A 230,686-nucleotide genomic window follows, 5' to 3' on the forward strand; every position below is an offset into this window, starting at 1 on the left:
GCGCTCGATCTACCACCAGGCCATCGCCGAGACGTCGCCGATCGAGGACTACGTGGAAGTCGTCGTCAACTGGTCGGGTCTGCTGTACGCCTGCGACAACATCAAGTTCGACTACAAAGTCGTCAAGCTGGACCAGTACACGCCGATCGACATGCGCGCGCCCGGCGCCGCGCACGGCGTGCACGCGCTGGAAGTGGCGATGGACGAGCTGTCCTACGCGCTCGGCATGGACCCGCTGCAGCTGCGCCTGAAGAACTACGCGGACAAGGCGCCGGTCGAGGACAAGCCCTATTCCAGCAAGGAGCTGCGTGCCTGCTACGAGCTGGGTGCCAAGCGCTTCGGCTGGGACAAGCGACCCTTGAATCCGCGCGCCATGAAGGAAGGAACGGAGCTGGTCGGCTGGGGCATGGCGACCGGCGTGTGGGATGCGATGCAGATGTTCGCCCGCGCCAGCGCCGTGCTGCACGCGGACGGAAAGCTGGTGGTGTCGAGCGCCGCCACCGACATCGGCACCGGTACCTACACGGTGATGGCGATGATCGCCGCCGAGGCGATGGGCCTGCCGCTGGAGGACGTCACGTTCCAGCTGGGCGATTCGACCTTGCCGGTGGCGCCGATCGAGGGCGGCTCTTCGCACGTGACGACGGTGGGCTCGGCCGTTGCCGGCGTGTGCGAGAAGCTGCAGAAAACGATCCTGAAGCATGCGCAGAAGCTGAACGACTCACCGTTCGCCAAGGCGAAAATGCGTGACGTGGAATTCGTGGGCGGCGCGCTGCGGCTGAAGAAGCAGCCGGAGGTGGCGCTGCCGCTGACGGCCATCCTGAACGACAGCGGCGTGGTGCGGCTGGAGGAAAAATACCTGATGCTGCCGAATATGCTCAAGCAGCGCAAATTCCGCCGCCTGGTGCATTCGGCCGTGTTCGTGGAGGTGCGGGTGGACGAGGAGCTGGGCGTGGTGCGCGTCACCCGCGTGGTCAGCGCCATCGCCGCGGGCCGCATCATGAACCTGAAGACCGCCACCAGCCAGGTGGTGGGCGGCATCGTCTGGGGCATCAGCCAGGCGCTGCACGAGGAGAGCTACACCGACTCTTATACACCGCTTCGGGCGCTTCGTCAACCACAACCTGTCGGAATACCACGTGCCCGTCAATGCGGACATCCACGCGATCGACGTGATGTTCGCGCAGGAGGACGACCGTATCGTCAGCCGGCTGGGTGCGAAAGGGGTGGGGGAAATCGGGATCGTGGGCGTGGCGGCGGCGATCAGCAACGCCATCTACCACGCCACCGGGCGGCGCCTGCGCAGCACACCGATGACGCCGGACAAGGTACTGGCCGGGTCGGACAGCAGCAAGGTCTAGGGTCTGTCCCCCTTGCGGGGACTGACCCTGAAGTTTATCGTCATTGCCCGGAACGGCAGCCAAACTTCGGGGTCAGTCCCTGTGCAGGGACAGACCCCAGCGGCATCAGCAGCCGTGCCAAGTCATTAAATTAAATCTTCCAGATCAACACACCCAGGCCAACGATCAACGCCACCTTGGTGATCTTGTACACGGTCTTGTTCCACGCCTTGAAGCGGCGGCGGTACTTACCCGCATAGAACGACACGCGGAACAGCTTCGACACCAGTCCCACCTGGTCGCCCGTCTCGTTGGGCGACGCGGCCGCCGTCATCATGGTCTTGCCGAGGAAGCGGTTGACGGCTTGCGCCCAGCGGAAGCGCATCGGGCGTTCGACGTCGCAGAACAGGATGATGCGGTCGCTCTCGCTGCCGTTGATCGCCCAGTGGATGTACGTCTCGTCGAACATCACACCCTGGCCATCGCGCCAGCTGTGCTTGATGCCGTCGACGTCGATGAAGCAGCGGTCGTCGTTCGGCGTGGCCAGGCCCAGGTGGTAACGCAGCGAGCCGGCGAACGGGTCGCGGTGCGGATTGAGCTTGCCGCCCGGCGGCAGCTCCGCGAACATCGCCGCCTTCACGGACGGAATCCCCTGCAGCAACGCATGCGTTTGCGGGCACAGTTGCGCCGCCGACGGATGGCTGGCGTTGTACCACTTCAGGTAGAAGCGCTTCCAGCCGGCCTTGAAGAAGGAGTTGAAGCCGGCGTCGTCGTTCTGCTCCGAGGCCTTGATCTTCTGCAGGCGCAGCAGGTTCTCGGCTTCGGCGCGGATCACCTGCCAGTTCTGCTGCAGCGGCGCCAGTTCAGGGAAATCAGTGACGGGCAGGTACGGGGTCGACGGCACCCGCGAGAACGAGTGCATGAAGATATTGATAGGCGCCATGAACGACGAGTGGTCGAACAACTGGCGGCCGAACGGCAGGCGCACGCGGCCGCGGAAGTGGATGTGCAGGACGGACAGGATGTAAAAACCGACAATTGCCCATTTCATGGTGCAGTACCTTGGAAGCTCGAAACCGGACATTTTAGCGCAGGTTGTCCCGTCCGCTCCGGCCGTGCTTGACCGGCGCCCGTGCCCCGCCTACACTGTATTGCTTTTTCAATAACAGCAAGGCGGCCGGCATGTCATACTCCTTCTTGCAGCGCCTCGGCTGGTGCAACGCGTTCCTGCAACAGCTGTCGTTCGACGAACTGTGTTCCGACAGCACGGTCGGGCATCTCGCCCGCGTCACGGCCGTGCATCGCAACCGCGTCGAGGCGATCGGCGTGGAAGGCGAACGCTCGATCGTCGTCCCGGCGCCGTTCCAGCCCGTCAGCCAGCACCTGGCCGTGGGCGACTGGGTGCTGGCCGAGGACGCCAGCGAGCATTATCGGCTGCGCCGCATCCTCGAGCCGAAGAACCGCATCCGCCGCATCAACCACGGGCTGCCGCAGGTGATTGCCGCCAACGTCGATTACCTGTGGATCGTCACCAGCGCCAACGAGGAATTCAACGTCAAGCGCTTGCAGCGCTACCTGGCCCTGGCGCATGAATTCGCCATCGTTCCCGTCGTGATCCTGACCAAGATCGATCTCTGCGCCGACCTGGACGATTACCTGGCCCGCGTGCACGCCGTGGGCGCGGACCACGTGCATGCGCTCAGCGTGCATGTACCCGCCACGCTGGGTGTGCTGCAGAACTACCTGGCCGAAGGCACGACGATTGCCTTGGTCGGCTCCTCCGGCGTCGGCAAGTCGACGTTGGTCAACGCGATGTTCGCCATGACGCTGCCCACCCGCGAGATCCGGACGCACGACGCGCGCGGCAAGCACACGACGACGCACCGCGAGCTGTTTTTCACGGACGGCGGCGTGGCGATCGTCGATACGCCAGGCATGCGCGAACTGCAGTTGTACGACGGCGAACAAGGGATCGAGCGCACGTTCAGCTCGATCGTCGAGCTGGCGCGAAGCTGCCGCTACGGCGACTGCAGCCATGAGAACGAACCCGGCTGCGCGATCCGCCAGGCCATTGCCGACGGCGCGATCGCGCAGGCGCATTTCGACAATTACCGGAAGCTTGCCCGGGAAGAGGCATCACAACAGCGTCGCTCGCTGGGCGCCCACGCGGTCAAGGAACATACCCGCGCCTACTTCAAGAAAATCCATAGCCACAACAAATTGAAGTACTAAGGCCGGCAGACCGGGCCGCATGCCGGCCCGGCGCCTTATTGCAGGTGCTTGGCCAGGAAGCGTTCCACGCGCTGGTAGAAGTCGATCCGGTTGTTTTCGTGGTACAGGCCATGTCCTTCGTTCGGATACACGATCCATTCCGGCGGCGTGGCCAGCGCGCTGCGCAGGCGCTGCGCATGCTCGATCGGTACGCGCCGGTCTTCATAACCGTGCGCGATCAGCAGCGGGTTTTTCAGCTTGTCGGCCAGCGCCACCGGCGAGTTCTGCTTCAATACTTCCGCGTCCTTGTCCGGGTCGCCGATCAGCGTCGGCAGCTCGTAGCGCAGATGCTGCTCCGGGTCGTTCGAACGGGCCGACGTAAACATCAGGCCGATGTCGGTGATACCGGAAGCGTCGATCCCGCAGCGGAACAATTCGGGATTGCGGATCAGTCCCATCAGGCTGGCGTAGCCGCCGTAGCTGGTGCCCATGATGGCCACGCGTTTCGGGTCCGCCAGGCCCTGCTTGATCGCCCATTGGGCGGTGTCGGCGAGGTCGTCCTGCATCGTGCGGCCCCATTGACGCCAGCCGGCACGGTAGTGGGCGTAGCCAAAACCGGTGCTGCCGCGGTACTCCGGCTGCAGCACCAGATAGCCGCGCGACGCCAGGAATTGCGCCTCGTTTTCCCACTCCCACGAGCTGCCGCGCACCCAAGGGCCGCCGTGGACCAGCACCACCGTCGGCAGCGGTCCTTTCGGCTTGCCCGGCGGAGTCGTGACGTAGACCGGAATCGACAAGCCGTCGCGGGCCGCGAAGCGCTGGAAGTCGCGCGTGCCCATGTCGGCGCGCTTGATGTCGGGATGTTCGCTGCCCAGGCTGACGACCTGGTTGGTCGCCGGCGTGTAGACCAGGTATTGCGTCGGGTCGCGGTCGGACGAGGCCTGCACCAATAGGGCCGGCGCGTTACGGCAGTCGTTCTCGCACAGGATGCGGTTGCTCATGCCAGGCACCAGCGCATCGATTTTCTGCTGCAGCGCCTTCATGGCCGGATCGAACCAGACCGTCGACTTCGCATCGGTACGGATGTGCAGCCCGAGCAGCGCTTTCGCGCGGTAATCCAGCACGGGATCGCCGTTGAAGTCGAAGCCGTCCAGCACGACCAGCGGCTCGGCCGACCGTTGGGCCTTGGCGATATCGAAGGTGTACAGGGCCCCCGTGCCCTTGTACCCCCCGGCCACGTACAAGGTGTTGCGGCTGTCGAAGAACTGGGGCACGACGCGCGCATCGGTGTAGCAGTCGGCGTTGCTGATCTGGGACCATTGCTTGCTGGCCTTGTCGAAGTGGGAGACGATGCAGCGGCCCTTGTCCTTCGAGTAAGCGATGCGCGGCGTATCGTCGGCGTCGACCAGCCAGCCCGTCACCCGCGCAGGCTGACTGCCTGGCAGCAAGTCGGACAGGGTGCGGCTCTTGGTATCGAGCCGGTACAGCCGCGACGACTCCGACATGATGTCGGTATTGTTCCACAGGTGCTTCGTGACGATGATATCGTCGGAGCCGTCGTGCGTGGGCCCGAAATAGGTATATTGCGCCGTCAGCACGCGCGACTTCATGTGCGACCCGATGGTCTCCTGCCGATGACGCCAGTTACCGGAAATCAGATGTGTCATCAAGCTGCCGTCGCGATTGACGGCGAATTCATCCCAGTTGCCGATGAATTCAGTACGCATGTCCTTGACGGTAAAGCCCAGGCGATCCTCGTTGATCCAGTGCAGCGCCGTAATCGGCGCATCCTCGCCCTGCGACACGGCCGGCACCGTCACCACCGACAGATTGCGCGTGTCGCGCACGGCGATCATCTGCTTGCGTTTCTCGTCCGTATATAAATAGGCGACAAAGTTGCCTTTCGGCGAAATTGTCGCCTTGCTGACGGTGGGCATGCCGAAGAAGGCCGCAGCCGGCGGCGCCGCGTGGGCCAGGTTGGCGGCAAGGATCGCTGCCACGGCGGCACTGAGATGACGAGGATTCATATAGCGGGTATTAAATGTCGGATCGACAATTCTCAATGCCCGCATATCGAAAAGTCAAGCTGCGATATTCACTGGCCGGATTTTCCTGTTGCGTCGAAGTGGAATCTCTCCAAATACCACGGCTATCGAATAAAAAGCCGCATCAGGCCACCTGCGGCAGTTTATCGATCATTTTATCGAGGGTCAGCGGATAATCGCGGATGCGAACCCCGGTGGCGTTGTAGATCGCATTCGCGACCGCCGCCGCCACGCCGCAGATGCCCAGCTCGCCCACGCCCTTGGCCTTCATCGGCGACGAGATCGGGTCGGTCTCGTCCAGGAAGATCACCTCCTGGTGCGGGATGTCCGCGTTCACCGGCACCTCGTAGCTGGCCAGGTCGTGGTTGACGAAGAAGCCGACGCGCTTGTCCACCACCAGGTGTTCCATCAGCGCCGCCCCCACGCCCATCGTCATCGCGCCGATCACCTGGCTGCGCGCCGATTTCGGGTTCAGGATGCGGCCGGCCGCGCACACCGCGAGCATGCGCCGCACCCGCACCTCGCCCGTGTAGGCATCCACCGCCACCTCGACGAAGTGGGCGCCGAACGTGGACTGCTGGTACTTCTTGTCCAGGTCACCGAATTCGATCGTGTCCTCCGCCACCAGTTCCGCGCCAGCGGCGGCCTGGCGCAGCGGCAGCGACTGGCCGCCCGCCTTGACCATGCCGTCCGCGAACTGCGCGCTGGCCGGATCGAGGCCCAGCTTCTGGCAGACGACGTCGCGCAGCTTGACGCAGGCGGCGTAGACGCCCGAAGTCGAGCTGTTGCCGCCCCACTGCCCGCCCGAGCCGGCCGACACCGGATAGGCGGAGTCGCCCAGCTTGACGACAACCTGGTCCAGCCCCACGCCCATCATCTCGGCCGCCGTTTGCGCGATGATCGTGTAGCTGCCGGTGCCGATGTCGGTCATGTCCGTCTCGACCGTGACGACGCCGTCCGGCCCCAGGCGCACGCGCGCGCCGGACTTGCCGACCAGGTTGTTGCGGAAGGCGGAGGCCACGCCCAGGCCGACCAGCCAGCGGCCGTCGCGCACTTGCCCCGGTTGCGCGTTACGCTTGTTCCAGCCGAAGCGCTCCATGCCGAGGCGCATGCACTCGACGAAGCGGCGCTGCGAGAACTTGCGGCCGGGTTTTTCCGGGTCGACCGTCGTGTCGTTGATGATGCGGAACATGACCGGGTCCATCTTCAGCTTTTCCGCCATCTCGTCGATGGCGATCTCCAGCGCCATCATGCCGGGCGCCTCGCCGGGGGCGCGCATCGCGTTTCCCTCCGGCAGATCGAGCACCGCCAGGCGCAGGCGCGTCAGCCGGTTCGGCCCCGCGTACAGCAAGCGGGTCTGGTTGACGGCCGTCTCCGGCTTCCCGCCGGGCAGGTCGCCCGACCAGCTTTCGTGCGCGATGGCCGTGATGCGGCCCTCGCGCGTGGCGCCGATGCGCAGGCGCTGGATCGTGGCCGGCCGGTGCGTCGTGTTGTTGATCATCAGGGCGCGCTGCAGCGCCACCTTGACGGGGCGCCCCACCGAGCGCGCCGCCAGCGCGGCCAGCAGCGCCTCGGCGCGAATCCACAGCTTGCCGCCGAAGCCGCCGCCGATGTAGGGCGAAATCAGCCGCACATTGGCCTTCGGGATGCCGAGCGTCTTGGCCATGTCGCCCACGCTCCAGTCGATCATCTGGTTGGCCGTCCAGATCGTGACCTTGTTCCCTTCCCAGCGCGCGATCGACGCGTGCGGCTCCATCATCGCGTGCGACTGGTCCGGCGTGGTGTAGGTGGCGTCCAGCTTCACGGGCGCGCTGTCGAAGGCGCTGGCGAACGCGCCGGTCTTGGTCTCCGGCGGGTCTTCCTCCTTCTTCGGTACCTTGGCCGTGTCCTTGGCGGCGGCCAGGTCGTAGGCGCCCTGCTCCTTCACGTACTCCACCTTGATCAGGTGGGCGGCGGCCCGGGCCTGCTCGAACGTCTCGGCCACGACCAGCGCCACCGCCTGGTGGTAGTGCTCGATCTTCGGCCCGCCCAGCAGGGTGGCCGTGTTGTACTTGCCCTTGCCCAGCTTGCCGGCGTTGTCCGCCGTGATGACGGTGAGGACGCCGGGCGCGCGTTTGGCGGTGGCGATATCCATCGACTTGACGCGGCCCTTGGCGATGGCGGAACCGAGCACGTAGCCGTAGGCCGCGTTGGGGGCCACCTCGTGCTGCTCGTAGGCGTAACGGGCGGTGCCGGTCGTCTTGCGGGGGCCGTCGATGCGGTCGACAGGCTGGCCGACGACCTTCAGCTGGTCGATCGGGTTGGTGGTGGCAGGCGTGGCAAACTTCATCGCATCATCCTTTCTTCGCTTCCGCCAGCACCGCCTCGAGCGTGCGCCGGACCAGGGGAATCTTGAACGCGTTCTCCGCGGTCGTCTTGGCGCCAGCCAGCAGTTGCTCGACCACGGCCTGGCCGCCGCGCGGCAGCTGCGCGTCCGCCGCCGGCACGCGCCATGGCTTGTGGGCGACACCGCCCAGCGCCACGGCGCCACGGCCGTCCGGCTGGACGATGGCGGCCACCGAAACCAGCGCGAAGGCGTAGGAGGCGCGGTCACGCACCTTGCGGTAGAAGTGCTTGCCGCCGACCGGTTTCGGCAGGGTCACCGCGGTGATCAGCTCACCGGGCGCCAGCGTGTGCTCCACGTGCGGCGTGTTGCCGGGCAGGCGGTGGAAGTCGGCGATGGGGATGACGCGCGTGGCGCCGTCCGGCTTGACCGTCTCGACGTTTGCGTCCAGCACGCGCATGGCCACCGCCATGTCGCTGGGATGGGTGGCGATGCAGGCATCGCTGGCGCCGACGATGGCATGGCCGCGCGTGTAGCCGCCGATGGCGGCGCAACCGCTGCCGGGGGCGCGCTTGTTGCAGGCCATGTTCGTATCGTAGAAGTACGGGCAGCGGGTGCGCTGCAGCAGGTTGCCGGCCGTGGTGGCCTTGTTGCGCAGCTGCTGCGAGGCGCCGGCCAGCAGTGCGCGCGACAGCACCGCGTAGTCGCGCCGCACGCGCTGGTCGGCCGCCAGGTCGGTGTTGCGCACCAGGGCACCGATGCGCAGGCCGCCATCGGCCGTCGGCTCGATGCGGTCGAGGCCCAGGCCGTTGACGTCCACCAGGTGCGGCGGTGTCTCGATCTCCAGCTTCATCAGGTCCAGCAGGTTGGTGCCGCCGGCGATGAAGCGGGCGCCGTTGACGCGCAGGACGGCGGCCGCCGCTTCGGCGGGCGTGCGCGCCCGTTCGTAGGTGAAGACCTTCATGCCTTCCTCCCCGCGACTTCGACGATCGCATCGACGATGTTGGAATAGGCGCCGCAGCGGCAGATATTGCCGCTCATGCGCTCGCGGATTTCCGCCTCGGTCAGTTGCGGTGCGCGTGCCAGGTCGTCCGTCACGTGGCTCGGCAGGCCCCGGCGGATTTCGTCCAGCACCGAGACGGCGGAACAGATCTGGCCGGGCGTGCAGTAGCCGCACTGGTAGCCGTCGTGCTTGACGAAGGCGGCCTGCATCGGATGCAGCTTGGCCGGCGTACCCAGGCCCTCGATGGTCGTGACCTGGGCACCCTGGTGCATCACGGCCAGGGTCAGGCAGGAATTGATGCGGCGGCCGTCCACGATCACCGTGCAGGCGCCGCACTGGCCCTGGTCGCAGCCTTTCTTGGTGCCCGTCAAGTGCAAGTGCTCGCGCAAGGCATCGAGCAGCGTCGTGCGCGTGTCGACCTTGAGCTGGCGCTGCTGGCCGTTCACCGTTAGCGCTACCTCGGTGGTGACGGGTGGCGTCGGGGTATCGGTGCGCGCATCGCTGCGTGTGTCGGCCGGCTGCGCCTGGCCGCCGGCGACGGCGGGTACGGCCGCCACCGTGGCGGAAACGGCGCCCGCGATCAGCAGGTCGCGCCGGGTGAGCTTGACGTCGCCCGTCGGTGATTCGATGTGGTCATCCATGATTCGATCCTGTGGCTGGGTGTTGGGCCTGGCCGGGCCGGCTGGAAAGTTATCTTAAAGGCATTCCGAAAAACGATTAGCACGTTTGACCGGCATAGTCTTATGAGCGCAGTTCATGAATGACCGGGAGGTGTGCTCGTGCAAGCGGGCCGCGCTTGGGTTACGCTGCGCATTGACCTCTCTTCTGGACATCGATGAAGCACCTGCTCAACCTCATAGGCTGCATCGCCGTCGTGCTGGCGGTGTTCGGCGTGTTCCTGCCGCTGCTGCCGACGACGCCATTCCTGCTGCTGGCCTCCGCCTGCTTCGTGCGCGGCTCGCCGCGCCTGCACAACTGGCTGCGCACGAACCGCGTGTTCGGTGCCTACCTGCGCGATTACGAGGACGGACGCGGCATCCCGCTGCGCGGCAAGATTGTCGTGCTGGTGTTGATGTGGGCTTCGCTGGGCTGGTCGATGACGCGCGTGCCGCACGTCGCGCTGGTGCTGCTGCTGGCCGCCATCGGCACGGGGGTGACGGTGTACCTGGTCCGGTATGTGCCGACGATGCGCACTACGCGCCGATAGCAACCCTGGCGTAGAATGCCGTTTTTGCAACTTCGAACTGATCCATGCATTTCTCTTTCCTGCGTCCGCTCGCGCTGACGGCGCTGCTGCTCGCCGGCGCCAACGCCGGCGCCGCCACCCCATCCTGCCAGGCCGAACTGGGCGACGCCCGCGCCGCCCAGCTGGTCAACCAGTGCATCCTCGTATCACCCGCCACGCGGCCACCCTGCAATGCCGCCAACAGCTGCCAGCTGATCGAGGGAGAGATCCTGCGCAGCTGCGCGCTGCTGGAGGGGAAAGCGCCGGCCTTTTGCGGCGCGCCGGCCAAGAGCGGCACGGTGGAGGGTTACCTGGTGGGCGGCGGCGGTATCGACAACATGAGCCTGCGGATCCGGCGCGACGACGGCAAGCGCGTCTCGGCCTGGTGCGGTAATTGCGGCGACTGGTTCCGCGACACCGGCGAGAACGAAATCCAGGCGCTGAAGCCGGCCTACCTCGGCAAGCGCGTGCGCGTGGTCGTGCAGGTGCGCCGCAATGGCGGAGCGCTGGCCGGTCCTGGCGAGGACGACATGGAGCCGTTCATCCAGTCCGTGCAGTTTCTCAAGTAAGGCAACGCCTAACAGCCGAGGCCGTGTCCCACCCCGGGGTCAGTCACCAGAACGGGACACGAACTGAGCGGAAGGGGCTTTACTCGCCCTTCTCGTACTGCCCGCGCCACCCTTCCGGCTCCGTCACGCGCAGCTTGCCGCCGTCGTTCTTCAGCCGCATCGTCTTGAACGCCTGCGGCATCAGCACTTCCGGGTTGGTGACCGTGAAGCCGGCCAGGCGCTGCGACGCGCGCTGCGACGGCACCGCCAGCCATTGCCATGCCGCGTCCGAGCCCTCCAGGCGCAGGCCGACACGGGTCCACTGCTCCTGCGCCGGCATCTGCACGATGGCGTCGCCATTGCGCTTGCTGACGGCCGTCGCGCGCTTGCCGCTGGCGCTCTCGAACTGCACCTCGACGCCGGGCAGCGGGCCCTGGCGAGGGAAGCCGACGATGGCGATCCAGCTGCCCGGTTCCGCCGGCTTCGTGCCTTGGTAGTCTTCTTCCGCGAAGCTGGCGAACGTCGGCGCCTGGGTCGGCTGCGCGCTGGTCAGCGTGATCTCGTCGCCCTTGGCGACCCAGGTGCCGGTCGCCATCTGGTCGTCGGCGCCGTAGCTGAGCGACCATTCGAACTTGCCGTCCTTCTTCAGCAGCAGTTCCGACCCCACTTCCGTCATGCCGTGCAGGTAGTAATGGCCTGGCAACGCGCCGCTGGCGGCGCTGGCAGCGACGGGGGCCTTGGCGGCCGGCGCGCACAGCGCCGGGGCGGAAAAGATCAGGGCCAGCAGGGTGGCGGCGGAGGCAAGTGTGGTGGACATGGCGGTCGGATCGGTTGGCGATGCGCCGCAGATGGGGCCAGGGTACGCGATTGCAATAGTATCAATGTGGTGGCGGGCGAAGCGCGGCCTGCGATCGGCGTATATTCACGCTGACCGCCTGTTATCTGGAGCCGATATGATCCGTTACCTTTGCCGCGCCGCGGCGAGCGTCGCCTTGCTGTTCGCCGCGGGCGGCGCCAGCGCCGGCGCCACCGTCACCTACGCACACCCGGAAAAGATGACGGACGTGCCCCGCTATCCGTCGGACCGCGAACAGATGGAACTCACGCTGCGCGAACATCTGGAGCAGCTCTCGGCCCGGCTGCCGGCAGGACAACAGTTGATCGTGGATTTCCTCGACATCGACCTGGCCGGCGACGTGTTCCCGCGCGTGCCCGTGCAGGACATCCGCGTGCTGAAGGGACGCGCCGACTGGCCGCGCATGCACCTGCGCTGGCGCATCGAGCAGGACGGCACCGTGCTGCGGAGCGGCGAGCGCGAGTTGTCCGATCCGAACTACCTGATGAATTCCAGCCGCCACGACCGCGAGCTGTACGCGCACGAGAAGAACCTGCTGGACGACTGGTTCCGCAAGGAGTTCCTGGCCAGCCGCTGAACCCGCCGGCGCGGCAGTCGTCGCGCCACCCCACTGTTTCGCTGTTCGAAACGCTCCTCCACTGTCCCTTGCTTTTTTGATGTCAACACGCCACAACCGCGTGTTGCGCGATGCTGCGCCCCTGTAGTTGTTGACAGGTCTCCTACCTCGAAAATACAGTTTCATTTCCGATTAGATCGTTTCGTCAACCGAAACCTCATCAGGAAATGCGGCCTGGCTGCGCGGTCGCCAGGCTCACAACATAAAACAGGAGACGACAGGATGAAAAAGACCATCGCGGCCATGGCCGTGCTGTATGCGATGTCCCTCGGTGCCGCCGCGCAGTCCGGCATCACGCTGTATGGCATCGTCGATGCCGGTGTCACGCGCGTGTCCGGCAATGGTTCGGGCGGCAACCGCACCAGCGTCGAGGCGGGGCAGATGCAGGTTTCGCGCTGGGGCGTGCGCGGCGTGGAGGACCTGGGCAACGGGCTGAAGGCGCGCTTTGGGCTGGAAAGCACCCTGCTCAACGACACCGGCGTGGCCGGCGTGGCCACCGGCACGCCATCGAACACCAGCCTGTTCGACCGCGAAGCCACCGTCGGCATCGCCGGGCCGTTCGGCTCCCTGGACATGGGCCGCCAGAACATCCTCGGCGTGCAGTCCGTCGGCCTGGCCGATCCGATGGGACTGGCCTTTGCCGCCACCAGCCCGAACGTGCTGTTCGCGGCGATGAACCACTCCGGTGTGTACGGGCCGTATGGCGCCAACAACGGCGGCACCGCGCTGCGGCAGAACAATTCGGTGCGCTATGTCTCGCCGATCTGGCGCGGGGCCGGGTTCGCGCTGATGCACGGCTTCGGCGAGCAGGCCGGCGATGCCGAGAAAAGCACCTACCAGGGCGCTTCCGCCTTCTACAACAACGGCGCGCTGGCCGTCGCCGGCGCCTATGCGCGACTGAAGAACGTGACCAACACCGACCGGCTGGCGTCGCATGCCTACGGCATCAAGTACACCACGGGCGTGGCCGTGCTGAAGTCGACGTGGGCGCAGAACCGGCTGGAGAGCACGGGCCGCAAGATCACGATTGTCGGCGTCGGGGTCGACGTGCCCGCCAGCCCGGCCCTGACCTTGACCGGCGCGTTCTACAACACGCGCCGCTCGGGCGACCTGAGTGACGAGTCACGCCAATACATCTTCATCGCCCGCTATGGCTTCAGCAAGCGCAGCACGGGCTATCTGTCGCTGGGCCGCGCCACCACCGACAGCGTGGTCAGCGCCAGCCAGATCAACCTGGCGCAGGGCTTCGTCCCGGTCGGCAGCGATGCGGCCAACCGCTTCACGGTCGGCCTGATGCATTCGTTCTGACGCTCAGCGCGCGGCCGTGGCCTGCGCTTCCTGCAAGGTGCGCCACAGCACCTTGCCGGTGGCGGACTTCGGCAGCGCCGCGCAGAACTCGACGACGCGCGGGCTTTTATAGGCCGCCATGTTGGCATGGGCCCAGTCGACGATGTCCTGCTCGTTGACGGTGCCGGCAAAGCCGTCCTTCAACGCCACCACGGCCTTGACGGTCTCGCCGCGGCGCTCGTCGCGGCCGGCCACCACGCACACCTCGCGGATGGCGGGGTGGCGGTACATCAGCGCCTCCACCTCGGCCGGCCAGACCTTGTAGCTGCAGGCGTTGATCATGCGCTTCAGGCGGTCCACCATGAAGAAATAGCCCTCCTCGTCCTGCCGCCCCAGGTCGCCGGTGCGCAGGAAGCGCTTGCCGTCGAACTGCAGGAAGGCGGCGGCGCTGGCCTCCGGGTTGTTCCAGTAGCCCTGCATCACCTGCGGGCCGTGCACGACGATCTCGCCGACCTCGCCCGGCGGCAGCTCGGCCAGCGTGACGGGATCGATGACGCGCGCGTCGACGTCGAAGATGGGAATGCCCAGGCATTGCTTCTTCGGCCGCTCCGGCGGATTCACATGGGTCGGCGCGATGGTTTCCGACATGCCGTAGCCCTCGACATAGTCGATGGCCAGCAGGTCGTGCAGCTTCTGCGCGATCGCATCGGGCATCGCCGCGCCGCCACCGCTCATGCGCCGCACCGAGGACAGATCGTATTGCGCCACCCGGGGGCTCGACAACAGGTCCACCACCATCGTCGAGATCAGCTGCAGCGCGTTGACACGGTGGCGGCGGATGCATTCGGCGGCCGTGTCGCGGTCCCAGCGCGCCATCAGCACGATGGTGCCGCCGACGAAGATCGGACCGTTCATCCCGCCCTGCATGCCCGTCACGTGGAACAGCGGCAGCACCGACAGCGCCACCGCGTCCTGCTGCGTGCCGAACCACTGCATGCCGGCCACCGCCGTCACCATGGCGCCGCGGTGCGTGTGCATGCAGCCTTTCGGATAGCCGGTCGTGCCCGAGGTGTATGGCATCACGCAGAGGTCGTCCGGGCCGGTCGCCACCGGCGCCGGCTGGCCGTCATGCGCCAGCATGGCGCGCCACGGCACCACGCCCGGCTCCTCGATCGCGGCGCAGGGCGCGGCCACGAACTCCGGCACCTTCAGGTCGGTCGGCTGGCGCAGGTAGTCGGCATAGGTGGCCACGATGGCATGACGCAAACCATGGCCGAGCAGCGGCGCCACCTGCGCATGCAGGTCCTGCGCCACGAAGATGGTATGCGCACCGGTGTCCTCCACGTAGTGGCGCAGTTCTTCCGTGAGATTCATCGGATTGACGGGCACCACCACCGCGCCGGCGCGCAGGATCGCGTAGTAGGCCAGCACGAACTGGGGGCTGTTCTGCAGGTACAGCAGCACGCGGTCGCCCGGCGCCACGCCGCATTCTTGCTGCAGGTAGGCGGCGATGCGGCCCGTTTCTTCCCAGCACTCGGCATATGTGAGCGGCGTGTCGTAGAAGACCAGGCATGGCTTGTCGGGATAGCGCACCGCCGACACTTCCAGGTTGTAGCACAGGTTGGTAGCCGGCACCGTCAGGTGGCGCGGCAGGCCCCTGGGCCAGACGACGAGATGGCGTTCGTTCATCGGCTTGTCTCCATTATTGTCTTGCAGGACGATCGCGCGGCGTCAGGCGTACGTCGATGAATACCGCCAGGCGAAACACTGTTTTAGCCCGGTTCAGTGTAGCAGTGGCAAAAAGTAATGTAAACTCGGCCGCAACAGTTGGCGCGGTTTCACTCAGCAGAACAAGGCGAGACGATGAGCAAAGAGATACCTGCAGGCTTCGAACGCCTGCAACGCGGCGGCCCATACATGGCGGGCCTGGGTGAGCTCTACCTGCGGCAGGAGGGCAGCGTGATCGTCATCGCGATGCGCGTGAGCGAGCGCCACACCAATATGCGCGGCATCGTGCATGGCGGCATGCTGGCCAGCCTGGCCGACACGGCGCTGGGTATCGGCTTGACGTTGTCGTGCGAAGCCCGCCACTCCTTCGTGACCGTCAGCCTGACGACCGATTTCCTGGCGGCGGCGCGCCCGGGCGACTGGCTGGAGGCGCACGTGCAGGTCGACCGCATCGGCGGCCGCGTGGCGTTCGCCGGCTGCCGCCTGCAGGTGGGGGAAAAGATGGCGCTGCGCGCCAGCGGCGTGTTCGCGGTGATGCCGCCGCTGACGCCGGAACAGCTGGCGGCGGGCTACTGAAGCGCGGTCAGGTTTCGAGCTTGCGCGCGATCTCGATCAGGCGCGGGCGTACCTCGTCCAGCAGGAACTCCTTCGACACACTGGAGGACGGTCCGCCGCAGTTCATCGACATCAGCTGGCTGCCGCCGATCGGCATGAAACCGACGGCGATGCCGTTGACGTCCTTCTGCCAGTCGCCGAACGAGGTGGCGCAGCCGTACTGCTGGTAATCGGCCAGGCCCCGCTCCAGGCCCTGGCGCAGCGCGCCGTGCGCCATCTCGTCCAGTTCCGACGAACGCGCCAGGATCTCCTTGCGCTCCTGCTCGGAGGCGCGTGCCAGGTAGGCGCGGCCGAGCGCGGACACCGCCAGCGGCAGGCGCGATCCCACCTGCAGCGCCAGCGCCAGCGCGGCCTGGCTGCGGCACACTTCCACGTAGATCATCGACAACCGGTCGCGCATCGCGATCGACACCGTGGTGCCGGAAAACTCGGCCAGCTCCTGCATCATCGGCCGCGCCAGCTGGCGGATATCGAGCCGCGCCAGCATCGCGCTGCCCAGGCCCAAGGTGGCGGTGCCCAGCATGTAGCGCCCGTTGCTTTCCTGCGCCAGGTAGCCCAGCTTGGTCAGCGTGTAGGTAAAACGCGTGACCGTCGATTTCGGCAGGCCGCAGCGTTCCGCGATCTGCTGGTTGGTCAGGCTCTTGTCGGCGCGGCGGAAGCACGCCAGCACCTCCAGCCCGCGCGCCAGTGCCGTGATGTAATAACGGTCCTCGTTGTTGCGCGTTCCCTCCTGGTCCGCCGCCTGGTCGGCCGCGTCGGCCGGATTCAGTTCACTATCCTGCATGCTTGCTCCTGTTGGAATATCCCCACGATGCCGGCACGACCGCGCTTGTGGCACACTGCCCCTGCGGCCCGGTCGAAGCTTCGACCGTTGTGTCCGTCCCGCCTCCTGCCCGCAAAAGTCGTTGCCGGGCTTACAAAATTGACGTATTCTTTTTTCATTCCATTTTACCTGCGATAGTTTTGCACAGCAAAACAAATCTACGCGCACGCACACAGGAGCCCTGCCAGCATGCCAGAAGCACAGGTTCACCCCACACCTCCCATTACCCGTGACCGGCTGTTTATCGCCAAGCGCTGGGTCGCACCGCACGGCACCTCTGCCATCGACGTCATCGATCCCGCCCATGAAACCGTGCTCGGCCGCATCCCGGCCGGTGACGAGACCGATGCCGAAACGGCCGTGCAGGCCGCGCGCGCCGCGTTCGAGGCCTGGAGCGGCACGCCGCCCGTCGAGCGCGCCGCCTACCTGGGCCGCATCGCCGAAGGGCTGCGCGCGCGCAGCGACGAACTGGCGCAATTGATCGCCAGCGAGGTCGGCATGCCCCTGAAGCTGGCGGCCGCGATCCAGGTCGGCTCGCCGGTCGCCATCTTTGCCGACTACGCCCGGCTGGCCAGGGAGTTCGAGTGGGAACGCCAGGTCGGCCATTCGCGCGTGCTGCGCGAAGCCGTGGGCGTCGTGGCCTGCATCACGCCTTGGAACTACCCGCTGCACCAGATCGCCGCCAAGGTGGGCGCCGCGCTGGCGGCCGGCTGCACCGTCGTGCTGAAGCCATCCGAGGTGGCGCCGTTGAACGCCTTCGTGCTGGCCGAAGTGATCGAGGCGGCCGGGCTGCCGGCCGGCGTGTTCAACCTCGTCACCGGCTACGGCCCCGTCGTGGGCGAAGCGCTGGTGCGCCATCCGGACGTGGACATGGTGTCGTTCACCGGCTCCACCGCCGCCGGCCGCCGCGTCGGTGAAGTGGCCGCGGCCACCGTCAAGCGTGTCGCGCTGGAACTGGGCGGCAAATCCGCGTCCGTGATCCTGCCGGACGCCGACCTGGCCGCGGCGGTGAAGGGCACGCTGAGCGCCTGCTTCCTCAACAGCGGCCAGACCTGCTCCGCGCACACGCGCATGCTGGTGCCGGAGGCGCGGTACGACGAAGCGGCGCACCTGGCCGTGCAGGGTGCAGCCGCCTACACGGTGGGCGATCCGTTCCAGGCCGGCGTCAAGCTGGGTCCCCTCGCCTCGCCGGCCCAGCGCGACCGCGTGCGCGCCTACATCCGGCGCGGCATCGAGGAGGGCGCGACCTTGCTGTGCGGCGGCCCGGAAGCGCCGGCAGGCCTGGATACCGGCTGCTACGTGCAACCGACCGTGTTCGGCCGGGTCGACCCGGCCAGCACGGTCGCACAGGAGGAGATCTTCGGCCCGGTGCTGTCGATCATTACCTACCGCGACGAGGACGACGCGGTGCGCATCGCCAACGACACGCCGTATGGCCTGGGTGGCGCCGTCTGGGCCGGCAGCGACGAGCGCGCGTTCGCCATCGCGCGGCGCCTGCGCACGGGCCAGGTGGACATCAATGGCGGCGGCTTCAACGGCCGCGCTCCGTTCGGCGGCTACAAGCAATCCGGCAACGGCCGCGAACTGGGCACCTACGGCCTGGACGAATTCCTCGAGTACAAATCGCTGCAATGCAAACCGAACCGGGAGACGGCATGAACGAACCGAAATACCAGCGCGCCAAGGCCGTGCTGTGCCGCACCACGGGCGAGCCGGTCGTGGTGGAAGAGATCGAAGTCGAATACCCGCGTCGCGGCGAAGTGATGATCCGGCTGGCCGCCTGCGGCATCTGCCACAGCGACCTGTCGGCCACCAACGGCACCATCCCGATGCCGGCGCCGCTGGTGCTGGGGCATGAAGGCGCCGGCGTGGTCTGCGCCGTGGGCGAAGGCGTGACGGAATACGCGGTGGGCGACCACGTGCTGAGCTCATTTGTGAGCATGTGCGGCAAGTGCCGCTACTGCCAGACCGGCCGGCCGCAGTTGTGCGACCAGGCCGCCAAGGCGGCGATCTCGCTGCCGGACGGCAGCGTGCGCACGCGCGACCTGCAGGGCCAGCCGATCAACGTGTTCTCCGGTTGCGGCGTGATGGCCGAATACGCCACGCTGCACGTCGATAACGTCGTCAAGATCAGTGCCGACGTGCAGCTCGACCACGCCTGCCTGGTGGGCTGCGGCGTGATGACGGGCGTGGGCGCCGCCGTCAACACCGCGAAGGTGGAACCGGGATCGGTGGCCGTGGTGTTCGGCTGCGGCGGCGTGGGCCTGAACGCGATCCAGGGCTGCCGCATCGCCGGCGCCGCGATGATCGTCGCGGTGGACCTGTCGGACGCGAAGCTGGCGATGGCGCGCGAATTCGGCGCCACCCATACCGTCAACAGCGCCACGCCCGAGCTGGTAAAAGCGATCCGCAAGCTGACCGGCGGCGCCGACTACGCCTTCGAATGCGTCGGCAAGGGCGAGATCGTGGCGCAGGCGTATGGGGTGCTGGGCAAGGGCGGCAAGGCGGTGGTCGTCGGCGTGGCCGCACCGAAGGATATGACGACGATCCGCACCGGCAGCCTGACCTTCGAGGAAAAGACGCTGACGGGCAGCTATTTCGGTTCCGCGCGGCCGCGTCAGGACTTCCCGCGCCTCTTGGCGCTGTACCGCGAAAAGCGCCTGAAGCTGGGCGAACTGATCACGCGGCGCTACCGCATCGACGAGGCGCCGCAGGCCTTCGCCGACCTGGCCGAAGGCCGCAACGCCCGGGGAGTGATCATGTTCGACTGAGTCCTTCCCGCAGCGGCATCCAAAAACGCACTACCCAATATATAAGAACGGAGACAGATTTTGGAGCTTTTCCTGCAGCAGGTCCTGAACGGGCTGACGCTGGGGGGCGTGTACGCCCTCGTCGCGCTCGGCCTGACGCTGGTGTACGGCATCCTGCACGTACCCAATTTCGCCCACGGCGCCTTCTACATGGCCGGCGCCTACTCGGCCTTCTTCCTGATCAACCGGCTGGGGCTGAACTACTGGTGGGGCATGGCAGGGGCCGCCGTGACGGTGGCGCTGATCTCGGTGCTGTCCGAGCGGCTGGTGTTCCACCCGCTGCGCAAGGCGCCCTACCTGCACCACATGATCGCCTCGATCGGCATCCTGCTGTTCCTGGAAGCAGGCGCGCAAGCGCTGTGGGGCGCGGACTTCCACCGCATGGAGACGCCCTACACGCAACTGCTGACCTTCGGTTCGTTGACCCTGCCGGCGCAGCGCGTGCTGATCATCGGCGCGGCCTTCCTGCTGGTCGTGCTGCTGCAGCTGTTCCTCACCAAAACCATCACCGGCGCCACCATCGTCGCGATGGCGCAGAACCGCGAGGGCGCCGCCCTGGTCGGCATCGACGCCACGCGCGTGGCGATGCTGACCTTCGCCATCGCCGGCGCGCTGGCCGGCATGGCCGCCGTGCTGTACGCGCCGATCAACCTGGTCTACACGTCGATGGGCCACCTCGTCATCACCAAGGCCTTCGTCATCATCGTGCTGGGCGGGATGGGCAGCGTGCCGGGCGCCATCGCGGGAGGTCTGATCATCGGCTTCGCCGAAGCGTTCGGCGCCTTCTACATCTCGACCGACTACAAGGACATCATCGCGTTCGCGCTGCTGGTGCTGATCCTGTCGGTGCGGCCGCAAGGCCTGTTCGCGCGGGGAGCCCACTGATGAAGATGCTCAATCCGACCGCCGGCTGGACCCTGCTGCTCGTGCTGGCGCTGGCCTTCCCATTCTTGGCCGGCAACGATTACCACCTCACCGTGATGTCCACCGCCTACATCTACGCGATCGCCACCGTGGGACTGAACCTGATCACCGGCTACACGGGCCAGTTCAACCTGGCGCACAGCGGCTTCATGGCCGTGGGCGCCTACACGGTCGGCATCCTGACCGTGGACCACGGCTTCACCTTCTGGGCCGCGCTGCCGCTGGCCGGCCTGGTCGCCGGTCTCCTCGGCGTCTTCGTCGGCCTGGTGTCGCTGCGCCTGAAGACGCACTTCTTTTCCATCTTCACGCTGTGCGTCGGCTACATCATGTTCCTGCTGATCGAGAAATGGGAAAGCCTGACGCACGGCACCGTCGGCATCGTCGGCATTCCCGCGCCGGAACCGGTCGCGGGGCTGGACTTCTCCGAGCCGCGCGCGCTGTATTACCTGGTGCTGGGCTTCCTGGTCGCCAGCCTGTGGGTCATGCACCGCATCGTGCGCTCGCTGCTGGGCCGCACCTTCATGGCGATCCGCAACAGCGACGACCTGGCGCAGGCGCTGGGGATCGACCTGATGCGCAACAAGCTGCTGGCCTTCGTGCTGTCCGTGTTTTTCGCCGGCCTGGCCGGCGGCCTGTACGCGGGTTCGGTGCGCTTCCTCGGCCCCGGCATCGCCGGCGTCGAGCACACCTTCGACATGACAATGTACATGCTGGTCGGCGGCATCGGCACCCTGCTCGGCCCCCTGCTGGGCGCCATCGGCGTGCCATGGCTGACGCAATACCTGCAGTTCCTGCAGGAGTACCGCTTCGTCGTGTTCGGCCCATTGCTGGTGCTGCTCGTGATCTTCCTGCCGCACGGGATCGTGGGTACGTGGCTGAACCGGCGCCGCCGCCGGGTCGCCCGCGGCGCGCCGACGGTTCCGGCCACCGCGCCAGCGCCGGTCCAGGAGGTGCGCCATGCTTGAGATCACCTCGCTGACCAAGCGCTTCGGCGGCCTGACGGCCGTGCATGACGTCAGCGCCAGCTTTGCGCGCGGCACCATCAACGCCATCATCGGCCCGAACGGCGCCGGCAAGACCACCTTCTTCAACCTGATCAGCGGCGCGCTTCGTCCCAGCGCGGGCCGCATCGTGTTCGACGGGCGGGATGTGACGGGCCTGCGCGCGGACCAGGCGGCCCGGCTGGGCATGGCGCGCACCTTCCAGACCACGGCGCTGTTCGACACGGCGACGGTGCTGGACAACCTGATCGTCGGGCACCGCCTGCGCACGCGCTCCACGCTGGTCGACGTCATCCTCGGCACCAAGCGCCTGCGCGACGAGGAACGCATCTGCCGCGAGAAGGCGCGCGCAGCCCTGGACTTCGTCGGCCTGGCACACATCGAATCGCGCGTGGCCGGCGACATCTCGCAGGAAGAGCGCAAGCGCGTGGCCTTCGCCCTGGCGCTGTCCACCGATCCCAAGCTGGTACTGCTGGACGAACCGGCCGGCGGCGTAAATCCCGAGGAAACCGACGGCCTGGCGCGGCTGATCCGCAAGATGGCCGCCAGCGGCCTGACGGTCTGCCTGATCGAGCACAAGATGGACATGATCATGAACCTGGCCGACCGCATCCTGGTACTCAACTACGGCGAGAAGATCGCCGAGGGCACGCCGGCCGAGGTCCGCGCCAATCCGGCCGTCATCGAGGCCTACCTGGGGAGCGAACATGCTTAGACTGGACAAGGTGTCGCTGTCGTATGGCAGCTTCCGCGCGCTGCACGACGTCAGCATCCATGCCGACGAGGGCGAGCTGGTCGTGCTGCTGGGGTCCAACGGCGCGGGCAAGAGCTCGATCTTCCTGACGATGAGCGGCCTGCAGCGCGCCGCCTCGGGCAGCATCCGCTTCGGTGCCCGCGAGCTGGTGGGACGCAAGCCGTCGCAGATCGTGGCGGACGGGCTGGTGCACTGCCCGGAGGGGCGCAAGCTGTTCCCCGGCATGTCCGTGCTGAAGAACCTGACCCTGGGCGCCTACGTGCACCGGCGCGACAGCAAAGGGGTGGCGCGCACGCTGGACGAGGTGTTCGAACTGTTCCCGATCCTGCACGAGAAAAGGGAGGCGCCGGCCGGCTCGCTCAGCGGCGGGCAGCAGCAGATGGTGGCGATCGGCCGCGCGCTGATGGGGCGGCCGAAGGCGCTGCTGCTGGACGAGCCGTCGCTGGGCCTGGCCCCGCTGGTCGTCAAGCAGATGTTCGAGATCATCGCCCGCATCAACCGGGCCGGCACGACGGTGCTGCTGGCCGAGCAGAACGCGTACGCGGCGCTGAACATCGCCAGCCGCGCCTACGTCATCGAACAGGGGCGCATCGTGCTCGAGGGCGGGCGCGACGAGCTGCTGAACAACGCGCAGGTACGCAAGGCGTATATCGGTGCTTGATACCGGCGCATGAGCACATAAAAACCACAGGAGACCAGATGAAACCGCAAATCCGCCTCACCATCCTTGCCGCCGCCCTCTCGCTGGCCGGCGCCGCGTCGGCCCAGGAAGTCATCAAGATCGGCTTTTCCGGCCCATTGAGCGGGGGCGCCGCGCTGTACGGCAAGAACGTCCTGTCCGGCATGCAGATGGCGGCCGCCGAGATCAACGCCAAGCCGCTGCAGATCGGCGGCAAGGCCTACAAGCTGGAGATCGTCGCGCTGGACGACAAGTACAACCCCAGCGAGACCGGCATCAACGTGCAGCGCCTGGTACAGCAGCACAAGACGGCGGCCGTGCTGGTGCCGCATTCGGGTGGCATCTTCGCCGTGCAGGCGTTCAACGAGAAGGCCAAGGTCCTGCTGCTGGCCTATACCAGCCTGCCGCAGGCCACCGAGCGCGGCAACAAGCTGACCGTGCGCCTGCCGCCGGATTTCACCGGCTACATCGGCCCGTTCACCAAGGCGATGATGGCAAAGCACGGCAAGAACGTGGCGCTGGCGGCGGCGGACCACGACTACGCCAAGGCCTGGGCGGCCGCGTTCAAGCCGGCGTGGGAAGCAGCCGGCGGCAAGGTGGTCGCCGAGAACCCCATGTCGTACAACAAGGCGACGGACTTCTACAGTGGCGTCAGCCGCGTGATCCAGGCCAAGCCGGACGTGCTGTTCATCGGCGGCGCCTCGGAACCGACGGCGCTGGTGGCCAAGCAGGCGCGCGAGCTGGGCTTCAAGGGCGGCTTCATCATCATCGACCAGGCCAAGATCGACGAGATGGCCAAGGTGGTCGGCGGCCTGGCGCCGCTGGAAGGCTCGGTCGGCGTGATGCCCGTCTCCGGCGACGACCGTCCGGAGCCGGCCGCGTTCACGGCACGCTACCGCAAGGCCAATCCCGGCAAGGACCCGTCCAGCGAAATCAGCATCAACTACTCGGCCGTCCATGCCACCGTGGCGGCGATGAAGCTGGCCGGTACCGTCAGCGACGCCGCCGCGATCCGCGCCAAGATGGACCAGGCCTTCAAGACGCTGCCGCCGGAGCACAACCCGAACGATATCGAGGGCCTGGACAGCAAGGGCGGCACGGTGGCGAACACGATCATCGGCATCGTCGAAGGCGGCAAGATCAAGGGGCAGTTCCTGCGCGCCTTGAACACGGTGCAGTAAGCACCGGTGCCAGGCTGGGGTCAGCCGCAGGCGGATCCCTCAACCCCAGGCCCAAAACCGGGGTCAGACCCGCCGGGTCTGACCCCAGCTCTCCGCTGTTGGGTGCAAAGCCGTCTGCGGCAGGCTGATAATTTTCCTTAACTTAGCGGCATTAGGGTCAGTCCCCGTTGGGGACTGACCCTATGCGCGGCGCCATGTAGCAAGCAGAAACCAAGGGGTTAGTCAGACGGTCACGCCACCATCCACCACGATCGCCTGCCCCGTCACGAAACTGCCCGCCCGCGAAGCCAGGTACACCGCCGTGCCCGCGATCTCGTCCGGCTCGCCGATGCGCCGCAGCGGCACGCTGGTGTTCACCTGGTGCAGCCGCTCCGGATCTTCCCACAGGGCCCGCGCGAAATCTGTCCTGATCAGCCCCGGCGCGATGCAGTTGACCCGCACGTTGTGCGGCCCATACTCCACCGCCAGGTTGCGCGCCAGCTGCATGTCCGCCGCCTTCGACACATTGTACGCGCCGATGACGGGCGAGCCGCGCAACCCGCCGATCGACGAGACGATAATGATCGCGCCGTCGCGCCGCTCCAGCATTGCCGGCGCCACCATCTGGATCAGCCAATGGTTGGCGATGACGTTGTTGTCGAGGATCTTGCGGAACTGCTCGTCGCTGATGCCGCTCATCGGCCCATAGTACGGGTTCGACGCGGCGTTGCAGACCAGGATGTCGATGCGGCCGAATACCCGCACCGTTTCATCGACCAGATGCCGCAACGCTTCCTTCGAAGCGATATTGGCCGGCACCGCCAGCGCGGTGCCTTGCCCGTGCTCCGCATCGATGGCGGCGGCCACCCCGGCGCACACGTCCGCCTTGCGCGACGAGATCACGACCTTCGCGCCATGCTGCGCCATCCTCTGCGCGATCGCCAGGCCGATACCGCGGGTGGAACCGGTGACGACGGCGACCTTGCCGCTCAGGTCAAACAAGGTCATGTGCCCTCCCCAGGTCGCGGGTCAACTCCACATAGCGCTGCAGGTGATGGTCCTCGTCGCCCAGCTGGTGGTCGATCATCACCAGGCGCTTGGCGTAGTGCGACAGCGGCAGCTCCCACGTCATGCCGATGCCGCCGTGCAGCTGGATGCACTCCTGCGCCACCAACGTGCCGATGCGGCCGATGGTGTACTTGGCGGCGGACAGTGCGCGCTCGCGCGTGAGCCGGTCCGCCTCGAGCGCGGCGGCCGCGTTGATGACGGCCGAGCGGGCCTGCTCCACCTCCAGCAGCAGGTCCGCCATGCGGTGCTGCAGCGCCTGGAAGCTGCCGATCGGCACGCCGAACTGCTTGCGCGTGCGCAGGTAGTCCAGCGTCGCCGCCTTGGCTGCTTCCATCGCTCCCAGCGCTTCCGCGCACAGCGCCAGAATGCCGCGGCCCACGGCGCGCTCCAGCGTCGGGTAACCGTGGCCATCCTCTCCCAGCAGCGCGTGGGCGTCCAGTCGCACGCTGTCGAACGTCACCTGCGCAACCCGGCCGCCGTCCATCGTCGGCGTGCCCAGCACCGCCAGCCCGGCCGCGCTGGCCGGCACGAGGAACAGCGAGATGCCGCGCTCGTCGTCGATCGCGCCTGCCGTGCGGGCGGAGACCACGAACAGCCCCGCATGCTCGCCATGCGGCACGACCGACTTGAGGCCGTCCAGCACCCAGCCGGCGCCGTCGCGGCGCGCCGTCATCCCCACCCGCGCCAGCTCGTAATGCGTGTCCGGCTCGTCATGCGCGAAGGTCGCGATCGTGCTGCCGTCGACGATCCCGGCCAGCAGCGCCTTCTGTGCATTGCTGCCGGCCGCCGCGATGGCTTCTCCTGCCAGCACGGCGCTGCCCAGCAACGGTTCCAGCACCAGGCCGCGGCCCAGCGATTCGAACACCACCGCGATATCGTGGCCGGTGCCGCCGAAGCCGCCGTCCTCCTCGCGGAACAGGGCACCCAGCACGCCCAGTTCGGCGAATCGCGCCCACAGTTCCGTTGAAAATCCCCGGCTCGATGCGGCAATGCGGTTGCGCGTCTCGAAGCCGTATTGCGCGGCGATGAAGCGGTCCAGGCTGTCCGCCAGCATGCGCCGTTCTTCCGTATGCTCGAAATTCATGGTGCTTCCTTTACAGGCCGAGGATCATCTTGGCGATGATGTTTTTCTGGATTTCGTTGGAGCCGCCGAAGATCGACAGCTTGCGATTGTTGAAGTACTGCGCCGCGGCAGCATGGGCGAAGTCCGGACCGAAACGCGGCGCTTCCACGTCGCCGTCCAGCGCGGCCGCGATGAACGGTCGCGCATGCACGCCCATCGCCCGCCGTGTCAGCGCCAGGATCTCCTGCCGGATCTCGGTGCCGCGGATCTTCAGCATGGAGCTCTCGGCACCGGGCACACCGCCGCCGGCCACCGCCGCGATCATGCGCAGGTTGGTCGTCTTCATGTTCTCCAGGTCGATTTCCACGCGCGCCAGCCGCGCCGCGAAGGCCGGGTCTGCGGCCAGCGGGCGGCCGTTGCGGCGCACCTCGGCCGCGACCTTCTTCAGCCGCTGCAGCGCCGCCACCGACAGGCCGACGCCGGCGATATTGGTGCGCTCGTACGTCAGCAGGTATTTGGCGCAATTCCAGCCACGGTTCTCCTCGCCCACCAGGTTTTCGGCGGGCACCCGCACGTCGGTCAGGAACACCTCGTTGACCTCGTAGCCGCCATCGAGCGTGATGATGGGCCGCACCTCGACGCCGGGCGAGGTCATGTCCACCAGCAGGAAGCTGATACCCTCCTGCTTCTTGGCCTCGCGGTCGGTGCGCACCAGGCAGAAGATCATGTTGGCGTACTGGCCCAGGGTCGTCCAGGTCTTCTGGCCGTTGACGATGTAATGCTCGCCCTGCCCGTCCACCCCGCGCACGGCGGTGGTGCGCACGGCCGCCAGGTCGGAGCCCGCACCGGGCTCGGAATAGCCCTGGCACCACCAGTCGGAGCCGTCCAGGATGCGCGGCAGCCAGCGGCGCTTCTGCGCCTCGCTGCCATACTTGATCAGCACGGGGCCCAGCATGTTGACGCCGAACGGCACGATGCGCGGCGCGTTGGCCAGCGCGCACTCGTTCTCGAAGATGAACTTCTCGACGGCCGTCCAGCCCGGCCCACCGTATTCGCGCGGCCAGTGGTTGGCCAGCCAGCCCCGCGCGTTCAGGATCGCATGCCATTCTTCCATGTCGGCCTTGGAAAGGTGACGGCCGCCCGCCACCTTGCTCGACAGCCGCTCAGGCAAGCGCTCGGCCAGGAATGCGCGCACCTCGTCGCGGAAGCGCTCTTCTTCAGGGGTGAAATTCAGGTCCATGACGATCCTTCAGTAGATTTCGAACAGGCCGGCGGCGCCCATGCCGCCGGCAATGCACATCGTGACCACGGCATAACGGGCGCCGCGCCGCCGCCCTTCCAGCAGGACGTGACCGGCCAGGCGCGCGCCCGTCATGCCGAACGGATGGCCGATGGCGATGGCGCCGCCGTTGACGTTCAGGCGCTCGTCCGGAATGCCCAGGCGCTGCTGGCAATACAGAGCCTGGGACGCGAAGGCCTCGTTCAGTTCCCACAGGTCGATGTCCTCGACCTTCAGGCCATGCCGCGCCAGCAGCTTCGGCACCGCGAACACGGGCCCGATGCCCATCTCGTCCGGCTCGCAGCCCGCCACCGCCAAGCCACGGAAGGCCCCCAAGGGACGCAAGCCAGCCTGCTCGGCCAGGCGCGCTTCCATCATCACGCAGGCCGAGGCGCCGTCGGAAAGCTGCGACGCATTGCCGGCGGTGATGAACTGGTCCGGCCCCATCACGGGCGCCAGTTTCGCCAGCGCCTCGTACGTGGTGCCACGGCGGTTGCAGTTGTCTTCCTCGACCGTGACTTCGCGGTGCGACACCTTGCCGGTTTCCCTGTCGGTGACGGTCATTGTCGTCGTGCAGGGCACGATCTCCTCGCGGTAGCGCCCCGCCAGCTGCGCTTCCTCGGTCTTGCGCTGGCTGGCGACGGAAAAGCGGTCCTGCGCCTCGCGCGAAATGGCGTAGCGGTGCGCGACGATGTCGGCGGTCTCGATCATCGGCATGTACAGCGCCGGCTTGTGCTCCAGGATCCACGGGTCCATGCCCGTGTCCGCACCTTCGCGGGTGCGGATGTGCGAGATGCTTTCGACGCCGCCGGCGATCATCGCCGGCGCGCCATCCAGCACGATGCGCCCCGCCGCCATGGCGATCGCCTGCAGCCCGGAGGCGCAGAAGCGGTTGACGGTGGTGCCGGCGATGGCGATCGGCAGGCCGGCGCGGATCACGGCCTGGCGCGCGATGTTGCGGCCGGTCGTCCCTTCCGGGTAGCCGCAGCCCAGCACCGCGTCCTCGATCAGGTCCGGCTCGATGCCGGCGCGCTCGACGGCGGCACGGACGGCGAACGCCGCCAGCGTCGCGCCGGGGGTGATGTTGAATTCGCCGCGGTGCGCCTTGGTCAGCGGGGTGCGGGCGGTGGACACGATGACGGCTTCACGCATGGTTGGCTCCCGGTTGATTGAGACTGTCGAAGTTGGCGCCCCGCTCGACGAGGCGCAGCAGCAGCGGCGATGGCCGCCAGAACAAGGGATCGTCCTCGGCGTAACGCTGGATGTCGGCCAGCACTTGCGGCAGGCCCACCATGTCGGCGTACTTCATCGGCCCGCCGCGGTGGCGCGGGAAGCCGTAGCCGTGCAGCAGCGTGACGTCCACGTCCAGGGGGCGCAGCGCGATGCCCTGGTCGACCACGTTGGCGCCCTCGTTGATCATCGCGGCCAGGTAGCGCCGCACGATCTCGTCGTCGCTGAATGTGCGGGGTGTGACGCCGGCGCGCTGGCGCTCGGCGTCGATGATGGCTTCCACTTCCGGATCGGGCACGCCCTGGCGGGCGCCGTCCGGATAGCGGTAGAAGCCGCGGCCCGTCTTCTGGCCGAACCAGCCGCGCTCGCACAGGCGGTCGGCGATCTGCACGTAGCGCGCGGCCGGGTCGCGCGTGGCCGCCTTGCGCTTGCGCGTGGCCCAGCCGATGTCGCCGCCGGCCAGGTCGGCCATCTCGTACGGCCCGATCGGATAGCCGAAGGCGCGGATGGCGCGGTCGATCTGGTACGGCGAGGCGCCGTCCTCCATCATGTGGTCGGCGGCCTGGCGATACACGGCCAGCATGCGGTTGCCGATGAAACCGTCGCAGACGCCGGCGCGCACGGGCGTCTTGCGCAGCCTGCGCGCCAGCTCGAACGCGGTCGCCACCACGTCCGGCGCCACCTGGGCCGGCACCACGATCTCCAGCAGCTTCATGACGTGCGCGGGCGAGAAGAAGTGCAGGCCGATGATGTCCGCCGGCCGCCTTGTCGCGGCCGCGATGCGGTCGACGTCGAGGTAGGAGGTGTTCGTCGCCAGCACGGCGCCGGGCTTGCAGACCCGCTCCAGCTGGGCGAACACGGCCAGCTTCACGTCCAGCTCCTCGAACACGGCCTCGATGACGAGGTCGACCTCGGCCAGCGCCTCGAACGCGGTACTGCCGTGCCAGCGCGCCAGCACGGCGTCGCGCTGCGCGGCCGTCATGCGACCCTTGGCGACGAGGCCGTCGTACACCTTCGTCACGTTGGCGCGGCCGCGCGCCAGTGCCGCCTCGTCGCGCTCGACCATCGTCACCGGCAGGCCGGCGTCCAGCAGCGCCACCGCGATGCCGGCGCCCATCGTGCCGCCGCCAACCACGCCCACGGCGTGGACGGGGCGCGGCCGCGCCGTGCCCATCTCCGGTGCCTTCGCCGTGGCCCGCTCGGCGAAGAAGGCATGCACCAGGCCAGCGCGCTGCGGGCTGTCCAGGCATTCGATGAACACCTGGCGTTCGCGCGCCAGGCCCGCGTCGAACGGCAGGTCGAGCGCGGCCTGCACCGCTTCGACGATCCGTCCCGGCGAAAACAGGCCCGTGGGCTTGCGCGCGATGCTCTCGCGGGCCGCGTCGATGGCGGCCTGCTGTGCCGGCCGATCCGCCAGCGCGCCAGCGTCACGCGTGCGCCGGACCGGCGCGCCCTGCGCCAGCAGTTCGCGCACATAGGCCAGACCTTCGTCCTGCGCCACGTCGCCGGCCGCCACGCGGTCCACCAGCCCAAGCTCGAGCGCCTCGGCCGCGCCGACGTGGCGGCCGCCCAGCATCAGATCGAGCGCCGCCGCGGCACCGATCAGCCGGGGCGTACGTTGGGTCCCGCCAGCGCCGGGCAACAGGCCAAGCAGCACCTCGGGCAGGCCCAGCCTCGCCGACGCCAGCGCGATGCGGTAGTGCGCGGCAAGTGCCACCTCCAGGCCACCGCCCAGCGCGGCGCCGTGGATGGCGGCGAGCACCGGCTTGGCGCAGGCCTCGATGCGGTTGCATACGTCCGGCAGCGCCGGTGGCTGGGGCGGCTGGCCGAATTCGCGGATGTCGGCGCCACCGAGGAAGTCGCGCCCCGCGCCGAGCAGCAGCACGGCGCGCACGCGCGGCGTCGCCTCGGCCGTCTCCAGCGCCTCCAGCAGCCCGCGACGCACGCTGGTGCCGAGCGCATTGACCGGGGGGTTATTGATCGTTACCACAAGGATATCGTCGTGCAGCTCGCGCACGACGGCGGGGGAAGCGCCGGCATTCATTGTCACTCCTTGGTTTCGCTATGCGGTTTATCGTTTTGTCTATTGAACCGCAGTAGACGATACCCCATGTTGCACCACGATGTAAAACCTGTCAAAAACCCCGTATAGCCCACGCCATCAAGAAATTTCCGCAGAACAGGGGCCTGTGCCGCGTTTTGCAGCGCGATACAATGCACCATTACCTCGACCGGAGAGCACCTTGAACTGGGATTTCCCGCAACCGCACATCTACCCCGTCGCGCCGCTGGCCGCCGATATCGACGGCCTCGATCACACCAACAATGCGGTCTACGTGCGCTGGTGCGAGCAGGCCGGCTGGTCGCACTCCGAAGCGCTGGGTCTCGACCTCGCGGCCTACCGCCGGCTGGACCGGGCGATGGCGATCGCGAAAGCGGAATACGAGTACCTGCTGCCGACTGGCCTGGGCGACGAACTGCTGCTGGGGACGTGGCTGTGCGGCACCGATGGCAAGCTGACGATGGAGCGCCGCTTCCAGCTGGTGCGTGCCAGCGACGGCACCACCGTGATGCGCGGACGCTGGCAATTGGTGTGCATCGAGATCGGCAGCGGCCGGCCGCGGCGGATGCCGGCGGAGTTTTGCGAGGCGTACTTGCCAGTAGTGGTGGCCCAATAATCACACGCAGCAGTGGCGCTAGCATTCATATCAGGAAATATTTCCGAGAATCCACAACCAATGCAAAAATAATCTCGAAAATCCTAAACTTTCTCCAGTTTCCGTGGATACATTCCCAGAGAGGCCCGGACGGGCCGGCATGTTTATCAGACGGAGCAGGGAAGAATGGTTGCGATTGTTGGCGGTAATGGGTTGGGTGTGCAAAATGGTTCGGCAAGCACGCTGGGGGCGGCCGGGATGTTCGGAAACAGCACCCACGGCGCCACCAAGGAAGCGGTTTATATCAACGCCGCGAACGGCAATCTGGTCGTCAACGATCGCGACGAGTGGCTGGTATCGCTGGGTGTCGACGTCGCGCTGACCCGCACCTACAACTCCCAGGGCAATCTCAGCAGCGGCAATGGCAGCAACTGGATGACCGGCCCGGCCAAGCGCATCGCTGGCCTGACGGGCACGCTGAACACGGCAGGCAGCACGGTCACCCGTATCGACAGCGACGGCAGCAGCCAGCTGTACACCTACGATACAGCGGGCGGTGCCTACCGCAGCACGGACGGCGACGGCGCCCACGATACGCTGCTGGGCGATGCCACCGGCTGGACCTGGCTGGGCGACTACCGCAACCGCAACGGCATCTACGAACGCTACGACTCGGCCGGTCGCATCGTCGCCACCGGCGAACTGCAGCAGGACAGTGTCAAGTACACCTACAACGCCGCCGGGCAGCTTGAGACCGTGACCGACCAGACCGGCGACGTCAGCCGCTACGACTACGTCAATGGCAACCTCGTCAAGATCCGCACCACGCCGGCCAACGGCCAGGAAGAGGTACGGACCTATTATGAATACGACACGCAGAACCGCCTGACCGCCGTCGTCGTCGACCTGAGCCCGCAGGATCGCTCGATCGCCGATGGCAAGGTGTACCGCACCAGCTACCAGTACTGGGACAGCACGAGCCGCCTGAAGCAGGTACGGCAGAGCGACAATAGCGAGCTCAATTTCATCTACGACGATGCGGGCCGCGTCGCCAGCGTCAGCGACGCACTGGGTCGCATCACCCGCTTCGATTACGCCACGCCGGGCCGCACCACCGTTACCGAGCCGGCCGGCAATCGCACCACCTACGCCTATGACAACCGCGGCCAGCTCACCAGCGTGACGCGGTACGTCGATGGCGCGGAATTGGTGACTTCGTTCTACTACGATGCCTCGGGCAACGTGATCCGTACCGTGAGCCCGGCCGGGCGCGCGACCGTCTACGGTTACGATGCCAACGGCAATCGGATAATGGAGCGGGACGCGGACGGCCGCACGACCAGGCGCTATTACAGCGCCACCAACTACATGGACAACGAGACGTCGTATTCCGTGGCGGACCCGGACGGCGACGGCCCGGACGGCCCCGGCGACGGCAAAACTCAGCATTACGTGCGCGACAACAAAGGGCGCATCCGCTTCATCGTCTCGCCGACGCGCAGCATCACCGAATACCGCTACAACGCACTTGGCCAGATCAGTTCGAAGCTGGAATACAACCGCGCGCTACCGGCTACCGAACCACTCAATGTTCTGGACGCATGGACGACGCAAATCGCGGCGGAAGCGAACGGCGTTGCCAGCCAGGTCGACTATGGCTACGACAGCCGCGGCAATATCGCGTCGTCGACCACCTATACCGGTTCCCAGGGCCGCGTGGGCAAGACGGACGGCACCCAAACGGTGCGGCGCTTTATCTACGATCAATCCGGCCAGCTGCGCAGCGAGGTTGTCAACAACAGCCCCGCGACCAGCTACACCTACGACGAGCTGGGCCGCCAGCTGTCGCGCACGGAAGCCGACGGCACGCGCAAGGTCACGACCTATGTCGACGCCACCAACCAGGTCACGGTCAGCGCCTACGCCGCCGGTGAAACGGCTTCCTACCTGGAGCAGCAGCAGTTCCATGACGCCTCGGGCGCGCTGCTGCGCACCTATGCCTCGGCCGATAAACTGCCCGAGGGCACCGGCCTGCTGAAATTCGACTACGACGCCAACGGCCGCGTGCGCGCCGCGCGGGACAGCTACAACAACATTACCCATACGCTGTACGACACGGCCGGCCGCAAGGTTGCGGAAATCGTCGGCAAGTCCATGGTCGAATACCTGTACGACAAGGACGGCCGCGTGACGGGCACGATCCGCTACGCGGCGGATGTCGATACCTCGTTGCTGCAGGCCAGCGACGGCACGCTGCTGTATCCCTCGCTCGCCGCACTGCGCCCCACCACGCTGGGCGAAGCCAACCGCCGCACCTGGAGCAACCACGACGCCGGCGGCCGCCTGCTCGCGTCGGTCGACGCCAGCGGCTACCTCACGCGTCTCGAATACGATGGCGCGGGTCGCCTGGTGCGCACCATCGCGCGCGCCAAGCCGGTCGATACGAACGCGATCGTGGCCGGCCAGATCCCGGCGATATTCCCGGACGAAGCCGGCAACGACGACCGCATCAGCCGCATCTTCTACGACAACGACGGCAAGCTCGTCGGCAAGCTGGACGGCGCCGGCTATCTTACCGAACTCGTTTACGACGCTGCCGGCCGCCTGGTCGACACGATCACGTCGCTGCAGCCGGCCCGGGCCGACCTGCGCGCCGCCGGCAAGCTCGACGTGCTGCGCCCTGGCCCGAACGACAAGGTCGCACACCAGCGCAACCTGTACGACGGCAAAGGCCAGCTGGTCGGCATCGTCGACGCCGCCAACTACCTGACCGAGATCACCTACGACGCGTCGGGCAACGTCACCAGGCGCCGCCAATATGCGATCGCCGTGGCGACGCCGACTGCCGCCACATTGAGCGGGTTGGGCGTGCAGACCAGCGCGGACGACCGCGTCACCTCTTACACCTACAACGCGATGAACCAGCTGGTGACGGAAACGGCCGCCAACAACGACATCATCCGCTACGGCTACGACAGCGCCGGGCGGCAGGTTTCCATCACGCGCGGCAGTCCGACCACCGCCGAGCGCACGTCGACGCGGCGCTACGATGCACTGGGCCGCGTCACGGGCGAACTGAGCCCGGAGGGCGCCGTCAAGCTGGCGGCGCTGCCAGGCACGACGCCAGGCAACGAAGTGGCACGTCTTTGGGCCGACTACGGCATCACCTACACCTACGACAAGGATGGCCACCGCATCAGCATGACGGACCAGCTGGGCAACCGCACCTTGTACGTCTACGACCAGGACCGCCTGGCGGCCACGATCAACGCGGCCGGCGACTGGGAACACTACACCTACGACCCGTTCGGTGACCTGATCGAGGTGGCGCGCTACACCACACCGCTGACGGCCGCCCAGATCGGCACCATCGCCACTGCCGGCACGGTCGACAAGCTGCCGAAAACGGGTAGCGCCTTCTACACCAGGTACTACTACGACAACGACGGCCGCAAGGTCTACGCGGCCAATGCCGACGGCTCGGTGCAAAAGACCGAGTACAACGCATTCGACGAAGTCACCGGCACGCTGCAGTACCGCACGCCGCTGTCGCAGATCGCGACGGCGATCGGCAAGCGTGGGCACGCGTCGGCGAATGAGCTTTCCGCTGCCGTAAACGGTGCTTTCGCCCGCCAGCGCGCCTACTACGATACCGACGGCCGCCTGGTCTACTCCGTCGACGCCAACGGCAACGTCGAAGGCCGCACCTACAGCGCACGCGACACGGTCGCAAGCATCACCCAATACGCCAAGTCCGGCAGCGACGCCACGAGCGTGGCCGCGCTGGCGGCGCTCGCCAACGCAAGTCTGGACCGCACCCAGTCGTTCACCTACGACGTGCGCGGCCTGCGTACCGACGCGACCGACGCGATGGGCTATCGTACCGTCACCAGCTACAACGCGTTCGGCCAGGCCGGCAAGGTCACCCGCCATAGCATCGCCAACGGTACGTCGCCTTCGGTGCTGGATGCCGTTACGCAAACGCTGTACGACAAGACAGGACGGGTGCGCGCCACGGTCGATGCATCCAATGTGCTCACCGCGTTCAGCTACGATGCGGAAGGCCGGGTCGTCGAACAGCTCACTTTCGCCAAGCGTTTCGACAATCCCCCAAGCGTCGCCGATATCGAGCAAGCACTCGCCACTGGATCGCGCAGCACCCCAGCCGACGACACCCGCCAGCGCTTCGTCTACGACAAGAACGGCCGCCTGGCCGCCACGCTGACGTTGCAGTCCGCCGGCGCCAGCAACCAGTGGGCCGTCGCGAGCCAGGTCTACGACAGCGCCGGCCGGCTGGTCCAGCGCACCGGCTTCGCCACGCCGTTCGCCAGCGCCGACCTGAAGCCGACCGACGCGGCCATCGCGGCCTGGATCGTCGACCCGGCGCGCGCCACCGAGGCGGGCCGTGCCAGCAACAGCGTCGTCATGTATTTCTACGATGCCAACAACCGCCCTGTCGCCACCGCGACCGCCCAGCGCGGCGTCGATGGCGAACGCGAATGGGCAGTCGTGCAAACCGTCTACGATGGCAGCGGTAATGTACAGCAACGCATTGGCCGTGCGACACCGTTGAAGAGTGCCGCGCCCACCATGGCGCAGATCGCGGCGCTGGCGGGCAACGCCAACGACGCCGTCACGCTCTACAACTACGACACCATGGGCCGGGTCACCGCCAGCGCGAAATCGCTGGGCACGAACGGCCAGTGGGCCCTGACGACGCGCGAATACGACGCCGCCGGCAACCTGTTGAGCGTGCGCGAGCACGCCACGGCGCTGACGAACGTGAACGCGGCAACGCCGCTGGCGGGCACCGTCGACGACGCGCGCGACCGCCTGACGCGCTACAGCTACGACGGCGGCAACCGCCTGGTGGCGACGGTGGACACGCTGGGATCGGCCGTACGCCTGGAATACGACGCCCGTGGCAACGTGGTCAAGTCCACGCAGTTCGCCACGCCGGTGAGCGTCAGCGGCCGCCTCGGCCCCAACTTCCAACCCGCGCCGGCCGCGACCGACCGCGTCACCCGCACCTTCTACGACAACAACAATCGCCCGGCCTACGTCATCGACCCGGAAGGCGCCGTGTCGTTCCGCCGCTACGACGGCAACGGCAACTTCATCGTGTCGATCGCCTACGCGACCGAACTGACGGCCGCCGAAGCGAACGGCGCCGCCAGCGCGGCGGACGTCGCGCGCCTGATGGCGACCCGCGCGCAAGATGCCGACCGCAAGCAGTACTTCGCCTACTATGCCGACGGCCGCCTGCGCTACGCGATCGACGCCCAGGGCTACCTGACCGGCAAGGACTACGATGCCAACGGCCGCGTGCTGCGCGAGCTGGCGTTCCCGATCGCGCTGGCCCTGTCGGCCAACCTGAGCGATTTCGAGATCCTCGACAAGGCCGCGAAAGCGACGCTGGCCCAGCAGACCGACGAGCGCACCCGTGTCACCGCCTACGACTACGATGCTGGCGGCAACCTGATCGCCGTCACGGACGCCACCTTCAACACCGAGCGCTATGGCTACGACGCGCTGGGCCGCAAGCTGTCGTTCACCAACAAGCTTGGCAACACCTGGACCTACGCCTACGATGCGGCCGGCCACCTCGTCAGCGAGACGAGCCCGCCGGTGACGGCCTATGCGGACAGCGCGCTGGCCCGTCCCGGCAACTGGGGCGGCGTGGCGCAGCAGGCGCTCGTCACGAAGATGGAATACGACGTGCTGGGCAACCTGGTGCGCCGGATCGAAGCCCATGGCGTGGCCGGCAAGGAGCGCGCCACGCAATACGCCTACGACGCGGTGGGCCGCCAGGTCGAGACCACGCTGCCGTCGGTCCTGGTCTATGACGACGCCCCGGGCAAGACCTGGTCGGAAAACTGGTATGGCTCCGATGCGCGGCCGAAGGAGGTGGCGAGCAACGCCCGTACCGTCAAGGTCACCTACGATGCGCTCGGCAACGCCGTGTCCAACACCGACGTCGGCGGCGTGACCAGCTACAAGATCTACGACCGCGCCGGACGGGTACGCTGGGAAGTCGATGGCGCCAGCTACGTCACCGGTTATGAGCGCAATGCCTTCGGCGACGTGGTCGCCCTGACGCGCTACGACGGCGAAAGCCGGCTGGGCGAGCGTACGCTGACCACCGTTTCCGCCGTTGATTTCGGTGCGCTCGTGCAGAAGAACGGCAGCAAGGACCGCACCATCCGCTACACGCATGACGCCAAGGGCCGGGTGCTGTCGGAAATGCAGCCGGTGACCTTCGTCTACGATGCCCACACCACCACCGGCAACGTCTACCAGGAAGCCGGCCGCAAGACCGTCAACGAGTACGACGCGTTCGGCGCCATCGTGCGCCAGGCGGTGTTCGGCGCGAACGCCGCCGGTGCCGCCGTGACGGAAGCCGCGGTGACGATGTCGTACTTTAACGCGCGCGGCGAGAAGATCGCGCAAGTGCAGGCGCTGTCCGACCTGCCGGGCAACCGCAGCGGCTACCTGACCACGTTCGACTACGACTTCGCCGGCAACCTGCAACGCCAGACCGAATACGCCGATGCCTACGGCAGCTGGAGCGCGACGTCGTTCGCCGGCGTCACCGCCAATGCCGCCAACGACCGCGTGCTGTCTTACCAATACGACAAGCTCAATCGCAAGACCGCGGAAACGCGTGTCGGCGTCGGTTTCTACGACAAGGGTGTCAAACGGGACGGCGACGTCACCACGACGTACGGCTACGATGCCGTCGGCAACCAGGTCAAGGTTACCGATGCGCTGGGCAACCGCGCCTACACGGCCTACGACGCGCTCGGCCACGCCAGCGCCACGTGGCAGGGCCGCGCGGCGACGGACGGCAAGACGGCGTTCACCGAATTCAAGCTCGACATCCTGGGCAACGTGGTGCTGCGCGTCGACTACGCCGACGGCACGCCGGACGGTACCGAAGGCAGCACGCCGGTCGCGACGGCCGCGATGCTGGCCAACAGCGCCAACCGCATCACCGCCACGCACTACGACGCGGCCGGCCGCGCCGTGACAATGGTCGACGCGGAACAGTTCGTGCGCGCGGACGCCGACCGTTCGGTCGTCTACATGTCCTACGACGTGTACGGGCGCCTGGTGCGCAAGGCCCAGTTCGCGACGGACAACTGGAACAACCGGCACGTGCAATTCGAGGTATCGCGCTACGATGCGCTGGGCCGCGTGCGCAGCGTCGAGACGCCGGGCAATGCGAACCTCATCACGAACGTAAGCCTGCCCAACTCGCAGCGGGTCTACACCTATAACGCCTTCGGCGAAACGACGGCCGTCACCTTGATGACGGGGACAACCGGCCGCATTGTCGAGATGACCAACTACGACCGGGCTGGCCGGGCATGGTTTACCAACGCGGGCGACGGCGTATCGAAGGTCACCCTGTACGACGTGCTGGGCAACGCGACGGCGCAGATCGTCGGCACGGATGCCAACATGGACAGGCTGGCGAACCTGACGACGCCGAACGCCGTGCTCGCGCTCGGCGACGTGCTGCGCACCGACGTGCGCTACGACCTGCTGGGCCGCAAGATCGACGTGCGGCGCGGCGACACCGGAAGCCAGGTGCTGGTGCGCGATGCCCGCACGGACAGCTGGTCTGTGCAAGCCGCGACCGGGGGCACCGTCAGCCCGGTCATGCTGGTGGGTGAGCCGGGCGAACAGCCGGCATCGATCAAGGTGCAGTACCGCATCCGTGGCGGCAATGCGTGGACCGATGCCAGCCCGGAGCGGGTCGCCGCCTACGGCGCCTACACCGGCTTCAATGCGGCCGGCCTGCCTGCAGGCGACTACGAATACAAGGTCATCGTCCAGCCGGCCGGCGAGGCGCAGTTCGAGCGCACCGGCGGCACGTTCAGCGTGGCGGCGGGCCAGTCGCGCGACGCCGCCCTGCAGCTGGCACGCGTGTACGCGGTGGCGCTGAACCGCGCCGCCGACCTGGCCGGATTGAACCACTACATCACGCGCATGAACGCAGGCGCGTCGCTGGCCGACCTGGTGCTCGACTTCCTTGGCAGCACGGAGGGCAAGGCACGCTTCGGCAACGACGTGGGCGCCACCATGAAAAACATCATGGACGTCATCTTCGGCCGCGCCGGGGGCGACGAGAATTACGCCACCGACCTGGCCTACTGGACCCAGCGTTACCAGGCGGCGCTCGGCCAGCCGGGCAATGCGCGCGGCCAGGTCATCCTCGACCTGATCGACACGGCCAGCGTGCACATGCCGCCGAAGGCCAAGCCGGCGCAAGGCCAGGACAGCCTGGAAACCCGGGCACGCAAGCGCCTCGATGCTTACGCCGAAGCAGCCGTTAGCTATGCCGTCGACCAGCGCGGCACGGTCGTCGCCGATGCGAAGCAGGTATTCGAGATGGCCGCCACCGACCTGGCCGGGGCCAAGGCCTTGGCGACGACGCTGGGCGAGAAGAACCAGTCTCGCACCCAGATCGCGCAGGTCTACCTGGCGCTGTTCGGCCGCGCGCCCGAACAAGCCGGGCTGGACTCCTGGCTCAATGCGCTGAGCAGCGACCCGTCGATCGAACGCATCGCCGACCGCATCCTGGACAGAGACGAAGCAAAGGATCCATTGCTGTATCCGAAGGTAGACCTGAGTACCCAGCAATATAACGAACAGCTGGTGCGCCGCGTCTACCGCACGATGCTCGGCCGTTCCGCGACCGTAACGGAACAGAGCGGCTGGGTGGGGCGCCTGAACAGCGGCGCCATCAGCGCCGGCAAGTTTGTGGTGGACCTGACCAACCAGGTCAGCACGTATGCCGGCAGCGACCCGGCCAAGGTCGCGGAACGCAAGCTGTTCAACAACAAGCTGGGCATCGCCCTGAGCTTCGCGCAGCCGCGGCTCGAGGACAATGTGACGGGAGACGACCAGTACATCAGCAAGGCGGTGATCGCCGCCGTCACGTCGCAGACGGCGATCGAAGAAGCCGTAAAGGACGCGCTGATCATCGCCAATGCAAACGCCTCGGCCGCCAAGTCGGCCCAAGCCGCCGCCGCGGCCGCCGCCGCCGGGCAGCCGCTCGAGGACATGCGCACGCAGGTGTCCCGGCTCTACGTGGCATTGCTGAACCGGACGCCGGACAGCGTGGGCTTCGATTACCACCTGGCCAAGCTCACCGAGGGTAACGACGGTGGCGTGAGTTCGGATCGGTTTGCGAGGCTCGCTGGCGAATTCATCAATGGTCGGGAAGCGGCAACGGCGAGCGCCCTGCTGCCCACCACGCAATTGGGGGAGCTCGCATTCGTGCAGCGCATCTACCAGCTCGCGCTCGGTCAGATTCCTGGCAGCGACGGCGCGAAAAAGGAGATGAACGACTTCGCCGCCCTGCTGACGTCCAAGGAAAAGTATCCCGAGGTGGCCCTGGCCATCGTCAACGGCATGATGCGCTTCCAGGGTATGACGCAGGCGGAACGGGACTTGCGAGCCGTCTACGACAACAAGGTCGCCGTGGGCGTGGCTTGCGCCATCAACTTCTCGCCGTTCGACTGGGCTGGCGGCGGCGACCTGGCCGCGGCGCGCGAGGTGCTGCAGCGCGTGACGGCGCAGGGTACGGACAATGCCATAGCCTACGCTTACCAGGCGGCGCAGACACGGTTCCAGACTAATGCCCAGAAGGCGCTGCAGAGTGCTGGCGCGGCGCGCGACAGCGTGCAGGCTCGCGCCCAGGCCGCCACGGCCGCAACGCAGGCAGCCGCGAAGCTGGCCCTGGCGAAAGCCAATGCCGTCAACCAGACCGACGCGAACCGACGCGTGTTGGTGATGCAGCTGTACGTCGGCCTGCTGGGCCGCGACGTGGCGTCGTTCCAGGCCAACCCGGACCTGGCGGGTTTTGCCAAGCAGATGGAAAATCCGAAAACCACGGGCGAGCAACTTGCGGACGGATTCATCACTTCACCGCCCGAAGGCACGTCGATCTATCCGCCCAGCATGTCGAACGGCGACTTCGTGCGCAAGGTCTACAGCACGATGCTGAAGGGATTGGCCACGCCAAAGCAGTCCGAGGTCGATTCCTGGATCGACAAGCTGCAGGGACCTGCGCCGCTGACCCGCGGCCAGGTGGCCTGGGGGATTTTGTCGAGTTTTGTCGGGTACGCCAGCGCCCAGCCGGACAAGCAGGCTGCCGATTATTTGGCGGCTCGTGGCGCCTTCATGACGCGAGTGAGCGAGAGCTTCGCCGTGCTGGCGCAGGCATCGCAAGATGAAATCGCCAAGGCCAAGGCGCGGTTGGACGAGCTCGACCGAATTAGCTCGCAGCTGGAGAGTCTGCGGCTCGCGGCCAGTAGCGCTGAACAGATAAAGAATACGGCGGTTGCGGCAGTCACCAGTGCACTAAGCGATGCAAACGGCAAGGGCGACGTTACGGCGGCGCGGCGGCTTACGATCATGCAGTTGTATGTAACTCTGCTGCAGCGCGATCCCAACAGTGCCACTCCGCAGAAGCGCACACTGACCCTTTCGGAGATCGAAGGGCATCTCGCGCACCCAACGTTGCAAGAGGTGGTGCGGGTGATGATGCTGAGCTCCGAGATGAATGGCGCGTTCAATACGACCGACAAGACTGAATTCGTCAAGATGCTGTATCGCCGCATCCTTGGACGCGAGGCCGATGCACAGGATTCGGTTGCCGACTGGGCAAGCAAAATCAACGACCAGGCCAGGACCAATGACCAGGCGTCTCGCTATTCGGTCACGTTGGACTTCCTTAATACTTACTATTTCAAGTACAGCGATGGTAAGCCCGAGCAGATCGACGCGCGGGTTGCGCTGGATGGAAAGCTCGACCAATTCCTGAAGGCCCAGCAGGGCGAAGCGGACGCTGCAAGCTCAAAGGCACAGTTAGATGCAGTTGGCCCCGTCAGAGAGGCCAGTCGAATCTATAACGCCTATGTTGATAAGAAACGGGAGTTAGAAGCTGCAAACACTGCAGTAGAAAACGCTACCACGAACGCCAAGCAGGCAAAATGGGTATTGGACTACGATGCAGTTTTTCGTGAGATAGTTCGCCTATACGTTGGAATTCGAGGTTCTACCGACTTTCCCGGCTTGGCAACTCAAATTGAAGCAATGGCCAGCCTAGCCAGCGAAGCGGATCGCGAGAAGCTTCGCTTGGATATTGTTGAGGGATTGCTCAACGAGCCTGAGAGCGAGTACAAAGGCCTCGATAACCGAACGTTCGTTACGAAACTGTATAAACTGACCCAGAACCGGCCGAACCCCACACAACCTGTCAGGAAGGACGAAATCGATCATTGGGCCAACCCACTTACGGCTGGCACGTTTACCCCCCAGTACGTAGCGTTATACTTCGTACGAACGGCCGACTCACAAAAATATTTAGCACAGAAGAACAGCTCTCAAATCAGTCAGGACCGCGCAAAGGCGGAGCGATATAGAGACGCGCTTGAGCCAGCTAAATCTGCACAGTCATCGGCGCAAACTGCCTACGCCCCGGCCTTGGCTGAATACACGAACAAGTACGAAGACGCAAAGAGAGCTGCACAGCAAGCCAGGGATAAGTACACGGCCGCGTCATCTATCCTTTCGACGATGAATGCTCTTGTCGACGTTGCTGGCAAAGTAAGCTCGGCCACCAGCGCTGTACGCTCTGCTGCGCTTGCCAAGGCCAAATATCAGGAAAACGTAGACAGGAAAAGCGCGCTCGAGCTTACGAAGACCGCCGACGGCAACGCCGCCGACACCTTCGCCCGCGCCGCTGAAGCAGCCAAGTTCGCCGCATGCTACGCCGAAGTCGGCAAGGCCGATGCGTTGATGGCCGACGCCTACGTCAAGACCGCCGCGATGACGCAAGAGGTGCAGGTCGCCGCCAAGGTGGCCCAGCTCTATCTGGCGGTATTGAATCGCGCGCCCGCATTGAGCGAAATCGCCCACTGGACATCGCGTCTCGCCGCCGGCATGCCATTCACCACTGCCGTGCAGGAACTGATGACAGGCTCGGAAGGCGCCGCCATCTACGCCGGCAAGACGAATGAGGAGTTCATTACGAAGCTGTACAAATACAGTTTCGATCGCGACCCAGAGCCTGCTGGAATGCACACCTGGCTGGGCGACCTCTCGGGTCCGCCGCCGCTCAGCCGCGAGCAACTGGTCGAGAAATGGATCACGATCGTTCCCCTGCTGGGCAAGGACGACAGCACCACGTTCGGCAACCGCGTCGCCAACAACCTGCAAACAGTCATCAACGCCGGCGCCAGCAACGACCTGATGCCGGCAATCCGCCTGGCCAGCCAGAGCGCGCGCAACGCCGCGGCCAGGTACGACAGCACCGCGCAGGCCAAGCTGGCGAACACCGCGTCGGCCGCGACGATCCGTCCGCTGACCCAGCTCTACCGTGCCTTGTTGAACCGCGTGCCGGATGCCGCTGGCCTGGCGTCGTGGGTGAATTCGATCAGCCGCGAAAAGCTCGACATGGCGGCAGTCGCCAAGGGCATGATCGAACTGCCCGAGGGCCGCGACTTCTTCCCGGCCGGCCAGAGCAATGCCGACTTCGTCAAGCTCGTCCTGAGCCGCGTGCTGGGACGCGATCCGCTGCCAGACGAGGTGTCATCCTGGGAAAGCCGCGCCGCCAACCGCGGCCAGGCCGTCGTCGACATCATCGACCACTACAGCAACGGCACGGAAGGCGACATGGCCCCGGCCGTGCAGCGCGAGCGCTTCAACGCCCAGGTGTCGGCGGCGATGGCCACGCTGCAGGCCACGACCGCGCAGCACGTCGCGGCGACGGACAAGGCCGTCCAGCGCCTGAAGCAGATCATCAATGACCCCGACAGCGTGGCCCGCCACACGCAGGAAGTCGTCTACGGCAACACCGCCCGCGCCGGCGGCAAGCCCGCCTTCCAGGGCAACCAGCTGACCCTGGACCGCTGGGGCAACGTGCTGTCGATCACCGATTCGCGCGACCCGAACTGGAAGACGACCTACACCTACAACCAGGCCAACCAGCAGACCTCGGGCATGGCGACCGGCGCCAAGGACACCCAAACGGCCCTGCAGACGAGCCGCTACGACGCCCTCGGCCGCCTGGTCGGCACGATCGACGGCCGCGGCGCATTGAACCAATACGTCTACGACACCGCCGGCAACCTGGCGCAGGAGATCCACGCCGACGGCGGCGTCGTCACCAACACCTACGACGCCTTCGGCAACCGCCTTTCCACCACGCAGCCGGACACCGTCCTGCCCGGCGAAACGCTGCCCGGCGTCACGACCCGCTACAGCTACGACCACCTGGGCCACCTGCTGACGACGCGCACCGCCGCGGTGAACGTGTACCTGGCGATCGACACCGGCTACGGCCCGCTGCCGTCCAACCTGGTCGACCACAAGGAACTGGTGCAGCGCCGCGAATACGACGAACTGGGCCGCCTGATCCGCAGCCTCGGCTCGGACAAGACCGGCACCGAGCAGGAATACGACGGCAGCGGCAACGTGATCTCCACGGCCACGGTCGACAAGCGCGGCGACCGCGCCCTGCACGGCCGCACCTTGATCGCCTACGACGCCGAGAACCACAAGATCGCCAGCAAGGACGCCAAGGGCAATTCGATGTCCTGGCTGTATGACAAAGGCCGCCTGAAGACCAGCATCGACATGGGGGGCAAGGCGACGGAATACGGCTACGACGCGTCCGGCCGATTGCTGTCGCAAACGTCCGGTTACGGCCAGAACCTGCGCTACACCTACAGCGGCACGAACCTCGTACGCATCGACGACGTGGGCACGTCGCTCTCCACCGTCTACGCCTACGACAGCGCCGGCAACCGCGTGCGCGAGCGCCAGGTCTTCCTGGGCAACCAGGCCGATGCCGCCGAGCGCCTGCAGAACAACACGATCACATTCGACAACCTGAATCGCGTCACGCGCATCCAGGACGACCAGATGCAGCTGGACTACGAGTACGACGCCAACGGCAATCGCGTCAAGATCGTCAGCCGCTACGGCAGTACGGCACCGATCACGAGGTTCAACGCGTTCGACGTGATGAACCGCCAGACCATCGTCAACGGCGACTGGCAAGTGGACGCGCAAGGCATTGGCCGCGCCGTGCGCGGCAGCGGGCACGCGATCACCTACGACCGATCGGGCAACCGCCTGAGCGACACGTATTCGGGCACGCGCGTGGTCTTCAATGGATTCTCCTACGGCATTCAGAAGAACGCCGAGACGACCGAAACCTACCACTACGACTTGGCCGGCCGCCTGCTGTCGATCGAACGCGACGGCCTGCTGATCGACGAGCGCCACTACGACGAAGGCGGCCGCGTCAGCCAGTCCGGCTTGGCCGACAAGGCCGGACGAGGCGTTGCCGACGTGCTCAAGGAACTGGGGATCGAAGTGGCCCGGCGGGTCTACACGTACAACGTCTTTGGCCACATGACGCGCCAGAAGGACTCGAACGCCAGCCTGGACGGCATGCAGGACACCTGGTTCAACGGCTACGATGCCATGGGCAACCTGACCGGCTACGACGTGGTGTCGGCCGCCGATGGCAAGAACAAGGGCATCTACCGCATCGAGTACGAGTACCGCGACTCGTACAAGGAACTCAAGACCACGCTGGCGAAGGATGGCTCGGTGGTCGAGAGCAGCTATGACGTCAACGGCAACCGCATTTCGATCATCGAAACCAAGCCGGAAAAGATCACCACGCGCAACCGGCTGTGGTACGACGCGGACGGCCACGTCCAGTCGTACAAGAAGGACGGCAAGGATGCCGGCTTCAACCTGATCGTCAACGGCAATGTGCTGGGCGAGGAAAGCGCGAGTCCGGACAACCTGCTCGGCTCGAACTACATGCCCGTCACCAGTCCATCGATGGTGGCGGCGCCCAGCAGCTACAGCGTGCAAAGCGCCAACGAGACGCTGCAAAGCATCGCGCAAGGCCTGTGGGGCGACGGCAACCTGTGGTACCTGATCGCCGATGCGAACGCGCTGACGGCCGACTCGAAGCTGACGGTGGGCGATATCCTGCGTATTCCGGCGCGGGTGAACACCGTGCACGGGGACTACGACACCTATAAACCGTATGATCCGAGTGAGCAGATCGGCAGTACCGCGCCGACAATGCCGCCGCCGAAGGCGAACAATGGCTGCGGGGTGATGGGAAAAATCCTCCCAGTAATCGTGGCGGTGGTGGTAACCCACTATCTGGGCGCCATACCCGGCTCAATCGCCAGTCAACTCACCGCCATGGCGACAGGATCGCAAGACAAATTCGACTGGAAGGCCGTTGGTAGAGCAGCGATCAGCGCAGCGGCGACACAAGGGCTTTCCGAACTACAAGGACTGCCGAGCGCATTCCAGGGCGACACCTGGCAGGCTGTAGCTGCGCGGGCGGCACTATCGAACGCAGTTTCACAGACCGTCGCAGTGGCCACTGGGTTACAGAAAAAATTTGAGTGGCGTAACGTTGCGGCTTCGGCTGCCGGGGCTGGCATGGGCCAGGTAACCTCGGAGTATCTGACCGGGAGTAACCCAGTCGCAGACTTCCTTAAGGGCAGCCCGCTGACCAGGGCTACCGCAGTTGGCTTTGCAGCCGGTGTGGCGACTGCGGTCGCGCGCGGGGGTAAAATTGAGATTGCTCAGATTGCCGGGGATGCGTTTGGCAATGCGCTGGGGAGCAGCTTGGCCGACAGTATGCGACCGATGGCCAGTTCCACATCTTCTGGCAATGGAGCGGGCAGCAGCAGTGGGCAAGGTAACGTCGAAGACTTTGACACGTTCCGGGCAAGGCAAGCTGTCAGCCGCGCCTTTGCAAAACAGGACGCGGCGTATCTTGCGATGGCCGATGGTCCTGACTATGCAGGTATGCTGCTCTCGTCCGCCAGCGCCGGCGGCAGCGGAACGTCATCGGGATTTGGCGCTGTCTCCAATTATGCCGGCGGCTCTCTGGACACCGGATGGGGTGCATTTAGCACTCAATTCACCTTTAAGGACCAACGTGGAGCGCAGGTCGATTACCTTGGCGTGATCGGCAATTCGGTTGGAAAGAGAATGACGGCTGACCAAGCCCGTGCTTACGATCTCGACCAGTATTACAGCGCTATGCGCAACGGCGACCTTCCGACCGTTCAATCCAACAGTCCCGGCATCGCTCGCAACATTGGCGCTGTCGAAGGCTTCTTCACGTTCAACAGCGTTGGCAGATTCCTCAAAGGATATGGCGAAGGCGCGTATAACCTCGTCAGCGCACCTTTCGTTGGGACCGCGAACCTCGTCAAAGACGGTTACGGCTTCGCTAAGCAGAGTATATTCGGGCCTGAAGTTGGTGTAATGGGTGACACGCGACCTTACGATCCACAAAGTGGGCTGGTGCGCTCGGTCATGACGAAAGGCGGACTTGCGACGGCCGGAGACATCCTTCACGGTGCTGTGATGTCTACGCCGATCGGCACGCTCAATGCGCTCTATCACGGCAATCCAGAGGAAATTGGTGCATCCCTACCTAGCACGGCATTGGCACTTGCTGGCGGCGCAGTTTCACGTACCAGTATTAACTCGCTCGACGCCATGGAAGGGTCTGCGCGCTTGGGCGGCCAGCTTTATGGTCAGGAAAAGCTGGCTACGCTGGGAGCTTACCTCGAACGACGAGGCATAGCGCTCAGGGTTGGGGACGAACATCTTCCGCCGGGTTACGCCGGAGGCTTTAGCGCCGGCGAAAGGGCTTTAGTATTGCGTGACAACCCCACAAATTATGAGGTATGGCACGAGCTGACGCACTATCAGCAATACAAGGCGTTGGGCGAGCCGACGTACTCAGCTCAGACACGTTTGATGAAAGAGCAATATGTTTTCGATAAGCTGGAGTCAATGCCAAAGCGTTGGAATAGCTTGCAGCCGGAAGAAATGAGCCACGCCCGTTGGTATATCGATAAGGTAGGAGGACTTTGGTAATGAGTATTTCGAAAGAGCGCGCTCAGGAATTGGCAATTGAGCATGTAAGCCAGCTGGACTTGCGTGGGTACAGATACGAATTCGTAGGCATCAGCTTTGACGAAAAGTGGCCTAACGAATGGGGGGCTGTATTCGACGTGTTTACCCCAAATGGCAACTTAATGGATGGCCCCGTGGTTTTTGTTGTAGAGAAAGAGACCGGCATCGTCCGGGGGTTTGAGCCAAGCTAATTGGTTTAAATAACTATTTCTCGCGCCACTATCTATTCGAGTAAGCCGACACCGCCTCGGCCATATGCCTATATGGGTTCCTGGTCAGCCGCTGACTCTCTAATTTTAATAAAGCCGTCCCCAACCCGCTGCTGATCGCGCGGGGTATGGGTGTGGCTTCTTTTTTGGCGGCCAGGAATTCCCTTAGCTGCTCAGGTTGCTACGGATGCGTTTGGCAACGCGCTGGGCAGCAGCATTGCTAAAAAATTGAATGAAAGGTCGACGGAGACGAGCAGTCAGCAGGCGCCCAGCCAAAGCATATTCGATTCTGCGGATGAACAGTTACGTAGGACGTATTATCCTGCCGCTAGCCTAACTGAAGATGCATATGCCCAACGTGAGCAACTAGCGAGATGGGGAGTAATTCCGAAGAATGCAGGGCCGGAGATGTCGATTGCGGCCTCAACTTCGGCCGTCCCCTCTGGCGACTACATCACGTTGCGCAGTTTTGATGCCGGGGTATCGGGTCAGAACGACGCTATGCTAGGGATTGAAGCAACTTATCATCGTTTCGTTGAGGGGAATACCAACGCTGCTGCGCTTGGGATCACTGATGCTCAGGTAGATGCTGATATTGCTAACGGGGCACGGGGCCCTCTGGATGCAGCGAGTTATGCAGCTCGAAAGACAGCATACTTGGCCTGGAACTTTGTTACCGCTGGCTTCGTTGAACGACACGATGACCGCATACGCGCAGAGGCGAACGGAAGATTAACTAACGGAAACTTTTTGAAGGCAACGGCTGTAGATGTCACCACAACCTTAGCTAGCATGGCTGTCGCAGGCCGCGTGGGAGGATATGTAGCGGGCCGAGCAGGTAGCGGTTATCTCGGGTACGGCTTGGCCGGTGCAGCCGCTGGTGGCTCGTTCGATCTCAGCTATCAAGCAGGTCGTAACCTCACCCATTTGGTAACGGATGGTCAGTCTGGTCAGTTTGGCTTTTCAGGTAAAGAGTTCGGTGATGCCATCGTCTATGGTGCTGGTTTCGGCGTAGCTGGTAAGTACCTTTCGGAATACGGTCAGTATAAGATACAGCTCAATTCGGAAGTCACCAATGACCTTTACTCTGGTTTTCCTCTTCCGTTCCGGCTTGTGGCACCGGACAAGTTTAATTATGGCGCCTATCTACGTAACGCTATTGGCGGCCCGCCAGAAGGAATGCCCGACCCACATGCGCACCATATCCTGTTCAAGGAAGGCAACGGCCCCGCGCAGAAGGCATTAGTAAGAGAGGGACAGGAATTATTGCGTAGGTACGACATCGACCCTATTTATGGCGTTGAAAATCTTGCTTGGGCACCCAACCGCGTTGCTGGGCAACATGGTATTAATGCATTGAGGAACGTGGTCAACGAGTTGAAAAGCGTAGAACAGTTCGGTGGAAATCGTGCTGATATAGTGAAAGCACTCGATGAACTTGGTCAAGCCGCAGCGCGAAGGAGATAAATATGAGTCAGTTAAAAAGTGCATACGATGCAATATTGAAGAGGGAAAACCAGAATCTTCGGGAGATCCTTACTTCAGACGCTTCACTGTGCAGAGCCAATACTCCGTTTGGCACGCTCTTGCATGTCGCCGCAGGAGAGGGAAATATCGAAGCTATGAATATACTTATCTCATCAGGAGCCGACATCAATTCCCGGAGTGGCATTTTCAAGGGAAACGCTTTGAATTATGCGGCATCCAAGGGTCAAATCGATGCAGTTTCATTTTTACTAGACCTTAACTCAGAGATGGATACTGATGAGCCGGAAAAAAATCCGTTATTCGGCGCCATTTACATAGGGAATATAGAGATTGTTAGGATGCTCATAAAAAAGGGGATTGATATTAATGTTCGATACACCGGACCTTCAATGCATGAAATGGATGCTCATGCTTTTGCAGTTGAACGTGGGCAAAGAGAAATAGCTGCGGAGCTTTCAAAGTATTAATTTCTCCAAAAAAATCGGGTTCTGCCTGTTCGTAAATTACCTCCTGTACCAAATGCAGAGTCCAGCTGCACCTTTCTAGAGGACGAGGTTTCCCGCGTAGAAAGCCGCGCCGCCAACCGCGGCCAGGCCGTCGTCGACATCATCGACTACTACAGCAACGGCACCGGCACCGGCGGCAGCATGTCCCTGGCCGTGCAGCGCGAGCGCTTCAACGCCCAGGTGTCGGCGGCGATGGCCACGCTGCAGGCCACGACCGCGCAGCACGTCGCGGCGACGGACAAGGCCGTCCAGCGCCTGAAGCAGATCATCAATGACCCCGACAGCGTGGCCCGCCACACGCAGGAAGTCGTCTACGGCAACACCGTCCGCGCCGGCGGCAAGCCCGCCTTCCAGGGCAATCAGCTGACCCTGGACCGCTGGGGCAACGTGCTGTTGATCACCGATCCGCGCGACCCGAACTGGAAGACGACCTACACCTATAACGAGGCCAACCAGCAAACGTCCGGCACGGCCATCGGAAGTGGCGGCAAGCAAACGGCCCTGCAGACGAGCCGCTACGACGCCCTCGGCCGCCTGGTCGGCACGATCGACGGCCGCGGCGCATTGAACCAATACGTCTACGACACCGCCGGCAACCTGGCGCAGGAGATCCACGCCGACGGCGGCGTCGTCACCAACACCTACGACGCCTTCGGCAACCGCCTCTCCACCACGCAGCCGGACACCGTCCTGCCCGGCGAAACGCTGCCCGGCGTCACCACCCGCTACAGCTACGACCACCTGGGCCACCTGCTGACGACGCGCACCGCCGCGGTGAACGTGTACCTGGCGATCGACACCGGCTACGGCCCGCTGCCATCCAACCTGGTCGACTACAAGGAGTTGGTACAAGAGCGCGAATACGACGAACTGGGCCGCCTGATCCGCAGCCTCGGCTCGGACAAGACCGGCACCGAGCAGGAATACGACGGCAGCGGCAACGTGATCTGCACGGCCACGGTCGACCTGCGCGGCGACCGCGCCCTGCACGGCCGCACCTTGATCGCCTACGACGCCGAGAACCACAAGATCGCCACCAAGGACGCCAAGGAAAAGTCGATGTCCTGGCAGTACGAGAACGGCCGCCTGAAGACCAGCATCGACATGGGAGGCAAGGCGACGGCATACGGCTACGACGCCGCCGGCCGATCGCTGTCGCAGACGTCCGATTACGGCCAGGACCTGCGCTACACCTACAGCGGCACGAACCTCGTGCGCATCGACGACGTGGGCACGTCGCTCTCCACCGTCTATGCCTACGACAGCGCGGGCAACCGCGTGCGCGAGCGCCAGGTCTTCCTGAGCCGGCAAGCCGACGCCGCCGAGCGCCTGCAGAACAACACCGTCTAAGCCATTTCCAGGGCGACAATTTCCTTTAAAAAAATAATCTTAAAAAGACTAAACTTTTTGCAATTCCTATGGATACATTCCCAGAGAGGCTCATACGGGCCGGAATGTATATCAAACGGAGTAGTGAAGAATGGTTGCGATTGTTGGTGGGAACGGTTTGGGTGTGCAGAACAGCTCGGCAGGCACGCTGGGCTCGGCAGGATTGTTTGGAAACAGCACCCATGGGGCCACCAAAGAAGCGGTGTACGTCAACGCCGCCAATGGCAACCTCGTCATCAACGACCGCGACGAATGGCTGGTGTCGTTGGGCGTGGACGTTGCGCTAACGCGTACCTACAACTCCCAAGGCAATCTTAGTACCGGCGCCGGCAGCAACTGGATGACTGGTCCCGCCAAGCGTATCGAGAGCCTGACGGGCACCCTCAACAAGGCCGGCAGTACCGTTACCCGCATCGACAGCGATGGTAGCAGCCAGCTGTATACCTATGACGCGGCGGCCAAGGTCTACCGCAGCACCGATGGCGACGGCGCCCACGATACGCTGCTGGGCGATGCCACCGGCTGGACCTGGCTGGGTGACCGGCGCGACCGCAACGGCGTCTACGAGCGCTATGACCTGGCCGGGCGCATTATCGCCACGGGCGAAAAACAGCAGGACAGTATCAAGTACACCTACAACGGGGCCGGCCAACTCGAGACCGTCACGGACCAGACCGGAGATGTGAGCCGCTATGAGTATGCCAACGGCAACCTCGTGAAGATTCGCACGAAACCTGCCAACGGGCAGGAAGAGGTACGGACCTATTACGAATACGACGCGCAGAACCGCTTGGCGGCCGTCGTCATCGACATGAGCCCGCAGGACGGCTCGATCGCGGATGGTCAGGTGTACCGCACCAGCTACCAGTATTGGGACACCAGCAGCCGCCTGAAGCAGGTTCGGCAAAGCGACAACACCACGCTGAACTTCATCTACGACGACCTGGGCCGCGTCGCCAGCTTTACCGACGAAATGGGTCGTATCACCCGCTTCGACTACGCCACACCAGGCCGCACGACCGTGACGGAGCCCGGCGGCAATCGCGTCACCTACGCCTATGATGATCGCAACCAGCTCACCACCGTGACCCGATCCGTCGCCGGAACCGAGCAGGTTACCTCGTTCTTCTACGATGGCGAAGGCAATGTCGTCCGTACCGTCAGCCCTGCCGGGCTCGCGACGGTTTACGAGTACGATACGAACGGCAACCGCGTGCTCGAACGCGATGCGGACGGGCGCACGGTGCGCCGCCAGTATAGTTCGCTCAATTACCTGAACAACGAAACGAGCTACTCCAACGTGGACCCGGACAGTGACGGTCCATCGTCCGCTGCAGGCGCCATGACGCGCCACTATGTGTACGACGCGGCTGGCCGCATCCGCTTCATCGTATCGCCACTGGGCAAGGTCACCGAATACCGCTACAACGCCATTGGGCAAATCGGCGCGGAGCTGGACTACAACCGCATGCTGCCCAGTACCACGCCCCTGAACGAGGGCATCGATGCGTGGGCACAGCGCGTCGCGGAGGAGCCGAACAGCGTCGCCAGCCGGATCGAGTATAGCTACAATGCCCGCGGCAGCATCGAATCGACAACCACCTACAGCGCTTTCCAAGGCCGCAAGGGTCTCGTGGACGGCACCCAGACGGTGCGGCGGTTCGTTTACGACCAGGCCGGGCAGCTGCTTAGTGTCATTGTCAACGGCAATCCCACGACGACCTACACCTATGACGAACTGGGCCGCCAGCTGACGCAGACAGAAGCGGACGGCACGCGCAAGGTCACCACGTACCGCGATGCCGCCAACCAGGTCACCGTCAGCTCCTATGCAAAGGGAGACGAGAATTCCTACCTGGACCTGCAGCAGTTTTACGACGCCTCGGGCGCGCTGCTCAAGACGTATGCCTCGGCCAGCGACTTTCCGGGCGACACTGGCACGGTGCAGTTCGACTATGACGCCAGCGGCCGCCTGCGCGCGACGCGCGACAGCAGCAACAACATCACACATATGCTGTACGACACGGCCGGCCGCAAGGTCGCTGAAATCGTCGGCAAGTCGATGGTCGAGTACCTGTACGACTATGACGGACGGCTGACCGGCACAATCCGCTACGCGGGAGACGTCGACACCGCGCTGCTGCTGGGGAGCACAGGCACCCTGCTGTACCCATCGCTGGAGACACTGCGCCCCACTACGCTCGTCGCGGCCAATCGGCGCACCTGGAACAGCTACGACGCCGGCGGCCGGCTGGTCGCGTCGGTCGATGCCAACCGCTACCTCACGCGCTTCGAATACGATGGCGCGGGCCATCTGGTGCGCACCATCGCCCGTGCCACGCAAATCGATAGCGCGTTGCTCGAGGCGGGGCGGATTCCCGCCTCACACCCGGACGAAGCTGCCGACGACGACCGCATCAGCCGTACGTTCTACGACAACGCAGGCAAGGTCGTCGGCAAACTCGATGGTGCCGGTTACCTTACCGAACTGGTCTACGATCCCGCCGGCCGCCTGGTCGATACGATCACTTCGCTGCAGCCGGCACCGGTCGAATTGCGCGCTACAGGCTCCCTCGCATCGTTGCGCCCGGGTGCCAACGATGCTGTCGCGCACCAGCGCAATTTCTACGATGGCAAAGGCCAAGTGGTCGGCATCGTCGATGCCGCCAACTACCTGACCGAGATCACGTATGACGCGGCCGGCAATGTCAGCGGCCGCCGACAATACGCGATCGCCGTCGCCACGCCCACCGCCGCCACGTTGGGCGAACTCGGCGCGCAGGTCAGCGCGGACGACCACGTTACGTTGTACACCTATAACGCGATGAACCAGGTGTTGACGGAAACGGCCGCGAACGGTGACATAATCCGCTACGGCTACGACGCCCGTGGGCGCCAGGTGACCATCGCGCGCAGCAGCCCGACCACCACCGAGCGCATTTCGACGCGGCGCTACGATACGCTGGGCCGCGTCATCGCCGAACTGAGCCCCGAAGGCACGGTCAAGCTGGCCGCCCTGCCCGCCTCGTCCACGGCAGCGGACGCCGCGCGGATCTGGTCGGCCTACGGTATCAGCTACACCTACGATTCCGACGGCCGCCGCACCAGCATGACCGACCAGCTGAACAACCAAACGCTGTACCTCTACGACCAGAACCGGCTGGCGGTCACCATCGATGCCGCCGGCAACTGGGAGCGCTATGCCTACGACGCGTTCGGCGACCTGATCGAGGTAGCCCGCTATGTGATGCCCATATCCTGGGCAGACAGGAATAGGATCAGGGAGGGCACGCTGGCGTCCCTCCCAACCAGCGGGGCCGCCTTTTACACCAAATACTATTACGACAACGACGGCCGCAAGGTCTACACGGCCAATGCGGACGGCTCGGTGCAAAAGACCGAATACAACGCGTTCGATGATGTGACGGGCACGCTGCAATACCAGACGCCACTGTCGCAAGTCGTGGAGGCGATCCGCGCCCGTGGGCATACGTCAGGTGCGCAGGACGACTTGGCCAAGGCACTGGCCGGGACCGCGGCCAGTCAGCGTGCCTACTACGATACCGACGGCCGCCTGGTCCTCGCGGTCGATGCCAACGGCAACGTCGAAGGCCGGACTTACAGCGCACGCGACACCGTCGCGACCATCAGGCAATATGGCAAGTCGGGCAGCGCCGCCATGGATGTGGCGGCACTGCTCGCCCTGGCCGACAACAGCCTCGATCGTACCCAGTCGTTCACCTACGACGTGCGCGGCCTGCGCATCGGTGCCACCGATCCGATGGGATACCGCACCGTCACCGGGTACAACGCCTTTGGCCAAGCCGACAAGGTCGCCCGCTACGGCACTGCCAACAACGCCGTCGCGCAAACGCTATACGACAGCGCCGGCCGCACTCGTGCCACCGTCAGTGCCGCTGGTACCCTGACGGCCCTCAGCTACGATGCCGAGGGCCGCATCGTCGAGCAGGTAACGTATGCCAAGCCGTTCGACAGCACGCCCACTGTCGCCGACATCCAGACTGCCCTGAGCGGCAAGACGCTGAGCATCGCCGCCGACGACGCACGTCAGCGCTTCGTCTACGACAAGAACGGCCGCCTGGCCGCCACGCTGACGTTCCAGACCGCAGGAGTCAGCAACCAGTGGACCGTGACGAGCCAGAGCTACGACAAGGCCGGCCGGCTGATACAGCGCACCAGCTTCGCGACGCCATTCTCCAGCGCCGACCTGACGCCGCCCGACGACGCCATCACGGCCTGGATTGCCGATCCGGCGCGCGCCACCGAGGCGAACCGCGCCAGCAACAGCACGGTCGTGTACATCTACGATACCGGCAGCCGCATCGTCGCCACCGCGACCGCGCAGCGCGGCGTGGACGGCGAGCGCGAGTGGGCAATCGCGCAGAACATCTACAATGGCGCCGGATTGGTACAGCAACGTATCGAACGGGCTACGCCGCTCAAGAGCGCCATGCCGACGGCGGCGCAGATCACCGCGTTGGCCAGCAGTGCCAATGACGCCGTCACGATCAACAGATTCGACGCCATGGGCCGGGTCATCGCGAGTGCGAAATCGCTCGGTGTGGCCGGCGAATGGGCGTTGACCACGCGCGAGTACGACACCGCCGGCAACTTGCTGAGCGTGCGAGAACACGCCGTGCCGCTGACGAACGTCACGTTGGCAAGCTCGCTCAAGGGCTCGATCGACGAACGCGACCGCCTGACGCGCTACAGCTACGACGCCGGCAGCCGGCTGGTGGCGACCGTGGACGCGGCGGGATCGGCTGTCCGCCTCGAATACGATGCGCGCGGCAACGTAATCAGTTCGACGCGGTTCTTCACTCCCGTATCCGGGACCGGCAAGCTTGGCATGGACTTCAAGCCGGCAAGCACCTCGATGGACCGCGTCACCCGCACTTTCTACGACAAGAACAACCATCCCTCCTTCGTCATCGATGCCGAAGGTGCGGTAACGTTCCGCCGCTATGACGGCAACGGCAATGTGACCGTGTCGATCGCCTACGCGACGAAACTGCCGAGCGCCACCATCAACAGTCTGACCAGTGCGGCCAGTCTGGCGACGCTGATGACGCGATACCGCGATGTGAACGACCGCATCCAGTACTTCGCCTATTATCCCGACGGCCGTCTGCGTCACGCGATCGATGCGCTGGGCTACATGACCGGCAAGGACTACGACTCGGCCGGTCGCGTGGTACGCGAGCTGGCCTTCCCGGTCGCCGTGACGATGCCATCCAATCCGACCGATGCCCAGATTCGCACGGCTGGCGAGCAGGCCAGGTCGGCGCAGCTGGGCGACTCCCGCACTCGTGCAACCACCTACGACTACGATGCCGGCGGCAACCTGGCCACCGTCACGGACGCACTGGGCAACACCGAGCGCTACACATACGATGGCCTGGGCCGCAAGAGCAGCTTCACCAATAAACTGGGCGCGTCCTGGACGTACGAATACGACGCCGCAGGCCGGCTGGTCAAGGAAACCAGCCCGGAGTTCAACACCCTTGCCGATGGGCTGGCCGCCCGCGTCGGCGACTGGGGCATGCAGCAGACGCAAGCCCTGGTGACGAAGATGGAATACGACGTGCTGGGCAACCTGGTGCGCCGCACCGAGGCGGCCGGCATCGCCGGCAAGGAGCGCAGCACCGAGTACCGCTACGATGCCGTCGGGCGCCAGATCCAGACCGTCTTGCCGGCGGTTTCGGTCTATGACGAAGTCAAGGACACCCGCCCTGCGACAGGAGAACACACGGTAACGGAATCGCTGTCCGGCGCGCGCACGGTTACTGTGCGCTATGACGCGCTGGGCAACGCCGTCTCCAACGTCGATGTCGGCGGCAACACCAGCTACAAGGTGTACGACAAGGCCGGCCATGTACGCTTCGAGGTGGACGCGAAAAAATTCGTGACCGCCTACCGCTACGACAACTTCGGCCAGGTCAGTACCATGACCCGCTACGCCAACACCCTCCAGTCCAGTGACGCCGACCTGGCGACAATTTCGGACAGCGGCGTGGAGTCGCTGCTGCAGCGCGACGGCGCCAAGGATCGCACGATCAGCTACGGCTACGATGCGGGGGGCCGCAAGACCCGCACGTCCGAGCACATCGTGGCAGTCTACGACCGCCACAGCACGACTGGAAACCCCTACCTCAGCGCCGGCCGCACCACCATCAACGAATACAACGCGTTCGGCGAAGTGTTCCGCCAGTCCGTATTTGGCGCGCTCAGCGACGGCACGCCAGTGACGCAAGCGGCGGTAACGCGCTTCTACTACACCGTGCGTGGCGAGAAGAGCGCGCAGATCGCCGCGTTGTCCGACGTCGCGGGGCAGCGCCGCGGCTACCTGACGACCTATGCCTACGACGCCGCCGGCAACCTGCAGGAGCGGCTGGAGTACGCCAACGAGTTCGGCACGTGGACTGATACGACCTACGACGGTTATGCGACATCGGAGCAAGATCGCCATGTGGCCTACAAGTACGACGCATTGAACCGCAAGACCAGTGAGATCAAGCTGAACGTTACCTACGCGGACAGCAGCAAGGACGCCAATCTCGTCGAACATGGCAGCCTGACGACGCAATTCGACTACGATGCGATCGGCAACCAGATCAGCGTTATCGATGCGGTGGGCGGCCAGACGCTGACCTACTTCGACAAGCTCGGGCATACGATCGCAGTTGCACACAAACAGGCCAGCGCCAACGGCGATATCGGCTCGCTCGGCACCAGGCTGACCGAGTTCAAGGTCGACGTTCTCGGCAACGTGGTGATGCGCATCGACTATGCGGACAGCGCGCCCGAATCCACCAAGGATGGCGCGTCCGAAGCCATGCGGCTGAATCCGGCGAACCGCATCACCGCCACACGCTACGATAACTGGGGCCGCGCGCTGGAGACGCTGGACGCCGAACAGTTCGCGACCGGCCGCCAGAGCACGAAGATGTCGTACGACGTCTACGGACGCGTGGTCAAGCAGTGGCGCGCCGTGACCAGCGTAACGGGTGCGAAGTCGACGTCGTTCCAGGTCATGGGCTACGACTTGCTGGGCCGCGTCACGTCGGTCCTGACGCCAGGGCTGGTCAACCTGATCGACAACGTCACCGGTCCCTCGAACAAGCGCGTCAACGAATATAACGCCTTCGGCGAAATGACGTCGACTTATCTGGACGGGATGCCGGACACAAAGATCTACAGCGAGTACGACCAGGCCGGCAACATCTGGCTGACCAACAACGACAAGAACGTCCACACCGTACGCCTGTATGACGTACAGGGCAACGCGACCGCCGTGATCCAGAGCACGAGCGATACGCCCGACGAGTTCCAGTCGCTGGACAATGCGAACGAAGTATTGGCGAAAGACGCCGTGCTGCGCACGGAAAATCGCTACGACTTGCTGAACCACCTGGTGGACAGCCGCCTGGCACCGGACAGCCACGCGACCGTGCTGGTGCGCCAGAACGAGAAGTGGGTGCGCAAGGTGCTCGGGCGCGACGAAAGCATGACGGACAGCCTCCTGGTCATCGGCGGCGGCAGCGACGACGCGGGCCTCAAGCTGGGGGTGCGTTACCGCCTTCCTGGCGCGGCCTGGAGCGAGGCGCCGGACGTGCGCATCCGTGTCCTCGACGGAACGGTGGTGTTCGATACCGGCAACCTGCCGGCGGGCGACTACGAATACGAGATCATGGTCACCCCACCGGGCGAACTTCGATTCGCTCGCTCCGGCGGCCAATTGCGCATCGCGCACCCCGCCGACCCGGCCAGGGAGCGCCAGGTCATCGCGCTGTACCTGATGCTGTTCGGCCGTGCACCCGACCTGGACGGTTTGAACTGGTGGCTGGAGGCTGCCAACCGCGACGGTCTCGGCATGGCCGCGCTGTTCGCGTCGCAACTGGCGAGCGATGAGGTACGCCAACGGCTGACCGGCACGCCCGACCAGATCATGGCCCAGATTTTCCAGGCATTCGGCTCGACGGCCACGCCGGAACAACTCGCACGCTGGGCGCAACGCTACACGACGGCGACGGTGGCGGACGGCAGCGTTGCGTTCGACCAGCGTGGCCTGGCCCTGGCCGATCTGCTGGCCAGCGTCAGTGCCGACAAGGACGGCTCGGGCAAGGTGCTGAACGACCGCGTGGCCGCACTGCACAACTTCGTCTTCCAACAACATGGCAATGACGCGGCCAGCGCCGCCAAGGTGCTGGAGCTGGCGACTACCGACCTCGCTGGCGCCCTGGCTAAGGGCAACGAGCTGGGTGCACTGGAGCGTTCCAACACGCGCCTGATCGAGCTCTATATCGCGCTGTTCGGCCGCGCGCCGGACTTGGCTGGCCTGGGTTTCTGGACCGATGCACTGACCAAGGGTGCAACCCTCGAGCATGTCGCGGAGCAGCTGCTGGCAAGTCCTGAAGCCGGACAGGCCTGGCTGTATCCATCCGCCGGCCTGACCGCGACACAGTACAACAGGCAGCTCGTCAGCCGTGCCTACCGTACCGCGATCGATCGCCAGCCGTCCGAAGCGGAACTGAACGACTGGCTGGCAAAGCTGAACTCGGGGGCGCTGAGCCGCGCCCAGTTCGCGCTACAGCTGGTCGCCCAGATCGGCGGCTACAAGGGCAGCGACGGCGCTCGCCTGGCCGACCGTGCCATGTTCGCGAACAAGGTATCAGTCTCCTATACCGCCGTCGTCACGCTGCGTACCGACCTGCCGGTGGGCGCCGACAGCTCCGCCCTGCTGAAGGGCATCACGTCGGCCGCGACGGCCCAGGAGGCGGCGCAGAAGGCGATCCTTGCCGCCGGCGCCGCAGCCGCCGTGGCGAGCGCCACCAGCGCCGCCGCCAGCATCGCCGGTGCCGCCACCCCGATGGAAGACACTCGCCGCGGCCTGGTGCGGTTGTACGCGACCATTCTTGGCCGGGTACCGGACCGGCTCGGCTTCGATACGTACCTGTCCACCGCGCCATACAGCCGCGAACGATGGACCGCAACGACGCTGGAGTTCCTCAACAGCAGCGAAGCGAAAGGCTTCCTGGGTGACTGGACCCGGATGGACAACCGAACGTTCGTCGCAGCGCTGTACCGCAACGCTCTCGGGAGTGTCACGCAGGGTCCCCGCATCCAGGCGGAGATGGACGGTTTCGTCAAGCGCCTGCAAGCCGGCGCTTCCCCTGCCCAGGTAGCGTATGACATTGCCACCGGCATGCTGCAGACGCCCGACCTGGACGGGGACGATGCGAAAGCCAAGGCGCTGCTCGACAACCGCACGGCGGTAGGCCTGTCGACCACGCAGTCGCTTTCCCTCGTCAGTCCCGCGATTGCGCGTACCGTCCTGTCGCTGGTCACGGCGACCGATATGTCGGTCGCGCTGAACAGCGCGTACAGCGGCTCGCAGGATGCCATCACAGCGAAACTGGACCAGTTGCGCGGTGCGGCGACGAGTGCCGTTCAGTTGGCCGATGCGCTGAGCGAAGCTGCCGGGGCGAATGTCAGTGCCGTTGCAATTGCCGAGACCATGAAGAACAACCCAGCGGCAGTGCGACGCCTGCAACTCACCCAGCTGTATGTGGCATTGCTGGGACGTTCAGCGTCCAACCCGCCGGATGTCGTGGGTGTTCAGTACTATACCGACAACACGACGACGTCCGAGCAGGTCATCCAGAGCTTCTTCGTGAACAAGGAAGGCCTGGAGATCTTCCCGACGAGCTTGGGTAACGCCGCGTTTGTCGATCGGGTCGTCGAGAAAGCACTGGGCAGTGCAGGACTGATCGGGAGCGCCGAGCGCAACGAATGGACCGGCCGCTTGTCCACGCAGTCACGCGAGAAGGTTGCGCTGGATATCGTCAACCACGTCATCAACTACACGGTCAAAGGCAGCGCGCCGGTGAGCGTGGAGTTCCTCACCGCTCGCGCGCAGTTGCTGCAGCGTGTGGCCGACGCATTCGTCAAGCTCGATGAGAACACGGCGGCGGAAGTGAGCCGTATCAAGGAATTGCTTGACTCATCGAAACGAAAGATGGAGGAACTCGCTGCACCGTTGGCAGCATTGAAGAAAACCGCGGACGATGCCGACCAGGCACGTGCACAGGCTGCTAGCGCGGCCGCCAGCGCGCTGGAGAGTGCATACAGCGCCGGTGATGCCACGGGAAGCAAGCGCCTGCTGGTGGTGCGCATGTACGCGACGCTGCTCAAGCGCGCCGCTGGCGTTGGTCCCACACTGGATGATACGACCAACTATCTGCCCATGACCGAAGTGCAGATCGCGAAAACCATCATTGAGAGTGCGGAAGGTAAGAGATACTTCCCGGACAATAGTAGCAATGCCGACTTTGTACGCCAGCTGTACGGTACCGTATTGGGTCGCCCCCCTACCGAAGGGGATATCTCGTCCTACAGCAACATGATTGTTCAGAATAGCCGTGCGTACGCTGCGCTGTACATGGTCAGGGACTTCTTCAACTATTCTGACGGGTTACCTGACCAACTGCTCGGCAAGAAGACTATTGATGACACGGTCGCCGGTTTCCTGCTGGACCTGAAGACGACCGCCACCGACCGCTACCGTGCCGCTGCCACGACGCAGTCATGGATTAAGGAGCTGGACAGGGCGAACCAAGCCGTAGCAACCGCTGACAAAAATATAAAAGATGCCGAGTGGGGGAATACCTATGGCATGCAGTGGCGTAATGGCAAAGCGACGCGTAAAAAAGATCTGATCGAAATTTATGCCGCTCTGCGTGGATTCGAAAGAAATGGCGCAACGTATGACTATGTTACGAACAAGGCAGACTACGAAGGTGTGATGTTCTGGGTGGTTGATCCCAACAAGGATTGGCGTCCGGGTATGATCGATAAGCTTTTGGACGTCGATTATCCAGCCGACCCAAGAGACTTCGTTTTAAAGCTTTATAGGAAGGCGGTAGGCCGTACTAACCCAAGCGAACAGGACGTTAGACGGTACGTAGCAAAAGTAGCGGCGGAGGGGCGCAGGGCCGTCGCCGAACAATTGATTGTCATTGGAAAAAGCTACTGGACTCGCACATTTAACGATATCACTGCCAGCTTGGACGAGAAGTCTAGCAAGGACATCCAGACAAAAGCCAACGCAGACGCAGAGAAGCTAAAGGCCGAAAGCGAGGTGGCGACGGCCAAGACCAATTTAGGAACAAATCCCCCGACGTTAGCCGCCGCGACCGATGCGAGGGATTTTGCATATAACTTGGGCCTGACCATGGTCGGTCTGTTCAACGCCCACCCGAAAGTGATTACAGCCGATGAGAAGTACATCGCTGCCGCGGATGCACGAAAGAATTTTAACGACAAGGACGGTGACTACAAGAAGGCCGCTGAAAAATACCAGGAAACGAAAAATACGCTGGACAGATATCAGGCCGTTGCAGCCCTCGGCGACGCCGTGCGTAAAGCAAACAGCGCCTATGCCACCGCAGCCGCAAAGCTGCCGGCGATGTTACGCGCCAGCACGACCACCAACGTCCAGGCCCAGCGCATCACGCAGTTGTACTTCACACTGCTGAACCGTGGGCCAACGTTGCCGGAGCTGTATCTCGCCCAGGAGCGCATCGCGTCCGGGACAAGCCTGACCGACATCGCGGCCACGCTGCTGAAAGGAGAAGGCGCCAGCTTGTATCCTTCGACGCTGACCAATGAAGCGTTCGTACGACAGCTGTACAACCTGGCATTCTCACGCGTCCCCGACGATTCCGGGCTGAACAACTACATTGGCGAATTGGCCCAGTTGGGCCGCGCCGAACTGTCCGCTCGCTTCGTGATCAGTGTCGCGGACCAGAACAATGGTGATACGCGCACCGTCAACGATCGTTCTGGCGCATGGCTCAGGCAACTGGCCGCGGCACCGGTAGCCAATAGCATGGTCGACGCGGTGATCGACGCCGGTGCCGAAGCCGGCCGGGAAAAGGCCGCAAAGCTCAACGCCACGGCTGCGGCTGCCCTTGCTGCATCCCCGGATGCCCAGCGCATCACGCAACTGACACGCCTGTACGTCACGCTGCTGAACCGCACACCGGACATCGGCGGCCTGAACTCCTATGCCCGCATGATGCGCGCCGAGTCCGCCAACACGATGGCGGTCGTCGCGCAGCTGATCCTCGACGACGTGGAAGCGCAGCGCCTGTACCCGGCCAGCATGAGCGACAGCGCCTTCGTGGCGAAGCTCTACGAGCTGGCGATTGGCCGTCCCGCGACAGGCGAGGAACTGGCCCAGTTCACGGCCATGCTGCCGGCACGCACGCGCGGCCAGGTGGCGTGCGCCATCATCGACGCGGTACTGGGCTACAACGGCACCGACCGCCTGCAGCAGGCCGCGCAGCTGGGCTTCGCGGCCAAGCTCGGTGCCGCCCTGAACCAGGTGGCGGCGCTGGCCAAAGCCGAGGAAGACGCTACCCGCTCTGCCGTGACGGCGCTGGACCGCTCGGTGGCGGCGAAGGTCCGCACGATGTACCTGGGCGAGCCGACAGCGAGCACAACCACGGCGCAGCAAGCCAATGTGGCGCTGGCTGGCAATAACCTGATCACGGTGGACCGCTGGGGCAACGTCATTGCGATGGCGGACCAGCGCAACACGAACTACCGTGTCACGTACCGGTACAACCACGAGAACCAGCTGATCGGCCAGACGCAGCGCCCTGCTCCTGGCAAGGAGCCTGCGAGCGCCAATACCCGCTACGACGCCCTGGGCCGCGTGGCCGCGCAGGTGGACTACAACGGCAACAAGAACACGACAACCTACGATAGCGAAGGAAATGCCTGGCGCGAGTATCATGCCGACGGTGGCATTGTCGAGAGCAGCTACAACCTGTTCGGTAATCGCCTGACGGTGCGCCAGCCGGGCACGACGTTCTGGGATTACCCAATTCCCGGGGTACTGACGACATACCGATACGACTACCTGGGCCATCTGCTGACGACGCAAACCGAGCAGGTGGATGTGTACGAAGCGGTCGACGATGGCTATGGCCCGTTACCCTCCAAGCCCGTTGGCTCTCGGAGTTTGGTCCAGCGTCGCGAATACGACGAACTGGGCCGCGTGATCCGCAGCATCAACAGCGACAACACCGGCACGCAACAGGAATACGACGCCAACGGCAACGTGATCTCGACGGCCACGGTCGACCTGCGCAATGGCCGCTTATACGGGCGCACGGTGTTCGCTTACGACAGCGAAAACCACAAGATCGCCAGCAAGGACGCCAACAACAAATCGATGAAGTGGGAGTACGCGAAAGGCCGCATGACGGCCAGCTTCGACATGGAGAACAAGCGGACGGGCTATAGCTATGACCAGGCCGGGCGCTTGGTGTCTCAGGTCTCGGAACGGGGTCAAAAGTTATACTACACGTTCACCGGCGCGAACTTGACCCGCATCGAAGACGCGGCCACGATGCTGACGACGCACTACGCCTACGACGCCAACGGCAACCGCGTGCGCGAACGGCAGGTCTACCTGGGCAACGAGGAGGACGCGCCGCCCCAACTGCAGAACAACACGCTGCGCTACGATGCGCAGAACCGTCTCGTCGGCGTCCTGGATGACAAGATCGACCTGACCTACAGCTACGACGCCAACGGTAACCGCGTCAAAATCGTCAGCCGCTACGACAACGGCGAGCCGATCACCCGGTTCAACGCATTCGACGCGATGAACCGCCAGACGATCGTCAACGGCGACTGGGTCGGCGACGAGAAAACCGGCCACGCCGTCCGCGGCAGCGGTCATGAGATCACTTACGACAAGGCAGGCAACCGTGAAACCGACACATACAACGGCACCAGCGTCATCACGTCTTTCGGCAGCTACAGTTATCAAAAGAACTCTGTCACGACCGAGACCTACCGTTACGACCGGGCCGGGCGCCTGAGCCAGATTTTGCGCGACGGCCTGCTGATCGACGAGCGCCACTACGACGCCGGCAGCCGCATCAGCCAGTCCGGCCTGGTGAACAAAGGCGCCCGCGGCGTTGCCGACGTACTCAAGGCATTGGGCATCGACGTGGCCCAGCAGGTGTACACCTACAATGCGTTCGGCCGCACGACGCGCCAGAAGAACCTCAACGCCAACCTGGACACGATCAGCGACACCTGGTTCGGCACCAATTACGACGCAATGGGCAACCTGACCGGCTACGACACGGTGCCCGTCAAGGGCGACAAGGGCATCTACCGCATCGAATACTCGTACCGCGATTCGTACAAGGAGTTCAAGACCACGCTGGCCAAGGACAATTCCGAAGTGACCAGCGAGTACGACGTCAACGGCAACCGCATCAAGATCTTCGACAGCAAGACCGGCACCTTGCGCAACCGCTTGTGGTACGACGCCGAAGGCCACGTGCAGGCCTATATGCCCGACGGCACCAAGACGCCGACGGGTACCGTCCCGCACTTCAACCTGATCGTCAACGGCAATGTGCTGGGCGAGGAAAACGGCAGTGCGGACAATATCCTCGGGTCCAACTACATGCCGCTGACGAACGCCTCGCTGTCGGCACCGCCAAGCAGCTACAGCGTGCAGAGTGCTAACGAGACGTTACAAAGCATCGCCCAGACCATCTGGGGCGACGCGAACCTGTGGTACCTGATCGCCGACGCGAACGCCTTGACGGCCGAGTCCAAGCTGGAAGCCGGATCCATTCTGCGCATTCCGGCGCGAGTGAACACGGTGCATGGCGACTACGACACGTACAAGCCGTACAACCCGACCGAGCAGATCGGCAACACGGCGCCGGTAATGCCGCCGCCGAGGGCCAACAAGGGATGTGGCGTCTTCGGTCAGGTCATTCAAATCGCTATTGCGATCGTCGCAAACACCTTCGGCGGCCCCGTGCTCGCATCCATCGCCAGTCAGCTGGCCGGGATGGCAATGGGCGTGCAGGATAAATTCAGCTGGAAGGCAGTTGCGCTAGCCGCAGTCATGCCGGATGTCGGTCAAATGATTCCGAACGCGGACTGGGTGCCTGATGTCTTCAATGATGGCACGTGGAAGCAGGCCGCCGCGCGTGCAGCGGTATCGAACATGGCTACTCAAGCCGTTAGCGTGGCGACCGGCCTGCAGGATCACTTCCAATGGCGTAATGTTGCGGCAGCGGCAGCGGGCGCGGGCGCTGGATTCGCAGCTGCTGAGTACTTGAAGGGAACGAATCCAGTTGCGAATTGGTTCGGTGATAACAAGCTGGGCAAGGACACCACCGTCGGCTTCGTTCGCGGGATGAGCGCTGCTATGGCCCGGGGCGGCAAAATAGAAGTTGCTCTGATCGCTACCGATGCGTTTGGCAATGCGCTCGCGAGCAGCTTGTCGAGCAAGTCGTCCGTGAACGATGCCGAACGCAAGTTGCAACAAGCTGGCGTAGATCTGAAGAGCGCACCGCGCTTTGCTTCGTTGTCGACCGGCGATAGGGATGCGATGAGCGATGTCCCAACGCTCAATGATATGACGGCTGCTTCGGCAAGATCGGTTGCTGCTTCAGTGCAAAGTGCGGAAGATACGGTATCTGGTGAATCAGGCGGTACAATCTACATGAACGTGTCACAGTTCAAGGATAGCGAGGCGCAAGTTAACGTGCCAGGTCAACGCTTGTCTTTCTGGGGCAAGGTTGAATCATATCTTGAGGAGGGTTTCGGCAACTTCAAAAATGGGTTTTTCCAGGGAGTGTCTGATGCGTCACAATCTCGAGGATACCCAGACGTAACAGATGGGACCGCCGATAAGACCTCGACGTCTTACCTGCTTGGGACTGGGTTCGGGAAGGCCTTGGTTAATCAGTCAACGTCTGGCGTGAGAATGTCCGCACTTGCCACAAGATCGGCTATAGAAAATGGATCGGGAAGTGGTGCGCGTAAAAACTACGCGCCAGCCGCAATTGAGTTCGACGGTTCCACACAGCAAATTGGCCGTGGGGCGCATAACGCTGCCGCGGCCCAGGCGCCATTTAGCAAAATTGTTCCGGGCGGAGGATTGCAAACTCACGAAGCCGCTGGTGGCCATTTGATTCTTAAGCATGTCGGACAAACAGAGCAATCGTTAGTGACACGCTTGGCTAATGAGCCCAGGATTATTGGATCGTCGTCGTACTATGATCGAGGAATAGCTGAAAATGCGGTATCGCAGGCGTTGGACGCGAATCAAACCGCGATCTCTACTTGGCTGAATGGCTCAGCAGGTCGTCTGCGGATTGACCACACACTTCCGAATCCTGTCGGTATTTCGGTTTCGCGCGGAGCAACGAGTGCAATTGACGTAAATTCAACTCGAACAATTCTTGTGCGAGATCCGTCAATGCCAACTGGATATAAAATTCTTACGGGATTCCCAACAACACCATGACCTTTGAAAAGTTAGATGTGCTTGAACAGTTGCTTGGTTGCTATCTTCATCAGGATTGGCTAGATGAATTTGATGACGATGCCGCTGCGCTTCAGGCGATCCTTGAATCTGAGCCGAAAGAGCAAATTGCAGCCGGCGTGGGGGAGCTTGATGCGCTGCTGGCTGCAGAGCTACTGGAAAACGACTTGAGAACGATTCTTGTTGATCAAGTCGGGTGTTACTTTGATCCAAGCTCGGAAGGGCTTACTTACAAACAGTGGCTGGGTCGAGTGCGCAGTGCGTTTTTAGGAGGATAGCGCCGGCCGTATCCCGTTCGTACCCTGGCCGGGATTTTTCGTATCTCGGTCGTATGCTATTTGTATCCCACCCTAGCTGCGGAAAAATCCGCTCCGGTGTCAAAACCCCAGCAAGGGGGCGATACTGGGCGGGCGCGCGGGGAATCCCCGCCACGCTTCCAATCTCTCACACATCAAGCAACCTCCGGTTTCTGCGGGAACCCGCGCTGCGCTTGGGTTCCCGCATAATACGGGGTCGCTGCGCTCTGTGTTACGGGGTAAGCATCGGCTCAGCACCGTCTTGAGGCGTCAGATGGAAAGCGAGATGATGCTTGCCACACCACTAGGAAGCGGAGTTCAGCCGGCCAGTTTGGCGGCACAGTTTAAGGGCAGCAAATCGTCGACGCGGTTGATCGGACGATCGGCGATATGCGTCAGCACATGGCGCAACCAGGCTTCTGGGTCGATACCGTTCACCTTGGCCGTTCCGATCAGTCCATACATGGCGGCAGCGCGTTCGCCACCACTGTCGGCACCGGCAAACAGGTAGTTTCGTCGGCCTAGTGCGACGCCGCGCAGCGCACGTTCGGCGGCCGAGTTGTCGATCTCGATGAGGCCATCGTCGGCATACCGAGTCAGCGCTGACCACAGCTTGAGGGCGTACAAGATTGCCGCCGTATCGGATTTGCGCGACAGCTTGGCGAGTGTGGCATACAGCCATCGCTCCAGGTCTTCCAGGAGCGGTTTCGCTTGCTGCTGACGTGCAGCACGACATTCGTCTGGCGGCTTGCCGCGGATGGATTCTTCGATGCCATACAGCTCGCCGATCCGGTGCAGCGCCTCGGTGGTCAGTGGTGTCGGGCGAGCCACATGCAGGTCATAAAATTTACGGCGTGCGTGGGCCCAGCAGCCTGCTTCGACCACACGGCCGGTTTCGTAGGCGGCATTGAAGCCGGCGTAGGCATCGGCCTGCAGGATGCCGTGGAAGTTGGTTAAGGTAGCGAGTTTCCGCGCATATTTTTTCGCCGCGAGAAGCTCCCACTACACCCCAACCGTCCCAAACGCCTTCAAACTAACCGAATTGGGAATCTCAGCCATGGAAAGAATCCGCATATGCGGCACCACCCGCTCCGACAGGCTGCGCAAGTGACGCCGCAGGTCGGGCGAGCAAAGCAGCACCGGCAGCATATTCCCCTTCATCATCCGCTCCGACTGCGCCGCCAGGCGTGACAGCAGTTGCTCGGCGTATTTCGGTTCGACGACCAGGTTGCCGCCTGCCTCCGCATCGCGCAGGCCCTGCATCAGGGTCTGCTCGATTGCCGGGTCCAGGGTCAGGACGTTGAGCGACGTGCCCTCCCCCAGCAGCGACTGGCAGATGGCGGCGCCCAGCTTCTGGCGCACCAGCTCCGTCAGGTAGCCCAGGTCCTTGCTGTTGCGCCCCATGTCCACCAGCGTTTCCAGGATCACTTCCAGGTTGCGGATCGAGACCTTCTCGCGCAGCAGGTTTTGCAGCACCTTCTGCACGTCGCTGATCGACAGGATCGTCGGGATCAGTTCTTCCACCAGGCCGGGTTGCTGCTGGCGCACGCGCTGCAGCAGGCGGTCGGTCTCGGTGCGCGTCAGCAGGCTGGCGGCCTGCTGCTTCAGCACCTCGCTGATGTGCGTGATGAAGACGGTGGCCGGGTCGACCAGCGTGTAGCGCGCGGCACGTGCCACTTCGCGCTCGCTGTCCTCGACCCAGACGGCTGGCAGGCCATAAGTAGGCTCGCGCGTCTCGATGCCCTTCAACAGGCGCGCGTCCTTGCTGGCGCGGATCGCCAGCGTGCGGTCCGTCATGATCTCGCCACGGCCGGCCGGCACGCCGAAGATCTGCAGCTCGTAGCCGTTGGTGGAGAGCTGCGGCGCGTCGCGGAAGCGCACGCGCGGCAGCACCATGCCCGACTCCAGCGCGTACTGCTTGCGGATCGCGGCGATGCGGTCCGTGAACACGGTCTGCTCGCCCTTCACCAGCGGCGCCAGGCTGGCACCCACGTGCACCTCGATCGGCTCCACCTTCAGCATCTCGTAGGCGTCTTCCTCGCCCTTGGCCGCTTCGCTGTCCGCCGCTTCTTCTTCCTTGTCGGCGGTGCCGCCCTGCTTCGCCTTGCGCAGGATCAGGATGCCGGCACCCAGCAGCACGCAGATCAGGGTCATCACCGGCAGCGCCGGAATCCCCGGCAGGAACAGCAGCACGGCCAGCGCGCCCGTGACGATGAACAGCGTTTTCGGGAAGGCCGTCAGCTGCTTCAGCACTTCGTTGCTCAATTCGCCATCCGACGCGGAGCGCGTGACGATGATGCCGGTGCCGACGGCGATGACCAGCGCCGGTACCTGGGTGACGATGCCGTCGCCCACCGTCAGCAGGGTAAACGTGTGCAGCGCCTCGTTCCACGGCATCCCCATCTGCATCACGCCGATCACCAGGCCGCCGATGATGTTAATCAAGAGGATCAGGATGCCGGCGATGGCGTCGCCCTTGACGAATTTGCTGGCGCCGTCCATCGCGCCATAGAAGCCGCTTTCCTTTTCCAAGAGCTTGCGGCGGCGCTTGGCCTCGTCCTGGTCGATGAAGCCCATGTTCAGGTCCGCGTCGATGCTCATCTGCTGGCCCGGCATGCTGTCCAGCGTGAAGCGCGCCGCCACTTCGGAGACGCGCTGGGCACCGTTGGTCACCACCACGTACTGCACCACGACGAGGATCAGGAACACGATCAGGCCGATCACGTAGTTGCCGCCCACGACGTAGGAGCCGATCGCCGAGATCACGCGGCCCGCGTCCGCGTCGGACAGGATCAGGCGCGTCGTCGCCACGTTCAGCGATAGCCGGAACAGCGTGGCGATCAGCAGCAGCGACGGGAACGTGGAGAACTCCACGGGCCGGGCGATGTAGAACGTCAGCAGCAGGATCAACAGCGCGAAGCTGACATTGGTCAGGATCAGGAAGTCCAGCAGGCCCGATGGGATCGGCACGAACAGTACCGTCAGGATGCCGACCACCAGCAGTACCAGCACCAGGTCCGTGTTGCGTTGGAAGACGCGGCGTAAAGCGTTCATTGTTACCTCTTCTGATTGCGGCGGGCGTCGCGCATGGCGTACACCCAGACCATGATCTTGGCGATCTGCGGATACAGCTTTTCCGGCACGTAGCCGTCGAAATCCACTTCACGGAACAGCGTGCGGGCCAGCGGCCGGTTCTGCACGACGGGAATCTGGTGCCGGGCCGCGACCTCGCGCATCTTGCGCGCCAGGTCGCCGGCGCCCTTCGCCACCACCTGCGGCGCGCCGGACGTGCCGTGGCGGTAGCTCAATGCCACCGCCAGGTGCGTGGGGTTGGTGATCAAGACGTCGGCATCGGGCACCTTGCTGACGGCCTTGCTGCGCTTGAGCATCTGCTGGCGCAGCTCGCGGATGCGCGAACGGATGCGCGGATCGCCCTCGCGGTTCTTGTGCTCGTCCTTGACGTCGCGCTTGCTCATGCGCATGCGCTTGGCGAATTCCCAGCGCACGAAGCCCAGGTCCAGCAGGGCAATGACGAGGTGCGTGAACAGCAGCTTGACCAGCAGCGCGGCGCACAGACCGACCAGCACGCGCAGGTAGGCCTTGGCTTCCGTGCCTGGCAGGCCAACCAGTCCAGGCACCAGCTCGCGCAGCGCGAAGTAGACGACCGTGGTCAGAATCGCCAGCTTGATGCAGCTCTTGAAGGCCTCGAACAGTGTGCGCATCGAGAACACCCGCTTGAAGCCCGTGACGGGATTCAAGCGGTTGATGTCCGGCTTGATCGGGTGGAAGCTGAAGATCGGCCCTGTCTGCGCCAGGTTGACCAGTACCGCCACCACCACCAGCGCCAGCAGCAGTGGCGCCAGGATCGTCAGCAGCGCGAGCAACAGGTCGCCCATCCAGGCGGCGGCGCTGGCGACCGTCCAGTCTCCGTGGCCGATCTTGCCGAGAATGCGATGCTGCAGCTGCACCGTCAGGCGCAGCGCTTCCCAGGCATTGGCCTTGATGACCAGCACGAGCGCCGCCAACATGGCCAGCGACGTGATGTCCATGCTGCGCGCCACCGAGCCCTGCTTGCGCGCTTCCTCCAGCTTGTGCGGAGTGGCCTGTTCCGACCGGTCCGAGTCCTGCTCCGCCATTACGTCAACACCTTCTGCCAGAATTCAAAAATCGACCCGTACACCCGTCCCATCGACGGTCCCAGGGTCGTCACCGTCAAGGCCAGCACCGCCGTGCCGACCACGATCTTGACGGGCACGCCGACGACGAACACGTTCATCTGCGGCAGCACGCGTGATACGAATGCCAACGCCGTCTCCGTCAGCAGCAGCATCAGCAGCACAGGAATGATCAACGACACGCCGAGCGAAAACATGAGGCCGAACTGGCGCACGACCGCATCCACCGGCATCGCGCCGAAGCCGGTGCCGGGCGGCACGTGCTCCAGCGAGAACGCCAGGCCGCGCAGGAAGGCGTGGTGGCCGTCCATGGCGAAGAACATCACGGCGCCCAGCATGTTCAGCATCGTGGCGAACAGCGGCAAGCCGGCGCGGGTGACGGGGTCGTACACGGTGCCGATGCCGAAGCCGCTCTGCACGTCCAGGATCTTGCCCGCCAGCGCGAACGCGCCAAAGGCCGCGAACACGCCGAAGGCCAGCGTGCCGCCCACCACGAGCTCATTGCAGGCGCCGCTGAACACCGGGCCCAGCTCCAGCGGGCCGGCCGGCAGGCGTGGGCCCAGGCCCTGCACCAGCAGTGCCGCCAGCGCGAACGTCAGCAGCACCCGCACAGTCACCAAGCTGCCCAGCCCCGCCAGGATCGGCGACAGCAGCAGCACGACGCCGAGCCGGATCACGACGTAGAAGATGCCCAGCACCCATGCCGGGTCGAATTCGATCAGCATGGAACGTCAGAAGTAGGCGGGGATGTTGGCGATCAGGTTGGCGGAAAAACCGATCAGGCGCTTCAGCATCCATGGGCCGCAGACGACGAGCACCACCACCGCCGCGATCAGCTTCGGGATGAAGGTGAGCGACTGCTCCTGCACCTGCGTGACCACCTGGATCACGCTGATCAACAGGCCCACCGCCAGGGTCACGGCCAGCAGCGGGGCGGAAATGATCAGGGCGTTCCACAGCAGGTCCGCCAGCATCTGCAGGGCGGCGTCAGAACCCATGGCCCCTCTCCTCGCCCGCAGTTGTCGTCACGATATCAACGCGCTTCATACGCCTTCGCCAAATCCGCCAGGTTGCGGCCGTTCACGCCCTGGCGCGACTGCATGATGCGCATGGCCAGCTGGCGGAAGCGCTGCGGGTCTTCCGTCTGGCCGCCCAGCACCATCTGCGCGTAGCGCGCGGCCAGGCCTTGCGGGTCCAGGCCCAGCGCGCGGTCGATGCTCTTCTGCGCTTCGTCACGCTGGCCGGCCAGCGCCTGCACGACGGCGATGCCGCCATGGCTCTCGCCGAAGTTGCGGTCCAGTTCCAGCGCTGTCGTGAAGGCATCGCGGGCGCCAGCGTGGTCGCCGGCGAACAGGCAGCACCAGCCCAGGCTGTGCCAGGTGCCGATGTGGCCTGGCATGAAACGCAGCGCCGTTTCCAGCTGCTTGCGCGCCGTCGGCAGGTCGCGCTGCAGCAGCGTGGCCATGCCCAGCGCCGACCAGGCGCGCCCTTCCTCGGGACGCGTTGCCAGCACTTCGTTGAGCAGGCGCACGGCCGTGGCTTCGTCCACTTCGCCCAGGGCCAGGGAGCCGGCCGTGACGAGGGCCTCGGCCTGGCGTTGGCCGCCTGCCAGCGCGGCGTCGCACAGTTCGCGCGCCGCCGCCACGTCGCCGCTGTCCAGCGCCGCCAAGCTGGCCGCGCCCAGGAATGCGGCATCTCCGCCGCAATGGGCGCGGTGCGCCTGGGCCAGCGCCAGCGCCTGCTCCGGATCGCCCAGCTGGTGCAGCACCTGCACCAGCAAGGTGGCCGCGGCGGGGAACAGGTCTTCGCGCGGCGCGAACGGTGCCAGCGTGTCGTAGGCGGCCTGGTACAGGCCCTGGCGGTAGCGCGCATAGGCCGCGCCGTAGGCCAGCGCCGGGTCGGCGTGGCGCTGCACCAGCGCGTCGAACACGTCGGCGGCTTCAGGCCAGCGCTGTTGCGCCAGACGGGCGTTGCCCAGGCGGGCGCGCAGGAAATCGTCGTGCGGGCAGCGCTCGACCGCGGCTTCGGCATGGCGTGCCGCGCGTTCCGGCTGCTGCGCCGCCAGGGCCTGGTCGATCGCCGCCGCCAACAGGTGCGGATTGGCGGGATCGCTGGCGAGATAGGTTTCGGTCCGTTCCAGCTGGCCCAAGGCGGCTGCCAGGCGCGTATCTTGTTGCTGCATCGATCAACTTCCTTTTGTGAGGTCCGCCGGCTTGCCGCCGAGCAGATGGGTAATGGCATCCTGGACCAGCGGCGCGCAGCGCGCGTCGGCCTCCAGGGTTCGCTGGACATCGTCGACCAGCTGGTGGAAGCGGGGGTCTGCATTCAGGCCCTCGCCCAGTTCCGCCAGCAGGACCGATTCCAGGAAGATGCGGAAGGCCTTGCGGCCGCGGCCCGGGTCGTCCGGCGCGATCTGGCGCACGCGCAGTTCGATCAGCCCCTGCAGGCCGTCCGCCTTCCGGCCGCCACCGGCGCGCGCCGGCCGCGCGGGCGCCTTGCCCGCGACGGCGCGGCCACGCGTGGCCAGCTGCGACTGGATGACGGCGACCAGCTGGCCGACCGACGCGATGCCCGGCATGGTCGTCAGTGCCGCTGGTTGCCGGCGTAGGCCGACAGCAGGATGTGGTCAGCACCTTCGCTGTCCTCGGCCGGCTGCGGCGCCTCTTCCAGACGGCGGCCGATTTCGTCGATGATGCGCTGCATGTCGCCGTTCAGCGCCGGGTTCGACTCGTTGCGCTCGATACCGTCGGCCAGGGCCTGGATCGCGCGCTGCATGTCGTTGCCGATCAAGGCCAGGAGGCCGGTCGCGAACTGCTGCAGCGCGGCGTCGTCGCCCATCTCCGCCAGCGGACGCAATGCGTCGGCCGCGCGCTCTTCCTTGTTGGCGCCCAGGTACAGCAGCGCCAGTTGCAGGCGCGCCGTCCACAGCGCCGGATCGAGGGCGATGGCCGCTTCCATCTCGTCCATGGCGCGGTCGTACAAGCGGATCTGCGCGTATTCCGCACCCAGCAGGTAATGCGCCGCCGCGGTGGCGTCGGCGCGGCTGACCGCTTCCTTCAGGTAGGCGATCGCGCTGGCGCTGTCGCCGGCGCCGCTGACGGAAATGGCCAGCTGGAACAGCTCGGCCTGATCAAGCATCGCAAGTGTGTCGTTCTTCATGGTCTCGTCCAGGTTGGCCGCGGGGCGGCCGGGTAAAAGGTTAAGGGTACAATACAGCTAAAAACTCCAGTCCACCACATCGCGCAGGCGCCACTGCCGGCGCAGCGTCGCCAGGCCATCGGTATGCAGCTGCGAGACGCGGCTCCTGCTGACGCCCAGGTGAGCGGCGATCTCGTCGAAGCCGCGCTGCTCCAGGTAGTGCCAGCTCAGCACCTTGCGCTGGCGCTCGCCCAGCCCGGCCAGCATCTCGCGCAGCCGGGCGCGCAGCTGGCGCAGCTCGATGCCGTCGTAGGCCTGCTCGATGCTCGGCTCGTCGCCATCGCGCACCATGCCGGTGCCCTCCAGCGCAAAGCCCACCGCCAGGCCGATCGCCAGGTCGGCCAGGTGCGCGAACAGCGCGGCCGGGTCGTCCCGCCGCGGCGCCGGCTGCAGGATGCCGTCGATCCGCTCGGCCAGCACGCGGCGGCGCGCCGCCACCTGCTCCTGCACTTCCGAATACGAGCCGATGCCGGACAGGATCGCGCCATTGATGCGCAGCGCGGCAAAGGTCTCGAAGCGGGCGCCCTGGCCCGGATCGTAGCGGTCCACCGCTTCCATCAATCCCAGCCGCGCATACTGCAGGAAATCGTCGAACTCCAGTTCCAGGAACGTGCGCCGGGCGTACATGCGCGCGGCCAGCATGCGGGCGAACTCCATGTAGCGCCCGATCAGGCGCTGGCGCAAGCCTTCCTCGCGGCCGCTGACGAACGCCGTCCACAGGGATGGCGCCTCGTCCGCGCTCACCGGCTCGGCTACCATGGCGTAGGCACTGGCGTTCATCGGCTCGGGTCAGGAGAACGTCCCCAACAGGGCACGCACGACCAGGTTCCAGCCGTCCATCAGCACGAACATCAGGATCTTCAGCGGCAGCGAGATCGAGGCCGGCGGCACCATCATCATCCCCAGCGCCATCAGCGCGCTGGAGACGATCAGGTCGACCAGCAGGAACGGCAGGAAGATCACGAAGCCGATCTGGAACGCGGCACGCAGCTCGGACAGCATGAAGGCCGGGATCAGCTGCACCATGCTGATGTCGTCCATGCTGGCCGGCTGCTCCGCCTTGGCCAGCTCCACCATCAGCGCCAGGTCCTGCTCGCGGGTCTGGCGCACCATGAATTCGCGCAGCGGCGCCACGCCGACCTTGGCGGCCTTTTCCGGCGCCAGCTTGCCGGCCAGATAGGGCTGCAGCGCGTCGCCATTGATCTTCTGCAGTACCGGCGACATCGTGAACAAGGTCAGGAACAACGCCAGGCTGATCACGACCGTGTTCGGCGGCGTCTCCTGCATGCCCAGCGCGTGGCGCAGCATCGACAGCACGATGACGATGCGGATGAACGCCGTCATCGACATCAGGATGGCGGGCGCCAGGCTTAATACGGTAAGGCCCAGCAGCACTTTGAGCGCGGTCGACACTTCGCCCGTGCCGCCACCGGCCTGCACCTGCAGGCCCGGCATGGCGAACACGGGCTCGGCGCCATGGGCCACGCCGGCGCACGCCATCAACAGGAGCCCTACGGCGCACAGCACGCGTGCAGCGGTCATGATCCCTCCCGCGACGGCGTCTCCGCAGCGTCCTTGACGGCGGGCGTGTTGGCCAGGCAGGTGATGCCTTGCTCGCTCTGCGCCAGCAGGTAGCGGGTGCCGTCGAATTCGACGACGGACAGCAGCGCGCGCGGTCCCATCCGCGCCGACTCCAGCACGCGCAGCGAGCGGCCGGCGGCCGGCGTACCCACGTGCAGGTTCAGGCGCCGGCGCAGGAACAGCACGACGGCGATCGCCAGCAGCGAGATCACCAGCACGCCGATGCCGCCGCCGGCCAGCGTGGCGCCGGCCGCACCGTCGTCGCGCTTGAATGGAATGGCGGCCTGCGCCGGCTGCGCAGGCACCGCCGCCGCGTGGGCGCTGGCGGCCTGTGGGGCCGGCTGCTGCTGGCTCATGCCTTGGCCGCCACTTCGGTGATGCGGATGCCGAAATTGTCGTCCACCGCCACCAGCTGGCCGCGCGCGACGACGTTGCCGTTCAGGAGCAGGTCGACCGGCGTGTCGGCGGCACGGTCGATCTTCAGTACCGACGCTTCTTTCAGCGCCAGCAGTTCGGCCACCGTCGTCTCGACGTTGCCGACGGCGACAGTCAGCTTGACCGGCACACTGTCGAGCAGGTGCAGGTTGCCGCCCAGCGCCGTGGCGGCGCCGGACGCGCCGCCGGACTGGTGCTGGAACTCGGACAATTCGATGATGTGGGTCTGCGCGCTGGCATCCCGGTTGTGCACACTCATGCTGCTACTCCAGAAGATTGGTCGCCCGCCACGATGTCGAGCGCAAGTTGTTGTTGGCAGGTGCCCAGGTAACCACGCAGCAGCGTGGCGCCGTCGGGCCCCGTGACGGCCAGCGGTTCGTCCGCCAGCGTGTCCAGCCGGATCACGTCGCCGGGCGCAAGGCTCAGCAGGCTGCCCAGTCCCACGTTGGCGCTGCCCGCCGTGACGGCCAGGCGCACCGGCTGCCCGCCCAGCAGGTCGCGCAGGTCGACCGCGGCAAGCGGTGCCGCGGTCGCGGCGGCGCTGCCGGCCAGGCGCTGTACGCTGGCGTAGTCGAGCAGGCAGCGGCAGGCGTGCCGCTCCAGGCGGATCTCCACCAGCACGGCACCGGATGCTTGCTGGCGCAGCGCCGGCGAGACGTCGGCCGCGTCGCCGGCGAACGGCACTTCGTTGTCCAGCAGGGCGCGGCCCAGCACCGCCGCCAGGGCGTCCAGCGCGGCGCTGGCGCCCGCGGCCGCCATGGCGGCGACGCCGGCGTGCGGACCGACCTGGCGGTCGGGCGGGAACAGCAGGCGTTGCAGGGCCCCGCGCAGCTCGTTGTCCCAGCCCAGCCACATGGTCTCGGCGCCGCTTTGCAGGCTGCCGCGCCAGGCCGGCGCGGCCGGCTGCTCCCAGGCGCGCTGGCACGTGACGGTGAAGGCCGAGGCGTCGACGCCCCAGTCGCGGCACCAGGTCGCCACGGCGGATTCGCATTGCGCGCGCACGGCGGCCAGCGCCGACGTGCCCAGCAAGGCGTGTGGTCGGACGTTCATCACCGGCCCTTCATGTCGAACAGCTGCTGGATCATGTCGTTGGCCGTGCTGATCACGTGCGACGAGGCCTGGTAGCCGCGCTGCATCAGGATCAGGTTGCCGAACTCCTCGGCCAGGTCGACGTTCGAGCCCTCGCGGTGGCCGGGCGCCAGCGTGCCGAACGACTCGCTGCCGGCATAGCCATAACGCACCGCGGCGCCGCTGGCCTTTTCGAACATGCCACCGCCCAGTTCCTTCAGGTCGTCCTCGGTACGGAACTCGGCCATGGCCAGGCGCGCGCCCTTGGCGGTCTGGTTGTTCGAGTAGCGCACGCTCACGGTGCCATCGGTGCCGATGGCCTGGTCGACCAGCACGCCTGGCGCGTTACCGTCCTGGGTACCCGGGCCCAGCGTGGTCGCGGTCTGGAACGCCGACGTGTTGGCGAAGTCCAGCTTGACGGTGAACGGCGTCACGTTCTTGGCCTTGTAGGTGAACGAGAACGAATCGCTGCCGGCGACCGGGAAGCTGCCGGCGAACTTCACGGTGCCGGTGCCCAGGACCGTCGCGGGCGCGCTGGTGCCCGCCGGCGCCGGCTCGGTGACCGTCACGGTAAAGCTGCCGTCGGCCAGATCCTTGAACGCCAGGTCCACGGTGTGCGACATGCCCGCCTTGTCGTAGATCGTCAGCCCCTTCAGGGCGGCGTCGACGGGCGGCACGGCGATCGTGGACGTCAGGTTGCCGGTCAACTTGATCGACTCGGTGGCCTTCGCCAGGCTGCGCGACAGGTCCGCCAGCGTCACGTCGGCCAGCTTGCCGTCCTTGCCGAGGCCCTGCACCTTGTCGCCCATGCCGTTGACGAGGACATTGTCCTTGTCGAAGCGGAAGTCGCCGGTGCGGGTGTACAGCAGCTTGCCGTCGCGCTTGACCGTGTACAGGCCGTTGCCGTTGATCGCCAGGTCGAGTGGGTTGCCGGTACCCTGGTCGACGCCCGTGCGGAAGCTCAGCTTCGTGCCCAGCGACTGCACGCCGCCGCCGTGCATGCTCTGCTCGCGCGGCGCGTACTGGCCGCCGCCGCCCTGCTCGAACAGGGCGCCGAACTGCAGCTGCGAGCTCTTGAAGCCGGGCGTGTTGACGTTGGCCAGGTTGTTGCCGACCACTTTCAGGCCCTTCGAATGCGTCGTCAGGCCCGACGTGCCGATCTGGATGGTATCGAACATGAATGCTCCTTAGCGGATGTTGACGACCTGGGACAGGCTGATGTTGTTCTGGAAGGCGTTGCTGGCCGTGGTGATCGTCATCATCGGCGAGCCGCTGCTGAGATCGAGCGCGGTGACCCGGCCGGAAACCAGCATGCCGTTCAGGTTGACGTCGACGGTGCGGCCCAGCATGCCGACCGACTGCAGCGACGACTGCACGCCCAGCAGGCTGTCGATCTTGACGTTCAGCTGGCGGCTTTGCTCCAGCGTCGCGAACTGGGCGATCTGCGCCACGAACTCCTCGTTGTCCACCGGTTTCAGCGGGTCCTGGTTGTTCAATTGCGCCGTCAGGATCTTCAGGAAGTCCTGGATGCTGATATTGGACGACTGCGAGGCCGTGCCCGCGCCGATGGCGGCGCTGGAGGTGATTGCCATCAGATGGCTCCTTTCTCTTCAATCAACGGCCGCTGCGCGGCTGGCAGGATGCCCTGCGCCTCCGGCCGTTCTTCATCTTGCTGTTCGTAGGGATTGGCAGCGCCGACCGGCAGGCGGCGGCCGTTGATCGTCAGGCCGGCCAGGCGCGTGCCACCGGCGCCCAGTTCCGCCGCCAGCGCCTGCGCCACCGCGCGCATCTGCGCGCCGCTCAGTTCCGCATCGCGGATATAGGCCTGTACGCCATCTTCGCCATGGAACAGGTGCAGCAGGTTCTTGCCATATTGCTCGTCCGTCGCTGCCGCTTCCGGCGTTGCCGTGCCCTCGAAGGTCTCCACCGCTGCTTCCGCGGCGGCTGCGTCCTGGCGCATGGCGCCGGCCAGTCCGAAGGCCAGGCCGCTGCCCGCGCGCGCGCCGGCCGCCGCGCCGATCGTGACCTCCGGCGCCGGCTCGGCCGTCGTTATCGACGCGGGGACCGCGGACATGCCCGGGACAACGGCGGCAGCCATCAGTTGCGCGGCCACGCCGGCCGTCGCGGGATCGGTCCAGGCGGATGCCGTCGCGTCCCCTGCGCTTGCCGTGGCGCGCGGCGCGGCGGCGGCATGCCGCGACATCCCGTCATCGGCTGCCTGCGTGTCGCCCTGCCCGGCCTGCGCCGCCGTGCTGGCGGCACCGGACGCCGCGGCCGCGCCGGCATGTGCGCCCACCGTGGCGGCTTGCGGCCGCGCGGCGGCGACCGGCGCCGCGCCCGGCGTTCCCTGCGCGGCGGCTGGCCGTGCCCTATTGCCGTCATCCTGTGCTTGCGGCGCCTGCTCGGCGGGGCGCTGCCCCGGCTGCTGCGCCAGCATGGCCTGCTCCAGTTCCGCCATCCAGCGCTGCTGGCGCGTGCCGGCGTGCTGGCGGTCGAAGCGGGCCGCCGCTGGCGCCAGCGCGGCCGATGTGTCAACTGTCGAGTTCATGTTCCATTCCCCTTGCCTGCAGGACGCTCCAATGATCGTCCGCTGATTTGAAATCCCCACTGCTTTGCGCGCGCACGAAGGCGCCGCGCTGCTCGTCGCGGTGCTCTTCCACCGCATCCAGGGCGCGCCGCGCGCTCGTCACCTGCGCCGCCGTCTCGTCGCGCTCGCGCTCCAGCTGCGCCAGTTGCCGCGCCATCGCGGCCAGCCGCACCGCGCCATCCTGCAGGTAGCGGCCCAGCAGCGCCAGGCGCTCCAATGCCAGTACCTGGCCGCTGGCCTGCCCGCCCAGCCAGTCCTGGCGCACCTGCTCCAGTTGCGCCCTCAACTGCTCGAGCGCCGCGCTGGCCTCGGCCACCTGGCCGTTGCGTTCGGCCAGCAGTACCAGCAGCTCGTCCAGTGCCCACTGCCGCGTCAACCGCAGCGGCTCGAGCGGGTAGCGGAAACGCTTGCCGCCCATGGCGCTCAGGCCCCCGCTCCAGCGACCAGCTCGCGCAGCCGGGCCATTGCCTCGCCACGCCGCGCCAGCTGCTCGACCGGCTGGCGCAGGAAGGCGCGCAATGCCGGAAACGCCGCGACCGCGCGGTCGATGGCGGGATTGCTGCCGGCGCGGTAGGCGCCCATGTCCAGCATCTGCCGGTTGCGCTCGTACGTTGCCAGCAGTTCCACCGCCGCCGTCATCGTGCCGCGTTCGGCGCCATCCACCAGCGCCGAGGCCAGCCGGCTGGCGCTCTGCAACACGTCGATGGCCGGGAAGTGCCCCTCGTGCGCCAGCTCACGCGACAGCATGATGTGGCCGTCCAGCGTGGCGCGCACGATGTCCGAGATCGGCTCGTTGAAGTCGTCGCCTTCGACCAGCACCGTGTACAGCGCCGAGATGGCGCCGCCGGAATCGGTGGCGCCGCAGCGCTCGCACAGGGCCGGGATGTCCGAAAACACCGACGGGGTGTAGCCGCGCGCCGTCGGCGGCTCGCCCGCCGCCAGGCCGATCTCGCGCCGCGCCATGGCGAAACGGGTGATCGAGTCCATCATCAGCAGCACTTGCTTGCCCTGGTCGCGGAAGTACTCGGCGATGGCGGTGGCCGCATGCGCCGCGCGCAGCCGCACCAGCGCCGGCTGGTCCGACGTGGCGACCAGCACCACGCTGCGGCGCAACCCCTCCTCGCCCAGCTGGCTCTCGACGAACTCGCGCACCTCGCGGCCGCGCTCGCCGATCAGGGCGATCACGTTGACATCGGTGCTGACGCGTTGCGCCAGCATGCCCAGCAGCGTGCTCTTGCCGACGCCGCTGCCGGCGAAAATGCCGACGCGCTGGCCGCAGCCGAGCGGCAGCAGGCTGTCGATGGCGCGCACGCCGGTTTCCAGCAGGCGCTCGATCGGCGGCCGCGTCAGCGGATTGATCGGCGCGGCATACAGGCTGCGCATCGTCAACGGCTGCGGCGCGGCGCGGCCATCGAGCGGCACGCCGAACGGATCGATCACGCGGCCCAGCAGCGCGCTGCCCACGCCGATGCCGGGCGGGCTGCCGCTGGCGACCACTTCCGTGCCGGCGCCGATGCCGCGCGGGTCGCCATACGGCATCAGCATCACGCGGCCCGGCCGCAGGCCGACGACTTCCGCCATCAGGCTGGTGCCGGGGCCGACCGACAACTCGCACATCTCGCCGTGGGCCGCATCGGGACCGATCGCCTCGATGCTGTGGCCGGCCACGGCCAGTACCTTGCCGGTACGCCGGGTCAGTTCGGCCGCGCGCACGGCGTCGACGTAGGCCTGCATCACCGCGGCTCCGCCTTGCGCGCCGCGCGCGCCGCCAGCAAGGCCGCGCCCAGGCGCTCCAGCTGCAGGTCCAGGCGCGCATCCAGGCTGCCGCGGCTGCCCTCGACGATGCAGCCGCCCAGCGTCACGCGCTCGTCCGCCTGCAGCGACCAGCCGTGCTGCCCGCCGTCGCGTGCCGCCAGCCAGGCCGCATCCTCGGGGTGCAGGCGCACGCGCAGGCCTTCCGCCTCGCGTACCTGGGCGACAGCCGCGCGCACCGTCGCCAGCGCGCCGGCGCGGCTGGCCGCGAGGTCGCCGGCCATGCGGCAGATGGCGGCATAGGCCACCTCCACCAGCAGGTCTTCCTGCTCGTCCAGCAGGCGCGTGGTCGCCGTGGCTGCCTGTGCGGCCAGTTCGTCCAGCTGTGCCAGGCGTTGCGCGGCGGCGGCATCGGCGCCGGCCCGACCCTCGGCCACGCCCTGCGCCAGGCCTTCCTCGTAACCACGCTGCGCCGCCTCGTCGCGCGCGCTGGCGCAGTCGGCGTCCAGTGCGGCGCGCTCGCGGCGCACTGCTTCCTCACGCCGCGCGAGGTCGGCCTCGACGGCCGCCAAGCGCTCTTCCTGCATCGCCCGCTCGGCCAGCCACCGATCACGCTGCGCGTGCGCGTCCGCCAGCACCTGTCGCGCGTGTGCCAGCTCAGCCTGCGCGGCGGCGGACAGTTCCTCGAGTGACGGCCCGGCCGGCATGGGTTCCGGCGCGACCTCTGGCAGTGCCGCGGCAACGGCGGCGACCGGCTCGAGCGGCGTGACGGCTGCCACGTGCGGCGCCGCCGTCTCGCTGCTCGCCTGGGGGCGGCGCAGCTGGCGCGGCACCGCGGTCAGTGCGGCGGAGCGGATTATCGGGTCCATGGCAACCGCACAAAACGCCACCACACCGGGCGCGCCTGCGCCGGCGCCGCTGTCGCGGCGGGAATGTCCATGCGCTGCAGCCTTTCGGCCAGCGCGCCGCGCAGGAAGGCGGCACGCGCGGGCGCCAGCGCGCCGGCGGGTGCCGCGGCATGCAGCAGCTCGCTCCGCGCGCTGGTCTGCAGCGCCAGATAGGCGCCGCGCCAGCGCCATGCCTCGATCGACAGCAGCTGCGCCACCAGCGATGCCGGTTCACCCGCCAGCGCGGCATGTACCGCGTCCGGGCTGGCGGCCTGCAATGCATCGGCCGGGGCTTCGTTGGCGGCCACGGCAGGTGCCGGCTGCGCCGGCAGGTCAACCGCCGTGGCCGTGTCGAAGCCCAGCTCGTCGAGTTCATTGATGTAATCGCGCAGCACCTGTTGGTCCTGCGCCGGCAGCTCGTCCAGGATCAGCACGCGGTCGGCTTCCGCCAACCCGTGCAGTGCCACCGCCGCGCGCCGATGCCCGCTCATTTGCGCACCTCGCCGGCAACCACGGGCGCGTGCTCGATCCATTGGCGGATGTCCGCCACCATCTGGGCGCGTTCGGTCGCGCTCAGCCGGGCTGGCGCGGCGGTTACGGCCGGGCGGCGCGCACGCAACAGATGGGCAACTCCGAGGGCAAGGACCACGGCCACCAGCGCGGCCAGCGCGAGCATGACCTGGTTCGATAGTGCCGGCGCGGGCGGTGCCGATGGCGCCTCGACCGGGCCGGCGGCCGGTTCCGCCTGCTCCGGTGTAGGCGCGCCGATCTGCTGGAACTGCGCCATCGGATAGACGACGACCGCGTCGCCGCGCGCCTCGTTGTAGCCGACCGCCAGGGTGACCACTTCCTTCAGCTTGGCCACCTGGTCTTCGTTGAGCGGCTGGCGTACCAGCACCGCCACCGTCATGCGGCGGATCTCGCCGCTGCCCGGGACCAGCTGTTCGACGCGGCGGCCGACCTGGTAGTCCGATTCGGTACTGCTGTTGCCGTTGCCGCGCGCGGGTGTGGCAGCGGTCAGGTCATTGCCTTCGCTCGACGTGCGACGCTCGCGCACCATCACGCCGGCCTGCTGGGCGCCCTTGGCCGGCAGCACTTCCTCGGTGGTGATACGGCTCTGGTCCAGGTTCAGCGCGACATCCACGCTGGCTACTGCGACGCCGGCGCCGAAGCTGCGGTCCAGCACCTCGGTAACCTTCTTCGCCAGGTAGCTTTCCGTGCCGCGCTTGGCTTCCAGCGCGGCGCTGCTGCTCTCGCTGGCCGCGTCGCTGCCGACCGGGCGCGTCAACGCCACGCCGTGCTGGTTCAGGACCGTGACGTCGTTGCCGGCGATGTCCGGCACCGATGCCGCGACGAGGCGCTGGATGCCGGCGATCTGCTCCGGCGCCAGCGTGCGGTCCTTCTTCATCGTCACGGTGACGGAGGCCTTCGGCCGCGTCAGCGCCTTCTTGAACAGGCCCTGCTCGGGAATGGCCAGGTGCACGCGGGCGGCCTGGATATCGTCGATGGACAGGATCGTACGCGTCAGCTCGCCCTGGATGGCGCGCTGGTAGTTCACCTTCTGCACGAACTCCGTCATGCCGAAATCGGCGTTGTTGAACACCTCGAAGCCGACGGCGCCATGCAGCGGCATCTCGTTGCCCATCAGTTTCAGGCGCGTCTTGTAGACGATTTCCTGCGGTACCAGGATCGTGGTGCCGTTGTCGGCCAGCCGATACGGTACCTTCTGCTTGTCCAGTTCCGCCGTCATCGCGGCGGCATCGGCCACCGCGACGTCGGCGAACAGCACCTGGTAGTCGGTCCGGTAAGCCCAGATGCCCAGGCCGGCCGTCAGGCAGACGATCAGTACGACACCGGCAGCGATGCCGATACGGCCCCGCGGGGCCAGGTTATTCCAGCTTTCTGCTATCACCATCTACTCCTAGACCTGCATCCGCATGACTTCCTGGTACGCGTCCAGCAAGCGGTTTCTGACCTGGGCCAGCAGCTGGAACGACAGGCGCGCCTCTTCCAGGTGGATCATCACTTCGTGCAGGCTCGGGCCCGCGCCGGCCGCGACCTGGCGCACCTCGTTGTCGACCTTGACGAGTTCGTCGTTGACCGAGCCGACACAGCGCGCGATCATGTCGCCGAAGCCCGGCGCCGGGTGCTGCACCGGCGCCAGCGGCGCGAACGCGTCCAGCGCCGGCGTGCTGGCGGGAAGGATGGCGGACAGGCTCGCCGTAAGGCTGACGGGTTCGATGCTCATTGCTGGCCTCCGATCTCGAGGGCGCGTGCGGCCATCGTGCGCGCGGCGTTCATCGCCGTCACGTTGGCCTCATAAGCGCGCAGCGCCGTGTTCAAGGTCACCATCTCGGTTACGTTGTCCACGCCGGGGTACGCCACCATGCCCTTCGCATTCGCGTAGGGATGGCCCGGCTCGTACACCATCCGCGGCGCCACGTTCTGCGGCACGACGGTGGTCTGCACGCCGGCGGCGTTGCCGGCCAAGCGGCCGAACTGCTGGCTGAAGCTGACGGTCTGCGTGATCACGCGCTGCGGGCGGTAAACCTGCTCGGCCGAGGAACCGGCGACATGCATATTGGCCAGGTTCAGGGCGGTCACGTCCAGCCGCAGCTTTTCCGCGGCCATGCCGGCGGCGCTGATCTGGAAAGCGGCACGGTAGTCCATCAGCGCTTCCCTTCGTTGACGGCAGTGCTGAGCAGCGCCATGTGCTTGTTCAACAGTTTCAGCAAGGCCTGCTGCTGCAGCGTATTGTCCGACAGCGCGGCCACTTCCATGTCCAGGGCGACCGGCGCGCCAGGCGCGCCGACAGTCTCCAGCACGGGGCGCAGGTCGCGCAGCGAGGCCAGTGACGGCGTCGCGCCGTGCTTCAGGGCGCCCTGCAGCGCGCCCAGGTGCGACTCGAAGCTGACGCCGATGCGCTGGTAGCCCGGGGTATTGGCGTTGGCGATGTTCTGCGCGATGGCCCGCTGGCGCAGCGCCGTGGCGTCGAGCGCCATGCTCAACAGCCCGACGGTAGTCTGATCGATAAGTGACACTGCTTGCTCCGAAAAGTGGGAATGACGTGGTGCGCCTTACTGCACCACCAGCTCCGCGTGCAGCGCGCCGGCGGCCTTCACCGCGCGCAGGATGGAAATGATGTCGCGGGTATTGGTCTTGATGCGCGCCAGCGACTGCACCAGGTCCGCCACCGTCGTGCCGGGCACGGCGACGAAGCCGGCGCCGTTGCGCTCCTGGACGTCGATCTGGCTGTTCGAGACGATCGCGGTGCGGATGCCGCCACCGCCCTGGCCGATCAGCAGCGGCTGCGAAACCGTGTTGTCGGTGACGATGCTGACCTTCAGGTCGCCCTGCGAGACCGCCACGCGCGCGATGCGCACGTCGCCGCCCGAGACAATCGTGCCAGTGCGCTCGTTGATGACGACCTTGGCGCGGCGGTCCGGCTCGACGGTGACGTTCTCCACCGCCATCAGGAAATCATTCAGGCGAGCCCGGCGGCTCTCCGGAATGCGGATCGCGATACCTGCGGCGTCCTGCGCCACCGCCAGCGCTTCGCCCAGCTGCTGGTTGATGGCGCCGGCCACGCGGCTGGCGGTTGTGATGTCCGGTTCGGCCAGCACGAAGGTCAGGCCGCGCCCGCCCTCGGTCACGTCGGCCAGCACGGTCTGTTCCACCGTCGCGCCACCGGGAATGGAGGCGACGGTCGGGTGGTTCTTCTGCACCACGTTGCCGTTCATATCGTATTTGTAGCCACCGACCGATACGGGGCCCTGGGCCAGCGCGTAAATTTTGCCGTCCGCCGCCTTCAGCGGCGCCAGGATCAGCGCACCGCCGACCAGGCTGCGGGCGTCGCCGATCGAGGTGATCGTCACGTCGACCGTGTCGCCCGCGCGCGCGAACGGCGGCAAGCTGGCCGTCACCATCACGGCCGCCACGTTACGGCTTTGCACGTCGTCGGCGACGATCGTCATGTCGAAGCGCGCCAGCATATTGGCGATCGACTGGCGCGTGGCCTTGTTGCGGGAGGAGTCGCCGGTACCGGCCAGGCCCGTGACCAAGCCATAACCGGTCAGCGCGTTCTCGCGCCAGCCACCGACCTTGCCCAGGTCCTTGATCCGCACGGTGTCGGCCTGTGCGCAGGCGGGAATGGCCATCGCCAGCGCCAGCGCCAGCAGGAAAGAACGCCACATGATCACAATCCAAACAGGGTCAGGAGCCGCTGCCACCAGGCCGGGCGTTGGGCATTGGCCAGGTCGCCCTGGCCGGCGTAGCTGATTTTCGCGTTGGCGATACGGGTCGACAGCACCACGTTTGCGTCGGACACGTCCTGCGGCCGGATGCGGCCTTCCACGCGGATCTGCTGACGCTCGTCGTTGATGTCGAGGACCTGCTCGCCGGCGACCAGCAGGTCGCCGCGCTCCGTGATCGCCGTGATTGCCACGGTGATCTGCGCCAGCACCCGGCCCTCGCGCGCCGTGCGGCCGCCGCCATCGAGCTGGTTGTTGGTACCCAGCGCGCCGCTGTAGTTCTTGCCCGGCAGGCGCGTGGTCCAGCCGACCGCCGCGTCGCGTCCCGCCGTCGTGTTCGCGGTGGTGCTGGCGCTAGCGCTCTCGTACACCATCACCGTGATCAGATCGCCCACGTGACGTGGCCGCAGGTCCGACGTGTAGGGCTGGTAGATCGACGGCTGGTACAGGCTGGTCGCGCCCGCAGTGCCAGCGATCCAAACCATGCCCGCCGTGACGATTTTCTTTAAGATGTTCATATCAGTTTTCATCGATTGCCACCAGATTGGTGCCGATCACCCTGGCCTTTACCGCAGCTTCGCCGCCGGCGGGCAGTACCCGCACCTCGCCGCCCGCCACGCCGTCCTCCTGCGCCACCGCGGCCGACTCGATGCGGATCGCGCCGGCGTTCACCTGCAGCCTGACCCGGTCGCCGCGCCGCACCGCGCCGGCCGCCAGCAGCTGTTCACGCAGCAGCACCTCGCCCTCGCCCACCGCCGTGCGCAGGCGCCAGTGCTGGCTTGGTGCCGGCATCGCGGCCGGTTGCCCGGCCAGCGCCTGCACTTCCCGCCGCGCCGGCCGGAAATCACCGGTGTCCACCGTCGCATCGGCCGGCAAGGCCCGCCGTGCCAGCGCCACCGTGCTCCAGGCCCGAGCCTGGAACGGCAGCGCCACGGTGCGGTACAGCGCGCCGTCCACCAGCACGTCGACCCATACCATCACGCGCGAGCGCAGCGGGGCGCCCGTCTCGCGCGGGCGCAGTTCCAGGCGGCCTTCGGCCACCTGCACGTCCGCCATCGCGCCGACCGGCGTCAGTTCCAGTTCGCCATACTGGTGCGCGAAGCGCGTTTCCAGACTCTTGCGCGCCACGTTCACCAGGTCGCTGCTCGTCACCAGCCCCACCGCGCGGCGCACCACGACACTGTTGGCGCCGCGCCAATCCAGCGTCAGCCCGGCGCCCACCTGCCGTGCCAGCACGACCGCCTCGATCGCGGCGCGGCCGAATTCCTCCGCATAGCCGGCCAGCGGTGCCGCGCCGACGCGGGTGACGGCGAGCGCTTGCCGCTGGCGCGCGTCGGCGCCCTCGATGACGGCGAGGTCGGCCAGCGTCACGTCCTTGCCCCGCACAAGCGCGCTGGCACGCAGGTCGAGCGACACCGTCGCGCCATGCGCCAGGGTGCAGCATGCCCACAGCGCCCACAGGGCCACTGCCTGGTTGAACTTCATGAAGTGGAAGTACCGCTTTATTTGCGCAGGTTGTTGCTCATGGCGAGCATCTCGTCGGCGGCCTGGATGACCTTGACGCTGCTTTCGTATGCGCGCTGCGCCGCCATCAGGCCGACCATCTCGTCGATGAGGCGCACGTTCGACGCCTCGACGGCGCCCTGCACCAGTCGGCCCATGCCATCCTCGCCGGCATTGCCGTAGATGGCGTCGCCGGATTTCTCGCTCGGCCGGTACAGATTGGCACCGAGGGCCACCATGCCATCGGTATCGGCGAAACGGGCCATCTCGATGCGACCCACTTCCGATGCTTCCTTCTGGCCGGTCATGCGGGCCAGCACGCGGCCGTCGGGCTGGATGGTGAGCTGCTCGGCGTCGAGGCCAACGTGGATGCCCGGCTTGAGCGCATAGCCCTCGGCAGTAGCCAGCATGCCGTCGCGGTCCACCGTCAGCGTGCCGCCGCGCGAGAATGCGGGCGTACCGTCGGCCGTCATGACCTCGACGAAGCCATTGCCGTCGATCGCCAGGTCGAGCGGCTGGTCGGTCTTCTTGATTTCGCCCGCGGCGAACACCTTGACCATGCTGGCGACACCCACGCCGCTGCCCTGCCACAAGGCCGGCGCGGCCGCCTGCTGCGGCGCCGTGCCCAGGCCCCGATAGACCAGGTCCTCGAAACTGACCTTGCCGCGCTTGAAGCCCGGCGTGTTCACGTTGGCGAGATTGTTGGCGATGGTCTCGACGCTCTTCTGCTGCGTCTGCATCCCCGTCGCGGCAATATACAGCGCGTCGTTCATCAGAATTCCCCTAGTTTACGGATACTTTTTTCCAGCACCTCGTCATAGCCTTGCATCAGCTTCTGCAGCGACTCGAAATGGCGCACCGTTTCCGTCATGCCCACCATTTCGCGCGCCGAATCCACATTTGAATTTTCCTGGTAACCGATGCGCAGGCGGGGTACCGCCGCCACATCCTCCAGCGTCGCGCCACCCAGCGCATATACGCCGCCGACCGGCTCGAGCAGTTCGGCGCGCGCCAGGCGCACCGTGCGCAGCTTTGCAACCACCGCTCCCGCTTGCGTGATATCGCCGTTGGCGGCGATGGTGAACGGCTCGGCGGTCAGGCGGATTTCGCCACCGGCCCCCATCACGGGCAGACCTAGTGCGCCCACGAGGCGGCCATTGGCGTCGACATGAAAATCGCCGCGGCGCGAATAAACGGCACCGGAGGGATGGGCCAGCTCGAAAAAACCGTCGCCATCGATGGCGACATCGCTGGCGGAGCCAGTAACACGCAGCGTGCCGGCGCTCGGATCGAGCCGCGCCTGCACGGACGCCATGCTGGCGCCGGCGCGCGCCGGCTGCCCTGCCGCGTTAGCAGCGTCAAACTGGGCACCGAATGGCTGGCTGCTGGCAACCTGTTTTTTGTACCCGGGCGTTAGTGCATTGCTCAAGTTCTGCGCGATCCTTTGTAACCGGACTGCATCTTGCCTCATGGCATCAGCTGCCACTACCATCAAATCCATTGTGCGTCATATACGCCCGCAGGCGCAAAAGGTTTACGTATGTAACAAAGTGTAATGCGATCGCGCTATCATTACAACAGGAAATATTTGTATCTCCTGTTAAATATGACAGATGGAAGAGCAAGCTGCGCTGGATAAATTTGCAATTCTCACGGAATATCACTTTTCCTCTCGAGTGAGAATACGGATGAGCTACGCGGGCACTGGGGATTAGGGGACTTACTCTAAATGGTGAGCTAGCGACAGGCAAGTGGGCAGATTTCGTTTCTCCAAAATAATATTTCCAAATAGAAATTACAAGTCAAATTTTCTTACAGAAATTATTTCCCAAATGAATGTCATCGGAATGTTTCTTTGAAGCTAAGACATCCATCGGCCAGCCGTTTCTGCACTGTACTGGGAGCGAGCGTTTGCAACCGAGAGTAACAATTTAAGCATTGGCCTGTGCCGCTGCCTTGTTACCGTGTTCAGCAAATTGATGAGTAGATTTCATATGCCTAAGCAACTGAACCATCTGTATGCCTCATTAATTTACTTCTATCATCTGCTTTTTCGGCATCGCGTTCGCCGCCGAGTCCACTCCACAAAGGAACAGCATGACCGTCAAAGCCTACGGCGCCCACGCCGCCGACCAGCCGCTCCAATCGCTCGACATCGCCCGCCGCGCCCCTGGCGCCCACGACGTCCAGATCGACATCGCTTTCTGCGGCGTATGCCACTCCGACCTGCACACGGTGCGCAGCGAATGGGCCGGCACCTTGTACCCCTGCGTGCCGGGCCACGAGATCGTCGGCCGCGTCTCCGCCGTCGGCGCGCACGTTGCCGGCTTCGCCATCGGCGACCTGGTGGGCGTCGGCTGCATGGTCGACAGCTGCCGCCACTGCGCCGATTGCGCGGATGGCCTGGAAAACTATTGCGACGGCATGGTCGGCACCTACAACGGCGCCACGGCCGACGCGCCGGGCCACACGCTGGGCGGCTACTCGGAGCGCATCGTCGTCGACGAGCGCTACGTGCTGCGCGTGCGTCACCCGGAACAGCAACTGGCCGCCGTGGCGCCGTTGCTGTGCGCCGGCATCACGACCTGGTCGCCGCTGCGCCATTGGGGTGCGGGTCCCGGCAAGACCGTCGGCGTGGTCGGCATCGGCGGCCTGGGTCACATGGGCATCAAGCTGGCCCGTGCGCTGGGCGCGCACGTGGTGGCGTTCACTACGTCCGAGTCGAAGCGCCAGGCGGCCGAAGCGCTGGGTGCGCACGAGGTGATCGTCTCGCGCGATGCCGATGCGATGGCCGCGCAGGCGCAAAAGCTGGACTTGATCGTCAACACCGTGGCGGCGCCGCACGACCTGGACGCTTTCCTGAACCTCCTGAAGCGCGACGGCACGATGGTGCTGGTCGGCGCGCCGGCCACGCCGCACCCTTCGCCGCAGGTGTTCAACCTGATCACGAAGCGCCGTGCCATCGCCGGCTCGATGATCGGCGGGATCGCCGAGACCCAGGAGATGCTGGACTTCTGCGCCGAACACGGCATCGTGGCCGACATCGAGATGATCCGCGCCGACGAGATCAACGCCGCCTACGAGCGCATGCTGCAAGGCGACGTCAAGTACCGCTTCGTGATCGACAACGCCACGCTGGCGGCCTGACGCCGGCGCGATCGGCGCCGCTGGCTTAGAATCGGCATTCCTTCAACGACAGCCGGCGCCGATGGCACGCGAAAACATCAACGACATCCTGGTCTTCCTGGCGGTGGCGCGCGAACGCAGCTTCACGCGCGCGGCCGCCAAGCTGGGCATGACGCAGTCCGCCCTCAGCCACATCATCCGCGGCCTGGAAGCGCGCCTGGGCGTGCGCCTGTTGACGCGCACCACGCGCAGCGTCTCGCCCACCGAGGCGGGCGAACGGCTGTTGCAGAACGTGGCGCCGCGGATGGAGGAGATCGAGGCGGAGATCGCGGCCGTCGCCGACCTGGGCGACAAGCCGGCCGGCACCATCCGCATCACGGCCACCGACCAGGTGATCGACACCGTGCTGTGGCCGCGCCTGGCGCCGGTGCTGCCGCGCTATCCGGACATCCACGTGGAATTCAGCGCCGACTACCGCATGGTGGACATCGTGGCGGAGCGCTTCGACATCGGCGTGCGCTGGGGCGACCAGGTCGACAAGGACATGATCGCCGTGCGCCTGACGCCGGACATGCGCACGATGATCGTGGCCGCGCCGGACTACTTCGCCCAGCGCCCCGTCCCCGCTTCCGCCCACGATCTCCTGAAGCACAACTGCATCGGCCTGCGCCTGGCCAGCGCCGGCGGCGTGTACGCCTGGGAACTGCGCCACCAGGGCCGTGACCTGGAACTGCGTCCGCGCGGCCAGTTCATCTTCAGCGGCACCTACCAGATGCTGAACGCGGCCCTGAGCGGCTGCGGCATCGCCTACCTGACGGAAGACCTGGCCGGTGCGCACGTGCGGGCCGGGCGCCTGGTCAGCCTGATGGAAGACTGGTGCCCGCACTTCCCCGGCCTGCATGCCTACTACCCCAGCCGCCGGCATTCCTCGCGCGCGCTCGGGCTTGTCATCGACGCGATCCGGCACCCGGGCTAGCCACTCAGACGAATTCGGGCATCGCGCGCCACTGCTCGCGCACGCGTTCGATCTCGCGCTTGGGCGGCAGGCCGAACCGGCGTGCGTACTCGCGCGAGAACTGCGACGGGCTCTCGTAGCCGACCTTGAAGCCCGCCGTCGCCGCATCCAACGCCTGCGCCAACATCAGGCGGCGCGCCTCCTGCAGGCGCAGCTGTTTCTGGTACTGCAGGGGGCTCATCGCCGTGACGGTGCGGAAGTGCTCGTGGAAGCTGGACGGGCTCATACTGGCCAGCGCCGCCAGCGCGTCGACGCGCAACGTGTCGGCGTAGTGACTCTTGATCCAGGCGATCGCACGGTTGATGCGCGCCAGCTTGCTGTCGGCGCTGGCGATCTGGCGCAGCCGCTCGCCCTGCTCGCCCAGCAGCAGCCGGTACAGGATTTCGCGCTCGGCCAGCGGCGCGAGGAAGCGCTGCTGCGCGGCCGGGGCATCGAGCAGCGCTGCCAGACGCGTGACCGCGTCGAGCAGCTCCGGCCCCGCCGTGCTGACGGCCAGGCCCCGCTGCACGGCGTCGCGCACGGCCGGCGCCTGCCCTGCATCCTGGATGACGGCGGCAAGCGTGGCCGCATCCAGGTCGAGCCGCAGGCACAGGTAGGGCTGTTCCGGCGCGGCGCGCAGGATCTGGCCCGTGATCGGCAGCTCCGCGCTGACCACCAGGAACTGCGGCGGCTCGTAGCGGTAGGCATGCTCGCCCAGCATGGTCTCCTTGGCGCCCTGCGCCACGAAGCACACGGCGGGCCGGTGCACCACGGGCAGCGGCTCGGTGGCGACACTGCAGCGCAGCAGGTAGGTGCGCGGCTGCGCCGTGGCGGTGGTGCCGTCGACCGTGGCGTGGCGGGCCAGCACGGCGGCGAGTCGTTCGATCATCCTCGGGCCTCGTCGGGCGGTTGCGTTGCCCGATTCTAGCGCGACGGCGCGCCCGGTGCCGCATGGCGGGCAAGGTCCGCATGGTCGGTCGACACGGACAAGGCCTGCCAGCGTTCCAGCTCCGCCAGCCGGCGGCGCAACTCCGTGGCCACGAAGCCCACGGCGTCCGAGCCCAGCGCCAGGTGGGTCGGCGGCTCGTTCGCCTCGACCAGCCGCACGATGGCCTGGCCCAGCTTGACGGGGTCGCCCGGTTGCTGGTGACTGTGCGCGCGGTAGGCCGTTTCCGTGGCGTGTGCGGCGGCGTAGTCGTCGATCCGGCTGGCAGTGAAGCGCACCGAGGCCGGGTCGAGGAAATCGGTGCGGAAGAAGCCCGGTTCGACCGCCGTCACGCGGATGCCGAACGGTGCCACGTCGCGCGTCAGGTTGCCGGAAAAGCCCTCCACTGCGAACTTGGACATGCCGTACAAGGTGCAGGAATCGAACGGCACGATACCGCCGATCGAGCTCATATTGACGACGTGGCCGGCGCGCTGGCGGCGCATGGCCGGCAGCACCGCACGCGTCATGCGCATCAGCCCCAGCACGTTGGTTTCCAGCTGCTGGCGCACCTCCTCTTCGGTCGATTCCTCGAAGATGCCGAGGTGGCCGTAGCCGGCGTTGTTGACCAGGACGTCGATGCGACCGAAGCGCGCCAGCGCCGCGTCCACCACCCGTTGCGGCGCGGCCGGATCGGTGACGTCCAGCGCCTGCGCCAGCACGCGGCCGTCGGTGTCGCCAAGCGCCTGCCGCGCGGCGTCGGCATTGCGTGCCGTGGCGACGACATTGTCGCCAGCGGCCAGCGCGGCACGGGCGATCTGCAGGCCGAGGCCGCGCGCGGCGCCGGTGATGAGCCAGGTTTTTGCCATGATGTTCTCCTTGTCCGATGCGGCGATCCGATACCGCCGCGATGGGAAAAGTATGCGGACGCGAGCCCCGGCGGCGGTAGCCGGATCTTCCACGCCGCTTGCCCGATCGTCCAGGCGCCCGCAAATTAATTAGGAGTCTTTACAATTAATTTTTTCGTGCTATGATGCGTACATGGACATCAAACCGGAAAACCCGTGGCAAGGCACTCCCGACATCTCGGCGCGCATCGTCGTCGCGATCGCCCGGATCGCCAGCGTGCTGCGCGCCGGCGTGTGGGAAGCGGCAACGGCGGAGAACCTCAATCCCGCCCAGGCCGAGATCCTGCAGCTGCTGCGCGATCGCACGCAGGGGGTACGGCTGTCCTGGCTGGCCGCGCAGCTGTCGGTATCCGCCGCCAGCGCCAGCGATTCGGTCACGGCGCTGGTGGCCAAGGGCCTAGTGCGCAAGGCGCGCGCCGAGGACGACGGCCGCGCCAGCGCCCTGTGGCTGACGGACGAAGGCAAGGCCTTGGCCGCGCGCATGGCGCAGGCGGTAGGCTTCGCGGACGACGCGGCGGCGCGCCTGCCGGGCGACGACCAGGCCGCGCTGCTGGTCGGGCTGTTCAAGCTGATCGCGCAGCTGCAGAAGAGCGAACGCTTTCCGGCATTGCGGGCCTGCCTGTCGTGCCGCTATTTCGAACCGAACGTCTTTCCCGGCAGCGCGGCACCGCATCACTGCGCGCTGGTCAAGGCACCCTTGCCGATCACGTTCCTGCGCATCGACTGCGCCGAGCACGTGCCGGCCGACCCCGTCGCGGAGCGGCGCAACTGGGATGCCTTTGCCTGAATTTTTTTTGCCCATAATAGTTAGGACTCCTAATGTCGAGAGCGTGGCCAACCCTCGGCATTCCTTCACCGGCCACCTGAAAGGAAATACCATGAGCCGCATCGAACTCCTCTCCCGCGACAGCACCCAGGGCAGCGCCCGCCAGTTGCTGGAACAGATCCACGCCGCTTTCGGCGCCACGCCGAACATGTTCCGTGCTGTGGCGAACTCGCCCGCCGCATTGCAAAGCATGTGGGCCGCCTTCGGCGCGCTCGGCGGCGGCACACTGGGCGCGAAACTGGGCGAACAGATCGCCGTGGCGGTCGCCGACATCAACGACTGCGACTACTGCCTGGCCGCGCACACGGCGCTGGGCCGCAAGGCTGGCGCCAGCGCCGCCGAGATGAGCGCGGCACAGGCCGGCGAGTCGGCCGATCCGAAAACGGCGGCGGCGCTGGCGTTCGCGACCAAGGTGGTGCGCCAGCGCGCCAAGGTCGACGCGGCCGACGTGGCGGCGCTGCGCTCGGCAGGCTTCGACGACGGCGCGGTCATGGAAATCATGGCGCACGTGGCGCTGAACCTGTTCACCAACTACGTCAACGTGGCCTTCGCCATCCCGGTCGACTTCCCGCAAGTGAAGCTGCGTGCCAAATAACCGACATCCACTACCAGGAGCAGACCATGCAACGCATCCGTACCCTCTTCACCGCCGCCGCGCTGGCCGTGGCCATGACCGCCCAGGCCCACTCCGGCCACACCGGCGGCATCCACACGCCGCCCGACCGCAAGGTCAAGGCGCCGTTCGACATCGTCCACACGAAGATCAGCACCGAGGGCAACGTGGCCGTGTTCCACGTGGCCGTCTCGGGCAAGGCCGGCGCGTCGAAGCCATCGAAGGTCGGCAAGCTGGCCGGCAGCAACGTGTTCTCGTACGTGTGGCCGACCACCTTGGACCCGGCCGTCGTCGGTTTCGACAAGGGCGCCGGCATCCTGGCGCTGGCCGTCACCTCGCACCCGGACTTCGACGACACCCCGCTGTACGACGAGAACGGCGACGGCAACCTGAAGAACGACGGCGACCTGTGGCACTCGCACTGGGTCGTGCTGCAGCCGGACGATGCCTGCGGCAAGGGCGCGCTGAAAGTGGTGGACATCCCGGAAGGCGCGAAACCGAAGCTGCCCAAGACCTGGCCAGGCCTGCCGCTGCTGATCGACAGTCCCGGCTGGAGCCCGGTTTTCAAGGAGAACGTGTTGGAAGTGCGCGTGCCGTTCGACGACATCGGCGTGCTCACCGGCACCGGCTTCGACGGCGTGACGGCCGCGCTGCGCGTCAACGCCAGCGTGCACAGCCCCCTGCTGTGCGTGGTGGACGTGTTCAAGGTTGCTTCCGGCAACCTGACATTGCCGGGCCAGGTCGGGCGCTGACGGGGCCGGCCGCCCGGCGATGGACGAACCCGAGTGACTGAGGCACACTGCTTCCTTGTCATGTAGACCATCCAAAGGAAGCACCTTGAAACAGGCATTCGGCGTTCTCCTCACCATTGCCGCCGCCAGCGTGCAGGCTGCGACCCACGGCTTCGGACTGCGGCCGACGTCTCTGCCCGTCACGCGCTGGCCGGCGCTGGTCGAGCAGTGGCTCGGCAGCATCGGCATGGTGCGCAACAACTGACGCGCCATGGCGCGCCGCGTATGTGCCCGACCGAACGGAATCGATGCTAGCGGCACGCTACCCTGCCACATCGATTCGACAGGGGACGATATGTTCGACGCGTCTGGCGCCCTGCCCCCGACCGGCAACGGCCTGGCAGTGCCCTCCACCCCGGCGGCAGGCAATCGCGAACGGCACGCGGAAGCCGGCGGCATGATCGTGCGGTACATCGCCGCGGTCTGCACGGCTATTGCCCTGGGCAACGTCGTCGGCTGGCTGACCGGAACCAGGACCTTGATCTCGGTGGCGCCCGGCCTGCCGGCCATGGTGCCGGCGACGGCCTTCCTGGGGCTGCTGGCGGCGGCCAGTTTGTGGCTGTGCCAGCGCTGGCCGGCGCAGCGGGGCCGCACAGCGCTCCCAGCCGGTGTGATCCTGGTCAGCGCGTCGATCATCGCTTGCCACCTGGGCGGCACCGCGCCGGCACCGTTCCGGTTCGCGGACGGTGGCCTGGAATCGTATGCCACCCTGTCGTCGTCGCTGACGGCGTCGATGTTCCTCATGCTGGGAGTGGCGCTGCTGCTGTCGACGGGCCGGCGCCACGCCATGCTGGCCCAGTGCATCGCGCTGGCCGTGCTGTTGCTCGCCCTGCTGAACCTGAGCGGCTACCTGTTTCGCGGCACCTTCCTGTTCCGCATCCTGCCCGGCCGCGGCACCTCGATCCTGACCAGCACGCAGCTGATCCTGCTGGCGGCCGGCACGCTGTTCCTCCGTCCGGGTGCCGGGCTGATGGCGGCCGTCACCGGCGACTTGCCGGCCGCGCGCATCTCGCGCCGGCTGCTGGTGGCGGCCTTCGTCATTCCCGGCGTGACGGGTGGCGGCGCCGCGCTCGCGGCCTATTATGGCTTGTATGACGCCGGCGCCGCGCTGCCGCTGTTCGTCTGGACGATGATCGTGCTGTTCCTGGTGATCGTCTGGCGCTTCGCGCTGCGCCTCCTGGCCGTGGATGTCGCGCGCAGCCACGCGCAGCGCGAACTGCAGGGTGCCCTGCGCGAGCTGCGCGCGGAACACGACCGCAAGGACATCTTCCTGGCCACCCTGGCGCACGAGCTGCGCAACCCGCTGGCGCCGATCAGCGCCGCGGCCGAAGTGCTGCGCCATGGCGGCGGCCAGGACGCGGCCGAGCGCGAGCGCATCGGCGCCATCGTCGCCACCCAGGCGGCCAACCTGGTCAGCCTGGTCAACGACCTGCTGGACGTGGAGCGGGTCAACAGCGGCCGCATCGCCCTCGACAAGCACGTGCTGGACGTGTGCGACGCCATTGCCGGCGCGCTGGACCAGGTGCGCCCGCTGCTGGCGCGCAAGCGGCACGAATGCCAGGTGAAGGCGCCCTCCACGCCGGTGTATGTGTGCGGAGACCTCAAGCGGCTGGTACAGGTCGTCGTCAACCTGCTCAACAATGCCGCCAAGTACACGCCGCCGGGCGGCACGATCCGCGTGACCGTCGAGCCCAGTGCGCGTACAGTGGCGCTTACCGTCGAGGACAATGGCATCGGCATCCCGGCCGACCTGCTGGGACGCGTGTTCGAGCCCTACGCCCAGGCCGAGCTGACGCCGGACCGCGCCGAAGGCGGGCTCGGTCTGGGGCTGTCACTGGTCAAGCGCCTGACGGAGCTGCACGGCGGCAGCGTCACCGCCCACAGCGACGGGGCCGGCCAGGGCAGCCGGTTTACCGTGACGCTGCCGCTGATGTCGGTTGTTGGCCGACGCGACTGACTCAAGCGCCCTGCTGCGCCGCCGCCCCGCGCTCGACGCGCAATTTGCCGGAGCCGCTGCCATTGCAGGCCCAAACGTTGTGCGAGCAGGCTGCGCCGGCGCTGTCCTTCTCGCAGGCCGCGAGTGCCTGCTGCTTTGCCAGCGCCTTGGTCTTGCCGCTGCCCCAGCCGATGGCATCGCCCATGTCGGGAGGAACGGTGGCATACGCCACGCAGCCCTTGCCCGAGAAGCGCATGACGACGGCGCAGTTGGCGCTGTGCTTGGCGCACTCCTGCAACGCCCGCTCGCTGGCCGCGGGGCCGCTGGCGTAGTCGTGCGAGAAGCCGTAGTGGAATTTGTCGGTGCGGTCCACGGCCAGCGCGCCGTGCGAGTCGCCGGCGGCGAGGAGTGGCGCGCTGGCGAACAGCGCCAGCAGTGCAAGGCAGGTACGTTTCATTCGATCCCTGGGATGGCAAGGTTGAGTTAGCAAAAAAACATCCTGCGCATTATAACCACGTGCCGTCGCCAGGGCCCTACACCGCGAATGCCGATTCCGCACAGCCCGAGCGCAGCTGGCTGACAGCCTGCTCCCAGCCCTGCACCCGGCGCTGTGCCTCATCGCGCCCCGTAGCGGGTTCGAAGACGCGATCCACGCGCCACTGCTGGGCAAGGTCCGCCGTGCCTTGATAAACTCCGGCGGCCAGGCCGGCCAGGCTGGCCGCGCCCAGCGCCGTGGTTTCCGTTACCACCGGACGCACGACAGGGATGCCCAGCAGGTCGGCCTGGAACTGCAGCAGCAGCGAGTTGGCGCAGGCACCGCCGTCGACGCGCAGTTCCGTGATCGGCGCGGCGGCGTCGCGCTGCATCGCCTGCAGCAGCGCCGCGCTCTGGAACGCGATCGACTCCAGCGCGGCGCGGGCGATGTGCGCGACGGTCGTGCCGCGCGACAGGCCGAACATGGCGCCCTTGGCGGACGGCACCCAATACGGCGCGCCAAGGCCCGTGAACGACGGCACGAACACGACGCCGCCCGCATCGGGCACCGAGGCGGCCAGGGCCTCGATCTCGGAAGCGGACTTGATGGCTTTCAGGCCGTCGCGCAGCCACTGCACGACGGCGCCGCCGATGAACACGCTGCCTTCCAGCGCATACTGGTGCCGGCCCTGCGCTTCGCAGGCGGCGGTGCTGATCAGGCCATTGTTCGACACCGCGCACTCGCTACCGGTATTGAGCAGCATGAAGCAGCCGGTGCCATAGGTATTCTTGGCCATGCCGGGCTGGAAGCAGGCCTGGCCGAACAGCGCCGCCTGCTGGTCGCCGGCGATGCCGCCGATGCACACCTCGGCGCCGAGCCACTCGGCATCGGTCATGCCGAACAGGTGGCTGGACGGATGCACCGTCGGCAGCAGTTCGGCCGGAATATCGAGCCAGGCCAGCAGTTCGGGGTCCCAGCGGCGCTCGTGGATATTCCACAGCATGGTGCGCGCGGCGTTGCTGACGTCCGTCACGTGCGCGCGCCCGCCGGTCAGGTTCCACGCCAGCCAGGCATCGACGGTGCCGAAGGCCAGCTCGCCGCGCGCGGCGCGCTCGCGCGCGCCATCGACGTTATCGAGGATCCATTTCAGCTTGGTGGCGGAAAAATACGGGTCCAGCACCAGGCCCGTCTTGGCGCGGATCGCGTCGGCCAGGCCGTCCGCGCGCAGCCGCTCACACAGCGCCTCGGTGCGCCGGTCCTGCCAGACGATGGCATTGAAGATGGGGCGGCCGCTGGCGCGCTCCCACACCACCGTCGTCTCGCGCTGGTTGGTGATGCCCAGCGCGGCGATGTCGCCCGCGCGCAAGCCGGCCTTGGCCAGCACTTCGCGCGCGGTGGCGAGCTGGCTGCGCCACAGCTCGTCCGGATTGTGTTCGACCCAGCCCGGCTGCGGGAAGATCTGGGTGAATTCCTGTTGGGCCGAGGCCACCACCGCGCCATCGCGGAACACGATGCTGCGCGAACTCGAGGTGCCCTGGTCCAGGGCCAATAAGTAGGCCATGTGCGATCCTGCCTCAAAAGTGAACGAACGCGCGGCGGCCGACTGCCCGCCGCGCGGTGGGAGAAGATCAGCGTACCTTGCCGGCCTGCCAGGCTTTCAGCAGCTGGTCGTATGGAATGGTCTCACCCTTCGGCTTCTCGTTGGCCAGCTTGGCCCACGGCGCCGCGTTGTTGGTCATCATGCTGGCCGGGTCCTTCTTGTCGGCCAGCTTCGGCGCGCACTTGGCCATGCCGGCGCGCTGCAGGCGGCCCAGGATCTTGTCCATCTCGTCGGCCAGGTTGTCCATCGCGCCCTGCGGCGTCTTCTCGCCCGAGATCGCGGTGGAGACGTTCTTCCACCACAGCTGCGCCAGTTTCGGATAGTCCGGCACGTTGTTGCCGGTCGGGGTCCAGGCCACGCGCGCCGGGCTGCGGTAGAACTCGACCAGGCCGCCCAGCTTCGGCGCCATGTCCGTCATCGCTTTCGAGCGGATGTCGGAATCGCGGATGAAGGTCAGGCCGACGATCGACTTCTTCAGCGAGACGGTCTTGGCCGTGACGAACTGGCCGTACAGCCAGGCCGCAGCCAGGCGATCCGGCGGAGTGCTCTTCAGGTAGGTCCACGAGCCCACGTCCTGGTAGCCGTTCTGCATGCCGTCCTTCCAGTACGGGCCGTGCGGGCCAGGCGCCATGCGCCATTTCGGCGTGCCGTCGCTGTTGACCACCGGCAGGCCGGCCTTGGTCATGCTGGCGGTGAAGCCGGTGTACCAGAAGATCTGCTGGGCGATATGGCCCTGCGACGGCACCGGGCCCGATTCCGAGAACGTCATGCCCAGTGCCTGCGGCGGCGCGTATTTCTTCATCCAGTCCAGGTACTTGGTCAGCGCGTAGACGGCCGCTGGCGAGTTGGTCGCGCCACCGCGGGCGACGGATGCGCCCACCGGCGTGCACTTGTCGGCCGCCACGCGGATGCCCCACTCGTCCACCGGCAGGCCGTTCGGCAGGCCCTTGTCGGCGGCGCCGGCCATCGACAGCCACGCATCGGTGAAGCGCCAGCCCAAGGACGGGTCCTTCTTGCCGTAGTCCATGTGGCCGAACACCTTCTTGCCATCGAGTTCCTTGACGTCGTTGGTGAAGAAGCTGGCGATGTCCTCGTAGGCCGACCAGTTCTGCGGCACGCCCAGGTCGTAGCCATACTTGGCCTTGAATTTCTGCTGCAGGTCCTTGCGCGCGAACCAGTCGGCGCGGAACCAGTACAGGTTGGCGAACTGCTGGTCGGGTAGCTGGTACAGCTTGCCGTCCGGCGCGGTGGTGAAGCTGGTGCCGATGAAGTCCTTCAGGTCCAGGCCCGGATTGGTGAACTCCTTGCCGGGGCCGGCCATGTAGTCGGTCAGCACGACGGTCTGGCCGTAGCGGTAGTGGGTGCCGATCAGGTCCGAGTCGTTGACCCAGCCGTCGTAGATCGATTTACCGGATTGCATGGAGGTCTGCATCTTCTCGACCAGGTCGCCCTCCTGGATCACGTCGTGCACCACCTTGATGCCGGTGATCTCCTCGAAGGCCTTGGCCAGCACTTTCGATTCGTAGACGTGCGTGTCGAGCGACTCCGACACCACGTGGATTTCCTTGACGCCCTTGGCCTTCAGCTTGGCCGCGGCGTTGATGAACCAGTTCATTTCCTCCAGCTGCTGCGCGCGGCTCAAGGTGCTGGGCTTGAATTCGCTGTCGATCCACTTCTCGGCCGCCTTGGTGTCCGCCATGGCGGGATTGCTCATCGCCAGGACGGCAATCGCGATGGCACCCAGCTTGAATACCGCTTGCTTAGTTTGAGTCATGTCTTCTCCACGTTATTGTTGTCGCTTTCCGGGACATCCCGGCCCTTCTTTTCGCTCAGGCTTTCGCCATGATGAGCACCAGCGCGGCAAAGCTGAGTCCCGCGCCGATCCACTGATTCAGGTCGGTGAAGCCGACCCACGCCAGGTTGACGTAGGCCGCCGTCAGCAGCCCGATGAACAGGCGGTCGCCGCGCGTCGTGCGCATCGGCAGGAAGCCCTTGCGTTCGACGGTGGGCCAGCGCAGTTCCAGCACCGTCATCGCCACCAGCATCAGCACGATGCAAGCGAAGAATACCGCGACCGGCATCGTCCACGCCATCCATGCGAATGACCATTCCATGTCACACCCTCCCCATCGCGAAACCTTTGGCAATATGATTGCGCACGAACCAGATCACCAGCATGCCCGGTACCAGGGTCAGCACGCCGGCGGCGGCCAGCACGCCCCAGTCCATGCCGGCGGCCGACACGGTACGGGTCATGATGGCGCTGATCGGCTTGGCATCCACCGACGTCAGGGTGCGCGCCAGCAGCAGCTCGACCCAGCTGAACATGAAGCAGAAGAAGGCGGTCACGCCGACACCGGCCTTGATCAGCGGCAGGAAGATCTGCAGGAAGAAGCGCGGGAACGAGTAGCCGTCGATGTAGGCCGTCTCGTCGATCTCGCGCGAGATGCCGGACATGAAGCCTTCCAGGATCCACACGGCCAGCGGCACGTTGAACAGCATGTGTGCCAGTGCCACGGCGATGTGGGTATCCATCAGGCCCACCGTCGAATACAGCTGGAAGAACGGCAGCAGGAACACGGCCGGCGGCGTCATGCGATTCGTCAGCAGCCAGAAGAACATGTGCTTGTCGCCCAGGAAGCGGTAGCGCGAGAAGCCGTAGGCGGCCGGCAGCGCGACCAGCAGCGAGAACGTGGTGTTCATCGCCACGTAGATCATCGAGTTGATGTAGCCGCCGTACCAGGACGGATCGGTGAAGATCGTCTTGTAGTTGTCCCACGTGAGGTTGTGCGGCCACAGCGTGAAGACGGACAGGGTTTCCTCGTTGGTCTTGAGCGACGTGTTGAGCATCCAGTACAGCGGCACCAGCGTGAAGGCCACGTACAGCACCATCATGACGGCGCGCGGGATGCGGTTGTTCTTGACGAAGGACTGGCTCATCGGGGTACTCCGCTGGATCGTTGAATCGGCCGGGATGGCGGCCTGCAGGTCTCTAGGCATGCTCGCTCTCCGCATTGGTCGTGTTGCCGGCCTTCTGCATCCAGTTGTACAGCACGAAGCTGAACAGCAGGATGATCAGGAAGTAGATCAGCGAGAACGCCGCCGCCGGGCCCAGGTCGAACTGGCCGACCGCCTTCTGCGTCAGGTACTGGCTGAGGAAGGTGGTGGAGTTGCCGGGACCGCCGCCGGTCAGCACGAACGGTTCCGTATAGATCATGAAGCTGTCCATGAAGCGCAGCAGCACGGCGATCATCAGCACGCCGCGCATCTTGGGCAGCTGGATGTGGCGGAACACGGCCCAGCGGCTGGCGCCGTCGATCTGCGCGGCTTGATAATAAGCGTCCGGGATCGAGCGCAGGCCGGCAAAGGCCAGCAGCGCCACCAGCGGCGTCCAGTGCCACACGTCCATCAAGAGCACGGTCAGCCATGCGTCGATGGTGTTGGACGTGTAGTTGTAGTCGATGCCCAGGAGCTGCAGGCCATGGCCGCCCAGGCCGATGTCGGTACGGCCGAAGATCTGCCAGATCGTACCCACCACATTCCAGGGAATCAGGAGCGGCATCGACAGCACGACCAGCGACAGCGAAGACTTCCAGCCTTTCGACGGCATCGCCAGCGCCAGCGCGATCCCCAGCGGGATCTGCACCAGCAGCACGCACAGCGAGTAGATCATCTGGCGCGCCAGCGCGGCATGCAGCTCAGGGTCGCGCATGATCTCGCGGAACCATTCGAGGCCGACGAAGACGGCCTGGGTGGGGCTGATAATGTCCTGCACGGAGTAGTTCACCACCGTCATCAGCGGCAGGATCGCGGAAAACGCGACGCAGGCGAACACCGGCAGGATGAAGAACCAGGCCTTGTTGTTATAGGGCTTGTTCACTGCGCGATCCTTTCGTCGTTGCAGAAGAAGATGGTCTGTGGCCGGGCCAGGCGCAGCCAGTGGCGGCCGGCCTGCACGGGAACCGACGTCTCCAGCTTGCCCTTGAGCGGATGGCCGGCCACGGTGCCCGTGACCAGCTGGCAGGTGCCCAGCTGCTGCACGTGGCGGATCTCCGCTTCCAGCGCGCCTTCGGCGCCGGCCGGCGCCAGCTCGACGAACTCGGGCCGGATGCCCATCGCCAGGTTGCCCTGGGCGCGTTTGAGCTGCGCCACGCGGGCCGGATCGACGGCCAGCCGGTCGTTGCCGATGTAGATGCCGGCGCTGTCGTCGGCATCCACCCGCACCGGGTAGAAGTTCATGCCGGGGCTGCCGATGAAGTAGCCGACGAAGGTGTGGTCGGGCCGCTCGAACAGCGCGTCCGGCGCGCCCTTCTGCACGATCTTCCCGTTCGTCATGACGACCACTTCGTCGGCGAACGTCAGCGCCTCGACCTGGTCGTGCGTCACGTAGATCAAGGTCAGCTTCAACTGCTGGTGAATCTGTTTCAGTTGGCGCCGCAGCTGCCATTTCAGGTGCGGGTCGATCACCGTCAGCGGCTCGTCGAACAGGATGGCCGAGACGTCCTTGCGCACCAGGCCGCGGCCCAGTGAGATCTTCTGTTTGGCATCGGCCGACATGCCGCTGGCGCGCACCTTGAGCGCGTCCTTCATGCCGAGGATTTCCGCCACCTCGTGCACGCGCTTGTGCACTTCCGCCTCCGGCACCTTGCGGTTACGCAGCGGGAACGCGAGGTTGTCGTACACCGTCATCGTGTCGTACAGCACCGGGAACTGGAACACCTGGGCGATATTGCGGCCGCGCGTGGGCACGTCCGTCATGTCCTTGCCGTCGAACAGGACCTGGCCGTGCGACGGCACCAACAGGCCCGAGATGATGTTCAGCAGGGTGGACTTGCCGCAGCCGGAAGGGCCCAGCAGCGCATAGGCGCCGCCGTCTTCCCACACCATGTTCATCGGCTGCAGCGCGAAGTCCGCTGGCGCCTGCGGGTTCTTGCCATAGGCATGGCCCAGGTTACGAAACTCAATGCGCGCCATGGCTGGCCTCCCGGGGTGAACGCAGCAGCGCGCCGTCCGCGTCGAAAATGAACAATTCCTGCGGATCGACCCAGGCCTGCACCTTCGAGTCGATCGCCACCGCATGCACGCCGGGCACCTGCGCGACGATGCCTGCATCGCCCAGGCGCAGGTGGACATACGTCTCCGAGCCGCTCAATTCGGACAGGTCGACCGTGCAGTCCATCCGGTTGACGTGATCGGCGCCGGGCGTCAGCCCCACGTGGTGGCAGCGGATGCCGACCTTGCAGGGCTTGCCCTGCCCCAGCGCCAGCGGCGCGCCGGCGAGGCGCAGCAGCGGGCCGGCATCCAGGCGGATCGTGTGACCGTCTTCCATGCGGCCATCGAGCACGTTCATCGGCGGGTCGTTGAAGATCGCGGCGGAGCGGATCGAGATCGGGCGGCTGTAGGTGTCCAGCGTGGGACCGGTCTGCAGGATGCGGCCGGCGTCCATGACGACGGTCTGGCCGCCCAGCAGCAGTGCTTCCTGCGGCTCGGTGGTGGCATAGACGACCGTGGTAGCGCCATCCGCAAACAGCGACGCCAGCTCCGCGCGCAGTTCCTCGCGCAGCTTGTAATCGAGGTTGACGAGGGGCTCGTCCAGCAGTACCAGCGGCGCCTTCTTCACGAGGGCGCGGGCCAGCGCGCAGCGCTGCTGCTGCCCGCCGGACAGCGCGCCGGGCAGGCGCTGCAGCAGGTGCGCGATGTGCAGCTTTTCGGCCATCGCCGTGACGCGCTCGCGCACCTCGGCCTCCGGGCGGCGCTGAAGGCGCAGCGGCGCGGCGATATTGTCGAACACCGTCATCGCGGGGTAGTTGACGAACTGCTGGTACACCATCGCCAGCTTGCGTTCGCGCACACTGACGCCCGTGACGTCCTTGCCATCGACGAGGATGCGGCCGGCGCTGGGGCGGTCCAGCCCCGCCATCACGCGCATCAAGGTAGTCTTGCCAGCTTGCGTGGGCCCGAGCAGGACGTTGATCGTTCCAGGGACCAGTTCGAGGTCCAGAGGATACAGATGCGTCTCGGCGCCGACCCGCAAGCTGATGTCTTTCAGCTGCAGCTTCACTGCGGTCTCCTGTTCTTGTTTTACTGCTGGTGCTTCACTTCTGATTCACGGCGCGGGCATCGTCCCGGTGCCCTTGCTGCTGTTCCATCCACTGCTGCAGCCGCTCGACGTCCGCCGGCTTGCTGTGCAGGCCGCACTTGGTGCGCCGCCACAGCACGTCCTCGGCACTGCGGGCCCATTCTACCTGCATGAGATAGCGCACCTCTCGGCTGTACACGCCGGGCGCCAGTTCGGTGCCCATGTCGGCCAGGCTGACGGCGTCGCCCAGCATGCGCTCGGCGCGGCTGCCGTAATTGCGGGCGTAGCGCTGCGCCAGCTTGGCCGGCAGCCAGGGATGGCGGCCGCGGAAGCGGCGCAGGAAGCTGGCGAAATCGTAGCGCACGATCAGCATGCCGGGCAGCTGCAAGTCGCCACCGGGCAGCGGCGCCTTGGCCGTCCAATCGGGCGCATTGGTGCCGAGGCGGCGCTGCAGGATGATCAGTGCTTCCTCGGCCAGCTTGCGATACGTGGTGATCTTGCCGCCCCAGATATTGAGGAACGGCGGCAGGTCGTCCGGGCATTCGAGCAGGTAGTCGCGCGTGATGGCGGAGGCCTGGCTGGAATTGTCGTCCAGGAGCGGACGCACGCCGGAATAGGTGCCGACCACGTCCTGCGGTCCGATCTGGCGGTTGAAATAGCGGTTGGCCATCTCGCACAGGTAGTCGATCTCCTCCTGGCTGATGGTGACCTTTCCCGGCTCGCCGGTATATTCAAGGTCAGTGGTGCCGATCAGCGTGAATTCATCCTGGTACGGAATGGCGAAGATGATGCGCTTGTCCGGGTTCTGGAAGATGTAGGCGTACGGGTGCTCGAACAGGCGCGGCACGATGATATGGCTGCCCTTGATCAGCCGCAGGCCATAGCCGCGGCCCGCGCTCAGCGACGACGCCGCGAACTTGCCGGCCCACGGCCCGGCCGCGTTGACGACGGCGCGCGCGCGCACGTCGATGCGACCGCGCTCCTCGCTCTCGAGCGAGGCACGCCAGCCGTCCCCTTCGCGCCGCGCCGAACGGCACGTGGTGCGGATCAGGATCGTGGCGCCACGTTCGCTGGCATCGAGCGCGTTCAGCACGACGAGGCGCGCATCGTCGACCCAGCCGTCGGAATACACGAAGCCCCTGCGGTAGCTGCCCTTGAGCGGCTCGCCGGCCTCGTGCTCGGCCAGCGCGATGCCTTCGGACCCGGGCAGGAACTCGCGCTTGGCCAGGTGGTCATACAAGAACAGGCCGGCCCGGATCATCCAGGCGGGGCGCTGCGCGGCATCATGCGGCATGACGAAGCGCAGCGGCCACATGATGTGCGGCGCGTTGCGCAGCAGGACCTCGCGCTCCTGCAGCGCCTTGCGCACCAGCTTGAACTCGCGGTACTCCAGGTAGCGCAGGCCGCCGTGAATCAGCTTGGTGCTGGCGGACGACGTGTGCTGCGCCAGGTCGTGCTGCTCGCACAGCACGACGCGTAGGCCACGGCCAGCCGCGTCACGGGCGATGCCGACGCCGTTGATGCCGCCGCCGACGACCAGCAGGTCGCAGTCCAGGCGTTCGGCGGGGGCGGAATATGGGGCCATTGTCACAGTCCGAGCGGGCGTGCTTGCGTTGGCGTGGCGGCCGCGCCGACGAGATGACTGCAGCAGCTGGCGCGAATATGGTCGTTTTTGTTCATATCGAGTCTCTAAACAGTGAAGTCAGCGTCAGCTTCCGGGGGACAGGCACCTGTTGCCGGGTCTACGACCCTGCAACAGGTGCCTGTCCCCTAGGGTTTCCTCAGCATCCGAGGGTCCGGATGCGTGAATCGATTGTACATATTTCCATACCGTGGACAACAAATATTTTGCGGATTTGTTCGTTTTTGTTCGCGACGCACGGGTTACATGTTCGTTTGTTGTGGAAAAGTCACTCTGAGTGCATCCTGACCCGACCTTCGGCGCTTACCACTGATGAGGACGCAACGAGGTGAACTATAATGAACACGCCGACAACCCGCCGGCTGTCCTCCACCCGTTCGCATCCGCTCATTCACCCATGACGCCACGCCACCGCCGCCTGCTCGACCACATCCGCCAGCACGGCGACACCTCCGTAGAAGAACTGGCCCGCATCCTGGGCGTGACGACCCAGACGATCCGGCGCGACATCCGCGAACTGGAAGACGAGCGCCTGCTGGCACGCTACCACGGTGGCGTCAGCATCCCATCGACGGTGGAGAACATCGACTACGACCAGCGCCGCGTGATGGACAGCGACGCCAAGCGCCGCATCGGCCAGCTGGCCGCCGCGCAGGTGGAGAACGACCGCTCGCTGATCATCAATATCGGCACCACGACCGAGGAAGTGTCGAAAGCGCTGCTGCGCCACCGCGGCCTGCGCGTGGTGACGAACAACCTGAACGTGGCGTCGATCTTGTCCAACTGCGACGACGCCGAAGTGATCGTCGCCGGCGGCGTCGTGCGCAAGCGCGACCGCGGTATCGTCGGCGAAGCCACCATCGACTTCATGCGGCAGTTCAAGGTCGATATCGGCATCATCGGGGTTTCCGGCATCGAGGCCGATGGCACGCTGCTCGATTACGACTACCGCGAGGTGCGTGTCACGCAGACGATCATGGAGCAGTCGCGCCAGGTTTGGCTGGTGGCCGATCACACCAAGTTCGGGCGGCATGCGCTGGTGCGGCTGGGGAGCATTGCGCAGGTGGATAAATTCTTTACGGATTTGCCGGTGCCGGCGGAGGCGGCGGAGGCTTTTGAGAAGGCTGGGGTGGAGGTGGTGGTGGCGGGGGCGGAGCCTGCTGCGTGATGCCTTCAGGCCGAGCCACCAGATACTTCTTACTTGCAGCCGCGCTGCTCGGTGGCGCATCTGTCCGGGCTGAGATTGTGTCCGAGACGTCCTGCTATGTTCGCACTTCGCCTGGCAAGGTCGCCAAGCCGGTCCAGATGGTTCTCCGTCGCTATATTGACCAGGAGCTTAACAAGGAGGTGGGCGCCTACGTTCAGTACAATCAGTCGAAGGACATGATTCCGCTGGTGTTCGTCAAACACGTGGACACCGATACCGATTCGCCGAGGCTGTGCAATCATGAGATTACCCAGGATTGAGGTCGTGGATAGGAAGTCAGCCGGCGAGTATTTGTTCGTACAGACGGGGCTGGTATGAGGCAGGGAAATACGTGCGCTATACCTTTACGCACGGTGGTAAGCCTGTGATATTTCAGCATACTGGCGACGATGACACTCCGTGCCAGGTGAGCCGGTAAGCCAAAGCCGACGTCGGGTTCGCTTCCGAACTCCAAGACGTCACCAATCGAAATCGATACGATGTCGCCATAGCGCGTGTGAGGATTCCAGCTCAGCAGCACCTCGCTTCCTCGACAGGCATCTGTGCATTTCTATAAGCCGGTGCGATCAATGTTTTGCGCTTCATCAAACCCGTCGGAAGGCTTGGAGTCAATACTGTTCGCTTCAGCACTCTGAAGCGTCACTGAAACGATATATGGTCACGCTGCTGCGGCGTCTACATGGCGGTGCGTTGAGAAATGGCCGAGCGAGGCTGAGCATCTGACTCCTCGTTTTCCCTGTCTTCTAGACCGCTACCGCCTCGGAACGGATCAAAGACTGTCAGCTAGGAGATGAAAGGTCTGACGCTGTCACAGTCGTCCGAAACGCGAAGATGGCTTCCACCGACGTCTACTACCCGAAACACAACGGAAAGCAATCTCCCATCTTCGGAACTCCTGAACAATCGAGAGGTTCAACGGTCGTCGTGCTAGGTCAGGATCGAGAGTTGGCCCATGGCTTGCGTCTATAAGCAGCTACTCATAACGAGGAACCGGACGGGCCGGGCCAGCAGGCAATTACTCAAACTGAGGAATAACGACTGTGCCCGTCTAGGGTTAGCGGGGCCTGTTCGGTGACGCGCTAGGTCAAAATCGCGATTTTGTCCATCGTCCGCGCCTGTAAGCAGCTACACGTAACGGGTAACAGGTGCAGCTGGCGCGAGCGCTCCCGCCCATGACGTACGGCCTGGCCAACCTGATACTTAATCTGACCATTGAATACGCGAGCTGCACAATGCTGTATTCACATTGACCTGCAACGTAGTCTCGTGGTTGAACGCGGATACGAGCGAGCCAACTATTCCCCTTATCCTACTTAATCATAAGCTAGAGAAGAACCTGCTTTAATTCATTGCTTTACGAGGCGACACACCTTCTTCGCAATATAAGATCATGATCAGATCGATTGAACGGCTGCAGCAAAGAGTTGGCCATTAGGTGTGTGAATTGGAGGCGGCACCCCAAGCGCTGGGTCAAATTCTTGACGTTGCTTCCGACATAGATTTTGGAAATCACACTGTTGGCATTTTGACAGTTGCGGGCGCATAGGAAAGTGTCGTGCCAATATGCCCTGCACAGCCCACTCGACGTTTTCCACTGCCGATTGAACAGCATTCGGATCGACAGGAACCTGAATGCGCTGATTGTCCTTTAGCAAATGGACGGAGCCAGAAACGGCGTTTTCCTGCAGTATCTCGCGTGAAGCCTTTGCATAAAGTTGCACTTGAAGTGACAGTGCCAGCCAGTCCAGCTCCGAATTTCCAAACGGATCATTGCTCGCCTCCATCGCTTTAAAATCAATAACTTCGGCGTCTCGAATGGTACCATCTTGACTCTCCTTTATAAGGAGATCAATTGATCCAGTGATGAGGCAATCGTCAGCAGGAATTTCAAACCTGGCTTCGACTTGTCGGCGACTTATGAAATCGTCGGCAAACTCAATCACATATTGCTGAGCAATTTCAACAGCTTTATTCTTAGCGCGCTCATATGCGCCCGGCCGATTTTTCGGGTCCCCACTCGGCGCGATGTGCTTCAGATGAAACGACCCAGAGGCAACGTCTGCGGCCTCGACTGTCGTAGGTGGCCGCTCTGGATGAAGTTCATGAAGCTTCTCAATGGCGACGTGGACAGCGCGCCCATATCCGAACAACTCGGGAACCGCTGGACTAAAGCCCCATTCCCGCCTGAAACGGTAGTCCATCGGGCAATGCAAGTAGTATCGAATGTCGCTGAAACTGGTCGGAAGGATTGTTTCATTGATGCGTGGTTGCCGCGTTGCGGTTGGGAAGCCGCCAGCTACGGCCGTGATCGGGATCAACTCCGGATCGCTCATCCGTAAAGTGAACGGCGATGCCTTATTTTCCCTCTTACCACCTGGCAGGTTTGCGGCGCCAGTTACATATAGGAATGCCTCTGCACGAGTTAATGCAGTGTAGAAAAGTCGAGCTTCGGCTGCGCGCGTACCGACATACGCCCCCCTTTGTACAGCCTCTCGCACCAGCTGCTCAGGAATAAGCCCACGATAATTAGAGTTTTTTCCAGGAAATCTTCCGGCTTGGCAATCAACAACGAATACGACAGGAAACTCAAGTCCTTTGGCGCTATGTACTGTGGCGACCGAAACGGCGTCAGGCCTTTGCGTAACGTCGTCAGTGCTGACGTTATATCCGCCATCGGCGACAAACTCAAGGAAGTGGAATACTTGGCGGAAGCGATCGGTGGAATCGACGCTAAGGTAAACGCCTTCCACATCCTGTATCATTCGGCTGAAAAGGCCAATTTCCCTCATCACCTCCGGAGCTGGCGGCTGAGTGGCGACTTGGAACGCTGACAGCAAATCGAATACGAGATTTTGGGGGAAGAGGCGTTGACGCGCCCCGCCAGCGGGCGCGTGGATTCGACGTCCCCATTCGGACAGTACCTGCGTAAAACGTTGGAAGTCGGCACCTGGATAGGCCGGCAGAATACTTTGGTCGAACAGATCCTTAGCCTGCATTCGGTCCGGGTTGCCCTGAGCAAGCAAGCGGAAAACATCACGCAATGCAGCTACCTGGGGCCGGTCGAATGGGTTGCTGCCAGCCTCTAATGTGAAAGGAATACCCTTTGACGTCAGCCTGGACGTGAAAGGATTGTGCCGTGCTTCACCGCTTTGTTCGCTTCCCCGCGTTGAACGCATCAGGATGGCAATATCGCCAGCCGTAAGCCCGCGCACGGTCCCATCCTTTTCCGTGAACTGTGTGCCAAGCAGTTGCTCGATTCGGTTTGCAACCCAGTCGGCCTCTTCATCTCTATCGTTAAATAACGACTTAGCCAGTTCCCTCGGGACGACATCTCGATGATTGGTCGGATTTTTTGTAAGTCGGGCAGCCCCTAATTCTTGCGCAATGAAATCAGTTGAAACATCTACGATAGCTCTGGTACTCCGAAAATTCGTATCCAGCGTGTGCATGTGTTGAATTCGATACCGGCCTCGGAACGAAAGAATGTTACTGACATCAGCACCACGCCAAGAATAAATAGCTTGATCGTCATCGCCGACGACAAAGAGCGAAGCTCCCTGCGCATGAATAGCTCGAATTAGCGCTTCTTGAGATGGTGAGACGTCCTGGTATTCATCGACCAGAAGGTGCGATATCTCGGACAACGCCCCGTTGACAGCGGCACTACCATTCTTAGAATGTTCTACAACCAATCGGATCATGGACCCGAAATCGATGTATTGATCCCTATCTAAAGAGTCTTTGAGGAGTTCCAGCGCAGTCCCCACCTCAGAATCTAGCGCTAAAACACTTGACACATCAAGGCCTTCGTCTTGACAAAGCTTCCACGCAGCAGCAACCTCTTTAATTGTCTCAAAGTAACGATCGCCAAATCTGCTTCTAAGCGGTTTGATCTGCAAGCCCGGATAGCGCGACATAAGGAATAGTATAAGCCGATTGTCATCTAAGACGTCATACTGGCGATACTTCGCATCGGCTTTTCCAAGTATGTTTTGACAGAACGCGTGAATCGTGCCGATGTACATTTGTCCAATGAGATTCGTACTAAATCCCGCCAGCGTAAGTGTCTGCGCTATCCTACGTTTGATGGACTCGGCAGCTTTCTCGGTAAACGTAAATGCGACGATCGAGGACGGATGTACACCCTCGGATATGAGCCGTGCAACTCTAAAGGCCAGAGTCTGCGACTTTCCCGATCCAGCACATGCGAGACACAGAACTTCTCTGCTTGTATCCAACGCTGCGTTTGCCTGATCCGGAGTCAATTTGCTCCGGATCAGCTCTTCCATTGTACCCATAGCAACTCCCTTGCGGATAGCGTTATTTTTGTTTGCGAATTGACTTTATGAGCGCCGTCGCATGGGCGCTAATGAATGGAGGTGGCAGCGCATTGCCGATCATTAGCGCGATCGCTTCCTTGCCGTGTTGAGCATTGAACTTGTAAGAAATGGGGAATCCTTGCAGAAGGGCAGCCTCTCTTAACGTAATAGCTCTGTCGTGGACGGGATGTAGGAACCGGCCTTTTGATGGATTGTGACAGCCTCCTGTAATGGTAGGTGCAGGTAAACCCCAACTCATCCGGCCATACACATCCTTGAAACCATCGGTCGCCTCGTGACAAGCAAGCCGAAACTGCTCGGGTAGGTCCGTGCGACTTCCACCGTCATGTGGTACAGCTCGAATGAGAGCAAGAGTTTTGGGAGCGCGATTCTCCGGTATGTCATGTATTGGATCTCCAGACTTGCCGGGAGTAGCCATCATTCCTATCGTGTCGCGCACTGTTTTGATGCTGCCGCCGGAATCCAACTTCGGGGTTGGGTATCTTCCACGTACGGCTAGGTATATCAGACGCCGCCGGCGCTGCGGCACCCCGAATTTTGAAGCATCCTGAATTTCCGGTTGGCCGTGGTATCCCATCCGCTGCATTTCCGACCAGAAAACCAGAAAGCGAGCATCATCTCTTAGAGCCGGGACATTTTCGAGCATGACAGCCTTAGGACGGAAACCGCGTACGAATCTTAGAAATTCAAAGATAAGATCATTTCGCGCATCGATGTCCGAACTGCTCTTGTTTCTAGTCCTTATTCTTGAGAATCCCTGACACGGCGGACAACCAGCCAACAGATCTAACTGGCCTGGCGCAAGATCCAACTCGCGCATTAAAGTGCGGACACGAACCTTCTGTATGTCTGAAGGGATCATGCGAACATCCGAATGGTTGAGCTTATAGGTTTCTTGAGCTTTGGCGTTAATCTCGACAGCGCAAGCCACTTTGAAACCAGCCTGCTTGAGACCAAGGGAGAGGCCCCCACAGCCCGAGAACAGGTCAATGGCTATGGGCTCAACCGGCTTGATTGTCTTTTTTTTCCATATTATCTTAACTTAACCGACACACTTCGAGCAAGTATACCTTGCTTGCTGGATATCACAAAGAAGTGGAGACTTTTTATACACAGTTGTGTTGCCATTATGACGATTTTTCCAGATTTAGCACTGCACTCCTTACTGCCTGAGATTGCCAGTACTGGATTTCCCCAACAATTTAGCAATCTTGCGCGCGCATCCAAAAGCGTCCTGGTCCACTTCATGCTCCCAAAACCGCATCACTACCCATTCAGCACTTTCCAAATCGGTCGTAGTTTTGCGGTCGCGGGCAACATTTCGCGTTAGCTTCTTCTCCCAAAATCGTTGATTGGACTTGGGACGTGATCCGTGAATCGGGCACGAATGCCAGAAACAGCCATCAATAAATATTGCAAGACGGGCGCGTTTGAAAACTATGTCGGGCTGGGTCCGTCCTATTCGTTGTCCAAGCCGAAACCTGATTTCGATCGTCCACATAGCACGCCTCAACTGCAGCTCAGGTAGCGTGTTGCTGTTCCTCACTTTGGCCATCAAATGGCTACGGGCGATAGGTGAAAGTTTATCCACTTTGACCTTTTCTAATACCAACAATATCTCAAAATGAGCCATTAGCTCAATGGCTAGCCGTGTAATCACGTCAAATGAGCCATTGGATCGATCGCTAGCCGTGTAGCCACGTCTTCAGTTGCTGCAGTATTGCAGCAATGTCACTGTTACTGGCCGGAAGCTTGGCTACGCTGACCTTAGCGAGGGCGTGAAGGTCCGATCCACTCAGATCGATCTCCGCGCCGTCCGCCAGCAATTCCTTGAAGGAAGCCTTCACCTTTGCCGAGGCTACTTTTCCACTCCACTTTCCTGGAAACTTCGCTTCGAGAACTACCTGCTCTGGTAATGGCCGCGGAAGATAGGCGATCCTCTTACGTGCCCACGCTAAGTATGCCAAGTGGGCATCGTTTTTTGCTTGCCGGTGACCTACCTGGTCATTACCTCCGGGGATATGATAGATGGGTTCTACTCCCAGCTCAGTTTGAATGCGCGCACCTAAGGAATCGTATTCTGCTGGCGCAATCGCAGTTGGGTCGCTAAATTGATCAACCTTGCGTTGATCGCCGTCAAGCATGACGAACACGCTATCCCCAGAAACAATAGCTGAGGGCACAAGATATTTCAGAATAGATTCTGCCCCTCCTGGAGCAACGCGGATATCGAGCAATTCTGCGTCACCAGGATCGAGGCCCTTAGCAGCATGTGCAACAAGAAGCGCGGCCAACGGGTCTTCAACCAAGACGCGATGCCGATTCGCTGGCGTCTTGCCGAGACGCTTCAGCGCTGCATGCGGCGAGCTTTTAGGTAGGATACGACATTGCGTACTTCCGTTGTCCTCAAAGACCTTGATAGCTTCGTGCGGCAACCCTTCGATGAATTCACTTGAGTGAGTTGATATGACGACTTGATGTTTCTTGATTTTAATTTGCTCAAGCAGGAAGCGTAGCAGCGCTCGCTGAGCTCCTGGATGAAGCGATGTTTCAGGCTCATCTAGGAGAATAAGCGAATATTCTTTTGCGGCAAGAATTTCAACGACGGCGCTTACAGCCGCTATCTCACCGCTCCCAGCAAATGCTTCAGAATATTCTGCTCCACGACGAAAGACCACGCTGAGGTCTTGCCCTCTGTTACCTGGAAACAGCGAGTGTCTCACCAATCGTGCGGATTCATATGTCCGACCAAGTATCTTGGAAACCCACTCAAGCTCTACCGCCGCCAGATCGCGATTCTCAAATACCCGCTCGCGCCCGCCCAGCTTGTACGATTGCCTATTGTCATCCTTAATCGTTTTTAACCGTTTCGCCTCCTTGAGCATAGCATGCCGCCTATTTTCGGCACTGCCACCTTCGTCAAAATAGAAATAGCGGTCAAACGACCCGAACGTGGCCTTCAAGTTAATATAGACTACGTCCCGCCGAACCGGAATCCAGCGATCCAAAACTTTACCCTCATATTGCTCGCTCGGTAGTGCCTCCATCCCATCGGGGCCACTCCTCCGCGCCGGTTCCCAATAATCACGCTTACGCCCGATTCTGGCCTTTTTTGTCTCGACTATACCACCGAAGGATTCATTCCAATGGCCGTAGAAATAGCGTTGCGGATCTTTCTGCGTGCCCTGAATGGGATCGAGCGCCGTGCTGAACCAAAACTTACTGGTCGAATAGCCGTAAGGCATACCCCATAGGGCGTGAAGTAACGAACTTTTACCTATACCATTCGCCCCAACGAGCGCAGTTAGAGGAAACTCAAAGTCAACTCGCGTACCAGCCTCGATACTCTTAAATTTGGGAAATACCGCGTATGCAATGTAGTTCTTGAGCGGCTTGCCAGGCTTGAATTTTTCAAGCGTTCCGACAAGCGCAGCTATTTCCACTTCTTCTGACATTCAATCCCCCCGCATCTCTTCCAATGGTTTCGGCAGACTTAATAACGCGTTTAAGAAAGAGCGGAGCTGAACGACGAACCACGGACTGCTTGGTCCGTACCGTTCGTCCTAGCGGCTCAAGGAATCCTGTGCGAATTTAACGATGTCTACTTTTGCACAGTTTAACCTAATCTCCGAGTTCTTGGTCGCAAGCACACTGTGTCTACACTAACCGCTTGCACCTGCAACTGGGCGAAGAAGGGTCTTTCTTCGAATAAGCGGGTGTACCAAACAGGACAGCTGCGGTCATTGATAACCTGACATGAAGATCATGCGCTGCTGCGCTAGACTTCAACAGCTTCGACCATGCATCGGAAGAGCGCCGCAAATGCTCTGAGTTACGCCCCCGTTACTCCGCAAGTTTCAGTTAATTGAACCGTCAGAAATCGCTAGATCCCCAAGACCGTCAGCAAACGTGGCAGGGCATTGATGTGCTGACGCATTCGAGTTGCTGCAGTACCAAAACAAGCAACCTTCGTCTGGTACTTGCCGGCCAGGCGAAAGTCGCGATATTCGGCGATCAGTTCCGTCATGATAGCGGCAAGCGAATAATCACCGAAGAACGCTATCAAACGGGTTGGCGCGCGGCCTTTCCGCCATCTGTGTAGAGGTCGTATAGTAGGCGTTACCTCTGCCAGGTAGCGTTGGCTAGCTCAGAGGTCATCCGTTCTGAGGGACTGCGCTGGATGAACAGGCCACGCACCATCTCGTCCTCAGTTCGGCGGGACCAGTCTTTGGCCTTTTTCAGGCGGAACGTCTTGACTGTAGTAGGCCATCCGGCCTTGCGGATGACTGCTTTCCAGGTACCCGACGGGGTCTTAACGATCGTTGCCATGCACTCTTCAGTACTCTCAAATTTGCTTACCGTACCGAAATTGTACCGTCGCGCCCCCCAGAAATAAAAGAAGGACTTAGGCTTTTACTTAAGTCCTTGACTTTAATGGTAGGCCTCCCCGGAGTCGAACCGGGCACCAACGGATTATGAGTCCGCTGCTCTAACCAGGCATGAGCTAGAGGCCCTGAGGTAGTACGGAGGTCGTGCGATGAAGCGCTGCACGAATTCGTTGCCAGACCTGCTACAACGAACTCGGCAGCTTAGAGCCTGGGGCGGCTCCAGTCAAGTCCAATGAACCCTGGACGAAAATCAGTTCCCTTCCAGGAAGCTCTTCAGCTTGTCCGAGCGGGACGGGTGCCGCAGCTTGCGCAGCGCCTTCGCCTCGATCTGGCGAATCCGCTCGCGCGTGACGTCGAACTGCTTGCCCACCTCTTCCAGGGTGTGGTCGGTGGACATCTCGATGCCGAAGCGCATGCGCAGCACCTTCGCTTCGCGCGGCGTCAGCGAATCGAGCACGTCCTTGACCACGCCGCGCATCGAGGCGTGCAGTGCCGCGTCCGATGGGGCCAGCGTGTTGTTGTCCTCGATGAAGTCGCCCAGGTGGGAATCGTCGTCGTCGCCGATCGGCGTTTCCATCGAGATCGGCTCCTTGGCGATCTTCATGATCTTGCGGATCTTGTCCTCGGGCATCTCCATCTTGATCGCCAGGGTGGCTGGATCGGGCTCCGCGCCGGTTTCCTGCAGTATTTGGCGGCTGATCCGGTTCATCTTGTTGATCGTCTCGATCATGTGCACCGGGATACGGATCGTGCGGGCCTGGTCGGCGATCGAGCGCGTGATGGCCTGGCGAATCCACCACGTGGCGTACGTGGAGAACTTGTAGCCGCGGCGGTACTCGAACTTGTCCACGGCCTTCATCAGGCCGATATTGCCTTCCTGGATCAGGTCCAGGAACTGCAGGCCGCGGTTCGTGTACTTCTTCGCGATCGAGATCACCAGACGCAAGTTCGCTTCCGTCATCTCGCGCTTGGCCTTGCGCGCCTTCATTTCACCGGCCGCCATCTGGCGGTTGATGTTGCGCAGGTCCGGCAGCGGCAGCACGACCCGCGCCTGCAGGTCGATCAGGCGCTGCTGCAGTTCCTTGATCGTCGGGATGTTGCGGCCCAGGATCGCGCTGTAGGCGTGGTTGGCGGCCACTTCGCCGTCCACCCATTCCAGGTTCGTTTCGTTGCCCGGGAAGACCTTGATGAAGTGGGCGCGCGGCATGCCGCACTTGTTGACCGCCACGTCCAGGATCTGCTTTTCGATGTGGCGCACTTCGTCGACCTGGCCGCGCAGCGTGTCGCACAGCTTTTCGACGACTTTCGCCGTGAAGCGGATGCCCAGCAGCTCGTTCGAGATCGCTTCCTGCGCGCGCACGTAGGCTTTCGAGTTGTAGCCTTCCTTCTCGAAGGCCTTGCGCATCTTGTCGAACTGGTTGGCGATCTCGTCGAATTTCTCCAGCGCGGCGTTCTTCATCGCCTCGAGTTGTTCGGCCGAGTAGCCGGCCGCCGCACCGGACGGGCTGGCTTCTTCCTCTTCCTCTTCTTCCTCTTCTTCCTCTTCCTCGTCTTCCTCGTCGTCTTCCGTGGCCGGCGGCGCCGCGGCGGCGGCCGGCTGGTCCTCGTTCTCGTCGACCAGGCCGTCGACGATCTCGTCGATCTTGGTCTCGTCGTTACGGATGCGGTCGGAGGTGGCGATGATCTCGGCGATCGTTACGGGGCAGGCGGAGATGGCCTGGATCATGTCCTTCAGGCCGTCCTCAATGCGCTTGGCGATCTCGATCTCGCCCTCGCGCGTCAGCAGCTCGACCGAACCCATCTCGCGCATGTACATGCGCACCGGGTCCGTGGTGCGGCCGAAATCGGAGTCGACGGTGGACAGCGCGGCCTCGGCCGCGGCTTCCGCCTCGTCGTCGCTGGTCACCGTGGCGACGTTGTCCGACAGCAGCAGCGTTTCGGCGTCCGGCGCGTGCTCGTAGACGGCAATGCCCATGTCGTTGAACGTGCCGATGATGCCTTCGATCGCTTCCGGATCGACGATATTGTCGGGCAGGTGGTCGTTGATCTCGGCATACGTGAGGAAGCCGCGCTCCTTGCCGAACTTGATCAGCGTTTTCAGCTTCTGGCGACGGCGCTCCAGCTCTTCTTCCGTCGCTTCCGTGTCCGACGAGAACGCGTCCTTCAGCAGCGCCTTTTCCTTGGCCTTGCGGTCCTTTGCCTTGGCCTTGTCGACGGCCTTCAGCTCGGCGCGCTCGACCGCGTTGAGCGCGGCGACCTCGTCGTTCTCTGGCTGGAATTCCTTGGGCTTGCGACCGCGCCGGCCCGGTACCTTGACGGACGGGAGCACGTAACCGGACGTGTCGATGGCCGCCAGGGCAGCGGCGTCCGTCGTCTGGCTCACCACGGGGGGCGTGCTGGTTTCAGACTTGTCGGCCGTCTTCGCTGCTTGGGCGGTCACTTTGCTGGGCTTTGCAGCCGCTTGGGTTTCAGGTTTCTTTGCTGGCACAGGCGCTTTCGATGTCACAACGACTTGCTTACGGATTAGGACGATGCCGCCATCCCGCGGACCTCGTATTCCTCCACTTGCCAATCCGGCCATGCGCCACCCTTACCGATACAGCGGCGTTCCCGGCCAGACCTGCTTGTGGCAGGACCTTCCACGGGCTTGCTATGCTACGGCACTGCTACTTCTGCTGCTCCTTGCAGACTCCCGGCGACAGACCTGAACCCGCCGACGGAACAGCGACCGAGGTACCGTATTGTACTTCGGCCAACTGTGGCGGAAATTCTACTGTATGACAGCGCGTGGGGGCTAGAGCGGACGATGCGGACGCGGCATTTAGCACACGATGGCGCAACCGCTTGCGGCGACAAGAAACTCGCGCCGTTTCGTCGTCGTCCGGCTCGCGCCGCCGGCACCGTCACCGCGCGCCGATCGAGAGCCTAACTCACTGAAAACAAACACAAATTCTGAACTGCGAACCTTGCCAAGGTATACAAATACTTAGCGTTTTATTATAGCACGCCCCTTTTCGAATTCCAGGACGGGTCCTGTTTGCCAAATCGGGTGGCGTCAGCGATAACTTTTATCCGCTTCCTGTTCGCGCAACAGCTGGTCTTCCAGCGCTTTTAATTCGCGAAAACCCGTCGTCAACACGTCGGTCGGTTCGCGCGCCGCAATGGCGGCCTGGATCGCCTCCATCAAGATATTAATATCCTTGCGCACCTGCTCCAGTTTCAGTTGCCGCACCGTCGCGGCCAGCCACAACCGTTCCGAATCGATTTCCGGCTCTGGCGCTGCGGCGATTTCGCCGACGATCGCGTCGTATTCCGTGCCCTGCTCCTTCAATTGCTGCGCCAGCGCGGCAAACGTACCGTTCGGACCCAGCGCCTGCGCCAGCTGCACCAGGTGCAGCAAGTGGTCGTACTGCTCCTGGCCGAACTGCTGGCAAGCCTCCAGCGCTTCCGCGTCCAGGTCCAGCGCCAGCGACGGGTGCGTCACCAGGGCGCGGATCATCTTGCGCTCCAACCCTACCGGCTCTTGCCGTTTGCTGCGCGGCGGCGCCTTGCGGCTGGCCGCCACCGGTTTGCTCAGCTCGAACAGCTGCTCGATCTCGCCGGGCGAGCTCTGCGTCATCGACGCCAGCCCGTGCACGATCTGCAGCCGCAACGCCGACGGCGTCATCGCCTGCAGCATCGGCTTGGCGTCGAACTGGACGCGGGCGCGCCCCTCGGGTTCGCCCAGGTCGTGCTCGCCCGCCGCTTCGCGCAGCAGGAACTGCGACAGCGGCATCGCCTCGACGATCTGCTGCTCGAAGCCTTCCGCGCCATACTCGCGGATATAGCTGTCCGGGTCGTGCTCGGCGGGCAGAAACAGGAACTTGATCGTCTTGTCGTCCGACACGTGCGGCAGGCAGGCTTCCAGCGCCCGCCGCGCGGCGCGCCGGCCGGCCTTGTCGCCGTCGAAGCTGAAGATCACCGTGTCGGTTTGACGCAACAGCTTCTGGACGTGGATCGTCGTGCAGGCCGTGCCCAGCGTGGCGACCGCGTGGGGAAAGCCCATCTGCGCCAGCGCCACCACGTCCATATACCCTTCCGTCACCAGCACATAGCCCGCGTCGCGGATCGCCTGGCGTGCCTCGAACAAGCCATACAGCTCGGAACCCTTTGAAAATAAAGGCGTCTCCGGGGAATTCAAGTACTTTGGTTCGCCTTGTTCCATGATCCGGCCGCCAAAGGCGATGACCTGGCCTTTGACATTGCGGATGGGGAACATGATGCGCTCGCGGAAGCGGTCGTAGCGCTTGATGTGGCGACCTTCCTCGTCCACCTTGTCGATGACGAGGCCGGCTTCGACCAGCGCCACCGCATCGTAGTCGGGGAACACGCTGCGCAGGTTGTCCCAGCCTTCGGGGGCGTAGCCCAGCATGAAGCGAGCGGCCACTTCGCCCGTCAGGCCGCGCCCCTTCAGGTAGGCGATGGCATTCGGCGCCGAGCGCAGCTGGCCCTTGTAGTATTCGGCGGCCAGCTTCATCGCCTCGGACAGCGCCATGCTCTGCGCCTGCATCTGCGCGCGCTGGGCCGGCGGGATCTTGTCGTCCTCTTCCGGCACGACCATGCCGACGCCTTGCGCCAGGTCCTTGACCGCGTCGACGAAGCCCATGCCCGAGTATTCCATCAGGAAGCCGATCGAGGTGCCGTGCGCGCTGCAGCCGAAGCAGTGGTAGAACTGCTTGGTCGGGCTGACGGTAAAGCTGGGCGACTTCTCGTTGTGGAACGGGCACAGGCCCTGGTAGTTGGCGCCGGCCTTTTTCAGCTGCACATAACGGCCCACGACGTCGACGATGTCGACGCGGTTGAGCAGGTCGGAAATGAAGGACTCTGGAATTCGCACGGGTGGAAGCCTTGCTGCGTCGGATGCGATATTGTGACAGGTCGGCCGTGGCGCACGGTGGCGCCACGGCGGGATGCTACGCTCAGGCCGGCGTCAGGGCCTTCTTGACGAGGCCGGAGACGACCGTCATGTCGGCACGGCCGGCCAGCTTCGGCTTCAGGATGGCCATGACCTTGCCCATGTCCTGCGGGCCGGCGGCGCCGGATTCGGCGACGGCCGCCTTCACTTCGGCGGCAATCTCGTCGTCCGACAGGCCGGCGGGCATGTAGGCCGTCAGCACGGCCAGCTCGGCCTTTTCGATGTCGGCCAGGTCGGCGCGGCCACCGGCTTCGAACTGGGTGATCGAGTCCTTGCGCTGCTTGATCATCTTCTCGACGATGGCAACGGTCTGGTCGTCGTTCACCTCGATCTGCTCATCGACTTCCTTGCGCTTGATCTCGGCCAGCAGCAGGCGGATCGTGGCCAGCTTGCCGGCTTCTTTTGCGCGCATGGCGGCTTTCATGTCTTCGGAAATCTGGGCTTTCAGGCTCATGGCAACCTCGAGAATAAAGTTAAGGGACAAAACGAAAAACCCGCTGCGGCCGAGCCGGAGCGGGTGAGCGCGGACGCCAGACGAGCCGGGAGGCGAAGTGCGCCGTCGGCAGGCTCGTTGCGAAAGCGGGAATTAGTACAGCTTCTTCGGCAGTTGCTGGCTGCGGATGCGCTTGTAGTGGCGCTTCACGGCAGCGGCCAGCTTGCGCTTGCGCTCTGCGGTTGGCTTCTCGTAGAACTCGCGCGCACGCAGTTCGGTCAGCAGACCGGTTTTTTCGATGGTGCGCTTGAAGCGGCGCATGGCGACTTCGAACGGCTCGTTTTCTTTAAGGCGAATAGTGGTCATGTAAAAATTCAAACCGTTAGAGGGTTTTTAGGAAGACAGCGATATTAGCAGCTTTTGTCCAGATATACAATAGGCTCGATCGCTAAACCGGCCCGGCAGGCGGGTTCTACAGCACACCGCATCTGAACGGGCTTTGTCCTGCCCGCTAACATCAAGAGACCGCCGCGACTGTTGTGCAACCTTCGCAGCGGGACCGAAATGATATCAGATTGCCAGCCCGGCCGCCATCCCCGAGGCCCAGGCCCACTGGAAGTTGTAGCCTCCCAGCCACCCGGTGACGTCCACCGTCTCGCCGACGAAGTACAGGCCCGGCACCTTGTTCGCCATCATGGTCTGCTGCGACAGCTCTTTGGTATCGACGCCGCCGCGCGTCACTTCGGCCTTGCGGTAGCCTTCCGAGCCGTTCGGCGTGATGGTCCACGCGTTCAGGGCCTGGCCCAGCTGGCGCAAGCGCGCGTCCGGCAGGTCGGCCAGGCGGGCGTCCAGCGGGAAGCCGTGCGCCGTCAGCAGGCCTTCGGCCAAGCGCGCCGGCAGCCACTGGGCGATGACGTTGCCCAGCTGCTTTTTCTGCGTGCCCTTGCCTTCGATCAGCGCTTGCGCCACGTCCATCTCCGGCAGCAGGTTGATCGTGATGGGCTCGCCCGGCTGCCAGAAGCTGGAGATCTGCAGGATGGCCGGGCCGGACAGGCCGCGGTGCGTGAACAGCAGGTCTTCGCGGAAGCGCGCGCCCGTGGCCTTGCGGCCTTTCAGCGTGCCGGTCGTCACGTCCACTTCCAGCGAGATGCCGGCCAGCGGTACGAAGGGTTGCCACTGTGCCTCGTCGAAGGTCAGCGGCACCAGGGCCGGGCGCGGTTCGACGATGGACAGGCCGAACTGCTTGGCGATACGGTAGCCGAAGTCGGTCGCACCGATCTTCGGGATCGACAGGCCGCCGGTGGCGATGACGACGTTGGCCGCTTCGATGTCGCCGCTGTCGGTGTGGAGCAGGAAGCCGGTTTCCGTCTTGGCCAGCGTTTCGACCTTGGCGGGCATGCGCCAGTGGACGTCGCCGGCGGCGCACTCGGCCTTCAGCATCTCGATGATCTGCTCGGCGGAGTCGTCGCAGAACAGCTGGCCCTTGTGCTTCTCGTGGTAGCCGATGCGATACTTCTTGACGAGGGCGAGGAAGTCTTGCGGCGTGTAGCGCGACAGGGCGCTCTTGGCGAAATGGGGATTCTCGGACAGGAAGTTGGCCGGTCCCGCATTGATATTGGTGAAGTTGCAGCGGCCGCCGCCCGAAATGCGGATCTTCTCGGCCAGCTTGGACGCGTGATCGATCAGCACGACCTTCCTGCCGCGCTGGCCCGCCGCCGCCGCGCACATCATGCCGGCCGCGCCCGCGCCAATCACTGCCACATCAAACTGTTTCGCCATCGTCCGCCCCGGTCAAACCCGCCATTTTACGCGAGCTGGCCGAGTCTGGCTGAGGCTTTTTTGCGCGCTGTCGAGGCCGACTTGCGGTATGCTGCGTTGTTTTCTGAATAACAACCAACCGGAGCTATATTATGTTTACCCGTCTGTCCTTCACGCTGGCCGCGCTGGGCCTGTCCGCCTTCGCCCATGCCCAGATCACCGTACCGATCCATTCCGTCGCCAGCAAGGATGGCGACCGCTCGCTGGGCAGCGTGACGATCACCGAAACGCCGGGCGGCCTGCAATTCACGCCAGCGCTGCAGGGCCTGCCGCCGGGCCAGCGCGGCTTCCACGTCCATATGAACGGCAACTGCGGCGAAGGCCCCGTCAACGGCAAGGTCGCACCGGCCGGCGCGGCGGGTGGCCACCTCGATCCACACGGCAGCAACGCGCACAAGGGTCCGGGCAACGGCGGCCACCTGGGTGATCTGCCGGCGCTGGAAGTGGACAGCAGCGGCGCTGCGCTGAAGCCCGTGGTCGCCCCACAGTTGAAGACGCTGGCCGACGTCAAGGGCCGCGCGCTGATGATCCACGCCGGCGGCGACAACTACGCCGACGCGCCTGCCCCGCTGGGCGGTGGCGGCGGCCGCATCGCCTGCGGCGTGATCGGCGACGCGGCAACGAAGTAAGCGGCCACTACGGCCGAGCCCGTGTCGCACCTTGGGGTCAGGCACAAAAGCTTGTCCTACCGCGGGGTCAGTCACCGCGGTGGGACACGGCCTGTGCCGTAGCGTCGCTTTTACTGCCGCGCTCGTGTCCCGTTTTGGTGACTGACCCCGCGGTGGGACACGGGCTGGGCTGTGGTTAGGCTGGGTGGCGCTGGCGCAGCGCGCGGGCCGTGTCGATGACGTGGCCGACCTGCTGGGCGATCGGGTCGGGGACCGGGATCGCGCCGTCCAGTACCGCGCGGATCCAGGCGGCCGTGGATGCCGCGCTCTTGTCTTCCGGCAGCGCCGGCAGGTGTTCGGCGATCATCTGGCGTTCGACCAGGACGGTACGCTCGCCGTCGTGGAACCAGTCGATCTTCTGCGCCTTGGTGGCGTTTGCCACCGTCTCCCCTTCCGTGCCGCGCATCAGGAAGGCGTCGCCACGTTCATGCGGTGCCGCCGTGGTGAAATATTCTCCCAGCGTTTCCAGGTATTCCGGGTGCGTGTACGACACCAGCCGCAAGGCCGGGCCGGCGAAGGGCTGCATGATCTTTACCAGGGTGTGCGTGGAATTGCGCACGCCCAGCACGCGGCGCAGCGACAGCATGTGGGCCAGCTCGGGTGCCAGCGCGTCGATCGTGATGAAGCTGACGTGGCCATCGGCCAGCGCCGCTTCGGCGGCTTCGTGCGAGGGTGCGGCGTGGACGCCCAGCCCGGCGAAGACTTCGGCGGTCGTGATGCGGCCCGGATCGTCCGGCACGCCATGCACCAGCACGGGGACGCCGGCGCGGGCCAGCAGCAGCGCCAGCAGCGCCGTCAGGTTGGCCATCTTGCGGGCACCGTTGTAGCTGGGGATGACGACCGGGACGAACTCGCCGGCCGGCGCGCGCAGCGGCGGGAAGGAGGCTTCGGCGGCGTCGAGGAAGCCGGCCAGCTCGTCGACCGACTCGCCCTTGATGCGCATCGCCAGCAGGATGGCACCCAGTTCGAGGTCGGAAACGCGGCCTTCCAGCATCGCGCGGTACAGGTTGTGGGCATCGTCGCGGCTCATGCTGCGAGCGCCTTTCTGGCCGCGCCCGATTTCCTTGATGAAGTGCGCGGTAGGGAATGCCGTCAGGGTGGATTCGATAGTCATGTCAAACAGCTTACATTATTTCGGCTACACTATTCGATCCCCTGGAGAAAACACGCTAGAAGCAGACACAACCATGATTGCACCCGATCTCGAAAATATTAACGTCACCTCGTTCGCGGCAATGCCGACCCCGGCCGACCTGCACGCGAAACTGCCGCTGACCCAAGCCGCTTCGGACACGGTCACGAAAGGCCGCGAAGACCTGCGCAACATCCTCGACCGCAAGGACAAGCGCCTGTTCGTCGTCGTCGGCCCCTGCTCGATCCACGATCCTGTCGCCGGCCTGGATTATGCGCGCCGCCTGAAAGCGCTGCAGGAAGAAGTAAAGGACACGATGCTGCTGGTGATGCGGGTGTATTTCGAGAAGCCGCGCACGACGACCGGGTGGAAGGGGTATATCAACGATCCGTATATGGACGATTCGTTCCGCGTCGACGTGGGCATGGAAAAGGCGCGCCAGTTCCTGCTGGACGTGTGCGAGCTGGGCCTGCCGACCGCCACCGAGGCGCTCGACCCGATCTCGCCGCAGTACCTGGGCGACCTGATCGCCTGGACCGCCATCGGCGCGCGCACGACGGAATCGCAGACGCACCGCGAGATGTCGTCCGGCCTGTCCACGCCCGTGGGCTTCAAGAACGGCACCGACGGCGACATCAGCATCGCCATCAACGCCATCCTGTCCGCGGCCAATCCGCACGCCTTCCTGGGCATTAACAGCGAAGGCAACGTCTCGGTCGTGCGCACGCGCGGCAATGCCTACGGCCACGTGGTACTGCGCGGCGGCGACGGCCGCCCGAACTACGACTCCGTCTCCGTGACGATCGCCGAGCAGGCGCTGGCCAAGGCCAAGCTGCCGGCCAATATCGTGGTGGACTGCTCGCACGCGAACAGCTACAAGAAGCCGGAACTGCAACCGCTGGTGATGACGGACGTGATCAACCAGATCGTGCACGGCAACAAGTCGCTGGTGGGCGTGATGATCGAATCGAATATCGAGGCCGGCAACCAGAAGATTCCGGCCGACCTGTCCGAGCTGAAGTACGGTTGCTCCGTGACGGACGCCTGCATCGACTGGGAAACCACGGCGCAGATGCTGCGCACGGCCGACGCCGAGCTGCGCGGCCGGCCGTAAAAGGAAAAGTTGCCCGGAAAATGGGGTCTGTCCCCATTTTCCGGGTTTCCTTTACAATGGCGGATTGCCCAAATCCTTTGCAGCATTCCCCATGATCGTTCTCGGCGTCGAATCCTCCTGTGACGAAACCGGCCTGGCCCTGTATGACACAGAGCGCGGCCTGCTCTCCCATGCCCTGTATTCGCAGGTGGCGATGCACGAGGAGTACGGCGGCGTGGTGCCGGAACTGGCCTCGCGCGACCATATCCGCCGCGCCATCCCCCTGTTGCAGCAGACGCTGCAAGGTGCCGCCATCGCGCCGCAAGCCATCGACGCGATCGCCTACACGCAAGGCCCCGGCCTGGCCGGCGCGCTGCTGGTCGGCTCGTCGATCGCCTGCAGCCTGGGCCTGGCGCTGGATAAACCCGTGCTGGGCGTGCACCACCTGGAAGGCCACCTGCTGTCGCCTCTGCTGGCGTCCGATCCGCCCGAGTTCCCGTTTGTCGCGCTGCTGGTCTCGGGTGGCCACACGCAGCTGATGCGGGTGGACGGCGTCGGCCAGTACGAGCTGCTGGGCGAGACCCTGGACGATGCCGCCGGCGAGGCCTTCGACAAATCCGCCAAGCTGCTGGGCCTCGGCTATCCGGGCGGCCCGGCCATCTCGCGCCTGGCCGAATTCGGCGACCCGACGGCCTACAAGCTGCCACGCCCGATGCTGCATTCGAAGGATTTGAACTTCAGCTTCTCCGGCCTGAAGACGGCCGTGCTGACGGTGGTGAAGAACAGCGGTGCCGCCAATGTGTGCGAGCAGGACAAGGCCAATATCGCGCGCGGCTTCGTCGACGCCATCGTCGACGTGCTGGTGGCGAAATGCGTGGCCGCCCTGAAGCAGACGGGCCTGAAGCGCCTCGTCATCGCCGGCGGCGTGGGCGCGAACAGCCAGCTGCGCGCCGCGCTGAACGCGGCGGCCGCCAAGAAACGCTTCCGCGTGTATTACCCGGAGCTGGAGTTTTGCACCGACAACGGCGCGATGATCGCTTTCGCGGGCGCCATGCGCCTGTCCATCAATCCCCAGGCGGCACAACGCGATTACAGCTTCAATGTGCGGCCCCGCTGGCCGCTGGACGAACTGAAAGTCGTCTGACACGCCCCGCGGGCGCAGCTTGGAACGCCTGGATCAGCTACCCAACAACATTGCCGCCAGGCCCACCAGGGCCAGCAGGCCACCCGCGGCCACGGCGCCGGTGCGCACGTGCTTTTTCTTCAGGTCGACGCCGCGCGCCGCCATGCGCTCGCTGCGCAACGGTTTGGATGGACGCTGTGGTGCCTGGGTCGAATTATGGTCGTCAACGGATTGGTTCATTGCCGGTCTCCTCGAATTGTCTATACAGACAATGTACCAGCAATTTGCATGCCATTACCACCCCGTTGGCAAATTTCGGTTGCCTTCAGGCTACAGTCCAGGCCAGCGCGGGGTCGCCGCGCAGCCGCGCCACCAGCAGGTCGATCAGCGCACGCACCCGCGCGGTGCCGTGCCGTCCTTCGCGGTGCACGATATTCACGGGAACGGGCGGCAGCTCGAATTGCTCCAGCAAGGGCACCAGCGCGCCGGACGCCAGCAGCGGCGCCACCTGGTAAGACAGCAGCCGTGCCAGGCCCAGGCCCTGGCGGATCGCCTCGATGGCGCTGTCGTTGCTGGTGACCGTCAGGCGCGGGCGCACGCGGTAGCCGCGCACGCCGCCGTTTTCACGAAAACGCCATTCCGGCTGCGTGCTGGCACCCGTGCTGGCGACGATCGTATGGGACGCCAGATCGCTTGGGTTGCGCGGCGCGCCGTGCCGCGCCAGGTAATCCGGCGACGCGCAGATCATGCGCCGCACCTGCCCCACCCGCAGCGCGCGCAGGCCCGAGTCGGGCAGCTCGCCGATGCGCACCGCCACGTCGTAGCCCTCTTCCAGCAGGTTCGTCACGCGGTCGACGAACACGGCGGACACCTCCGTGTCCGGATAGCGCCGCAGGTAGTCGACGATGCCGGGCATGACGTACATGCGCCCGAACAGCACGGGTGCCGTGATGGCGAGCAGCCCGCGCGGCGCGGCGTTCAGGCCGGCCGCCGCCTCGTCGGCTTCGTCCAGCTCGGCCAGCAGGCGGCGGCAGTCGTCCAGGTAGCGCTGGCCCGCCTCCGTCACGCGCACGTGGCGCGTGCTGCGTTCGAGCAGGCGCACACCGAGACGCTCCTCGAGCGCCGCCACGGCGCGCGTCACGGCCGCCGGCGACAAGCCGAGGCGCCGCGCACCCGCGGCAAAGCCCTGCTCCTCGGCGACGGCGACAAACACCGTCATCCCGTGCAGCCGGTCCATTATTCAGGGAGCGCCGGCAGGGCCTTGCCGCACTGTTTGCAGTAGCGCGCCGTCGCCTCGTGGCCGCGCGTCATGCAGCGGGTGCAGGAACGGCCCGCCAGCAGGCGCACGCCGCGCTGGTGCGTGATCTCGGAACTGATGATGCCGGTCGGGACGGCCAGGATGCCCCAGCCCAGCAGCATCATGAACGAGGCGATGGCGCGGCCGATGTCCGTCTTCGGCACCAGGTCGCCGAAGCCGACCGTCGTCACGGTGGAAATGGCCCAGTAGACGCCGACCGGAATGCTGGTGTAGCCGTGCGCCGGACCTTCGACCACGTACATCACGGTCCCCAGCAGGAACACGATCAGGAACACGACGGACAGGAACACGAGGATCTTGCGGCGGCTGGCCAGCAGCGCATCGCCCAGCATGCTGTACTCCTGGATGTACAAGGTCAGCTTCAGGATGCGGAAGATGCGCAGCAGGCGCAGGATGCGCACGTCCAGCAGCACGTGGGCGCCGGGCAGGAACAGCGAAACGTAGCTGGGCAGGATCGCCAGCAGGTCGATCACGCCGAAAAAGCTGCCGGCATAGCGCAGCGGGCGGCGCACGCAGACGAGCCGGCCGATGTATTCGATGGAAAACAGGATCGTGAAGAACCACTCCGCCGCGATCAGCCAGTCCGCGTGCGTGCGGGCGATGGCTTCGATCGACGTCAGCACAGCCGCCAGCACGCTGAGCAGGATGGCGGCGATCAGGGCCAGGTCGAAGGCGCGGCCCTTGCGGGTGTCCGACTCGAAGATGATCTCGTACAGCCGGGCGCGCCAACCGCCGTCCGGTTTGCCCAGGCGTTGCTGCGGGTCGGTCGTGTGCACGGCCGGCGTGGGATCGGGATCGGGTTGCATCTGGGCGGACATGGCGGTCATCTTAGCGCAGCACCCAGCAGGTCGGCGCGCGGATATCCCCAGTGCGGTACGTTCGCGCACGGCGTGCGTGACGACTCGATCGGCAAGGTGGTCAAGTTACCGCGCGGCGTGGCCGCATAGCGCAGGTCGCTGGCCACCGCGCTGGTCACGGCCGGCATGCGCGCATAACGCAGCCAGGCGTTGACGTGGCAGTCGCTCTGCGCCAGCGCGCGCAGCAGCGCCAGGTCGCCCTGCCATGCAGGCGCCAGCGCGATGCCCGGGGCGGGCACGTCGCTCGCCGTCGGGTCGGCAAAACCGCCCGGACAACTGGTCGGCGGCATCAGCTCGGGCGCAAGGCTCAGCAGCCCGCGCCGCAGCCGGTACTGGCCGGCCGCCTCGTTCGACTCGATCGACACGAACGACCAGCACAGCGGCTGCGCCGGGTAAGCCGTCATTGCCACGTCCAGCACGCGCGCGGCCGGGTCGATGGCCTGCAGCGCGACCGTGATGCGCTGGCGCCCCAGCGTGGACGCGGCGCCCTGCACGGCAATGAAGCCGATCGCCACTGCGGCGGCCAGCGCCAGCGAGCGGCGGCTGTGCCGGCGCGTGACGCGCAACGCCGCGATGGCGCCGCCGATGATGAACAAGGCCAGCAGCGAGTGCCAGTCCAGGTAGCCGCGCCACGTGGCACCCAGCACGAACGCCGCCAGTCCGCCCAGCGCGATGCCGCGCAGCCAACGCAGCGCGATCGCCAGCGCCAGCGGCACGCCGAAGGCGATCCAGAACACGGGCTCCACGATGAAGACCATGTCGCCGTAGAACCAGCGCGGATCGAACGGGTAGAACGGATGCACGCCGTACGAGTTCAAAAAGTCCATCGACAGGTGCAGGCCGAAGCCCAGCGCGACCGCCAGCCCGAGGCCCAGGCGCGCCGGCCCACTGTCGCGCAGCAGCCGGCGCGCATTCGGCCACAAGGCCCACAACAGCGCCAGCAGCAACAGGGCCTGCGGCAGCGCGTACAGCAGGGTGTGGGTATGGCCGCGGTGGTGCAGCAGGTAGCCCAGCGGCGCAGGCAGCAGGTGGGTCAGGAACAGGTCGAGGTCGGGGAAGTTGCTGGCGGCCGCGCACGCCGTCAGCAGCAGGCGGTGGCGGGTGCGCTGGCGCGCGGGGTCGGTTTCGGCGGGCAGCGAGCGCTGCACCAGTTCGCCGACACCGAGGCCGACAAAGGAATGGGTGATATTGTCCATTGCGGCATGGTAACCGACAGCCGGGGCAGGCGCCCTTCTTCAATGCGAAGGTCGATGCGCGCTACGAGAATGCCGGACAAGCCGGTCGCTTGTCCTGGCTGCAGCAACACCGTACACTGATCCATTGTGACTGGCCGCTTTCGGCCAGGAGCGGCCAGTCGCCAGGTCCAGATCCCATGCTATTCATTTTTGTCCCTCTTTCTGTCCTTGCCGGAATTATCTCTCTCCTGTCTTTCTCGGCGGCGCGCGCCCTGTCGGTAAAACGGGCCTGTTTTATTGTCGGGATCATGGTCGCGTTTCCCATTATTGCGAACGAGGTATTTCAGTACATCTGGTACAGGAAGGCGATACCGGAGAAAATTGGCATTACCTATCCCATATCGACTTATGACGAGACCGGATTCAGGGAGGGGTGCGGAACGATTGTCTTCAAACTGTCCGACGAGACGCTGGCGCTGATCAAGAAGGATGGGCTCAAGTTTCTGGCTGGAGCAACCCAAGGACGGGGGCATCCAGGTGAGCATTACTATCGGTACGCAGAGTGGCAGGAAACACCTCTCCCGCCGGATTGGACAAGCGAAGGCTCGTGGATGATATGTTCAGGACTCAGCAATGGCGACCATGCAAGAATCGTCGCCGCCGCCAAGTCCCGCGGTGCGTACTTTACGACCAAGGACGAGGGGACACTGGTCCTCATCCCCTCGCTGGGCTATATCGTGTATTCGTTTTTCGGCTAGGGCGTGAAGCAGCAAGAACACCATCGGACGGGCGCAAGACGGCATAAACGCCGCGCCCGGGTCAATGGCTCACTTCCACCCCATGCCAGAACGCCACCCGCCCCTTGATCGCCTTGGCGGCTTCGGACGGCGTGGCGTAATACCACGCGGCGTTCCTGTTGACCTGCCCGTCCACCTCCACGTCGTAATAGCTGGCCACGCCCTTCCACGGGCACATCGTCGTGTGGCTGCTGTCCTTCAGGTATTCGCGCTTGACGCGCTCGAGCGGGAAATACACATTGTGCTCGACAATTTCGATCTCGTTTTCCGGCGCCTCGGCGATGACGGCGCCGTTCCAGACGGCTTTCGGCATGGTGTTCTCCTTGGTGGTTCGGTTATTCGACGCGGTTGCGGCCATTCTGCTTGGCACGATACAGCGCTTCGTCGGCGGCGCGCAGCAGGCTGTCGGCATCGTCGACCCCCATGTGATCGAAGGCGCCGACGCCGAAACTGGCGGTGACGGGCACGCGGCGCGCGCCATCCATGTGCACCAGCGCCTCGACGCGGGCACGCAGCGTTTCGGCCATCTTCAGCGCGCCCTCGCGCGGCGTGTTCGGCAGCAGCACGCACAGTTCCTCGCCGCCGTAGCGGCCGGCCACGTCGATCACGCGCACGTTGTCCCGTATCAGCTTGCCGATGGCGGCCAGCACCTTGTCGCCCATCGCATGGCCATGCTCGTCGTTGACGCGCTTGAAGTGGTCCAGGTCGATCATCACGGCCGCAAGCGGCGCGCGGAAACGCCGCGCCCGCGCCACCTCGAACTTCAGCCGGTGCAGCAGCGAACGGCGGTTGTGCAGGCCGGTCAGCTCATCGGTCGTGGCCAGCTCCTCCAGCCGCTGCAGCGACTGGCGCAACGCCGCCTCGTTGGCGCGCGCCTCGATCAGGGCGATCACCTGCCGCGCCAGGCGTGCCAGCATGTCGCGCTGCTCCGGCGTCAGGCCGCCTGGGCGGCTGTCCAGCACGCACAAGGTGCCGATCGGATGGCCTTCGCTGGTGCGCAGCGGCACGGCGCTGTAGCGGCGCACGAACGGCGCCGCCGTCGTCAGCGCCAGGCCGGCGCTGCGCGGGTCGGCCAAGGTGTCGGGAAATTCGGTCAGCGTCTCGCCCAGCACGGTCCAGGCGCAATACGACTGGCTGCGCGGCAGCGAATCGAGCTGCAGACCGACGCAGGCGCGGGTCCAGGTCCGTTCCGCGTCCACCAGCGCGATAAAGGCGTAAGGCACGCCACATAGGCGCGCCGCCAGCTCGGTCAGGAACAGGAAATCGGGACCGGCCGCATGGTCCAATGCCGCGCTGCGGTGCAGTGCGGCCAGCCTGGCCTGCTCGTCCGCCGGCTGGGGAAAGGTGGGGAAAATCTGTTCTGCGGCGGCCATGCGCTCTCTCGGGTCGATATGTGCGGGCAGTGTAGCGCAAATGGCCCGGGCGGGAAAACCGCCCTGACCCGCTTACGCACCCGCGGCGATCTGGCGCAGCGCCTGCTCGAACAGCTCGGGCGGCTGGCCGCCGGAGATCAGGTGGCGCTGGTTGATGATCACGGCCGGCACCGAATGGATGCCGTGCTGCTGCCAGAATCCCTCGATCTCGCGCACTTCCTCCGCGTAGCGGTCCGACTCCAGCACGTCCTGCGCGGCGCGCAGGTCCAGGCCGGCCTTCTCGGCCGCGCGCAGCAGCGTGTCGTGCGAGCTGGGGTCTTCGCCGTTGGTGAAATAGGCCTCGAGCAGCGCGTGCTTCAGCTCCTTCTGGCGGCCCGTGCCCTCGGCCCAGTGCAGCAGGCGGTGCGCGTCGAAGGTGTTGTAGATGCGGCTGCGCTTGTCCATGGCGAAGGTGAAGCCCACATCGGCGCCGCGCTGGCGGATCATGGCGCGCGACTGCTCCTGCTGCTCGGGCGTGGAACCGTACTTTTCCGTGATGTGTTCGGTGATGTCCTGGCCCTCGCGTCCCATGTTGGGGTTCAGTTCGAAGGGCTGGAAGTGGATCTCGGCGGCGATGTCGGGGCCGATGCGTTCCAGCGCCGTTTCCAGCGAACGCAAGCCGATCGCGCACCAGGGGCAGGAAACGTCGGAAACGAAGTCGATACGGACGGGAGTCGTCATGGCGGCCTTTCGGAAAGAGATGTCGCCGGCGGCGGCCATCCCTCCATGGTGAGGACAGCCGCCCGATTTACAAGCGCCTTACTTCTTCTTCGCGGCCGTCGCCGCTTTTTCCTTGCTCTTGCTGCCGATGCGGCTTTCCTTGCCGGCGATCAGGTTGCCGATGTTCTTGGCATGGCGCCAGATCAGCAGGGCACTCATCAGGAGCACGGCGAAGAACTGCGGCTCGACGCCGAACAGCAGCCCATAATAGAACGGCGCGAACAGCGACGCGATCAGCGCCGCCAGCGACGAGTATCGGAACGCATAGGCCACCACCAGCCAGGTGACCAGCGTGGCCAGGCCCAGCCAGGGATTGAGCGCCAGCAGCACGCCCAGCGCGGTGGCCACGCCCTTGCCGCCGACGAAGCGGAAGAACACGGGCCACAGGTGGCCGATGAAGACGGCCAGCGCCACCAGCGCGATGGTGGCGTCGTCCACCTGCAGCTCGCGCGCGAAGTGCATCGTCAGCCAGACCGCCAGCCAGCCCTTGAAGGCGTCGCCGATCAGGGTCCAGATGGCGGCACCCTTGCTGCCGCTGCGCAGCACGTTGGTGGCGCCGGGATTGCCGGAGCCGTAGGTGCGCGGATCGTCCAGGCCGTAGATCTTGCTGACCACGACGGCAAAAGAGATCGAGCCGATCAGATAGGCGGCGATCGTCAACAGAAGAGTATTCATTTCCCCGAAATTCCTAATATTGTTATGGCCGGCCGCGGCCGGCTGCCGACTATACAGCAGAGCCCATCAATCGGCCAGCGCGCAGTGCACCGGTCTGGCGCCCAGCACGTCCAGCAGGATTTGCGGCCGGATGCCGACCAGGTAGCCGCGCCGGCCGCCATTGATATAAATGGTTTCCAGCGCCAGGATCGATTCCTCCACGTACACCGGCATGGCCTTTTTCGTGCCGAACGGCGACGTGCCGCCCACCATATAGCCCGAATGGCGCTGGGCCACCTCCGGCCTGCACGGCTCCACGGATTTGCAACCGATATTCCTGGCCAGGTTCTTCGTCGAGACCTTGCAATCGCCGTGCATCAGCACGATCAATGGCTTGGCGGCTTCGTCCTGCATGACCAGCGTCTTGACGACGTGGTGCTCGTCGACCCCGAGCGCCTGCGACGAGACGGCGGTGCCGCCATGCTCCTCGTACTCGTAAGGGTGTTCGGAAAAGGCCACGTGGTGCTTGCGCAGCAGCGCGGTCGCGGGCGTTTCTGAAATGTGCTCTTTCTTTGCCATGCCGTGATACGCTAACCGTAATGAAAGGAGACTGGGCACCGGCCACGGGCCCGGGTCTCTCATGGGAGTTTCTAATTATGCAGCAAGAAATTCGCTTTGCCACCTTCAATGTCTGCAACCTGGCGCCGCCGGGCGCGAAATTGTACGACAACCTTGCGCCCCTGAGCCCGGAGGAGTACGAAGCGAAGGCCAGCTGGATCGCCCGCCAGCTCGATGAACTGGACGCGGACGTGATCGGCTTCCAGGAGATTTTCTCGCAGGCGGCATTGCGCGACGTGCTGGCCCGCACCCGCAAATACCGCGAGGCGCTGCATGCCGGCTTCGATCCGGACCCGCAGGCGACCCGCCTGACGCCCAGCGTGGCACTGGTCTCGCGCCTGCCGCTGGCGGCGCCGGCGGCCGCCTACCCCGCCTTTCCCGCGGACGTGCCATGCGACTCCGGCAGCCTTGACTCCGACCGCTTCGCGCGCGCGCCGCTGCACGCGCAGGTGCTGCTGCCGGGCGAGCGCATCGTCGACGTGTTCGTCGTGCACCTGAAATCGCGCCGGCCCGACTATCGCAACGGCGACAGCGGCGCCGATCCGCTGCACTACGCGATGGCGAGCCTGCGCTCATTGGTGTGGCGCGGCACCGAGGCGGTGGCGCTGCGCGTGCTGCTGTCGAAGATGATGCGCGAAACGCGCCGGCCCTGCGTGGTGCTGGGCGATTTCAACGACACGGCCGACGCTGTCACGACCACGATCGTGCTGGGCAATGGCGGCACCTATGGCGGCGAAGGCGCGGCCAGCGAGGAGCGGCGCGGCCGCCTGTACGACTGCCACCGCATCCAGCGCAGCCAGGACCCGCTGCGCCACGTGGGCTACACCAACATCCACGAGGGCCGCTATTCGACCATCGATCACGTGCTGGTCTCGGAGGAATTCACCGGCGATTCGCCGCGCGCGATCGGCGAGGTGCTGGACGTGAGCTACTTCAACGACCATCTGCGGCTGGCCAAGCCGGAGGCGTCCGACCACGGCCAGGTGCTGGTGCGCTTGCGCCTGTACGGCTGAGCGTCAATGCAGCACTGAAGCCTGGCCGCTGGCGCGGGCCGCCGCCACGGCGTGATAGCCCTGGTACTGGTCGCAGCCCTGCCCGCGCAGGAACTCCAGCTGCTCGGCCGTTTCGACGCCTTCCGCGATCACTGTCATGTCCATGCTGCGCGCCATCGCGATGATGGTGCGGATCACGGTCGGATCGAAACCGCCCGCCAGGAACGCCTGGGCGATCTTCAGCTTGTCGATCGGGTAGTCCTTCAACTGGCCCAGGCGCGACCAGCCGGTGCCGAAGTCGTCCAGCGACAGCCGCACACCCAGCTGGCGCAGGCCGCGCAAGGTGTCGGCCACACCGGCGCCGCCTTGCATGAGGATGGCTTCGGTCAGCTCCAGTTCCAGGAAGCGCGCTTCCAGTCCCGCTTCATCCAGTGCCGCCTGTACCTGTTCCAGCAGGTCGCGCTGCTGGAACTGCGCCGGCGACAGGTTGACGGCGACGCCGACCTGGTGGCCCTCGTCGTGCCACGCACGCGCGTGCCGGCACGCCTCGCGCATGACCCAGTTGCCGATCGGGACCATCAGCCCGGCCTCCTCGGCCACGTCCAGGAAGCGCTCCGGCGCCAGCAGGCCCAGTTCCGGATGGCGCCAGCGCACCAGCGCCTCGGCGCCCACCAGCACGCCGCTGCGCACGTCCAGCTCCGGCTCGAACACCAGCTCGAACTGCTGCTCATCCAGGGCGCGGCGCAGGCCATTCTCGAAGGTGGCGCGTTCGACGATGCGCTGGTTCATCGCCGCGCTGAAGAAGCGGAAGCCGTCGCGGCCGCCCTCCTTGGCGTGGTACATGGCGACATCGGCGTTCTGGATCAGCGTGTCGATATCGTCGCCATCGCTGGGAAAGATGCTGACGCCGATCGAGGCCGAGATGTGCAGTTCGTGTTCGCCGATCCGGTATGGCTGGCCGATGGCCTGGCGGACCGCCTCGGCCACGTGGGCCGCATGGTCGATGCCGCCGATGTCGGCCAGGATGACGACGAATTCGTCGCCACCCTGGCGGCTGACGGTATCGACCTTGCGCACGCATTTCAACAGCCGCGCCGCGACTTCCCGCAGCAGGGCGTCGCCGACCTGGTGGCCCAGGGTGTCGTTGACCGGCTTGAAGCGGTCCAGGTCGAGGAACAGGATCGCCAGCATGCTGCCCTTGCGGCGCGCCGCCGACAGCGCCAGCGACAGCCGGTCCAGCAGCAGCACGCGGTTCGGCAGGTCGGTCAGGAAGTCGTGCTCGGCCAGGTGGCGCGTGTGCTCCTCGCTGCGCTTGCGCTCCGTGATGTCGGACAGGATCGCCATGTAGTTGCTGACCTGGCCCTGGCCGTCGCGGATCGCCGTCAGCGACAGCCAGGCCGGGAACACCTCGCCGTCGCGGCGGCGCGAGCAGGTCTCGCCCTGCCAGTGGTCGAGCACCTCGATCTGGTTCCACACCTCGCGCAGGAAGGTCTCGTCCTCGACGCCGGCACGCGAGACCGTCAAGGGCCGGCCCAGCACCTCGCAGGCGTCGAAGCCCGTGATGCCGCCATAGGCGCGATTGACGGAAATGATGCGGCGCTGGCTGTCGGTCAGCAGGATGGCGTCGCGGCTGTTCTCGAACACCTGGGCCGCCAGGGTCAGCGTGCGCTCGGCGTGCTTGCGCGCCGTGATGTCGACGTCCATGCAGAACACCTGTCCCAGCTCGCCCTGGAAGATCGGCAGCTTGGTCGAGCAGACCCAGTGCTCGCGGCCGTCGGCGGCGCGCACGATCCAGTCGCCGGCCGGGCCGTGGCGCCCGGTCTGCCAGACCGCTTCCAGCAGGGCGGCGTGCTCGGCCTCGCGTTCGCCGCGCGACAGCAGCTCATCGAGCCGGCGGCCGACGGCCTGCTGCGGCGTCACGCCGCACAAGCGCGCGCAGGCCTGGTTACAGAACCGGACGACGCCGGCCCGGTCGATACTGCAGACGGCGACCCCGGGCATCAGCTCCAGCGCGGCCACCAGGCGCGTGATCCAGCCCAGCGCTTCCTGGGCCGGAAGCGCCGCTGGCGCGGCGAGCTGCGCGGGCGTGGGGAATTTCTCTGACTGGTCCATCTGGCCATTCTTGCCGGGCTGGTCCAATACGCACTTGTGCGACCTCAACAGTACAAGGCGCAGCGATGGCGCATTCTTGCCTTACGCCAACTGGCCGACATATCGCGCTGCCGCGCCTGAAACAGCCCGCGCGCCGTTGCTATAATGAAAATATGAACGCTCCCCTTTTCGCGTCCCCGCGTGACGAATATGCGCGGCGCATGACGCGCGTCCTGAACTACATCGATGCCCACCTGGACCAGCCGCTGGAGCTGGCCCAGCTGGCGGACGTGGCGAATTTTTCGCGCTTCCATTTTCACCGCATCTTCCACGCCTGGATGGGCGAGACGCTGGGCGACTATTTGCGCCGCCGGCGCCTCGAGAAAGCGGCGTTCCGGCTCAGCTGCGGCCCGGTCGAAACCGTGCTGGAAACCGCGCTGGCGACGGGTTTCGGCTCCGGTGAGGCATTCGCACGCGCGTTCAAGGCGAAGTTCGGCCGCACGCCAAGCGAATGGCGGCGCGATACGCCGCGGCGCCTCGCCGCGCAGGCGCTCGGCCACCACAGCAATCCTGATCAGTTGCTCGGCAATCCGGATCAGGCAGGGCAGCCGCCGATGCGCGACGATGATGTTTCCAACAACATGACAGGAAACCTCACCATGGAAGTCGTCATCACCGACCTGCCCGCCGTCCGCGTCGCGTATTTTCGCCATATCGGTCCGTACGGACCGGGTATCACCTCGTTCTGGCGCACCGTCGTCGCACCGTGGATGCAGTCGCGCGGCCTGGAAGCGCCGCTCTGCATTGGCATCGGCTACGACGATCCCAGCATGACGCCTGCAGACAAATGCCGCTACGACGCCTGTGTCGCCCTGCCTGAAGACTTCACGGACACTGGCGCGGCCGATATCGCCACACTGCCCGGCGGCCGCTATGCGCGCGCCGCCTTCACGGGAGAGCCGGCCGGCATCGCCGATGCGTGGACCTGGATGACGCGCAACTGGCTGCCGTCGAGCGGCCTGCAATGCGACGACCGCCCATGCCTTGAAATCTTCCGCCCCGAAACGGCCGTCGATCCGGAAACCGGGGCCATGCGCTGCGACCTCTGCATTCCGGTCCGCCCGCTCTGACGAGCCAACCCGGCAGCGCGTCGTTCGACGCGCGCCGGGTCCCTTCACCACATCGCTTTATCAGCTCCCACCGCAGTTCAGGCGCGCCAAAACGCGCTTCGTCGCATCCGGGTGGCCGCCGCCCTTGTCGAATCGTACAGTGCCACCATCGCACCGTCCCTTTGCCGGCAGCGGCCAACCCACTTCGAGAAAACCAATGACATCCGAACTGCCTTCGATCTCCCGGCGCCGCTGGCGCAAGCCGGCCATCGCCCTCGTCGCCCTGGCTGTCGCCGGTGGCGCGTACACGGTGCTGCGCCCGCAGCCCGCGCCCGCCGCGGCCACGGCCAGCGCCGCGCCGGCCAAGCCGGTCGTCTACGAGCTGGCCGCGACCGACGTCGCCGCCGTCGCGGCGCGGCCGCTGGCGGTGCAGCTGCCGCTGTCGGGCAGCCTGGCGCCGGTCAGCCAGGCCACCGTCAAGTCGAAGGTGTCCGGCGTGGTCGAGGAATCGGCGCTGCGCGAAGGCATGGCCGTGACGGCCGGCCAGGTGCTGGCAAGGATCGACCAGGCCGACCTGCGCGCGCGCATGACGCAGCAGCAGGCCTTGCTGGACGAGGCGCAGGCGCGCCTGGCGATGGCGCAAAAGAACGAAGCCAACAGCCGCGCGCTGCTGGCGCAGAAATACATCTCGCAGACGGCCTACGACACCAATGCCAATGCGGTGGACCTGGCCCGCGCGGCCGTGAAGGCGGCGTCCGCCCAAGTGGAACTGGCGCGCATCGCGCTGGCCGACAGCACGATCCGCGCGCCGATGAGCGGCATCGTCAGCAAGCGCCACGTGCAGGCCGGCGAAAAAGTGGCGCCGGACATGCCTGTCTACACCATCGTCAGCCTGGCCGAGCTGACCCTGGAAGCGCAGGTGCCGACCAGCGACATCCCGCGCATCAAGCCAGGGCAGGAAGTGAGCTTCCGGGTCGACGGCTTCGCGGGCCGCGCGTTTGCCGGCAAGGTCGCGCGCATCAACCCGACCACGGAAGCGGGATCGCGCGCGATGCTGGTGTATATCTCGGTGCCGAACGACGACGGCGCCCTGCGCGGCGGCATGTTCGCCAAGGGCAGCATCGTCACGGAACGCACCGCCGCCCTGCCACAGGTGCCGGTGACGGCGCTGCGCGAAGAGAGTGGCCGCCAGCTGGTCTACAAGGTCGCCGGCGGCAAGGTGGTGGCCCAGCCGGTCACGCTGGGCCTGCGCAACGAGGACGAAGGCCTGGCCGCCGTCACCGAGGGGCTGGCGCAGGGCGAGCACGTGATCGTCTCGAAGCTGGACGGCGTCAAGCCGGGCGCCAGCGTGCGCCTGCCTGCACCGGGCGCACTGGCGCAGGACGCCAAGCCGGCCATTAAGCAACCGCAGGGGTAAGCCATGTGGATCACGAAGATCAGTATCCGCCAGCCCGTCTTCGCGACGATGGTGATGATCGGCCTGATGGTGCTGGGCCTGGCGTCCTATCGCGGCCTGGGCGTGGAAAGCATGCCGAACGTGGAGATCCCGTTCGTCGCCATCGAGGTGGCCTATCCAGGCGCCTCGCCGGAAGCCGTCGAGACGGACATCACCCGCCCCATCGAGGACATCGTCAACACCGTGCGCGGCGTGCGCACCCTGCGCGCCAACTCGTGGGAGGGCAAGGCCGGCATCTACATCGAGTTCGAACTGTCCACCAATATGGACAAGGCGATGCAGGACATCCGCGACAAGGTCGGCATCGTGCGTCCGCGCTTCCCGAAGGAGGCCAAGGACCCGTTCATCGTGCGCGAGGAAGGCGACAACGCGCAGCCGGTGGTGCGGCTGACGCTGACGTCGCCGAACGTCGACATCCGCACGCTGTCCACCCTGGCCGACCAGGTCATCGTCAAGCGCCTGCAGGGCGTGCCGGGCGTCGGCCAGGTGCGCAGCTACGGCCAGGCCAAGCGCGAAATCCTGATCAGCCTGAAACCGGCCGAGATGACGGCGCAGGGCGTCGGCGTCAACGAGGTGATGCGGGCGATCCAGGACACCAATGCCAATCTCCCGGCCGGCAACATCACGCGTGACGCCAGCGACCGGCTGGTACGCGTCGAGGGCAAGCTGAAGGAACCGCGCGAGTTCAACAAGATCATCGTCGCGCGCCGCGCCAATGGTCCGGTCTATCTGGAACAGGTGGCCGACGTGGTGGACGGCGAGGCGGAAGAGCGCTCGCTGGCCCGCATCGACGGCAAGCGCGGCATCTCGCTGGAAGTGACGAAGGTGCAGGACTCCAATGTGGTCGAGGTGGGCGAAGGCATCAAGGCCGTCGTGGCCGACCTGCAAAAATCGCTGCCGGCCGGCGTGGCGCTGACGATCTCGGACGCCGAATCGGACCGCGTGCAGAACCAGCTCAATAACGTCAAGCGCACCATTATCGAAGGCGCCGTGCTGACGATGATCATCGTGTTCTTCTTCCTGCATTCGTGGCGCTCGACGATCATCACCGGCCTGACCCTGCCGATCTCGGTGCTGGCCAGCTTCATCGCGATGAAGGCTTTCGGCTTCACCTTGAACTTCCTGACCTTGATGGCGCTGTCGCTGTGCATCGGCCTCTTGATCGACGACGCCATCGTGGTGCGCGAGAACATCGTGCGCCACCTGGGCTTCGGCAAGAACCACCGCAAGGCGGCGGAAGACGGCACCAACGAGATCGGCGTGGCCGTGATGGCGACGACCTTCGCCATCGTCGCGGTGTTCGTGCCGGTCGCCTTCATGGACGGCATCATCGGCCGCTTCTTCCTGCAGTTCGGCATCACCGTCACGGTGGCCGTGCTGGTATCGCTGTTCGTCAGCTTCACGCTCGACCCGATGCTGTCTTCGGTCTGGCACGATCCCGTCAAGGATCGCTTCAAGTACCTGCCCTGGCTGGGCCGCTTGATGGAAACCATCGAGCACGGCATCGACAAGGTGCACGTCTGGTACGGCAAGGTGCTGGCCGTGGCACTGGACTGGCGCAAGACGACGCTGGCGCTGACCCTGGCGATTTTTGTCGGCAGCCTGCTGCTGGTGCCGAAGATCGGCGGCGAAATGTTCCCCGAGACGGACCGCGGCTGGATCGACATGCAGTTCAAGGTGCCGGTCGGCTCCAGCCTGGAATACAACGCCAGCAAGGTGGCGCAGGTGGAAGCGGCGCTGCGCGAATTCCCGGAAGTCGAGACGGTGTTCAGCAATATCGGCGCGGCCGAGGGCCGCCACATCTCCTACGTGAACGTGAAGCTGACGGACGTGCACAAGACGCACCGCCGCCCGCAGAAGGAACTGGAAAAGGCCATCCGCGCGCGGCTGGCGACGATCCCCGGCATCACGCCATCGGTCGGCCAGAAGCCCATCTTCATCGCCATCCTGGGCACGGACGAAGCGAAGCTGGACAAGGTGGCGCACCAGCTGATGGACAAGATGAAGGCGATCAAGGGCGTGGCCGACCTGGAATACAGCCAGGAAGGCGCCAACCCGTCGACGTCGATCCGCATCAACAACGAGCTGGCCAGCGACCTGGGACTGACCACGCAGCAGATCGGCGCGGCACTGCGGCCGTTCGTGGCCGGCGAGACGGTCAGCTACTGGCTGGCGCCGGACGGCCAGAACTACGACGTCAACGTGCAGCTGCCGAAAGTGGGCCGCCAACGCGTGGCCGACCTGGCCGACCTGTCGCTGGCGTCGAGCAAGCCGGGCCCGGACGGCCGGCCGCTGATGGTGCCGCTGCGCCAGGTGGTCGAGTTCGTGCCGTCGTATTCGCCACAGGTGCTGAAGCGCCAGGCGCTGATGCGGCGCGTGGCCGTGATGGCCGGCGTCGAAGGCCGCCCCGGCGGCGACGTGGACGCGGACGTCAAGAAGGCGATGGACTCCATCGAGATGCCGGCCGGCGTGCGTTTCGACGTGGGTGGCCAGGCCAAGCAGATGCAGGAAACGCTGACCAGCGCCATGATCGCGCTGGGTATCGCCATCGTCTTCATCTACCTGGTGCTGGCCTCGCAGTTCGGCAGCTTCCTGCAGCCGGTGGCGATCATGATGTCGCTGCCGCTCTCCTTGATCGGCGTGCTGCTGGCATTGCTGGTGACAGGATCGACCTTGAACATCTTCTCCGTGATCGGCGTGATCATGCTGATGGGTCTGGTGACGAAAAACGCGATCCTGCTGGTGGACTTCACCAACCATGGCCAGCAAGGCGGCATGACGCAGCGCGATGCCATCATGGCGGCCGGCCAGGTGCGCCTGCGGCCGATCCTGATGACGACCTTGGCGATGATCTTCGGCATGCTGCCGATGGCGATCGGCATGGGCGAAGGCGGCGAGACACAGGCGCCGATGGGCCGTGCGGTGATCGGCGGCGTGATCACCTCGACCTTGCTGACCCTCGTCGTGGTGCCGGTCGCGTATACGTATCTCGACAACCTGGGCAAGCGGGCCAAGCGCTGGTTCGCGGCGCCGGAAGAGAAGCCGGCGGTGGTGGCGGTGGCGGATGCCGCTTGAGTAATTGATGAACCGTGGTGACAGGCACCTTTCTTCGCGTCGGAGACGCGAAGAAAGGTGCCTGTCACCGGTGGCTTACGCGGTTACTGCTCCTTCTCGACGTCGGCACTCTCTTCGGCCTCATCGGCTTCCTCCGCCTCGTCCGTCTGCTCAGCAGAAGCCGTTTCCCCCGCGGGACGCAGCTTCGCCTCCTGCTTGCGCCGGGCCTTTTCCTCGGCCTTGCGTTTCTTCTCCAGCTCCCGTTGCCGCTTCTCGTACGAGAAATTCGTTTTTGCCATGGCGTACCTCCTTTGCGGTCATTATGCCGTAGCTCCAGCATCGCAGACTTTTTTATCCGCGCGGATGATGTACCGCATGCAACTGCTTAAGCCGTTCGCGCGCCACGTGGGTGTAGATCTGCGTGGTGGAGATGTCCGAATGTCCCAGCAAGAGCTGGACCACGCGCAGGTCGGCGCCATGGTTGAGCAGGTGCGTCGCGAAGGCGTGCCGCAAGGTGTGGGGTGACAGCGGCGCCGTGATGCCGGCGCGCGCCGCGTGCTTCTTGACGATGACCCAGAACATCTGCCGCGTCATCGCCCCGCCGCGCGCGGTGACGAACAGGGCGTCGTCCTGCTGGCCGTTGAGGATGATGCCGCGCGCTTCTCGCAAATAGCGTTCAAGCCACGCGCGCGCCTGCGCGCCGAACGGCACCAGGCGGGTCTTGCTGCCCTTGCCGGTGATGCGCAGCACGCCTTCGTTCAGGCCCAATTCAGTGAGCTTGATCGCCACCAGTTCGGACACCCGCAGCCCGCTGGCGTACATCAGCTCCAGCATCGTGCGGTCGCGCACCCCCAGCGGCTCGCGCTCATCCGGCGCGGCCAGCAGCGCCTCGACCTGCGCTTCGGAGAGGGTGTGCACGAAGCGCGTCGGCTGCTTCGCGGACGCCACTTTCAGGCACGGGTCCTGCGCGATCCGGTTCTGCCGCAAGGCCTGCTGGTAAAAGCGCTTCAGTACCGACAGGCGGCGGTTCGACGTGGTCGCCTTGGTGTCGTCATGGCGCGCGGCGAAATACGCGTCGACGTCGGCCCGTGTCACGGCCAGCAGCGATTTGCCGGCCTGGGTCACGTCCAGCCACTGCGCGAACGCGCGCATGTCGCGGCGGTAGGCGTCCAGCGAATTCTTCGACAGCCCATCCTCCAGCCACAAGGCGTCGCAGAAGGCGTCGATCAGAGCAGCGTCGTCTGCTGCCATGCGTACTCGCGCAGTCCTTCGTGGGCCAGCAGCCAGCGCTTGACGTTGAGGGTGAAACCATTACGGTCGTCGCTGCCGGCAAAACCGCCCAGGCCCTGGGCACCCGTCACGCGGTGGCACGGCACCACCAGCGGGAAGTAGTTGGCGCCACAGGCCTGGCCCACCGCGCGCGGCATCGAGCCGACGTGTTTCGCCACCTCGCCATAGGTGCGCACTTCGCCGCGCGGGATCGCGCTGATGGTCGCCCATACCTTGCGCTGGAATTCGCTGCCCACCTGTGCCAGCGGCAGGTCGAAACGGAAGTCCGGATCGTCGCAGTAGCGCAGCACCTGGGCCGCGGCTTGCTCGGCGACGCCATCTTGCGGCGCCTTTTCCTCGAAGCTGGCCGGCAGGTAGACCAGCTCGGTGATGACGGCTCCGCCGGTGCGGATGCCGAGGGCGCCGAATGGGGTGGGGACGATGGCGGCAAACAGCTCGCTTGCCTGTTGTATTTTAGTCACGTTTGAACTCCCTGCTGCTGTGGCGGACATGCTACACGATCGCCCTGGCGCCAGCCATATTCAGGATGCCCAGACGAAAAAAAACGCACCCGCAGGTGCGTAGGGTCGAAAAAAACGCACCCGCAGGTGCGTTTTAACTCTTACGTTGGCACGGTTCCGGCTGTTTGGTCCCGCTGCGGCGTGGCTTGTGGCCGCCTGCAGCGGTGATGCCAACAGCATCTTGTAAACCGCGTGTCTCCTCGCATTATCGCGCCGTCTCCGGCAGCCTTCTTATTTACCACTCCCCACTAATACGCATGTTCTTTGCTACCTTGGTGCATATCGATATATGTTGCACCAAACCGGAGCGAGGCAATCATAACTGATCCGTCCTCGACTTTCTCCAGTTTTTTTTAGGCAAGTAACAAATTGGTCACACTGCAAATCATAGTGGCAACGAAGGCATTTTTTGTGGTAAGCGCGTCAACCGACGCTGCCGTACACCAGGTTCGGCAGCCACAGCGAGATCGCCGGCACGTACGTCACCACCAGCAGGAAGCCCAGCATCGTCAGCAGCCACGGCATCACCGCCACCGTCAGCTCCGAGATGCCCATCTTCGTGATACCCGAGGCCACGTACAGGTTCAGGCCCACCGGCGGGTGGCACATGCCCACTTCCATGTTCACCACGATCAGGATGCCGAAGTGGATCGGGTTGATGCCCAGCGCGACCGCCACGGGGAACAGGATCGGCGCCATGATCAGCACGATGGATGACGGCTCCATGAAGTTACCCGCGATCAGCAGCAGGATGTTCACCACCAGCAGGAAGGCGATCGGGCCCAGGCCCTGCGCCGTCAGCCAGGCCGCCATCTCCTGCGGGATGTTCTCGCTGGTCATCAGGAACGAGAACAGCACGGCGTTCGTGATGATGTACAGCAGCATCGCCGACATCGAGGCGGAATCGAGCAGCACCTTGCCGACCTGTTTCAGCTTCAGGTCCTTGTAGACGAACACGGCGATGATGAACGCATACACCGCCGCCATGGCCGCCGCTTCCGTCGGCGTGAACACGCCCGAGTAGATGCCGCCCATGACGATGACGATCAGCAGCAGGCCCCAGCCGCTCTTGCGGAACGCGGCAAAGCGCTCGCCCCAGGTGGCTTTCGGCATGCGCGGGTAGTTGTGCTTTTTCGCCAGCACCCAGGTGGTCAGGCCCAGCAGGAATGCCAGCATGATGCCGGGCACCACGCCGGCCATGAACAGCGCGCCCACCGACGTGTTGGTGGTCACCGAATACATCACCATCACGATCGACGGCGGGATCAGGATGCCCAGTGCGCCCGAGGTCGTGATGACGCCCGCGCCGAAGCGCTTCGGATAGCCCTGCTTCACCATGGCCGGCAGGATGATCGAGCCGATCGCCACGACGGTCGCCGGGCTGGAACCGGAAACCGCCGCGAACAGCGCGCAGGCCAGCACGCCCGCGAGCGCCAGGCCGCCGTGCCAGTGGCCGACCATCGACGTGGCGAAGTTGATCATGCGCCGCGCCACGCCGCCGTGCGTCAGGAAGTTACCGGCCAGGATGAAGAACGGGATCGCCATGATCTCGAATTTCTCGATGCCGGTAAACAGCTTCAGCGCCACCGACTCGATCGGCACCTGCGTCATCGTGAACAGGAACGTCAGCACCGTCAGGCCGAGCGAAATGGAAATCGGCATGCCGGTCAACATCAGGACCAGCAGCAGTGCAAAAATGATCAGTGCGTTCATGCTTTCACTCCTTGGACTTCCTCGTCCAGGCCTTCAACGTGGGAATGGTCGTGCTTCGGCAGTTCACCGGTGCGGATGAAGCGCACCATCACCTGCAGGAAGCGGAACGACATCAGGTAGGAACCGAGCGGCACGGCCAGGTAGACGAGCCACATCGGCACTTCCAGGTCGGCCGAGGTCTGGTCGGTATGGCCGATCTCCCACACGAACGTGGCGCCCAGGGTGCCGACGACGCCGGTAAACAGTGCGCCGGCCAACAGGCCAAACACGATGAACTTGTTGCGCCATGGCGTGGACAGGCGGTTGATGACGACGTCCACCCCCACGTGGATGCCGGTGCGCACGCCGTAGGCGGCGCCGAACTTGGCCATCCACACGAACATGTAGATGCACAGCTCCTGCGCCCAGCTGGTGTTGATCTGAATGAGTTCGTCCTGCAGCCAGCCGATGGGCAGGCCGGACAGGTAGCGGTGCACGACCGCCACGAAAATGATGAAGGTGGCCGCGCCCATCAGGGTCGCAATGATCCACTCTTCCAGGTGGTCCAGGAATTTCATGATGTTCTTTCAATAGAAACGGCTCGGGAAAGCCGATGCTGAGAAGGGACTGGGTTCGGTGAGGCGAAGGGGCGGCAGGACGCCGCCCCCGGACTGCGGCAGTGACGCTTACTTCGCGCCTTCCTTGTTGATCGCGTTGATCAGGTCTGCGCCGATACGGCTTTCCATCTGTTTCTGCACAGGGGCCAGGGCTTTCTTCCACTCGGCCTGCTGCTGGGCGTTCAGCGTGATGAACTGGGTCTTGCCCGATTTTTTCATCGCGTCCAGCGCCATGTCGTTGTCGCGCTGGGCGATGGCTTTTTCATACGTGGTCGCTTCGCGCATCGCGCCTTCCAGCGCCGTGCGGATGTCGGCCGGCAGGCCATCCCAGAACTTCTTGTTGACGATGACGGCGTAGCCCAGGTAACCGTGGTTGGACAGGGTGCCGTACTTCTGCACTTCGTGCATCTTCTGCGTGTACATGTTCGACGGCGGGTTCTCGGTGCCGTCCACGACGCCGGTCTGCAGCGCCTGGTACACCTCGGAGAACGCCAGCACCTGCGGGTTGGCGCCCAGCGCGCGCATCTGCGCGTCCAGCACCTTGGACGACTGGATGCGCATCTTCAGGCCGCGGAAGTCGGCCGGGGTGGTCAGGGGCTTGTTGGCCGACATGATCTTGAAGCCGTTGTCCCAGTACGCCAGGCCCGTGATGCCCTTGCTTTCCAGCTTCTTCAACAGGCCCTTGCCGATCGGGCCTTCCGTCACGTTGTACAGCGCGGTCTTGTTGGGGAAGATGTACGGCAGGTCGAACACCTCGAATTCCTTCACGCCCAGCGGGCCGAACTTGGCCAGCGACGGCGCCAGCATCTGCACGGCGCCCAGCTGCAGCGCTTCCAGTTCTTCCTTGTCCTTGTACAGCTGGCTGTTCGGGTAGACCTCAACCTTCACGCGGCCGTTGGTGGCCTTTTCCGCCAGCTGCTTGAAGCGCTCGGCGGCCTGGCCTTTCGGCGTATCCAGCGCCACGACGTGGCTGAATTTGATGACGATCGGTGCCTGGGCGAAGGCGTTGGACGTGATGGCGGCGGTCGCGGCCAAGGCGACCAGGATGGTCTTGAGCTTCATGTGTGTCCCCACAAAAGAGTTGGTTTATTATCGGGTGTCGATCGGGGCCGCAGCGCGCGGTTGTCGCCGTCGCAAACCCTACTTCTCGCCATTCCATTCTGTGCAACTGCCCCGCAAGGGGCTATTGTGGAAAACCACAATAGCCGAGCGCCGGGATTTCATTACTCTCAGACAATGATTAATTCTTCGAAGCTGGCCGCGCGCCTGCCCTTCCCGCACACCGTGCGCTGGCTGATGCCGGTCGTGCTGGTGTTGTTCTTCCTGGCGATCCTGATCTGGTTGCCCTGGCAGGCGCGCCAGATGGAAAGCAGCGAACGGCAGGAACAGCTGATCGCGGACACGCTGTGGGTCGAGCAGACCATCCGCTTCCAGATGGGACGGCACGAGGAAAGCATGCGCACGCTGGGCAACGACATCCTGTCCGGCATGCCGGCCGACCAGCTGCGCGAACGCATGCTGCGGCTGATGAAGACGGGCACGGAACTGAAGCGCCTGATGTGGCTGGAGCCGGACGGCCGCGTGGTCGCCTCCACCGAGGCCGCGCCGCCGCGGGCGGCGCGGTTGTCGGCATCGTCGCGCGACGCGGCCGAACGGGCCCGGCGCGGCCGCAATCCCGCCTACGGCCAGCCCGAGCCGGAGACCTTGAACCCGGCCGGCACGCCCGGCGCCATCATGATGGACTACCACCTGCCGCTGTTCCGCGGCGACAGCTATGTCGGCAGCGTCGTGGCCACCTACCAACTGTCAAGTCTCCTGGACGAGATGGTGCCGTGGTGGTTCGCCCAGGACAACCAGATCACCTTGCTGGACCGCGACGACCGCATCCTGGCCCGGCGCGCGGCGGCCGGCCCCGGGCACGGCGTTTACACGCACAAGCGCGCGCTCGACCTGCCCGGCGTGTCCGTCACCCTGATGACGGACAGCGTCAAGAGCGAACCGAAGCTGCTGCCCAACCTGCTGGTGGGCTCCGTCATCGCGTTGTCGCTGGCGCTGCTGTGGAGCCTTCTCGCGCTGTGGGGCCACATCTCGCGCCGCCTGGCCGCCGAGGACGCGCTGCGCCAGCAGATGGCCTTCCGCACGGCGATGGAGAACTCGCTGGTGACGGGCCTGCGCGCGCGCGACCTGGAAGGCCGCATCACCCACGTCAATCCCGCCTTCTGCCAGATGGTGGGCTATACCGAGGAAGAGCTGGTGGGCCGCTCGCCGCCGATGCCGTACTGGGCACCGGAAGTGATGGCCGAGTACCAGCACCGCCTGGCCAACGTGCTGGCCGGGTCGGTGACGCCGCAGTTCGAGACCATCTTCCAGCGCCCGGACGGCACCCGCATCCCCGTGCTGATCTTCGAGGCGCCGCTGGTGGACGACGCCGGCCGCCACACGGGCTGGATGGGCTCCATCCTCGACATCTCCGACCGCAAGCGCATCGAGGAACTCAATCGCGAGCATCAGGAAAAACTGCAGGCCAGCGCGCGCCTGGCCACGATGGGCGAGATCGCGTCGATGCTGGCGCACGAGCTGAACCAGCCGCTGGCCGCCATCTCCAGCTACACGACCGGCGCACTGAACCTGCTGTCGCGCAGCGACGGCGCGCCGGTCGACAGTGGCAAGCTGAAACCGGCGCTGGAGCAGGCCAGCGCCCAGGCGCGCCGCGCCGGCCAGATCGTGCGCAGCGTGTTCGACTTCGTCAAGAAGCGCACGGCCGAGCGCCAGGACGTGGCGCTGGCCGATATGCTCGACAGCATCCGCGCGCTGATCGAGCTGCAGGCGCGCCACTACCAGGTGACGTTTCGCAGCGTGCTGCCGGCCGACCTGCCGCTGGTGCGGGCCGACCGCATGATGATCGAGCAAGTGCTCCTGAACCTGACCCGCAACGGCATCGAGGCGATGGCCAACGTGCCGCTGGCACGCCGCACGCTGATGCTGGAAGCCTGTTACGATGCGCCCGCGCACCAGGTCAGCGTCTGCATCGTCGACAACGGCCATGGCATCCCGCAGGAGGTGGCGGAACGGCTGTTCTCGCCGTTCTTCTCGACCAAGGCGCAGGGCATGGGCATGGGCCTGAACATCTGCCGCACCGCGATCGAGTTCCACGGCGGCACGCTGACGCACCGCGACAATCCCGAAGGCGGTACCATATTCACTTTTACGCTGCCCGCGTCCGGCGCGTAGTTATTTGTACGGAAACAACGGAGTAACCGATGCTGCATATCGTCGATGATGAAGAAGTGGTGCGCGATTCGCTGTCGTGGCTGGCCTCGTCGCGCGCCATCGCCGCCGCCACCTACGACAGCGGCGTCAAGTTCCTCGCCTGGGTCGAGTCGGGCCAGTTCGACCCGGCCGGCGACTGCGTGCTGCTGGACGTGCGCATGCCGGACATGAACGGCGTGGCCGTGTTCGACCAGTTGCATGCGCGCGGCCTGACGCAGCGCCTGCCGGTGATCTTCCTGACCGGCCACGGCGACGTGCCGATGGCCGTCGATACATTGAAGCGTGGCGCGTTCGACTTCTTTGAAAAACCGTTCAACGACAACGACCTGATGGACCGGGTGCAGGAAGGGCTGGCGAAATCGCTGCACGCCAGCGCCAGCGCGGCCGTCCACGCACGCCTGGCCACGCTGTCGAGCCGAGAACGCGAAGTGCTGGACCTGATCCTGGCCGGCAAGATGAACAAGGTGGTGGCGGACGAACTGGGCATCAGCATGCGCACGGTGGAAGTGCACCGCGCCCACATCTTCGACAAGATGCAGGTCAAGACCGCCGTGGAACTGGCCGGCCTGCTGAAGTAAGACGGCCATGGCGCTGTCGTCCAGCTTCGCGATCGACCTGACGCTGCGGCGCGACATCGTCCCCGATTTCGACCGCTACCCGTTCAACCTGCCGGCCGTGCGCCACCTGCAGGTGCTGCCCTTCCATCCGGCCGTCACCTTCATCGTCGGCGAGAACGGCAGCGGCAAGTCCACCCTGCTGGAAGCGATCGCCGTCGCGCTGGGCTTCAACGCCGAAGGCGGCAGCCGCAATTTCAATTTCGGCACACGCGCCTCGCACTCGGTGCTGCACGAGTACGTGCGCATCGCCAAGGGCTTCCGGCGGCCGCGCGATGGCTACTTCCTGCGCGCCGAAAGCTTCTTCAATGTGGCGACGGAGATCGAGCGGCTGGACGAGGTCGGCCTGGGCGATCCGATTTCAGGCGCCTATGGCGGCCGCTCGCTGCACGAGCAGTCGCACGGCGAATCGTTCATGGCGCTCTTGACGCACCGCTTCCGCGGCCGTGGCCTGTATGTGCTGGACGAACCGGAAGCGGCGCTCTCGCCGCAGCGCCAGCTGGCCGCGATGGCGCGCATCCACCAGCTGGTCAAGGAAGGCTCGCAATTCATCATCGCGACGCACTCGCCGATCCTGATGGCCTACCCCGACGCCCGCATCTATGCCTGTACCGACAAGGGCTTGCGCCGCACCGACTACGTGGATACGGAGCATTACCAGGTGACGCATGATTTCCTGGTCAATCCGCAGCGCACCCTGGATGTGCTGCTGGCGGACGAGTAACCCTAACCCCGGTGTCAGGCACCTATCCGGGGGCGGCAACGCCCCCGGATAGGTGCCTGACACCACGGGTTGCGTCCACCCCATGCCGCGCCAGCGCCCAGGCCACATGCTCGCGCACCAGCGCCGACGGATGCTCCGCCCGCGCCAGCAGCCCGGCAACGATGGCGGCGTCGCCCCGCGCGCCCGCATCGGCCGCGTTGCCCAAGCCGACAGCGAGGTTGCGCAGCCACCGTTCATGGCCGATGCGGCGGATCGGACTGCCCTCCATATTGCGATTGAACTCTTCCTCGCTCCACGCGAACAGCGCCAGCATGCTGGCACTACCAAGCCCGTGACGCTCGTCGAAATCCGGCAGGGTGGCGCGCTGGGCGAACTTGTTCCAGGGGCAGGCGGTCTGGCAATCGTCGCAGCCGTACACCCGGTTGCCCAGCAGCGGCCGCAGCTCCTCGGGAATCGCGCCCTTCAGCTCGATCGTCAGGTAGGAGATGCAGCGGCGCGCGTCGAGCCGGCCCGGTCCCAGGATGGCCTGGGTCGGACAGGCCGTGATGCAGGCGCTGCACTGGCCGCAATGCGCCTCGGTCGGCGCGTCGATTGGCAGCGGCAGGTCGACCAGGATCTCGCCCATGAAGAACATCGAGCCGGCGGCGCGGTTGAGCAGCAAGGTGTGCTTGCCGCGCCAGCCCAGGCCCGATTTTTCCGCCAGCGGCAGTTCCATCACGGGCGCCGAATCGGTGAAGACGCGGTAGCCGAAGGCGCCGATGGCGCCCTGGATACGGTCGGCCAACTGCTGCAGCCGGGCGCGCAGCACCTTGTGGTAGTCGCGCCCGCGGGCATAGACGGAGATCACGGCCGCCTGCGGGTCGGCCAGCCGGGCACGTTCGCGCTCGCGCCAGCCGGCGCCGGCACTCTCGGGCAGGTAGTTCATGCGCGCGGTGATGACGCGTACCGTGCCGGGCACCAGCTCGGCGGGCCGGGCGCGCTTCATGCCGTGCGTTGCCATATAGTCCATTTCACCGTGCATGCCGGCGTCCAGCCAGGCCTGCAGGCCCGCTTCGGCCGCCGCCAGGTCGATGTCGGCGATGCGTACTTCGGCAAAGCCCAGTTCCTGGCCCCACGCCTTGATGGCGGCGGCCAGCGCTGTGAGTTCTTCTGGTGAGGGGGACATCGGACGGTACAATGACGGCAGGAACAATCCACCATTTTATGCCATGCAGTCCTTCAAAGCCCATCTCCGTGACGAATCCCACACCGCCGCCCTCGGCGTGGCGCTGGCGCGCGCCCTGCTGCCGGGCATGGCAGTCTACCTGCACGGCGACCTCGGTGCCGGCAAGACGGCGCTGACGCGCGCGCTGCTGCACGCGGCCGGCCATCCGGGCCACGTCAAAAGCCCCACCTACACGCTGGCCGAGCCGTACCACGTCAAGGTCGATGGCCAGGACGTCAACATCATCCACTACGACCTGTACCGGATGGGCAGCCCGGAGGAATTCCTCGACGCCGGCTTCCGCGAGGATTTCGACGGCCGCAACGTCTGCATCGTCGAATGGCCGGAAAAGGCCGAAGGCGTGCTGCCGGCGCCGGACCTGCGCGTCATTCTCGCTGTGGCCGGCACGGGACGTGATGTAGAATTGCAGGGTTCTTCCGCATTAGGTTCGTCATGCCTGCAACGCCTCCACTTCCCCCGGATACTCTGATCGCGCCACGGCCCGGCAAGACCCGGCGCACCTTCCTGAAGGCCGGCGGCACCCTGCTGCTGTCGGTACTGGCCCCTTTGCCTGCGCGCGCCGCACAGATCATGGCCGTGCGCGTGTGGCCGGCGGACGACTACACCCGCGTCACCCTGGAAAACGACAGCGACCTGAAAACCTCGCACTTCCTGGTCAAGGACCCGGACCGCCTGGTCGTCGACATCGAAGGGCTGGAACTGAATCCCACCCTGAAAACGCTGGTGGCGAAGATCCAGTCGAACGACCCGTACATCAAGCAGGTGCGCGTGGGCCAGAACCGCCCGAATGTCGTGCGCCTGGTGTTCGACCTGAAGGCGCCGATCCGGCCCCAGGTGTTCACCCTGGAACCGGTGGGCGTCTACAAGCACCGGCTGATCTTCGACCTCTACCCGGTGCAGCCGATCGACCCGATCGCCGCGCTGATCGAGAAGGGCGAATGGTCCAGCGACGGCAAGCCGGTGGGCCAGCCGCCCGCCACAGCGGCGGACGCGCCCGCGGCCACCCTGGGCAACGCGCTGCCGCTGCCGGACAACAAGCTGCCCGCGCCGGGCGTGCCCTCGGAGGCCCTGCCCCGTCCCGACATCGCCGCCGTGCCGCCGAAGGCCGAACCGACGCCGCCGCCCGCGAAGCAGGAGCCGAAGAAGGCGCCGGGCGACAAGCTGGTACGCATGCTGACGGTGGCGCTGGACCCCGGCCACGGCGGCGAGGACCCGGGCGCCATCGGCGCCAAGGGCAGCCGCGAGAAGGACATCGTGCTGGCGATCGCCAAGCGCCTCAAGTTCAAGATCGAGGAGCACCCGAACATGCGCGTGATGCTGACGCGCGACGGCGACTTCTTCGTTCCGCTCAACAAGCGGGTGGAAAAGGCGCGCAAGGTCGATGCCGACCTGTTCGTGTCGATTCACGCGGACGCTTTCGTCTCGCCCTCCGCGCGCGGCTCGTCCGTGTTCGTGCTGTCCGAGAAGGGCGCCAGCTCGTCGGCGGCACGCTGGCTGGCCAACAAGGAAAACCAGGCCGACCTGATCGGCGGTGCCAACACGCAGGGCCACGACCCGCAACTGGCCAGCGTGCTGTTCGACCTGTCCACCACGGCGCAGATCAACGACAGCCTGAAGGTCGGCAAGGCCGTGCTGTCGCAGATCGGCGGCATCAACAAGCTGCACAACGGCGCCGTCGAGCGGGCCGGCTTCGCCGTGCTGAAGGCGCCGGATATCCCGTCGATCCTGATCGAGACCGCTTTCATCTCCAATCCGGACGAGGAGGCGCGCCTGCTCGACAACGCCTACCAGGACCAGATCGCGGACGCCATCGTCAAGGGCATCCGCCAGTACTTCGCCAAAAACCCGCCGCTCGCCAAGAGCCGGCTGACCTGAGGATTACGATATGAAGATGGTGACGTTCGGCGAGCTGCCGGCCGTGTGTATCACCGCGCCCGACGGCGCCGAGGCGACCATTGCGCTGTACGGCGCCCACCTGGCGTCATGGAAGACGGCCGACGGGCGCGAGCGCCTGTTCATGAGCGAACGTTCCCCGCGCGACGGCAGCGCGGCCATCCGCGGCGGCGTGCCCGTCATCTTCCCGCAGTTCTCCACGCGCGGCACCGGCCAGCGCCATGGCGTGGCGCGCCTGTCGCACTGGCGCCTGGCGGACCACGGCAGCGACGCCAGCACCGCCTGGGCCGAATTCGCGCTGACGCAGGACGACGTGCCGCCGGCGCTCGCCGCGGGCTGGCCCCATGCGTTCGCCCTGACGCTGCGCTTCACCCTGCAGCCGGGCGCCATCGCGATGCGCTTCACGGTCACCAATACGGGCGCCGCGCCCTTCGATTTCGCCACCGCGCTGCACACGTACTACGCGGTGGACGACTTCACGCGCACGGTGCTGGAAGGCCTGCCGGAACAGTCGCCGCTGCACTTCGGTCCGAAACTGGACAACATCTACGCGGCCCCGCCAGAGCTGGCGCTGGCGCACGATGGCGGCAAGCTGCAATTACGGCAGCAAGGCTTTACGGAGTGGGTGGTGTGGAATCCGGGCGCCGAGGGCGCCGCGGCACTGGCCGACATGGCCGATCACGAATGGCAGCGCTTCGTCTGCATCGAGCCGGCCCGCGTCGACAAGGGAGAGCTGGCCGCCGGCGCCACGTGGACCGGCGAGCACACGATTACTGCGACTCTTTGATCATCCGGCCCGAGCTGGCCTGCACCGGCCGGGCGTTCAACGGATAGAGCCGCGAGAACAGCGCCATCTGCTCGGGCGATGCCTGCAGCGGCTCCTTCATCACCAGCCACAGCACGCCTTCCGTGCACGGCGGTTCGGACAGCGATCCCATGTACGTGTAGTAGTCGCGCCGTTCCGGCAGCAGGTCGTTCGGGTCGAACACGATCGAGGGCGTGAACGTGTCCTTCTTCTCCAGCGGCAGGTTGTTCCACACCGTCTGCACGGCAGGTTGCGGGCGCCCGCGCTGCAGCATCAACGCCAGGATGGCCACGTGCCCTTCGACGTCCTTGTGCACCAGGTGGATGCCCATCTCATAGCTCTTGCCGTTGACGCGCTCCTCGGCCGGACGGTGGAAGTGCAGCTGCTGCAGCTCGTACGTGCGGCCCGCCACGGACAGGTAGTTGCCGCCGCCCAGTTGCACCTGCACGGTGTGGCCGTTGTCCGTCACGCTGAACGACGAGGGGCGGTAATCGAAGGCGATCTGCTCCAGGTCGACCTTGATGCCGTCGCGGATGTCGATCGGCGACTGCCGCGTGCCGCCATTGCACTTGTTCCAGCTGGCGTTGATCTTGCTCCAGTTGGCCGGACCGAACTCGCCTTCGTAGGTCCAGAAGGTGCCGTTGGCCGGTGGCGGCGGCGCGGCCGCGATGGCGGCGGCGCGGGCAGCCTTGGCGGCGGCGTCCTTCTTGGCCTTGGCGGCGGCCGCCATGCGTGCGGCCTGGTTGGCGCGCATCGCGGCCAGGCGTTCGGCGATCTTGGCGGACAGCTCGGCTTCGGCCATCTCTTCCTGCTCGCGCGCGGAGAGTTTCTTGGCCGGCGCCTCCTTCTCCTTCAGCGAGGATTTGGAGGGCTTGGCCGGCAGGATGGACGGAATGGAACCCTTGGCCGACGCGGGCGGCTCGTTCGCACCGGCGGTGCCGAGGGCGAGGCAGCAGGCAGTGAGGGCAATCAGCTTGCGCATGTTAATCCGGAAAGTAAAAGAAGCGTTACCCCGGTTAACGGATGCCGTGCGGCAAAACTTGAGGCAGGCCTGCCGTATATCTTGTGCCCAGCCCTGCGCTGTCGTTGCGCAGGGCGCCCGGTTTAACGCCTCAGCATTTTGCGGCTGAATTTCCACAGCCCGCCAACGGCCACCGGCACGATGGCGACCGCCACGCCGATCAGCACGATCGCGGTCAGGTTGTCGCGGATGATAGGCATGTTGCCGAACAGGTAACCGGCCACGCACAACGAGATGACCCAGGCCAGCGCGCCCGCCACGTTGTAGAGCTGGAAGCGGCCGAAGGTCATGTCGGAGACGCCGGCCACGAATGGCGCGAACGTGCGCACGACCGGCACGAAGCGGGCCAGGATGATGGTCTTGCCGCCGTGGCGCTCGAAGAACTCGTGGGTGCGGTGCAGCGCATCCTTGTTGATCCAGCGGTAGTTGTGCGTGAACATGCGCTGCCCGATGGCCTCGCCGATCAGGTAATTGGTGGTGTTGCCCAGCACCGCAGCCGTAATGAGCAGGAAGATCAACAGCCCCAGGTGCATCTGGCCCGTGGCGCAGAAGGCGCCGGCGATAAACAGCAGCGTGTCGCCCGGGAAGAAGAACAGCACGACCAGGCCTGTTTCGGCAAAGATGATAAAGAACAGCACGGCGTACACATAGACACCGTATTGCGCGATCAAAGTGCCCAGCGTCTTGTCGACGTGGACCAGCATGTCCAACAGTTGAACGAAATCCATAGATATCCCAAAAGGTTGCGGCGGGAATCATACACCAGCGACATGTATGCAACACCCCGCCCCGACGATATTTTGCGTCATTGCCGGACAAGAAAATCCTTTTGCCAGTCTAACCATGTTAACGTCTACAATTCTTAGCGCTCGCTTAGTCCATACAACAGGAGATCCGATGCCGTTCCACCGCCACCTGCCCACCATGGCCGCCGCGCTGCTGGCCGCTTGTTCCGCACTGTCGGCCGCCGAGCTGCCGCCCAAGCCGACCGTGGCGGACGTCGTCAAGTCGTCCCGCGCCAGCGAATGGCGCCTGCCCGACCCGGACAACACGCTGTACATGGACATCCCCTCCGGCCGCGTCGTCATCGAACTGGCGCCCGAGTTCGCGCCGCAACACGCCGCCAATATCCGCGCCATGGTGCGCGAGGGCTATTTCGACGGCCTGGCGATCCTGCGCTCGCAGGACAACTGGGTGGTGCAGTGGGGCGATCCGGACGAGAAGAACCCGAAAGCGCTGAAGACGGCCAAGGCCAAGCTGCCGGGCGAATTCACTGTGCCACTGAAAAGCATCAAGGATTTCACCCGCCTGCCCGACCGCGACGGCTATGCGCCGCAGGTGGGTCACGCCAACGGTTTCCCGGCCGCGCGCGACCCGAAGAGCGGCCAGGCCTGGCTGGCGCACTGCTACGGCATGGTGGGCGTGGGCCGCGACACGGCGTCCGACAGCGGCAACGGCGGCGCCCTGTACGCCGTCATCGGCAACGCGCCGCGCCACCTGGACCGCAACATCACGGTGGTCGGCCGCGTCATCGACGGCATGCCGCTGCTGTCCGTGCTGCCGCGCGGCACCGGCGCCATGGGCTTTTACGAGCAGCCGGAGCAGATGGTGCCGATCAAGTCCGTCCGCCTGGCCGCCGACGTGCCGGAAGAGCAACGCAGCAAGCTGGAGATCCTGCGCACCGACTCGGCCAGTTTCAAGGCCGTCGCCGAAGCCCAGCGCAACCGCGGCGGCCCCTGGACCAAGGTCGCCGCCGGCCACGTCGACCTGTGCAACGTGCCAATCCCGGTGCGGCAGCAGGCCAGCACCAACTAAACAGCCGAGCCCGTGTCCCACCGCGGGGTCAGTCACCTAAGTGAGACACGGGCTGGACCATTCCGTACACTGCGCCAGGCCGGGTATTGTCCCGCAGCGAACATCGGTCGAGCTCGTGTCCCGTTTCGGTGACTGACACCGCGGTGGGACACGGGCTCGGCACTGGCGGCGGGTTTTCGCCGGCCGGGCCGGCTTGCCGGGCCGATACGGCGGTTATAATGGGCGGCTATGAATGCGCCACCCTCTCCCCGCCCGATCCGGGCCCTTCCCGATCAGCTCATCTCCCAGATCGCCGCCGGCGAGGTGGTCGAGCGACCGTCCGCCGTCGTCAAGGAGCTGCTGGAGAACGCGCTGGACGCCGGCGCCACCCAGATCACGGTGCGGCTGGAGGAAGGCGGCGTCAAGCGCATTTGCATCACCGATAACGGCAAGGGCATCCCGCCGGACCAGATGCCGCTGGCGCTGGCCCGCCATGCCACGTCGAAGATCGCCTCGCTGGACGACCTGGAAAACGTCGGCACGCTGGGCTTTCGCGGCGAGGCGCTGGCGTCGATCGCTTCCGTTGCCGTCGTCACGCTGACGTCGCGCACGGCCGACGCGGCCCATGCCTGGGAGCTGGAGGGCTCGCACCTGGGCACCGTGCAGCCATCCTCCGGCGCGCCCGGCACCACGGTGAACGTGCAGGACCTGTACTACAACACGCCGGCGCGCCGCAAATTCCTGAAGTCCGAGCAGACCGAATTCGGCCACTGCGCCGAGGTCGTGCGCCGCATCGCGCTGGCGCGGCCGGACGTGGCCTTCACCCTGTCGCACAACGGCCGCACCGTGGATCACTGGATGGCGTCCGATATGGCCAAGCGCAGCGCCCAGATCCTGGGCGAGACGTTCGCCGAGGCGCGCCTGCCGATCGACGAAGGCTCGGGCGTGCTGCGCCTGCACGGCTTCGCCGGCCTGCCGACGGCCTCGAAGGCGCGCGCGGACTGCCAGTACTTCTACGTCAACGGCCGCTTCGTGCGCGACAAGCTGCTGGTGCACGCCGTGCGCGCGGCCTACGAGGACGTGCTGCACGGCGACCGCTTCCCGTCCTACGTGCTGGCCCTGGACCTCGACCCGGCGCTGGTGGACGTCAACGTGCATCCGTCGAAGATCGAGGTGCGCTTCCGCGACGGCCGCGCCGTGCACCAGTTCGTGTTCCACGCCGTGCAGCGCGCGCTGGCGCAGACGTCGGCCACGGCGCACGGCAGCGTGCCCTCGCCGCTGCCCGCCGCCGAGACGCTGGGCGCCAGCGGCCCGCTGTGGCGCCCGCAGCAGCAAGCCTCGTTCGGCTCGATCCTGAACCCGTCGTACACGCCGACGTTCTCGCCCTCGCCGTTCGCGCGGCCCGGCGAAGGCGGCGTGGCGCAAAGTACCGAGCGCTATGGCGCGCTGTTTGCCGAGACCGACGCACCGGCGCCACCGTCCTACCCGATGCCGCAGGCCACGCAATACGTGGCCTCGTCCGCCGCGCTGGCCCACGAAGAATTCCCGCTCGGCTTCGCACTGGCGCAGCTGCACGGCATCTACATCCTGGCCCAGAACAGCAAGGGACTGGTGCTGGTGGACATGCACGCGGCGCACGAGCGCATCCTGTACGAGCAGCTGAAGAACGCGCTGGACGCGCAGATCTCCGGCAGCGAAATGCAGATCCAGACGCTGCTGATCCCCGTCACCTTCTATGCGGACGCGGTGGAAGTGGGCACCGTGCAGGAGCACGGCGACACCTTGAAGACGCTGGGCTTCGACATCGCCGTGCTGTCGCCCACCACCCTGGCCGTGCGCGCCGTGCCGGCCCTCTTGAAGAACGCGGATGCGCAGACGCTGGCGCGCGACGTGCTGCGCGACGTGCGCGAATTCGGCGGCTCGCGCGTGCTGATCGAGCGCCGCAACGAGCTGCTGGGCACCCTGGCCTGCCACACCGCGGTGCGCGCCAACCGCATCCTGACGCAACCCGAAATGAACGCCCTGCTGCGCCAGATGGAAAGCACCGAACGGGCCGACCAGTGCAACCACGGCCGCCCTACCTGGGTGCAGGTCGAGATCGGCGCGCTGGACAAGCTGTTCCTGCGCGGCCAATAACCATCGTATGAATCACACTGCACAGCGGCCGCGCGCGGTCGCCATCATGGGCCCGACCGCGTCGGGCAAGACCGCCGCCGCGCTGGCCATTGCCGCGCGCGTGCCGGCCGAGATCATCTCCGTCGATTCCGCCCTGGTCTACCGCGGCATGGACATCGGCACCGCCAAGCCCACGCGGGAGGAACTGGTCAGCGTGCCGCACCACCTGATCGACATCATCGACCCGCTCGACAGCTACAGCGTGGCGCAGTTCCGCAGCGCGACCCTGCGCCTGGTCGACGAGATCCACGGACGCGGCAAGCTGCCGCTGCTGGTCGGCGGCACCATGTTGTACTTCAAGGGTTTAACGGACGGCCTGGACGACCTGCCGGGCGCCGACCCGGCCGTGCGCGCCGAGCTGGAAGACGAAGCGGCCCGCCTGGGCTGGCCCGCGCTGCACGCGCGCCTGGCCACGCTGGACCCGGAAACGGCGGCGCGCCTGAAGCCGAACGACGCGCAGCGCATCCAGCGCGCGCTGGAGATCATCCGCCTGTCCGGCCAGCCGATGTCGGCCCTGCTGGCGCAGCGCGCGCCGGAAACGCTGCCGTTCGACCTGACGTCGTTCGCGCTGGAGCCATCGGACCGCGCCGTGCTGCACGAACGGATCGCGCGCCGCTTCGACCTGATGCTCGAAAATGACGCGCTGCTGGACGAAGTCGAGCACCTGCGCCGGCGCGGCGACCTGCACCCGGGTCTGCCATCGATGCGCTGCGTGGGCTACCGCCAGGCCTGGGAATACCTGGACGGCCGCATCGACTACGCGACCATGCGCGAGACCGGCATCATCGCCACGCGCCAGCTGTGCAAGCGTCAGCTGACGTGGTTGCGCGCGATGCCGGAGCGGATCGTCATCGACTGCCTGGCGCCCGACGCGACCGCGCAGTTGCTGGCGCGCTTGCCATGACGCTTTGATATCGCGGCGGCGCGCGGTGGCAAATTCGTTGGCGCGTGCCTTGACACTTGTAGTGCCAACCGCCATAATGCTTGCCGTTGCGGTGATATAGCTCAGCTGGTTAGAGCACAGCACTCATAATGCTGGGGTCGGTGGTTCAAGTCCACCTATCACCACCACCAGAATGCACGATGATGGCCTGTCCGGTAACGGCACAGGCCATTGTTCTTTCAAGGCGCGGCCTTGTCGAATTGTCAGTTTTCCGGTGATATAGCTCAGCTGGTTAGAGCACAGCACTCATAATGCTGGGGTCGGTGGTTCAAGTCCACCTATCACCACCAGATGCGAAAGCCGCCGATCCTTACGGGTCGGCGGCTTTTTTCATGGCACCGTGGCCACCAGGTCCGGACTGCCGTACATGCGCGCATACGCCGGCAGTGCCCCGGCCGCGCAGTCGATCATCTTGCGCCCGACCGCGGCCAGCGCCGGATCTTCGCTGCGGCTCAGCGCCAATCCCACCTTGTGCTGCGCCGGGTAGCTGTGATGCAGCGCCGCGAACATATCCGCAGCCGTGATGACGGGCGCCGGCGCCGCCCCGTCGAAATGCTGGCGCCCGGTCAGCGTGGCGCCCACGACGCCATGCAGCGCGCCGATGCCGTGCTGCTGCAGCCATTCCATCAGCTGGATCGTACGATAAGCCGTGGAGTTGTCGCGCGCGGGCCGCTCGGCCAGCAGCGTGTAGACCTGGACCCGCGCCAGCCAGTTTCCCTCGGCCGCGGCGCGGTACAGGTTGCGCGTCAGCTTGTGGTCCTTGCGGCTGTCGGGGAAGCGGTCGAGCCACGCGTCGACGGCATCGAGCCGCGGTACCGGCCCCACCTCGGCCGGCAGTTTGCAGACGAACTGCTCGGGGTCCTGCACCGTCGCCACGTCCGTCATGACGCTGGTCAGCAGGCGGTCCATGCGGCGCGTCAGCTCGTCCTTGTCGAGCACCTGGACGGGCCCGAGCCAGCCCAGGTCGTCGCGCCGCGGTGCCTGCGTCAGGCGCGGCCCTTCGCCGCGCGCCTCGCGCGGACCGCTCCATCGGCCGGCGTGGTGTTCGTTGTGCGTGGCCGCGTAGATCAGGCCTCCTGCCATCAGCAGCAGTAAGGCCAGCGCCGATTTGCTGTTCATGATTGCCCCTTCAGTCCGTGCAGTCGGGCCAATGTAGAGCGAGTAGCCACGGGGCAAGTTGCGATGACGCAATAAATCCGCGCGACTGTTGCGTGGCCCCGTCAGGCGCGCCGACCTTTGCGTCCGCTCAGCGGCGCGCGGCGGCGCCCTTCCTACACTGGCGCTTTTGGGAGCGAACATGATCGATCTGATGACACCCCTGAGCCGCACCATCGCCACCCGCCGTGCGGACATCCTGGCCGCCGTGCATGGCAAGCCCGGCACCGCGTCGATCGCGGCGCTGCAGAACGACGAGACCGTGACGACATTGGCGCGCTGCTGCTACGCACTGCTGCCGGGCGTGGTGCGGCTGGCCGTCAAGGAAGACGCGTTCCGGGCCTTCGTCTTTCAGCACCGCGACCAGCTGCTGGCCCAGCTGGTGCAGGCCTAGAACCAGCCGCCGGCGACGTAGCCGGACGTCATGGCGACGACCAGCAGCGCACCGATGGGTGTGGGCGGCGCGGGCGACGGAATATCGCAGGCGCGGCAGATGGCGCCGATGGCCAGGCCCAGCACGGCGCCGACGACGAGCGCGCTCATGGTGCCTCCCCCGCCGCGCCATCGAGCGCATGGCCGCCGCAATGCCGGCGGTGGCGCGCGGCCCGACGCGCCACGTAGCGGTCCACCAGCCAGTAGCCGCTGCTCATCATGAACACCAGCAGCGCGCCGGACAGCACGGGCGGCGATGCGGCCGGGATCTGGAAGCGGCGGCAGGCCAGCCCCACGACGAACGACAGCACCAGCCCCGCCAGGATCTTCAGGTAGTTCATCGGGGCCTCAGAACGCAAAGCAGCTGCAGCCAAACGCGCCCCAGAAACCGGCGAAGTCCGATACCGGGACGGTCGACTTGCGCGCCACGTCGTGCGCATGCGCGTGGACACCGCACGCCCCGGCGCACTGGTGCGCCAGCGCCGGTTGCGGCGCCACCGCGCGGTAATGTCCCGGCACCTTGGCCACCGGCGACCACTCCGGCAGCACCGGCAAATCCGGCGGACCCAGTTTGGTGAACTCGGCCTGGCCGAACACGATGCGCCCGCCGACCACCGTCAGCACGGACTCGATCGACTTGATCGCTTCCTCGTCGACGCGGAAGAAGTCGGCCGACAGCACGGCCAGGTCGGCCAGCATGCCGGCCTGGATGCGGCCCTTCTTGCCCTGCTCGTTGGAGAACCAGGCGCTGCCCGCCGTCCACAGTTCAAGGGCCGTCTCGCGCGGCAGCTTGCCGCCCGCGTCGTACAGGCGCAGCCCGCCAACGGTGCGGCCCGAGACCAGCCAGTACAGCGCCGTCCACGGGTTGTAGCTGGCCACCCGCGTCGCATCCGTGCCCGCGCCCACCGGCACGCCCTCGGCCAGCATGCGCTGGATCGGCGGCGTCGCCTTGGCCGCCTCGGCGCCATAGCGCTCGACGAAGTACTCACCCTGGAACGCCATGCGGTGCTGGATCGCGATGCCGCCGCCCAGTGCCTTGACGCGCTCGATGTTCCTCGGGCTGATCGTCTCGGCATGGTCGAACAGCCAGTGCAGGCCGTCGAAGGGAATCTCCCGGTTGACCTTCTCGAACACGTCCAGCATGCGGCCGATCGACTCGTCGTAGGTCGCGTGCAGGCGGAACGGCCAGCGCTGGCTGACGAGATGGCGCACCACCTGCTCCAGCTGCCCTTCCATTTCCGGCGGCAGGTCGGGGCGCGGCTCCAGGAAGTCCTCGAAGTCGGCCGCGGAGAACACCAGCATCTCGCCGGCGCCGTTGTGGCGGTACCAGTCGTTGCCCTGGCCGGGCTTGACGCTGTCGGTCCAGCGCTGGAAGTCCTGCAGCTCCTGGCCCTTGTTCTGCGTGAACAGGTTGTAGGCGATACGGATCGTCAGCTGGTCCTCACGTGCCAGCTGCTCGACGACCTGGTAATCCTCCGGATAGTTCTGGAAGCCGCCACCGGCGTCGATGGCGCTGGTCAGGCCCAGGCGGTTCAATTCGCGCATGAAGCGGCGCGTCGAGTTGACCTGGTGCTCCAGCGGCAGCTTCGGGCCCTTGGCCAGCGTGGCATACAGGATCAGCGCGTTCGGGCGCGCGATCAGCATGCCGGTCGGGTTGCCGCTGGCGTCGCGCACGATCTCGCCGCCCGGCGGATTGGGCGTGTCCCTGGTATAGCCGACGGCGCGCAGGGCCGCGCGGTTCAGCAGTGCGCGGTCGTACAGGTGCAGCACGAACACCGGCGTACCCGGCGCCGCCGCGTTCAGGTCGTCGATGGTCGGCATGCGCCGTTCGGCAAACTGGAACTCGGTCCAGCCGCCGATCACCCTTACCCATTGCGGGCTGGGCGTGCGCAGCGCCTGCTCCTTCAACATGCGCAGCGCGTCGGCCAGCGAGGGCACGCCTTCCCAGCGCAGCTCCAGGTTGTAATTCAGGCCGCCGCGGATCAGGTGCAGGTGCGAGTCGTTCAGGCCGGGGATGACGGTGCGACCGTTCAGGTCGACGACCTGCGCATCGGGCGTGCGGTGACGCATCACGTCGTCGGCATCGCCCACGGCGAGGAATTTGCCGGCGTCGATGGCGACGGCGCTGGCGACGGGATTGGACTTGTCGCCCGTGTGGAAGCGGCCGTTATGAAGTATCAGCATGGTGTGGACAAGGGAATGGGACGATGCGGTCGATCATACGCCGGCTGCTGGTGGCGTCATCCCTTGTCCGGGGCCGGGTCCTCTCTGCTAAAAGAAAGACCCGCTGGTGGGCGGTTCTACTTCGCCCGCGCCAGGACCAGCGCCCCAAGGCTCAGCAGCGCCGCGATCGACAGGTAGTAGCCGACATACTGCAGGCCATACTGGTTGGCCAGCATGGTGGCGATGTAGGGTGCCAGCGAGGCGCCCAGGATGCCGGCCAGGTTGAAGGTCAGCGAGGCGCCCGTGTAACGCACTTCGGCCGGGAACAGCTCGGACAGGATCGTGCCCAGCGGGCCGTACGTCATGCCCATCAGGGCCAGGCCCAGGCACAGGAACACGGTGACCTGCGTGGTGCTGCCGGAGCCGAACAGCGGCGCCATCGTCAGGCCGAACAGGGCGATGACGGCCGAGATGGCGATCAGCGTGCGGCGGCGGCCATAGCGGTCGGCCAGCAGGGCTGCCAGCGGGATCGTCAGGCCGAAGAACAAGACGGCGAACAACTGCAGCACGAGGAAATGTTCGCGCGAGAAGCCCAGCGCGGAGACGCCCCAGTTCAGCGCGAACACCGTCATCAGGTAGAACAGCACGAACGTGGCCATCGCCATCAGGGTGCCCAGCACCAGCATGCGGGTGTGGTCGCGCAGTACCGCGAGCACGGGTACCTTCACGCGCTCGCCCTTGTCCAGCACCTTCTGGAAGTCCGGCGTCTCGGTGATCTTGAGCCGCACGTACAGGCCGACCAGCACCAGCAGGGCGCTGGACAGGAACGGGATGCGCCAGCCGAAGCTGAAGAACTGTGTGTCCGTCAGCACTTCCGAGAGCAGCAGGAAGATGCCGCCCGACAGGAAGAAGCCGATCGGCGCGCCCAGTTGCGGGAACATGCCGTACCAGGCGCGCTTGCCAGGCGGTGCGTTCTCGGTGGCCAGCAACACGGCGCCGCCCCACTCGCCGCCCAGGCCCAGGCCCTGGCCGAACCGGCACAGCGCCAGCAGCAGTGGCGCCCACGCGCCGATCGACGCATAGGTCGGCAGCATGCCGATGACGACGGTGGACAGGCCCATCGTCAGCAGCGCCGCCACGAGCGTGGCCTTGCGGCCGATGCGGTCGCCGAAGTGGCCGAACACGGCCGAGCCGACGGGACGTGCGAAAAAGGCGATGGCAAAGGTGGCCAGCGACTGCAAGGTCGCGGCGGCGGCGTCGCCGGCGGGGAAGAACAGCTTGGGGAAGACGAGGACCGCAGCCGTCGCGTAGATGTAGAAATCGAAGAATTCGATGGTGGTGCCGATCAGGCTGGCGAAGAGCACGGTGCCAGCCTTGTTGGGCGTGGCACCGGGACGGGATTGATGCATGCAGACTCCGGACGAACGTTGAACGTGTTGGTGTGCCTTCAGCCGGATGTGGCGATCTGGGCAAACGCGTCGCGGATCTCGCTGGCGTCGGCGGGGCGTACGACCCGCGCCACTTCCTTCCCGTCTTGCAGGAAGATCATGGTCGGCCACAGTTTGACACGGAAGGAACGGCCCAGCAAGCGACCCGGCCCATCCTCCACCTTGAAGTGGCGGATGCCGGCGTAGTCGCCGTAGGCCTCGGCCAGCAGCGGCTGCGCGGCGCGGCAGTGGCCGCACCAGTTGGTGCCGAATTCCAGCAGTGCCGGGCCACTCAGCGCGTCGATCTCGGCGCGCGTGGGCGCCGCTTCCGTATAAGTATGTTCCATGGTGCGCTCCTTGATTGCGTGATGACGGAACATTATCACGGCCCCGGCAAAAAAGAGCGCACGGGCTTCGCTAGGCCGACAAGGTAGTGCTGATCTCCTTGCCCGCCACCTTCACGCGCGCCAACTGCAGGCCCTTGACGTTGTACAGGTACCAGGGCTGTTCGCGGTTGACCGGCGTGCCGAAGTCGCAATCGCTGATCACAACATTCGTGACGGGCACCACGGCCGGCATCGGCTGCGGGCCGTTGTAGTCGGAGGCGACCGGGCCGAGGATGACGATGGCCTGGTAGCACGAGGCCAGCTCGCCCTTCTTCGTCTTGACGTTGCCCACGGTGACGTTGGAGATCTGGATGTTGTCGACGACGGGCGGTCGCAGTCGCACCGTATCGGCCGTGGGCGTGTAATCGCAGTCGAACGTGACGACGGCGCCGGCGGCGGTGGCCACCGTCTTCGACGCGATCGGGGAGCCGGGCAGTGAGGCATAGAACGAGGGACTGGTCTGCACGCCGTTCGGGATCTTCACGTTGCGCACGTAGAAATTGCGCAGGTAGCCGCCGCGGTTCAAATTGGTCTTCAGCCGGATCGCCGTGTTGAGCGGATTGGTGGCCCAGTGCGTGTTCTCGAACACCAGGTTCTGCGCATACACGTTCTGGATGCCGCCCGCCATCTCGCTGCCCAGGGTGACGGCGCCATGGCCGCTGTGCATCACACAGTTCTGGATGACGATGTTCTGCGACGGTCCGTACTGCGTGTCGCGGTTCTTGCCGGCCTTGATGGCGATGCAGTCGTCGCCGGCGTCGAACGTGCAGCCTTCCACCAGCACCATGTCGCATGCCTCGGGATCGAAGCCGTCGCTGTTCGGGCCATGGCTTTCCGCGTGCACGTTGCGGATGACGAGATTGCGGCAATGGACCGGGTGGTGCTGCCAGAACGGCGTGTGGACCACGTGGTAGCCCTGCAGCAGCACATTGGTGCAGCCGATCAGGTGCACCATCGACGGACGCAGATAGTGCCCCAGGCCGAATACCCGCCTGGCCAGCGGCACGCCGGCCTCCGACAGTGCCGGCAGGTACTGCTCGTCGGCGCGCCATTTGTCGCCCTCGCCCTGGATCAGCAGGCGCTCGGCTTCCGTCAGGTGCGGCGCCACCTCGCGCAGCGACGCCGGATTGGCGGGATTGGCGATACGCTGGTTGATCTTGCCCGGCCCGTCGCCCGGCGTATTGGCCTGCGAGACGGGGTTGATGGTGCGGTTCTTGCCCTTCCACGTCCACCAGCAGTCGTTGCCGCCCGCGAACGGCACGCCGCCCTGGCCGTTCAGCACACTGGTCCAGTCTTCGCCGGTCAGGGCGATATTGTCCTGGCCGTAGGCATAGATCATCGACGCGAAGTTCAGGCAATCGTTGCTCTGCCAGCGCGTGATCACGAGCTTGCCGTTGGCGCCGCAATCGAAGTCGCCGTACTTCGCGTAGTCGCGTGGGTCGTTGCTGAAGTAGACGTGCGCGCCCTTCTTCAGGTGCACGTGCACGTTCGACAGCAGCACGATCGGGCCGGCCACGTACCAGTTCCCGGCCGGGATCACGACGCGGCCGCCGCCGGCCTTGTGGCAGGCCGCGATGGCCGCCTTGATGGCCGCGTAGCAGTCGTGCGCGCCCGGGGCCTGCGTATCGACCATGGCCTGGTCGTCATGCGAGACCCAGGCCTTGACCTTGGCCAACGCGCACGGCGCCGCGCCGAATTCGGTAATGAGGAAGTCCTGGTCGCGGAACCTGAGCGGCTGCGACAGGCGATCCGCGATCTCCTTGGCACGCGCCCACGGGTCCTCGGCAATGGCGGCGCGGACGCCGTTCGCCGCGCCCGCGGCGGCCAGGCCGGTGGCCGATACCGCCTTCATCATCGTGCGGCGCTGCTGGTTGATGGTGCTGCTCATCGTGTGGTCCTTATTCGTCTGCATTGTTGAATTCCGCCAGGTAGATGTCGGCCGGTGCCGGCGCCGCGCCGTAGCCGAGGTCCCGCACCGGATCGATGCCGGCCCGGCGCAGGTTGCTCCAGAAATCGTCCGACGTGAATTGGGCCGGCCGGTACGCCAGCGTGCCGGGACGGTTCCAGTCGGACCACGGCCTGGCGCGGTCGATGTGGCGGCCGATCGTCGAGTTCACGACCAGCATCTTGCCCACCGTCTCGAGCACCGTCGGCGTGATGGTGCCATGCGGCTTGCGGTACACGCTCTCGCCGCCCAGCACGCAGCGGTAGCCTTCCACCGCCACCGGCGCGTAGGGCGAACAGCGCGAGTTGTGGAACCACTGGCGCGCCAGGTAGAACTTGCCGGCCAGCGCATTGGGCGAGCCGTCATGGGTGAAGTGCACCGTGTCGAACACGAAACCGAATTTCGTCTTCCAGTTGGTATTGGGCGCGCCCACGTACGACATGCTGCGATCGCCCAGCGAGCGCACCTCGCTGCGGTAGAAGTAGGCCGTGGTATCGCCGAAGATGAAGTCGACGTCGCCCTCGATGTAGGAGCGGTGGAAGAAGCTGCGTGCCGTCACGCGCGTCTCCGCCGACTTCAGGTACAGCGTGTCCTGGAAGCCGATCAGGCGCACGTTCTCGAACTGCGCCTTGTCCGCGCCTTCCACCGTCAGCGCCACCGCCTGATGGTGCACGCGGTTGATCTGCGCATCCGGCGCGTTGCTGCCGCAGGCGCGTTCGCCACACTCTTCACGCGCGTTGCCGGTGGCCTTGTTGTACGAGTTCTCGAACGTCAGGTTGCGGGCCTGGAAGCCGTGATTGCGTACCCATACCGTCATCGAGCCGCTGGTCGAGATATTGCCGCTGCGCTCGCGCACCAGTGCGTGCATGGCCTGGATCGACGGGTCGGCGGCCGCAAACTGCGGGCCGTACTGCCTGGCGTAGTCGGCCGGCGCCACGGCGGCGTCCAGGCCGGCCGTGATGACGGTGTCCGCCGCGCTCCTGCCCTCGCCGTACAGCGTGATCGGGCGGCTGGAGGCTGGCACGTACACCAGCTCGCGGTAGGTGCCCGGCTTGACGAGGATGTAGACACGCCCGCTGGCGCCAGCGCCATCCGCGACGGCGCGGCTGACCGCCGCCTGCACGCTGGTGAACGTACGGTGACCATCGGCGCGGCCGGCGACATCGACGACATAGTCGGCCTGGAACGCCGCGCCCTGCGCCAGCGGATCGGCCAGCGGGTCCCACGGGTCTGTGACCTCACTGCCGGCCCGGCCCGTGGTTTTCAGCACTTCGGCGATCGAGATCTTCTTGCCGATGGCCGCCGGCAGTTGCGGCCGTGCGACGGCTGCCGTGCCAGCGACCGGCGCCCGCGTTGCCGGCGCCTGGCATCCGGTCATCAAGAGCGCCACCGCGGCGAAGGTCAGGCCGAGCTTCACTGCCCCTCCTCCGGCCGGAACTCCGCCGCGAGCGCCGGGATGGCGGCCTTGATCTCGCGCTCGACCATGCGAGCGAAATAGGCCGCGCCTTTCGCCCCCACGTGCGTGTAATCGAAAGCGCTCTTGGCGGCGCCCTGCGGCTCCACCGTGGCGGCGCTGCCGGCCACCGGTGCCGGCGCGGCCGGCGGCTTCGGCGCCACTGCCAGCGTGTCCGCCTCGTCCGGCCCCATTGCCTGCACTGCGGCGACACTGTCGGCGTTCAGGTCCAGCAGCGCGACCTGTTTCGTCGCCGCGGTGGTGCGGATCACGTCCGCCCACGGCTGCAAGGTGTTCTCCAGCTTGCCGTCCTTGAAGCTGCGCCGCGTCAGCGGCGTGACCAGCACCGGCACGCCGCCCAGCGCCTTGACCTCGTCCACGTAGCGCGCCATGTTGACGGGGAATTCCGTCTTCAGGTCGGTCGAGCGGCCCGGCTTGCCCGGCTGGTCGTTGTGACCGAACTGGATCAATACATAGGTGGCGCGGTACGCGCTGCTGCCCTTCAGCAGGCCCAGTACCTCGTCCCAGCGGCCCTCGGCCCGGAAGCTGCCGGAGCTGCGGCCGCCCTTGGCCAGGTTGAGGCACGTATCGGCCCGGATCACGCGGGCGCAGAACGCGTCGCCATAACCGCTGGCGGTGGCCATCGTGGAGTCGCCCACCAGGATGAAACGAACGGGCTTCGTGTCGGCCGCGCCGGCGCTGCCGGCGGCCAGCGCGATGCATGCGGCGGCAAGGAATTTGACGGTCATGGTGTCCTCCAAAAGAAAATGCGGCGCCCGCTGCGGTAGAGGCAGGCCGGCGCCGCGCGTCACATCAGGTGCGCAATCCGATCAGAAGTTGTAGGTCGCGCGCAGATTGTACGAGCGGCCGATCGGGCTGGCGGCACTGGACAGGTAGCTGAACGAGTAGCCGCTGTGGTTCGTCACCGGCGGGTCGGCGTCGAACACGTTGGTGATGCCGAAGATCAGTTGCAGGTTCTTGATGCCCTTGTAGCCGATCGTCAGGTTCCACGGCTTGTACGAGTTGATGTCGCGCCAGTACTGCTCGGCCACCAGGTTCTGGTCCTCGTATTTCGAGTTGTAGTTCTGCGTTGCCTGCGCGGTCCAATCGCCCTTCGACCAGCCGAACTTCAGCGTGTGCTTCCAGCGGTAGGTGATGATCGGGAAGCTCGACGTGGTACCGTTCGACGCGTTGCCGAAGCGGCCGATGTTGGAGACCCACTCGTCGCCCGGGAACAGCTGGTTGTCGAATTTCGTCAGGTAGGTGCCATCCAGTTCGATGCGGAAATCGCCGTACTCGCTGCGCGGGAAGCGGTACGTTGCCGAGACGTCGATACCGGCCGCCTTCTGGCCGCCCAGGTTCATCGTCGTGTTGTTGATGAACGCCAGCGTGCCGTCCGGATTACGCACGAACAGGTTGGCGTAGCGCGCCGGGTCCTGGAAGTAGACCTGTTCCGGCAGGTTCGCCAGCATGTCCTTCATGCGGATGTTCCAGTAGTCGAGCGACAGGGTCATCGACTTGATCGGTTCCATTACCACGCCCAGCGTGAAGCCGCGCGATTTCTCTGGCTTCAGGTTCGAGTTCGACCCCACCTGCTTCGGCAGCTGCACATCGCAGACTTCCGATTCCACGTAGCCCGGCAGCGGGTTGCCAGTGCCGGCAATCGCTGGCGTGGCGCTCGGGCACAGCACCGGGTCGTCCCAGCGCGAGCTGGTCTTGCCGGTCGCGCCGGGCAGGCGGTAGCCGTAGGCGTCGAACAGCGTCGGCGCGCGGAAGCCGGTGTTGGCCGAACCGCGGAACATCAGCGTCTTGGTCGGCTCCCAGCGGAAGCTGGCCTTCGGATTGATCGTGTTGCCGTAGTCGCTGAAGTAGTCGTCGCGCGCGGCGAAGTTCAAGGTGAGCTGCTTCGTCAGCGGCACATCGAGCTCGGCGTACAGGGCGTACACGTTGCGCTGGCCTTCGCCGTGCGAGGCGGTGCTGTTCAGGTACTGCACCTCGTTCTGGATCGCCAGCTTGTCGTCGCGCGTGGTCGTGTGATTGACGTCCGCGCCGATCGCCAGCGCCATCGAACCGCCGGCCAGCTCCATCAGCGAACGGCTGACGGTCAGGTCGGCACCCGTATAGGTGCTGCGCGAGTCGCGGTTCTTGATGCCGTCCACCGAGATCGTCTTCAGGTAGTCGAGGCCGGCCTGGTCCTGCAGTCCGAACGGATTCAATGCACCGCTCTTCAGGCCGTCGAGCAGGCCCTGGCCGCGCACGAAGCCGCGGTCATAGTAGTTCTCGCGGTCGCTGATGCCGATCACCAGCCCGGCGCGGTAGTCCCAGGCGCCGAACTTGCCCTCGTCGACGAAGGCGAGGCGCTGGTTGACCTGCTTGTCCTTCTGCACGGCGATGCCCAGGTCGGCCACCGACCACGTGACGCTCAGGGGCGCGCCGTTCAGGCCGGACATGGCCGGCACGCCGCCGCTGTTCCCCGGATACCACTTGGACGACGCCGGCAGCTGGGCCGTGACGCCGTTGACGGCCACCGATTGGGTCGGGTTACGGGCCGCCAGGATGTGCGCCTGGCCGCGCGTGTATTCGACGCTGAAGGTGTGGTCTTCGCTGAACTGGCGGGTCGCGCGGGCGTAGAAGCTCAGTTGCGCGTTCTCGTGCAGCGCGGTGCCGTATTCGCTGTTGTTGATCAGGCAGGTGTTCTTGGCGCCGACGATGGAGTACGGCTCCGCGCAGATGCCCGCGTAGGGATTGCGGGCGGTCTTGTTGGCGTCGGTGGTGAAGTTGGCCGGCATCGCATAGCCGCCGCTGCCGATGGTGCGCGAGCGGCCGATCTGCGCCAGGATCTCGTCCGAGCCCAGGTGCGGGCGGTCCTTCGAGGCGAGCCGGCTGCGCTGGTGGAAGTCGATCGTCGCATATGCGTTCCAGCCGTCGCTGGCCAGGCTGCCCTTGCCGAAGGTCAGGGTCGCGCGCTGCTCGTCACCGCCGCCGCTGCGCTCCGGCTCGACCCATTGGCCCGTGATGGAGCCGCCCTCGATCTCGCGCTTGGTGACGAAGTTGACGACACCGCCGATGGCGTCCGAACCGTAGATCGACGAGGCGCCGTCGTTCAGGATCTCGACGCGCGCCAGGGCGCTCATCGGAATCACGTCCAGATTGGCGTAGCCGGACGAGATGGCCTCGTTGGCCAGGCGACGGCCGTTCAGCAGTACCAGCGTGCGGTTCACGCCCAGGCCGCGCAGGTTGATATTGGTGCCCGAGCCGGCGTTGGACGGGGCCAGCGAGGCCGATTGCGGCAGCGCCATCATCACGTCCGCCAGCGTGGTCAGGCCGCGCTGCGCGAACTCCTCGGCCTTGATGGTGGTGATCGGCAGGGCTTCCTCGTTCGCCAGGCGCTTGATCGACGAGCCGGTCACTTCCACTCGCTGCATCGGGGCCTCCTGTGCCGCCGCCTGGTTCGCCACGGCCAGCACGGCCAGTGCAATGGAAGTCATTACCAGCCGTGGCTGACAGAGGGTTGCGCGCTTGTTCATGCTTCTCGTCTCCTTGTTTTTTCCAAATTGAGTTATGTCGGCGCGCTTGCGCACGGCCGGCTTTGGAGCACCTCGCGTACTCCGTGCCGCTGCGACGAGGGCCGCATGGGGGCCGAGGTCGCAGGCGGTCGCTAACTTATTGGTGCGAGATCAGGGGCGCGGCAAGTGGCGCTGGTGCGCTCCTTGCCGGCATACTTGGCGGGGTTGGCCCGATGGTATCTTGTTCATCCTGTCTCCTCGGCGCGCCTGGGTTTTTATGTGGCGCGTCGGTCCTGCTTTTTTATCGGTACTGCTAGCCGCGCGAGAACGTCCGCGTCACGCGTTCCAGGTGCGCGCGCATCGCCTTGCGCGCCGCGGCCGGGTCGTGCGCCGCGATCGCTTCGAAGATGCGGCGATGGTCCTTCAGCGTTTCCTGGCGCAGCTCCTCGGTCTGGAAGTGCTCCTTCAGCTTGTGCCATAGCCGGCCGCGCTGGTCCCACAGGTATTCCAGCGAACCGACCATCGCGCCGTTGCCGGTGGCACGGCCGATCGCCAGGTGGAAGTTGCGATCGGCCAGCTCGTTGGTGGTCTTGTTGGCGTGATGCGCCTCCATTTCTTCCACCGCTTTCAGGATCGCGTCGATCGCGCTGTCCGTTGCCGTGCGCGCGGCCATCGCCGCGATCTCGCCTTCGATCAGGCGGCGCGCCGAGAGCACCTCGAACGGCCCCGGTCCGCCTTCCGGCAGCCTGGTCGGGGGCTCCGGCACCTCGCTGACGTACACGCCCGAGCCGCCACGTACCTCGATCACGCCGCCCAGCTCCAAGGCGATCAATGCTTCGCGCAGCGAGGCCCGGCTGACAGCGAGCCTGGTCGCCAGGTCACGTTCGGACGGCAGGCGGGCACCGGCCCGAATGCCCTCGGCCGCGATCAGCGCCTGGATGCGGTCCGCCACCACGCGGTACAGCCGCGGTTCGTGGTGGGCCGATTCGAGCGTACCGATGGGGCCCCTCTTCTGCATACGTCTCCTGCTTGTCTTATTGTTTAGCCATCTGGTCAGGCCATTCTAAAGCGGTCAGACCAAAATCGCAATGTGGACTAGCCAAAAATATTCGCCTCTGTCATACTGAAGTCATCAGACAACATACCGGCACGCGTGTTTCGGCGTTGCGATCACGCAACAATCACAGCCAGCAAAGTGCCATTCCTCCAGGATTGAAGATGACAGCGAGCACTCCGCGCCGTATCCACATGCACGAGAACGACAATGTGGCGATCGTCGTCAACGACGGCGGCCTGCCGGCCGGCACCGTGTTCCCCGACGGCCTGACGCTGGTCGAAGGCGTCCCGCAAGGGCACAAGGTGGCGCTGATCGACCTGGCGCAGGGCGATGCCGTGGTCCGCTACAACGTGACGATCGGGCGGGCCGCGAAAGCCATCTCGAAGGGCAGCTGGGTCTCCGAGCAGCTGCTGGAAATGCCGGCCGCGCGCGAACTGGATAACCTGCCGATCGCCACCGTCAAGCCGGCAGCGCTGCCGCCGCTGGAGGGCTACACGTTCCAGGGCTTCCGCAACGAGGACGGTTCCGTCGGCACCCGCAACATCCTGGCGATCACGACGACCGTCCAGTGCGTGTCCGGCGTGGTGGAGTTCGCCGTCAAGCGCATCAAGGCCGAGCTGCTGCCGCGCTATCCGAACGTGGACGACGTGGTCGGCCTGGAACACACCTATGGTTGCGGCGTGGCGATCGATGCGCCGAACGCGATGGTGCCGATCCGCACGCTGCACAACATCAGCAAGAACCCAAATTTCGGCGGCCAGGCCATGGTCGTTTCGCTGGGCTGCGAGAAGCTGCAGCCCACGCGCCTGTTCCCGAAAGGCTCGATCCCGATCCGCAAGGCCGACAACAGCGTCGCCGACGAGGCGCCCGTCGTCTGCCTGCAGGACAGCCACCATGTCGGCTTCATGTCGATGATCGACTCGATCATGCAGACGGCCGAACAGCAGCTGGAAGTGCTGAACCGGCGCCAGCGGGTCACGTGCCCGGCCTCGGACCTCGTCGTCGGCGTGCAATGCGGCGGCAGCGATGCGTTCTCCGGCGTGACGGCCAATCCGGCGGTGGGCTTCGCCACCGACCTGCTGGTGCGCGCGGGTGCCACCGTGATGTTCTCGGAAGTGACGGAGGTGCGCGACGGCATCGACCAGCTGACGTCGCGCGCCGTCAACGAGGAAGTGGCGCAAGCGATGATCCGCGAGATGGACTGGTACGACAATTACCTGAAGCGGGGCGGCGTCGACCGCAGCGCCAATACGACGCCGGGAAACAAGAAGGGCGGGTTGTCCAACATCGTCGAGAAGGCGATGGGGTCGATCGTCAAGTCCGGCAGCAGCCCGATCTCCGGTGTGCTGTCGCCAGGCGAGAAGCTGACGACGAAAGGCCTGATCTACGCGGCCACGCCGGCCTCGGACTTCATCTGCGGCACACTGCAGCTGGCCGCCGGCATGAACCTGCACGTCTTCACGACGGGCCGCGGCACGCCCTACGGCCTGGCCGAAGTCCCGGTCATCAAGGTGGCCACGCGCGACGACCTCGCGCGCCGCTGGCACGACCTGATGGACGTGAACGCTGGCCGCATCGCCACCGGCGAGGCGACCATCGAAAGCGTCGGCTGGGAGTTGTTCCAGCTGATGCTCGATGTCGCCAGCGGCAAGAAGACGTGGGCCGAACACTGGAAGCTGCACAATGCGCTGGTGCTGTTCAACCCCGCGCCGGTGACGTGACGCGATCGCTCACGCACGTGAGCCGACGTCCACGCACTTCTCTGGTCAAATACCCTGGTTAACAATAGGACCTACTATGACGACGAAAAAACCATTCAAGCGCCTGCTGCTGACGGGCGCCGCGGGCGGCCTGGGCAAGATCCTGCGCGAACGCATCAAGCCCTGGGCCGACGTGGTGCGCCTGTCCGACATCGGCGACCTGGGCGAGGCCCGCGAGGGCGAGGAAATCGTCCAGTGCGACCTGGCCGACAAGCCGGCCGTGCTGGCCATGATGGAAGGCGTGGACGCGGTGCTGCACTTCGGCGGCATCTCGACGGAAAACACCTTCGAGAACATCATGCACGCCAATATCCAGGGCACGTACAACATCTATGAGGCCGCGCACCGCCATGGCGTCAAGCGCATCGTGTTCGCCAGCTCGAACCACGCGATCGGCTTCTATCCGCAGACGCAGGTCATCGACGCGGACGATCCACCGCGGCCGGATTCGATGTATGGGCTGTCGAAGGTGTTCGGCGAGCAGCTGTCGCGCTACTACTTCGACCGCGCCGGCATCGAGACCGTGTGCCTGCGCATCGGCTCGTCGTTCCCGGCCGTGAACAACCCGCGCATGATGTGCACCTGGCTGTCCTACGACGACCTGGTCGAGGCGCTGCGTGTCTCGCTGCTGACGCCGCGGGTAGGCCACACGATCCTGTTCGGCGCCTCCAACAACAAGCGCCAGTGGTGGGACAACCGCAAGGCCGCGCACCTGGGCTTCCAGCCGAAGGACAGCTCGGAACAGTTCCGCGCCGACGTGCCGGAAACGGGCGAGTACCCGCCTGAAGACGATGCCGCCAGCAACTACCACGGCGGCAAGTTCATCTTCGATGGGCCGATGTACAAGTAACGACCGTAGCTGCTTCTCTAATCGGGGACAGCCTCCGATTCCAAGTGGAATCGGAGGCTGTCCCCGATTTCGTTTGGGCTACTGTCGGGTCGGGCTTCAGGCAAGCCTTATGCGGGTCGGCCGCTCAGCCAGTTGCCACCGTGGTGTCAGGCACCTGTCTTCGGGTCTCTGACCCGAAGACAGGTGCCTGACACCGGGGGTTCCAGAGCCGGGTGGCGTTCGTTTTGCGAGCCGAGCCTTGTGGATTTTCATCGCGCAAGTCGGCATGGTCCTGCGATAAAAACCAGGGTCAGTCCCTGAAGGGACTGACCCTAACCCCGATGTGGCAGTTGCGGATCTAAATATCAGCAAGCGGTCACTGGCGTCGCAGGCTTAGGGTCTGTCCCCGCAGGGGACTGACCCTGGTTTTAATCACGGCAGCACATGCGTAGAAATGAAAAAAGCCCGCTGCGATCACGCAGCGGGCTTTTCTCGGGTATAACAGCCTGACGATAACCTACTTTCACACTGGTTGCAGCACTATCATCGGCGCAAAGTCGTTTCACGGTCCTGTTCGGGATGGGAAGGGGTGGGACCGACTTGCTATGGTCATCAGGCATGACTTGTACGCAGCCTCGTTCCCGGTTGGGCAACGCGGCTACTAATCTGGAAGAAGTAAGTTGGGTGTTACTGGTAAAACTCAAACACAGGCAAATGCTCTGTAACCGTCAAGGTTATAGGGACAAGCCGTACGGGCAATTAGTATCAGTTAGCTTAATGCATTACTGCACTTCCACACCTGACCTATCAACGTCCTGGTCTCGAACGACCCTTCAAGGAGCTCAAGGCTCCGGGAAATCTCATCTTAAGGCAAGTTTCCCGCTTAGATGCTTTCAGCGGTTATCTCTTCCGAACTTAGCTACCCGGCAATGCCACTGGCGTGACAACCGGTACACCAGAGGTTCGTCCACTCCGGTCCTCTCGTACTAGGAGCAGCCCCCTTCAAATTTCCAACGCCCACGGCAGATAGGGACCAAACTGTCTCACGACGTTTTAAACCCAGCTCACGTACCACTTTAAATGGCGAACAGCCATACCCTTGGGACCGGCTACAGCCCCAGGATGTGATGAGCCGACATCGAGGTGCCAAACTCCCCCGTCGATATGAACTCTTGGGAGGAATCAGCCTGTTATCCCCAGAGTACCTTTTATCCGTTGAGCGATGGCCCTTCCATACAGAACCACCGGATCACTATGTCCTACTTTCGTACCTGCTCGACTTGTCGGTCTCGCAGTTAAGCACGCTTATGCCATTGCACTATTAGCACGATGTCCGACCGTACCTAGCGTACCTTCGAACTCCTCCGTTACACTTTAGGAGGAGACCGCCCCAGTCAAACTGCCTACCATGCACTGTCCCCGATCCGGATTACGGACCAAGGTTAGAACCTCAAACAAACCAGGGTGGTATTTCAAGGTTGGCTCCACGAGAACTGGCGTCCCCGCTTCAAAGCCTCCCACCTATCCTACACAGATTGGTTCAAAGTCCAATGCAAAGCTACAGTAAAGGTTCATGGGGTCTTTCCGTCTAGCCGCGGGTAGATTGCATCATCACAAACACTTCAACTTCGCTGAGTCTCGGGAGGAGACAGTGTGGCCATCGTTACGCCATTCGTGCAGGTCGGAACTTACCCGACAAGGAATTTCGCTACCTTAGGACCGTTATAGTTACGGCCGCCGTTTACTGGGACTTCAATCAAGAGCTTGCACCCCATCATTTAATCTTCCAGCACCGGGCAGGCGTCACACCCTATACGTCCACTTTCGTGTTTGCAGAGTGCTGTGTTTTTATTAAACAGTCGCAGCCACCAGTTTATTGCAACCCTTTCACCCTTCCACAGTAAAGTGGTCAAGCTACCGGGGCGTACCTTTTCCCGAAGTTACGGTACCAATTTGCCGAGTTCCTTCTCCCGAGTTCTCTCAAGCGCCTTAGAATACTCATCTCGCCCACCTGTGTCGGTTTGCGGTACGGTCTCGTATGACTGAAGCTTAGAGGCTTTTCTTGGAACCACTTCCGATTGCTTCGCGCTACAAGAGCGCTCGTCCCGATCCCTTGGATTACGTACCCGGATTTGCCTAAGTACCTCCTATGAACCAGAAACTGACTATTCCAACAGTCAGACAACCTTCCGCGATCCGTCCCCCCATCGCATCATACGACGGTGCAGGAATATTAACCTGCTTCCCATCAGCTACGCATCTCTGCCTCGCCTTAGGGGCCGACTCACCCTGCTCCGATGAACGTTGAACAGGAAACCTTGGGCTTACGGCGTGCGGGCTTTTCACCCGCATTATCGCTACTCATGTCAGCATTCGCACTTCTGATACCTCCAGCATCCTTTACAAGACACCTTCGCAGGCTTACAGAACGCTCTCCTACCATATCCTTACGGATATCCGCAGCTTCGGTGACTGGCTTAGCCCCGTTACATCTTCCGCGCAGGACGACTCGATCAGTGAGCTATTACGCTTTCTTTAAATGATGGCTGCTTCTAAGCCAACATCCTGACTGTTTTAGCCTTCCCACTTCGTTTTCCACTTAGCCAATCTTTGGGACCTTAGCTGGCGGTCTGGGTTGTTTCCCTCTTGACGCCGGACGTTAGCACCCGACGTCTGTCTCCCAAGCTCGCACTCATCGGTATTCGGAGTTTGCAATGGTTTGGTAAGTCGCGATGACCCCCTAGCCATAACAGTGCTCTACCCCCGATGGTGATACTTGAGGCACTACCTAAATAGTTTTCGGAGAGAACCAGCTATTTCCAAGTTTGTTTAGCCTTTCACCCCTACCCACAGCTCATCCCCTAATTTTTCAACATTAGTGGGTTCGGTCCTCCAGTGCGTGTTACCGCACCTTCAACCTGGCCATGGGTAGATCACTTGGTTTCGGGTCTACACCCAGCAACTAGCGCCCTGTTCGGACTCGATTTCTCTACGGCTCCCCTATATGGTTAACCTCGCTACTGAATGTAAGTCGCTGACCCATTATACAAAAGGTACGCCGTCACGGAACAAGTCCGCTCCGACTGTTTGTATGCACACGGTTTCAGGATCTATTTCACTCCCCTCCCGGGGTTCTTTTCGCCTTTCCCTCACGGTACTGGTTCACTATCGGTCGATTACGAGTATTTAGCCTTGGAGGATGGTCCCCCCATCTTCAGACAGGATTTCTCGTGTCCCGCCCTACTTGTCGTACGCTTAGTACCACCGGTCTGATTTCGTGTACGGGGCTATCACCCGCTATGGCGCCTATTTCCAGAGGCTTCCACTATCAGTCCGACTATCACGTACAGGCTCTTCCCATTTCGCTCGCCACTACTTTGGGAATCTCGGTTGATTTATTTTCCTGCAGCTACTTAGATGTTTCAGTTCGCCGCGTTCGCCTCACACACCTATGTATTCAGTGAGTGATACCCTAAAAGGGTGGGTTTCCCCATTCGGAAATCTACGGATCAAAGCTCGTTTGTCAGCTCCCCGTAGCTTATCGCAGACTACTACGTCCTTCATCGCCTGTAATCGCCAAGGCATCCGCCATGTGCACTTATTCACTTGTCCCTATAACCTTGACGGCTATCGGTTCAAGCATTTACTACTGTGTTTGATGAGTTTTTGTATGCGTTCTTTCGAACACTACCCTAAGTGTGTGATTTCTCACACGCTTAATAAAACTTTACTTCTTCCAGATTGTTAAAGAGCGAAACAGCTTAGATCTCTAAAAGATCAAACCTAAATCCTCGACAGTGCGAGACTTACGTTTGTGCTTTCAACAGAAGCGATGGTGGAGGATGACGGGATCGAACCGACGACCCCCTGCTTGCAAAGCAGGTGCTCTCCCAGCTGAGCTAATCCCCCATGTTTGTGGTGGGTCTGGTTGGGCTCGAACCAACGACCCCCGCGTTATCAACACGGTGCTCTAACCAGCTGAGCTACAGACCCGCGCTTCTTGCTGTTTCTCTAACAACAGTCGATAAGTGTGAGCGTTTGATGCACGACCATTTCTGATCCGTGCCACTCTAGAAAGGAGGTGATCCAGCCGCACCTTCCGATACGGCTACCTTGTTACGACTTCACCCCAGTCACGAATCCTACCGTGGTAAGCGCCCTCCTTACGGTTAAGCTACCTACTTCTGGTAAAACCCGCTCCCATGGTGTGACGGGCGGTGTGTACAAGACCCGGGAACGTATTCACCGCGACATGCTGATCCGCGATTACTAGCGATTCCAACTTCATGCAGTCGAGTTGCAGACTACAATCCGGACTACGATACACTTTCTGGGATTAGCTCCCCCTCGCGGGTTGGCGGCCCTCTGTATGTACCATTGTATGACGTGTGAAGCCCTACCCATAAGGGCCATGAGGACTTGACGTCATCCCCACCTTCCTCCGGTTTGTCACCGGCAGTCTCATTAGAGTGCCCTTTCGTAGCAACTAATGACAAGGGTTGCGCTCGTTGCGGGACTTAACCCAACATCTCACGACACGAGCTGACGACAGCCATGCAGCACCTGTGTGCAGGTTCTCTTTCGAGCACTCCCCGATCTCTCAGGGATTCCTGCCATGTCAAGGGTAGGTAAGGTTTTTCGCGTTGCATCGAATTAATCCACATCATCCACCGCTTGTGCGGGTCCCCGTCAATTCCTTTGAGTTTTAATCTTGCGACCGTACTCCCCAGGCGGTCTACTTCACGCGTTAGCTGCGTTACCAAGTCAATTAAGACCCGACAACTAGTAGACATCGTTTAGGGCGTGGACTACCAGGGTATCTAATCCTGTTTGCTCCCCACGCTTTCGTGCATGAGCGTCAATCTTAGCCCAGGGGGCTGCCTTCGCCATCGGTGTTCCTCCACATCTCTACGCATTTCACTGCTACACGTGGAATTCTACCCCCCTCTGCCAGATTCCAGCCTTGCAGTCTCCATCGCCATTCCCAGGTTAAGCCCGGGGATTTCACGACAGACTTACAAAACCGCCTGCGCACGCTTTACGCCCAGTAATTCCGATTAACGCTTGCACCCTACGTATTACCGCGGCTGCTGGCACGTAGTTAGCCGGTGCTTATTCTTCAGGTACCGTCATTAGCTGCGGATATTAGCCGCAACCGTTTCTTCCCTGACAAAAGAGCTTTACAACCCGAAGGCCTTCTTCACTCACGCGGCATTGCTGGATCAGGCTTGCGCCCATTGTCCAAAATTCCCCACTGCTGCCTCCCGTAGGAGTCTGGGCCGTGTCTCAGTCCCAGTGTGGCTGGTCGTCCTCTCAGACCAGCTACTGATCGTCGCCTTGGTGAGCCTTTACCTCACCAACTAGCTAATCAGATATCGGCCGCTCCAGGAGCACAAGGCCTTGCGGTCCCCTGCTTTCATCCTTAGATCGTATGCGGTATTAGCGTAACTTTCGCTACGTTATCCCCCACTCTTGGGCACGTTCCGATATATTACTCACCCGTTCGCCACTCGTCAGCGGAGCAAGCTCCCTGTTACCGTTCGACTTGCATGTGTAAAGCATGCCGCCAGCGTTCAATCTGAGCCAGGATCAAACTCTTCAGTTCAATCTCTGTTTTCCGACATTGCTGTCGGGGTCACTCACTCAAGATACTGACGTTCCTCTTTCGAGGTCACGTTTATTTCTTGTGTAAGCGTTTGATGCTATATATTTTGAGTATCGGGACCGAAGCCCCGGGCACACTCACATCAAACGCCCACACTTATCGACTGTTGATTGTTAAAGAATTCTGCCCTTCAAGGCTTGCTGCGATCCGGTCAAACCCGGCGACAAAGCGTTGTGTTTGTCAGCAGCAGAGAAGCGAGAGTATGCGGTGTTTCGTGCGTTTCGTCAAGCTTCGTTTTTCTTCACATCAGCACGCTTGTTTCATTTTCATGACAGCGCGTCGCTGTGAGGGACAGAACTATAGCGAAAACCCTGCCAGAGCGCAAGCCCCTTCGTGTTGACGATATAAATCGCCGGCACCAGTGCGCAGGCGATCCACGCCGACCAGAGGGTATGCGTCAAGAAATGCGCACCGCGCAGCTGCTGCACCCACCCGACCGCCAGTCCGACCGCCAGCATTGCCGCGCCCACTGCGATTGCCATGCGCGGACGCCGCGGCCACCAGAACGCGGCCAGCGACACCAGCCACAACGCGCTCGACGCATGACCGGCGGGCAGGCAATGCCCCGCGTGCACCCCGGCGGGCATCCACTCCAGCAAGCGGACATAGGGCGCCGTGCCGCCATAGCGCTGCAGGTCCCACGGGCAGTGCGAGGCGCTGGCGTGCTTGAGCAGACTGACAGCGGTCGGCACCAGCACGGCCGACATGCCTACCACCCGCATGCCAACCCGGCGCGCATCGGACCAGCTCTCGTATGGCCGGTAGGCGTCCCGCAACGCCAGCACGGCGGCGCCCGCGCCCAGCACCGACAACAGCGCTTTCAACCAGACGTGATTGAACCGCTCCGCGATCCACGCGTGCTGCAAGGGGAACGTATGCGTGGCGGCGTCGAACGCGGCGTCTGCCAGCCGCAAGTCGATGTCGGTGCTATTGCCTAGCCAGAGGATCATCAGTGCGGACAACACCAGGAAACCGGCCCAGCGCCACGCGAGGCGCTGGCCGGGGACTGCGGGAGCATCAATTTTCACGGGCGCAGGGATGGGTCAGGTCGAGCTTGGGGTTATAGACAGCCGTGCTGACATTCAGCAGCCCGAGGACCGAATGAAACACGTTGTCATGGGAAAAAGCCTGCGCGCTGCGCGCGGCCAGGCACTGATGATCGATATGGAAGCGTTGGCGGAAGCCATCGGACAGCCACAGCATCATCGGCACGGTGCGCTGCTCCGCCGGCGAGATGATGTACGGCGCGCCATGCAGGTACATATTCTTCTCGCCCAGCGACTCCCCGTGATCGGAGAAGTACAGCATGGCAGTGTCCACGCCGTCTTGCGCGGCGCTCTCGCGCAGCAGATCCAGCGTCTTCGCCAGGAAGTGATCGGTGTACAGGATCGTGTTGTCGTAGGCGTTGACGATGGACTCGCGTGAGCACTGTTCCAGCTCGTTCGTTTGACACACGGGGCCGAAGCGACCGAAGCCGGCCGGATAGCGCTTCCAGTAGGCCGGGCCATGACTGCCCTTCTGGTGCAGCGCGACGACCAGGTCTCGTCGCGACGTGCGGATCAGCTGCGGCAAGTCGCGCAGCAGACGCTCGTCGAAGCATTCCTCGCCATTGCACAGCGGGTCGCCCGGCAATGGCTGCGACACGTCCTCGAAGCGCACGCGGTCGCACGTGCCCTTGCAGCCGGAGTTATTGTCGCGCCAGAGCACATCGAAGCCCGCATGCTTCAATACGTCCAGCAGGCCTTCCTGGCGCCCGGCCTTGTCGGACGAATAATCGTCGCGCGTCAGGCCCGAAAAAACGCACGGAACGGAGACCGCCGTCGCCGTGCCGCACGAGCTGACGTTGCGGAAGTTGATCAGCCCTGCCTGCCGCGCCAACTCCGGATTGGTCTGGCGCGCGTAGCCGTTCAGGGAGAAATTCATGGCCCGCGCCGTTTCGCCCACGACGATGACCGTCACCGTGCGCTTGTGCGGCGCCGCCGCCGCTGACCATTTCGGTCCCAGCGCCGCATCGGTGCCCAGCGGCGCGATCACGACAGGAGTGGCCCATTTGCGCTTCAGGTAGCCGTGCGTGGCCTGGAACATATTGGTGGGCGTCAGCAGGAAGCGCATTTCGCGATGTTCGCGCACCGCCGGCGCAAGCACCTTGAACAGCAACAGCAGCAGCCCGGCGCCCGCCAGCAGCGACAGCGCCACGGTGCCGGCCTTGAGCAGCAGGTCGCGCCGTGCGGGCGGGAATACCAGGGGCAGGCGCCACACCAGCACGGACGGCAGGATGCCGAGCACCGTGATGGTCTGCACCATCCTCCAGCTGAACAGCTCATTGGCCTCCTTCGCATCCGTCTCGAACACGTTCTGCACCATCGACGCATCGATGACGACGCCGTACTCGTTCATGAAGTAGCTGGCTGCCGACGCGGCCAGGAACAGCGCGACCAGCACAGGCTTGATGACGAACCGGAAATTGAACAGCGTGAGGATGGCGTTGAACAGCAGGACCAGCAGCACGAACGCGCCGGCATACACCAGCGCGTTGCCGAAGTGGGCGCCGCCTGTCGCCGCGACGAACGTCTTCCAGAAACTGAGGTTGTAGGCCGAGACAAGGAACACGGACGCGCCCAGGGTCAGCAGGGGCGCGCCGACGCGCGGCAGGGGAGCGATTCTCACGGTACGGACTCCAATGGACAAGCATCCAAGATACCCGCCCCAAGGTGAAGCCCGTGTGAACGGCTGGTTAAGGCCGTGTTAAGCCGTCCGGAAAGTGGATTTCGAAACGCGTGCCGCCGCCCGCGCGGCTGCCCAGCACCAGGGTGGCCCCCAGGTGGGCGCAGATGCGCTGCACCAGCCCGAGCCCGAGGCCCGTGCCGGAGGACCCCCTGGCATCGGCCGGTATCGGTTCATTATGCAGGCGCGCTCGCGCCGCCGGCGGCAGCCCAGGGCCCGTGTCCTCGACAATCACTGCGCGTCCGGCCAGGCTTACCTCGACCACACCTGCCTCGGTGTACTGGCACGCGTTGCGCACCAGGTTGCCGATGGCCGCCAGCACGAGTTCGCGCACGCCATCGATGGCGAAGTCGTCGCCGCCGACATAGCGCAGCGCCAGCGGCCGCCCTGTCACGAGCGACTGGTAGCGCGCCACCTCGGCATGCGCCAGCGCCGCCGCCGACATGTGCGCCCATTCCAGCTGCGCCGGCGCACGGGCCAGGCGCAGCAGCATGCTCGTCACATCGGTCGCCTCGCGCGCCGCGCGGTAGATCCGCTCCGCTGGCGCATACAGGGCCGGCTCGCGCTCGGTCTGCGCCATCAGCACCTCGGCCGCGCCGGCGATGACGGTCAGCGGCGTGCGCAGTTCATGGCTGACGTCCCCCGTGAAGAAGCGTTCGCGATCGAGCACCTGGCGCAGCTCGCCCGTGTGACCCGCGATCGTGCGCGCCAGCAGTCCCAGCTCGTCGGCGCGCTCCTGCAGCGGCAGCTGCGCGGCGCGCCCATCCACTGCCTCGGCCAGTTCGACGATCGGATTGACGACCTGGTTGCCGACATACCGCCCCAGCATCAGCGAGCAGGCAAGGAAACCCAGGAAGGCCACGCCGAACATCGAGTACACCACCAGCTCGATCTGTTCATAGTCGCTGTCGTGGTCGACGACGACGAATGGCCCCAGGTTGTCGCGCCCCTTCAGCACGTGCAGGTCGACGCCATCCACCGTGACTTCCTGCACTCCGTCAGGCAACGCCCGCAGCGAACGGGGAATGCCTTCGCCGTGATGGAAGCTGATCCCGGCCGGCATTTCGACCGGCAGCCTGCCGGCGTAGCGCGGGCTGGCCCACGACGCCACCTCCTCCAGGCGCTCGTCCACCAGGCGCACCTCGATGCCCTCCACCGCCACGGCCGCGATGACGGCGAAGAACAGCGTGGCGACCGCGGCGAATTTCAGATAGGCGACGGAAATCCGCCGCCGCATCGACTCAGCCTTGTTCATCGGAGGCCACCAGCTTGTAGCCGATGCCGGAAATGGTGCGCAGCATCGCGAACGGATACGGCTTGTCCAGCGCCTGGCGCAAGGCGTGGATATGGACGCGCAGCGCGTCGCTGTCGGGAGGGTTGTCGCCCCAGACCTCGTGGGCGACCGCGTCGCGCGACACCACTTTCGGCGCCTCTTTCATCAACAGCTTGAGGATCGTGTAGCCGGTTTTCGTCAGCGCCAGCGGGCGGCCGGCACGCCGTGCCTCGAACGTGCCGGTGTCGAACGTCAGCTCGCCCACCGTCAGCACGGCATTGCCCCCGTGCGTGCCGCGCGCGCGCCGCACCAGCGCCTTCAGCCGGACTTCCAGTTCGACCAGGGAAAACGGCTTGACCAGGTAGTCGTCCGCGCCGCTGTCGAAGCCGGCCACCTTGTCCTCCAGGGTGTCGCGCGCCGTCAGCATCAGCACGGGCGTGGCCTTGCGCAGCTCGCTGCGCAGCTTCTGGCACAGCTCCAGGCCGTTCAGGCCGGGCAGCATGACATCCAGCACCACGGCGTCGTAGTCGTTCTGGGCGGCCAGCGCCAGCCCGCCGTAGCCGTTGCCGGCCGAATCGAGCACGTAGCCCTTCGGTTCCAGGAAGCCGTACAGGTTGGCGACGATGTCGGGATTGTCTTCGATGATAAGCAGGCGCATGCGCCATTATAATTCCGCTCTTTCCACCCTGCCCGCAAAGGCTGCCGCCATGACGCCTCCGACCATCCCGCCCGTGCTTGATGCCCCCGCCGACCTGGCCGCCGCCCTTGCCCGCGCCATCGACAACAAGACCAAGCCGCTCGGCAGCCTGGGGCGGCTGGAGACGCTGGCGCGCCAGGTCGGCATGATCCAGCAGACGACGAAGCCTGCGCTGCGCGAGCCGGCCATCCTGGTGTTCGCCGGCGATCATGGCGTCGTGGCCGAAGGCGTGTCGGCCTACCCGCAGGACGTAACGTGGCAGATGGTCGAGAACTTCCTGGCGGGCGGCGCCGCAATCAACGTGTTCGCAGAGCAGAATGGCTGCGCGCTGCGCGTCGTCGACGCCGGTGTCGCGCACGAATTCGGGCCGCGCCCCGGCCTCGATGACCGCAAGGTGGCCATGGGCACCCGCAACTTCGCACGCGAAGCGGCGATGACGCCGGACCAGTGCCGGCAGGCGCTGCGACACGGCATGGAACTGGTCGACGCCTTGCCCGGCAACGTCCTCGGCTTCGGCGAGATGGGCATCGGCAACACGACGGCCGCCGCCGCCCTGATGCACAAGCTGACCGGCATCCCGGTGCCGCAATGTGTCGGCGCCGGCACCGGCATGTCGGCGGACGGTATTCGCCACAAGCAGCAGGTGATCGAGGCGGCCGTCGCGCTGCATGCGGACGCGGCAGCGCCGCTGGACGTGCTGGCGGCCTTCGGCGGCTTCGAGATCGCCATGATGACGGGCGCGATGCTGCGCGCGGCCGAGCGGCGCATGGTGCTGCTGATCGACGGCTTCATCGTCACCAGCGCGCTGCTGGTCGCCGCCCGCCTGCAACCAGCCATCGTCGACTACTGCGTGTTCGCGCACTGCTCCGGCGAACATGGCCACCGCCAGATGCTCGATGCGCTCGGCGCACGCCCGTTGCTGGACCTGGGCCTGCGCCTGGGCGAAGGCACCGGCAGCGCGCTGGCCCTGCCCCTGCTGCATGCCGCCGTCAACTTCCTCGACCGCATGGCCACGTTCGAATCGGCCCAGGTCAGCGAACAGTCGGCCTGACGCCGTGCTGCACCAACTCCGCCTGTTCTTCACCGCCTTGCAGTTCTTCACGCGGCTGCCGATTCCCCGCTGGGTCGGTTTCGAGCCGGACTGGCTGCATCACGCATCACGCTATTTTCCCCTGGTCGGACTGGTCGTCGGCATCGCCGGCGCCCTGGTGTACTGGGTCGCCGCGTTGCTGCTGCCGCCGCCGGTCGCGGTGCTGCTCGCGACCGCCACCACGATCTATATGACGGGCGCCTTCCACGAGGACGGTTTCGCCGACGCTTGCGACGGCCTCGGTGGCGGCCACACGCGCGAGCGTGCACTGGAAATCATGAAGGATTCGCGCATCGGCGCGTATGGCGCGATCGGCATCGGCCTGCTGCTGGCCGTCAAATGCACGGCGCTGGCCCATCTGCCGCCGCTGGCGGCGGTGGCCGCGCTGGTGGCGGCCCATCCGCTCTCGCGCCTGTTGGCGGCAAGCCTGATCTGGCGCATGGAGTACGCCCGCGCCGAAGGCAAGGCCAAGCCGCTGGCGCAACAGATGAGCACAGGCGAATTCGCCATCGCCACGCTGTGCTGCCTGCCGCCGGTGCTGCTGGTTGGGCTGTCCGGCTGGCTGCCCTGGCCGAACCTGCTGGCGGGCCTCGTCGCCATGACACTGATCACGCTGTGGTTCGCGCGCAAGCTGGCGCGCCGACTGGGCGGCTACACGGGCGATTGCCTGGGCGCCGTGCAGCAGTTGTGCGAAGCCGTGTTTTACCTGTGCGCGCTCGCCGCCCGATGAAGCTGATCCTCGTGCGCCATCCGCGGCCCCTGGCAGCACCCGGGATCTGCTATGGCAGCACCGACCTGCCCGTGGCGGAAGATGAACTGGCCCGCGTGGTGACCGATCTGCGGCCGCTGCTGCCGGCCGCCCCGATGTTCAGCAGCCCTTTGCAACGCTGCGCCCTGCTGGCGCGGCGCCTGGCGGACCACGTCACCTTCGATGCGGACTTGGCCGAAATGGACTTCGGCAGCTGGGAAAACCGCCGCTGGGACGACATCTCGCGTGCCGACGTCGATGCCTGGGCCGCTGACCTGCTGCACTACCGCCCCGGCGGCGGCGAGAACGTGCTGGCCGTGGCGCGGCGGGTGCGGCGCGCGCTCGATGCCATCCGCGCGCGCGGCACCGGCAATGCCATCGTCATCTGCCACGCCGGCACGATCCGCCTGATGACGGCACTCGCCACCGGGCAGTCGCTGGAACAGGCGGCGCTGGCGGCGGCCGCCACGCCGCACCAGGTTCCGTATGGCGCGGCCGTGCCGCTGACGCTGGCCGCCGTATCAAAGCAGCTATAATGACGGGGTTCTGGTGCCCGCGTCCCTCTCTCGGACGCAGTTAAACGGGAAATGCAACGCCACGCGCCGCCGCCGGCACGGGCCAACGCATGCTGCCCCCGCAACGGTAAGCAGGCCGCCGCGCGCACAGCGCGGCAGCCGTCTCAGTCAGCCACTGTGCCCGGTCGATGACCGGCATGGGAAGGCGGGACGGACCTACCTGCCAGCCCGGATACCGGCCAGGACTCAGGTGGAAGCGCGCCGCAGCCATGCGCGCGCTTCTGTTCCATCCGGCCTGCGGGGAAGCGGGCCGGTTGCACATAGAAGAACAGATTTGTCATGACCTCTCCCGCAACACCCCAGGCAGCGCGCGCCGCGCTGGCACTCGCCATTGCCGCGGCCTTCGCCGCCCCCGCCGTCGCCCAGACCACCGCCATCGACGCCGTCATCGTGACCGCCAGCCGCACGCCGCAGCTGGCCAGTGAAGTCATCAGCGACACGCTGACGATCAGCGCGCAGGACATCGCCAACGCCGGCGTCGGTTCGCTGACGGAACTGCTGCAGCGCCAGCGCGGCCTGGAAGTCACCCGCAACGGTGGCGCCGGCGCCAATGCCAGCGTGCTGCTGCGCGGCGCCGCGGCCAACCAGAGCATCGTGCTGGTGGACGGCGTGCGCATCGGCTCCGTCTCCGGTGGCGCGGCCAGCTGGAACGCCATTCCACTGTCGGCCATCGATCATATCGAGATCGTCTACGGCCCGCTCAGCACCCTGTACGGCGCCGACGCGGTCGGCGGCGTGATCCAGCTGTTCACCAAGAAGGGCAAGGGCGCCCCGGCCGTTACCGCCTTCGTCGGCGCCGGCAGCGACGCGACCTACGCGGCCGACGCCGCGATCTCCGGCGGCACCGACAAGGTCAGCTACTCCCTTTCCGTCGGCAAGGACCTGTCCGAAGGCTACTCGGCCACGCGCCGTCCGTCCGGCAGCTACAACGCGGACAACGACGGCTACCGTCGCAAGAACGCCGCCGGCCAGGTGGCCGTGCAGCTGGCCCCCGGCCACGAAATCGGTGGCATGTTCCTGTATGGCGACACCACGGCCGACTACGACAGCGGCGCCTCCTTCGATGCCTACAGCACGCAAGTGCAAAGCAACCTGGCCGCCTACTCGCGCAACCGCATCCTGCCGGATTGGACCATGTTCGTGCAGGCCGCCAAATCGCGCGACAAGTCCGGTTCCTACTACGCGCCCGGCCCGTACGGCGGCGGCCAGATCGATTCGACCCAGACCGTCTTCACGTGGCAGAACGATATCCGCATCGGCAGCGACAACCTGCAGCTGCTGGCCGAGCACCGCAAGGAGGAAGTCGAAGGCACGACGAACGCGCTGAACAAGGAGCGCAGCACCACGTCCTACGCGGCCACCTACAGCCTGAAGCGGGGCAACCACCTCGTCAACGTCGGCGCGCGCAACGACGACTCGCAGTATGGCTCGCGCAACACCGGCTCGCTGGGCTATGGCTACCGCATCAGCCAGGCGCTGCGCGTGGAAGCCAGCTACGGCACCAGCTTCCGGGCGCCGACGTTCAACGAGCTGTACTACCCGGGCTACGGCAACAAGAACAACCGTCCGGAAAAAGGCCGCAACGCCGAAGTGGGCCTGCATTACAACGACGGCACGACGGAGTTGGGCGCGGTCTACTATCACAACAAGCTGACGGACCTGCTGGTCAACACGACGCCGTGCCCGTTCCCCAGCGACGACGAGAACGACTACAGCTACGGCTGCGCGTACAACGTCAACAAGGGCCTGCTGGAAGGCGTGAGCCTGAGCGCACGCCGCACGTTCGGCCCGTTCACCGTCAGCGCCGACGCCGATTTCCAGGACCCGCGCGACGAGACCACCGGCAAGCGCCTGCAGCGCCGCGCCAAGCGTCACGCCAACCTGAATGTCGAATACGTCAATGGCCCGCTGACGGGTGGCGTCGAGTGGCACCTGTCGTCGGCGCGCTTCGACGACGCGGCCAACCGCAACAAGCTGGGCGGCTACGGCATCGTCAACCTGTACGCGACCTACCAGTTCGCGCGCGACTGGTCCGCGCTGGTGCGCTGGAACAACGTGGCCGGCCGCGACTACGAGCTGGCGCGTTACTACCCGACCGGCGGTGCGACGGCGTTTGCCGGCGTCCGCTACGGCTTCAAGTAACGTTGCCCCTGCCGGGCACCGTCCCGGCAGGACCGACCGCTCCAGGCAGCCCATGCATCCCACTTTCGCCAACCTGCGCGCGCGTGCCGGCATCGTCATTGCCGTGCTGTTGCTGGCATCGGTCGGCAGCGTGCTGTTCGCGGGGATGACCGGCTCCGTCCCGATCCCCTTGGCGGACATGCCAGCGGCGCTCAACGAACTGCTGCACCACCGGGCCGACTCGCTGGCCGCGACGCTGCTGGAGCTGCGCGTCAGCCGCGCGCTGACGGCCTTCGTGACGGGGGCGGCGCTGGCGCTGGCCGGCGTCATGATGCAGGCGCTGCTGCGCAATCCGCTGGCCGATCCGTACGTGCTGGGCATTTCGTCCGGCTCCGCCGTCGGCGCGCTGGCGGCCATCATGGCGGCTTGCGCCGCCTGGGTCATCGACGCCGCCGCCTTTGCCGGCGCCGTCGTCATTTCCATGTTGCTGTACCTGCTGGCGCGGCGCGACCTGCGCGGCGGCAGCGCCGCCGAAGGTGGCACCGCCCTGCTGCTGCTGACCGGCGTGATCCTGTCGTCGGCCGGTTCGGCCCTGATCTCGTTGATGTTGGCGGTGGCTGCCGACAACCAGGTGCGTGGCATGGTGTTCTGGCTGATCGGCGACCTGTCCGGCGCGCCGTTGCGCCTGCTGCCCTGGCTCGTGCTGGGCGCCGGGCTGCTGTTCGCCCTGCGCTCCGCACGCGCGCTCAATGTACTGGCGCTGCATGCGGAAGCGGCAGCCACCCTGGGCATCCGCGTCGGCGCGCTGCGCAAGGGCCTGTTCTTCTGTTCCGGCCTGCTGACGGCAAGCGCCGTCACGACGGCCGGCAGCGTGGGCTTCGTCGGCCTGATCGTGCCGCATGCCTGCCGTTTCGCCTTCGGTCCCGATCACCGCGTGCTGATCCCCGCCGCCACGCTGGCCGGCGGCGCCTATCTGGTGCTGACGGATGCGCTGGCACGCACCGTCATCGCGCCGCAACAGCTGCCGGTCGGCGTCATCACGGCGCTGATCGGCACGCCGGTGTTCCTGTATCAATTGCACCGGTTACGTAAATGATCGCCACCGAACGCCTGCAACTGCGCATCGGCGCGCGCACCCTGATCCAGGACCTGGACTGGCAGGTACGCGACGGCGAATGCTGGAGCATCATCGGCCGCAATGGCGCAGGCAAGAGCACGCTGATGCGCACGCTGGCCGGCCTGCGTGAACCGGATGCCGGCCGAGTGCTGCTGCAGGATCGCGCGCTGCGCGAGTGGCCGCTCGAAGCGCTGGCACGCCAGCGCGCGTTCCTGGCGCAGTCGCGCAGCGACGCGTTCGCCTACACCGTCATCGAGACCGTGCTGTCCGCCCGTCACCCCTACCACGGCAACAGCTACTGGGAAAACAGCGATGACCACCAGATCGCTTTGCGCTCCCTGGCCGCGATGGAGGTGGCCGACCTGGCGGCGCGCGACGTGCGCACCTTGTCCGGCGGCGAGCGCCAGCGCGTGGCGATCGCCGCCCTGCTGGCGCAGGACACGCCGCTGCTCTTGCTGGACGAACCGGCCAACGCGCTCGACCTGGCGCACCAGGTCAGCGTGATGGGCCTGCTGGCGCGGCTGTGCCGCGAGCAGCTCAAGACCGTCGTCATGATCGGGCACGACCTGAGCCTGGCCCATGGCATTTCGACGCACGCGCTGCTGCTGATGGGCGACGGCCGCTGGCTTGCCGGCGCGCGCGACGATGTGATGCAGGCCGCCATCCTCAGCGACTTCCTGCAGCACCCCATCGACACCGTGCGGCACGGCAGCCGCACCATCTTCATTCCTCGCGAGGCATAACCATGAACGAACCGACACCGGAACAAACCGCCGCGCTGAACGAACGCCACCGCGCCCGCATGGAGCGCAAGAAGGCGATCGTCGACGCGAAAATCGCTGCCGCCGACAAGGAGATCGGCATCATCGTCGTCAATACCGGCAACGGCAAGGGCAAGAGCTCGAGCGGCTTCGGCATGGTGGCGCGCGCGCTGGGCCATGGCATGAAGGTCGGCGTGGTCCAGTTCATCAAGGGCGCCATGTCGACCGGTGAGGAGAAATTCCTGCGTCGCTTCCCGGACGAAGTAAGTTTCCACGCGATGGGCGAAGGCTATACCTGGGACACGCAGGACCGCGTGCGCGACACCGAGAAGGCGCAGGCCGCGTGGACCCAGGCGAAAACCTTCCTGGCCGATCCCGCCTACGGACTGGTGCTGCTGGACGAACTGAACATCGCGCTGAAGTACCGCTACCTGGACGTGGACGTGGTCATCGCCGACCTGCTCGAGCGCCCGGCGATGCAGCACGTCGTCATCACCGGCCGCGGGGCGCCGCCCGAGCTGGTCGACATCGCCGACACGGTCACCGAGATGAACGTCGTCAAGCACGCGTTCAAGGCCGGCATCGCCGCACAAGCGGGCACGGAGTTCTGATGGGTGCGCGTGCCGTCCTGATCGCGGCCGTCTCGTCCGGCCAGGGCAAGACCACCGTCACGGCGGCGCTGGCGCGCAAGCTGGCGCGGGCCGGCGAGCGCGTACGCGTGTTCAAGTGCGGCCCCGACTTCATCGACCCGATGGTGCTGCAGCGCGCCAGCGGCGCACCGGTCGAGACGCTGGACCTGTGGATGGTTGGGCGCGAACGCTGCCACCAGTTGCTGGCGCAGGCAGCGCTCGAGGCGGACACGATCCTGATCGAAGGGGTGATGGGTCTGTACGACGGCACCCCGTCCGCCGCCGACCTGGCGCGCGAATTCGGGGTGCCGGTGCTGGCCGTGATCGACGCGGGCGCGATGGCGCAGACGGCCGGCGCGCTGGTGCACGGGCTGCGCGACTATGGCCCCGTCGAGATGGCGGGCGTCATCGCCAACCGCATCGGCAGCGCCGGGCATGCGGCGATGGTGCAGGCCTCGCTGCGCGGCATCCCGCTGTTCGGAACCCTGCCGAAGCAGGGCCGCTCGCTGCCCGAGCGCCACCTGGGCCTGGTGCTTCCGCACGAGGTGGAAGGCATCGACGACCTGCTGGACGAGCTGGCCACGCAGATGACGTTCGACAGCGCCGCCTGGGCCACCCTGCCGGTGCTGACTTTCGCGGCGCCGGCGTCGTCGGCGCCAACCGAGCCGCTGCTGGCCGGCCGCACGATCGCCATCGCGCGCGACGAGTCGTTCCTGTTCGTCTACCACGCCAACACCGAGTTGCTGCGCCAGCTGGGCGCCCATATCGTCTACTTCGCACCGCTCCAGGACGACGCCGTGCCGGCCGATGCCGATGCCGTCTACCTGCCGGGTGGCTATCCGGAATTGCATTGCGAACGGCTGGCCGGCGCGACGCGCTGGCGCGCGTCGATCCAGGCCGCGCATGCGGCGGGCAAGCCGATCGTGGCCGAGTGCGGCGGCATGATGGCCCTGGCGGACGCGCTTGCCGACGGCGCCGGTCACGACTGGCCGATGGCGGGACTGCTGCCCGGCCGCGTCACCGTGCAGAAGAAACTGGCGGGCCTGGGGCCGCAGGCGCTGGTCACGCCGCAGGGTATCCTGCGCGGCCACACGTTCCATTATTCGCGGCTGGAATCGACGGCACCGGTGTTTGCGCACACCAGCAAGAACCCGTCCGGCGCGCAAGGCGAGGCCGTGTACCGCGTGGGTTCGTTGACGGCGTCGTACTTCCATGCCTACTTTCCATCCAACCCGGCCGCGGTCGCGGCGCTGTTCTCGCGGAGCGACGCATGACGCGCACGCTGGTCCTGGGCGGCGCGCGCTCCGGCAAGAGTGCCCATGCGGAACGGCTGGCGGCGCAGTCGGGCAAGGAAGTGATCTATGTCGCCACCGCCGCCGCTGGCGACGGCGAGATGGCGCAACGTATCGCCCTGCACCGTGCGCAGCGTCCGGCGCAGTGGCAGACGGTCGAGGAAAAGCTCGCGCTGGCGCAGGCATTGGCGGCGTGGCGTGCGCCGCACCGCCTCGTGCTGGTGGACTGCCTGACGCTCTGGCTCAGCAACCTGCTGTTCGACGGCGGGACCGCCTACCCCGACGTCGGCGCGATCGAACTGCCACCACGCTTCCACGCCGAACGTGCCGCACTGCTGGCGCAACTGGCCGAGCCGCGCGGCGACGTGATTTTCGTCTCGAACGAGGTCGGGATGGGCATCGTGCCGTATGGCGCCATCACCCGGGTGTACGCCGATGAAGCGGGCCGGCTGAACCAGGCGGTCGCCGCGCTGTGCGACCGTGTCGTGTTCGTGGCGGCCGGGCTGCCGCTGATGCTCAAGGATGCCTCATGCTGAGTGGCCTGTCCTGGCCGGCCGTCGCGGGATTGCTGCTGGCTGGCGTGCTGCTCGACTTGCTGCTGGGCGAGGCGCGGCGTTTCCATCCCCTGGTCGGCTTCGGCAATCTGGCGACCTTCATCCAGCGCCGGCTGAACCGGGACCGCCGCCGGTTCTGGCGTGGCGTGCTGGCGTGGGTGCTGGCAGTGCTGCCGTTGACCGCGCTGGCGGCCTGGCTGTGCGCCCTGCCAGGCTGGTTTGGAGTGGCGATGCATGCGCTGCTGCTGTACCTGGGCATCGGCCTGCGCAGCCTGCGCGAGCACAACCTGCCCATCGCCGCCGCGCTGGCGGCAGGCGATCTGCCGCGCGCCCGTTTCCTGACGTCGATGATCGTCAGCCGCGATACCGCACACGCCAGCGAGGCCGACCTGGCCAAGGCCAGTGCCGAGTCTCTGCTGGAAAACGGCAACGATGCCGTGTTCGGCACGTTGTTCTGGTTCGCCGTCGCCGGCGGCCCCGGCGCCGTGCTGTTCAGGCTTGCCAACACCCTCGATGCGATGTGGGGCTATCGCAACGAGCGCTTCCTGTATTTCGGTCGCGCCGCCGCCCGCATCGATGATGCACTGAACTACGTGCCGGCACGGCTGACGGCGCTGTCCTACGTGCTGCTGGCACCCACGCTGGCCGGCAAGCGCCGCGCGTGGCAATGCTGGCGCACGCAGGCACCCGCGTGGAGCAGTCCGAATGCCGGTCCCGTGATGTCCAGTGGCGCCGGGGCCCTGGGCCTGGCGCTGGGCGGCGCGGCCGTGTACGACGGCGAGATCGAGCAGCGTCCGCCATTGGGCAGCGGCGCGCCCGCGCGAGCGGCCGACATCGGCCGCGCGTGGGGCCTGGTGCTGCGAACGACGATGCTGTGGCTGGCCTGCGCCGGCCTGGTCGCGCTGGGGGGATCCCATGCCTGAACACGGCGGCAACCTTCGCGACGCAAAGCGCCTGTACGGCCGGGACGACTGGATCGACCTGTCCGCCGGCCTGAATCCGGCGTGGTATCCAGCACCGGCGCTGACGGACAACGCGTGGCACCGCCTGCCCGAACCCGATCCGGCGCTGGTCGATGCCGCGTGCGCCTACTATGGCGCGCCGCACATGCTGGCCGTCGCCGGCACGCAGGCGGCTATTCAGGCCCTGCCTCGCCTGCGGCCGCCATCGCGCGTCGTCATTGCCGCGCCGTCTTACGCGGAGCACGCCCATCACTGGGCGCTGCACGGCCATGCAGCCAGACAGGTACCCTACGCGGAGCTGGCTGACGCGGTGGACGGCTGCGAAGTCATGGTGGTCTGCAACCCGAACAATCCGACGGGTGCGGCCGTCCCGCGCGCACAACTGCTGGACTGGGCGGACAGGCTGGCACGGCGCGGCGGCTGGCTCGTGGTCGACGAGGCGTTCGCCGACACCGACGGCGCGCACAGCGTGGCCGACCGCGCCGGGCACGCTGGCCTGATCGTGCTGCGCTCCGTCGGCAAGTTCTTCGGGCTGGCCGGCGTGCGGCTCGGCTTTGTCGCGGCGCGGCCCGACCTGCTGGCCGCGCTGGACGAGCTGCTGGGCCCCTGGCAGGTCAGCGGCCCAGCGCAGCAGGTGGGCAAGGCGGCGCTGCTGGACCAGGCCTGGCAACGCGCGACGCGCGCAACGCTGCAGCGGTCGGGCCAGCGCCTGCACGATCTGCTGGCGGCGCACGGCATCGAAGGATCGGGCACCGCGCTGTTCCAATGGTGGCCGGAAGCGCGGCCGGAGCAGTTGCACGACCACATGGCGCGACGTGGCATCTGGGTGCGGCTGTTCCGCACCGGGCCGCGCGGCATTCGCCTCGGCCTGCCGCCCGACGAGGCGGCATGGACGCGGCTGGCGACCGCATTGAACGAATGGACAAGGGAGTCGAAATGAACAAGCTGATTCTGGCCGGGCTGCTGGCGCCGCTGGTCGCCCAGGCCGCGATTACCGTACGCGACGACGATGGCCAGCTGGTGACGCTGGCCAGGCCCGCGCAACGCGTGATCTCGATGGCGCCGCACGTCACGGAACTGCTGTTCGCGGCCGGCGGCGGCGAGCGCATCGTCGGCGCCGTCGATTTCAGCGACTATCCGGAAGCGGCCAAGGCGATCCCGCGCGTGGGCAGCAACCGCGAGGTCGACCTGGAGCGCATCATCGCGCTGAAACCGGACCTGATTGTGGTCTGGCGCCACGGCAGCTCGGAGCGGCAGATCGACATGCTGCGCAAGCTGAACGTGCCGCTGTACCACAGCGAGCCGAAGAAGCTGGACGCCATCGCCGACAACGTCGCCAACATGGGCAAGCTGCTGGGCACCGAAAAGACGGCGGACGCGACGGCGCAGGACCTGCGCCGCCAACTGACCGCCCTGCGCGCGCGCTATGCAGGCCGCCCGCCGGTACGCACGTTCTACCAGGTATGGGACAAGCCGCTGTACACGCTGAACGGCGCGCACATCGTCAGCGATGCGCTGAAGGTGTGCGGCGGTGAGAACATCTTCGCCAGCCAGAAGGTGACCGCGCCCGTCGTCAGCATCGAGGCGGTGCTGCAGGCCGATCCGGAAGCGGTGTTCAGCACCGCCGAGAAGGAACAGGGCGGTGCCGGCATGTGGCGGCAGTATCCGAACATGAAGGCGACGCGCCAGGGCAACCTGTTCACCATCGACGGCCACCTCGTCAATCGGGCGGGGCCGCGCATGGTGCAGGGAACCGTGTCGCTGTGCGAAGCGCTGGAGACGGCGCGGCAGCGCCGGAAACACTGAGATGCGCTTCCCCTACTCCACCCTGATGGTGCAGGGCACCACGTCCGACGCGGGCAAGAGCACGGTGGTCGCCGCCCTGTGCCGGCTGCTGAAACGGCAAGGCGTCGCGGTGGCGCCGTTCAAGCCGCAGAACATGGCGCTGAACAGCGCCGTCACCGCCGACGGCGGCGAGATCGGCCGTGCTCAGGCGCTGCAGGCCATCGCCGCCGGCCTGGCGCCCCATACCGACATGAATCCGGTGCTGCTGAAACCTTCCAGCGACACCGGCGCGCAGGTCATCATCCATGGCAAGGTGCGCGCCGAGATGAACGCGCGCGACTATCACCAGTACAAGACCGTCGCGATGGCCGCCGTGCTGGAGTCGCATGCGCGGCTGCTGCGCCAGTACGAGACGGTGATCGTGGAAGGCGCCGGCAGCCCGGCCGAGATCAACCTGCGCGAGCGCGACATCGCCAACATGGGCTTTGCCGAGGCGGTCGATTGTCCCGTCGTGCTGGTGGCGGACATCGACCGCGGCGGCGTCTTCGCCCACATCGTCGGCACGCTGGCCTGCCTGTCGGACAGCGAACGGCAGCGCATCGTCGGCTTCGTCATCAACCGCTTCCGCGGCGACATCAAGCTGCTGGAGCCCGGCCTGGAATGGCTGGAACAGCAGACGGGCAAGCCCGTGCTGGCCGTGCTGCCCTATCTGCATGGCCTGTTCCTGGACGCCGAGGACGCGGTGCAGGCCGTGCAGGCCGAGCGCGGGGCATTCCGCGTGGTCGTCCCCAGCACGCCGAGGATGAGCAACCACACGGACTTCGACGCGCTGCGGGCCCACCCGGACGTCGACCTGCGCTTTGTCCGCGCGGGCGAGCCGGTGCCGCCGGCGGACCTGATCGTCCTCCCCGGCAGCAAGAACACGCGCGGCGACCTGGCGTGGCTGGCTGCCCAGGGCTGGCCGGAACGGATCGCACGTCACCTGCGCTATGGCGGCAAGGTGATCGGCATCTGCGGCGGCTTCCAGATGCTGGGGCTCGCGGTGCGCGATCCGTACGGCGTGGAGGGCGCGGCCGGCGAGTCGGCCGGCCTGGGCCTGCTGGACATGGTGACGACGCTGACGCGCGACAAGCGGCTGGAACAGGTCAGCGGCCATTGCGCGTTCGCCGACGCCAGCGTGGCCGGCTACGAGATCCACATGGGCGTCTCGACGGGCGATGCGCTGGATCGTCCCGTCTTCCATATCGGCGGACGCCCGGAAGGGGCCCGCTCGTTCGACGACCAGGTAATGGGTACTTACCTGCATGGCCTGTTCGACACGCCTCAGGCCTGCCAGGCCTTGCTGCGCTGGGCGGGCCTGGACTCGGACCAGACCGTCGACACGGCCGCACTGCGCGAGGCCAGCCTGGAGCGTCTGGCCGATGCGACGGTGCCTTTGATGGAGCGCCTGCTCTCGCTGAAGTAGCGTCGGCGCCAAGGCCGGCTTCCTGTTTTGCCGGTTTATGCAACAATCGGGCGGTTGCCTCCCGCCCGATTGTTGCCTTGCCAATGTCCAGTCCTGACACCGTCAAACGCTATCTGCCCTGGGTCGTCGCGACGGCCCTCTTCATGGAGCAGCTCGACTCCACCATCGTCAACACCGCCATCCCGAGCATGGCCATCAGCCTGATGGTCACGCCACTGAGTCTGAAGGCCGTGGTCACCAGCTATATCCTCAGCCTGGCCGTCGCCATTCCCGTCAGCGGCTGGATGGCCGACCGCTACGGCACCCGGCGCGTGTTCATGACCGCCATCGGCATCTTCACCGTCGCCTCCGTGCTGTGCGGCCTGTCCGTCAATTCGCCGATGCTGGTCGCGGCCCGGTTGCTGCAAGGGTTCGGCGCGGCGATGATGATGCCGGTGGGCCGGCTGACGATCGTGCGCACGTTTCCGAAGGCGGAGCTGCTGACGGCAATGAACTTCGTGATCATCCCGGCCTTGATCGGGCCTTTGCTGGGACCGACGGTCGGCGGCCTGATCGTGCACTGGCTGTCGTGGCGCGAGATCTTCTTCATCAACGTGCCCGTGGGCCTGGCCGCGATCTGGCTGGCGCACCGCCATATGCCGGACTACCACGGCGACGGGCCCCGCCCTCTGGACGTGATGGGATTGATACTGTTCGGTACCGGCGTCGCGTTGTTGTCATGGCTGCTGGAAGTCTTCGGCGAGCACAAGCTGGATGTGACGTCGGCAGCGGTGCTGTTCTTCATCGCCGGCAGCCTGCTGGCGGCCTATGCCTGGCATGCCGGCCGTGAGGAACATCCGCTGCTGCGCCTGTCGCTGTTCCGCATCCGCACCTTTCGCATTTCCGTGCTGGGCGGCTTCTTCACTCGCCTGGGTGTGGGTGGCCTGCCGTTCCTGCTGCCGCTGCTGTACCAGGTCGGCATGGGCCTGCCGGCGTGGCAATCCGGCCTCCTGATGATGCCGGCCGCGGCGGCCGCGATGGGCATGAAGTTCATTTCGGTGCGGCTGTTGAAGCGTTTCGGTTACCGCCAGGTGCTGGTCGTGAATACGGTACTGATCGGCGTGACGATCGCCATGTTCTCGTTTGTGCAGCTGGGCACGCCGATTTACGCCATCGTCGCCATCAGCCTGTGCCAGGGCTTTTTCAACTCACTGCAGTTCTCCAGCATGAACAGCATCGCCTATGCCGACGTGGAGCAGCGCGATTCCAGCATGGCCAGCACGATGGCCAGCTCGATGCAGCAGCTGTCGATGAGCTTCGGTCTGGCTTGTGGTTCCCTGATCACCGGCTGGTACCTGGGCGACCTGCCGCAGACGGACCGGGTGGTCCTGACGAGCGCCCTGCACCAGGCGTTTCTGACGCTGGCCGGGCTGACGATCGTATCGTCGCTGACGTTCTGGACGCTGAAACGGGAAGACGGCGCCAGCATCAGCCAGGGCAGCCCGGCACCGACGACGCCGGCCGCGACGACCGAGAGAAAGTTTCCTTAACTGCGCGGCACTGCATCCGCCGATGCAAAGCAAAAAGCCCCCGTCAGTCTGAACGCGATCTCGAGCGCGTTCAGACTGACGGGGGCTTTTCTAATTACTAGTCTGACGATAACCTACTTTCACACTGGTTGCAGCACTATCATCGGCGCAAAGTCGTTTCACGGTCCTGTTCGGGATGGGAAGGGGTGGGACCGACTTGCTATGGTCATCAGACTTGACCTGTTGGCTCGCGCGAGGCGCGGTGCCAGAATCTGGTTTGGTGTACGAAGTCCTGAATGAAAAAGCCCGCTGTGCTCACACAGCGGGCCTTCTCGGAATAACAGCCTGACGATAACCTACTTTCACACTGGTTGCAGCACTATCATCGGCGCAAAGTCGTTTCACGGTCCTGTTCGGGATGGGAAGGGGTGGGACCGACTTGCTATGGTCATCAGGCATGACTTGTACGTAGTCTCGTTCCCTATTGGGCAACGAGGCTACTAATCTGGAAGAAGTAAGTTGGGTATTACTGGTAAAACTCAAACACAGGCAAATGCTCTGTAACCGTCAAGGTTATAGGGACAAGCCGTACGGGCAATTAGTATCAGTTAGCTTAATGCATTACTGCACTTCCACACCTGACCTATCAACGTCCTGGTCTCGAACGACCCTTCAAGGAGCTCAAGGCTCCGGGAAATCTCATCTTAAGGCAAGTTTCCCGCTTAGATGCTTTCAGCGGTTATCTCTTCCGAACTTAGCTACCCGGCAATGCCACTGGCGTGACAACCGGTACACCAGAGGTTCGTCCACTCCGGTCCTCTCGTACTAGGAGCAGCCCCCTTCAAATTTCCAACGCCCACGGCAGATAGGGACCAAACTGTCTCACGACGTTTTAAACCCAGCTCACGTACCACTTTAAATGGCGAACAGCCATACCCTTGGGACCGGCTACAGCCCCAGGATGTGATGAGCCGACATCGAGGTGCCAAACTCCCCCGTCGATATGAACTCTTGGGAGGAATCAGCCTGTTATCCCCAGAGTACCTTTTATCCGTTGAGCGATGGCCCTTCCATACAGAACCACCGGATCACTATGTCCTACTTTCGTACCTGCTCGACTTGTCGGTCTCGCAGTTAAGCACGCTTATGCCATTGCACTATTAGCACGATGTCCGACCGTACCTAGCGTACCTTCGAACTCCTCCGTTACACTTTAGGAGGAGACCGCCCCAGTCAAACTGCCTACCATGCACTGTCCCCGACCCGGATCACGGGCCAAGGTTAGAACCTCAAACAAACCAGGGTGGTATTTCAAGGTTGGCTCCACGAGAACTGGCGTCCCCGCTTCAAAGCCTCCCACCTATCCTACACAGATTGGTTCAAAGTCCAATGCAAAGCTACAGTAAAGGTTCATGGGGTCTTTCCGTCTAGCCGCGGGTAGATTGCATCATCACAAACACTTCAACTTCGCTGAGTCTCGGGAGGAGACAGTGTGGCCATCGTTACGCCATTCGTGCAGGTCGGAACTTACCCGACAAGGAATTTCGCTACCTTAGGACCGTTATAGTTACGGCCGCCGTTTACTGGGACTTCAATCAAGAGCTTGCACCCCATCATTTAATCTTCCAGCACCGGGCAGGCGTCACACCCTATACGTCCACTTTCGTGTTTGCAGAGTGCTGTGTTTTTATTAAACAGTCGCAGCCACCAGTTTATTGCAACCCTTTCACCCTTCTGCAGTAAAGCAGTCAAGCTACCGGGGCGTACCTTTTCCCGAAGTTACGGTACCAATTTGCCGAGTTCCTTCTCCCGAGTTCTCTCAAGCGCCTTAGAATACTCATCTCGCCCACCTGTGTCGGTTTGCGGTACGGTCTCGTATGACTGAAGCTTAGAGGCTTTTCTTGGAACCACTTCCGATTGCTTCGCGAACAAGTTCGCTCGTCCCGATCCCTTGGATTACGTACCCGGATTTGCCTAAGTACCTCCTATGAACCAGAAACTGACTATTCCAACAGTCAGACAACCTTCCGCGATCCGTCCCCCCATCGCATCATACGACGGTGCAGGAATATTAACCTGCTTCCCATCAGCTACGCATCTCTGCCTCGCCTTAGGGGCCGACTCACCCTGCTCCGATGAACGTTGAACAGGAAACCTTGGGCTTACGGCGTGCGGGCTTTTCACCCGCATTATCGCTACTCATGTCAGCATTCGCACTTCTGATACCTCCAGCATCCTTTACAAGACACCTTCGCAGGCTTACAGAACGCTCTCCTACCATATCCTTACGGATATCCGCAGCTTCGGTGACTGGCTTAGCCCCGTTACATCTTCCGCGCAGGACGACTCGATCAGTGAGCTATTACGCTTTCTTTAAATGATGGCTGCTTCTAAGCCAACATCCTGACTGTTTTAGCCTTCCCACTTCGTTTTCCACTTAGCCAATCTTTGGGACCTTAGCTGGCGGTCTGGGTTGTTTCCCTCTTGACGCCGGACGTTAGCACCCGACGTCTGTCTCCCAAGCTCGCACTCATCGGTATTCGGAGTTTGCAATGGTTTGGTAAGTCGCGATGACCCCCTAGCCATAACAGTGCTCTACCCCCGATGGTGATACTTGAGGCACTACCTAAATAGTTTTCGGAGAGAACCAGCTATTTCCAAGTTTGTTTAGCCTTTCACCCCTACCCACAGCTCATCCCCTAATTTTTCAACATTAGTGGGTTCGGTCCTCCAGTGCGTGTTACCGCACCTTCAACCTGGCCATGGGTAGATCACTTGGTTTCGGGTCTACACCCAGCAACTAGCGCCCTGTTCGGACTCGATTTCTCTACGGCTCCCCTATATGGTTAACCTCGCTACTGAATGTAAGTCGCTGACCCATTATACAAAAGGTACGCCGTCACGGAACAAGTCCGCTCCGACTGTTTGTATGCACACGGTTTCAGGATCTATTTCACTCCCCTCCCGGGGTTCTTTTCGCCTTTCCCTCACGGTACTGGTTCACTATCGGTCGATTACGAGTATTTAGCCTTGGAGGATGGTCCCCCCATCTTCAGACAGGATTTCTCGTGTCCCGCCCTACTTGTCGTACGCTTAGTACCACCGGTCTGATTTCGTGTACGGGGCTATCACCCGCTATGGCACCTATTTCCAGAGGCTTCCACTATCAGTCCGACTATCACGTACAGGCTCTTCCCATTTCGCTCGCCACTACTTTGGGAATCTCGGTTGATTTATTTTCCTGCAGCTACTTAGATGTTTCAGTTCGCCGCGTTCGCCTCACACACCTATGTATTCAGTGAGTGATACCCTAAAAGGGTGGGTTTCCCCATTCGGAAATCTACGGATCAAAGCTCGTTTGTCAGCTCCCCGTAGCTTATCGCAGACTACTACGTCCTTCATCGCCTGTAATCGCCAAGGCATCCGCCATGTGCACTTATTCACTTGTCCCTATAACCTTGACGGCTATCGGTTCAAGCATTTACTACTGTGTTTGATGAGTTTTTGTATGCGTTCTTTCGAACACTACCCTAAGTGTGTGATTTCTCACACGCTTAATAAAACTTTACTTCTTCCAGATTGTTAAAGAGCGAAACAGCAGTAGTCTCTAAAAGACTAAACATAAAAGTGAACTCGTCACGCTTACGTTTAAACTTTATGGTGGAGGATGACGGGATCGAACCGACGACCCCCTGCTTGCAAAGCAGGTGCTCTCCCAGCTGAGCTAATCCCCCTGGGCGCGATACTTGGTGGGTCTGGTTGGGCTCGAACCAACGACCCCCGCGTTATCAACACGGTGCTCTAACCAGCTGAGCTACAGACCCGCGTTCATACTGCGGTGCTACTGTTTCTTCTTCATTCGACAGTCGATAAGTGTGAGCGTTTGATGCACGATCTTGCGATCCGTGCCACTCTAGAAAGGAGGTGATCCAGCCGCACCTTCCGATACGGCTACCTTGTTACGACTTCACCCCAGTCACGAATCCTACCGTGGTAAGCGCCCTCCTTACGGTTAAGCTACCTACTTCTGGTAAAACCCGCTCCCATGGTGTGACGGGCGGTGTGTACAAGACCCGGGAACGTATTCACCGCGACATGCTGATCCGCGATTACTAGCGATTCCAACTTCATGCAGTCGAGTTGCAGACTACAATCCGGACTACGATACACTTTCTGGGATTAGCTCCCCCTCGCGGGTTGGCGGCCCTCTGTATGTACCATTGTATGACGTGTGAAGCCCTACCCATAAGGGCCATGAGGACTTGACGTCATCCCCACCTTCCTCCGGTTTGTCACCGGCAGTCTCATTAGAGTGCCCTTTCGTAGCAACTAATGACAAGGGTTGCGCTCGTTGCGGGACTTAACCCAACATCTCACGACACGAGCTGACGACAGCCATGCAGCACCTGTGTGCAGGTTCTCTTTCGAGCACTCCCCGATCTCTCAGGGATTCCTGCCATGTCAAGGGTAGGTAAGGTTTTTCGCGTTGCATCGAATTAATCCACATCATCCACCGCTTGTGCGGGTCCCCGTCAATTCCTTTGAGTTTTAATCTTGCGACCGTACTCCCCAGGCGGTCTACTTCACGCGTTAGCTGCGTTACCAAGTCAATTAAGACCCGACAACTAGTAGACATCGTTTAGGGCGTGGACTACCAGGGTATCTAATCCTGTTTGCTCCCCACGCTTTCGTGCATGAGCGTCAATCTTAGCCCAGGGGGCTGCCTTCGCCATCGGTGTTCCTCCACATCTCTACGCATTTCACTGCTACACGTGGAATTCTACCCCCCTCTGCCAGATTCCAGCCTTGCAGTCTCCATCGCCATTCCCAGGTTAAGCCCGGGGATTTCACGACAGACTTACAAAACCGCCTGCGCACGCTTTACGCCCAGTAATTCCGATTAACGCTTGCACCCTACGTATTACCGCGGCTGCTGGCACGTAGTTAGCCGGTGCTTATTCTTCAGGTACCGTCATTAGCCGTGGATATTAGCCACGACCGTTTCTTCCCTGACAAAAGAGCTTTACAACCCGAAGGCCTTCTTCACTCACGCGGCATTGCTGGATCAGGCTTGCGCCCATTGTCCAAAATTCCCCACTGCTGCCTCCCGTAGGAGTCTGGGCCGTGTCTCAGTCCCAGTGTGGCTGGTCGTCCTCTCAGACCAGCTACTGATCGTCGCCTTGGTGAGCCTTTACCTCACCAACTAGCTAATCAGATATCGGCCGCTCCAGGAGCACAAGGCCTTGCGGTCCCCTGCTTTCATCCTTAGATCGTATGCGGTATTAGCGTAACTTTCGCTACGTTATCCCCCACTCTTGGGCACGTTCCGATATATTACTCACCCGTTCGCCACTCGTCAGCGGAGCAAGCTCCCTGTTACCGTTCGACTTGCATGTGTAAAGCATGCCGCCAGCGTTCAATCTGAGCCAGGATCAAACTCTTCAGTTCAATCTCTGTTTTATGTCATTGCTGACATGGTCACTCTCAAGATACTGACGTTCCTCTTGCGAGGTCACGTTTAATTTCTTGCGAGCGTTTGATGCTATATATTTTGAGTATCGGAGCCGAAGCCCCGGGCACACTCACATCAAACGCCCACACTTATCGACTGTTGATTGTTAAAGAATTCTGCCCTTGAAGGCTTGCTGCGATCCGGTCAAACCCGGCGACAAAGCGTTGTGTTTGTCAGCAGCAGAGAAGCGAGAGTATGCGGTGTTTCGTGCGTTTCGTCAAGCTTCTCTTTTCATCACATCGTTGCGTCTGTGTCATTTTCATGACAGCGCATTCGCTGCGAGGGACAGAACTATATCAAAGCCCCTCGAACTTTGGCAAGCGCTTTTCGAGGAAGGCCGACATCCCCTCGCGCTGGGCCGGCGTGCCGAACGCGGCATGGAACAGGCGGCGCTCGTAGTTCACCCCTTCCGTCAGCGTCGTCTCGAAGGCGCGGTTGACGGCATCCTTGATCATCATCGCCACCGACAGCGGCATCGCGGCAATGGTATTGGCCGCTTCCAGCGCCTGCGCCAGCAGCTGGTCGGCCGGCACGACGCGCGAGACGATGCCGATGCGCTCGGCCTCGGCCGCGTCGATCGTGCGCGCCGTCAGCAGCAGGTCCATCGCCTTCGACTTGCCGATCGTGCGCGGCAGGCGCTGCGTCGCACCGGCGCCGGGCGTGACACCGATCTTGATTTCCGGCTGGCCGAACTTGGCCGTATCCGCCGCGATCAGGAAGTCGCACATCATCGCCAGCTCGCAGCCGCCGCCCAGCGCATAGCCCGCCACCGCGCCGATGACCGGCTTGCGCACCTTCAGGATGTGCTCCCAATTGCGCGTGATGTAGTTGTCGCGGTAGGTGTCCTGGTACGTGTAGTCCTTCATCGCGACGATGTCTGCGCCGGCCGCGAACGCCTTCTCGCTGCCAGTCAGGATGATGCAGCCGATCTGCGGGTCCTTGTCGAAGGCGGCCAGGGCTTCGCCCAGCTCGTTCATCATGTTGTCGTTCAGCGCGTTCAGCGCTTTCGGACGGTTCAGGCGGATCACGGCCACCTTGCCCTGCACTTCGACGATCAGATCTTCATATTGCATGCGTGTCTCCCTGGTTGGAACCCGGCCCGGGCTCGGTATCGAATAGTCCACGGATTGTAGCCTCACTCTCCGCCCCGCGGCCATGCCTCGGCGGAGGTGCAAGCGTGCGCCTTGCGCGAGGCGGGCGTCCTACACTGCTCCTTGCCTGAATAACAATGCCAGGGAGTCCGCCATGTTCAAGAGTATTCTGTTGCCCACCGACGGCTCGGAGCTGTCGGATAAAGCCACCGCCATCGCCGTCGAATTCGCCCGGGTGCACGGCGCCCGCATCGTCGGCATCACGGTCATCCAGCCATTCCCTTTCGCGCCGATGACCGATGGCGCCATCATTCCGGATGCCGAGGTGTTCGAGACCCAGTCCAACGTGGCGGCGCGCAAGAACGTGGACCGCATTGCCGCCGCCGCGGCCGCCGCCGGCATTCCGTTCGAGGGGATCGTCGCCAACTCGCACAATCCCTACCAGGAGATCGTCGCGGCCGCCGAGAAGCACAACTGCGACATCATCCTGATGGCCTCGCACGGCCGCAAGGGGCTGAACAAGCTGTTCCTCGGCAGCGAGACGCAGAAGGTGCTGGCGCACACCCAGCTGCCCGTGCTGGTGCTGCGTTGATTAGGGCGTAACCTTCGGCAGCAGCACCCACACCTGGCCGCTCTGCTTCATGCGGCCGGCGTTTTCGGCAGCCTCCGGCCCGAAGCCGAAGAAAAAGTCGATTCGGATGGCGCCGCGGATGGCGCCACCCGTGTCCTGCGCCATCACCAGGCGCTGCAGCGGGATGTCGCTGGCGGCCTGGGTCGTGTTCAGGAACATCGGCACGCCCAGCGGGATCTGGGTGGCATCCACCGCCACCGAGCGTTGCGGCGTCAGCGGCACGCCCAGCGATCCTTTCGGCCCGACATTCGGGTCGGGCAGCTTTTCCTCGCGGAAGAACACATAGCTGGGATTCGTATTGAACAGTTCCTGGCGGCGCGTCGGGTGGCCGGCAATCCAAGCCTTGATGCCCTGCGCCGTGGCCTGCTCCGGTGTCAGCTCGCCCTGCTCCACCAGCCACTTGCCGATCGATTTATAGGGATGGCCGTTCTGGTCCGCGTACGCGACCCGCACCGTCTCGCCCGTATCGAGCTGCACGCGGCCGGAGCCCTGCACTTCCAGGAAGAAGGCCTCGACGGGATCGTCCACCCACAGCAGCTCCTTGCCGGCGAAGCCCGGGCTGGCGATTTCGGCCCGGCTGGCGTATGGCACCACCTTGTTGCCCTGCAGCCGGCCGCGCAGGCGCTTGCCCTTCAAGTCCGGGTAGACGCTGGTCAGGTCGATCGTCAGCAGGTCGGCCGGCGCTTTATACAGCGGCGTCTGGTAGGCGCCGGCCTGCCTGCGCGAGCCGCGCAGCTGCGCTTCGTAGTAACCCGTCACGAGGCCGCTGTCGCTGCCGTCCGGCGCGATCACGCGCTGCGGCTGCAGGAACGACTCGAAGAACAGGCGGATGGCCGCGTCGCTGCTCTTGTCCACCGTGCGCGCGATCGAGCAGGGTTCCTTCCACTCGGCACGCTTGCCCAGCACACTGCACGAGGACAGGAACGCGGGCCAGGCCGCGCGCAGGTCATCGCGCGACCAGCCCGGCAGGTCGGCGAACGTGCCCGGCACGAAGCTGATCTTGCCAGGCACTTCCGGCTGAGGCACCGGTGGCGTAACGGGTGCCGGCTCGGGTTGCGGCACCGGTTGCGGGACTGGCACCGGCGCGGGCGTCGGCTGCGTCGCGCAACCGGCCAGCAGCGCGGCAATGGCGGCAACGACGGCCAACGGACGAGCGGAACGCGTTAGACTTGGGCGAACGATCAACATGGAGGCAATATGTGGTATCTGGTGTTGGAAGCATTGGTGGCGCTGTTCCTGCTCGTCTTCATCGTCTGGTGGACGATGCCGCGCAAGAAAAAGGCGCCGCCGGCCCGGCGGCCGGATCAGCCTGAATGATAGGACAACGGCGCGCGAACGCCAGGATCAATGCAGGGTGCGTGGCAGCGACAGCACGAATTCGGGGATCTTGACCTCGAACTGGTGCCCGTCCTCGGCCACGCAGAAGTATTCGCCCGTCATCGAGCCCTGCGGCGTGCGCAGCTGCGTACCGCTGGTGTATTCGAACTGCTCGCCCGGCTGCAGCAGCGGCTGGTGGCCGACCACCCCCAGCCCGCGCACCTCCTCGATGTGGTTGTTCGCGTCCGTGATGATCCAGTGGCGCGAGATCAGCTGCGCCGCCACCGTGCCGGTGTTCTTGATCGTGATCGAGTACGTGAACACGAAGTTGGTGCGCTCCGGGTCGGACTGCTCGGGCAGGTACTGCGTTCTCACCGTCACGGCGAAGTCATATTGGGCCATCGGTATTCCTCGGTTGGTGCTTCACTACATATTAGACCCGCAATTATGCCGAAAATTCAAAAATGACGTTTTGCCAAGCGCGACGGCGCGTGCCACGCCCGGCGGCGGCGCAGCGTAAAATAGCGCATCTTTTTTCCACCACCCTGCCATGACTACCTACCGCATCGCCCCCAGCATCCTGTCCGCCGACTTCGCCCGCCTGGGCGAGGAAGTGAAGAACGTCGTCGCCGCCGGCGCCGACATCATCCACTTCGACGTGATGGACAACCATTATGTGCCGAACCTGACCGTCGGCCCGCTGGTGTGCCAGGCGATCCGCCCGCACGTCCAGGTGCCGATCGACGTGCACCTGATGGTCAAGCCCGTCGATCGCATCATCCCCGATTTCGCCAAGGCAGGCGCGAACATCATCACCTTCCACCCGGAAGCTTCGGACCACCTCGACCGCTCGCTGCAGCTGATCCGCGACCACGGCTGCAAGGCCGGCCTCGTGTTCAACCCGGCCACGCCGCTGTCCTACCTGGAGCACGTGATGGACAAGATCGACATGATCCTCATCATGTCCGTCAATCCGGGCTTCGGCGGCCAGTCCTTCATCCCGCAGGCGCTCAAGAAAATCGAGCAGGCCCGCCGCCTGATCGACGAATCGGGCCGCGACATCCTGCTGGAAGTGGACGGCGGCATCAAGATCGACAATATCGCCGCCGCCGCGAAAGCCGGCGCCGACACCTTCGTGGCCGGCTCCGCCATCTTCGGCCAGCCCGACTACAAGGCCGTCATCGACGCGATGCGCGCCAAGCTGGCGGAGGTATAAATGACGGCGGCCGCTCACCCACTGTGCGGCGTGCGCGCCGCCATCATCGACCTGGACGGCACGATGCTCGACACCGTGCCGGACTTTCACGTCGCCATCAACCGCATGCGGGGCGAGTTGGGCCTGCCCTCCATCACGGCCGAGCAGATCAAGAACATGGTCGGCAAGGGCTCGGAAAACCTGATCCGCAGCGTGCTTGCGCTGGACCATGACGACGCCGGCATCGAGCGCCACTTCACCGACGCGATGGACGCCTACCAGCGCCACTACCTGGCCATCAACGGCCACCACAGCACGCTGTATCCGGACGTGGCGGCGGGCCTGGCCGAGCTGAAGCTGGCCGGGCTGCGCCTGGCCTGCGTGACCAACAAGCCGCTGGCGTTCGCGCTGCCGCTGTTGAAGCTGAAGGAACTGGACGGCTATTTCGACGTGATCTACGGCGGCGACTCGTTCCCGAAAAAGAAACCCGATCCAATGCCGCTGCTGAAGGCCTGCGAGTTCTTCGGCCTGCCGCCGGCCCAGGTGGTGGCGATCGGCGATTCGTCCAACGATGCCGAAGCCGCGCGCGCCGCCGGCTGCCCCGTGCTGACGGTACCGTATGGTTATAACCACGGCGCGGCTATACACGAAACGGATTCCGATGGTATAGTTGACACGCTGTTGCATGCGGCAAGGTTAATCGGCATGCACAACAAACCTGCGGAACCCGTCTAAACAACTCGGCGCATCGGCACCACCAAGCATGTTTCTCAACAAACGACACAACGTTACCCACCGGGGCTCGATTGAGGCCTGGCTATGGCGACGCTGGCAATCCTGAGCTGAATAAGCCAATCTGATTGCTGCCGTCGGCGTTTGTGCTCGACCTTTGCGCGACCTTTCCGCGCAATTCTCCTCGTACGCCACTGGCAGGTTTTTTGAACCTCACCGCCACCACCACACCTATCAGGTGGCGGATTGGAGAGAACCATGACCGAACTCGAATTCAAATCGCTGGCCACGCAAGGCTACAACCGTATCCCCCTGATCGCGGAAGCCTTCGCCGACCTGGAAACGCCGCTGTCGCTGTACCTGAAGCTGGCGCAGACGCAGAACACGGGCAAGAACACCTTCCTGCTCGAATCCGTCGTCGGCGGCGAGCGCTTCGGCCGCTTCTCCTTCATCGGCCTGCCCGCGCAGACGGTGCTGCGCACGCACGGCAGCCACACCGAGATCATCCGCAACGGCGAAGTGATCGAGACGCACGACGGTAACCCGCTGGAATTCATCGAACAGTACCAGGCCCGTTTCAAGGTCGCGCTGCGTCCCGGCATGCCGCGCTTCTGCGGCGGCCTGGCCGGCTACTTCGGCTACGACACGGTGCGCCACATCGAAAAAAAGCTGGCGGCCGGCGCGCCGAAGGACGACCTGGGCCTGCCGGACATTCAGCTGATGGTCACCGAAGAACTGGCCGTCATCGACAACCTGTCCGGCAAGCTGTACCTGATCGTGTATGCCGACACCACGCAGGCGGAATCGTTCTCGAAAGCGCGCCAGCGCCTGAAGGACCTGCGCGCGCTGCTGCGCCGCGGTGTCGATGCACCCGTCACGTCGTCTTCCGTGCGCACGGAAATCATCCGCGACTTCGCCAAGGAAGACTACCTGAAGGCGGTGGCGAAGGCCCATGAATACGTGATGGCCGGCGACCTGATGCAGGTGCAGATCGGCCAGCGCCTGCGCAAACCTTACGTGGATTCGCCGCTGACCCTGTACCGCGCGCTGCGTTCGCTGAACCCGTCGCCGTACATGTACTACTACAACTTCGGTGACATGCAGATCGTCGGCGCGTCGCCCGAGATCCTCGTTCGCAACGAGACGTTACCGGACGGCGAAAAGAAAGTGACCCTGCGCCCCATCGCCGGCACGCGCCCACGCGGCGCCACGCCGGAAAAGGATGCGCAACTGGCCGAGGAGCTGCTGGCCGATCCGAAGGAGATCGCCGAGCACGTGATGCTGATCGACCTGGCGCGCAATGACCTGGGCCGCATCTCGGAGACGGGCAGCGTGAAGGTCACCGACCGCATGGTCATCGAAAAATACTCGCACGTACAGCACATCGTCTCGAACGTGGAGGGCAAGCTGAAGGCCGGCATGTCCAACCTGGACGTGCTGCGCGCCACCTTCCCGGCCGGCACCCTGACCGGTGCGCCGAAGGTGCGCGCGATGGAAGTCATCGACGAGCTGGAAATCTCCAAGCGCGGCATCTACGGCGGCGCCTGCGGCTACCTGTCGTTCGGCGGCGAGATGGACGTGGCGATCGCGATCCGCACGGGCGTCGTCAAGGACGGCATGCTGTACGTGCAGGCCGCCGCCGGCATCGTGGCGGACTCGATACCGGAAATGGAGTGGCAGGAAACCGAGAACAAGGCGCGCGCCGTGCTGCGCGCGGCCGAACAAGTACAAGATGGCCTGGATGGGGAGTTCTGACATGCTGCTGATGATCGACAACTATGACTCCTTCACCTACAACATCGTGCAGTACTTCGGTGAGCTGGGCGAGGACGTGCGCACCTTCCGCAACGACGAGATCACGATCGAGCAGATCGAGGCACTGAACCCGGACCGCATCTGCATCTCGCCGGGACCGAAGGCACCGGCGCAGGCGGGCATCTCCGTCGAGGTGCTGAAGCACTTCGCCGGCAAGAAACCGATCCTGGGCGTATGCCTGGGCCACCAGGCCATCGGCGAGGCGTTCGGCGGCAAGGTAATCCGCGCCAAGCAGGTCATGCACGGCAAGACCTCGGCCATCGCCCACACGGGCGTCGGCGTGTTCGCCGGCCTGCCCAGCCCCTTCACGGTGATCCGCTACCACTCGCTGGCGATCGAACGCGCTTCGCTGCCCGCCTGCCTGGAAGTGACGGCATGGACCGACGATGGCGAAATCATGGGGGTGCGGCACAAGGACTTCGATATCGAAGGCGTGCAGTTCCACCCCGAATCGATCCTGTCCGAGCATGGCCATGCCCTGCTGAAGAACTTCCTCGTCCGCTAAGGAGCGCACCATGCCGATCACCCACCAGGAAGCCCTCGTTCGCTGCATCGAACACCGGGAAATCTTCCACGACGAGATGCTGCACCTGTTCCGCCAGATCATGAGCGGCGAGATGTCGCCCGTGATGGTCGCGGCCCTGACGATGGGCCTGCGCGTGAAGAAGGAAACCATCGGCGAGATCACCGCCGCCGCGCAGGTCATGCGCGAGTTTTCCACCAAGGTGCCGATGGCCGACACCACCAACCTGCTCGACATCGTCGGCACCGGTGGCGACGGCGCGCATACCTTCAATATCAGCAGCGCGGCGATGTTCGTCGCCGCCGCCGCCGGTGCGCGCATCGCCAAGCATGGCGGGCGCAGCGTGTCCTCGTCATCCGGCAGCGCCGACCTGATCGAATCGCTGGGCGCCAACATCAACCTGAAGCCGGAGCAGATCGCGCAATCGATCGCGCAGACGGGCATCGGCTTCATGTTCGCCCCGAACCACCACGCCGCCATGAAGCACGTGGCGCCGGTGCGGCGCGAGCTGGGCGTGCGCTCGATCTTCAACATCCTGGGCCCGCTGACCAATCCGGCCGGCGCGCCGAACATCCTGATGGGCGTGTTCCACCCCGACCTCGTCGGCATCCAGGTGCGGGTACTGCAACGCCTCGGTGCCCAGCATGCGCTGGTGGTCTACGGCCGCGACAATATGGACGAAGTGTCCCTCGGCGCCGGCACGATGGTGGGCGAACTGGTCAACGGCGAAATCCGCGAATACGAAATCCATCCGGAAGACTTCGGCCTGGCGATGATCGCCAGCCGCAACCTGAAGGTGGCCGACGCCGCCGAATCGAAGCTGAAGGTGATGGAAGCGCTGTCCGGCGCACCCGGTCCCGCCAGCGACATCGTCGCCCTGAATGCGGGCACGGCGCTGTATGCGGCAGGCGTCGCCTCCTCCATCGAGGATGGTCTGGCGAAGGCACGCGCGGCCGTCAGTTCCGGCGCGGCGGTGGCGAAGCTGCAGCAGTTCGTCGAAGTCACGCAAACGCTCGGCGCGAGTAACTGAGATGTTCGGCATCCACGACCTGACGTTGTTCATCGTTTCGGGTCTGCTGCTGAACATCATGCCGGGGCCCGATTCCCTCCTCATCATGACGCGCAGCGCCACCCAGGGCTGGCGCGCCGGCTGCGTCACCGCGCTGGGCATCGGTGCCGGCACGATGGTGCACGTATTCGCGGCGGCCGTCGGTTTGTCGGCGCTGCTGGCCACATCCGCCACGGCGTTCAATGTGGTCAAGTGGGTTGGCGCGGCGTATATCGTGTGGTGCGGGATCGGTATGCTGCGTGCCAAGCAAAACCCGGAAGCAAAAGCCGGGGTCAGAAAGGAGTGCTCGCATGCATGCGAGCACCGCTGCGCAAGCAAGGAGCGATGCTCCTTGAAACCCCTGCTCCGCCCCGACGGGTCTGACCCCGGCCTTACGCCGTTGGGTGGAAAGCCTGTATCGATGCTACGCATCTTCGCGCAGGGCTTCCTGACCAACGTCCTGAACCCGAAAGTGGCACTGTTCTTCCTGGCCTTCGTGCCGCAATTCATCAGCGCGGACGCGCCCAACAAGCCGCTCGCCTTCGTCATCCTGGGCTGCATCTTCAATTTCAACGGCATGTTGTGGTGTAACGGCCTGGCCGTCTTCACTGCTTTTGCCAGCGCGCGCCTGAAGGTCAAGCCGCGCGTGGCGCTGTGGCTGAACCGGGTAACCGGCGGCCTGTTCCTGATGCTGGGCGCGCGCCTGGCGCTGGCCGAACGCAACTAACCGATCGAATCCATGTCCGATATCCTGAACAAAATCCTGGCCGTGAAGGCCGACGAAGTGGCGGCGGCGAAAAAGCACCGCAGCCTGGCCAGCCTGCGCGACGAAGTGGAGCGCGACACCGCCTTGCGCGCCGGCCTGCGCGGCTTCGAGGCCAGCCTGCGCCGCCGCATCGCCGCCGGCCAGGCCGGCGTGATTGCCGAAGTGAAGAAGGCGTCGCCGTCGAAGGGCGTGCTGCGCGCCGATTTCCAGCCGGCCGCCATCGCGGCCAGCTACGAGAACGGCGGCGCGGCCTGCCTGTCCGTGCTGACGGACGAGCAGTTCTTCCAGGGCAGCGCGCAGTACCTGGAGCAGGCGCGCGCCGCCTGCGCCATTCCCGTTCTGCGCAAGGACTTCATGGTCGACATGTACCAGATCTACGAAGCCCGCGCGATGGGCGCCGACTGCATCCTGTTGATCGTGGCGGCACTGGACCACGGCCTGATGGCCGAGATGGAAGCCTGCGCGCACGAGCTGGGCATGGACGTGCTGATCGAATCGCACGACGGCGACGAACTGACGGCCGCGCTGAAGCTGAAGAGTAACCTGATCGGCATCAACAACCGCAACCTGCGCACGTTCGAGGTCAGCCTGGACAACACGCTGAACCTGCTCGACCGCATTCCGCAGGAGCGCATGGTCATCACCGAGTCCGGCATCCTGAACGGCGCCGACGTGGCGCGCATGCGCGCGGCCGATGTGCATGCCTTCCTGGTCGGCGAAGCGTTCATGCGCGCCGCCGATCCAGGCGCCGAACTGCGCCGGCTGTTCGCCTGACCATGGCGCTGCCACTCGACCCCGCCGCGCCGCGCGACTTCGACTTCATCATCGGCGACTGGCAGGTGCGGCACCGCCGCCTGCACTCGCGGCTGACCGGCTGCACCGACTGGGAAACGTTCGACGGCTGGTCGTCCACCGTGAAGACCTTGGGTGGTTTCGGCAACCTGGAAGACAACCTGCTGGCATTCCCCGACGGCGCTTTCCGCGCCATCGCCGTGCGCTCCTACTGCCGCGAGGCCGGGACGTGGTCGATCTGGTGGCTGGACGGGCGCAACCCGACGGCGCTGGACGTGCCGGTGACGGGACGGTTTGCCGACAACGTGGGCCTGTTCTATGCCGAGGATGTATTGAACGGCCAGCCGATCCGCGTGCGCTTCACCTGGCTCGCGCAGCCCGGTGCCAACCCGCGCTGGGAGCAGGCGTTCTCGAACGATGGCGGGGAGAGCTGGGAGACCAACTGGACGATGGAGTTCGTGCCGGCTGCGTGAACCCCGGGGTCTGTCCCCGCAGGGGACTGACCCTGAAGTTTGTCACCAACGTCAGCGAAGCGCGAGCAAACTTCGGGGTCAGTCCCGCAGGGACAGACCCCGGCTCATCAGGCGCTGGCGCGGCGCTCCTCCTGCTCCGCCAGCTCGATCCGATCCCGCCCGTTCGCCTTGGCGCGGTACAGCGCCTGGTCGGCCGCTTCCAACAAATCGTCCAGCCGCTGCCGCGGATCGGTCTGCGCGGCGATGCCGATGCTGGCCGTGCAGATGGGGATGCCCGTTTCGCAGGCCGTGCGCAGTGCCACCTGGATGCGCTGCGCGACCGCCGCCGCCAGCTCGATGTCCGTATCCGGCAACAGCACGATGAATTCCTCGCCGCCGAAACGCGCCAGGTAGTCCGACTCGCGCAGCGCGGCGCCCACCAGGCTGGCCGTGCGCACCAGCACCTTGTCGCCGACGCCATGGCCATGGGCGTCGTTGACCGCCTTGAAGTGATCCAGGTCGATCGCCAGCAGCGCCAGCGTGCGCGGGCGGCGCCGCAGCCGCGCCAGCTCGCGCGTATACGCGGCGTCGAAGCCGCGCCGGTTCAGCGCGCCCGTCAACGGATCGCTGGCGGAGCGGCGTTCCAGCGTGAACTGCAGCCGCTTGGTCGCCACCATGATGAAGCCGACCGACAGCAGGATCGGGACCATGGCCGTGATCACCAGATAAGCTCCCTGCAGCGCGCCCGGCTGGGTCAGGTCGACGGTCGGTGCCGGCACCACCAGCGCCAGCGCGCCCCGTACGGCGACCAGCAAGGCGTTTACGCCCACCAGCATGGCCAGGAAATACGTGGCGAAATGGCGCCGGCCATGGCGCAGCACGAGCCACAGCTGCGTGCCGTTGATGACCGTGAGCGGCAGCGCCATCCACGTGACGCGGGCCGTGTAGCTGGGCACCACGAACAGCCAGTACACCATGCCCACCAGCGCAAAGCCCAGTGCGCCGCCCAGCATGCGCCAGCCCTGCGCACGGCCGTAGAACGCCTGCAGGCCGAGGGCGCACAGGCCGTTCCCCAGCACGAACAGCAGGTTCGCCACCGGCAGCACGAAGCCGTCCGGCAGCGTGCCCTTGAAGCTGTAGCAGGCCGTGGCCAGCACCTGCACGGCCAGCGCGGCGCCCCAGTGGCCCAGGCCTTGGATGTCGGCCGGGAAGCTGCGCCGCACCAGGAACAGCACGGCGCTCATGACACCGCACATCATCGACGCCATCAGCACCAGGCTATAAGGGTCCAGCAGCTTCATCCAGCGCTCAGCCTCCGCGAGCGCGCGGCAGCGCCGCGCGCGTCATCGTCGGCCGCGGCACCTCCAGCTTGCGCGCCGCGTCGATCGCCAGCGTGATGCCGGGCACGCGGTCGCCCTGCAACTGCACGGCGAACGTCATCAACTCGTCGCGCCGGAACGCGTGCACCTGCACGGTGTCGCCGACCCGGTAGCGGCCCAGCAGGCCCTCCAGGTTGGACGGATTGCCCGTCACGCGCAGGCCGTCGATCGCCACCAGCAGGTCGCCCGCGGACAGGCCGGCGAGATGCGCCGCGCCGCCTTCGTGCACGGCGGACAGCTTGCAGTCGGCGCCGTCGCGGCCGATGTTGGCGTCCAGGCTCGGCTTGTCGCCCTTGCGCTCGTCCGTGTACTTGACGCCGAACGGCGCCAGCAGCTTGGCCAGCGGCACGTCTTCCGTGCCGCGGATGTATTTTTCAAAGAAGGGCTTGAGCTTCATGCCGCTGATCTCGTCGAACAGCGTTTCCACCTCGGCGGGCGTGACGCCGCGCCGGCCGTCCGGATAGAAGTCGCGCCCAAAGCGCTGCCACAGCGCCAGCATGATGTCGTCCAGCGAACGCTGGCCCGCGGTCTTGGTGCGGATCGTCAGGTCCAGCGCCAGGCCGACCAGCGAACCCTTGGCGTAATAGCTGACGATGGCGTTCGGCGCGTTCTCGTCCTGACGGTAGTACTTGCCCCAGGCGTCGAAGCTGGAATCGGCCACACTCTGCCTGGTGCGGCCGGCGCCGCGCAGCACGCTGCCGATGGTCTTGCCCAGCGCTTTGTAATACTGCTGTTCCGTGATCATGCCGCTGCGCACCAGGAACAGGTCGTCGTAGTAGCTGGTGAAGCCTTCGAACAGCCACAGCAGCGGCGTGTAGTTCTCCACCTGCAGGTCGTACGGCGCGAACACGGCCGGCTTGATGCGCTTGACGTTCCAGGTGTGGAAGTACTCGTGGCTGCACAGCCCCAGGAACTTGACGTAGCCCTCGTTGCGTTCCTTGCCGCGCTGCGCCGTCGTCGGCAGGTCGGCGCGGGCGCAGATCAGCGCCGTCGAGGCGCGGTGTTCCAGGCCGCCGTAGCCGTCGCCCACGGCGAGGGTCATGAACACGTAGCGCTCCATTGGCGCGCGCTTGGTCTTCGGCTCGAAGAAGGCAATTTGCGTTTCGCAGATCGCCTTCAGGTCGGCGCACAGGCGTTCCATGTCCAGGTTCGGCACGCGGCCCGTGATCACGACATCGTGCGCCACCCCATGCGCGGTAAAGGTGGCCAGCGCGAAGTCGCCCATCTCGACCGGGCTGTCGATCAGCTCATCGTAGTCGGCCGCGACGTAGGTGCCGAAGCCGTAGCGGCGCGCCTTCAGTTCGGGCAGCGCCGTGGCCACGCGCCAGGTGCGCGCCGCCTCGTGTTCCGGCTGGCGGATGTCGACCACGTGCGGCACATCTTCCTGTCCGACCACGCGCAGGAACACGCTGGTGCCGTTGAAGAAGCCGTGGGTCTGGTCCAGGTGCGCGGCACGCACCGACAGGTCCCAGGCATACACGTCGTACACGACCACCAGCGGTCCGGCCACGGGCGGCGCCTGCCACGAGTGCTTGTCCAGCTTCATCAACGGCACCGCGCGGCCTTCGGCCTCGGCGCGGATCTGGACGATATTGCGCGAGAACTCGCGGATCATGTAGCTGCCCGGGATCCAGGCCGGCAGCGCCAGCACCTGGCCTTCGGCGGCAGGATGCTGCACGGTCAGCGTGACCTGGAACAGGTGGGCCGCCAGATCCTTGGCGGCGATGGCGTAGGCGATGGCCGGGGCCTGGCCGGTGGTTTTTTTCTTTTTCATCATAGATCGGTTGGCGTGTCGATATCGAGCAGGATGCCCGGATCGTCCACGCACACTTCGTTGACTGGGTTGTTGCTGACTATACCGCGCGCGCCGCGGTCTCCGGACAGCGCGAGCAGTTCGGGCATGTGTCGGCGGCCGAACGCCACCGGGTTGCCCCGTTTATCCTGGTGGACGGGCACCGCGATCGGCGCGCCCTCCAGCACGGCCTGGCGCAGCGCGGCGATCGTGGCCGGCCGCACGTGCGGCATGTCGGCCAGCGCCACCACCCAGCCGGCAGCCTGCTCCGCCTGCCGCAAGCCATGCACCAGCGACGCGGCCATGCCGCTATCCGCATCAAAGCAGCGTGTCACCTCGCAGCCTGCTGCGGCCAGCAGTGCCGCCGTGGCATCGTCGTCGGCCCGCACCACCGCGATCACGCGCGGCAGCGCGGCCAGCAGGTGCCGCGCGCTGGCCGCCGCCACGACGTCGCCGCCGGGCAGCGGCTGCAGCAGCTTGTTGCGCTGGCCCTGCGGATCGAAGCGGCGACCGCGGCCGGCCGCCAGCAGGATGCCGACAATGCCGGCCATCACACCTTGACGGCCGTGGCCAGGTCGAACGGCAGCTTGCGCAGCCGCTTGCCCGTCAGCCGGTACACGGCATTGGCGAACGCCGGCGCCAGCGGCGGGAAGCCCGGTTCGCCCATGCCGGTCGGCGGCTGGGTGGACGGCACGATGTGCACCTCCACCTTCGGCATGTCCGGCATGCGCGCCATCGTGTAGTCGGACAGTTGGCTTTGCTCCACCATGCCGTCCTTCAGCGTGATGGCGGCGCCCGGCAGCGTAGTGCCGACGGCCATCAGCACGGCGCCCTGCACCTGCGCCTCGATCGTCAGCGGGTTGACGGCCTGGTTGCAGTGCACGCCGGCGGTGACCGTGTGCAGCTTCGGCACGCCCTTCTCGACGGATGCCGTGACCACGTAGGCGACCACCGTGCCGAACGACTCGTGCAGCGCCACGCCGTAGGCCTGCCCTTTCGGCAGCTTCTTCGTGCCGTAGCCGGACTTGCCGACCGCCAGGTCCAGCGCCAGGTGGTGGCGCTGGTGGTCCGCCGGGATCAGCTTCTTGCGGTACGCCACCGGGTCCATGCCGGCCGCGTGCGCCGCCTCGTCGATCAGCGTCTCCATCACGAAGGCGGTATGGGTCGAGCCGACCGAGCGCCACCACAGCACCGGCACGTTGGCCTGGGCGTTGTGCACCGTCAGGTTCAGCGGCACCTTGTACGGCTCGCCCATGCCTTCGACCATCGTATTGTCCACGCCGTTCTTGACCATCATCGGTTCGAACGCCGAACCGGTGATGATCGACTGGCCGACGATGGTGTGGTCCCAGCCGACGATATTGCCCTTGCCGTCCAGCCCCAGCGCGGCGCGGTGCACGTGCGCCGGGCGGTAGTAGCCGCCCTTGATGTCGTCCTCGCGGCTCCAGATCACTTTCACGGGACCCTTACCGTAAGCCTTGGCGACATTCACCGCCTCGACGATGTAGTCCGACGACGGGGTGGCGCGCCGGCCGAAGCCGCCGCCCGCCATCATCGTGTGCAGGGTCACCTGCTCCGGCTTCAGGCCGGCCGTCTTGGCGGCGGCCGCCTGGTCCATGGTCTGGAACTGGCTGCCGGCCCAGATCGTGCAGGCGTCGCCCTTCAGGTCCACCACGCAGTTCAAAGGCTCCATCGGCGCGTGCGCCAGGTACGGGAACTCGTAGACGGCGTCGATCTTCTTCGGTGCGGCGGCCAGCTTCGACGTGTCGGCCTGCTTCGCCACCGTGCCCGGCTTGGCGGCCAGCGCGCGGAAGGCGGCGAACTGCTTGTTCGTATCCACCTTTTCGACACCGCTCGTGTCCCAGTCGATCTTCAGCGCGTCGCGGCCCTGCTTGGCCTGCCAGTAGCCGTCCGCGATCACGGCCACGCCCTCCGCGCCCCGGTCCAGCGGCACCCGCTCGACGGCCACCACACCGCGCAGCGCCTTCGCCGCGGCCGCATCGACCGATTTCACCTTGGCGCCGAACACGGGCGGCCGCGCCACCAGCGCGACCTTGGTGCCTTCGGGTTTGAAATCCATGCCGAACTGCTGGCTGCCGTTCGACTTGGCGCGTGCGTCCAGGCGCGGCATCGGCTTGCCGATGAAGCGGAAGTCCTCGACGTTTTTCAGCACGACATTGGCGGGCACCGGCTGCTTCGAAGCCGCTTCGGCCATCTCGCCATAGGTGGCCTTGCGTCCGCCGGGTCCCGTCAGCACGCCGTTCGCGGCCTTGACCTGGTTCGGCGTGGTGCCCCACTGCTGCACGGCCGCGGCCACCAGCATGGCACGTGCCTTGGCGCCGACCTCGCGGTACTGCACCCACGAGTGCGCGACGCTGCCGCTGCCGCCGGTGATCTGGATGCCGAACGCCGGGTCCTTGTAGGCCTCGCCAGCCGGCGCCAGCGCGCCGCGGATCTGCGACCAGTCGGCGTCGAGCTCCTCGGCGATCAGCATCGGCAGCGCCGTGTGCACGCCCTGGCCGAATTCGAGCCGGTTGACCGTGACGGTGATGGTGTTGTCCGGCGCGATCCGCAGGAACGCATTGGGCTGCTGCGCCGCTTGCGGGATGCCGGCGGCGCGTGCCATGCGGCCGCCGCCCGTGAACGTAAAGCCCAGCACCAGGCCGGCGCCCGCCGCCTTCATGAAGCTGCGGCGCGAAACACCGGTCGCCGCACCGCTGGCGAGCGTCGCCAAACCGTCCTCCTTGAACCATTCCTTGCGCATGCGAGTCTCCTCAGGCCAGGGTCTTGGCGGCATCCTTGATCGCCGCGCGGATGCGTTGGTAGGTGCCGCAGCGGCAGATATTGCCGGCCATGGCGTTGTCGATGTCGGCGTCGGTGGGCGCCTTGTTGGTGCGCAGCAGCGCGGTGGCGCTCATCACCTGGCCGCTCTGGCAGTAGCCGCATTGGGGCACGTCGTGCCGCACCCAGGCGTCCTGCACGGCCTTGCCGACCTTGTCGCTTTCCATCGCCTCGATCGTCGTGATCTTCTGGCCCACGGCGGCGGAGATCGGCGTGATGCAGGAGCGGATCGGCTGGCCGCCCAGGTGCACGGTGCAGGCACCGCACAGCGCGGCGCCGCAACCGAACTTGGTGCCGGTCATGTTCAGGTTGTCGCGCAGGGCCCACAGGATAGGGGTTGCCGGATCGGCCTCGACTTGCATGTCGCGGCCGTTGATGTTCAAGGTCACCATTGAAATACTCCTGTTATGGATGAGCAAACGGCGCGCTCGATGGCGCGCCGGTTCCTGCGGGTCTGGCTGCCCGCTCTGTTCCGATGTGGCGGATGCTGCTTACTGCTTGATCGTTGCGAGCTTCGCTTCCAGTGCCTTGATGTCGATCGCGCCCGGAATGCGGGTGCCGTCGGCGAAGAAGACCGCCGGCGTGCCGTTGACGTTGAGCTTCTGGCCCAGCGCGAATACCTTGTCGTTGGGCGTGGTGCAGTTCGCGGGCGCGGCCGGCGCCGCCTTGTTGTTCAGCATCCAGTCGTCCCAGGCCTTGGCGCGGTCGGCCGAGCACCACACGTTCTTCGACTTGACCGCCGAATCCGGCGACAGGATGTTGTACAGGTAGGTGTAGATCGTGACGTTGTCGACCTGGTTCAGCGTCTGCTGGCGGAAGCGCTTGCAGTAGCCGCAGTTCGGGTCCTCGAACACGGCGATGACGCGCTTGCCGTTGCCCTTGACGGTCTTGATGGCCAGATCCAGCGGCAGGTCGGAGAACTTGATCCTGTTCAGGTCATCCAGGCGGGTCTGCGTCAGGTCCTCGTTCGTCTTCAGGTTGAAGACGTGGCCGACGATCAGGTAGGAGCCCGTCTTGTCGGTATAGCGCACCTCGTTGCCGACCCGGACTTCGTACAGGCCGCCGTAAGGCGTTTCGCGGATCGAGTCGATCTTGACGTTCTCGCCCAGCTTCGGCTCGACGTTCTTGCGGATGGTCGCCTCGACGCTGTTCTGGGCGCCGGCGTGGCTCAGCGCCAGCAGCGATGCGATGGCGAATACGGTTTTCAGCAGTTTCATAGGATCTCCGGAATCGGACAGGCCCCGTGCGCCTTGCGGCGCCCGAGACATCTTGTTGTTGGTTTGCGTGACGTGCACCGACCAGCTTGCATCAATTATGCATCGCAGTTGTGCTGATATTGTGCGGAATTTGTCTGCCGGCCGAATGCTTCAGTGCCTGCCGAGCGCATGCGACATCAGCTGCCGTTTCACGATCGGTAATTTATCCAGCAAGTTTAGCCCCAAATTGCGCACTACGCGTACCGGTTCGAGGTTGGCCGTGAATAAACGGTGCAGGCCGTCGGTGGTGACCTGCATCGCCAGCACCTCTTCCTTGCGCGCACGGGCGTAGCGGGCCAGCACGCGGTCGTCGCCGATCGAGCGGTGTTCCTCGCGCTCGGCCACGGCGCGCACCAGGTCGCGCACGTCGCCGAAGCCCAGGTTCATGCCGTGCCCGGCCAGCGGATGCACGACGTGGGCCGCGTCGCCGACCAGCGCCACGCGCTCGGCCACCAGCGAGTGCGGCCGCATCAGGGTCAGCGGGAAGGCGCGCACCAGCTCGGGCTGGACAGGCGTCAGCTTGCCCAGCTTGGGCGCCGCGAATTCGGCCAGCCGCTCGGCCAGCGGCGGCGCGCCTTCGCTGCACAAGGTGTCGGCCAGCGCATCGGGCGCCGA

The 230,686-nt window shown here is 64.9% G+C and carries 180 protein-coding genes, 7 tRNA genes, 7 rRNA genes, 2 pseudogenes and 1 riboswitch (2 of these 197 only partly in view); of the genes and pseudogenes, 76 read left to right on the top strand and 120 right to left on the bottom strand.

Annotated features, from left to right (window positions below):
• Positions 1 to 1,361, top strand: a pseudogene (locus tag E7V67_022200) (xanthine dehydrogenase family protein molybdopterin-binding subunit) (it extends 947 nt beyond the left edge of the window).
• 130 nt (positions 1,362 to 1,491) lie between these two features.
• Here the strand turns inward: E7V67_022200 and lpxO are convergent.
• On the bottom strand, positions 1,492 to 2,391 hold the full coding sequence (gene lpxO / locus E7V67_022205) for a lipid A hydroxylase LpxO (GenBank protein WUR12388.1): 900 nt from the start codon (positions 2,389 to 2,391) through the stop codon (positions 1,492 to 1,494).
• 131 nt (positions 2,392 to 2,522) lie between these two features.
• Between lpxO and rsgA the strand changes: the two genes are divergently transcribed.
• A complete protein-coding gene (gene rsgA, locus E7V67_022210; GenBank protein WUR12389.1) occupies positions 2,523 to 3,572 on the top strand; it encodes a ribosome small subunit-dependent GTPase A in 1,050 nt (349 codons plus the stop codon).
• Positions 3,573 to 3,607: 35 nt separating this feature from the next.
• On the opposite strand, the gene E7V67_022215 is transcribed toward rsgA, so the two are convergent.
• From E7V67_022215 to paoA, 4 genes are all read right to left on the bottom strand, one after another.
• Positions 3,608 to 5,578, bottom strand: a complete 1,971-nt coding sequence (locus tag E7V67_022215; protein ID WUR12390.1) for a prolyl oligopeptidase family serine peptidase — start codon at positions 5,576 to 5,578, stop codon at positions 3,608 to 3,610.
• Positions 5,579 to 5,720: 142 nt separating this feature from the next.
• Positions 5,721 to 7,925: an aldehyde oxidoreductase molybdenum-binding subunit PaoC gene (paoC, locus tag E7V67_022220; GenBank protein ID WUR12391.1), complete on the bottom strand. Its 2,205-nt coding sequence runs from the start codon at positions 7,923 to 7,925 to the stop codon at positions 5,721 to 5,723.
• Between the two features lie 4 nt (positions 7,926 to 7,929).
• A complete protein-coding gene (locus E7V67_022225; protein WUR12392.1) occupies positions 7,930 to 8,883 on the bottom strand; it encodes a xanthine dehydrogenase family protein subunit M in 954 nt (317 codons plus the stop codon).
• Positions 8,880 to 9,563, bottom strand: a complete 684-nt coding sequence (gene paoA / locus E7V67_022230) for an aldehyde dehydrogenase iron-sulfur subunit PaoA (protein WUR12393.1) — start codon at positions 9,561 to 9,563, stop codon at positions 8,880 to 8,882. Before paoA ends, E7V67_022225 begins: the two co-directional genes overlap by 4 nt.
• Before the next feature lie 194 nt (positions 9,564 to 9,757).
• On the opposite strand from paoA, the gene E7V67_022235 reads away from it, so the two are divergent.
• Together E7V67_022235 and E7V67_022240 are read left to right on the top strand one after the other, a co-directional pair.
• Complete coding sequence (locus tag E7V67_022235; GenBank protein ID WUR12394.1) at positions 9,758 to 10,129, top strand: YbaN family protein; 372 nt, start codon at positions 9,758 to 9,760, stop codon at positions 10,127 to 10,129.
• Between the two features lie 44 nt (positions 10,130 to 10,173).
• Positions 10,174 to 10,716: a hypothetical protein gene (locus tag E7V67_022240; protein ID WUR12395.1), complete on the top strand. Its 543-nt coding sequence runs from the start codon at positions 10,174 to 10,176 to the stop codon at positions 10,714 to 10,716.
• Positions 10,717 to 10,795: 79 nt separating this feature from the next.
• On the opposite strand, the gene E7V67_022245 is transcribed toward E7V67_022240, so the two are convergent.
• Positions 10,796 to 11,512 (bottom strand): hypothetical protein, encoded by a 717-nt coding sequence (locus tag E7V67_022245; GenBank protein ID WUR12396.1) that lies wholly within the window; start codon positions 11,510 to 11,512, stop codon positions 10,796 to 10,798.
• A 136-nt stretch (positions 11,513 to 11,648) separates the two neighbouring features.
• Here E7V67_022245 and E7V67_022250 point away from each other — a divergent pair, with 136 nt between their 5' ends.
• Together E7V67_022250 and E7V67_022255 are read left to right on the top strand one after the other, a co-directional pair.
• Entirely contained in the window at positions 11,649 to 12,128 is a 480-nt protein-coding gene (locus E7V67_022250; protein ID WUR12397.1) for a DUF3016 domain-containing protein, read from the top strand.
• Between the two features lie 261 nt (positions 12,129 to 12,389).
• Positions 12,390 to 13,475 carry a porin gene (locus tag E7V67_022255; GenBank protein WUR12398.1) on the top strand — a complete coding sequence of 362 codons (1,086 nt, stop codon included), beginning with the start codon at positions 12,390 to 12,392 and terminating at the stop codon, positions 13,473 to 13,475.
• A 3-nt stretch (positions 13,476 to 13,478) separates the two neighbouring features.
• On the opposite strand, the gene E7V67_022260 is transcribed toward E7V67_022255, so the two are convergent.
• Complete coding sequence (locus tag E7V67_022260; GenBank protein WUR12399.1) at positions 13,479 to 15,143, bottom strand: long-chain fatty acid--CoA ligase; 1,665 nt, start codon at positions 15,141 to 15,143, stop codon at positions 13,479 to 13,481.
• 174 nt (positions 15,144 to 15,317) lie between these two features.
• Here E7V67_022260 and E7V67_022265 point away from each other — a divergent pair, with 174 nt between their 5' ends.
• Complete coding sequence (locus E7V67_022265) at positions 15,318 to 15,758, top strand: PaaI family thioesterase (protein WUR12400.1); 441 nt, start codon at positions 15,318 to 15,320, stop codon at positions 15,756 to 15,758.
• Positions 15,759 to 15,765: 7 nt separating this feature from the next.
• Here the strand turns inward: E7V67_022265 and E7V67_022270 are convergent, their stop codons facing one another.
• On the bottom strand, positions 15,766 to 16,581 hold the full coding sequence (locus E7V67_022270; protein WUR12401.1) for an IclR family transcriptional regulator: 816 nt from the start codon (positions 16,579 to 16,581) through the stop codon (positions 15,766 to 15,768).
• A 228-nt stretch (positions 16,582 to 16,809) separates the two neighbouring features.
• On the opposite strand from E7V67_022270, the gene E7V67_022275 reads away from it, so the two are divergent.
• The 7 genes from E7V67_022275 to E7V67_022305 are packed head-to-tail and all read left to right on the top strand — an operon-like array spanning position 16,810 to position 23,969.
• Positions 16,810 to 18,279, top strand: coding sequence for an aldehyde dehydrogenase family protein (locus tag E7V67_022275; GenBank protein WUR12402.1), 1,470 nt, complete (start codon positions 16,810 to 16,812; stop codon positions 18,277 to 18,279).
• Positions 18,276 to 19,391: a Zn-dependent alcohol dehydrogenase gene (locus E7V67_022280; GenBank protein WUR12403.1), complete on the top strand. Its 1,116-nt coding sequence runs from the start codon at positions 18,276 to 18,278 to the stop codon at positions 19,389 to 19,391. The genes E7V67_022275 and E7V67_022280 overlap by 4 nt, the downstream gene beginning before the upstream one ends.
• 60 nt (positions 19,392 to 19,451) lie before the next feature.
• Positions 19,452 to 20,315 carry a branched-chain amino acid ABC transporter permease gene (locus tag E7V67_022285; protein ID WUR12404.1) on the top strand — a complete coding sequence of 288 codons (864 nt, stop codon included), beginning with the start codon at positions 19,452 to 19,454 and terminating at the stop codon, positions 20,313 to 20,315.
• Positions 20,315 to 21,319 (top strand): branched-chain amino acid ABC transporter permease, encoded by a 1,005-nt coding sequence (locus E7V67_022290; GenBank protein WUR12405.1) that lies wholly within the window; start codon positions 20,315 to 20,317, stop codon positions 21,317 to 21,319. The genes E7V67_022285 and E7V67_022290 overlap by 1 nt, the downstream gene beginning before the upstream one ends.
• On the top strand, positions 21,312 to 22,070 hold the full coding sequence (locus tag E7V67_022295) for an ABC transporter ATP-binding protein (GenBank protein WUR12406.1): 759 nt from the start codon (positions 21,312 to 21,314) through the stop codon (positions 22,068 to 22,070). The genes E7V67_022290 and E7V67_022295 overlap by 8 nt, the downstream gene beginning before the upstream one ends.
• Positions 22,063 to 22,770, top strand: coding sequence for an ABC transporter ATP-binding protein (locus tag E7V67_022300; GenBank protein WUR12407.1), 708 nt, complete (start codon positions 22,063 to 22,065; stop codon positions 22,768 to 22,770). The genes E7V67_022295 and E7V67_022300 overlap by 8 nt, the downstream gene beginning before the upstream one ends.
• Before the next feature lie 38 nt (positions 22,771 to 22,808).
• Entirely contained in the window at positions 22,809 to 23,969 is a 1,161-nt protein-coding gene (locus E7V67_022305; protein WUR12408.1) for an ABC transporter substrate-binding protein, read from the top strand.
• A 222-nt stretch (positions 23,970 to 24,191) separates the two neighbouring features.
• Here E7V67_022305 and E7V67_022310 read toward each other — a convergent pair whose 3' ends face one another.
• The 5 genes from E7V67_022310 to E7V67_022330 are packed head-to-tail and all read right to left on the bottom strand — an operon-like array spanning position 24,192 to position 30,632.
• Complete coding sequence (locus E7V67_022310) at positions 24,192 to 24,956, bottom strand: SDR family oxidoreductase (GenBank protein ID WUR12409.1); 765 nt, start codon at positions 24,954 to 24,956, stop codon at positions 24,192 to 24,194.
• Positions 24,943 to 26,100 carry an acyl-CoA dehydrogenase gene (locus E7V67_022315; GenBank protein ID WUR12410.1) on the bottom strand — a complete coding sequence of 386 codons (1,158 nt, stop codon included), beginning with the start codon at positions 26,098 to 26,100 and terminating at the stop codon, positions 24,943 to 24,945. Before E7V67_022315 ends, E7V67_022310 begins: the two co-directional genes overlap by 14 nt.
• Positions 26,101 to 26,110: 10 nt before the next feature.
• Positions 26,111 to 27,319, bottom strand: coding sequence for an acyl-CoA dehydrogenase family protein (locus tag E7V67_022320; GenBank protein WUR12411.1), 1,209 nt, complete (start codon positions 27,317 to 27,319; stop codon positions 26,111 to 26,113).
• Between the two features lie 9 nt (positions 27,320 to 27,328).
• Complete coding sequence (locus tag E7V67_022325) at positions 27,329 to 28,510, bottom strand: acetyl-CoA C-acyltransferase (protein WUR12412.1); 1,182 nt, start codon at positions 28,508 to 28,510, stop codon at positions 27,329 to 27,331.
• Positions 28,503 to 30,632, bottom strand: coding sequence for a 3-hydroxyacyl-CoA dehydrogenase NAD-binding domain-containing protein (locus E7V67_022330; GenBank protein WUR12413.1), 2,130 nt, complete (start codon positions 30,630 to 30,632; stop codon positions 28,503 to 28,505). Before E7V67_022330 ends, E7V67_022325 begins: the two co-directional genes overlap by 8 nt.
• A 199-nt stretch (positions 30,633 to 30,831) precedes the next feature.
• Here E7V67_022330 and E7V67_022335 point away from each other — a divergent pair, with 199 nt between their 5' ends.
• From E7V67_022335 to E7V67_022370, 8 genes are all read left to right on the top strand, one after another.
• The gene (locus E7V67_022335) at positions 30,832 to 31,266 is read left to right on the top strand and encodes a thioesterase family protein (GenBank protein WUR12414.1); all 435 of its coding nucleotides are present in this window, start codon (positions 30,832 to 30,834) and stop codon (positions 31,264 to 31,266) included.
• A gap of 237 nt (positions 31,267 to 31,503) precedes the next feature.
• A complete protein-coding gene (locus E7V67_022340) occupies positions 31,504 to 48,201 on the top strand; it encodes a DUF4214 domain-containing protein (protein ID WUR12415.1) in 16,698 nt (5,565 codons plus the stop codon).
• Positions 48,201 to 48,431 carry a hypothetical protein gene (locus tag E7V67_022345; protein WUR12416.1) on the top strand — a complete coding sequence of 77 codons (231 nt, stop codon included), beginning with the start codon at positions 48,201 to 48,203 and terminating at the stop codon, positions 48,429 to 48,431. Before E7V67_022340 ends, E7V67_022345 begins: the two co-directional genes overlap by 1 nt.
• A 150-nt stretch (positions 48,432 to 48,581) precedes the next feature.
• On the top strand, positions 48,582 to 49,916 hold the full coding sequence (locus E7V67_022350; GenBank protein ID WUR12417.1) for an AHH domain-containing protein: 1,335 nt from the start codon (positions 48,582 to 48,584) through the stop codon (positions 49,914 to 49,916).
• Positions 49,917 to 49,918: 2 nt separating this feature from the next.
• Entirely contained in the window at positions 49,919 to 50,404 is a 486-nt protein-coding gene (locus tag E7V67_022355; protein WUR12418.1) for an ankyrin repeat domain-containing protein, read from the top strand.
• Between the two features lie 180 nt (positions 50,405 to 50,584).
• The gene (locus E7V67_022360) at positions 50,585 to 51,793 is read left to right on the top strand and encodes a hypothetical protein (GenBank protein ID WUR12419.1); all 1,209 of its coding nucleotides are present in this window, start codon (positions 50,585 to 50,587) and stop codon (positions 51,791 to 51,793) included.
• Between the two features lie 130 nt (positions 51,794 to 51,923).
• Positions 51,924 to 68,213, top strand: a complete 16,290-nt coding sequence (locus tag E7V67_022365; protein WUR12420.1) for a DUF4214 domain-containing protein — start codon at positions 51,924 to 51,926, stop codon at positions 68,211 to 68,213.
• Positions 68,210 to 68,509: a contact-dependent growth inhibition system immunity protein gene (locus E7V67_022370; protein ID WUR12421.1), complete on the top strand. Its 300-nt coding sequence runs from the start codon at positions 68,210 to 68,212 to the stop codon at positions 68,507 to 68,509. The genes E7V67_022365 and E7V67_022370 overlap by 4 nt, the downstream gene beginning before the upstream one ends.
• Positions 68,510 to 68,845: 336 nt before the next feature.
• Here the strand turns inward: E7V67_022370 and E7V67_022375 are convergent.
• The 29 genes and pseudogenes from E7V67_022375 to E7V67_022515 form a co-directional block, all read right to left on the bottom strand.
• Positions 68,846 to 69,484 (bottom strand): annotated as a pseudogene (locus tag E7V67_022375) (IS66 family transposase).
• Positions 69,485 to 69,529: 45 nt separating this feature from the next.
• The gene (flhA, locus tag E7V67_022380) at positions 69,530 to 71,581 is read right to left on the bottom strand and encodes a flagellar biosynthesis protein FlhA (protein WUR12422.1); all 2,052 of its coding nucleotides are present in this window, start codon (positions 71,579 to 71,581) and stop codon (positions 69,530 to 69,532) included.
• A 2-nt stretch (positions 71,582 to 71,583) separates the two neighbouring features.
• Positions 71,584 to 72,663: a flagellar biosynthesis protein FlhB gene (gene flhB, locus E7V67_022385; GenBank protein ID WUR12423.1), complete on the bottom strand. Its 1,080-nt coding sequence runs from the start codon at positions 72,661 to 72,663 to the stop codon at positions 71,584 to 71,586.
• Positions 72,663 to 73,427, bottom strand: a complete 765-nt coding sequence (locus E7V67_022390; GenBank protein ID WUR12424.1) for a flagellar biosynthetic protein FliR — start codon at positions 73,425 to 73,427, stop codon at positions 72,663 to 72,665. Before E7V67_022390 ends, flhB begins: the two co-directional genes overlap by 1 nt.
• Before the next feature lie 6 nt (positions 73,428 to 73,433).
• Positions 73,434 to 73,700: a flagellar biosynthesis protein FliQ gene (gene fliQ / locus E7V67_022395; protein ID WUR12425.1), complete on the bottom strand. Its 267-nt coding sequence runs from the start codon at positions 73,698 to 73,700 to the stop codon at positions 73,434 to 73,436.
• A 35-nt stretch (positions 73,701 to 73,735) separates the two neighbouring features.
• Entirely contained in the window at positions 73,736 to 74,884 is a 1,149-nt protein-coding gene (locus tag E7V67_022400; protein ID WUR12426.1) for a tetratricopeptide repeat protein, read from the bottom strand.
• Between the two features lie 3 nt (positions 74,885 to 74,887).
• Positions 74,888 to 75,280, bottom strand: coding sequence for a hypothetical protein (locus E7V67_022405; protein WUR12427.1), 393 nt, complete (start codon positions 75,278 to 75,280; stop codon positions 74,888 to 74,890).
• 5 nt (positions 75,281 to 75,285) lie between these two features.
• Positions 75,286 to 75,861, bottom strand: a complete 576-nt coding sequence (locus E7V67_022410; GenBank protein ID WUR12428.1) for a tetratricopeptide repeat protein — start codon at positions 75,859 to 75,861, stop codon at positions 75,286 to 75,288.
• A gap of 57 nt (positions 75,862 to 75,918) precedes the next feature.
• A complete protein-coding gene (locus E7V67_022415; protein ID WUR12429.1) occupies positions 75,919 to 76,680 on the bottom strand; it encodes a sigma-70 family RNA polymerase sigma factor in 762 nt (253 codons plus the stop codon).
• Positions 76,681 to 76,689: 9 nt separating this feature from the next.
• Positions 76,690 to 77,442 carry a flagellar type III secretion system pore protein FliP gene (fliP, locus tag E7V67_022420; protein WUR12430.1) on the bottom strand — a complete coding sequence of 251 codons (753 nt, stop codon included), beginning with the start codon at positions 77,440 to 77,442 and terminating at the stop codon, positions 76,690 to 76,692.
• Positions 77,439 to 77,837, bottom strand: a complete 399-nt coding sequence (locus E7V67_022425) for a flagellar biosynthetic protein FliO (protein ID WUR12431.1) — start codon at positions 77,835 to 77,837, stop codon at positions 77,439 to 77,441. The genes fliP and E7V67_022425 overlap by 4 nt, the downstream gene beginning before the upstream one ends.
• Positions 77,834 to 78,175 carry a FliM/FliN family flagellar motor switch protein gene (locus E7V67_022430; protein ID WUR12432.1) on the bottom strand — a complete coding sequence of 114 codons (342 nt, stop codon included), beginning with the start codon at positions 78,173 to 78,175 and terminating at the stop codon, positions 77,834 to 77,836. Before E7V67_022430 ends, E7V67_022425 begins: the two co-directional genes overlap by 4 nt.
• On the bottom strand, positions 78,172 to 78,966 hold the full coding sequence (locus tag E7V67_022435) for a FliM/FliN family flagellar motor C-terminal domain-containing protein (GenBank protein ID WUR12433.1): 795 nt from the start codon (positions 78,964 to 78,966) through the stop codon (positions 78,172 to 78,174). The genes E7V67_022430 and E7V67_022435 overlap by 4 nt, the downstream gene beginning before the upstream one ends.
• The gene (locus E7V67_022440) at positions 78,966 to 80,162 is read right to left on the bottom strand and encodes a flagellar hook-basal body complex protein (GenBank protein ID WUR12434.1); all 1,197 of its coding nucleotides are present in this window, start codon (positions 80,160 to 80,162) and stop codon (positions 78,966 to 78,968) included. Before E7V67_022440 ends, E7V67_022435 begins: the two co-directional genes overlap by 1 nt.
• A 9-nt stretch (positions 80,163 to 80,171) precedes the next feature.
• Positions 80,172 to 80,576, bottom strand: coding sequence for a flagellar hook capping FlgD N-terminal domain-containing protein (locus E7V67_022445; protein WUR12435.1), 405 nt, complete (start codon positions 80,574 to 80,576; stop codon positions 80,172 to 80,174).
• Complete coding sequence (locus tag E7V67_022450; protein WUR12436.1) at positions 80,576 to 81,532, bottom strand: hypothetical protein; 957 nt, start codon at positions 81,530 to 81,532, stop codon at positions 80,576 to 80,578. Before E7V67_022450 ends, E7V67_022445 begins: the two co-directional genes overlap by 1 nt.
• A complete protein-coding gene (locus E7V67_022455; protein ID WUR12437.1) occupies positions 81,516 to 81,989 on the bottom strand; it encodes a hypothetical protein in 474 nt (157 codons plus the stop codon). Before E7V67_022455 ends, E7V67_022450 begins: the two co-directional genes overlap by 17 nt.
• A gap of 5 nt (positions 81,990 to 81,994) precedes the next feature.
• Positions 81,995 to 83,305 (bottom strand): FliI/YscN family ATPase, encoded by a 1,311-nt coding sequence (locus E7V67_022460; GenBank protein WUR12438.1) that lies wholly within the window; start codon positions 83,303 to 83,305, stop codon positions 81,995 to 81,997.
• Entirely contained in the window at positions 83,305 to 84,192 is an 888-nt protein-coding gene (locus tag E7V67_022465; protein WUR12439.1) for a FliH/SctL family protein, read from the bottom strand. The genes E7V67_022460 and E7V67_022465 overlap by 1 nt, the downstream gene beginning before the upstream one ends.
• Positions 84,180 to 84,701: a hypothetical protein gene (locus tag E7V67_022470; GenBank protein WUR12440.1), complete on the bottom strand. Its 522-nt coding sequence runs from the start codon at positions 84,699 to 84,701 to the stop codon at positions 84,180 to 84,182. Before E7V67_022470 ends, E7V67_022465 begins: the two co-directional genes overlap by 13 nt.
• Positions 84,698 to 86,125 carry a flagellar basal-body MS-ring/collar protein FliF gene (fliF, locus tag E7V67_022475; protein WUR12441.1) on the bottom strand — a complete coding sequence of 476 codons (1,428 nt, stop codon included), beginning with the start codon at positions 86,123 to 86,125 and terminating at the stop codon, positions 84,698 to 84,700. Before fliF ends, E7V67_022470 begins: the two co-directional genes overlap by 4 nt.
• A 6-nt stretch (positions 86,126 to 86,131) precedes the next feature.
• Complete coding sequence (fliE, locus tag E7V67_022480; protein ID WUR12442.1) at positions 86,132 to 86,458, bottom strand: flagellar hook-basal body complex protein FliE; 327 nt, start codon at positions 86,456 to 86,458, stop codon at positions 86,132 to 86,134.
• Positions 86,455 to 86,880 (bottom strand): flagellar basal body rod protein FlgC, encoded by a 426-nt coding sequence (gene flgC / locus E7V67_022485; GenBank protein ID WUR12443.1) that lies wholly within the window; start codon positions 86,878 to 86,880, stop codon positions 86,455 to 86,457. The genes fliE and flgC overlap by 4 nt, the downstream gene beginning before the upstream one ends.
• Positions 86,880 to 87,251, bottom strand: a complete 372-nt coding sequence (locus E7V67_022490) for a flagellar basal body protein (protein ID WUR12444.1) — start codon at positions 87,249 to 87,251, stop codon at positions 86,880 to 86,882. Before E7V67_022490 ends, flgC begins: the two co-directional genes overlap by 1 nt.
• Positions 87,252 to 87,287: 36 nt before the next feature.
• Entirely contained in the window at positions 87,288 to 88,403 is a 1,116-nt protein-coding gene (locus E7V67_022495; GenBank protein ID WUR12445.1) for a flagellar basal body P-ring protein FlgI, read from the bottom strand.
• 2 nt (positions 88,404 to 88,405) lie between these two features.
• The gene (locus tag E7V67_022500; GenBank protein WUR12446.1) at positions 88,406 to 88,978 is read right to left on the bottom strand and encodes a flagellar basal body L-ring protein FlgH; all 573 of its coding nucleotides are present in this window, start codon (positions 88,976 to 88,978) and stop codon (positions 88,406 to 88,408) included.
• A gap of 1 nt (position 88,979) precedes the next feature.
• Complete coding sequence (gene flgA / locus E7V67_022505; GenBank protein WUR12447.1) at positions 88,980 to 89,945, bottom strand: flagellar basal body P-ring formation chaperone FlgA; 966 nt, start codon at positions 89,943 to 89,945, stop codon at positions 88,980 to 88,982.
• Between the two features lie 17 nt (positions 89,946 to 89,962).
• Positions 89,963 to 90,736 (bottom strand): flagellar basal-body rod protein FlgG, encoded by a 774-nt coding sequence (gene flgG / locus E7V67_022510; GenBank protein ID WUR12448.1) that lies wholly within the window; start codon positions 90,734 to 90,736, stop codon positions 89,963 to 89,965.
• Complete coding sequence (locus E7V67_022515; GenBank protein ID WUR12449.1) at positions 90,736 to 91,464, bottom strand: flagellar hook-basal body complex protein; 729 nt, start codon at positions 91,462 to 91,464, stop codon at positions 90,736 to 90,738. The genes flgG and E7V67_022515 overlap by 1 nt, the downstream gene beginning before the upstream one ends.
• Before the next feature lie 596 nt (positions 91,465 to 92,060).
• Between E7V67_022515 and E7V67_022520 the strand changes: the two genes are divergently transcribed.
• Together E7V67_022520 and E7V67_022525 are read left to right on the top strand one after the other, a co-directional pair.
• Positions 92,061 to 93,110 (top strand): NAD(P)-dependent alcohol dehydrogenase, encoded by a 1,050-nt coding sequence (locus E7V67_022520; protein WUR12450.1) that lies wholly within the window; start codon positions 92,061 to 92,063, stop codon positions 93,108 to 93,110.
• 61 nt (positions 93,111 to 93,171) lie between these two features.
• Complete coding sequence (locus tag E7V67_022525) at positions 93,172 to 94,065, top strand: LysR family transcriptional regulator (GenBank protein WUR12451.1); 894 nt, start codon at positions 93,172 to 93,174, stop codon at positions 94,063 to 94,065.
• Between the two features lie 4 nt (positions 94,066 to 94,069).
• Here E7V67_022525 and E7V67_022530 read toward each other — a convergent pair whose 3' ends face one another.
• Both E7V67_022530 and E7V67_022535 read right to left on the bottom strand, forming a co-directional pair.
• The gene (locus E7V67_022530) at positions 94,070 to 94,972 is read right to left on the bottom strand and encodes an AraC family transcriptional regulator (GenBank protein ID WUR12452.1); all 903 of its coding nucleotides are present in this window, start codon (positions 94,970 to 94,972) and stop codon (positions 94,070 to 94,072) included.
• Between the two features lie 35 nt (positions 94,973 to 95,007).
• Entirely contained in the window at positions 95,008 to 95,877 is an 870-nt protein-coding gene (locus E7V67_022535) for an oxidoreductase (GenBank protein WUR12453.1), read from the bottom strand.
• A gap of 172 nt (positions 95,878 to 96,049) precedes the next feature.
• Between E7V67_022535 and E7V67_022540 the strand changes: the two genes are divergently transcribed.
• The 5 genes from E7V67_022540 to E7V67_022560 all read left to right on the top strand — a co-directional run bounded on the left by E7V67_022540 (position 96,050) and on the right by E7V67_022560 (position 100,103).
• Positions 96,050 to 96,703: a MarR family winged helix-turn-helix transcriptional regulator gene (locus E7V67_022540; GenBank protein WUR12454.1), complete on the top strand. Its 654-nt coding sequence runs from the start codon at positions 96,050 to 96,052 to the stop codon at positions 96,701 to 96,703.
• Between the two features lie 91 nt (positions 96,704 to 96,794).
• Positions 96,795 to 97,337: a peroxidase-related enzyme gene (locus tag E7V67_022545; protein WUR12455.1), complete on the top strand. Its 543-nt coding sequence runs from the start codon at positions 96,795 to 96,797 to the stop codon at positions 97,335 to 97,337.
• Positions 97,338 to 97,363: 26 nt separating this feature from the next.
• Positions 97,364 to 98,107 carry a hypothetical protein gene (locus E7V67_022550; GenBank protein WUR12456.1) on the top strand — a complete coding sequence of 248 codons (744 nt, stop codon included), beginning with the start codon at positions 97,364 to 97,366 and terminating at the stop codon, positions 98,105 to 98,107.
• An 85-nt stretch (positions 98,108 to 98,192) separates the two neighbouring features.
• Positions 98,193 to 98,351: a hypothetical protein gene (locus tag E7V67_022555; protein ID WUR12457.1), complete on the top strand. Its 159-nt coding sequence runs from the start codon at positions 98,193 to 98,195 to the stop codon at positions 98,349 to 98,351.
• A gap of 90 nt (positions 98,352 to 98,441) precedes the next feature.
• Complete coding sequence (locus tag E7V67_022560) at positions 98,442 to 100,103, top strand: HAMP domain-containing sensor histidine kinase (GenBank protein WUR12458.1); 1,662 nt, start codon at positions 98,442 to 98,444, stop codon at positions 100,101 to 100,103.
• A 1-nt stretch (position 100,104) separates the two neighbouring features.
• Here E7V67_022560 and E7V67_022565 read toward each other — a convergent pair whose 3' ends face one another.
• From E7V67_022565 to glpD, 9 genes are all read right to left on the bottom strand, one after another.
• Positions 100,105 to 100,539 carry a DUF4189 domain-containing protein gene (locus E7V67_022565; GenBank protein WUR12459.1) on the bottom strand — a complete coding sequence of 145 codons (435 nt, stop codon included), beginning with the start codon at positions 100,537 to 100,539 and terminating at the stop codon, positions 100,105 to 100,107.
• Between the two features lie 76 nt (positions 100,540 to 100,615).
• A complete protein-coding gene (glpK, locus tag E7V67_022570) occupies positions 100,616 to 102,118 on the bottom strand; it encodes a glycerol kinase GlpK (protein ID WUR12460.1) in 1,503 nt (500 codons plus the stop codon).
• A gap of 67 nt (positions 102,119 to 102,185) precedes the next feature.
• Entirely contained in the window at positions 102,186 to 103,931 is a 1,746-nt protein-coding gene (locus E7V67_022575) for an ABC transporter substrate-binding protein (protein WUR12461.1), read from the bottom strand.
• 55 nt (positions 103,932 to 103,986) lie between these two features.
• Positions 103,987 to 104,271 carry a DUF2160 domain-containing protein gene (locus tag E7V67_022580; protein ID WUR12462.1) on the bottom strand — a complete coding sequence of 95 codons (285 nt, stop codon included), beginning with the start codon at positions 104,269 to 104,271 and terminating at the stop codon, positions 103,987 to 103,989.
• Between the two features lies 1 nt (position 104,272).
• Positions 104,273 to 105,097, bottom strand: coding sequence for a carbohydrate ABC transporter permease (locus tag E7V67_022585; GenBank protein WUR16329.1), 825 nt, complete (start codon positions 105,095 to 105,097; stop codon positions 104,273 to 104,275).
• 52 nt (positions 105,098 to 105,149) lie between these two features.
• Positions 105,150 to 106,037 (bottom strand): sugar ABC transporter permease, encoded by an 888-nt coding sequence (locus E7V67_022590; protein ID WUR12463.1) that lies wholly within the window; start codon positions 106,035 to 106,037, stop codon positions 105,150 to 105,152.
• The gene (locus E7V67_022595) at positions 106,034 to 107,131 is read right to left on the bottom strand and encodes an ABC transporter ATP-binding protein (GenBank protein WUR12464.1); all 1,098 of its coding nucleotides are present in this window, start codon (positions 107,129 to 107,131) and stop codon (positions 106,034 to 106,036) included. Before E7V67_022595 ends, E7V67_022590 begins: the two co-directional genes overlap by 4 nt.
• Positions 107,118 to 108,218, bottom strand: coding sequence for an ABC transporter ATP-binding protein (locus E7V67_022600; protein ID WUR12465.1), 1,101 nt, complete (start codon positions 108,216 to 108,218; stop codon positions 107,118 to 107,120). The genes E7V67_022595 and E7V67_022600 overlap by 14 nt, the downstream gene beginning before the upstream one ends.
• 34 nt (positions 108,219 to 108,252) lie before the next feature.
• Positions 108,253 to 109,821, bottom strand: coding sequence for a glycerol-3-phosphate dehydrogenase (glpD, locus tag E7V67_022605; GenBank protein ID WUR12466.1), 1,569 nt, complete (start codon positions 109,819 to 109,821; stop codon positions 108,253 to 108,255).
• Between the two features lie 454 nt (positions 109,822 to 110,275).
• Between glpD and E7V67_022610 the strand changes: the two genes are divergently transcribed.
• Positions 110,276 to 111,046 (top strand): DeoR/GlpR family DNA-binding transcription regulator, encoded by a 771-nt coding sequence (locus E7V67_022610; GenBank protein ID WUR12467.1) that lies wholly within the window; start codon positions 110,276 to 110,278, stop codon positions 111,044 to 111,046.
• Positions 111,043 to 111,345, top strand: coding sequence for a hypothetical protein (locus E7V67_022615; protein WUR12468.1), 303 nt, complete (start codon positions 111,043 to 111,045; stop codon positions 111,343 to 111,345). Before E7V67_022610 ends, E7V67_022615 begins: the two co-directional genes overlap by 4 nt.
• Before the next feature lie 1,134 nt (positions 111,346 to 112,479).
• On the opposite strand, the gene E7V67_022620 is transcribed toward E7V67_022615, so the two are convergent.
• The 11 genes from E7V67_022620 to E7V67_022670 all read right to left on the bottom strand — a co-directional run bounded on the left by E7V67_022620 (position 112,480) and on the right by E7V67_022670 (position 126,979).
• Positions 112,480 to 115,374, bottom strand: coding sequence for an ATP-dependent DNA helicase (locus E7V67_022620; protein WUR12469.1), 2,895 nt, complete (start codon positions 115,372 to 115,374; stop codon positions 112,480 to 112,482).
• A 31-nt stretch (positions 115,375 to 115,405) separates the two neighbouring features.
• Positions 115,406 to 116,461 carry a DNA cytosine methyltransferase gene (locus E7V67_022625; protein ID WUR16330.1) on the bottom strand — a complete coding sequence of 352 codons (1,056 nt, stop codon included), beginning with the start codon at positions 116,459 to 116,461 and terminating at the stop codon, positions 115,406 to 115,408.
• Positions 116,462 to 116,587: 126 nt separating this feature from the next.
• Positions 116,588 to 117,058, bottom strand: a complete 471-nt coding sequence (locus tag E7V67_022630; GenBank protein ID WUR12470.1) for a very short patch repair endonuclease — start codon at positions 117,056 to 117,058, stop codon at positions 116,588 to 116,590.
• Between the two features lie 52 nt (positions 117,059 to 117,110).
• Positions 117,111 to 118,880 carry an ATP-binding protein gene (locus E7V67_022635; GenBank protein ID WUR12471.1) on the bottom strand — a complete coding sequence of 590 codons (1,770 nt, stop codon included), beginning with the start codon at positions 118,878 to 118,880 and terminating at the stop codon, positions 117,111 to 117,113.
• 428 nt (positions 118,881 to 119,308) lie between these two features.
• Positions 119,309 to 119,452, bottom strand: a complete 144-nt coding sequence (locus E7V67_022640) for a hypothetical protein (GenBank protein ID WUR12472.1) — start codon at positions 119,450 to 119,452, stop codon at positions 119,309 to 119,311.
• A gap of 408 nt (positions 119,453 to 119,860) precedes the next feature.
• Positions 119,861 to 119,939 (bottom strand) — tRNA-Ile (locus tag E7V67_022645).
• 124 nt (positions 119,940 to 120,063) lie between these two features.
• The gene (gene rpoD, locus E7V67_022650; GenBank protein WUR12473.1) at positions 120,064 to 122,253 is read right to left on the bottom strand and encodes an RNA polymerase sigma factor RpoD; all 2,190 of its coding nucleotides are present in this window, start codon (positions 122,251 to 122,253) and stop codon (positions 120,064 to 120,066) included.
• Positions 122,254 to 122,868: 615 nt separating this feature from the next.
• On the bottom strand, positions 122,869 to 124,659 hold the full coding sequence (gene dnaG, locus E7V67_022655; protein WUR16331.1) for a DNA primase: 1,791 nt from the start codon (positions 124,657 to 124,659) through the stop codon (positions 122,869 to 122,871).
• A 112-nt stretch (positions 124,660 to 124,771) separates the two neighbouring features.
• Positions 124,772 to 125,221 (bottom strand): GatB/YqeY domain-containing protein, encoded by a 450-nt coding sequence (locus E7V67_022660; GenBank protein WUR12474.1) that lies wholly within the window; start codon positions 125,219 to 125,221, stop codon positions 124,772 to 124,774.
• Positions 125,222 to 125,353: 132 nt separating this feature from the next.
• Positions 125,354 to 125,566: a 30S ribosomal protein S21 gene (gene rpsU / locus E7V67_022665; GenBank protein ID WUR12475.1), complete on the bottom strand. Its 213-nt coding sequence runs from the start codon at positions 125,564 to 125,566 to the stop codon at positions 125,354 to 125,356.
• Positions 125,567 to 125,770: 204 nt separating this feature from the next.
• Complete coding sequence (locus E7V67_022670) at positions 125,771 to 126,979, bottom strand: NAD(P)/FAD-dependent oxidoreductase (GenBank protein ID WUR12476.1); 1,209 nt, start codon at positions 126,977 to 126,979, stop codon at positions 125,771 to 125,773.
• A gap of 131 nt (positions 126,980 to 127,110) precedes the next feature.
• Here E7V67_022670 and sodC point away from each other — a divergent pair, with 131 nt between their 5' ends.
• Positions 127,111 to 127,647 (top strand): superoxide dismutase [Cu-Zn] SodC, encoded by a 537-nt coding sequence (gene sodC, locus E7V67_022675; GenBank protein WUR12477.1) that lies wholly within the window; start codon positions 127,111 to 127,113, stop codon positions 127,645 to 127,647.
• A gap of 175 nt (positions 127,648 to 127,822) precedes the next feature.
• Here the strand turns inward: sodC and ybiB are convergent, their stop codons facing one another.
• Positions 127,823 to 128,800, bottom strand: coding sequence for a DNA-binding protein YbiB (gene ybiB, locus E7V67_022680; protein ID WUR12478.1), 978 nt, complete (start codon positions 128,798 to 128,800; stop codon positions 127,823 to 127,825).
• Between the two features lie 73 nt (positions 128,801 to 128,873).
• On the opposite strand from ybiB, the gene E7V67_022685 reads away from it, so the two are divergent.
• Both E7V67_022685 and tsaD read left to right on the top strand, forming a co-directional pair.
• Entirely contained in the window at positions 128,874 to 129,932 is a 1,059-nt protein-coding gene (locus E7V67_022685) for a 3-deoxy-7-phosphoheptulonate synthase (GenBank protein WUR12479.1), read from the top strand.
• Positions 129,933 to 130,023: 91 nt separating this feature from the next.
• Positions 130,024 to 131,055: a tRNA (adenosine(37)-N6)-threonylcarbamoyltransferase complex transferase subunit TsaD gene (gene tsaD, locus E7V67_022690; protein ID WUR12480.1), complete on the top strand. Its 1,032-nt coding sequence runs from the start codon at positions 130,024 to 130,026 to the stop codon at positions 131,053 to 131,055.
• A 33-nt stretch (positions 131,056 to 131,088) separates the two neighbouring features.
• Here the strand turns inward: tsaD and E7V67_022695 are convergent, their stop codons facing one another.
• From E7V67_022695 to E7V67_022710, 4 genes are all read right to left on the bottom strand, one after another.
• On the bottom strand, positions 131,089 to 131,274 hold the full coding sequence (locus E7V67_022695; protein ID WUR12481.1) for a hypothetical protein: 186 nt from the start codon (positions 131,272 to 131,274) through the stop codon (positions 131,089 to 131,091).
• An 85-nt stretch (positions 131,275 to 131,359) separates the two neighbouring features.
• Positions 131,360 to 132,271 (bottom strand): LysR family transcriptional regulator, encoded by a 912-nt coding sequence (locus E7V67_022700; GenBank protein ID WUR12482.1) that lies wholly within the window; start codon positions 132,269 to 132,271, stop codon positions 131,360 to 131,362.
• Positions 132,271 to 133,170 (bottom strand): ion transporter, encoded by a 900-nt coding sequence (locus tag E7V67_022705; GenBank protein WUR12483.1) that lies wholly within the window; start codon positions 133,168 to 133,170, stop codon positions 132,271 to 132,273. The genes E7V67_022700 and E7V67_022705 overlap by 1 nt, the downstream gene beginning before the upstream one ends.
• A gap of 5 nt (positions 133,171 to 133,175) precedes the next feature.
• A complete protein-coding gene (locus E7V67_022710) occupies positions 133,176 to 134,405 on the bottom strand; it encodes a metal-dependent hydrolase (protein WUR12484.1) in 1,230 nt (409 codons plus the stop codon).
• Positions 134,406 to 134,581: 176 nt separating this feature from the next.
• Here E7V67_022710 and E7V67_022715 point away from each other — a divergent pair, with 176 nt between their 5' ends.
• On the top strand, positions 134,582 to 135,142 hold the full coding sequence (locus E7V67_022715) for a hypothetical protein (GenBank protein WUR12485.1): 561 nt from the start codon (positions 134,582 to 134,584) through the stop codon (positions 135,140 to 135,142).
• Positions 135,143 to 135,203: 61 nt separating this feature from the next.
• Here E7V67_022715 and E7V67_022720 read toward each other — a convergent pair whose 3' ends face one another.
• The 5 genes from E7V67_022720 to ybaK form a co-directional block, all read right to left on the bottom strand.
• Positions 135,204 to 135,494: a DUF427 domain-containing protein gene (locus tag E7V67_022720; GenBank protein WUR12486.1), complete on the bottom strand. Its 291-nt coding sequence runs from the start codon at positions 135,492 to 135,494 to the stop codon at positions 135,204 to 135,206.
• Positions 135,495 to 135,516: 22 nt separating this feature from the next.
• A complete protein-coding gene (locus tag E7V67_022725; protein ID WUR12487.1) occupies positions 135,517 to 136,554 on the bottom strand; it encodes a sensor domain-containing diguanylate cyclase in 1,038 nt (345 codons plus the stop codon).
• Between the two features lie 72 nt (positions 136,555 to 136,626).
• Positions 136,627 to 137,274 (bottom strand): DsbA family oxidoreductase, encoded by a 648-nt coding sequence (locus E7V67_022730; protein ID WUR12488.1) that lies wholly within the window; start codon positions 137,272 to 137,274, stop codon positions 136,627 to 136,629.
• A gap of 78 nt (positions 137,275 to 137,352) precedes the next feature.
• On the bottom strand, positions 137,353 to 137,988 hold the full coding sequence (gene plsY, locus E7V67_022735) for a glycerol-3-phosphate 1-O-acyltransferase PlsY (GenBank protein ID WUR12489.1): 636 nt from the start codon (positions 137,986 to 137,988) through the stop codon (positions 137,353 to 137,355).
• 66 nt (positions 137,989 to 138,054) lie between these two features.
• Positions 138,055 to 138,546 (bottom strand): Cys-tRNA(Pro) deacylase, encoded by a 492-nt coding sequence (ybaK, locus tag E7V67_022740; protein ID WUR12490.1) that lies wholly within the window; start codon positions 138,544 to 138,546, stop codon positions 138,055 to 138,057.
• 77 nt (positions 138,547 to 138,623) lie between these two features.
• On the opposite strand from ybaK, the gene E7V67_022745 reads away from it, so the two are divergent.
• The gene (locus E7V67_022745) at positions 138,624 to 139,598 is read left to right on the top strand and encodes an endonuclease/exonuclease/phosphatase family protein (protein ID WUR12491.1); all 975 of its coding nucleotides are present in this window, start codon (positions 138,624 to 138,626) and stop codon (positions 139,596 to 139,598) included.
• 3 nt (positions 139,599 to 139,601) lie between these two features.
• Here E7V67_022745 and E7V67_022750 read toward each other — a convergent pair whose 3' ends face one another.
• Positions 139,602 to 141,689, bottom strand: coding sequence for an EAL domain-containing protein (locus E7V67_022750; protein WUR12492.1), 2,088 nt, complete (start codon positions 141,687 to 141,689; stop codon positions 139,602 to 139,604).
• A gap of 152 nt (positions 141,690 to 141,841) precedes the next feature.
• Here E7V67_022750 and E7V67_022755 point away from each other — a divergent pair, with 152 nt between their 5' ends.
• From E7V67_022755 to E7V67_022765, 3 genes are all read left to right on the top strand, one after another.
• Positions 141,842 to 142,798, top strand: a complete 957-nt coding sequence (locus E7V67_022755) for a GyrI-like domain-containing protein (protein WUR12493.1) — start codon at positions 141,842 to 141,844, stop codon at positions 142,796 to 142,798.
• Between the two features lie 196 nt (positions 142,799 to 142,994).
• Positions 142,995 to 144,194 carry an efflux RND transporter periplasmic adaptor subunit gene (locus E7V67_022760; protein WUR12494.1) on the top strand — a complete coding sequence of 400 codons (1,200 nt, stop codon included), beginning with the start codon at positions 142,995 to 142,997 and terminating at the stop codon, positions 144,192 to 144,194.
• Between the two features lie 3 nt (positions 144,195 to 144,197).
• Entirely contained in the window at positions 144,198 to 147,308 is a 3,111-nt protein-coding gene (locus tag E7V67_022765; protein ID WUR12495.1) for an efflux RND transporter permease subunit, read from the top strand.
• Positions 147,309 to 147,391: 83 nt separating this feature from the next.
• Here the strand turns inward: E7V67_022765 and E7V67_022770 are convergent, their stop codons facing one another.
• The 6 genes from E7V67_022770 to E7V67_022795 form a co-directional block, all read right to left on the bottom strand.
• Positions 147,392 to 147,586 (bottom strand): hypothetical protein, encoded by a 195-nt coding sequence (locus tag E7V67_022770; GenBank protein ID WUR12496.1) that lies wholly within the window; start codon positions 147,584 to 147,586, stop codon positions 147,392 to 147,394.
• 52 nt (positions 147,587 to 147,638) lie between these two features.
• Positions 147,639 to 148,538 (bottom strand): site-specific tyrosine recombinase XerD, encoded by a 900-nt coding sequence (xerD, locus tag E7V67_022775; protein WUR12497.1) that lies wholly within the window; start codon positions 148,536 to 148,538, stop codon positions 147,639 to 147,641.
• On the bottom strand, positions 148,514 to 149,038 hold the full coding sequence (locus E7V67_022780) for a methylated-DNA--[protein]-cysteine S-methyltransferase (protein WUR12498.1): 525 nt from the start codon (positions 149,036 to 149,038) through the stop codon (positions 148,514 to 148,516). The genes xerD and E7V67_022780 overlap by 25 nt, the downstream gene beginning before the upstream one ends.
• Before the next feature lie 462 nt (positions 149,039 to 149,500).
• Positions 149,501 to 150,790, bottom strand: coding sequence for a TRAP transporter large permease subunit (locus E7V67_022785; GenBank protein ID WUR12499.1), 1,290 nt, complete (start codon positions 150,788 to 150,790; stop codon positions 149,501 to 149,503).
• A complete protein-coding gene (locus tag E7V67_022790) occupies positions 150,787 to 151,347 on the bottom strand; it encodes a TRAP transporter small permease (GenBank protein ID WUR12500.1) in 561 nt (186 codons plus the stop codon). Before E7V67_022790 ends, E7V67_022785 begins: the two co-directional genes overlap by 4 nt.
• Before the next feature lie 108 nt (positions 151,348 to 151,455).
• Complete coding sequence (locus tag E7V67_022795; protein ID WUR12501.1) at positions 151,456 to 152,448, bottom strand: TRAP transporter substrate-binding protein; 993 nt, start codon at positions 152,446 to 152,448, stop codon at positions 151,456 to 151,458.
• A gap of 174 nt (positions 152,449 to 152,622) precedes the next feature.
• On the opposite strand from E7V67_022795, the gene E7V67_022800 reads away from it, so the two are divergent.
• Genes E7V67_022800 through E7V67_022810 form a run of 3 tightly spaced genes read left to right on the top strand, consistent with a single transcriptional unit; the run spans position 152,623 to position 155,994 of the window.
• Positions 152,623 to 154,617 (top strand): PAS domain S-box protein, encoded by a 1,995-nt coding sequence (locus tag E7V67_022800; GenBank protein WUR12502.1) that lies wholly within the window; start codon positions 152,623 to 152,625, stop codon positions 154,615 to 154,617.
• Positions 154,618 to 154,646: 29 nt separating this feature from the next.
• Entirely contained in the window at positions 154,647 to 155,234 is a 588-nt protein-coding gene (locus E7V67_022805) for a response regulator (GenBank protein ID WUR12503.1), read from the top strand.
• Between the two features lie 7 nt (positions 155,235 to 155,241).
• Positions 155,242 to 155,994 carry an AAA family ATPase gene (locus E7V67_022810; protein ID WUR12504.1) on the top strand — a complete coding sequence of 251 codons (753 nt, stop codon included), beginning with the start codon at positions 155,242 to 155,244 and terminating at the stop codon, positions 155,992 to 155,994.
• 22 nt (positions 155,995 to 156,016) lie between these two features.
• On the opposite strand, the gene queG is transcribed toward E7V67_022810, so the two are convergent.
• A complete protein-coding gene (gene queG / locus E7V67_022815; protein WUR12505.1) occupies positions 156,017 to 157,159 on the bottom strand; it encodes a tRNA epoxyqueuosine(34) reductase QueG in 1,143 nt (380 codons plus the stop codon).
• A 43-nt stretch (positions 157,160 to 157,202) separates the two neighbouring features.
• Between queG and tsaE the strand changes: the two genes are divergently transcribed.
• Genes tsaE through E7V67_022830 form a run of 3 tightly spaced genes read left to right on the top strand, consistent with a single transcriptional unit; the run spans position 157,203 to position 159,899 of the window.
• Positions 157,203 to 157,688 carry a tRNA (adenosine(37)-N6)-threonylcarbamoyltransferase complex ATPase subunit type 1 TsaE gene (gene tsaE / locus E7V67_022820; protein WUR12506.1) on the top strand — a complete coding sequence of 162 codons (486 nt, stop codon included), beginning with the start codon at positions 157,203 to 157,205 and terminating at the stop codon, positions 157,686 to 157,688.
• Positions 157,652 to 159,094: an N-acetylmuramoyl-L-alanine amidase gene (locus E7V67_022825; protein ID WUR12507.1), complete on the top strand. Its 1,443-nt coding sequence runs from the start codon at positions 157,652 to 157,654 to the stop codon at positions 159,092 to 159,094. Before tsaE ends, E7V67_022825 begins: the two co-directional genes overlap by 37 nt.
• A gap of 10 nt (positions 159,095 to 159,104) precedes the next feature.
• Positions 159,105 to 159,899, top strand: coding sequence for a D-hexose-6-phosphate mutarotase (locus E7V67_022830; GenBank protein ID WUR12508.1), 795 nt, complete (start codon positions 159,105 to 159,107; stop codon positions 159,897 to 159,899).
• On the opposite strand, the gene E7V67_022835 is transcribed toward E7V67_022830, so the two are convergent.
• Complete coding sequence (locus tag E7V67_022835; protein ID WUR12509.1) at positions 159,883 to 160,899, bottom strand: carbonic anhydrase family protein; 1,017 nt, start codon at positions 160,897 to 160,899, stop codon at positions 159,883 to 159,885. The genes E7V67_022830 and E7V67_022835 overlap by 17 nt on opposite strands.
• A 122-nt stretch (positions 160,900 to 161,021) precedes the next feature.
• Entirely contained in the window at positions 161,022 to 161,666 is a 645-nt protein-coding gene (locus E7V67_022840) for a VTT domain-containing protein (GenBank protein ID WUR12510.1), read from the bottom strand.
• Between the two features lie 169 nt (positions 161,667 to 161,835).
• On the opposite strand from E7V67_022840, the gene E7V67_022845 reads away from it, so the two are divergent.
• The 5 genes from E7V67_022845 (at position 161,836) to E7V67_022865 (ending at position 166,140) form a co-directional block, all read left to right on the top strand.
• Positions 161,836 to 162,753 carry a peptidylprolyl isomerase gene (locus tag E7V67_022845; protein WUR12511.1) on the top strand — a complete coding sequence of 306 codons (918 nt, stop codon included), beginning with the start codon at positions 161,836 to 161,838 and terminating at the stop codon, positions 162,751 to 162,753.
• A 228-nt stretch (positions 162,754 to 162,981) separates the two neighbouring features.
• Positions 162,982 to 164,868, top strand: coding sequence for a DNA mismatch repair endonuclease MutL (gene mutL, locus E7V67_022850; protein WUR12512.1), 1,887 nt, complete (start codon positions 162,982 to 162,984; stop codon positions 164,866 to 164,868).
• 7 nt (positions 164,869 to 164,875) lie between these two features.
• Entirely contained in the window at positions 164,876 to 165,811 is a 936-nt protein-coding gene (gene miaA / locus E7V67_022855) for a tRNA (adenosine(37)-N6)-dimethylallyltransferase MiaA (GenBank protein ID WUR12513.1), read from the top strand.
• A gap of 90 nt (positions 165,812 to 165,901) precedes the next feature.
• Positions 165,902 to 165,978: transfer RNA gene (locus E7V67_022860), tRNA-Met, on the top strand.
• Positions 165,979 to 166,063: 85 nt separating this feature from the next.
• A tRNA-Met gene (locus tag E7V67_022865) sits at positions 166,064 to 166,140 on the top strand.
• Positions 166,141 to 166,180: 40 nt separating this feature from the next.
• On the opposite strand, the gene E7V67_022870 is transcribed toward E7V67_022865, so the two are convergent.
• The gene (locus E7V67_022870) at positions 166,181 to 166,969 is read right to left on the bottom strand and encodes a hypothetical protein (GenBank protein ID WUR12514.1); all 789 of its coding nucleotides are present in this window, start codon (positions 166,967 to 166,969) and stop codon (positions 166,181 to 166,183) included.
• Between the two features lie 178 nt (positions 166,970 to 167,147).
• Here E7V67_022870 and E7V67_022875 point away from each other — a divergent pair, with 178 nt between their 5' ends.
• Positions 167,148 to 167,399, top strand: a complete 252-nt coding sequence (locus tag E7V67_022875; protein ID WUR12515.1) for a hypothetical protein — start codon at positions 167,148 to 167,150, stop codon at positions 167,397 to 167,399.
• On the opposite strand, the gene E7V67_022880 is transcribed toward E7V67_022875, so the two are convergent.
• The 10 genes from E7V67_022880 to E7V67_022925 form a co-directional block, all read right to left on the bottom strand.
• Entirely contained in the window at positions 167,396 to 167,548 is a 153-nt protein-coding gene (locus E7V67_022880) for a DUF1427 family protein (GenBank protein WUR12516.1), read from the bottom strand. The genes E7V67_022875 and E7V67_022880 overlap by 4 nt on opposite strands.
• Positions 167,545 to 167,778: a XapX domain-containing protein gene (locus tag E7V67_022885; GenBank protein ID WUR12517.1), complete on the bottom strand. Its 234-nt coding sequence runs from the start codon at positions 167,776 to 167,778 to the stop codon at positions 167,545 to 167,547. Before E7V67_022885 ends, E7V67_022880 begins: the two co-directional genes overlap by 4 nt.
• Positions 167,779 to 167,785: 7 nt before the next feature.
• Complete coding sequence (locus tag E7V67_022890; protein ID WUR12518.1) at positions 167,786 to 169,621, bottom strand: amidohydrolase; 1,836 nt, start codon at positions 169,619 to 169,621, stop codon at positions 167,786 to 167,788.
• Positions 169,622 to 169,737: 116 nt separating this feature from the next.
• Positions 169,738 to 171,009 carry an MFS transporter gene (locus E7V67_022895; GenBank protein WUR12519.1) on the bottom strand — a complete coding sequence of 424 codons (1,272 nt, stop codon included), beginning with the start codon at positions 171,007 to 171,009 and terminating at the stop codon, positions 169,738 to 169,740.
• A gap of 38 nt (positions 171,010 to 171,047) precedes the next feature.
• Entirely contained in the window at positions 171,048 to 171,374 is a 327-nt protein-coding gene (locus tag E7V67_022900; GenBank protein WUR12520.1) for a thioredoxin family protein, read from the bottom strand.
• Between the two features lie 70 nt (positions 171,375 to 171,444).
• The gene (locus tag E7V67_022905; protein WUR12521.1) at positions 171,445 to 173,325 is read right to left on the bottom strand and encodes a glycoside hydrolase family 28 protein; all 1,881 of its coding nucleotides are present in this window, start codon (positions 173,323 to 173,325) and stop codon (positions 171,445 to 171,447) included.
• Positions 173,312 to 174,775, bottom strand: a complete 1,464-nt coding sequence (locus E7V67_022910; protein ID WUR12522.1) for a pectinesterase family protein — start codon at positions 174,773 to 174,775, stop codon at positions 173,312 to 173,314. Before E7V67_022910 ends, E7V67_022905 begins: the two co-directional genes overlap by 14 nt.
• Positions 174,772 to 175,560 (bottom strand): rhamnogalacturonan acetylesterase, encoded by a 789-nt coding sequence (locus tag E7V67_022915; GenBank protein WUR12523.1) that lies wholly within the window; start codon positions 175,558 to 175,560, stop codon positions 174,772 to 174,774. Before E7V67_022915 ends, E7V67_022910 begins: the two co-directional genes overlap by 4 nt.
• A gap of 81 nt (positions 175,561 to 175,641) precedes the next feature.
• A complete protein-coding gene (locus tag E7V67_022920) occupies positions 175,642 to 178,299 on the bottom strand; it encodes a TonB-dependent receptor (protein WUR12524.1) in 2,658 nt (885 codons plus the stop codon).
• A gap of 331 nt (positions 178,300 to 178,630) precedes the next feature.
• Positions 178,631 to 179,335 (bottom strand): FadR/GntR family transcriptional regulator, encoded by a 705-nt coding sequence (locus E7V67_022925; GenBank protein ID WUR12525.1) that lies wholly within the window; start codon positions 179,333 to 179,335, stop codon positions 178,631 to 178,633.
• A gap of 200 nt (positions 179,336 to 179,535) precedes the next feature.
• On the opposite strand from E7V67_022925, the gene garD reads away from it, so the two are divergent.
• Positions 179,536 to 181,095 carry a galactarate dehydratase gene (gene garD, locus E7V67_022930; GenBank protein WUR12526.1) on the top strand — a complete coding sequence of 520 codons (1,560 nt, stop codon included), beginning with the start codon at positions 179,536 to 179,538 and terminating at the stop codon, positions 181,093 to 181,095.
• Between the two features lie 76 nt (positions 181,096 to 181,171).
• Positions 181,172 to 181,984: an NAD(P)-dependent oxidoreductase gene (locus tag E7V67_022935; GenBank protein ID WUR12527.1), complete on the top strand. Its 813-nt coding sequence runs from the start codon at positions 181,172 to 181,174 to the stop codon at positions 181,982 to 181,984.
• Positions 181,985 to 182,467: 483 nt separating this feature from the next.
• On the opposite strand, the gene rrf (E7V67_022940) is transcribed toward E7V67_022935, so the two are convergent.
• The 9 genes from rrf (E7V67_022940) to E7V67_022980 all read right to left on the bottom strand — a co-directional run bounded on the left by rrf (E7V67_022940) (position 182,468) and on the right by E7V67_022980 (position 192,283).
• Positions 182,468 to 182,580 (bottom strand): 5S ribosomal RNA (gene rrf, locus E7V67_022940).
• 121 nt (positions 182,581 to 182,701) lie between these two features.
• Positions 182,702 to 185,575: ribosomal RNA gene (locus tag E7V67_022945) — 23S ribosomal RNA — on the bottom strand.
• 221 nt (positions 185,576 to 185,796) lie between these two features.
• Positions 185,797 to 185,872, bottom strand: a tRNA-Ala gene (locus tag E7V67_022950).
• 7 nt (positions 185,873 to 185,879) lie between these two features.
• Positions 185,880 to 185,956, bottom strand: a tRNA-Ile gene (locus E7V67_022955).
• 81 nt (positions 185,957 to 186,037) lie between these two features.
• Positions 186,038 to 187,568 (bottom strand): 16S ribosomal RNA (locus tag E7V67_022960).
• The 16S, 23S and 5S rRNA genes sit together here with 2 tRNA genes alongside, the layout of an rRNA operon.
• A 326-nt stretch (positions 187,569 to 187,894) precedes the next feature.
• Positions 187,895 to 188,656, bottom strand: coding sequence for a phosphatase PAP2 family protein (locus tag E7V67_022965; protein WUR12528.1), 762 nt, complete (start codon positions 188,654 to 188,656; stop codon positions 187,895 to 187,897).
• Positions 188,646 to 190,295 (bottom strand): phosphoethanolamine--lipid A transferase, encoded by a 1,650-nt coding sequence (locus E7V67_022970; protein WUR12529.1) that lies wholly within the window; start codon positions 190,293 to 190,295, stop codon positions 188,646 to 188,648. The genes E7V67_022965 and E7V67_022970 overlap by 11 nt, the downstream gene beginning before the upstream one ends.
• A gap of 67 nt (positions 190,296 to 190,362) precedes the next feature.
• Complete coding sequence (locus E7V67_022975) at positions 190,363 to 191,607, bottom strand: HAMP domain-containing sensor histidine kinase (protein ID WUR12530.1); 1,245 nt, start codon at positions 191,605 to 191,607, stop codon at positions 190,363 to 190,365.
• Complete coding sequence (locus E7V67_022980; GenBank protein ID WUR12531.1) at positions 191,594 to 192,283, bottom strand: response regulator transcription factor; 690 nt, start codon at positions 192,281 to 192,283, stop codon at positions 191,594 to 191,596. Before E7V67_022980 ends, E7V67_022975 begins: the two co-directional genes overlap by 14 nt.
• A gap of 49 nt (positions 192,284 to 192,332) precedes the next feature.
• Here E7V67_022980 and cobT point away from each other — a divergent pair, with 49 nt between their 5' ends.
• The 14 genes from cobT to E7V67_023050 all read left to right on the top strand — a co-directional run bounded on the left by cobT (position 192,333) and on the right by E7V67_023050 (position 206,950).
• A complete protein-coding gene (gene cobT / locus E7V67_022985; protein WUR12532.1) occupies positions 192,333 to 193,373 on the top strand; it encodes a nicotinate-nucleotide--dimethylbenzimidazole phosphoribosyltransferase in 1,041 nt (346 codons plus the stop codon).
• 7 nt (positions 193,374 to 193,380) lie between these two features.
• A complete protein-coding gene (locus tag E7V67_022990; protein ID WUR16332.1) occupies positions 193,381 to 194,142 on the top strand; it encodes an adenosylcobinamide-GDP ribazoletransferase in 762 nt (253 codons plus the stop codon).
• A complete protein-coding gene (locus E7V67_022995) occupies positions 194,139 to 194,696 on the top strand; it encodes a histidine phosphatase family protein (protein WUR12533.1) in 558 nt (185 codons plus the stop codon). The genes E7V67_022990 and E7V67_022995 overlap by 4 nt, the downstream gene beginning before the upstream one ends.
• Positions 194,691 to 194,934, top strand: a riboswitch (cobalamin riboswitch). (Overlaps the previous gene by 6 nt.)
• Before the next feature lie 80 nt (positions 194,935 to 195,014).
• A complete protein-coding gene (locus tag E7V67_023000; protein WUR12534.1) occupies positions 195,015 to 196,877 on the top strand; it encodes a TonB-dependent receptor in 1,863 nt (620 codons plus the stop codon).
• 52 nt (positions 196,878 to 196,929) lie between these two features.
• Positions 196,930 to 197,952: an iron ABC transporter permease gene (locus E7V67_023005; protein ID WUR12535.1), complete on the top strand. Its 1,023-nt coding sequence runs from the start codon at positions 196,930 to 196,932 to the stop codon at positions 197,950 to 197,952.
• The gene (locus tag E7V67_023010) at positions 197,949 to 198,716 is read left to right on the top strand and encodes an ABC transporter ATP-binding protein (protein WUR12536.1); all 768 of its coding nucleotides are present in this window, start codon (positions 197,949 to 197,951) and stop codon (positions 198,714 to 198,716) included. Before E7V67_023005 ends, E7V67_023010 begins: the two co-directional genes overlap by 4 nt.
• 2 nt (positions 198,717 to 198,718) lie before the next feature.
• Positions 198,719 to 199,345 (top strand): cob(I)yrinic acid a,c-diamide adenosyltransferase, encoded by a 627-nt coding sequence (gene cobO / locus E7V67_023015; protein WUR12537.1) that lies wholly within the window; start codon positions 198,719 to 198,721, stop codon positions 199,343 to 199,345.
• Positions 199,345 to 200,637 carry a cobyrinate a,c-diamide synthase gene (locus tag E7V67_023020; GenBank protein ID WUR12538.1) on the top strand — a complete coding sequence of 431 codons (1,293 nt, stop codon included), beginning with the start codon at positions 199,345 to 199,347 and terminating at the stop codon, positions 200,635 to 200,637. Before cobO ends, E7V67_023020 begins: the two co-directional genes overlap by 1 nt.
• Positions 200,634 to 201,191, top strand: a complete 558-nt coding sequence (gene cobU, locus E7V67_023025) for a bifunctional adenosylcobinamide kinase/adenosylcobinamide-phosphate guanylyltransferase (GenBank protein WUR12539.1) — start codon at positions 200,634 to 200,636, stop codon at positions 201,189 to 201,191. Before E7V67_023020 ends, cobU begins: the two co-directional genes overlap by 4 nt.
• Complete coding sequence (gene cbiB / locus E7V67_023030; GenBank protein ID WUR12540.1) at positions 201,185 to 202,132, top strand: adenosylcobinamide-phosphate synthase CbiB; 948 nt, start codon at positions 201,185 to 201,187, stop codon at positions 202,130 to 202,132. The genes cobU and cbiB overlap by 7 nt, the downstream gene beginning before the upstream one ends.
• Positions 202,125 to 203,111 carry a threonine-phosphate decarboxylase CobD gene (gene cobD, locus E7V67_023035; GenBank protein ID WUR12541.1) on the top strand — a complete coding sequence of 329 codons (987 nt, stop codon included), beginning with the start codon at positions 202,125 to 202,127 and terminating at the stop codon, positions 203,109 to 203,111. The genes cbiB and cobD overlap by 8 nt, the downstream gene beginning before the upstream one ends.
• Positions 203,108 to 203,977 (top strand): cobalamin-binding protein, encoded by an 870-nt coding sequence (locus E7V67_023040; protein WUR12542.1) that lies wholly within the window; start codon positions 203,108 to 203,110, stop codon positions 203,975 to 203,977. The genes cobD and E7V67_023040 overlap by 4 nt, the downstream gene beginning before the upstream one ends.
• A gap of 1 nt (position 203,978) precedes the next feature.
• Positions 203,979 to 205,421: a cobyric acid synthase gene (locus tag E7V67_023045; GenBank protein WUR12543.1), complete on the top strand. Its 1,443-nt coding sequence runs from the start codon at positions 203,979 to 203,981 to the stop codon at positions 205,419 to 205,421.
• Positions 205,422 to 205,504: 83 nt separating this feature from the next.
• The gene (locus E7V67_023050) at positions 205,505 to 206,950 is read left to right on the top strand and encodes a DHA2 family efflux MFS transporter permease subunit (GenBank protein ID WUR12544.1); all 1,446 of its coding nucleotides are present in this window, start codon (positions 205,505 to 205,507) and stop codon (positions 206,948 to 206,950) included.
• 100 nt (positions 206,951 to 207,050) lie between these two features.
• Here the strand turns inward: E7V67_023050 and rrf (E7V67_023055) are convergent.
• From rrf (E7V67_023055) to E7V67_023085, 7 genes are all read right to left on the bottom strand, one after another.
• Positions 207,051 to 207,163 (bottom strand): 5S ribosomal RNA (rrf, locus tag E7V67_023055).
• A gap of 109 nt (positions 207,164 to 207,272) precedes the next feature.
• A 5S ribosomal RNA gene (gene rrf, locus E7V67_023060) occupies positions 207,273 to 207,385 on the bottom strand.
• 121 nt (positions 207,386 to 207,506) lie between these two features.
• Positions 207,507 to 210,379 (bottom strand): 23S ribosomal RNA (locus E7V67_023065).
• A 208-nt stretch (positions 210,380 to 210,587) separates the two neighbouring features.
• Positions 210,588 to 210,663 (bottom strand) — tRNA-Ala (locus E7V67_023070).
• A gap of 13 nt (positions 210,664 to 210,676) precedes the next feature.
• Positions 210,677 to 210,753, bottom strand: a tRNA-Ile gene (locus E7V67_023075).
• Positions 210,754 to 210,846: 93 nt separating this feature from the next.
• Positions 210,847 to 212,377, bottom strand: a 16S ribosomal RNA gene (locus E7V67_023080).
• A 360-nt stretch (positions 212,378 to 212,737) separates the two neighbouring features.
• Positions 212,738 to 213,514 carry an enoyl-CoA hydratase gene (locus tag E7V67_023085; GenBank protein WUR12545.1) on the bottom strand — a complete coding sequence of 259 codons (777 nt, stop codon included), beginning with the start codon at positions 213,512 to 213,514 and terminating at the stop codon, positions 212,738 to 212,740.
• 172 nt (positions 213,515 to 213,686) lie between these two features.
• Here E7V67_023085 and E7V67_023090 point away from each other — a divergent pair, with 172 nt between their 5' ends.
• Entirely contained in the window at positions 213,687 to 214,124 is a 438-nt protein-coding gene (locus E7V67_023090) for a universal stress protein (protein ID WUR12546.1), read from the top strand.
• On the opposite strand, the gene E7V67_023095 is transcribed toward E7V67_023090, so the two are convergent.
• Together E7V67_023095 and apaG are read right to left on the bottom strand one after the other, a co-directional pair.
• On the bottom strand, positions 214,125 to 215,309 hold the full coding sequence (locus E7V67_023095; GenBank protein ID WUR12547.1) for a murein transglycosylase A: 1,185 nt from the start codon (positions 215,307 to 215,309) through the stop codon (positions 214,125 to 214,127).
• Between the two features lie 198 nt (positions 215,310 to 215,507).
• The gene (apaG, locus tag E7V67_023100; protein ID WUR12548.1) at positions 215,508 to 215,882 is read right to left on the bottom strand and encodes a Co2+/Mg2+ efflux protein ApaG; all 375 of its coding nucleotides are present in this window, start codon (positions 215,880 to 215,882) and stop codon (positions 215,508 to 215,510) included.
• 148 nt (positions 215,883 to 216,030) lie between these two features.
• On the opposite strand from apaG, the gene rpe reads away from it, so the two are divergent.
• The 8 genes from rpe to E7V67_023140 all read left to right on the top strand — a co-directional run bounded on the left by rpe (position 216,031) and on the right by E7V67_023140 (position 222,824).
• Positions 216,031 to 216,696: a ribulose-phosphate 3-epimerase gene (gene rpe, locus E7V67_023105; GenBank protein WUR12549.1), complete on the top strand. Its 666-nt coding sequence runs from the start codon at positions 216,031 to 216,033 to the stop codon at positions 216,694 to 216,696.
• Entirely contained in the window at positions 216,697 to 217,410 is a 714-nt protein-coding gene (locus tag E7V67_023110; GenBank protein WUR12550.1) for a phosphoglycolate phosphatase, read from the top strand.
• Positions 217,411 to 217,665: 255 nt separating this feature from the next.
• Complete coding sequence (gene trpE / locus E7V67_023115) at positions 217,666 to 219,162, top strand: anthranilate synthase component I (protein WUR12551.1); 1,497 nt, start codon at positions 217,666 to 217,668, stop codon at positions 219,160 to 219,162.
• A gap of 1 nt (position 219,163) precedes the next feature.
• Positions 219,164 to 219,727, top strand: a complete 564-nt coding sequence (locus E7V67_023120; GenBank protein ID WUR12552.1) for an aminodeoxychorismate/anthranilate synthase component II — start codon at positions 219,164 to 219,166, stop codon at positions 219,725 to 219,727.
• Between the two features lie 10 nt (positions 219,728 to 219,737).
• A complete protein-coding gene (gene trpD, locus E7V67_023125) occupies positions 219,738 to 220,775 on the top strand; it encodes an anthranilate phosphoribosyltransferase (protein WUR12553.1) in 1,038 nt (345 codons plus the stop codon).
• Position 220,776: 1 nt separating this feature from the next.
• On the top strand, positions 220,777 to 221,520 hold the full coding sequence (locus E7V67_023130; protein WUR12554.1) for a LysE family translocator: 744 nt from the start codon (positions 220,777 to 220,779) through the stop codon (positions 221,518 to 221,520).
• Positions 221,521 to 221,532: 12 nt separating this feature from the next.
• On the top strand, positions 221,533 to 222,333 hold the full coding sequence (gene trpC / locus E7V67_023135) for an indole-3-glycerol phosphate synthase TrpC (GenBank protein WUR12555.1): 801 nt from the start codon (positions 221,533 to 221,535) through the stop codon (positions 222,331 to 222,333).
• Between the two features lie 2 nt (positions 222,334 to 222,335).
• Positions 222,336 to 222,824, top strand: coding sequence for a DUF1579 domain-containing protein (locus E7V67_023140; GenBank protein WUR12556.1), 489 nt, complete (start codon positions 222,336 to 222,338; stop codon positions 222,822 to 222,824).
• Between the two features lie 107 nt (positions 222,825 to 222,931).
• Here the strand turns inward: E7V67_023140 and E7V67_023145 are convergent, their stop codons facing one another.
• The 7 genes from E7V67_023145 to E7V67_023175 form a co-directional block, all read right to left on the bottom strand.
• On the bottom strand, positions 222,932 to 224,104 hold the full coding sequence (locus tag E7V67_023145) for a GGDEF domain-containing protein (protein ID WUR12557.1): 1,173 nt from the start codon (positions 224,102 to 224,104) through the stop codon (positions 222,932 to 222,934).
• Between the two features lie 7 nt (positions 224,105 to 224,111).
• The gene (locus E7V67_023150; GenBank protein WUR12558.1) at positions 224,112 to 225,956 is read right to left on the bottom strand and encodes a M61 family metallopeptidase; all 1,845 of its coding nucleotides are present in this window, start codon (positions 225,954 to 225,956) and stop codon (positions 224,112 to 224,114) included.
• A complete protein-coding gene (locus E7V67_023155; GenBank protein ID WUR12559.1) occupies positions 225,956 to 226,525 on the bottom strand; it encodes a nucleotidyltransferase family protein in 570 nt (189 codons plus the stop codon). Before E7V67_023155 ends, E7V67_023150 begins: the two co-directional genes overlap by 1 nt.
• The gene (locus tag E7V67_023160; protein ID WUR12560.1) at positions 226,525 to 228,738 is read right to left on the bottom strand and encodes a xanthine dehydrogenase family protein molybdopterin-binding subunit; all 2,214 of its coding nucleotides are present in this window, start codon (positions 228,736 to 228,738) and stop codon (positions 226,525 to 226,527) included. Before E7V67_023160 ends, E7V67_023155 begins: the two co-directional genes overlap by 1 nt.
• 10 nt (positions 228,739 to 228,748) lie before the next feature.
• Positions 228,749 to 229,207, bottom strand: coding sequence for a (2Fe-2S)-binding protein (locus tag E7V67_023165; GenBank protein ID WUR12561.1), 459 nt, complete (start codon positions 229,205 to 229,207; stop codon positions 228,749 to 228,751).
• 99 nt (positions 229,208 to 229,306) lie between these two features.
• A complete protein-coding gene (locus E7V67_023170) occupies positions 229,307 to 230,032 on the bottom strand; it encodes a DsbC family protein (GenBank protein WUR12562.1) in 726 nt (241 codons plus the stop codon).
• 150 nt (positions 230,033 to 230,182) lie between these two features.
• Positions 230,183 to 230,686, bottom strand: partial view of a UbiH/UbiF family hydroxylase gene (locus E7V67_023175; protein WUR12563.1) — the 3' portion only. Its footprint extends 717 nt past the window's final position; the window shows 504 of its 1,221 coding nt (coding positions 718-1,221); its start codon lies beyond the right edge, outside the window — the gene reads right to left on this strand; the stop codon is at positions 230,183 to 230,185.

This window comes from [Empedobacter] haloabium (assembly GCA_008011715.2).
GTDB classification, from domain to species: domain Bacteria; phylum Pseudomonadota; class Gammaproteobacteria; order Burkholderiales; family Burkholderiaceae_D; genus Rugamonas; species Rugamonas haloabia.

Bases quoted from the DNA above. Each gene is read 5' to 3' on its own strand.
- E7V67_022345 (WUR12416.1), top strand. From the start codon at position 48,201: ATGAGTATTTCGAAAGAGCGCGCTCAGGAATTGGCAATTGAGCATGTA.
- cobO (WUR12537.1), top strand. From the start codon at position 198,719: ATGAACGAACCGACACCGGAACAAACCGCCGCGCTGAACGAACGCCAC.
- fliE (WUR12442.1), bottom strand. From the start codon at position 86,458: ATGAGCATCGAACCCGTCAGCCTTACGGCGAGCCTGTCCGCCATCCTT.
- paoC (WUR12391.1), bottom strand. From the start codon at position 7,925: ATGAAGTTTGCCACGCCTGCCACCACCAACCCGATCGACCAGCTGAAG.
- paoA (WUR12393.1), bottom strand. From the start codon at position 9,563: ATGGATGACCACATCGAATCACCGACGGGCGACGTCAAGCTCACCCGG.
- E7V67_022355 (WUR12418.1), top strand. From the start codon at position 49,919: ATGAGTCAGTTAAAAAGTGCATACGATGCAATATTGAAGAGGGAAAAC.
- E7V67_022305 (WUR12408.1), top strand. From the start codon at position 22,809: ATGAAACCGCAAATCCGCCTCACCATCCTTGCCGCCGCCCTCTCGCTG.
- E7V67_023165 (WUR12561.1), bottom strand. From the start codon at position 229,207: ATGGTGACCTTGAACATCAACGGCCGCGACATGCAAGTCGAGGCCGAT.
- E7V67_022240 (WUR12395.1), top strand. From the start codon at position 10,174: ATGCATTTCTCTTTCCTGCGTCCGCTCGCGCTGACGGCGCTGCTGCTC.
- E7V67_022295 (WUR12406.1), top strand. From the start codon at position 21,312: ATGCTTGAGATCACCTCGCTGACCAAGCGCTTCGGCGGCCTGACGGCC.
- E7V67_022430 (WUR12432.1), bottom strand. From the start codon at position 78,175: ATGAGTGTGCACAACCGGGATGCCAGCGCGCAGACCCACATCATCGAA.
- E7V67_022500 (WUR12446.1), bottom strand. From the start codon at position 88,978: ATGAACATCTTAAAGAAAATCGTCACGGCGGGCATGGTTTGGATCGCT.
- E7V67_022765 (WUR12495.1), top strand. From the start codon at position 144,198: ATGTGGATCACGAAGATCAGTATCCGCCAGCCCGTCTTCGCGACGATG.
- E7V67_022465 (WUR12439.1), bottom strand. From the start codon at position 84,192: ATGGACCCGATAATCCGCTCCGCCGCACTGACCGCGGTGCCGCGCCAG.
- E7V67_022890 (WUR12518.1), bottom strand. From the start codon at position 169,621: ATGCTGATACTTCATAACGGCCGCTTCCACACGGGCGACAAGTCCAAT.
- E7V67_023040 (WUR12542.1), top strand. From the start codon at position 203,108: ATGAACAAGCTGATTCTGGCCGGGCTGCTGGCGCCGCTGGTCGCCCAG.
- flhB (WUR12423.1), bottom strand. From the start codon at position 72,663: ATGGCGGAGCAGGACTCGGACCGGTCGGAACAGGCCACTCCGCACAAG.
- E7V67_023170 (WUR12562.1), bottom strand. From the start codon at position 230,032: ATGAAACTGCTGAAAACCGTATTCGCCATCGCATCGCTGCTGGCGCTG.
- E7V67_023045 (WUR12543.1), top strand. From the start codon at position 203,979: ATGCGCTTCCCCTACTCCACCCTGATGGTGCAGGGCACCACGTCCGAC.
- E7V67_022410 (WUR12428.1), bottom strand. From the start codon at position 75,861: ATGAAGAACGACACACTTGCGATGCTTGATCAGGCCGAGCTGTTCCAG.
- E7V67_022755 (WUR12493.1), top strand. From the start codon at position 141,842: ATGAACGCTCCCCTTTTCGCGTCCCCGCGTGACGAATATGCGCGGCGC.
- E7V67_022525 (WUR12451.1), top strand. From the start codon at position 93,172: ATGGCACGCGAAAACATCAACGACATCCTGGTCTTCCTGGCGGTGGCG.
- E7V67_022695 (WUR12481.1), bottom strand. From the start codon at position 131,274: ATGAACCAATCCGTTGACGACCATAATTCGACCCAGGCACCACAGCGT.
- E7V67_022530 (WUR12452.1), bottom strand. From the start codon at position 94,972: ATGATCGAACGACTCGCCGCCGTGCTGGCCCGCCACGCCACGGTCGAC.
- cobD (WUR12541.1), top strand. From the start codon at position 202,125: ATGCCTGAACACGGCGGCAACCTTCGCGACGCAAAGCGCCTGTACGGC.
- E7V67_022260 (WUR12399.1), bottom strand. From the start codon at position 15,143: ATGAACGAACGCCATCTCGTCGTCTGGCCCAGGGGCCTGCCGCGCCAC.
- tsaD (WUR12480.1), top strand. From the start codon at position 130,024: ATGATCGTTCTCGGCGTCGAATCCTCCTGTGACGAAACCGGCCTGGCC.
- fliQ (WUR12425.1), bottom strand. From the start codon at position 73,700: ATGGGTTCTGACGCCGCCCTGCAGATGCTGGCGGACCTGCTGTGGAAC.
- E7V67_022685 (WUR12479.1), top strand. From the start codon at position 128,874: ATGATTGCACCCGATCTCGAAAATATTAACGTCACCTCGTTCGCGGCA.
- E7V67_022445 (WUR12435.1), bottom strand. From the start codon at position 80,576: ATGGCAATCACCTCCAGCGCCGCCATCGGCGCGGGCACGGCCTCGCAG.
- E7V67_022235 (WUR12394.1), top strand. From the start codon at position 9,758: ATGAAGCACCTGCTCAACCTCATAGGCTGCATCGCCGTCGTGCTGGCG.
- E7V67_022845 (WUR12511.1), top strand. From the start codon at position 161,836: ATGCCGTTCCACCGCCACCTGCCCACCATGGCCGCCGCGCTGCTGGCC.
- E7V67_022520 (WUR12450.1), top strand. From the start codon at position 92,061: ATGACCGTCAAAGCCTACGGCGCCCACGCCGCCGACCAGCCGCTCCAA.
- E7V67_022340 (WUR12415.1), top strand. From the start codon at position 31,504: ATGTTCGGAAACAGCACCCACGGCGCCACCAAGGAAGCGGTTTATATC.
- E7V67_022730 (WUR12488.1), bottom strand. From the start codon at position 137,274: ATGACGACTCCCGTCCGTATCGACTTCGTTTCCGACGTTTCCTGCCCC.
- lpxO (WUR12388.1), bottom strand. From the start codon at position 2,391: ATGAAATGGGCAATTGTCGGTTTTTACATCCTGTCCGTCCTGCACATC.
- E7V67_022925 (WUR12525.1), bottom strand. From the start codon at position 179,335: ATGCAGAAGAGGGGCCCCATCGGTACGCTCGAATCGGCCCACCACGAA.
- E7V67_022920 (WUR12524.1), bottom strand. From the start codon at position 178,299: ATGACTTCCATTGCACTGGCCGTGCTGGCCGTGGCGAACCAGGCGGCG.
- E7V67_022785 (WUR12499.1), bottom strand. From the start codon at position 150,790: ATGAACGCACTGATCATTTTTGCACTGCTGCTGGTCCTGATGTTGACC.
- mutL (WUR12512.1), top strand. From the start codon at position 162,982: ATGAATGCGCCACCCTCTCCCCGCCCGATCCGGGCCCTTCCCGATCAG.
- E7V67_022545 (WUR12455.1), top strand. From the start codon at position 96,795: ATGAGCCGCATCGAACTCCTCTCCCGCGACAGCACCCAGGGCAGCGCC.
- E7V67_022535 (WUR12453.1), bottom strand. From the start codon at position 95,877: ATGGCAAAAACCTGGCTCATCACCGGCGCCGCGCGCGGCCTCGGCCTG.
- xerD (WUR12497.1), bottom strand. From the start codon at position 148,538: ATGGCAGCAGACGACGCTGCTCTGATCGACGCCTTCTGCGACGCCTTG.
- rpsU (WUR12475.1), bottom strand. From the start codon at position 125,566: ATGACCACTATTCGCCTTAAAGAAAACGAGCCGTTCGAAGTCGCCATG.
- E7V67_022390 (WUR12424.1), bottom strand. From the start codon at position 73,427: ATGCTGATCGAATTCGACCCGGCATGGGTGCTGGGCATCTTCTACGTC.
- E7V67_022715 (WUR12485.1), top strand. From the start codon at position 134,582: ATGCTATTCATTTTTGTCCCTCTTTCTGTCCTTGCCGGAATTATCTCT.
- E7V67_022725 (WUR12487.1), bottom strand. From the start codon at position 136,554: ATGGCCGCCGCAGAACAGATTTTCCCCACCTTTCCCCAGCCGGCGGAC.
- E7V67_022405 (WUR12427.1), bottom strand. From the start codon at position 75,280: ATGCCGGGCATCGCGTCGGTCGGCCAGCTGGTCGCCGTCATCCAGTCG.
- E7V67_022905 (WUR12521.1), bottom strand. From the start codon at position 173,325: ATGCAGACGAATAAGGACCACACGATGAGCAGCACCATCAACCAGCAG.
- E7V67_023145 (WUR12557.1), bottom strand. From the start codon at position 224,104: ATGAAGCTGCTGGACCCTTATAGCCTGGTGCTGATGGCGTCGATGATG.
- E7V67_022800 (WUR12502.1), top strand. From the start codon at position 152,623: ATGATTAATTCTTCGAAGCTGGCCGCGCGCCTGCCCTTCCCGCACACC.
- E7V67_022265 (WUR12400.1), top strand. From the start codon at position 15,318: ATGAGCAAAGAGATACCTGCAGGCTTCGAACGCCTGCAACGCGGCGGC.
- E7V67_023155 (WUR12559.1), bottom strand. From the start codon at position 226,525: ATGGCCGGCATTGTCGGCATCCTGCTGGCGGCCGGCCGCGGTCGCCGC.
- E7V67_022660 (WUR12474.1), bottom strand. From the start codon at position 125,221: ATGAGCCTGAAAGCCCAGATTTCCGAAGACATGAAAGCCGCCATGCGC.
- E7V67_022560 (WUR12458.1), top strand. From the start codon at position 98,442: ATGTTCGACGCGTCTGGCGCCCTGCCCCCGACCGGCAACGGCCTGGCA.
- E7V67_023050 (WUR12544.1), top strand. From the start codon at position 205,505: ATGTCCAGTCCTGACACCGTCAAACGCTATCTGCCCTGGGTCGTCGCG.
- E7V67_022805 (WUR12503.1), top strand. From the start codon at position 154,647: ATGCTGCATATCGTCGATGATGAAGAAGTGGTGCGCGATTCGCTGTCG.
- E7V67_022245 (WUR12396.1), bottom strand. From the start codon at position 11,512: ATGTCCACCACACTTGCCTCCGCCGCCACCCTGCTGGCCCTGATCTTT.
- E7V67_023130 (WUR12554.1), top strand. From the start codon at position 220,777: ATGTTCGGCATCCACGACCTGACGTTGTTCATCGTTTCGGGTCTGCTG.
- E7V67_022575 (WUR12461.1), bottom strand. From the start codon at position 103,931: ATGACTCAAACTAAGCAAGCGGTATTCAAGCTGGGTGCCATCGCGATT.
- cobU (WUR12539.1), top strand. From the start codon at position 200,634: ATGACGCGCACGCTGGTCCTGGGCGGCGCGCGCTCCGGCAAGAGTGCC.
- E7V67_023110 (WUR12550.1), top strand. From the start codon at position 216,697: ATGACGGCGGCCGCTCACCCACTGTGCGGCGTGCGCGCCGCCATCATC.
- E7V67_022460 (WUR12438.1), bottom strand. From the start codon at position 83,305: ATGCAGGCCTACGTCGACGCCGTGCGCGCGGCCGAACTGACCCGGCGT.
- cbiB (WUR12540.1), top strand. From the start codon at position 201,185: ATGCTGAGTGGCCTGTCCTGGCCGGCCGTCGCGGGATTGCTGCTGGCT.
- E7V67_022435 (WUR12433.1), bottom strand. From the start codon at position 78,966: ATGAACGTCCGACCACACGCCTTGCTGGGCACGTCGGCGCTGGCCGCC.
- sodC (WUR12477.1), top strand. From the start codon at position 127,111: ATGTTTACCCGTCTGTCCTTCACGCTGGCCGCGCTGGGCCTGTCCGCC.
- E7V67_022705 (WUR12483.1), bottom strand. From the start codon at position 133,170: ATGTCCGCCCAGATGCAACCCGATCCCGATCCCACGCCGGCCGTGCAC.
- E7V67_022980 (WUR12531.1), bottom strand. From the start codon at position 192,283: ATGCGCCTGCTTATCATCGAAGACAATCCCGACATCGTCGCCAACCTG.
- E7V67_022770 (WUR12496.1), bottom strand. From the start codon at position 147,586: ATGGCAAAAACGAATTTCTCGTACGAGAAGCGGCAACGGGAGCTGGAG.
- E7V67_022630 (WUR12470.1), bottom strand. From the start codon at position 117,058: ATGGCTCATTTTGAGATATTGTTGGTATTAGAAAAGGTCAAAGTGGAT.
- flgG (WUR12448.1), bottom strand. From the start codon at position 90,736: ATGAACGACGCGCTGTATATTGCCGCGACGGGGATGCAGACGCAGCAG.
- E7V67_022580 (WUR12462.1), bottom strand. From the start codon at position 104,271: ATGGAATGGTCATTCGCATGGATGGCGTGGACGATGCCGGTCGCGGTA.
- E7V67_022830 (WUR12508.1), top strand. From the start codon at position 159,105: ATGAAGATGGTGACGTTCGGCGAGCTGCCGGCCGTGTGTATCACCGCG.
- E7V67_023005 (WUR12535.1), top strand. From the start codon at position 196,930: ATGCATCCCACTTTCGCCAACCTGCGCGCGCGTGCCGGCATCGTCATT.
- E7V67_023085 (WUR12545.1), bottom strand. From the start codon at position 213,514: ATGCAATATGAAGATCTGATCGTCGAAGTGCAGGGCAAGGTGGCCGTG.
- E7V67_022620 (WUR12469.1), bottom strand. From the start codon at position 115,374: ATGGAAGAGCTGATCCGGAGCAAATTGACTCCGGATCAGGCAAACGCA.
- E7V67_023020 (WUR12538.1), top strand. From the start codon at position 199,345: ATGGGTGCGCGTGCCGTCCTGATCGCGGCCGTCTCGTCCGGCCAGGGC.
- flhA (WUR12422.1), bottom strand. From the start codon at position 71,581: ATGAACGCTTTACGCCGCGTCTTCCAACGCAACACGGACCTGGTGCTG.
- E7V67_022875 (WUR12515.1), top strand. From the start codon at position 167,148: ATGATCGATCTGATGACACCCCTGAGCCGCACCATCGCCACCCGCCGT.
- E7V67_022365 (WUR12420.1), top strand. From the start codon at position 51,924: ATGGTTGCGATTGTTGGTGGGAACGGTTTGGGTGTGCAGAACAGCTCG.
- E7V67_022325 (WUR12412.1), bottom strand. From the start codon at position 28,510: ATGCGTGAAGCCGTCATCGTGTCCACCGCCCGCACCCCGCTGACCAAG.
- E7V67_022270 (WUR12401.1), bottom strand. From the start codon at position 16,581: ATGCAGGATAGTGAACTGAATCCGGCCGACGCGGCCGACCAGGCGGCG.
- flgA (WUR12447.1), bottom strand. From the start codon at position 89,945: ATGAAGTTCAACCAGGCAGTGGCCCTGTGGGCGCTGTGGGCATGCTGC.
- E7V67_022670 (WUR12476.1), bottom strand. From the start codon at position 126,979: ATGGCGAAACAGTTTGATGTGGCAGTGATTGGCGCGGGCGCGGCCGGC.
- E7V67_022440 (WUR12434.1), bottom strand. From the start codon at position 80,162: ATGTTCGATACCATCCAGATCGGCACGTCGGGCCTGACGACGCATTCG.
- E7V67_022995 (WUR12533.1), top strand. From the start codon at position 194,139: ATGAAGCTGATCCTCGTGCGCCATCCGCGGCCCCTGGCAGCACCCGGG.
- E7V67_022745 (WUR12491.1), top strand. From the start codon at position 138,624: ATGCAGCAAGAAATTCGCTTTGCCACCTTCAATGTCTGCAACCTGGCG.
- rsgA (WUR12389.1), top strand. From the start codon at position 2,523: ATGTCATACTCCTTCTTGCAGCGCCTCGGCTGGTGCAACGCGTTCCTG.
- E7V67_022360 (WUR12419.1), top strand. From the start codon at position 50,585: ATGTCCCTGGCCGTGCAGCGCGAGCGCTTCAACGCCCAGGTGTCGGCG.
- trpE (WUR12551.1), top strand. From the start codon at position 217,666: ATGACCGAACTCGAATTCAAATCGCTGGCCACGCAAGGCTACAACCGT.
- E7V67_022640 (WUR12472.1), bottom strand. From the start codon at position 119,452: ATGACGGAACTGATCGCCGAATATCGCGACTTTCGCCTGGCCGGCAAG.
- E7V67_022225 (WUR12392.1), bottom strand. From the start codon at position 8,883: ATGAAGGTCTTCACCTACGAACGGGCGCGCACGCCCGCCGAAGCGGCG.
- E7V67_022795 (WUR12501.1), bottom strand. From the start codon at position 152,448: ATGAAGCTCAAGACCATCCTGGTCGCCTTGGCCGCGACCGCCGCCATC.
- garD (WUR12526.1), top strand. From the start codon at position 179,536: ATGACAGCGAGCACTCCGCGCCGTATCCACATGCACGAGAACGACAAT.
- E7V67_022495 (WUR12445.1), bottom strand. From the start codon at position 88,403: ATGTGGCGTTCTTTCCTGCTGGCGCTGGCGCTGGCGATGGCCATTCCC.
- E7V67_022870 (WUR12514.1), bottom strand. From the start codon at position 166,969: ATGAACAGCAAATCGGCGCTGGCCTTACTGCTGCTGATGGCAGGAGGC.
- ybaK (WUR12490.1), bottom strand. From the start codon at position 138,546: ATGGCAAAGAAAGAGCACATTTCAGAAACGCCCGCGACCGCGCTGCTG.
- E7V67_023000 (WUR12534.1), top strand. From the start codon at position 195,015: ATGACCTCTCCCGCAACACCCCAGGCAGCGCGCGCCGCGCTGGCACTC.
- E7V67_022315 (WUR12410.1), bottom strand. From the start codon at position 26,100: ATGAATTTCGAGCATACGGAAGAACGGCGCATGCTGGCGGACAGCCTG.
- E7V67_022415 (WUR12429.1), bottom strand. From the start codon at position 76,680: ATGAACGCCAGTGCCTACGCCATGGTAGCCGAGCCGGTGAGCGCGGAC.
- trpD (WUR12553.1), top strand. From the start codon at position 219,738: ATGCCGATCACCCACCAGGAAGCCCTCGTTCGCTGCATCGAACACCGG.
- glpD (WUR12466.1), bottom strand. From the start codon at position 109,821: ATGGCCCCATATTCCGCCCCCGCCGAACGCCTGGACTGCGACCTGCTG.
- queG (WUR12505.1), bottom strand. From the start codon at position 157,159: ATGTCCCCCTCACCAGAAGAACTCACAGCGCTGGCCGCCGCCATCAAG.
- E7V67_022790 (WUR12500.1), bottom strand. From the start codon at position 151,347: ATGAAATTCCTGGACCACCTGGAAGAGTGGATCATTGCGACCCTGATG.
- E7V67_022710 (WUR12484.1), bottom strand. From the start codon at position 134,405: ATGGACAATATCACCCATTCCTTTGTCGGCCTCGGTGTCGGCGAACTG.
- E7V67_022290 (WUR12405.1), top strand. From the start codon at position 20,315: ATGAAGATGCTCAATCCGACCGCCGGCTGGACCCTGCTGCTCGTGCTG.
- E7V67_022300 (WUR12407.1), top strand. From the start codon at position 22,063: ATGCTTAGACTGGACAAGGTGTCGCTGTCGTATGGCAGCTTCCGCGCG.
- E7V67_022255 (WUR12398.1), top strand. From the start codon at position 12,390: ATGAAAAAGACCATCGCGGCCATGGCCGTGCTGTATGCGATGTCCCTC.
- E7V67_022635 (WUR12471.1), bottom strand. From the start codon at position 118,880: ATGTCAGAAGAAGTGGAAATAGCTGCGCTTGTCGGAACGCTTGAAAAA.
- apaG (WUR12548.1), bottom strand. From the start codon at position 215,882: ATGGCCCAATATGACTTCGCCGTGACGGTGAGAACGCAGTACCTGCCC.
- E7V67_022540 (WUR12454.1), top strand. From the start codon at position 96,050: ATGGACATCAAACCGGAAAACCCGTGGCAAGGCACTCCCGACATCTCG.
- E7V67_022275 (WUR12402.1), top strand. From the start codon at position 16,810: ATGCCAGAAGCACAGGTTCACCCCACACCTCCCATTACCCGTGACCGG.
- E7V67_022330 (WUR12413.1), bottom strand. From the start codon at position 30,632: ATGAATGCCGGCGCTTCCCCCGCCGTCGTGCGCGAGCTGCACGACGAT.
- E7V67_022585 (WUR16329.1), bottom strand. From the start codon at position 105,097: ATGAGCCAGTCCTTCGTCAAGAACAACCGCATCCCGCGCGCCGTCATG.
- E7V67_022825 (WUR12507.1), top strand. From the start codon at position 157,652: ATGCCTGCAACGCCTCCACTTCCCCCGGATACTCTGATCGCGCCACGG.
- E7V67_022700 (WUR12482.1), bottom strand. From the start codon at position 132,271: ATGGACCGGCTGCACGGGATGACGGTGTTTGTCGCCGTCGCCGAGGAG.
- E7V67_023150 (WUR12558.1), bottom strand. From the start codon at position 225,956: ATGAAAAAGAAAAAAACCACCGGCCAGGCCCCGGCCATCGCCTACGCC.
- E7V67_022280 (WUR12403.1), top strand. From the start codon at position 18,276: ATGAACGAACCGAAATACCAGCGCGCCAAGGCCGTGCTGTGCCGCACC.
- fliP (WUR12430.1), bottom strand. From the start codon at position 77,442: ATGACCGCTGCACGCGTGCTGTGCGCCGTAGGGCTCCTGTTGATGGCG.
- tsaE (WUR12506.1), top strand. From the start codon at position 157,203: ATGCAGTCCTTCAAAGCCCATCTCCGTGACGAATCCCACACCGCCGCC.
- E7V67_022840 (WUR12510.1), bottom strand. From the start codon at position 161,666: ATGGATTTCGTTCAACTGTTGGACATGCTGGTCCACGTCGACAAGACG.
- E7V67_022750 (WUR12492.1), bottom strand. From the start codon at position 141,689: ATGGACCAGTCAGAGAAATTCCCCACGCCCGCGCAGCTCGCCGCGCCA.
- E7V67_022515 (WUR12449.1), bottom strand. From the start codon at position 91,464: ATGGATTTGATGGTAGTGGCAGCTGATGCCATGAGGCAAGATGCAGTC.
- E7V67_022425 (WUR12431.1), bottom strand. From the start codon at position 77,837: ATGAGCCAGCAGCAGCCGGCCCCACAGGCCGCCAGCGCCCACGCGGCG.
- E7V67_022760 (WUR12494.1), top strand. From the start codon at position 142,995: ATGACATCCGAACTGCCTTCGATCTCCCGGCGCCGCTGGCGCAAGCCG.
- E7V67_023160 (WUR12560.1), bottom strand. From the start codon at position 228,738: ATGCGCAAGGAATGGTTCAAGGAGGACGGTTTGGCGACGCTCGCCAGC.
- E7V67_023140 (WUR12556.1), top strand. From the start codon at position 222,336: ATGGCGCTGCCACTCGACCCCGCCGCGCCGCGCGACTTCGACTTCATC.
- E7V67_022310 (WUR12409.1), bottom strand. From the start codon at position 24,956: ATGACCTTGTTTGACCTGAGCGGCAAGGTCGCCGTCGTCACCGGTTCC.
- E7V67_022935 (WUR12527.1), top strand. From the start codon at position 181,172: ATGACGACGAAAAAACCATTCAAGCGCCTGCTGCTGACGGGCGCCGCG.
- E7V67_022455 (WUR12437.1), bottom strand. From the start codon at position 81,989: ATGGGCGGCAAGCGTTTCCGCTACCCGCTCGAGCCGCTGCGGTTGACG.
- miaA (WUR12513.1), top strand. From the start codon at position 164,876: ATGAATCACACTGCACAGCGGCCGCGCGCGGTCGCCATCATGGGCCCG.
- E7V67_022450 (WUR12436.1), bottom strand. From the start codon at position 81,532: ATGAACTCGACAGTTGACACATCGGCCGCGCTGGCGCCAGCGGCGGCC.
- E7V67_023120 (WUR12552.1), top strand. From the start codon at position 219,164: ATGCTGCTGATGATCGACAACTATGACTCCTTCACCTACAACATCGTG.
- rpe (WUR12549.1), top strand. From the start codon at position 216,031: ATGACTACCTACCGCATCGCCCCCAGCATCCTGTCCGCCGACTTCGCC.
- E7V67_023010 (WUR12536.1), top strand. From the start codon at position 197,949: ATGATCGCCACCGAACGCCTGCAACTGCGCATCGGCGCGCGCACCCTG.
- ybiB (WUR12478.1), bottom strand. From the start codon at position 128,800: ATGACTATCGAATCCACCCTGACGGCATTCCCTACCGCGCACTTCATC.
- E7V67_022400 (WUR12426.1), bottom strand. From the start codon at position 74,884: ATGCAGCAACAAGATACGCGCCTGGCAGCCGCCTTGGGCCAGCTGGAA.
- E7V67_022720 (WUR12486.1), bottom strand. From the start codon at position 135,494: ATGCCGAAAGCCGTCTGGAACGGCGCCGTCATCGCCGAGGCGCCGGAA.
- E7V67_022975 (WUR12530.1), bottom strand. From the start codon at position 191,607: ATGAACAAGGCTGAGTCGATGCGGCGGCGGATTTCCGTCGCCTATCTG.
- E7V67_022900 (WUR12520.1), bottom strand. From the start codon at position 171,374: ATGGAACATACTTATACGGAAGCGGCGCCCACGCGCGCCGAGATCGAC.
- E7V67_022250 (WUR12397.1), top strand. From the start codon at position 11,649: ATGATCCGTTACCTTTGCCGCGCCGCGGCGAGCGTCGCCTTGCTGTTC.
- E7V67_022895 (WUR12519.1), bottom strand. From the start codon at position 171,009: ATGCATCAATCCCGTCCCGGTGCCACGCCCAACAAGGCTGGCACCGTG.
- cobT (WUR12532.1), top strand. From the start codon at position 192,333: ATGACGCCTCCGACCATCCCGCCCGTGCTTGATGCCCCCGCCGACCTG.
- E7V67_022550 (WUR12456.1), top strand. From the start codon at position 97,364: ATGCAACGCATCCGTACCCTCTTCACCGCCGCCGCGCTGGCCGTGGCC.
- E7V67_022595 (WUR12464.1), bottom strand. From the start codon at position 107,131: ATGGCGCGCATTGAGTTTCGTAACCTGGGCCATGCCTATGGCAAGAAC.
- E7V67_022880 (WUR12516.1), bottom strand. From the start codon at position 167,548: ATGAGCGCGCTCGTCGTCGGCGCCGTGCTGGGCCTGGCCATCGGCGCC.
- trpC (WUR12555.1), top strand. From the start codon at position 221,533: ATGTCCGATATCCTGAACAAAATCCTGGCCGTGAAGGCCGACGAAGTG.
- fliF (WUR12441.1), bottom strand. From the start codon at position 86,125: ATGGTGATAGCAGAAAGCTGGAATAACCTGGCCCCGCGGGGCCGTATC.
- E7V67_022320 (WUR12411.1), bottom strand. From the start codon at position 27,319: ATGGACCTGAATTTCACCCCTGAAGAAGAGCGCTTCCGCGACGAGGTG.
- E7V67_022565 (WUR12459.1), bottom strand. From the start codon at position 100,539: ATGAAACGTACCTGCCTTGCACTGCTGGCGCTGTTCGCCAGCGCGCCA.
- E7V67_022835 (WUR12509.1), bottom strand. From the start codon at position 160,899: ATGCGCAAGCTGATTGCCCTCACTGCCTGCTGCCTCGCCCTCGGCACC.
- E7V67_022810 (WUR12504.1), top strand. From the start codon at position 155,242: ATGGCGCTGTCGTCCAGCTTCGCGATCGACCTGACGCTGCGGCGCGAC.
- E7V67_022610 (WUR12467.1), top strand. From the start codon at position 110,276: ATGACGCCACGCCACCGCCGCCTGCTCGACCACATCCGCCAGCACGGC.
- plsY (WUR12489.1), bottom strand. From the start codon at position 137,988: ATGAATACTCTTCTGTTGACGATCGCCGCCTATCTGATCGGCTCGATC.
- E7V67_022215 (WUR12390.1), bottom strand. From the start codon at position 5,578: ATGAATCCTCGTCATCTCAGTGCCGCCGTGGCAGCGATCCTTGCCGCC.
- glpK (WUR12460.1), bottom strand. From the start codon at position 102,118: ATGGCCTACTTATTGGCCCTGGACCAGGGCACCTCGAGTTCGCGCAGC.
- E7V67_023090 (WUR12546.1), top strand. From the start codon at position 213,687: ATGTTCAAGAGTATTCTGTTGCCCACCGACGGCTCGGAGCTGTCGGAT.
- E7V67_022885 (WUR12517.1), bottom strand. From the start codon at position 167,778: ATGAACTACCTGAAGATCCTGGCGGGGCTGGTGCTGTCGTTCGTCGTG.
- E7V67_022915 (WUR12523.1), bottom strand. From the start codon at position 175,560: ATGACCGTCAAATTCCTTGCCGCCGCATGCATCGCGCTGGCCGCCGGC.
- E7V67_022370 (WUR12421.1), top strand. From the start codon at position 68,210: ATGACCTTTGAAAAGTTAGATGTGCTTGAACAGTTGCTTGGTTGCTAT.
- E7V67_022470 (WUR12440.1), bottom strand. From the start codon at position 84,701: ATGAGCGGGCATCGGCGCGCGGCGGTGGCACTGCACGGGTTGGCGGAA.
- flgC (WUR12443.1), bottom strand. From the start codon at position 86,880: ATGGACTACCGTGCCGCTTTCCAGATCAGCGCCGCCGGCATGGCCGCG.